We start from the raw sequence: 224,403 nt of genomic DNA, 5'->3' as shown, positions 1-224,403 counted from the left end.
GGGTCCCGCGTGCCGAGCGCCGAGACCGCGCGCCAGAGCGGGGTCTCGGTCATGACTTGGCTTCGGACTCTTCCCCGGCGTCGTTCGGTTGCGCCGCCTGATCCCGCAGGACGTCGATCTCGGCCGGATCGGGATCGTGTTCGTGCAGCAGCGAGCGGATCCCCGCGTTGAGCACCGCGAGCAGCGGCACCGAGAGGAGCGCGCCGGCGATCCCGGCGGCGACGAGACCGGCGGTGATCGCGAGCACCACGGCGAGCGGGTGCAGCTTCACCGCGCGGCCGAGCAGGATGGGCTGGAGCACGTGGCTTTCCAGCTGCATGACGCCGATGACGATGGCCAGCACGATCAGCGCGCCGACGATGCCCTTCGTCACCAGCGCGATCAGCACCGCGACCGCGCCCGCGATCACGGCGCCGATGATCGGGATGAAGGCGCCGAGGAACACCAGCGTCGCCAGCGGGATCACCAGCGGCACGCCGACGATCGCCAGCCCGATGCCGATGCCGACCGCGTCGACCACGGCCACCGCCGCCGTCGCGCGCACGTAGCTGACCAGCGACGCGAAGCCGCGCCGCCCGGCGACGTCGACCCGGTTCCGCACGCGGCCCGGCACCCCGCGGACCAGGAACTTCCAGATCTGGTCGCCGCCGGAGAGGAAGAAGATGAGGATGAACAGCGTCAGGATGAAACCGGTGACGATCTCGCCGACCGTGCCCGCGGTGGTGAGCGCGGTCGTGGTGATCGACGCCTGGTTGTTCTGCAGGAAGCTGATCGCCTGGTTGATGAACTCCTGGATCTGCTCCTGGCGCAGGTGCAGCGGCCCGTCGATGAGCCAGACCTTGATCTGGTTGAGGCTCTCCGTCAGCTGCTTCTGCAGTTCGGGCAGGCCGGACGAGAACTGCGCGACGACGAACGTCAGCAGCCCGCCGAGGACCGCGAGCCCGGCGATCAGCACTATCCCGGCCGCGAGCCCGCGCGGGAATCTCAGCGCCGTCAGCTTGGAGACCGCCGGCGCGAGCAGCGCGGCGAGCAGCAGCGCGATCGACAACGGGATCACGACCACCGACAGATAGCCGATGAGGAACACGATGACGTAGAGCGCGGCGATCACCACGATGAAGCGCCACGACAACGCCGCGCCGATCCGCAGGCCGCGGGGCACCAGGTTGGTGACGTCTTCGGTGGACTCGGAGAGGAACGGGTTCGCCGGGTCGAATTCCGGCTGTTTGCGCTGGGGCTCGCTCACGCGCTCACCGTATCGGTCCGGGGCGACGTTTCCTGAACATTCCAGGCGACGCGCACGGGTCGGATTCGCCCGATGCGACGCTTGACACACCGGGAGCCGACGGACTCCGGAGTAACCGGGCTCCGCCAGCCTCGATCACTCATCGTGATTTCGGGCTACACCGTGTGTTCTTCACACGATCGTGCCATCAAGGTGGTTCAAAGTCGCGCGGGCCTTCCGCACTTTGCTTACCTCGGTCCCGCAACCACGAACCGATGCGACAGGAGACCGAGTGACGAACGCGGCGAAGAACGAGAGGCGTGGCGCTGTGCGCTTCGGCCGTCTCGCTTCGCGTGCGCTGTTCGTGCTCGGCGGCGCCGTCGCCGGTTCCGCCGCCGCGTGGGCCGTTTCCGGCGCTTCCGCTTCCGCGGACATCGCCCCGGTGGTCTCCGCTCCCGAAACCAGCGTCACCCCGGTCACCGACGCGACCGCGGCGGGACTGACCGACGTCTCCCACGGCGCTTCGAAGTTCGCGGGTGACGTCGCCGGTGCGATGTGCGGCGACAGCCAGCAGGACGCCACCACGTGGTCGATGCCCGGCGAGAACGAGTCCGGTGCCAAGAAGCACCACTGCGGCGACCTGCGCGCCGACCGCCACGAGGTTTCGACGCGCGTCAGCGACGCGGTCACCGACTTCGCGGACAACTCGGTCGTCGCCCCGGTCAAGCGCACCCTCGGCGCCGTCGAGCACATCGTGCGCAAGCCGCAGGACACCCGCCAGGTGCTGGACGAGACCATCGCCCCGTCGCCCGACTTCGGCCGCAAGGTCTGGGATCTCCTCGACCCGCGCGGGCACGGCGACCTCGTCCCGGAGCTCCCGGTCGGCGAAACCCCGGTGAACCCCGAGTCGCCGCTGGACACCGTCGGCGCCGGCGAGCAGGTCACCGACTTCGCGCAGCTGGCGACCACCCAGTTCCCCGCTTCCTTCGAGACCGTCCTCCCGATGCCGGCCCTCGTGCAGCAGCACGGCGCCTTCGATCAGGTCGAGGACGCTCCGGCGCGTGACGGTCACCGTGGTGACCTCCCGCGTCCGATCACCCCGGCGCCGCTTCCCGCCGCGCCTTCCTTCCCGACTGTCCCCGGCGGCTCCGCCCCCGGTGGTCACCTCGACGGCCTGACCCACGGCGTTCCCGCCTGGGTCGCCGCCGCCGTCGAGCGTTCCCTGACCGGCTACGCGCTGGCAGGCACGCGGTACATGCCGCTCACCCCGGGCTCGCAGCCCGGCGTCACTCCCGACTGAACACCTCCCTCCGCGGGGTAGCCGACGCGCCTCACGCCTCCCGATCCCGGGCTTGGCTTCGCGTCCGCTCCTGATCCCCCGCGAAACGGCGGTGCGCTTTTGTGCGCCCGCAATCGCTCCACCCCCCCTCTGGTGCCTTTCGAACGGCACCTCCTCGAACCCGAAAGGGAACCCGAAATGAAGGAGAAAAACCCCATGCAATCCTGGGCAAAGCGCGGACTCCAGACCGCGTTGGTCACGGGTGGGTTGTTGATGCTGGGCACCGGCATCGCCTCGGCTGACGAACAGGTCAACCCCGACACCCCGGCCTCCCCGCTCGACGCGAACGTCACCGTTCCGGTCGAGATCGACAACAACGCCGTTGGCACGCCCCTCGGCCAGGCCGACCTCCCCGGCTACAAGGGCGAGATCAGCACCAAGGCCGTCACCAAGCCCGTCTCGGACGCGCTCGACTCGGCTTCTTCGCCGGGCAGCAGCACGGACGGCATCGGCGGAGGCCTCCCGTCCCTCCCGACCACCGGCGCCGTCCCCGCGCCGCTGGCCGCCAAGGACTCGGCCCGTCAGGTCAGCGGTGGGCTGACCGAGGGTGGTTTCACCACCACGGACGACATCCTCAAGGGCAACAAGGTCGTCGGTGACGTCGTCGTCCCGATCCAGATCGTCGACAACGCCATCGGCGTGATCGGCGACGCCGAGGTCGAGGGTGGCACCCACGACCAGACCTGGTCGCACAACCAGGACATCGAGACCACCGGTGAGGACTCCAGCCTCGCCGGGAACGTCGTGTCCCTCGACTGGGCGCTGCCCGTGCAGATCGCCGGCAACGGCGGCGGGCTCGCCGGCGGCACCGGCCGCGTGGTCGGCGGTTCCGCCAGCCAGAGCACCACCGAGACCGGCAACATCACCACCGACGGCGAGGGCTCCGCCCTGTCCGGCAACGTGGTGGCCGGCCAGTTCGCCACCCCGGTCCAGGTCACCGGCAACGCCGCCTCCTGGATCATCGGCAACGCCAACAGCTCCGGCTACGAGGCCGAGACCGAGGCCACCTCCGGCGGCTGGGTCGAGACCGACGGTGACGACTCCGCCCTCGGCGGCAACGTCGGCGCGGTGCCGATCGCCCTCCCGGTGAAGGTCAACGACAACGCGGCCGCCGCGTGGGGTTCGCTCGCGAACTCCAACAGCAGCTCGTCGGCGGACGCCACCGCCGGTGACACCACCCCGGGCTGGGCCGACGTCCCCAGCTACGTGCAGACCTCCGGCGAGGACTCGGCCGTCGCGGGTAACGCGATCGTGCCGCAGACCGCGGACGTCGCGAACGTCGGCGGCGTGGCCGCCAGCTGGATCGGTCTCGCGAACACCGGTACCGAAGGCGGCACCAGCCAGTCGAGCACCGTCGACGCCGGTGGCTTCGTCAGCACCGAGGGCGAAGGCTCCGCGGGCGGCGGCAACATCGTCGACCCGGCCGTGGCCGCTCCCGTCGAGGTGACCTGCATCGCGGGCACCTACATCGGCAGCGCGAACGTCGCGTCGTGCGAGAACACCGTCGACGCGAACGCCGGCAACGGCAGCCACACCACGGGTGACGACTCCACCCTGGCCGGCAACATCGTCAACACCCAGGCCGCGCTGGCCCCCGAGGTGTTCGGCGTCGCCGGCTCGCACATCGGACAGGCGACCGCCGAGGCGTCCGAGACGAAGACCGTGACCGCCGGCGCGTACGACGGCACCACGGGCAACGACTCGTCCGGCTCGGGCAACATCGTCCAGGTCCCGGCCGCGGTTCCGGCCGAGGTCTTCGGCGTTGGCGGCTCGTTCATCGGCCAGAGCACCGCCTCGGCCGAGGAGACCAAGGTCGTCTCCGGCGGCGGCGGTGGCAACACCAACGACGACAACGGCTTCCTCAGCTCCAACCTGGGCACCGTGCCGGTTTCGCTGCCGGTGCAGGCGTTCGGGATCGGTGGCGCGTTCATCGGCCAGGGCCACGGTGGCGCCGACGGTGACACCACCTCCAACGCGGGCGGCGACGTCAACGCGACCGGCGACGGTGGCGCGGGCTCGGGCAACCTGGTCTACGGCCCGGTCTCCCTGCCGGTCCAGGCGCACAACTTCGCCGCCGTGCTCGGCGGCATCGCGTCGGGCGAGGGCACGAACCTCACCGACTCGAACGCGGGCGGCGACGCCACCGCCACCGGTGAAGAAGGCGCCCTGGCGGGCAACATCGTCCAGACGCCGATCGGCGGCGCGGTTCCGCTGACCGGCCACGGCATCGCCGGTGCGGGTATCGCCGAGGGCGACAGCGTCAGCGACGTCCTGTCGGAGGCCGGCGGCGACGCCACCACCAACGGTGACGAAGGCGCGGTTTCGGGCAACATCGTCGGCGTGCAGGCGCTGCCGATCGTGCCGATCACGCACGACGCGGTCGCGGCCGCGGGTATCGCCGACGCCGAAGGCTCCAACACCGTCGACGCTCTCTCGGGCGGAGACGTGGAGACCTCGGGTCTCGACGGATCGCTCTCGGGCAACATCCTCGACATCCCGGCGGCGGTCGACCCCGAGGTGTTCGGCAACGCCATCGCGGCGGCCGGCGGCGTGTCCGAGACCGAAGCGACCAGCATGATCACCGGCCAGGCCGGTGGCGACAGCATCACCGACGGCAGCGGATCGGCCCTCTCGGGCTTCAACTTCCACCACCCGTTCGTCTTCGTGGTGCCGCTGAACGAGTTCGAGATCCCGGTCCTGGCGATCGCGGACGAGAACTCGGAGGACTTCACCGAGATCAACGGTGAAGAGTTCACCCGCGCCTTCACCGACTCGGTCGGTTCGGAGATGCCGATCGACGCGCTGCCCGCGCTGCCGTTCGGTGCCCCCGCGCTCGACGGTGCCGGCGCCCTGCCCTCCACCCCGGCGATCGGTGGCGCCCGCGCCGACGGTCCCCAGGTGGCGACCCTGCCCGTGCAGGTGGCCGGCCTGACCGCGCTGAAGCAGCTGCAGAACATCCCGGCGCAGCTGCCGAAGTCGGACCTGCCCGAGCTGCCCGGCACCCCGGCCCTGCCCGGTCTCCCGGCCCTGCCGAAGACCCCGGGTCTGCCCGGTGACGCCGCTCGTGCGGACGCGCCGAAGCTCGCGCAGCTGCCGACCCTCCCGGCGCTGACCAACGGCCTGCCCACGAGCAAGCTGCCGGTGCAGCTCCCGACCGCGGGCAACCTGCCCACCGCCGGCAACCTGCCGGTGCAGCTCCCCACGGCCGGCGCCCTGCCGACCGCGGGCGCGCTGCCGGTGCAGCTTCCCACCACGGGCACCCTGCCCGCGGTGAACAGCACCCCGGCGATGCCGACCGCGCAGGTCCCGGCTCTGGCGGGCGTCGACTCGTCGCCGCTGAGCATGTTCCAGCGCTTCATCGGCACCCTGACCGGCAAGAAGTTCCACACCATGTGAACCTGCCAGTCGGCTAGCGCCACTGAATGAACCGAAGCGGGCCCGGAGTCACCGACTCCGGGCCCGCTTTGTGTCGTGTTCAGCCCCCAGGGGTGAAAAGCGCGTCCTGGGCGGCGCCCATCGCGGTCAGCACCGCGCCCTCCAGCACCGCGCTCCCGCCGACGGTGCCCGCCCGGACCTCGGTCCGCAGCGGCGAGATCTCCGAGAGCCGTCGGCTCACCCTTGCCGCCAGCGCGTCGCCGCCGGCGCGGCCGATCTCCCCACCCAGCACGAGGAAGCCCGGGTCCAGGACCGCGGTGACCGCGGCGGCACCGATCGCGATTCGCTCCGCGATGATCTCCAGAAACTCTTCGGCGTTCGAGTCGATGGCGTACCCGACAGCCGCTTCGGCCGCTTCGGCGTTGTCGGCCGTTGAAGCCGGGATGCCGTGCGCGCGGGCGAGTTCGCAGATCGCGGCGCTTCCCGCGAGGGTGTGGAAGCCGCCGTCGCAGTCGGTCGCCGTCGGCAGCCGTCCGGGGCCCAGCATCGGCAGGAACCCGATCTCCCCCGCGCCGCCCGACGCGCCCCGCCGCAGCGAACCGTCGAGGACGACCGCCGCGCCGACCCCGAAACCGAGCCACAGCAGGACGAACGTGTCCCGGTCGCGGGCGGCGCCGAGCCGCTGTTCGGCGGCGGCCGCGAGGTTGACCTCGTTTTCCAGCAGTACCGGGACACCGAGCCGTCGCCTGAGTTCGTCGACGAGTTTCCCGTGCCACGCGGGCAATCCCCCGGCATGCCGCAGACCGCCGGTCGCCGGGTCGACGAGACCGGGAGCGCCGACCGCGACCGTGTGCAGCTCGGTCGCGCCCGCCTCGGCGGTGGTGGCCTCCAGCAGGGCGATCGCCCGCTCGACGGCCACGTCCGTGTCCACGTCGAGGTCGAACGGCAGCGACGCCTCCGCCCGGGTCCGGCCGAGGAGGTCCGCCACCGAGACGGCCAGGCCGTGGGTGCGGACGTCGAGGCCGGCGAGGTACGCGCGGTCGGCGACGATGCCGTACAGCTTCGCGTTCGGGCCGCGGCGTTCCGCGCCCGCCTCGCCGACGATCTCGATCAGCCCGGCGTCCCGCAGCCGTTCGACGAGGTCCGCCACCGTCGGCCGGGAAAGCCCGGTCAACGTCTTGAGCTGGGCGGCCGTCAGCGCGCCTTCGCGGTGAAGGAGGTCGAGGGCGAGGCGATCGTTGATGGCACGCGCGGTGCTCGGGGAGGCGGACGGCATCCGGATGACACTCACCGGCAGATCCTCCCAGAATTAATTATCAGGTTCCCTTCCTGATAGTTTACGCTGACGTCCGTCGAGTCGTCTCATGGACCTTGGGGGCCCAGTGACCAACACAGTGGAAACCGTCGGCGGGCCGACGCGGCGGGTGCGGCAGGCGCGGATCGCCATCGCCGCCGTCTTCGCCGTGCACGGCGCGGTGACCGGCAGTTTCGCCACCCGGATCCCGTGGATCCAGGAACACGCGGGGATCAGCGCGGGCCAGCTCGGGCTCGCGCTCGCCTTCCCCGCCATCGGCGCCTCGCTCACCATGCCGCTCGCCGCGCGGATCGGGCACCGGCTGGGCGGCAGGCTGGGGCTCCGGCTCCTGCTCGCGTACTGGACGCTGGCGCTGATCCTCCCCGCCCTGGCGGGAAACCTCGTCACGCTGTGCCTCGCGCTGTTCGTCATGGGCACCGCGGCGGGTACCTCCGACGTGCTGATGAACGCCCTCGGTGTCGACGTCGAGGAGCGGATGGGCAAGTCGGTCATGTCGGGGCTGCACGGCATGTGGACCACGGGCGCGCTCGTCGGCTCCGCCGCGGGCACGCTCGCCGCGCATGCCGGGATGGACGCCCGCCTCCACTTCGCGATCGCGTCGGCCGTGCTCACCGTCGCCGGTGCGCTGATCTGCCAGGGCGTCTTCGACGTCCGCAGCGCGCCGGACGAGAACCCGCCGCCGAGGTTCGCGCTGCCGCCGAAGTCGGCCGTGATCATCGGTGCCGTCGCGTTCTGCGCCGTCTTCGCCGAAGGGGCGAGCCTCGACTGGTCCGCCGTCTACCTGCGTGACGTCCTCGGCACCTCGCCGGGGATCGCGGCCGCGTCGACCACCGCGTTCACCTGCACGATGGCGATCGCCCGCCTCTCGGGCGACGCGCTGGTGCGGCGCTTCGGCTCGGTCAACACCGTCCGCGCGGGTGGCGCCTTCGCGACGTTGGGCGGGCTGCTGGTCGTCTTCGCCGCTCATCCGGTGATGGCGATGGCCGGTTTCGCGCTGATCGGGCTCGGCGTCTCCGTCGTCGTGCCGCTCGCCTTCGCGGCGGCCGGACGCAGCGGGCCGACACCGAGCCAGTCGATCGCGGGCGTCGCGACCATCACCTATTCGTCGGGTCTCGTGGCGCCGTCGCTGATCGGCGGGATCGCCGACCTGACGTCCCTGACCGTGTCGTTCGCGGTGGTCACGCTGCTGGCACTCGGCCTGGTGGCGGGCGCCGGCGTCCTTCGATCCCGTTAGCCGAACTGGAGGGAACGCTTGGCGAGGCCGTACCAGTAGCCGTCGATGACGGTCTCGCCCTTTCCTTCCGAAGAGCTCGCGCCGAGCGAGACGAACAGCGGCGCGAAGTGTTCGATCCGGGGGTGCGCGATGGCCGCTGCGGGTGCCTTGTGCTGGAAGTCCAGCAACGCGTCGAGGTCGCCCCGGCGCAGGGTTTCCGCACCCCAGTGGTCGAATTCGCTCGACCACGACGGCGGCACCCCGTCGGTGCCGTCGGTCTGGCGCATCGCGCTCAGGTTGTGGGTGAAGAAGCCGCTGCCGATGATCAGCACGCCTTCGTCGCGCAGCGGCGCGAGCTTCCGGCCGAGGTCGAACAGCTCCCGCGGGTCCAGCGACGGCATGGACACCTGCAGCACCGGGATGTCGGCGTCCGGGTACATCTCCACGAGCGGGACGTACGCGCCGTGGTCGAGGCCGCGGTCGGGCGCGTCGTGCACCGGCGTCTGGGACGAGCGCAGGAGTTTCCGCACCTTGTCCGCCAGTTCGGGAGCGCCGGGCGCGGCGTATTTCACCTGGTAGTAGCGATCCGGGAAACCCCAGAAGTCGTAGACCAGCGGCACCGTGGTGGTGGCGCCGAGGGTCAGCGGTGCCTCTTCCCAGTGCGCCGAGACGACGAGGATCGCCTTCGGCTTCTCGAGGTCCGCCGACCAGCCGGCGAGCTGGCGGGTCCAGGTGGCGTCGTCGGCGAGCGGCGGCGCGCCGTGGCTGAGATAGAGCACCGGCGTCATGTCAGCTCCAGGTGTTTGAACTTTCAACTACCAGGATAGACGACGTCGCCCCACTTCGCCTTATTCCCGCGCGAGGTTGGCCGCCATCCGTTCGAGCACGTTGACCGTCGTCCGGTACTCGTCGTCGCTGATGCCTTCGGTCGCGCGCGAACGGAACGCGTCGACCTCGGCTTTCAGCCGGAGATGCGCCGCCCGGCCGGTTTCGGTCAGGCCGCCCTCGTCGATCCAGCCACGAACGCGCAGGTCGGAGATGGTTTTCTGGAGGTCCCCAAACGGCTTCAGTGCTTCACTGTCGGCACTGTCGGTGGTATTCAGGACCTGCCAGTGGCGACGGGTCAGTCCTTCGTCGTCGAGGATCCGCTCAAAGGAGGATTCGAGCGCCTGGTGAAGGTGGGCGAACCAGAATCCGATGGGCTTCATGGATACTCCTCGGGTAGACGACAACTACATGTAAAAGTACATGCAATTGGTGAGGACGGGAAATGACGGACGCCGTGGCCGACGTGGAACGCGCGATGATCGCCATCCGGCGTAGCCAGGCGCGGCGATCACTGTCGAAACTCGCCCGCGACCGCGCCGAAACGATGCCGGACCAGGCGATCCAGGGGCTCCTCGACGCCGTCGAGGCGGCCGAGGAGAGCGGCGAACCGGGGACAGTCACCAGCCTCGCGGTGGCGCTGACCATCGACCAGCCTCGCGCGAGCCGTCTCGTCGCCCGCGCGGTCGAGGACGGTTTCCTCCGGCGTGAAGCCGATCAGCGCGACGGCCGCCGCGCCGTCCTCGTGCTCACCGAGGCGGGCCGCGCCGAAGTGACGCGTATGCACGAATTCCGCCGCTCGGTGTTCGCCGAGGCGATGGCGGACTGGACGGACGACGACCGCCGCGAGTTCGCGCGGCTGCTGACCGCGTTCGTCCGGAACTACGGGGCACTCGGCGTGAAGTAGTTGACCAGGTTGCCGTCGGGGTCGCGGAACAGCAGCGACCGGTTCCCCCACGGCATCGTGGTCGGCTCCTGCACGATCTCGGCCAGTCCGGCCAGCCGCTCGTGCTCCCGGTCGACGTCCTCCACGCGGAACTCGAGGATCGCGGTGCGGTTCGACTCTGGCACCGCTGCTCCCGCGCCGAAGAGCCGCATCGTCTCGGCGCTGCCGATCGCCAAGGTGCACGACGGCCCGACGAGTTCGGCGAACTGCTCGGAACGCCAGCGCGCGGCGAGACCGGTCGCCTTTTCGTAGAAGCCGGCGAGACGGGCGACGTCATGGGTGATCACGCGGACGGAAACGAACTGCATGGCTGGTCCTTTCGGTGCCGGAAAGCGGGACACCGGCCACGCTAGGAGCAATACCGGGCAGGATCCGCCCGGTATTCTTCTCGCTGTGACCAGGCCCATCGCCCGTGTGCTCGCGCTGCTGGAGATCCTGCAGAGCGGCGGGACGCGCACCGTCGCGGAGCTCGCGGGGAGGCTCGATGTCGACGAACGCACCGTCCGCCGCTATGCCGAACACCTCGTCGACCTGGACATCCCGGTCCGCTCGGTGCGCGGCCGGTACGGCGGCTACCGGCTCGCCCCCGGCTACCGGATGCCGCCGCTGATGCTCACCGACGAAGAGGCGCTGGCCGTCCTGCTCGGCCTGGTCGCGGGGCGGCGTGCCGGGCTGATCACCACGTCGGTCGCGGCCGTCGAGAGCGCTGTCGCGAAGGTCCGCCGGGTACTTCCCGAACCTCTGGGCCGGCGGCTCGACGCGCTGCTGGAGACCGCCGATTTCACCGCGCCGGCAAGGAAAGCCCTGTCGGCCGAGGCCGAAGTACTGCTCACTCTCGCGGAGGCGGCCCGCGACCGGCAGCCCGTCGGGCTCGCGTATCTCGCCGGGCACGGCGGCGCCAGCGAACGCGTCGTCCATCCGTATGGCGTCGTCGCGCATTCCGGACGCTGGTACCTGACCGGATTCGACTCGGCCAGGGGCGAGGTGCGCACCTTCCGCGTCGACCGGATCAAGTCGGCGGGGCCGCGGCCCGGGACCTTCGAGGCCCCCGGCGGCTTCGACCCGGCCGAGCGGGTGCTGACCGCGTTGGCCGAGACGCCGTACCGGCACGACGTCTCCGTGCGGATCCAGGCGCCGCCCGAGGAGATCCGTGCCGTCTTCCCGCCGTCCGTGGCGACGCTCGAACCGGACGGCGACTGGGTCCGCGCCAGGATCCGGGCCGAACGGCTCGACTGGATCCCGGCGCGGCTCGCCGCACTCGACCGGCCGTTCGTCATCGAACGGCCGGCCGAGCTTCGTGACCTGGTCGGCGCGCTGGCGGCCAGGCTGGCCGAGCGGGCGCGCTGACCGCTCACTTGCCGCAGAACACCGTCCGGACGAGCTTGTCCAGCGCCGCCGGGTACGACGGCAGCGGGTCCTTCGCGGAATCGCCCGAGGTGATCGACGCGGTCAGCGTCTTGCTGCCGTCGGGCGAGCTGTACATCATCGATCCGTAGCCGTTGACGCCGCCGTTGTGGTTGAGGACGATGCCGCAGCCCGGGCCCAGGTCCTGCGTGAACTGCCCGAGACCGTAGAAGCCGTAAAGGCTTTCGCTGCCGGGGTGCGTCTCGCGCATCTCGGCCATCAGCCAGGCCGGGAGCAGCTTTCCGCTCTGCAGGGCGGAAAAGTACGTCTGGAGATCCTTGGTCGTCGAGATCATGTCGCCGGCGCTGGAGATCCAGGACGGGTTCTGGTGGGTGACGTCGATCGTCTTCCACTGCCCGGCGTCCTCATAGCGGTAGTAGGCGTGGGCGTACGGCTTGGGCATCCCCGCCCACGCGCCCGGCGACAAGGTGTCGCGCAGCTTGAGCGGCCGCAGGATCCGGCGGTCCAGCTCGTCGGCGAAGGGACGTCCGGAGAGCTTCTCCACGAGCAGCCTGGCCACGACGTAGTTGGTGTTGGAGTAGCTCCAGCCTCCGCCCGGCTCGAAGACCGCGGGCTTGGACACCGCCAGCCGGATCAGCTCCTCCGGCTGATAGGTGTGGAATCGCTTGTCCACCCATTCCTTGCCCGCCCACGGGATTCCCGGCGTGACCGTGCCGTCCGGGTGGTACTGGCCGGTGTGGTTGAACAGGCCGCTGGTGTGCTGCAGCAGCATTCGCACGGTGATCCGCGAGTCCAGCCCGAGGCCGGGAAGGAAACCGGCGACCGGGGTGTCGAGCCCGATCCGGCCCTCGGCCACGAGCTGCAGCACCAGGGTCGCGGTGAAGTTCTTCGACGTGCTGCCGACGCGGAAGTGGCCGTTGGTCGGCGGCTTCGCGGTGCTGCCCAGCTCGCGAATCCCGGCGCTGCCGGTCCATTCGCCTCGCTCGTCGCGGACGCGCAGCTGCATCCCGCCGAACCCGGCGTCGACGAATTCCTGGGCGACCTGACGCAGTTCCGGGCGGTCCTGCCCGGCGGAGGCGGTCGGCACGGCGACGCCCGTCAGCAGTGCGGCGGCCAGCGCGGTGAGACCGATGCGGCGGAAGGTCTTCAGTGTCTTGGTCATGGCGATGACGTTCGCGGACCGCGCTGACACGGGACGGTCACGGCGCTGACACGCGGGCTCCGATGCCGTCGAGGAGGAAGTCGAGGCCGACGCGGAAGGTCTCGTCGGCGTCCAGGTGGACCGCGTCGCGCACCACCGTGGCCAGCGCGGGGAGCTTGCCGGTGGCGAAGGTCCGGGTCAGATAGGGGCCGAGGGTGGCCTGCCATTTCTTCTCGTCCATACCGGTGGCCCGTTCCGCCCGGCGCTCGGCGATCTCCCGGCGCACCGCGCCGATCGTGTACGCGTTGACCGCCGAGACCACCGGCATCGCGGCGTCGACGCCGATATCGCCCAGCGCCGCCATCACGGCCTCCGAGGTGGCCAGCGCGTGCGGCCCGAGCTGGGGCCTGCCGCCGAGCAGGTCGGCGAGCCATTCGTGGCGGTGGACCGCGTGCCGCATGGCGTTCGCGAGCGATCGAAGCACCTCCCGCCAGCCTTCGCCGGTGGGCCGGATCTCGGCGTGGACGGCGTCGACCATCAGGTCGAGCAGCTCTTCCTTGCTCTCGATGTAGCCGTACAGCCGCATCGGGCCGGCGTCCAGCGCGGTGGCGACCTTGCGCAGCGACACCGCGTCCAGGCCGTCCGCGTCGGCGAGCCGGATCGCCGCCCGCACGATCAGCTCCCGGCTCAGCGGGGCCAGCGCCGGACGACTCGGCGGCTCGGGCCGCTCCCACACCACCATGCGGTGACAATACATCGCATCGCTCGATACAGTGTATTGACCAATACGGTGTATCGAAGGAGGGCGATCATGACCATCGCCATCATCGGAGCGGGTCCCGGCGGCCTGGCTCTCGCCCGAGTTCTGCACGTCAACGGCATCGAGGCCGTCGTGTACGAACGCGAAACCTCGCGTGACGCCCGTGGCCAAGGCGGCATGCTCGACATCCACGCCGACACCGGCCAGCGGGCGCTGCGCGAAGCCGGCCTGTTCGACCGGTTCACCGAGATCGCCCGCGGCGAGGGTCAGGACATGCGGCTCCTCGAACCGGACGGCACCCTGCTGCTGCAGGAGGACACCCCCGACGACGCCCCGTTCGAGCGACCCGAGGTCGACCGCGCCGACCTGCGTGATCTGCTGCTGGACTCCCTCCCCGAACACACGGTCCGCTGGGGACACGCCTTCGAATCCGCCGAAGACGGCGTGCTGCATTTTTTCGATGGGCACACCGCGACGTACGACCTGCTGGTCGGCGCCGACGGGGCGCATTCCCGCGTCCGCCCGCTGCTCACCGACGCCCGCCCGGCGCATCTCGGCCACAACTTCGTCGAGCTCCGTATCCCCGACATCGACCGCACCCATCCCGACCTCGCCGCGATGGTCGGGCGCGGCACCTACTGGGCGCTCGGCGACGGCAAATCCCTGGCGGCCCAGCGCAACGGCGACGGCACCGTGCGCGTCGGCCTCAGCTTCTACGGCACCGGCGAGGACTGGTTCACCACCGCCGGGATGCCGCTCGACGATCCGGCCGCCGCCAGGGCGTGGCTGATCGGGCAACTCGACGGCTGGGACGCCCGGTTCACCGCGCTGATCGCGGCCTGCGACGACGTGGTGGTGCCACGGTCGATCGCGGCCCTCCCGGCCGGCCTGACCTGGCCGTCGGCACCGGATGTCACCCTGCTCGGCGACGCCGCGCACCTGATGCCGCCGGTGGGGGAAGGTGCCAACCTGGCGCTGCTCGACGGCGCCCTGCTCGGCCTCGCGCTGGCCGCGCATCCGGACGACTTCCCCGCCGCCGTCGAAGAGTACGAACGCGAGATGTTCGACCGCGCCGGCGCCGCCGCCCGGATGTCCGCGCAGGTCCACGAACTCCTGACCGCGCCGGACGCCGCCCGGAAAATGCTCGCGTTCTTCCAACCGGACCCAGGCCGAGATGCTATGAACGGGAAGTCATTTCGTTCGTAGTCGAAGAGGAGCAGGCTTGCCGACCCCCGCCGGACGCGACCTCTCCGCCGCACAGGGCCTGCGCAATACCTCCTTGGACGACCTCGTCGGGATCGCCAAGGAGTGACCATGCGCGAAGGTGTACTGGCGGGTGGTGCCCCGTATCTCGAATTCGGCACGGGGAGCCCGCTCGTGGTCTTCCGGTCGGTGCTGCCGGACTCGGCCAACCCCACCGGGTTCGCCCGCTGGGCGGAGATGCGGTCCCTCAAACCGCTGGCCGAACGGTTCACCGTGCTGACCGTCGGCAGGCGGCCGGGGCTCCGGCCCGGCGTCACCATGGCCGATCTCGCCGCCCACCACGCGGAGGAGTTGCGACAGCGGTTCGACCGGCCGGTGGACGTGCTCGGCGTGTCCACGGCCGGTTGCCTCGCGCTGCAGTTCGCCGTCGACCATCCCGGCCTGGTGCGACGGCTGGTGGTCGGCGCCGCGGGCACCCGGCTCGGCGAGGAGGGCCGCCGGGTCCAGCGCCGGTACGCGGATCTGCTGGCCGCCGGACGGCACCGGGCCGCGGCCATGGCGCTGGCGCCCACCGTCGCGGATTCCCTGCCCGGACGGGCTTTGCTGGCCGGGTTGCTGGGCCTGGCCTCTGGCCGTCCGGCGGATCCGGACGGCATGGTGGCCATGCTGCGGGCCGAGGACGCTTTCGACATCGAAGACCGGCTCGGCGAGATCACCGCGCCCACCTTGGTGATCGCCGGTTCGCAGGACGCCCTCTACCCGCTCGAACTCGCCGAGCGACTGGCCGACAAGACCCGCCGCGGTGATCTCAAGGTCTATCCGGGACGACGGCACCACACCGTGATGAGCGACCGCCGCTTCACCAAGGACGTCTTCGAATTCCTTCTCTGACTTGAGTCGCCATCGCCTAGCCTTCGAGGCGAACCTGCCCTAGGCGCGCCTACCCGGTAAGGGCGCGTCCGCAGTCGGAGAGGGAGGCTGCCCGTTCGAGCCGGGCCAGGTCCTTGTCTTTCGCCGCTAGTCGTGGGACAGGTCGACGAAGCGGCTGTAGTGCAGCTGGTGCGCCACGGTGATCGTCGCCGTCGGCCCGGCACGGTGCTTCGCGATGATCAGGTCCGCCTCGCCGGCACGCGGGTCGTCCCGCTCCCAGGCGTCGGGGCGGTTGACCAGGATGACGAGGTCCGCGTCCTGCTCCAGCGAGCCGGACTCACGAAGGTCGGACAGCATCGGGCGTTTGTCCGTCCGCTGCTCGGGACCACGGTTCAGCTGGCTGATCGCGATCACCGGGACCTCGATCTCCTTGGCCAGCAGCTTCATCTGCCGCGAGAACTCCGAGACCTCCTGCTGTCGCGACTCGACGCGTTTGCCCGAGGTCATCAGCTGGAGATAGTCGAGGACGACGAGTTTGAGGTCGTTGCGCTGCTTGAGCCGCCGGGCCTTCGCGCGGATCTCCATCATCGTCATGTTCGGCGAGTCGTCGACGAACAGCGGCGCCTCGGAGACCTCGCTCATGCGGCGCGCGAGCCGCGTCCAGTCGTCGTCGGACATCTTGCCACCGCGCATATCCGCCAGGCGGATCCGAGCCTCGGCCGAGAGCATGCGCATGACGATCTCGGTCCTGCTCATTTCCAGCGAGAAGATCACGCTGGTCAGACCGTGTTTGATGGACGCCGAACGGGCGAAATCCAGTCCTAGGGTCGATTTGCCGACACCGGGCCGCGCCGCGACGATGATCATCTGGCCGGGGTGCAGACCGTTCGTCAGATCGTCGAAGTCGGCGAACCCGGTCGGGATGCCCTGCGACTGCCCGCCGCGCGAGGCGATCGCGTCGATCTCGTCCATGGTCGGCTGGAGCAGCTCTTCCAGCGCGACGTAGTCCTCGCTGGTGCGCCGCTCCGTGACGTCGTAGATCGCGGCCTGCGCGCGGTCGACGACCTCGTCGATGTTCGCGCCGTCGGCCGCGGCCGCGCCGTAGCCGTACTGCACGATCCGGGTGCCCGCCTCGACCAGGCGCCGCAGCACCGCCTTCTCGGAGACGATCTCGGCGTAGTAGCCGGCGTTCGCCGCCGTCGGCACCGTCGCGATCAGGGTGTGCAGGTACGGGGCGCCGCCGACGCGGCCCAGCTCGCCTCGACGCTCCAACTCGGCGGAGACGGTGATCGGGTCGGCCGGTTCGCCGCGGCCGTAGAGATCGAGGATGACGTCGTAGATCGCCTGGTGTGCGGGCCGGTAGAAATCGTCGGGGCCGAGGGCTTCGATGACGTCGGCGACGGCGTCCTTCGACAGCAGCATGCCGCCGAGCACGGACTGCTCGGCCGCGATGTCCTGCGGGGGCTGGCGGTCGTACTCGCCGCCACGCGGACCGGGGTCGCCGGGACCCGGGTCGGACTCCGCGTACATCGGATTGCGGTCGTCGGTCAGCGCCACCGCTGCTGCCACCTCCTCAAGACATCGAACACGCGTTCGATTATGCCAGAATTTCCCCGGCCGGTCCGTCCGCGCCCGCCTGCCCCTCCCGCGGCGTCCGGCGCTCCCCTGTGCTCCCCTTCTCGGCCGGACGACCACCACGGTGTGTACCGGCCCGGCGGGCACGGTAGGCCCCCCGAAAGGACGAGCGCAATTTCGCCTGGGGACCGCCCTGTGGACAACCTGGGGATGACTGGGGGCAACCCTTCACAGGTGGGCCGAAGCCTGTGTACAACTTGTGGGCAACGCTGGGATGGTCTGACAAAAGTGCTGGTCAGGGCCTGTGTAGACACTGTGGAGAACTTTATTCAACTCAGCACGGCGTGTCGGGCAAAACTCGTCGTTCGGCGTGTCGCACGCGGGCGCACAGGGGTGCCCTGTGGATGGATGACACGGAGAGTAGAGGGGTCATCCGCCCGGCTGAACGGAGCCGGATTCAGGACGCGAACAACCTGCCCTGTGCGCTCCGTAGTCGTTCTCCGAGAATCTGCTGGTCGGCGGGTGTGAAGGCGATCCTCGGTTCGCCACTCCCCGGTACCTCTTCGGTCAGCCACCGGCCTTCGGTCGTATCGATGTAGTTCACCGGGCGTTCGATCCGCTGCCGCGCGCCGCTCCGGCCGCGGGCCGCGACGTAGAGGCTTCCGCTCCCCAAACGGCGTAACGCGAGGATGCGGCGAAGCTCGTCGGCCTCCTGGCTGCCGGCGCTCTGCCTTCCGCTGCGGAGGACCTCGAAGCCCTCCTCCTGCGCGGTCGACGAAGAGCGCGGCGCATCGACCTGGCTCTTCGGGACGGCGACCGGACGCCCGCGCCCCGGCGCGAGCTTCGGGATCTGGTCGAGGAACTCGGTGAGGAGCTCTTCCGGCCGCACCGAAGCGAGCGCGATGCCATCGTGCTCGCTGTGCCGCGCGAGGACGAAGCCCTCGCCGCCGGCACTCCCCGCGAGCAGGGTGAAGCTCAGCGCCTTGCCCTCGAACCCGCCGTCGATCCAGCCGTAGTACTCCAGTGAGGGCCTGGCGATCGCTTCGAGCGTCGCCTTGAACCCGGGATGCAGCCCCCGCGCGCCGAAGAGGCCCTGGCTCGCCAGCTCCTCGTTGGTCCGCTCGTCCTCGGCCCGCTGCGCGTCCTCGTCGAACCAGGTCGGCGTTTCCGACAGGATCGTGTGCGGTTCGCCGCCACGGCGGCGGATCAGCGTGATGAGGGTGCCGGTCGTGATCGTGACCTGCTTGTCCAGCACCGGAACTGCCCCCTAGTCCTTCTTGTTCGTCCAGCCCGGAACAAGACAAGCCGGGCGCGCCCCAATCTTGGCACGCGCCCGGCCCGCTCGTGACGACTACTCGCCGATCACCGGCGGTGCGGTGAGTTCGTCGGTTCCGAAGATCTCGTTGGGGTCGTCGCCGACGAGGAATTTGGAGCTGCGCTCCTCGTCCTCGGCGCCCTTGCCCCTGGCGCCACCGGCTCCCATACCGCCCATGCCGCCCATCATCCCGCCGGCGCCACGGCCCGCTCCGGAACCGGAGCCGGAGCCGGCCGCACCGCCGCCCATGCCGGCGCCGCCCATCGCCCCCGCGTTGCCGGGCAGGGCCGCGCCGCTGCCGCCACCGGGACCGAACCCGGGGCCGAAGCCACCGTCCGGGCCGAAGCCGCCCGCACCGGGGATGTCGGTGCCGCCGAAGCCGCCACCGCCACCGCCTCCGCCGCCACCCGGGCCGAAGCCGCCGGCGCCGGGGATCTTCGGCGGGGTGTAGCCGGACGCGTTCGTCCCGTCGTCCCAGGACGGCGGCTTGTAGTTGCTGCCGGGGATGTTCGGGTTGTACTGCCCGCCGGGGAGGTTCGAGCCCGGTAGGTTGGACCCGGGAAGGTTCGACCCCGGCAGGTTGCTGCCCGGAAGGTTCGAGCCTGGCGTGCCGATGCCAGGCATGTTCGAACCGGGGATGTTCGGCGTGCCCGAACCGGGGATGCTCGGCATCGAACCGGGCGGGGTCGAGATGCCCGGCATCCCGTTGTGCCCGTTCCGGTCGCCCTGGCCGTTCCCGTTGCCGTCCTTGTCCTTGCCGTTTCCGCCGCCGCCGTTGACGTCGACGTTCGTGTTCTGCCCCTCCATCTTGGAGTAGGTGGGCAGCTTCTTGCCGTTCTCGGAACTGGCCTTGAAGTACTCGTTGAACGCGTCGACGTTCGCTTGACCCTTTTCGTTGTAGTCCCGGATCGCGCGGTCGGTGTCGGTGGTCCACGGCGTGATGGAGTTGAGCAGGTTGTTCTTCGGCGGTTCCTTCGGGACCTGCTGCACCTTCGCCTTCACCGTGGTGAAGGCGGTGTTCTGCTCGCCGAGGTACTTGTCGGAGTCCACCAGCTTCTTGCCGGAGTCCTCCATCCACGCCCGCAGCGGATGCGCGCCGGACTGCTGCGCGGCTTCGGCGCTCTTACCGGTCCAGGCGGCGTCCATCTCCTTCGACAGGTTGTCGATGGTGGTCAGCCGCTCCTGGTAACCGGCCTTGAGCCGGGTCGCCGCGGCCTGGCCCTCCTGGATCGACCCGGTACCCGGACCGGTGACGATCTTCTCCCAGATGTTGTAGCAGTCGATCTTGCGATCGCCGCCGGACGCTTCGAAGTCGCCGGATTTCGTGGTCGCCAGGTTGTAGGCCGAGTACCCGGCGATGATCGGCAGCAGGAACACGTGTCAGCCCTCCTTCAACGTCTCGATCATCGCTTCCCCCACTTTGAGCGCGACGGGGCACGGATCGCTCGCGCCCGGTCCGTTGTCGTACTGCACCAGGATGTTCACGGCCAGCTGGTCGGTCACGCCGACGAAGAGGCCGCACTTGCCTTTGTTACGGGCGTCGAGCGAGGCGGCGTACACCGCCGGGTAGCCGGCGACCTCGGTCGGCTCGAAGTACTCGTTGTTGGCCTTGGTGTCGTAGACGTCGCTGAGGCCGTTCTTGTTCGCGAGCACCGGGCTGATCTCGATCTGGTTCAGCCGGTCGTCGGCGGCGAAGATCGAGCAGCCGGGCCCGACGCTCGTGGTCCGCTGCTCGCCTTCGCCGAGACCGAGCTCGGTCCGCTTCGCGGCGGAAAGCGCGGAGCAGGCGTCGTTCTCGATCGACGAGGTCTTCAACGGGTTGGCCACCTTGGGCGCGGAGCCGGACGAATCGCTCGACGCGCTCGAGGCACCGGCCCCGGTCGTGTAGGACGGCTCCGACGAGGCGGTGCCGTTCTTGGTGCCCGAACAGCCGGCGACCAGCGCGCCCGCGGCGAGGAGGAGTACGAGGGAACGTCGCATCACACGGCCTTGTGCTTGTTGAGCGAAGCCTGCGTTTCGGCCTCGTTCGTGGCGATCTTCTGCTTGGCGGCGGTCAGCTGGTCGATGTAGTTCTTGACGTAGTCCTGCATCTTCTGGTTCTGCTCCAGGAACGCCTTGCCCGACGGGTTCGCCAGCTTCTCCCAGTCGCCGCTCGCGAACTCCTTGCCCGGCGCCTTGACGTTCGCCATCAGGTTCGCGTCGGCGTAGTCCCGCTTGAGCTCGGCCTGCAGATCCGTCCACTTCTTGATGATGCCGTCGATCTTGTCCTTGTCGAAGGTGAACCCGCCGCCACCGCCCGACGCCGACGAGGGCTTGTCAGGATTGGCCGGCGCGGAGACCGTGACCTTCTCCTGCCGGTTCTGCTCGGCGTTGCTGTCGTAAGCCATGCGTCCAGATCTCCCCGTGCCTCGACGTCGAGTCTCGATAATGCCTTGATCCCCAGTCAAGCTTAAGACGTGGCCCGGCGGGGTGGGGTTCCCCGTAAAGCAAAGGGCGGGACACCTCCGGAATGGAGACGTCCCGCCCTGTGCCGAAGCGGTGTTACTTGGCCTTGACCTCGAGCCGCACGTCGACGCGGACGTCGGGGTGCAGACGGGCGCCGACCGAGTGCTTGCCCACGGTCTTGATGTGGTCCTTCAGCTCGATGACGCGCTTGTCGAGCAGCGGGCCACCCGCGGCCTTGATCGCGTCCACGATCTCGGCGGTGGTGATCGAACCGAAGAGCTTCTTCGAGCCCTCGGCCGCCTTGCCGCTCAGCTGGATGGCGCCGAGGCCCTCCAGGGTCGCCTTGATCTCCTTGGCGTGGTCGAGGTCGCGGATGCGACGGCTCTCCTGCGCCCGCTTGATCGTGCGCACGTTCTTCTCCGCGCCCTTGGTGGCCACGATGGCGTAGCCGCGGGGGAGCAGGTAGTTGCGTGCGTAGCCGTCCTTGACCTCGACGATGTCGCCGGGCCCACCGAGGTTGGCGACGTCGGTGGTGAGAATGATCTTCGCCATTGACGTGCCTCCTTAGCGTGCGGTCGAGGTGTAGGGCAGCAGCGCCATTTCGCGGGAGTTCTTGACCGCGATGGCGATGTCACGCTGGTGCTGGCTGCAGTTGCCGGTCACGCGACGGGCACGGATCTTCCCGCGGTCGGAGATGTACTTCCGAAGCAGGTTGGTGTCCTTGTAGTCGATGTTCTCCGGGCGGCCCTTCTTCTCGGCCTTGCAGAACACGCAGACCTTCTTCTTGGGCTTGCGGATGGGTGGCTTGGCCACGGTATTTCTCCTGGATTTCTACGTAGTGGTTGTCTCGCGGCGTCTCGCGGAGCTTTCGCCCGCGGTGGATCGCCTGATCAGAAGGGCGGCTCGTCGGAGAAACCGCCGCCACCGCCGCCACCGGCGGGCGGGGCGGAACCCCACGGGTCGTCGGCGGGCGGGGCGCTCTGGCCACCGCCGCCACCACCGAAGCCGCCGCCACCGCCACCGGTGCCACGGCTGACCTTGTTCACCTTGGCGGTGGCGTAACGCAGCGACGGGCCGATCTCATCGACCTCGAGCTCGACGACGGTGCGCTTCTCGCCTTCCTTGGTCTCGAAAGACCGCTGCTTGAGGCGCCCCTGCACGACGACCCGCGCGCCACGCGTCAGCGACTCGGCGACGTTCTCGGCCGCCTGACGCCAGATGTTGCAGCGCAGGAACAGGGCCTCGCCGTCCTTCCACTCACCGGACTGACGGTCCAGCGTGCGCGGGGTGGACGCGACCGTGAAGTTCGCGACCGCCGCACCGGAAGGGGTGAAGCGAAGCTCCGGGTCGGACGTGAGGTTGCCGATCACCGTGATGACGGTGTCTCCAGCCATCGGGAAAGTCCTTCGGCTCAGGCCTTGGCGGCGGCGGTCGCGGCGCGCTTGATCTCGCGGCGCATGACCTTGGTGCGGAGCACGGTCTCCTGCAGGGAGAGCTGACGGTCCAGCTCCTTGACCGCTTCCGAAGACGAGTTCAGGTCGAGCAGCGCGTAGATGCCCTCGGCGTGCTTCTTGATCTCGTAGGACAGCCGGCGACGGCCCCAGACGTCGACCTTCTCGACGCTTCCGCCCGAAGTGCGGATCACGTTGAGGAAGTTGTCCAGGGTCGGGGCCACCGTACGCTCGTCGAGCGTGGGGTCCAGGATGACCATTACCTCGTAATGGCGTGACACAACCACTCACCTCCTATGGGCTCGCGGCCACGGACTGTCCGTGGCAGGAGGGTTTGTCCAGGTAAGCGTACCTGGCGGTCAGGCGACGCGGCGCAGCACCCAGGTGCGGACCAGCGCGGCGGTCACGCCGGCGAGCACGAGCACCGCGAGCAGCATCGGCAGCTGGACGTCGCCGCCGGGCATGCCGTCGGTCGCGAGCGCTTCGGCGTTGCCCGCGTTGCGGACGTCGGGGCCGCCCTGCCCGGCTTGGCCGTCGGTGCCGTACTGCGGGGCACCCTCGCCGGGGAGCGGGCTGTTGGCCGGGTAGCGCACGCCCGGCGCCACCGCGACACCCGGCTGCGCGACCGGGAGGTTGCCGTAGTCGCGCGGCGGCGCGTATCCGGTGCCGTTGCTGCCGCCGGGGAGCAGGTTCGTGTTCTGCGGGATGCTGCCGTTGGTGCCGCCGCCGGTGCCGCCCTGCTGCGGGGCCGTGGTGCCAGGCGTCGGCAGGGTGGGCGCGACGTAGTTGGTCGCGACCGTCGTCAGGCCGCAGCTGCCTGCGACCTTGTGCTCGATGGAGTTCAGCGTCTTTTCGGGGTTCAGCCCGAGGCCCCAGGACTTGGTGTTCTTGACCGCCTGCCGCACGGCCGTGCCGATCGCCTTGCCGTCGATCGAACCGCCCGCGGCGTTCGGCACCGTGCCGAGGTCGATCCTGTTGACCTTGGCGATGTCGTTCGCGGCGACGTCGTAGAGGGCCAGCGTGCCCGCTTCCCGCGCGCCGGCCCGCACCAGTTCCTTGACCGAGGTGCCGGTGATCGCGACGGTGTCGCCCATCCCGCCGTTGACGGTGCCGCTGCAGGCGTTCGCCAGCGTGGTGCCCGCGGCCGACGCGGTACCCGCCGTCAGGAGCGCGCCACCGGTGACCATGGTCGCGAGTGCGGTGACGGTGAGCGCCTTGCGGGTGGTCTGCCAGATGGTCGTCTTCCGCACGGGCGCGTTCCTCCGGGTCGGTGGGGGCGTGTGGCAGTGCATGAGGAATCACTGCAACGGGGATAACGAGGGAGTGACCAGAAAGATACTAGGCGGTAGGTCTAACTTGTAGCGGCCATTCGGCGGAGCACCCAGGTGCGGACGAGGCCCGCGCTGACTCCGGAGAGTGCCAAAACCGCGATCAGCAGCGGCAGCTTCCCGTCTTGAGTGAATCCGTCGCTCACGCTCGGTAGCGCTTCGGCCTGTCCCGCGGTCTGGACGTCCGGGTTGCCGTTCTGGTTTTCGGTCGTGACGCCGAACTGCGGCGTGTAGCCCGGGATCTGCCCGCCGTACCGGAGGCCGGGCGACGGGCTGAAGAGACCGGCTGTCGCCATCGGGATGGAGCTGTAGTCGCGCATCGGGGCGTAGCCCGTGCTGATGCCCCACGGCAGGTTGCCGAAGTTCGGGGTGAAGGTGCCGGGCAGCAGCGGGCTGTTCGCCGCCGGGATGCCGCCTTGTGCGGGGGCGCCGCCCTGCGCGGGCGCGCCCGGCCCGCCCGTCTGCGGTCCGCCGCTGCCGGGCGTGCCGGGAGCGGGTTTCCCTGGCTGGGGCTGGGTTCCGGGAGCGGGCTTGGCGCCGCCGCCGGTCAGGGCTTCGTGGGTGCCGCTGACGGCGCCGTTCAGCGCCTCCGCGGCGGGTGCGCCGACGACTGGGACCGGCGCGACGACGGTGTTCACCACGGTCACCGTCACCTTGCAGACCGTGCCCAGCACACTGCTGAGAACAGTCGAGACCGGGCCGACGGTACCGAGGTCGATCGGGAGGCCGAGCAGTGTCTTCCCGATGATCTTGTCACCGGGATTCGCGGTCACCGATCCCCCGCAGGGCGCGGTCTTGGTCTCGGCGGCGGCGGCCGTGCCGGGCATGGCGAGGGCGGCCGAGCCCGCGAGAATGAAGGCCGACGCACCCAGGGCGGTCGCCCTCCGTGTCCGTTCGCGCATGCCTTCGACTCCTCCGTCGTCGGGGTCACCTACCCGGATAACGACGCTAATGGAGACGAGTAACGCCCGCTCACTCGAAGAGGTCAGGCATTCGAGTGGAAGCGGGCGTCACTGACGGTGAAGATCAGGCGGGCTTACCCCGCAGCCAAGCGCGGACCAGGGCCGCGGCGACGACGGCCAGCGCCAGCACCGCGAGCAGCAGCGGCAGCTTGGCGGGGGCGACCGGCGCCTGGATGGCCTGCGCGTTGCCCGCGTCCTTTTCGTCGACGGTCGGCGGCGGCACCTCGCCGGGGATGATCTCGGTGATCACCGGCGCCTGGACGAAGCTGCCGGGGAGCAGTGCCGCGTTGCTGATCACGCCGGCGATCGAGTCGCCGCCGATGCCGGTGGAGGAACCCGGGCCGGTCTGCACCGGGAGTTGGCTGCCCGGGCCGCCGGGCTGACCCGGGCCTGGCGTCGGCGGTTTGGGTTCTGGACCCGGCTCGGGGTCAGGACCCGGACCGGGGCCGGGGCCAGGTCCGGGCGGGAGCGGCAGTTCCTCCGCGACGCCCTGCGTCAGGTTCCCGAGAGCGTTCACCGTGCCCTGCGCGGGCTTGCAGACGCCCTGCGCGGCGAGGTCGCCGACCGCGTTGTCGGTGAGGCCGGTGGTCTTGACCAGATCGCCGACCGGCAGCGAAAGCAGCGGCTTCCGTCCTTCGGCGGTCTTGGCCTTCGAGTCCAGGCCGACCGTCAGCGCCTCGGGCGAATTGAGCGGGGCGCCCGCGTCGAGAACGAGTCCGTCGGCGGACTTCCCGTTCTGTAGCGTGGCGGCGCAGTCGCCAGAAAGGGTCGGATTCGGTTCCCCGGCGGCCGTCGCGGTCATCGGGAACGCGAGCCCGGCCGTGACCGAAAGCGCGAATCCCCAAGCCGTGATCCGCCCGGCAGTCTTCCCCATCGAGTTCGTCCTCCGCCCCTCAGGACCCACGCGGTTTAACGGAACGCGCTCACGCTACCCCACGAGCGTGACGACCTGGCCCGCGCCGGGGAGAATCGCCCAAGGGTATCCCCGCCACCGCCCTCAACGGAGGAGCTTCGCTCCGCGTAGATTCCTCCAACATGAAAATCGGTGCCCATGTCCGCGACGACGATCCGCTGGCCGCGGTCGCCGAGCGCGAAGCCGAAGTCCTTCAGTTCTTCCTTTCCGACCCGCAGGGTTGGAAAGCCCCCAAACCCCACCCGCACGGCGAGGCGATCAAGGAATCGCCGGTCGAGGTGTTCATCCATTCGCCGTACCTGATCAACGTGGCGTCGATGAACAACCGCATCCGCATCCCGTCGCGGAAGAACGTCACCCAGCACGCGAACGGCGCCGCCGCGATCGGCGCGAAAGGGCTCGTCGTGCACGGCGGGCACGTCGGTGCGGGCGAGGACGTCGAAGAAGGTCTCGTCAACTGGCGCAAGCTTTTCGAGCGTGAACAGGAAAAGGGCGGTTTCGCCGTGCCGATCCTGATCGAGAACACCGCGGGCGGCGACAACGCGATGACCCGTGACCTCGACACGATCGCCCGGCTCTGGGACAAGGTCGGCGAATTCGGCGCGGGTTTCTGTTTCGACACCTGCCACGCGTACGCGGCGGGCTGGGACCTGACCGAGGCGGTCAAGAAGGTCAAGGCCATCACCGGCCGGATCGATCTGGTGCACCTCAACAATTCGCGCGACGAGTTCGGTTCCACCCGTGACCGGCACGCCAACGTCGTCGGCGGTGACGGCACGATCGATCCCGAGGTGCTCGTCGCGGTCGCGGCCGAGGCCGGCGCTCCGGTGGTCGTCGAGACCCCGGCCGACGGGCAGGCCGCGGACATCGCCTACGTCCGGGAACGCGTCGCCTCCGCCTGATGTCGCGTTGGTCGTGAGTGGCGATTCGGGTTCTAACCCGAATCGCCACTCACGACCACCCGGACCCACGCGTTGGCCGACGCCGGCAGCCTCAGTGCCCCCGCTCAACCCGGTGCTACTCGGGAGGGAGATCGTTCCCTCTCCGGCGGGAGGGCCGGGCGCGCCGATCGCGAAAGGCTCGACCTCGACCGGGAAACACCCGGTGCTGGAGGGGAAGCCATGAACATCAGGTCGAAGATCGCCGCGGTCGCCGTGCTCGCCGCCGCGGCGGGAACGCTGGGGGCGACGCAGGCGACGGCGGCTCCGTCGACGGGTTCGGCCGGCTCGGTCGTGCTCGGATCGGCGGGCGGACCGCTGACGTTCCCCGGTTTCGAGGGCGACCCGGTCCGCTTCGATTTCGCCGCGTTCGGGGAACCCGGGAAGTCGTCGGGCCGGTTCCACGTGAATCATCTGACCAAGGACGGAAAACCGTTCGCCGATTTCGACGGCAAGATCGACTGCGTCTCGCGTGATGGCGACCTCGCCGTGTTGACCGGCGTGATCGAACGCGCCGACATCCCCGGCTTCCCGGTGAACCTGGTCGGCCGCCGCGTCGGTTTCTCGGTGCGGGACGTGCCGCGCGGCCACGACCGGATCGGCTGGAGCTGGGCGTACGGCGGGTTCGAACAGGACGTGCTGCCCTGCACCGGGCCGATCCCGTTCTTCGAAACGAGCACGGGCGGTTATGTAGTGCGCTGAATCGGCTTGACCCTCACGCCACGGGAGGGTCCAACCTGTGCCGCATGAAGAATCGGACCGTGTACCGGGCGGAGGACGGCGAGCACGTCGGCTACGTCGTCCCCGCGCCGGAAACCCGTTGGCAGGCACTGACCGTCTTCGGCTACCCGCTCGGCGGGCCGGCCGCCTTCGACGACTCCGTCGCGTTGCTGGAGGCCGAGGGGCTGGCCATCCTCGCCGAGCGCTGGTCGGTCAAGCAGGGGGACGACTGGGTCAGCTGCCGTCTGGTCGAGACGTCGCCCGAAGCCGTCATCGTGAGTATCGACGACTTCGGGGCCGAGGACTTCGGCAAGCACGTCAGGCTGGAACGTCCTGGACCTGAGGTGCTGAGGCGCGTTTGACGGTGCGCGCGTCGGGGGCGCCGTCGAGGAAACCGCCGATCGGATCGTCGTCCCCGGCGGCGCGGACGAGGTCTCTGCGCGGCTGGTGGATCTCCCGGATCACCAGCGCGCAGAGGCCGACCACCGCGAGGTCGCGGACGACGACGGTGCCGAGGAACCAGTCTTCGGGCAGGCCCTTGTTGTCGACGCCGAGGTAGTACATCATCCGCGGCGCCCAGACCAGCGCGTCGAGGATCATCCAGCCGAGCAGCAGCCGCCAGCGCGGGATCGCGAGCACCGCCAGCGGCACCAGCCACAGCGAATACTGCGGGCTCCACACCTTGTTGGTCAGCAGGAACGCGGCCACCACGAGGAAGGCCAGCTGGCCGAGCCGCGGACGGCGCGGCGCCTTCATCGCGACGTACCCGATGCCGGCGCAGGCGGCGAGGAACAGCACCGCGACGACGGCGTTGAGCACGACCGGTGTCTGGCCCGTCGCGAGTTTCCCGTCGAAACCGGCCCAGCCGGACAGGTGGGAGATCACGTTGTAGAGCGAGTCGGGATCCATCGGGCGCGCCGTGTTGAGCCGGAAGAACTCCCACCAGCCGGTCGGCGCGGCGAGCGCGAACGGGACGTTGACCACCACGAGTGTCGCCGCGGCGAGCCCGGTGGTGAGCGCCCACTGTTTGACCTTGCCCGCGCGCAGGCACAGGAAGAACAACGGGATGAGCAACAGCAGCGGATACAGCTTCGCCGCCGCGCCGAGGCCGAGCAGGAAACCCGCGACCTCCGGGCGGCGCCGGGCCCACGCGAGCAGCGCGGTCGCGGTGAACGCGGTCGCGATGGCGTCGAAGTTGGTGAAGACGTGCACCATCGCCAGCGGCGAGATCGCGACCAGTGCGGCGTCCCACGGGCGGCGTTTCAGCGATCGGCCGGTCGCCCACACCGTGACGAGCCAGGCCAGCGCGAGCCAGAGCGCCGAGATGTTGAAGTACACGGCCACCGGGAGCGCGCCGGGCAGCCAGCCCGATTCCGCGACCGAAAGCCACGCTTCGGTGATCTTCGCGTTGATCCACTGGAACAGCCCGGTCGCGACCGGGTACTCCATGTACCGCGTGGTCTCCTTCGCCGTTCCCGCGTCTTCGGTCCACGAAGTCACGTACGGGAAGGTGTCCGGATCGTTCAGGCGCTCGGAACTGTAGAGCGGGATGATGTCCGAGTAGCACATCGCGACGAAGGGGCGGCCCGCCCGCCAATCGAGCTGATGGGTCCCGGAGTCGTCGGTGTACTCCTGGATGCACGACGCCTTGCCGAACCACGAGAGCACCAGCGCGAGGCAGGCCAGCAACAGCCCCACCCGCTGCGGGGACCAGAACCAATGCCGCCCCACGGCCGCGTGCTCGCCGAGCGGTCCGCCGATCGGGCGGGTGGCCGCGGCCACGAGCGGTTCGTTCCAGCTCGGGATGACCCGCTCGCCGGGGGTGAGGGAGAGCGGAGCCTCGGGCTGGGTCGTCTGGTCGGACACGTGGCGGATGTTAGCGCCTACCCGGGTGACTGCCCGGTGATGTCGCCGCTGTCGTAGAACCCGGCCAGCACCTCCGCTGCCGCGCCGAACGCGACGACGTCGTCGCCCATCTCGTCGAGATCGACCTGGATCCGTTGCCAGTGCGGCAAAGGCAGCAGCTCCCGCAGCCGCGCCGCGACGGTGTCGCGGTAGACCTCGGGCTCCGCGCGGACCGAGCGCCCGGTCAGCACGACCCGTTCGAGGTCGAGGACCTGGACGAGGTCGGCGAGGCCGATCCCGAGCAGGCCCGCCGCCTCTTCCGTGGTCGCCGCCGCGTTGTGCAGCACCTCGACGCAGCCGCGGCGGCCGCACGCGCAGCGCGGTCCGTCGAAGGCGAGCGTGGTGTGCCCGAATTCGCCGGCGTTGGTCCGCGGCCCGCGGTACAGCCTGCCGTCGATCAGCAGGCCGACGCCGATCCCGGTGCCGACGAGCACGACGGCGGTCGCGGCCTCGGCGCCCTCCGGCCAGTGCTGGGCGAAGGCGGCGGCGTTGGTGTTCTTGTCGAGCCGTACGGGCAACCCGGTGCGTTTCGCGAGCAGGTCGCGCAGGGGGACGTGGTGCCAGCCCGGCATGTTCGTGGCGTCCCGGACGACGCCTTCGCGGTGGTCGAGAGGGCCGACGGAGCCGACGCCGAGGCCGAGAACGCCTTCGCGTTCGACGCCGCCGAGTAGCGCTTCGGTCGCTTCACCGAGGGCGGAAACGGCCTGGTCGGGGGTGAATCCGGGAGTCAGCGGCCCGCCGCGGGACGCGATGATCTTCCCGGTCAGGTCGGTCATGAGCACGCGGAACGAGTCCCGGTCGAGCTGGGCGCCGAGCGCGTGCCGGGCGTTCGCGCGGACGCGCAGCAGGGTGCGCGGTTTGCCGACGCCGGACGCGGCCTGGCGTTCTTCGTCCAGCAGACCCGCTTCGAGCAGTTCGGGGACGATCTTCGAGACGGCCTGCTGGGTGAGCCGGGTGCGTTCGGCGAGTTCGACGCGGCTGAGGCCGCCCGCGCGCAGGATATGCGTGAGCAGCAGTGTCCGATTGTGCTGGCGCAGGCCGCGCAGATTGACCCCGGTGTCCGGCATAGCGCGCATCCTGCCATGACTGGCCGATTACGCAACACTGTTGTTTAATGGGGTCATGGCTGACTTGCGAGTGGGGATCTTCGGATACGGCACCGGCGGACGCGTCTTCCACGCGCCGCTGGTCGACGCGACACCGGGGCTGACCCCGGCCGCCATCGTCACCTCGAATCCGGACCGGGTCGGGCAGGCGAGCGCCGACTATCCGGCCGCCGACGTGCTGCCCGACGCGGACGCGTTGTTCGCGAAGGCCGGCGAGCTGGACTTGGTCGTCGTCAGCACGCCGAACCGCACGCACGTTCCGCTCGCGCTTCGGGCCATCGAGGCAGGCTTGCCTGTCGTCGTCGACAAGCCCTTCGCGCCGACAGCGGCCGAAGCGGCGAAGGTCGTCGAAGCGGCGAAGGCCAAGGGGGTCGGACTGACGGTGTTCCAGAACCGCCGGTTCGACTCGGACTTCCTCACCGTCCGGAAGGTCCTCGAGTCCGGCCGTCTCGGCGACGTCTTCCGCTTCGAGTCACGCTACGACCGCTGGGTGCCGAAGCCGCGGGACAACTGGCGCGAGTTCGGCGACCCCGCCGAGGCGGGCGGCCTCCTCTACGACCTCGGCGCGCATATCGTCGACCAGGCGCTGCAGCTGTTCGGCCCGGTCTCCGAGGTCTACGCGGAGGTCGACAGGCGCCGCGCCGGGGTGTCCGTCGACGACGACGCCTTCGTCGCCCTCCAGCACACCAACGGGGTGCGCTCGCATCTGTGGGCGTCCGCGCTCGCGGGCACCCGGAACCCGCGCTTCCGCGTGCTCGGCGACAAGGCGACCTTCACGAAGTACGGCCTCGACGTCCAGGAGCCGCAGATCAAGGACGGACTGCGGCCCGGCGACCCCGGCTGGGGCGTCGAGCCGCCGTCGGACGCGGGCGTGCTCGGTGTGAACGACGACATCGAAACCGTGCCCACCGAGGTCGGCCGGTACGAGGACTTCTACGCGCGGGTGCGCGACGCGCTGCTCGGCAAGGGCGGCTTCCCGGTCGATCCCGCCTCCGCCGTCGAGGCGCTCCGGGTCATCGAAGCCGCACACCTTTCGGGTGCCGAACGGCGCGTCGTCACCCTCTAGCTATTCGTTGTCGCCTCTGCCGCCTCCACGGCCGGGCCCGTTGCCGCCGCTTTCTTCTTCACCGCCGTTGTTCTCGCTCGACGAAGGCGGGTTCCGCGAACTGGAGGTCTCCTCTTCCTGGTTCCGCGAGGAAGAGGACCCGGTGGACGGGCCGGTCGACGGCGTGCCGGTCTCGGTCGAGCCTTCGTCCTCGTCCGGCGGGGTCTGCGTCGACGGGACGGTGTTGCTGTCGTCCCCGCCGATGATCTTGACCTTCTCGAAGCGCTCCCCCGGTTTCCCGTTCAGGTACAGGGAAAGGAACTTCTGCCAGATCGGCCCGGCGATCGTCGAACCGAAGATCGACTTGCCGTTCTTGCCCTTCAGCGCCTTGTCACCGTCGCCGCCGACCCAGACCGCGGCCGAGATCGACGGCGTGTAGCCGACCATCCAGGTCTGCGAGTTGGCGTCCTTCGCCGACGCGGGTTCACCCGGACGGTAGGTGTGCTGCTGCGTTCCCGTCTTGCCCGCGCACTCGTGATTGTTGGGGCACTTGAGCTTCGAGAACGGGATGACACCCTTGAGCGACTCGGTGACGTTCCCGGCGATCTGCTTGCTCTTGTCCGCGTCGTCGGAGAACGCCGGCTTCGCCTCTTCCGGAGCCGAGTACGCGGCCTCATCCTGCGAGTTGGTCACCTTGACGATGAAGTGCTTGTCCCGCCGCTGGCCTTCGCCCGCAAAGGTCGCGTACGCGGCGGCCATGTCCTCCGGGCTGACGGCCGTCTTGCCACCGCCGAGCGCGATGTTGTTGTCGGCGTACAGCTCGGACACGCCCTCGGGGGCGGGTTTGATCCCGGCGTCCTTGGCGGCCTGTGCCACCGGCCCGGGCTTGGTCACGTTCACGACCATGTCGTAGAACACCGTGTTCGCGGAGCGCTGCATCGCTTCGGACACCGTGCACTGCGCCGAACACGAGCTACCGGGACCGGCGTTCCGGATCGTCTGCTTCCCGAACTGCCGGTTGTTGGAGCCGTCGAACGTCGAGTTGATGCCGCCCTTGCCCAGCTGCATGTACGCGGTGAGGTCGAACGGCTTCATCGACGATCCGGGGTTCTGCGGGGTGTTCGCCCAGTCACGGCCCTTCTGGTCCTTGCCGTCGGGCCCCTTCACGATGGACGGGCCACCGTAGTACGCCTTCACGCCGCCGGTCTTCGGGTCGATGGCGACGAGCGCGTTGAGCAGGTTCTCGTCGGTCTGGCCCTTCATCCCGTCGGCCACCGCCTGCTCGGCCGCGGCCTGCGCCTTCGGGTCGATGGTCGTATAGACCTTGTAGCCGCCGCGGTAGTAGACGTCGGCGGTGATGCCGTTCGCCGCGAGCTCGTCCATGACCTTGTCGCGGATGAACGGGTTGACCACCCCGGCCTGCTGCTTGTCCTCCTGCGGGATCGGCGTCGGGAACTGCAGGTTCGCGCGATCAGCGGCGGAGAGGAAACCGTTCTGCACCATCCGGTTCAGCGCGACGTTCCAGCGATCGTTCGCGACCTTCGGGTTCTCCGAGCGGCCCGGCTGCTGGATGAGGCCCGCGAGGAGCGCCGCCTCCGAAGCGTTCAGGTCACCGGCGGGCTTGCCGAAGAACGCCTGCGCGGCCGACTCGATCCCGTACGCGCCACGCCCGAAGTAGATGATGTTCAGGTACGCCGAGATGATGTCCTTCTTCTCGTACGTCTGGTTCATCTTGAAGGACTTGGCGAGCTCGGTCCATTTACGGGCGAGCGACGATTCGTCGTCCCCGCTGGCGACCTTGATGTACTGCTGGGAGATGGTCGAGCCACCGCCCTTGCCCGCGGTCACCTGGTTGTAGACCGCGCGCAGGATGCCGCCGATGTCGAAGCCGGAGTTCGTCTCGAAGGAGGCGTCCTCGGTGGCGATCACGGCCTTCTTGACGATGTCCGGGATCTGCTCCGGCGTCAGGATCTGCCGGTTGCCGCCCTTGGGGACGTCCTTGCCCATCTCGGTGTTGTCGGCGTAGTAGTACGTCACCGCCTGGCCCTGGGTGGCCGCGACGGACTGCGGCGACGGCACGTCGACGGCGAAGTAGGTGATCACGAACGCGATCGCCGGGATGACGACGAAGAGGCAGAACAGCGCGAGCAGCACTCGCCGGATCCGTCTCCACCGGCGCTTCTTGCGCTGCGCGGGGGTGAGGACCGGCTTGCCGTTCTCGTCGGTCTCCGGGCCGTACGGCTCATCGTCGTACGGCTCGTCGTAGCCGCGGTCGGTGGTGCCGTTGTGCTCGTGATGCGTGATGAGGTCCGGCTCGTGCTGCGGCGCGACCGGTGGCCGCTGCGGGCGGCGCGGTGGCGGCTGCTGCTGGGAGGGCCCCTGGCGTTGCCACGGCGCCTGTCCCGGGGGACCCTGCCGCTGCCCGTGTCCAGGGGGCGGCCCGGCGGGGCGGCGGGGCGGTCCGGCCGGGCGTTGCGGACGACGTGCGGGGTCAGGGTCCTGACCTGGCCATCCGCCGTGGGGATCGTCGTTCACTGGGACGTCCTCCGAACCTTCCGTGGTGAGCGCGGTCCTGCGGTCGCAGGTCTCCTTCTAGTTAAGACGTATCGGATCGGTTCAGGTTCACCGATGCCACGAAAAAAAGGTGTGCCGGGCACTCGCCCGGCACACCCTTCGTCAGGTGCTCAGCCCGATCGTCACGGATCTTCGGCGTTCGGGAACAACGGATCCGTGGTCCCGGGCCCCGGCCTCGTCGGCTTCGTGGGTTTGGTCGGCTTCGTCGGCCAGCCACCCGTTTCGGTCGTCTCGGTCGGCGTCGTGGGTGTCGTCGGCGTCGGGGTGGTCGACGGCGTCTCGGGCGGCGTCGACGTCTCCGGCGGCTTCTGGGCGGTCGTCGTCGGCACGGAACGCGCGTCCTTGCCGATCGGCTTGACGCTGTCGAACTTCTCCGACGGCTTGCCGGTCATGTACCGGGACATGAAGTCTTCCCAGATCGGACCGGCGATGGTCCGGCCGTAGATCGGCTTGTTGTTCTTGTCGTGCAGCGGCTTGTTGCCGTCGCCGCCGACCCACACCGACGTCGAGATGCTCGGCGTGTAGCCCACCATCCAGGTCTGCGCGTTGCGGTCGCGATAGCTCGGCGGGTCGCTGTCCTTGAAGTCGTACTGCTGCGTCCCGGTCTTGCCCGCGCACTCGTGGTTCTTCGGGCACTTGAGCTTCGAGTACGGGATGACCTCTTCGAGCGCGTCGGTGACGTTGCCCGCGATCTGCTTGCTCTTGTCGGCGTCGTCGCTGAAGGCCGGGGTTCCCTTGGGAGCCGTCTCGTCGAACTCGACCTCGTCCTGGGAGTTGGTCAGCTTGGCGACGAAGTGCTGCTTCTGCCGGACGCCTTCGCCGGCGAAGGTGGCGAAACCGGCCGCCATGTCCTCCGCGGTGGTGACCGTGCCACCACCGCCGAGCGCGATGTTGATGTCGGGGCTCAGCTTCGCCTTACCGCCTTCGGCCTCCACCATCACGCCGGCTTCCTTCGCGGCCTTCGCTACCGGGTCGACCTTCGTCTCGTTGCGGACCATGTCGTAGAACACGGTGTTCGCGGAGACCTTCATCGCCTCGGCGACCGTGCACTGCGTGCCGCAGTTGGAGCTCTCGCCCGCGTTCCGGATCGTGCGGCCGTCGAACTTCCGGTTGTTGGAGCCGTCGAAGGTCTCGCCGAGACCGCGGCCCATCTTCAGGAACGCGGTCAGGTCGAAGGCCTTGAACGCCGAACCGGGGTTGTGCGGCACGTTCGCCCAGTCGATGGCCTGGACGTCCTGGCCCTGCGCGTTCTTGGTCCAGTCCGGGCCGCCCCAGTAGGCGACGACGCCGCCGGTCTTGGGGTCGATCGCGACCAGCGCGTTCAGGATGTTCTCGTCCGTCTGGCCCTTCATCCCCTCGGCGACGGATTCCTCGGCCATCTTCTGCGCCTTGGGATCGATCGTCGTGGTGATCTTGTAGCCGCCCTGGTGGAGCCGGTCCTGGTCGTAACCGCGGGCTTCGAGCTCGTCGATCACGCGGTTGCGGATGTGCAGGCTCAGCGTCCCGGCGTCGTCGGCCTTCGCCTGCGCCTTCGGGATCGGCTTCGGGAACTGCGCGGCGGCGCGCTCACCCGGGTCGAGCCACTTGTTCGACACCATCTGGTCCATCACGAAGTTCCAGCGTCGCTGCGCGTACGGCTCGTTCTCGGACCGGCTCGGACCCTGGATCAACCCGGCGAGCAGCGCGGCCTCTGACGCGCCGAGCTCCTTGGCCGGCTTCTTGAAGTAGGCCTGCGCGGCCGCTTCGATTCCGTTGGCGCCGCGGCCGAAGTAGATGGTGTTGAGGTAGGCGGTGATGATCTCCTCTTTGGACATCTGGTTGTTCATCTTGAAGGATTTGGCCAGCTCGGTCCATTTACGGGTGAGCGTCGGCGCCTCGTTGGCCGTCGCCTTCTTGATGTACTGCTGGGAGATCGTCGAGCCGCCGCCCTGGCCGCCGGTGACGTTGTTGTAGACCGCGCGCAGGATGCCGCCGACGTCGAAACCGGAGTTGGTCTCGAACGACGAGTCTTCCGCCGCGTACACGGCCTTCTTGACCACTTCGGGGACTTCCCCGGGCTTGAGCAGGTACCGGCTTCCGCCGCTGGCGGGCGCGATCTTGCCCATCGGGCTGCCGTCGGCGTACATCAGCGTGATCGGCTGGCTCTGCAGGCTCGCGACGCTTTCCTGCGACGGGACGTCCACCAGGAAGTAGGTGATGACGAACGCGATCGCGGGCACCACGACGAACAGGCCGAACATCGCGTAGAGGACCCGGCGGACGATCCGCCAGCGCCGCTTCTTGCGCTGCTTCGGCGTGAGGACCTTCTTCTTGCCGTCCTCGTCGTCTTCGGCGGGCTCGTCTTCGTACGGATCCTCGCCCTCCGCGCCGAACGCGGCGCTCGGGTGACGATCGTCATAGCGGTCGTCGTACGGGTCGTAGCCGTACGGGTCTTCGGTGCCGTTGTGCGCGTGGTGCGTGATGAGTTCCGGCTCGCGCTCGTACGGTTCCGGCTCGACCGGCCGGACCATCGCGGTCGCCTGGTCGGCCGGGGCGGGAGGACGGCGGTCGCCGGGCGGAGGCGGCGGCGGACGGTGCCCGGCGGGACGGCCACCGGGCGGCGGCGGGGGTCCCTGCCTGCGCGGGGGCATGCCGTTGGGGCGGCGCGGCGGCGCGGGACGGCGCGGTTCGTTGTCGGAGGGCCACTCGGGGCCACCGGCGTCGCCGGCCGGCCACTGCGGGTCGGAAGCGCGGGGGCCGGCGGGACGCGGGTTCGCCGAGCGGGGGATGCCGTTCGGGGGAGTCCGGCGCTGGGGGCGGCGCGGCGGTTCTTCGCTCGGCCAGCCGGGTTCGTCGTCTTCGCCAGGCCATTGGGCACGGCGAGGTGCATCAGGCTCCTGGCCAGGCCAGGAGCGATTGCGGTCGTCGTTCACGAATGGGCCTCCCAGACCGGCGCTTCGGGGCACGCCGCTCTGTGCTCAACTGCGTTTTCGATACCTGTCACTGACCCGCTGTCCTCTGCGACCGGGTCCGTGGCCGGGTGGTTCCCGGATCTCCTGTTCCGAGGACGTAGGACCGCACCAGGTGGTTCCAGTGGCAGCTCCGGCAGACCTCGACCTCGTAGACGGTGAACTCCGCGAAATGCCCGTCCATCCGTACCAGTTCTTCCGGCGTCTTGGCCGATCCGGCGGCGTGCTTGAGCTCGTCGCCGTACACCCACGACACCAGGGTCAGTTCCTCCCGATGGCAGACCGGGCAGTCCAGATCGCCTGGTCGGCCGTGGAATTTCGCGGCACGGAGGAGGTACGGGCCCGCGTCGCAGACGTCGTATGTGCCGACCCGTCCGGAGTGGACGCCCTTGAGCAGCGCGCGCCGCTGTAAGGCGTAGTCCACGACCTGCCGCTGGTTTCGCACGCCAACAGAGTACGGGCTCTTCCTGTGTGGTCCACGTCCCGTTGGCGGCGGGACGGTGCGTATGCGGTCGGACACGCCGACGATTCGATAACTGTCCGGTGAATTTCGCCCGTTTTCCGGGTACTCGATCGGGGTTAGCTACACCACTCCGATGTATCGGCGCGATATAGTGGGCCGGTAGGTTGACCGAGCCGGTCACGGTGGCCAACGCGACCGGTCGCGGTTTGTTCCCGGAAGGGGGTGCGGTGTGCTCGAGCTCGCGATCTTGGGCCTGCTGCACGAGACCCCCATGCACGGCTACGTGCTGCGCAAACGTTTGCATGAGACGCTCGGGATGTTCCGGACGTTCTCGTACGGCTCGCTGTACCCGACCCTGCGTCGGCTGCTTCGCGCCGGCTACCTCGTCGAGGAGCTCGAAGAGGTGGAAGACCGGGCGTGGGCGCGCCGGGGCAAGCGGGTGTACAAGCTCACCGCCGAGGGCAAGGAACGGTTCGCCGAACTGCTCGGCGACGCCGGGCCGCAGACGTGGGACGACGAAGGCTTCGGCGTCCACCTGGCGTTCTTTTCGAGGACACCGGCCGACGTCAGGATGCGAATCCTGGAAGGCCGCCGTCGTCGGGTCGAGGAACGCCGTGAAGGACTTCGGACGGCAATGGCGCGGGCCGAGGAGAAGATCGACCGCTACACCCGTGAGCTGCACCGGCTCGGGCTGGAGTCCAGTGAGCGGGAGGTGCGCTGGCTCAACGAGCTGATCGCGCACGAACAGGCCGAGCAGCGCGGGCCGGAGACCTGAGGCGCTCTCCGAGCGCGCTGCGCATTACCTACAACTGTTGGACTAATGAAGGAGAAACCGGCATGGGCGAGAACCGCCGCGTTCGGGTGGCCATCGTGGGCGTCGGCAACTGTGCGGCCTCGCTGGTCCAGGGCGTTCAGTACTACCGCGACGCAGATGCCGGCACTCGCGTGCCCGGTTTGATGCACGTCGTGTTCGGCGAGTACCACGTCCGCGACATCGAGTTCGTCGCCGCGTTCGACGTGGACGCCAAGAAGGTCAGCCGTGACCTGTCCGAGGCGATCTTCGCCTCGGAGAACAACACGATCAAGATCGCCGACGTGCCGCCGCTGGGTGTCACCGTGCAGCGCGGGCACACCTACGACGGGCTCGGCCGCTTCTACCGCGAGACCATCGAGGAGTCCGACGAGGCCCCGGTCGACGTCGTCGCCGCGCTGCGCGAGGCCGAGGTCGACGTGCTCGTCTCCTACCTGCCGGTGGGCTCCGAAGAGGCCGACAAGTTCTACGCGCAGGCCTGCATCGACGCCGGTGTGGCGTTCGTCAACGCGCTGCCGGTGTTCATCGCCTCCGACCCCGAGTGGGCGGAGAAGTTCCGCGCGGCGGGCGTCCCGATCGTCGGTGACGACATCAAGTCCCAGGTCGGCGCCACCATCACGCACCGCGTGCTGGCGAAGCTGTTCGAGGACCGCGGCGTCCAGCTCGACCGGACGATGCAGCTCAACGTGGGCGGGAACATGGACTTCCTGAACATGAAGGAGCTGGAGCGGCTCGAGTCGAAGAAGATCTCGAAGACCCAGTCGGTCACTTCGCAGGTCGACCGCGAGCTCGGCAAGGGCAACGTCCACATCGGGCCGTCCGACTACGTGCAGTGGCTCGACGACCGCAAGTGGGCCTACGTCCGGCTCGAAGGCCGCGCCTTCGGCGACGTGCCGCTGAACCTGGAGTACAAGCTCGAGGTGTGGGACTCGCCGAACTCGGCGGGCATCATCATCGACGCCGTGCGCGCCGCGAAGATCGCGAAGGACCGCGGTATCGGCGGCCCGATCCTGTCGGCTTCCTCGTACTTCATGAAGTCGCCGCCGGAGCAGTACGACGACGCCACCGCGCGCGACGAGGTCGAGAAGTTCATCGCCGGCGAGGCGTGACCCTCCCCGGACGCGGGCTGAAAGGTCCTTTCCTTGCGAAATTCGCAAGGAAAGGACCTTTCATGGCATCCGGGCGCCCGCGAGAGGCTGAACCTGGTCCGGTCCCGAGCGGGAGCGTTGCGAAAGCCACTTTCGCGACGTTGAAGGTTGCGAAAGTGGCTTTCGCAACACCCCGTCGGCCCGGAATCAGCCCTCCAGCAGCGCCGCCGGCAGATCCGTGATCACCGGCACCACCGTCGTCTCCGCCAGCACCGCCGGATCCGGCGGGAAATGCGGATTCGGCACCGCGTACACCGTCATCCCCGCGGCCAGCGCCGCGCGCAGCCCGTTGGTGGTGTCCTCCACGGCCGCGCAGTTCTTCGGCTCCGCGCCCAGCAGCTCCGCCGCCTTCAGGTACACATCGGGCGCCGGCTTTCCGGCGCCGACCTGCTCCGACGAAACCGCCGTCGGCACCGGCAGCCGCGTGATGTCGAGGAACGCCTTGATCAGCAGCGGCGGCGACGAGCTCGCGATCGCCACCGGCCAGTGCTTCGCGACCTCGCGCACGACCCCCGGCGCGCCCGGGATGATCGGCGGTTTCTCCGCGTACCGCCGCGCCATCCGGTCGATCACCACCTGCGCGACGTCCTCGGGCCGCAGCTGGACGCCGAGGTCGTGCGCCAGGTAGGCGGCCCATTCCGGGGTGCTCATCCCCTGCATCGCCCTGGTCGATTCCTCCCGCCAGGTGCCGTGGAACTCGTGGACGACCGCCCGGCGGACCTCGTCCCACATCTTTTCCGAATCCACCAGGACACCGTCGAGATCGAAGATCACCGCTTCCACACCCCCAACCCTAGGCGCTGGAAACCTGTGCGGCAGATTACTTAGCCATGCTCAGTAATTTTAGTTAGCATGGCTAAGTGACCACGAAAGTCGCCGACCTCGCCCACCGGCTCCGCCCGCTGGTGTTCCGGCTGTACTACCTCGTCCGCCGGGAGACGCCGCAGGTGCAGCTCACCCTCACGCAGGGTTCGGTGCTGTCGGAGCTGCTCAACGGCGGTCCACGCCGGATGAGCACGCTCGCCGACCTGGAACGGGTCCGGATGCCGACGATGACCGACGTCGTCCGCCGTCTCGAACGGCTGGGCCTGGTCAGCCGCCGCCGCGATCCCGCCGACGGCCGGGCGGTGCTCGTCGAAGTCACCGAGGTGGGGCAGCGCTTCCATCGCCGGCTGATCGTCGCGCGGGAGGAGTTCCTCCGCGAACGCCTCCTCGAACTCGACGAGACCGACCGCATCGCGATCGAAGCCGCGCTCCCCGCCTTCACCCGATTGCTGCACGAAGACAAGAAGGAGGAACTGATCCGCGATGAGCGCTGAGCACCACTCGAGCCTGTTGGACGCCGTCAAGGGGCAGCCCAAACAGGTATGGATCACCGCGTTCGCCGCGGTCATCGCGTTCATGGGTATCGGGCTCGTCGACCCGATCCTGCTGTCGATCGCGGAAGGCCTGAAAGCGACGCCGTCGGAAGTGACCCTGCTGTTCTCCAGCTACCTCGGCGTCCAGGCGGTCGCCATGCTGGTGACCGGCGCGATGAGTGCCCGGTTCGGGGCCAAGCGGACCGTGGTCGTCGGGCTGACGCTGGTCGTCGTCGCCACCGCGCTGTGCGCCGCGTCCGGGTCGATCGAGCAGCTCATCGGGTTGCGTGCGGTCTGGGGGCTCGGCAACGCCTTCTTCATCGCGACCGCGCTTTCGGTCATCGTCGGCGCCGCGACCGGCGGCCAGGCCGGCGCGATCCTGCTGTACGAGGCCGCGCTCGGCGTCGGCCTGGCGGTCGGCCCGCTGCTGGGCGCCCTGCTCGGCAGCATCTCGTGGCGCGGCCCGTTCTTCGGCACTTCGCTGCTGATGCTGTGCGGTCTCGTGCTCTGCTCGATCTTCCTGACCGGCGACGCGAAGGAGAAGCGGCCGAAGATCCGCCTGCTCGACCCGTTCCGCGCGCTCAAGCACGGTGGATTGCTGCGTACGTCGATCGGGTCCGCCCTCTACACCGCCGCGTTCTTCGTCGTGCTGGCGTGGTCGCCGTTCGTGCTGGAGTGGAGCGCCGTCGCCGTCGGCCTCATCTTCTGCGGCTGGGGCCTTTCGGTCGCCGTCGCGGGCGTGGTGCTGGCGCCGAAGCTGGCCGCGAAGCTCGGCGAGCGGCACGCGACCGTGGTCGCCGTCTTCGGTTACGCCGTCCTGCTGCTGATCATGGCGATCCCGAGCAAGCCCGTCCTGGTGGTCGGCATCATCCTGTCCGGTCTGGTGTCCGGCCTGCTCAACACGCTCTTCACCGGTACGGCGATGTCGATCAGCGGCGCCCCGCGTCCGGTCGCGAGCGCCGGGTACAACTTCTGCCGCTGGCTCGGCGGCGCGGTCGCGGCGACCGTCGTCGGTCACCTGGCCGAGTGGTTCGGTGCCAAGCAGGCGCCGTTCGTGATCGCCGCGATCCTGTGCGTGCTGGCCGGCGCCCTGCTGACGATCCGCGAGAAGTCCGCCGATCCGCACACGATTCCGGCCGAGGCCGTCCTCGTGGGCGAGGAGATGTAAGCGGAACAAAGGGTGAACACCGGACCAACGAGGGGTTTCCTCTCGTCGGTCCGGTGCCTTAGCGTCGACCTCCCGAACTGCAGATGCGAGGTCCGCGTGAAATTCCTTCCGTTGCTGGCCGGCCACTCACCGAGCCGGGCATCAGTGACCTGTACCTACCGCTGTGGCGACGCGTGCTTCCACGACGCGCCGAACACGTCGGACAACCCCACCTTCGCCGACGTGCTCGGCGCGGTGAGCCGCCGTGGCGCGTTGAAGGCGACCGCCGTCGTCGCGCTGGCCGCCGGCACCCCGCTCGCGCTCGCCGCGCCCGCGTCCGCCGCCCCCGAGGGACGGCCGAAACCGCCACCCGGCACGGACTACGAGCGGGTCCAGCCGAACACGCTCGACGCCGTCGTGGTGCCCGAGGGCTACGAGCAGGGCATCGTGATCCGCTGGGGTGACGCGGTGCTGCCCGGCGCGCCGGAGTTCGACTTCGACCACCAGACCGCCGAGGCACAGGCGAAGCAGTTCGGCTACAACTGCGACTTCGCCGCGCTGCTGCCGCTCGACCACTGGGGCCTCTCCGCGCTCCTGGTCACGAACCACGAGTACACGTCGGAAGAGTTCATGTTCCGCGGTTACGACCGGAACAACCCGACCGAGGAACAGGTCAAGATCGCGTGGGCGGCCCACGGGCTGACCGTCGTCCAGGTGTCGCGCGGACGCGACACCGGGCACCTGCGGCCGAAGATGTCCCGCTACAACCGGCGGATCACGCTGCACACGCCGTTCAAGGTCACGGGTCCGGCCGCGGGCAGCGACCTGCTGAAGACCGCCGCCGATCCCACCGGCACGGTGGTGCTGGGCACGATGAACAACTGCGCGGGCGGCGTCACGCCGTGGGGCACGATCCTGTCCGGCGAGGAGAACATCAACCAGTACTTCGGGAACGCGGACACCGTGGCCGATCCGGTGAAGCGCAAGCGCTACGCGCGCTATGGCATCCGGGGCACCGCGACCACCCGCAAGTGGGAGCGCTTCGACGCGCGCTGGGACATCGCGAGGGAGCCGAACGAGGCACACCGCTTCGGCTGGGTGATCGAGCTGGATCCGCACGACCCGGACAGCACCCCGGTCAAGCACACACATCTGGGCCGCTTCAAGCACGAGACGGCCAACATCCGCGTCGCCAAGGACGGCCGCGTGGTCGCCTACTCCGGTGACGACGAGCGCTTCGAATACATCTACAAGTTCATCTCGACGGGCCGGATGAAGCCGGGGAACAGCGCGCACGCCCGGCGCCACAACATGACCCTGCTCGACGACGGCACGCTGTACGTCGGCCGCTTCACCGGCGACAGCCCGCCCGCCGAGATCGACGGCACCGGGAAACTGCCCAGTGACGGCGAATTCGACGGCGGCGGCGAGTGGATCCCGCTGGCCTCGGGCAACAAGTCCTTTGTGGACGGAATGACCGCCGAAGAGGTCTACGTCTTCACCCGCGAGGCGGCCGACCGGGTGGGCGCCACCAAGATGGACCGCCCCGAGGACATCCAGGCCCATCCGTACACCGGCCGGATCTACTGCGCGCTGAGCAACAACGTCGAGCGCGGCAACCCCGGCAAGGAAGGCGCCACCGAGCCCAACCCGCGGCTGAACAACAAGCACGGCCAGGTGCTGGAGCTCGAGGAGCGTCGCGGTGACGCGCTCGCGCTCACCTTCAGCTGGCGGTTGTTCCTGGTGTGCGGCGACCCGGCCTCGCCGGACACCTATTTCGCCGGCTTCCCCAAGGACCAGGTCTCACCGATCTCCAGCCCGGACAACGTGGCCTTCGACCGGCACGGCAACCTCTGGATCTCCACCGACTCGGCGGGCGCGCTCGGCATCAACGACGGCCTCTACTCGGTACCGCTCGAAGGCCGCAACCGCGGGGAGCTCAAGCTGTTCCTCACCGTGCCCCGCGGCGCGGAGACCTGCGGGCCGATCGTCGAGCGGAAGATCGTCACGGTCTGTGTCCAGCATCCGGGTGAAGTTGACGGCGCGAACGCCGACAAACCGGCCTCCCATTGGCCGGACGGTGGGGAAACCCAGCCTCGTCCCTCCGTGGTGGCGGTGTGGAAACCGGGCAGGCATGGCCTGGAAGACATCGGTTCCTAGTCGAAAAGCAACGATCTAGCAGTACTTTTGGTCGATGGCGCGCTGCCGGGTCCGGCAGCGCGCCATCGCTCGTTCGCGCGCTGTTCATCTTCTGGCCAGAGCTGGATCGTTTTGGTCGCTTACCGTCACGGCGTTCCCCCGACTGGACTACGTGTACCCACCGCGACCATGGAGGCCCTGTGTCCTTCGAGCCTCAGCGGCTGCTGCCGTTGATCACCTCCCACCCCGGTGGCCGCTCCGCGGTCACCTGCGAGTACCGCTGCGGCAACGCGTGCGCCCACCCCGAGCCGAACACGTCGGACAACGAATACTTCGGCGACGTCGTCAAGAACATGCTTTCCCGTCGTGGCGCGCTGAAGGCCGGCGCCGTGATGGCCGCCGCCGCGGGCGGTTTCGCCGCGCTGTCCGGCACGGCCGCCGCCGAAACCCCGGCTGAAGTCGCCGCCGCGGGCCACGGCAAGCCGGGCCGCCCCGGCCGTCCGGTGCCCGGCACCGACTTCGAAGCGGTGCCGCCGAACACCCTCGACGCGATCACCATCCCCGAGGGTTACGAGCAGCGCGTCGTCATCCGCTGGGGCGACGCCGTCGAGTGGGGCGCGCCGAAGTTCGACTTCCACAAGCAGACCGCGGCCGCGCAGGCGAAGCAGTTCGGCTACAACTGCGACTTCGTCGGCCTGATCCCGCAGGATCCGCTGGGCATCCGCAACCTGCTGGTGGTGAACCACGAGTACACCACCGAGGTCCACATGTTCCCGGCCGACCAGTACGACCCGAAGAACCCGACCGAGGAGCAGGTCAAGATCGCGTGGGCCGCGCACGGTCTTTCGGTCGTCCAGGCCTTCCGCGACCCGGTCGGTGGCGCCCTGCGCGTGACGCCGAGCCCGTTCAACCGCCGCATCACGCTGAACACCGCCTTCGAGGTGCGCGGCCCGGCCGCCGGTTCGAAGTACCTCAAGACGTCCGCGGACCCGACCGGCCGCAAGGTCTTCGGCACGCAGAACAACTGCGCCGGCGGCGTGACCCCTTGGGGCACCGTGCTTTCCGGCGAGGAGAACGTCAACCAGTACTTCGCCAACGCGGCGAGCGTCACCGACCCGGTCGCGGCGGCCCGCCTGAAGCGGTACGGCTTCTCGGGCACCGAGAGCACCCGCAAGTGGGAGCGGTTCGACAAGCGCTGGGACCTCGCGCAGGAGCCCAACGAGGCCAACCGCTTCGGCTGGGTCGTCGAGATCGACCCGAACGACCCGAACTCGACGCCGATCAAGCACACCGCGCTCGGCCGGTTCAAGCACGAGGCCGCGAACATCAAGATCACCAAGGACGGCCGCGTCGCCGTCTACTCGGGTGACGACGAGCGCTTCGAGTACATCTACAAGTTCGTCTCCAAGGGCAAGTACAAGCCGGGCAAGAGCGCGCACGCGCGCCGCCACAACTCGGCGCTGCTCGACGACGGCACGCTGTACGTCGGCCGCTTCACCGGCGACAGCCCGGCCGCCGAGATCGACGGCACCGGAAAGCTCCCGTCGGACGGCGAATTCGACGGTGTCGGCGAGTGGATCCCGCTGGCGTCGGGCGACAAGTCCTTTGTGGACGGCTTCACCGCCGAAGAGGTCTACGTCTTCACCCGCGAAGCGGCGGACAAGGTCAAGCCGACCAAGATGGACCGCCCCGAGGACATCGAGGCGAACCCGGTCAACGGCCGGATCTACGCGGCGCTGACCAACAACAGCCAGCGCGGCCCCGCCGGCAAGGCGAACGTCGACGAGGCGAACCCGCGCCCGAACAACCGCAACGGCCACGTCCTGGAGTGGGAGGAGGACCGAGGCGACGCCGCGTCGACGAAGTTCTCCTGGCGGCTCCTCCTGGTCTGCGGTGACCCGAAGACGGCCGACACCTACTTCGGCGGCTTCCCGAAGGAGCAGGTCAGCCCGATCTCCTGCCCGGACAACGTCGCATTCGACCGGCACGGCAACCTGTGGATCTCCACCGACGGCAACGCCCTCGGTGCCCACGACGGCCTGTTCTCGGTGCCGGTCGACGGCCCGGAACGCGGGCACGTCAAGCAGTTCCTGTCGGTCCCGGTCGGCGCGGAATGCTGCGGCCCGGTGGTGACCGACCACCTGGTGCTCGTCGCCGTGCAGCACCCGGGTGAGGACGCGGCCAGCTCCGCGAACCCGACGTCGCACTGGCCGGACGGCGGCACTTCGCAGCCGCGGCCGTCGATCGTGTCGGTGTGGAAGAAGGGCCGCTGGGGCCAGGTCGGCCGCATCGGCGTCAAGTAGTGGCTTCCGGCGCCCCGATCACTCTCGGCGAGACTTGTTCTGCCTGATCGGGGCGCCGGACGACACCGTTCGGTGATGACGGAACCCTGCCGCGCTCATTAGCTTCAGCCCTGTGAAACGGGCAATGGTGGTGATGGTGGCGGGCGCGCTCGTCTCCGGCTTCGTCCCTTCGTACGCGCAGGCGGCGACCGTCCCGTCCGGCTGCACCGGCGGCGTCGCGCCGAATCCGAGCGTCGAGCAGGGCAGCCCACCCGCCGGGTACACGTTCAACCCTGCCGCCCCGGTGCCTCCCGGCACGCCGAGGAGCAAGCAGCCCCGGCTGTCGACGGCCAGCGGGTACCAGTCCGACGGGGGCAAATACGCCCTGATCTCGACCCCGGACAAGATGATCAGCACCGCCTACGCGGCCATGAAGTTCGTGCCCGGCGGCGTCTACACCCTGACCGACTGGACCGGCACGAACGTCCAGCGCGCGGACGCCGTCCAGGAGACGGGGCTGCGGTTCTACAACGGATCCGGCAAGGTCGTCCTGGAGAACAAACTCAAGGTCGTGCACGCCGTCGAGGCCGACGGCAAACTGGCCCGGCAGGATTTCCCGCCGTCGGTCGCCCCGCCGTCGGCCGGTTCGGTGAAGTTCTTCGCCGCCACCGACCGCAACTGGGTCATGTGGGACTGCGTCCACCTGCGGGTCGACTCGTTTTCGGCGAAGGCGGAAGTGCGTGATCCGGCGAGCGGCGCCTGGGGCGCCACGGCCACCCTGGAGGCGGGCACCACCGCGAACTACCGGTTCACCGTCACCAACGACGGCACCACGACGCTGACCGCCATCAAGGTCGAAGACCCGTACTGCGACGCGAACCCCGCCCCGATCGCGACCCTCGAAGCAGGCAAGTCGGCGACCGTCACCTGCGACCACAAAAACGTCACCGAGGCGGACAACGGCCACGTCAGCACCGTGACCGTCTCCAGCGGGACTCTGCCGAAGAAGACCGCGACCACGACCATCAAGGTCACCCCGCCGCCCGCGATCGACGAGATCGGCGAGTTCGTCTGGAACGACCTCGACCGGAACGGGTTGCAGGACGCCGGGGAGCCGGGCGTTCAGGGCGTGAAGGCGACTTTGAAGGACGCGTCCGGCAAAGCGCTCGGGACGCTCACCACCGACGCCGGCGGCAAATACCGCTTCACCAAGCTGAAGGACGGCATCTACCAGGTCTGCTTCGACCTCGCCGGGCTTCCCTTCACGTACACGGCGAAGGACGCGGGCGACGACGCGAAGGATTCGGACGCCGACCCGGCGACCGGCTGCACCGCGACCACCACCGTCGGCCCTCGCAAGCGGATCGACCTGACGCTCTCCGCGGGTCTCGTCGCGCCGCTGAGCAGGCTGGGCGATTTCGTGTGGCTGGACAAGGACAAGGACGGTCTCCAGAGCCGCGACGAACTCGGCGTCCCGGACGTGAAAGTGACGTTGAAGGACGCCTCCGGCAAAGAGGTCGGCTCCACCGTGACCGGCCCCGACGGGCGATACGCCTTCGAACGGGTGATCCCGGGCTCGTACCAGGTGTGCTTCGACGTCGGCTCACGTCAGCTGACCCGGCCCGGCGTCGCGCACTACAACGGCACCGATTCGGCCGCGGACCCCGCGACCGGCTGCACGCCGGTGGCCTCGCCCGGCTCCCCGGAAGACCTGACCAGGGACGCCGGCCTGCTCGACCCGTGATCGCCGCCCGATCACGCGAGTTACGCCTCCAATCACGCGTGTTACGCCTTCAATCACGCGAATCACGCCTTGACCACAAAGTGTCGGTGGGTGCCGCTAACGTCGCCGACCGTGACTTCCCATCTCGACGCCACCCGCGAGTCCTACGACACCGTCGCCGAGGACTACGCGGCACGGATCAAGCCGCTCTTCGACCAGGAGCCGATCAGCCGCGCGATGCTCGCCGCCTTCGCCGAGCAGGTGCGCGGCCCGGTCGTCGACGTCGGCTGCGGTCCCGGCCACGTCACCGCTCACCTGGCGTCGCTCGGTCTCGACGTCACCGGTGTCGATTTGTCGCCGAAAATGGTCGAGATCGCCCGTCGTCAGCACCCTGAACAGCGGTTTTCGGTCGGCTCGATGGCCGACATGGACTTTCCGGACGGGTCTTTGGGCGGTCTCGTCGCCTGGTGGTCGATCTTCCACCTGCCGCCGGAGGAGCTCCCGGCGGTGTTCACGGAGTTCCGCCGCACGCTCGCGCCAGGTGGTCGTCTGCTGCTCGGGTTCCACGTCGGTGACGAGCGGCTGAGCCCGGAGACGGCGTATGGCCACCCGGTCACCTACGACGCCTACCTGCTGGATCCCGGCCGGGTCGCGGACCTGCTCGGGCAGGCGGGCTTCGAGGTCACCGCGCGGCTGACCATGGAAGGGAGGAAATGGCCACAGTCCTGCCTGTCCGGCCGTGCGGTTTGACTCGCGGGCCGCGGGCCTGATCTGCTGCGCACGCAACCGAGCCGGGCGGGGCCATGACGCAGACGAACACGACCACGGGTGAGAACACGCCCGACTGGCCTTCGCGCGCCTGGTACCTGAGGCCGTCGACCTGGACTTGGTTCGGGTTCGGCCTGGTGCTGATGGTCTACGCCGATCTGGCCTGGCGCCGCCGCTGGATGAGCGACGACGGGCTGATCGTGCTGCGGACGGTCCGTCAGATCCTCGCGGGCAACGGGCCGGTCTTCAATGTCGGCGAGCGGGTCGAGACCAACACCAGTCCTTTGTGGACGGCCGTCCTGAGCGTCCTCGGGCTGATCCCGGGGGTGCCGCTGGAATGGGTCTCCGTGGTCACCGGGCTGGTCTTCTCGGTCGCGGGGTTGTTCTTCGGCCTGGACGGCGCACGGCGGCTCTATCAACCGCTGGCGTTCCACGGACTCGCGCCGGCCGGGGCGCTCGTGGTCTGCGCGCTGCCGCCGTTCCGCGACTTCGCGACGTCCGGGCTCGAAACCGGGCTGATCACCTTGTGGCTGGGCGGTACCTGGTGGTTGCTCGTCCGCCGCGCGTCCACAATGGACGATCTGCGCACCTGGCCGGTCGCGCTGGTAGCCGGGCTGGGACCGTTGGTGCGGCCCGATCTCGCGCTTTTCAGCGCCGTCGCCTTGGTGGCGTTGCTCGTCCTCGCGCGGCCGGGACGACGCCGCGCGGTGGGCCTGATGGTCGTGGCGGTCGCGCTCCCGTTGGCGTATCAGGTGTTCCGGATGGGCTACTACGGTCTGCTGACACCGAACACCGCACTGGTCAAGGAGGCGTCGGAGGCGAACTGGGCTCGCGGATGGGCGTACCTGGCCGACCTCGTCCAGCCGTACTGGCTCCTGCTCCCGCTGCTGCTGCTCGCCGCCGCGGTGGTCACGGTCTCGTCCACTATGGACAGAACCTTCGTGGTGCTCACCGCGGTTCCGGTGGCCGGATCGGTGCTGCTCGCGTTGTACGTGATCCGGGTCGGCGGGGATTTCATGCACGGGCGCATGCTGCTCCCGGCGTTGTTCTGCCTGCTCTTGCCGGTGCTGGCCCTGCCGGTGACGAGGGTGACCGTGGCACTTCTGGTCGCCGTCGGGATCTGGGCGTTCGTGGCCGCCGCGTCGCTCCGTCCGGCGTACTCGGCTTCTCCGCGCGCTGTGGGCGTCACGGACGAGCGGGCGTTCTGGTCGCGGTCGACGGGGCACGAACACCCGGTCCTGGCGGAGGACTACGCCGACCACCCGCTGATGCCGTCGGCGCTGGCCGCCATCCGCGGCGTGACAGGTCCGGCGGTGCTGATCCAGGACTACACGACCCGGCGCTGGCACGCGTACCCGACGGACCGGCCATACGTGACCGTCGCGGCGGACAGCATGGGCGCGCTCGGCCTGCTGATCCCGCTCGACATGCGGCTGCGCGACGGCTACGGCCTCGCGAACCCGTTCGCCGCGCATTCGACGGCTCTCCCCAACGGCCGTCCCGGCCACCAGAAATGGCTTCCGCCGGTCTGGGAGCTGGCGAATTCGGCGCGGCTCCCGATCGCCGAGGGCGGCCCGGTCCGCTCCGCGGACGTCGCCGCCGCCCGAGCGGCACTGGACTGCCCCGCTCTCGTGGCGATCGACGCGTCGGTGCGGGATCCCCTGACGGCCGACCGCTTCGCGGACAACCTCACCGGTTCCTTCACCCGCGGTTCGATCCGGTTCCCGCGCGTGGCGACCCCTCCCGTCGTGTGCGCCCCCTGATCACGCGAGTTACGCCTCCAATCACGCGAGTTACGCCTCTGATCACGCGAGTTCGCCGTCTGATCACGCGTGTCGGCCACCCAATCACGTGTGTCGGCCGTCTGATCACGTGAGCTGGCCGTCTGGACACGCGCCGGCGGTCCAGAACCGACCACTAGCGTGACGGTATGGCTGATCTACCCCTCGCTCTCGTCACCGGCGCCACCCGCGGCATCGGTGCCGCGACCGCCCGCGCGCTCGCTCCGACCCACCGGTTGCTGCTCGGCGGCCGCGACGCCGACGCGCTCGGCGAACTGGCGGGCACCCTGCCCGAGGCGAAGCCGTGGCCGATCGACCTGACCGACACCGAGGCGCTGGAGACGGCGGCCGCCGAAATCGGTGAGCTGGACGTGCTGGTGCACTCGGCGGGCGTGGCGCGGCTCGGCACGGTCGAGACCGCGACCGACGCCGACTGGCGGGCGAACTTCGAGGTCAACGTCCTGGGCGTCGTCACGCTGACCAGGCTGTTGCTGCCAGCGCTGCGCGCTTCGAAGGGGCACGTCGTCGTGATCAACTCGGGTGCCGGGCAGAACGCGCGGCCGGGTTGGGGGCCGTACGCGGCGAGCAAGTTCGCCGTCCGGGCCTTCGCCGACTCGCTGCGCGAGGAGGAGTCCGCGCTTCGGGTGACGTCGATCTACCCCGGCCGCACGGACACCGAGATGCAGCAGGCGATCGTCGCCGACGAGGGCCGCGAGTACGAGCCCGAACGCTTCCTTCGCCCCGAATCCGTCGCGGCCGCTGTCCTCGCCGCGGTCTCCGCGACCGGTGACGCGCACCCGACCGACGTGACCCTCCGGCCGCGCGGCCTGGTCTGACATCCCGGGTTCCCGATGTCGCATTAGAGACGCTCAGCGCCTCTAATGCGACATCGGGAACAGCTCGCACCCACTTGTCCACACCCCGTCGCCGTTGTGGACAACTCCCGGCTGACCAGCACTTTTCCACCGGCCCCAGCCCCCACCCCCGATAGACTGGCCTCGGGGCCGCCCCCTGGGACGGGTGGGGGGCTGCGTAGGTGAGTTAAGAGCGAAGGCGTGCGGCGGTGTGGGCTACTTCGGCCTGCACCTTGGCGCGGTCCACCCGCAGGGGTTCGCCGTCGCCGACGACCTGCTCGCCCGCCACCCACACGTCGCGGACGCGGCGTGAGCCCGCGGCCCACACCAGGTTCGCGAGCAGTTGCTCGTCGGGCACGTCGATGCCGGTCGCGAAGGCCGGGTCGTCGAGGTCGACGTGCACCATGTCCGCCCACCGGCCGGTTTCCAGCGCGCCGATGTCGGTCCGGCCCAGTGCGTCCGCGCCGCCGCGGGTGCCGAGCAGGAACGCGTCGGCCGCGGTCAGCACGGTCGAGTCGCCGGTCGCGAGCCGCGCGAACATCGCCGAGAGCTGCAGCTCCTCCCACAGATCGATGTCGTCGTTCGACGCCGGGCCGTCGGTGCCGAGCCCGATCGCGACGCCCGCCTTGCGCAGCTCCGTCACCCGGGCGATACCCGAGGCGAGCTTCGCGTTCGACCCGGGACAGTGCGCCATCCCGACGCCGCGCGCGGCGAACAGCGCGATGTCCTCGTCGGACAGATGGATGGCGTGCGCGGCCAGCGTCCGGCCCCGCAGCATCCCGACCTTCTCCAGCAGCGCGGGCACCGAACCGTGCGCTTCCCGCTGCTTGACGTCTTCGAGCGCCGCCTCGGCCACGTGGATCTGCACCAGGGCGCCACGCTCGGCCGCCGACTCCGCGGTCGCCCGCAGCGCTTCCTCGTTCAGCATGTACGCCGAGTGCGGCCCGTAGCCGACCTCGATCCGATCGCCGGGCCCGAACCGGAGACCGTCGGTGTCGATCCAGCGTTCGATGCTCTTCAGCATCGCGCGCCAATCCATCCCCGGCAGTTCCATGATCGGCGGGCCCAGCACCACCCGGCCACCGGTGGCGAGCACCGCGTCGGCGAGCTGTTCGCCTTCGAAGTACATCTCCGCGCTGGTCGTGACGCCGTGCCGCAGCATCTCGATCGAGCCCAGCATCATGCCGGTGCGGATGTCGGCGGGCTCCAGCTTCGCCTCGGCAGGCCAGATGATCTCGGTCAGCCACGGCAGCAGCGGCAGGTCGCCGCCCATCCCGCGCAGCAGCGTCATCGGGCTGTGCGCGTGCGCGTTGACCAGACCGGGCAGGAGGATGCCGCTCAACCGGGTCACGGGAGCGGACGATTCGGGGGCCCCGGACAGGGGACCGACATGGGTGACGCGGCCCGTCTCGTCCACGTCGACCACGGCGTCACGCAGCAACGAGCAAGCGGGGTCGGCGGGGAGTACGACAGGAGCGTGGAAACGGCGTTGCATGAAGGGAGCTTACGGGTGCTCTTTATCGCGCCGACCGCTATCTCGTCGCCAGGACGCAGCTTGCGCGTGAACGGCACTATCGCTATCCCGGCGCCCCGCCGCTCAGTCCACGACGCCGCTCCGCCACGCCCAGGCCGCGATCTCCACCCGGTTCCGCGCCCCGACCTTGCCCTGCACCGACGCCAGATGCGTCTTCACCGTGGACAGCGACAGGAACAGCTCGGCCCCGATCTCGGTGTTCGTCAGCCCCTTCGCGGCCGCCTTGACCACATCCAGCTCCCGCGCCGTGAGCGGCTCCGAAGGCGGCGTGACGTCGCGTTTCACCGTTCCGCCGTCGAAATGCTTCAGCAGCCGGACGGTGATCTGCGGCGACACCAGCGCGTCCCCGCGCGCCGCCGCGCGCACGGCTTCGATCAGCAGCGCGGGCCCGGCGTCCTTCAGCAGGAACCCGCTCGCGCCGTTCCGCAGCGCGGTGTGCACGTATTCGTCGAGGTCGAACGTCGTGACCACCACGACCTTCAGCGGATCGGCGACGTCCGGGCCCGCCAGCTGCTTGGTGACCTCGAGCCCGTCGATCCCCGGCATGCGGATGTCCAGCAGGCAGACGTCCGGCCGCAGTTCTCGCGCCTTGGCGACCGCCGAGACGCCGTCCGGCACGTCGGCGACCACCTCGATGTCGTCCTGTGCGTCCAGGATCATCCGGAAGCCGATCCGCACCATGTCCTGGTCGTCGGCGATCAGTACCCGGATCACTCTTCTCCTTCAAGTGGTAGCCACGCTTCGACGCGCCATCCGCCGCCCGGCACCCGTCCGGCGGAGAGCCGGCCGTGCAGCAGGGCGACCCGTTCGCGCATGCCGATCAGACCGTAGCCGCCCGACCCGCCTGCCGGACGGCCCTGTGGCTCGCGTCCGTCGTCGGTCACCTGGAGGTGCAGTTCGTTCTCGCTCACCTCGGCGATGACCAGCGCCTCCTTCGCGCCGGACGCGTGCTTGCCGATGTTCGTCAGCGACTCCTGCACCAGCCGCAACGCCGACCGCCCGACCTCGTGCGGCACGTTCGGCGGCAGTTCGAGCTTCATCGACGTCTTCACGCCGTGGTTCGACCGTTCGATCAGCGTCCGCAGGTCGGCGGCGAGATCGGTGGTGGCCTGTTCACTGAACTCGCTGCTCCCGGCAGGCGCGTCTCCGCGCATACTCCGCACGAGCCGCCGCATCGCCGCGAGCGCCTCCACCCCGGCGTCCTCGATCCGGCCCATCGCCTCGACCGCGACCTGCGGATTCTTCTCGCCCATCATCTTCGCCGCCTGCGCCTGCACGACGATCCCGGTGACGTGATGGGCGACCACGTCGTGCAGTTCCCGCGCCAGCGCCATCCGCTCCGACGTCTGCGCGTCGCTGATCGCCGACTGGATGACCTGCGTGCGTTCCGAATCCCGTGACCGCAGCGCCAGGCCGACCGCCACCGAGATGCCGAGCAGCAGCACCGCGGCCACGGCGAGACCGGCGATCTCGTCCGGATCGGTCATCAGCTTGGGGCCCGGACGTTTGGTGTTGAGGATCGAGGCCACGGCGACCACCACCGACAGCCCGACGATCCTCGGCACGGCCTTGCTCAGCCCGACCGCCCGGACCAGGGTGACGACCAGCCCCATCCCCGCGACGATCTGCGTCCCCGGCACCCCACCGGGTGTGGCGTAGTCGTAGCGGAGCCGGAGGAACGGCGTCACCAGCGCCGAAAGCAGCATGACCGCGGTGAGCGCGATCATCGCGTCGGCCGGTCGCCGCGGCGCGGCGACGGCGATGACCGCCGCGACGATCGAGCACACCAGGATCGGGAAGCCGTGCGCCCCGCTCTCGTAGGTGAAGCCGAACTCCAGGATCAGCGCGACACCCAGCAGGCCGATGAGCGGCCATTGGCCCATCACCAGCTTGTTGAGCTTCTGCAGCTTCTCGTAGTTCTTCGGATGCGCCGTCCGGTCGCGTCCGGGGATCGCGAAGAGCAGCGTGCCGCCCAGCAGGATGCCGCCGAACAGCATCGCCTGCGCCATGGTGCCGTTCGACTCGCTGCCGTAGTAGTACCGGCCGGACACCGCGGTCAGCGTGGCCAGCACCAGGCCGGTGATCACGGCGAACGCGACACCCGGCCGCGTCCGGCGCGCGGCGTAGAACAGGACCTCGACCCCCGCGACCACCTCGGTGATGGACAGATTGGCGAGCACGCTCGAGTAGGTCGGGATGTCGAAGTACCGGACGACCAGCGTGTACGCCACCAGCACGACCGAGGCCGCGACGGCGGCCACGGCCGCTCGCTTCTGCGCCCAGAGCGCGCAGAACACCATCGCGAAGATGCCGGGGAAGAGCAGGAGGTCGATCCCGCGCGGGCCCGTGTCGTCGAAGGCGGCGTCGGTCACGAAGATCAGGTCGAAAGCGAGCGCGGCCAGCAGGACGACGGCGGGCATGCCGATACGTCGCGCGAGCGCACTCACCCGCGCGGGGAACTTGTTCTGGGCCGGACCTGCTGTCACACCGTGACGGTAGAGGATCGGCGGGCGTCCGCACCTTGGCCGACCGGCCCGAGCCGGGTCGGCCGATCGGCCGATGCGCGGGTGATCAGCACTGGCCGTCTGCCCGAAGTGGACACACCCGGTCCACCGCGAAGCTCTTTCCCGAAGCAGAACACAAGTGACTGACTAGGGAGAATCACGGTGGTGGATCCACAGTGGACAGGGCAGCCGGTGCTTTCGGGCCGCGGGCTGGTGAAGCGGTACGGCACGCAGCACGCGCTGGCCGGGATCGACATCGACATCCAGGCGGGTGACGCGGTCGCCATCGTCGGGCCCTCCGGCTCGGGCAAGACCTCCCTGCTGCACGTGCTCGCCGGGATCCTCCGCGCCGACTCCGGGCAGATCTTCCTGGCCGGGCAGCGGGTCGACCAGCTCAACGAGCGCAAGCGCAGCGAGCTGCGGCGCACCGAGTTCGGCTTCGTGTTCCAGTCCGGGATGCTCGTCGCGGAACTGAGCGCCGAGGAGAACGTGGCGCTGCCGTCGCTGCTGGGTGGCAAGGGCCGCAAGGAATCCATCGAGGCCGGCCGCGAATGGCTGGCGAAGCTCGGCCTCGCGGGCAAGGAGAAGCGCCGCCCCGGTGAGCTCTCCGGCGGCGAGGCGCAGCGTGTCGCGATCGCACGGGCGCTGACGCACCGGCCGAAGGTGATCTTCGCCGACGAGCCGACCGGCGCGCTCGACACCCGCACCGGCCGCGCCACCATGGACGCGCTGCTCGCCGCGGCCGCCGACAGCGGTGCCGCGGTGATCGTGGTGACCCACGACCGCGAGCTCGCCGAAGCCATGCCGCGCACCGTCTCCATCCGGGACGGGCTGATCGCGACGAGGCTGGCCGCGTAATGAACAGCTTCCAGCTGGCCATGCGGGTGCTCCGGGTCGACCGCCGGACCCGCACGTCGGCCATCCTCACCGCGGTCGGGGTCGCCGTCGCGACCAGCCTGGTGCTCCTGCTGGCATCCCTCCCCGGTGCCACGCAGGCCCGCTCCCAGCGGGCGATCTGGCAGGACATCGGCAGCTACTACTCCCAGTCCGGGGAGAGCCAGCGCCCGGCTCCGCTGCTCATGGCGGCGAACAAGGACTACTCGGGCGACCGTGAGATCACCCGCGTCGACATCGCCTTGACCGGCACTTCGCCGATGCTCAGCCTGCCGCCGGGCATCCCGCGGCTGCCCGCTCCCGGCGAGTCGATCGTCTCCCCCGCCCTCGGGAAACTGATCCAGTCGACACCGCAGGCGCAGCTCGGGGACCGGTTCGGCAAACTCGTCGACGCGCTCGGGCCCGAATCGCTGATGTATCCGGAGCAGCTGGTCGCCGTCGTCGGCCACACCCCGGAGTCGATGCCGCAGACGGCGATGGCCGCGGACGGCTTCCCGAACAAGGAGGCGAAGCCGGACCCGCTGCTCGAACTGCTCGCCTGGGTCGGGGTGATCGTCCTGCTCGTGCCGAGCCTGGTGCTCGTCGCCTCTTCGGCCCGGCTCACGGCCGCCCGGCGTGAGCTGCGGATGGCGGCGCTCCGGCTGGCCGGGGCGACTCCCGGACAGGTGACGAAGATCGTCGCCGCCGAGACGGCGTTGTCCGCCACGGTCGGCGCGCTGCTCGGCATCCTCGTGGCACCGGCGCTCCAAGGACTCTCGACGTTCGTCCCGTGGGGCGGCGGAACCTGGCTCGCGTCGGACTTCAGCCTTTCGGCCGGTTCGACGATCGCGGTCGCCGTGGCGATCCCGCTGCTGGTCGTCCTCGCCGGGGTCCTCGGCATCCGCCGCGTGCTGAAGACGCCGCTGTTCGCGGCTTCGGCACACGCTCGCAAGCCGCTGCACTGGTGGCGGCTGCTCGCGGTCCCCGTGGCCGGTGCCTTCTTCCTCTTCGCGGTCACCCAGGACAACGCCAGCCTGCCGATGGTGATGCTCGGGCTGTTCCTGCTGGTCGGGTCGGCCGCGATCATCGGTCCGTGGGTCACCTCGGCGGTCGGCGGCACGTTCGTCCGGATCTGGCGCAAACCGGCGTCGCTGCTGGCCGGACGCAGGCTCCGCGACGACCCGAAGAGCGCCTACCGCGCCACCGCGGGTGTCGTGCTGGCCGTCTTCACCGGTTCGATGGCGCTCACCCTGCTGCCCTCGTTCGAGTCGATGGCGGGCGGCGGCCGGACCTTCAAGGACAACGTCCTCTACGCCCAGGCCGACGCGGCCCAGGCGCAGCAGGTCGCCGACCAGACCAACGCCTCCCTCGCCCGCTACGGGATCACCGAGAAGGCCGTCTCGGTCGGGCAGGTCTACCTGTCCACCGGTGAGCCGGGCACCCGCTCACAGAATCTGAACCGGGCTTTCGTGATGACCTGCGACGACGCCGCGAAACTCCTGCGGGTGAACCTCGGCGGCTCCTGCCAACCGGGACCCGCGATCTACAGCAGGTACGCCATCAACCCGGCGGAGTACCGCGTGCTGTCGGAGTACGACAAGGCCGGTCCGCAGCTGGATCCGAAGACTCCCGTGCACCTCTTCCCGCAAGGCGACGAGGACACGTCCAGCACGATCGTCATCGACCCGGCCCTGGTGCCCGCGGGGGTCACACCGGAGCGCTTCGACGTGATCGTGCCGACCACCGCGGAGAACGCCGAGGTCGTGCGGACCGCGCTGGTCGGCGCGGCACCCGGCCAGGAGGTCGGTAGCCGCGGCCTGCACCTGATCGGCCAGCAGCAGGAGCTCGGCGACCTGCGACGGGTCACCGTCATCGGCCTGATCGCCGCCGGCGTGCTCGCCGGGTGCAGCGCGGCCGTGGCGACCGCGGGCTCGGTGATGGACCGCCGCCGCACCTTCGGGGCGCTCATCGCGGCCGGGACACCGGTCCGGGTGCTGGCGAGGGCGCTGCGGATGGAAGCGGCTCTGCCCGCGATGGTGGCCACCCTCGGCGCGGGGGCGGTCGGGATCGGCGTCGGCATGGGGCTCTACAGCCTGGTCGAGAAGGACGCGGTCGTGCTGAGCCCGTGGCTGCTGGCGCCCGTGGTGCTGGGAATCGGGGTGGCGTTGCTCGGGGCGTCCGTCTCGACCCCGGCGCTCAAGCGGGTGCAGTCGGAGCCTCTGGCCGACGAATAAAAAGATTCGCCCGAATGGCGTCATGGCGCCCGGGCGGGCAGGTCTCGTGGGTGGAGTCGGTGGTGATCCACCCACGGGCCGGGTGCCCGGTCGTCTCTCTGTCGGGGGAGGGACGAACGGGCACCGGGGACGCGCAGGGGGCGTTCCGAGGCGCGGGGGTGTGAAGGAAGGGCCGGTCAGGGACGTGGGGACGTCCTGACCGGCCCTTTCTGTCCGCGGGGTTCCGGAGGTGGTGTCGCGAAAGCCACTTTCGGGACATCAGACGTCTCGAAAGTGGCTTTCGCGACACGGTCGCCAGGACGGTGTCGGGCCCGGATGAGCGAAGGGGCACCGCGAGTCGTCCGTCCGGTCACGCGAAAGCGCCATCCATGCTCAAGGCACCCTTCACGAGACCGTTCAGACCCGCTCGAAGATCAGGTCGTGCGAGATCCGGCCTTCGACGTCGGCGCGGTTCTCGAACTTCGTGATCGGCCGCCACTCCGGCCGCGGCGCCCAGCCGCCGGGCTCGCCGGCGTACCGGTTGCGCAGGAGCGGCTCGGCCGAGCAGACCTCCATCATCTGCTCGGCGTAGTTCTCCCAGTCGGTCGCCATGTGGAAGGTGCCGCCCGGCGCGAGCCGCGAGGCCACCAGCGAGACGAACTCCGGCTGCACGATCCGCCGCTTGTGGTGCCGCTTCTTCGGCCACGGGTCCGGGAAGAACAGCCGGACACCGGCCAGCGAGCCCGGCTCCACGTGCGAGGTCAGCAGCACGACGGCGTCACCGTGCATCAGCCGCAGGTTCTTCACCCCGAGCTTCTCGGCGCGCAACATCAGCTGGCCGAGCCCCGGGTCGTAGACCTCGACCGCGACGTAGTTGACTTCCGGCGCGGCGGCGGCGAGCTGGGACGTGGTCTCGCCCATGCCCGAACCGATCTCCACCAGCACCGGCGCCTGCCTGCCGAACCAGTCGTCGAAGTCCACCGGTCCTTCGGGCAGTTCGCCGACGGTGCGGCCGAGCGACGGCCAGAGTTCGTTCCAGGCTCGCTGCTGCCCGACGGTCATCCGGCCGCCGCGTTTGACATAGCTGACCACGCTGCGCATCCGTGGCTGGTCCTCGTTTTCCACCAGCCCATTAAACGCGGCGGTTACCGGACGGCTTCGAACTCCCCCAGCCGCGAACGCAGCCCAGCGAATCCGGCGACCGCGATCGGCGACGGCGTCGTACCGGAATGAGCGGGGAGAACGTCGATCCAGCCGTCGTGGCGGCTGGTGTTCAGCACCGTGGTCGGGATCGAATGCCCGGACGCTCCGCGTTCAGAGGGCATGAACTCCCAGTAACCGGATTCTCCGTCCGCGGCCCACGGGACGAATTCCCAGCCGGGCCGCCTGCCGAGCAGGCCGGCGATCCGATCTTCGATGCGGAAACCGAGTTCCCGCGATTCGAGCCTGCCTTCCACGACGGCGCGAAGCCACCACGGCGCGGGGATTTCGCCGTGCATTCCACTGGACGCGCGGTACAACGCGACAACGAGATCTTCGGGCGCGCGGTGTACCCAGGCGCGGCGGATATCCGATGGCCGGGTCGCGGACGCGACCGTGCGGGGCAGTTCGATCGCCTGTGACCATTCGAGGTCGAGCATGGGCTCGAGGCGGGGCTGCATACTTTCCGTGCGGGCTTGCGGGATCATGCGTTCCACTCCCTGACCGGAATCCACCGTCAAGGATCACCTCCGGGGCCGAGAGCCGAAAAATAGGCTCATCCCGAGCATCGCCCGGGCTGGAACAGTATGTCCGCTCCGTGTGAGAGAAGCCACAGGCTCTTAACGTGGACTTAACTCCTTTGGCCGCGGTAAAAGCTCACGCATCCCTTCGATGGGTGATCATCAGCCCGGCCGCATAGACAATCACGCAGATGCCGCCGAAATAAGCCAAATAACCCCACGGCCCCAGCGGCGGTTCGAGTTTCAACATCGACACCGTGAGATCCGGCCCGGAAAACTGATTCGCCGCGAAGAACGGCATCCACTGGTAGATGTCGTCGCCCACTTTCGGAATCAGCACGACGAGCCCCTCGAGCACCTGCGTCCACGCCAGCGCGAACCCGAGCGCGAACGCGGGGCTGCGGAACAGCAGCCCGAGGCCGACGCCGAGCAGACCGGTCAGGAAGAAGGTCAGGCCCTGGCCCGCCACCGCACGCCAGTCGGCGCCCGAAGCCAGGCCCAGGTCGGCGGCCGGTTTGATCAGGTACGCGATCGCCCACGAGCCGAAGCCCACCAGCAGCCCGATCAGCCCGGAGAACACGCCGACGACGGCGCCCTTCGCCAGCAGGGCCGGCACGCGCGACGGCACCGCCTGGAAGGTGAGCTTCATCGTGCCCCAGTTGAACTCCGTCGCCGCCGCGAGGATGGCGAGGACCAGCACGACGGTGCGGCCGAGCGCGCTCGCCACCTGCGTCGAGTTGACGCCGGTCTGGCCTTCGAGCGGCACGAAGCCGAAGAAGAGCGCGGTGTAGGCCAGCGCGACCACCACCGCGATGGCCGCGCACCACCAGGGTGCGCGCGTGCTAAGCAGCTTGATCCGCTCCGCGCGGAGCATGTTCGCCGCGGTCATCGGGCCACCTCCGGTACACCGGCGCCGTACTCGACGGCCTCGGCGGTGAGTTGCATGTACGCCTGTTCGAGCGAGCCGGCGAGCGGCTTCAGCTCGTGGAGGGTCGCGCCGGCGGCGAACGCGAGTTCGCCGATCGTGTCACTGTCCATTTCGGACACGACGAGCGCGCCGTCCTCTTCGCGGAACTCGGCGCCCTTGTCGGTGAGCGCGGTCCGGAGCTCGGGCAGATGCGGGCTGCGGACCCGCACGCCGAGGCCCTTCGCCCGGCCGACGAACTCCTCCATCGTGCCCTGGTAGATCAGCTTCCCCCGGCCGATCACGACGAGGTCCTGCGCGGTCTGCGCCATCTCCGGCAGGAGGTGGCTGGACACGAACACGGTGCGCCCCTCGGCGGCGAGCGCGTGCATCAGCTTCCTGATCCAGACGATGCCCTCGGGGTCGAGGCCGTTGACCGGCTCGTCGAACAGCAGCACCCGCGGGTCGCCCAGCAGCGCCGTGGCGATCCCGAGCCGCTGTGACATCCCGAGCGAGAACTGCCCGGCCCGTTTGCGGGCGACCGAGTCGAGCCCGACCAGCCGGAGCACCTCGTCGACCCGCTTGTCCGGCAGGCCGTTCGTCGCGGCGATCCACCGGAGGTGCTCGCGGGCGGTGCGGCCGGGATGCCGCCAGGTGGCGTCGATCATGCCGCCGACCGTCCGAAGTGGATCACGCAGCTCGCGGTAGGCCATACCGTCGATGGTCACCGAGCCCGACGTGGGGTTGTCGAGCCCGAGCATCATCCGCATGGTGGTGGACTTCCCCGCCCCGTTGGGGCCGAGGAATCCCGTCACCCGGCCGGCTTCGGCGGTGAAGGAAAGCGCGTCGACGGCGAGCTTGTCGCCGTAGCGTTTCGTGAGTCCGGTGGCCTCGATCATCGGCCCTCCCTCCAGTGGATTCCGACATTACGCGGGAAAGGACCGGGCTGCCCCCCGATCGGCGGCCCGGTCCTTCTTCCCCTTTTTCTCCCCGGCCGGATGCCTCGCTCCCCCGAGTTCGGCGTCCGGCTTTCCCCTGTGGAAGTCCTTACGCGTCGCGCTTGTCGGCGACGACGAGCGAGATGACCAGCAGCACCAGCGCGAAACCGGCGAAGTAGGCGAGCGACCCGGCCTGGCTCAGCGGCGCGTTCGCCGCGGCGGGACCCGAGCCGGTGAGGAACCGGTCCGCGACGTGGAACGGCATCCAGTCGTAGATGTCCTTGCCGATCTTCGGGATGAGCTGGATCAGGTTCTCGACCGCGAGCGTGTAGATCAGCAGGAGCGAGATGGCGCCGGCGCTCTGCCGGATCAGGATGCCGACGGCGACCGCGATCACCGAGGCGAGGGCGAACACCAGGCCGACCCCGGCGACGCTGATCCACTCGGCGGTGGTGTTCAGCGCCAGATCCTCCGGCCGCATGATCGAGGCGAGTGCCCAGGCGCCGAAGGCGGCGATCTCGCCGATCACCAGCGAGAGCGTCGCGACGACGCCGGTCTTCGCCAGCAGCGCGGCGCGGCGGTTCGGCACGGCCTGGAACGTGGTGCGGATGGTGCCGAAGCGGTATTCGGTGGTCACCGAAAGCGCGGCCAGCACCATGACCACGGTCATCCCGAAGACGTAGCCGAACTGGGACATGCCGACGTCGGTGAATTCCCCCGACGGCGCGGCGCCGGCGAAGATGGCGGCGAAGCCGACCACCACCGCGAGGGTGATCAGCGCGCACCACCAGGGCGAGCGGGTGGTGAACAGCTTGATGCGTTCCACGGCGAGCAGAGTCATGGCTTTTCTTTCCTCGAAGAGTGACGGCTACTGGGCGGCGGTGACCACTTCGGCGGCTTCGGCTTCGAGACCTGTGTGGTACTCGACCGAGTCGCCGGTGATCTGCATGAAGGCCTGCTCCAGGGAGCCGGTCTGCGGGCTGAGCTCGTGCAGCACGATCTGGTTGGCCGCGGCGATCTCGCCGATCTTCTCACTGTCCAAACCGGACACGACGATCGCTCGTTCGGCGTCGGTGACCTGAGCGCTCGCCTGCGTCAGCGCGGCGCGCAGCGCGGGCAGTTGCGGCGACCGGACCTTGACCGTGTTCTCGGCGGCCCGGGCCACGAAGTCCTCGGTGGAGGACTGGGAGATCAGCTGCCCCTTGCCGATCACGACCAGGTGGCTCGCGGTCAGCGCCATCTCCGAGAGGAGATGCGAGGAAACGAACACCGTGCGGCCTTCGTCGGCCAGCCGGTGCATGAACTTGCGGATCCAGAGGATGCCCTCGGGGTCGAGACCGTTGACCGGCTCGTCGAAGAGGAGCACCTCCGGGTCGCCCAGCAGGGCCGCCGCGATCCCCAGTCGCTGCGACATGCCGAGGGAGAACCCGCCGGCGCGCTTCCCGGCGACGCTGGTGAGCCCGACGATCTCGAGCACCTCGTCGACCCGGCTCTCCGCGATCTTGTTGGACTTCGCCATCCATCGCAGATGCGCCCGGGCCGACCGGTTGGGGTGGACCCATTTGGCGTCCAGCAGCGCGCCGACCGTCCGCAGTGGATCTTTCAGCTCGCGGTAGAGCTTGCCCCCGATGCGCACCTGGCCGGCGGTCGGGTTGTCCAGGCCGAGGATCATCCGCATGGTCGTCGACTTGCCCGCCCCGTTCGGGCCGAGGAAACCGGTGACCTCCCCCGGCGCGACGGAGAAGGACAGGTCGTTCACCGCCAGTGTCTTGCCGTACCGCTTGGTGAGGCCCGCTGCCTCGATCATGTCTGCTCCCCTCGGCGACTGCGAGAACAATCGTCGTCCATGTGGGTGGCCGAGCGCGTCATCCTGAGGTGCCAACCTGGTACCCGACCTGAGACGTAGCTTGCCGTCTTCCGGCGGCGTACGCGATCGGTGAGACCCCTGAGAGTGACCCTGATTCGCCAGGGTTAATGAACCGTGGTTCAATAATCGCATGGCGAGGCCACGGAGCATCACCGACGAACGGCTGCTGACCGCGGCGGGAACCGTGATCGGCATGGTCGGCCCCGGTTTCACGCTGGCCCAGGTGGCGGCTGAGGCCGGCGTCGCGGTCGGCACCGTGGCCCAGCGGTTCGGCTCGAAGAACGGTCTTCTGCTGGCGTTGAGCCGGGCGAACACGCGATCCGTCGTGGAACGGATGCGGGAATGCGGCGAGCTGGCCGATCCGGTGGAGGCGCTGCGCGCGGCGGTCGTCGTGGTCTACGAGGGGTTGGGCGACGCGGAGACGGCGGCGAACCATCTCGGGCAGCTGGGCGTGGACATCGGCGATCCGGAGCTGCGCGCTCTGCTCGGTGAACATTTCACCGCCGTGGAAGCGGAATTGCGGCGGCTGACGCGCGTCGCGGCGCGTGACCTCCCGGGTGCGCCGGGTGTCGTCCGTGCGGCGCGGGTGCTGCTGGGGGTGGCGAACGGGGCCGCGCTGGACTGGTCGATCCGGCCGAAGGGCCGGATCACCGAACGGATGGGGCAAGACGTGGACGCGGTGCTGACCGCGTGGAAGGGAGTGTCCTGAATGGATCAGAAGGTGGCCGTGGTCGCGGGGGCGACGCGGGGATGCGGCCGGGCGATCGCGGTGGAACTGGGCAGGCTCGGCTGGACGGTGTTCGTCACCGGCCGTACGACGCGTGAGCACCAGTCGCCGATGAAGCGTTCGGAGACGATCGAAGACACCGCGGAGCTCGTCGACGCGGCGGGCGGGCGGGGGATCGCCGTCCGGACCGACTTCACCGTCGTGTCTGATGTGGACGCACTGCGAGCACGAATCGAGTCCGAAGTGGACGGCCGGATCGACGTACTGGTCGACGACGTCTGGGGCGGCGACCAGTACGCGGACTTCGAGGGGGCGTACTGGGACTCCAGCCTCGACGACGCGCTCACGCTGGTGCACAACGCGATCGACACGCACCTGATCGCGCTGCACCGGCTTCTCCCGCTGGTCGTGCGGCGGGAAGGCGGTCTCGTCATCGAGGTCACCGACGGCGACCACGACGAGTACGTCGGCGCGGGGATCCCGTACTTCCTCGCGAAATGCGGGATCCGCGCGATCGGCAGGGCGCTCGGCGCCGAACTGAAGAAGTACGGCTCCGTCGGCATGACCGTCACGCCGGGCTTCCTGCGTTCGGAAGCGATGCTCGACCACTTCGGGGTCACTGAGGAGACGTGGCGGGACGCGGTCGGCGAGTCCGCTCCGGTCGATTTCGCCATCTCGGAGACCCCGGTGCTGCTCGGGCGGGGTGTCGCGAAGCTGTCGACCGACCCGGAGGTCGCGCGGTTCGCGGGCAAGACGCTGGCGTCGTGGACGCTGATGAACGAGTACGGCCTGACCGACGTCGACGGCTCACGCCCCGACTTCGGCAAGTGGATGGCCGAAGTGCGGGACGCGGGCAACGACCCGGCGACCGCGGATCACTCGCTGTACCGCTGAGGCACGGCCGCCGGCCCGTGTCGCGAAAGCCACTTTCGCGACGTCAGACGTCGCGAAAGTGGCTTTCGCGACACACCTAGCGGCACGTCAGCGGGCGAGGCAGGGCTCGCCTGGCCCTCCTTCAACGTTGCGAAAGCCACTTTCGCAACGTTGAAGGTTGCGAAAGTGGCTTTCGCAACCTTCCGTCCAGTGCCTGGCCAGGGGAGCTACTTCTTCCCGGCCAGCACGTCCAGGTAGTGCTGGTTGAACATGACGCCGAGGACGTTGCCGAACGGGTCGACGACGGCCGCGGTCACGAAGCCCGGCCCGCGCTCGATGACTGGCTCGTACTCCTTCGCGCCTTTCGCGAGCAGCTGAGCGAAGGCGTCCTCGACGTTGTCGACGGCCCAGTTCGCGATGGCCCCGCCGGGACCGGGCTGGGCCATCGGCGGCCGGAAGTCGCCGCGGACCAGGCCGAACTCGTGCTGGTAGTCGCCGATCCGGTACTCGACGTACGCCGGTGCCCCGTCGGGGCCGTTGCGGACGAAGTACGGCTCGATGCCGAAGAGCTCGGAGTACCACTCGATCGCGGCGGCCATGTCGTCGGCGTAGAACGTGGTGGTGGTGAGACCTCGCAGCATTTCCTTCTCCTCAGGTAGTGGCTCTGAGGACAAGCATCCGCCGCAAAGTGCTCACCGAATGACCACTTTCCGACGAGATCTCAGCTGACCCCGGGACGCGCCAGCCCGGTCTCGTAGGCGAGCACCACGGCCTGCACCCGGTCGCGCAGGTCCAGCTTCGACAGGATCCGCCCGACGTGCGTCTTCACCGTCGCCTCGGAGAGGAACAGCGTCTCGGCGATCTCCAGGTTCGAAAGGCCCTTCGCGATCAGCACGAGCACCTCCCGCTCCCGTTCGGTGAGGACGTCCAGCTCGGCCGCGTCCCGCATCGGCTTCCCGCCGCCGCCGACGAACCGGTCGAGCAGCCGCCGGGTGACCGACGGCGAGACCACGGCGTCGCCCGAAGCGACCGCCCGCAGCGCCGACACCAGGTGATCCGGCTGCGTGTCCTTCAGCAGGAACCCGCTCGCCCCGCCCTGCAACGCCGAATAGACGTACTCGTCCAGGTCGAACGTCGTCATCACGAGCACCCGTGCCGTCCCGGCCTCGACGATCCGCTTCGTCGCCTCGACCCCGTCCAGCACCGGCATCCGGACGTCCATCAGCACGACGTCGGGCCGCAGTTCCTCGGCCAGCCGGATGGCCTGCGCGCCGTCACCCGCCTCGCCGACGACGTCGATGTCGGCCTGCGCGCCCAGGACCATCCGGAACCCGACGCGCATCAATTCCTGGTCGTCGACGACCACCACCCGTATCACGTCGCCAACCTAACCGGGAGCCTCGCGTGCACCTGCCACCCTCCACCGGGGGCGGGCCCGACCTCCAGCGTGCCGCCGAAGACGTTCGCCCGTTCCCTCATTCCGATCAATCCGTTCCCACCGGGGACGGTGAGTTTCCGCGGCGGCGCGGCGTGCTTCGCCGCCATGGGCACCAGCTGTTTCGCGCGCCCGGCGCCGTCGTCGGTGACCTTGACGTCGATCACGTCCGCCTCCCGCCGCACCACCACCTCGGCCTGCGCGCCCTGGCCGGCGTGTTTCAGCGTGTTCGTCAGCGACTCCTGCACGATCCGGTACACGCCGAGGGACACCCCCGCGGGCAGCCCGGCCAGCGCGTCCGGCCCGATCGCCAGCGTCACCGGCACCCCCGCCTGCCGGATCCGGTCCGCGAGGTCGGTCAGCGCGCTGGCGTCGGGCTGCGGCACGCGCGGCTCGTCGTCGCCGTCGCTGCGGAGCACGTCCAGCAGCCGCCGCAGCTCGGCGAGCGCGCCGCGGCCGGTCTCCGAAATCGTCTGCAGGGCACGTTTCGCCATCTCGGGATTCCCGTCGACCGCGTAGGACGCGCCGTCGGCCTGCACGACCATCACGCTCACCGCGTGCGCGACGACGTCGTGCAGCTCGCGGGCGATACGTCCGCGTTCCTCGCCGACGGCGATCCTGGTCGCCTGGTCCCGTTCCGTCTCAAGTAGATGCAACCGGGCTTCCACCTCCTCGTGATAGGCGCGCCTCGCGCCGGCGAATTCGCCGAGCGTCCAGCACAGTGCGCTGGAGAAGACGCCGATGATCGCCAGCACCCACACGTCCTCCGGCGGGTCGGCCCACAGCTGGATCGCCGAGGTGACCAGCGTGATCACCAGGTACAACAGGCCCTGTTTGCGCCCGACGTAGACCAGCACCGAGTAGATGCTGATCATCATCGCCAGCCCGCTCGCCGCGCCGAGTTCCAGCGCGCTGTGCGGGATGCCGATCAGCAGCACCAGGTACGCCGACCACAGCGTCGCCTTCCGCCGGAAGACCAGCGGGGCGACCATCACTACGTCCAGCGGCAGGACCACGTACCAGGGCGGCATCGGGACTTCCGGCGTCTCGACCGCCGCCACGAAGAACAGCAGGTCGGTCAGCAGCAGGACGACGGCGATGAAACTGTCCCCGGCCATGGGGTGGGCACGCATCCAGAGGCTCAACCGTCGCACCTGGTAACACTATGTCGGCCGGGGCCGCCCGCGCGTCGGTCGCCGGTACCACCTTCGGTGCGACCCGAGGATGAGCGGCATGGCACGATTCCCCTCGGTGTGCTCGACGACTGGGAGGGTGGGCACCGTGACCTCAGCGACGGAGCAGGGCCGTCTCGCCGGCCCGCTGTCGATGTCGGTGGCGAACCTCTGCCACCGCCTCCAGCCCCAGGTGTCCGCGCGGACCGCGGCCGGTTTCGCCGAGGTGCTGCGACGGCTGGGCGGCCCGCTGCAGGTCGCCGTCGCGGGCCGGATCAAATCGGGGAAGTCCACCCTGGTCAACGCCCTGATCGGGCGCCGGGTCGCGCCGACCGACGTCGGCGAGTGCACCCGGCTGGTGACCAGGTTCCAGTACGGCACGGTCGACCGCGTCGAGATCGTCTTCAACGACGGCCGCAAACAGGTGCTGCCCTTCTCCGCCGACGGGATGATCCCGGCCGAACTGGGCATCGACATCGACAAGGTCTCGCATATCGAGGCGTACCTCACCAACGCGGTCCTGCAGGGTATGACCGTGATCGACACCCCGGGCCTCGGCTCGCTCGACGCGGCTTCGGTGTCGCGGACCGAGGAGCTGCTGGGCGCGGCGAAGCACCGCAAGCCCGAAGACGGTGACGAGGAGGAAGAAGGCTCCGACGAGCTGGACGACACCTCGCGCAACGCCGTCGCGGGCGCCGAAGCCGTCCTCTACGTGGTCACCCAGGGCGTCCGCGCCGACGACCAGCAGGCGCTCGCCGCGTTCACCGCCGCGACGGCGAGCCGCGAGGCGGGCCCGGTCAACGCGATCGCGGTGCTCAACAAGGCGGACACCATCGCGCCGGAGTCGGTCGAAGGCTCGGGCGGTGACGTGTGGAAAGCCGCGACGCTGTTGTCGGAGAAGCAGGCCGCGACGCTGAAGCCCCGCGTCGCCGACGTGCTGCCGGTGATCGGGCTGATCGCGGAGTCGGCCGAGTCCGGCGGGTTCACCTCGCCCGACGCCGAAGCGCTGCGCCAGCTGGCCGAGATGGACGACGACATCCTCGAGACCATGCTGATCTCGGCGGACATCTTCACCAGCTGGGAATGCGACGTCGCGGCGGGCACCCGGCTGCGGCTGCTGGAGAAGCTGGACCTGTTCGGCGTGCGGTACGCCGTCGAGGCGATCCGCAAGGAACCGGAGATCACCGCGGGCTCGCTGCGGCGGAAGCTGCTCGACGCCTCCGGGCTCGAAGCCGTCCGCCAGCGGCTGAGCATCGTCTTCGCCGCCCGCGCCGACGGCATCAAGGCGGCGGCCGCGCTGGCCTCGGTCACCGCGCTGGCCCACGCGTCCGGCGACCCGGCCGAACGGCAGCGCGTCCACGACGCGATCGAGGTCCTGCTCGCCAAGCCCGAGGCACACCAGCTGCGGCTGCTCGAAGCGCTCACGCTGGTCGCGTCCGGCGCCGTCGACATGCCCGAGGACCTGTCCGAGGAGGTCCTGCGGGTCGGCAGCAACGCGGACATCGGCGCCCAGCTGGGCAAGCCGGGCGCTCCGCGGGCCGAGCTGGCGGCCCACGCCCTGGAGCGCGCCGGCTGGTGGCGTTCCTTCGCGTCCTTCGGCGCGACACCCGCCCAAAGCCGCGTCGCGCACGTCGTGCACCGGGCGTACTTCCTCATCTGGCAGCAGATCCGCGACTAAACGCGCCCCAAGATTGATAAACCGAGCGCTCGGTCTAATAATGAGCGCATGGAAACGATCGTCGACGAGCCCCAGTGGCTGCGCACGGCCTCCTGGATCGGTTGCCCGCTGGCCGGGGCCGCGCTCGGCTGGTTCCTCCAGTCGATCTCGGGCTGGGTGGCGTCCCTGAGCTGGGTCCCGTTCAAGGGCCCCTTCCAGCTCGTCTCGGAGATCCCCCAGCCCTGGGGCACGGTCACCGGGATCGGCGTCGGTCTGGTCCTCGGGTTGCTCTTCGCCGCGGTCTGGGCGCACGAGCGGCTGATCGTCAAGGTGACGCCGACCCGCATCACGCTGACCACCAAGGGCCGCAGCCGCGCGTACGAAGCGGAGCTGGAGGCCGTCTTCCTCGACGGCAAGGAGCTCGTTCTGCTCGCCGCGGACGGCCGGGAGCTGGTGCGGCAGAAGGGCGACGTGGACCGCAAGGCCGTCGCCAAGGCCTTCCTCGACCACGGCTACCCGTGGCACGACGAGCCGCCGGCGGTGAAATGAGGACGGTCGACCCGGCCAAACACGAGGCGAAACGCCGCGCCATCCTCGACGCCGCCGCGGGCTGTTTCGCGATGAAGGGCTTCGAGAAGACGACGACGGCGGAGATCTGCCGCGCCGCCGGGATCAGCACCGGCAGCCTGTTCCACTACTTCCCGAACAAGCGCGCGGTGTTCGTCGGCATCTTCGAGCAGGACGCCGACGAGACCGCGGCACTGCTCGCGGCCGCCGAAGAGATCGAGGATCCGGGGGAGGCCATCCTCCAGGTCATCACCCACGTGTCGGAACAGCTTCTGCATCCGGTCATCGCCAAGCTCGTCCTCGAGGTCGCCGCGCAGTGTTCCCGCGACGCCGAGCTGGCCAGGCTCATCCAGGGCAACGACCGCGCGCTGCGCGACGGCCTCGTCGGCCTGGTGACGCGGGCGATGGAAGCGGGCCGGATCGATCCCGGATTCGATCCGCAGACGGTGGCCAGCTGGCTCGTCGCCTTGGTCGACGCGCCGCTTTCCCGCGTGATTCTTGAGCCGGACCTGGATCCGGCGGCGGAACTCGCGGTGATGAAGGAGCTGATCGCCAGATTCCTCCGTCCCGTTCTGCCGATTTCGCCCCCGCCTGGCGGGCCGGTGCCCGACACTGGTGAAATCTCCCCGGGCTGATCGGTAGGCCCGGGACACCAGTTACGGGGGTCGATTCGGGTGGGTGCCTGGCTGCGCAAGAAGGCGGTCGAAGACGTGAATCCGGACGACGTGCCGACCGGTCAGATCTCCGCGGCGATCATCGCCGAAGCGGACGGGGAGACTTCGCCGTCGGAGGGAACCGAGGCCGTCGAAGCCGCGTCGAACACCGATGTGGAGTCCACGACCACGGGTCCGGCCGACCTCGAACAGGCTCTCGCCGACAGGCAGGCGCTGATCCAGCTGTGCCTGTACGCCCTCGATCGCGCGCGCAGCGGCGGCGTCGTCGAGCGGCTCGAACACGGTCTCGCCGGGATCGGCGTCCGTGCCCTGCGCCCGGACGGTGAGCGGTTCGACCCCGCCGTGCACGAGGCGGGCGGTGCGGTCGCGACCGAGGACCCGGCGCTCGAAGGGCTCGTCGCGGAGACCGAGGTGGTCGGTTTCGCCGATCACGAGCGGGTCCTGCGCGCGCCCATCGTCATCGTCTACGCGAAGAAGGCCCAGTGACCGCTCCGAGCGCGGCGGCCAACCTTCCGGCGGTCGTGAAGAGCACCCGCGAACAGCTGCTCACCGTCGTCCGCGAAGCCGATCCCCAGGCCGCGAAATGGGTCGAGGACATCCGGAAGGCGCGGCCGAAGAAGCCGTCGGTCGTGGTGGTCGGCGAGACCAACCGCGGCAAGAGCTCGCTCGTGAACGCGCTCCTGTCCATGCCGGGACTGTCCCCTGTGGACGCCGACGTCGCCACGGCGACTTATCTCGTCTTCGAACACGCCGAGCAGTGGTCCGCGCAGGCCTGCTACCCGGGCCAGCTGGCGCCGGTGCCGATCAACCTCAACGACCTGATCCACTGGGTCTCGGCCGCGCACGAGCTGCCGGAAGGGCAGATCCCGCCGCGCTACGTCGAGGTCTCCGGCCCGGTCCCGCTGCTCGAACGAGTGTCCATTGTGGACACGCCGGGTGTCGGCGGGCTCGACTCGATGCACGGTGAGCTGGCGAAGGAGGCCGCCGCCGGTGCCACCGCGCTGCTGTTCGTCGTGGACTCGTCCTCGCCGTTCACCGCGCAGGAGCTGCAGTTCCTGCACGACATGGGCGAACGCGTCGAGACCGTGCTGTTCGCGCTGACCAAGACCGACCAGTTCCGCGGCTGGCGCGAGGTCCTCGAAGCCGACCGGCGGCTGCTCGCCGAGCACGCCCCCCGGTTCGCCGACGCGGTGTTCCACCCGGTTTCCGCGCGGATGTTCGAGACGGCGGCCAAGGCCCCGAACGAGCAGATGGCCACGATGCTGCGCGAGAAGGCCGGGATCGCCGCGTTGCAGGGCGCGCTGCAGGAGATGCTGGTCGGCCGCTCGGCGATGCTGGGCGAGGCCAACACCCTGCGCGCGTTGTCGAGCGCGCTCGGCGAGCTCAAGGCGAAGCTGCAGGCGGAAAGCCGAGCGCTGTCCGCGGGTGAGGCCGAGGCCGAGCAGCTGCGCCAGCGCCGTGACGACCTGACCACCGAGCGCCGCTCTTCGACGCGGGGCTGGCAGCTGAAACTGCGCGCGGAGATCCAGCGGACCCGCGTCGAGGTCGGGCACGAGACCAGCAGGCAGATGCGCGACGCGTCGACGCATTTCCGCCAGCTGATCGACGGCGCGAAACGGGACGCCCTCGCCGCGCTGCCCCAGCAGGTCGACATCGCGTTGCAGACGACGTCGCAGCGGATCTCGATGCTGCTCTCCCAGCGGCTCAACCAGGTCACCAACGTCGCGCTTTCGGAGCTGTTCTCGCCCGAAGAGCTCGAAATCATCCGCGGCCAGTTCGCCAGGGCGGGCGGCCCGCCGGTCGTGCTGCGCCCGCCGGACAAGAAACCGCCGACGGCCGAGGACAAACTGCTCATCTTCATGGGGGTTTCCGGCGGACTCGGCGCCGGGAAGGTCGCCGCGCTGCCGCTGGCGGGCGTCGCGATCCTGAACCCGGTGATCCTGCCCGCCACGATCATCATCGGCCTCGGCGCCGGCTGGTGGATGGCGCGCACCCGCAAACACGCCTCGGACAAGCAGCATATGAAGCAGTGGCTGGTCGAGGCGATCGCCGACGCGCGGTCCACGCTGGACCAGCTCGTCGCGGAGCAGCTGATCGAGGCCGAACAGCAGCTGTCGATGGCGCTCGACGAAGCCCTCGGCCGCCGGATCGACGCGATCGAGGCGGAGCTGAAGGAAGTCGACAAGACGATCAAGATGGGCGCGCAGGAACGGGCGAAGAAGATCTCGGTCGTCGCGAAGCGCCTGAAGGACGTCTCGGACGGCCGGGACCGCGCCGAGGCACTGCTCGGTCGCATTCGGTCACTGCGCGACGCCTGACCCGGGTGGGTCCTGTTGTGGACCGGAACCGAACCGGCCTACGGTGAGTCATAAGCTTCGACACACCAGCAGGTCAACGAGGGGGTTATCCCATGTGGGTCGACGAGAGCGGCGGCACGGACACCGAGTCGGGCTCCACCGAAGCGGTCACCGTCCACGTTGACGGCGAGGAGTACCAGGCCGAGCTCAACTACGACCTCGACAAGGACGGCGTCAACGACGCCGCGGTCATCCAGCACGAGGACGGCACCGGCCAGGCGTTCGTCGACACCGACGGCGACGGCGACGCCGACCAGTACGCGGTGCTCGACGAGAACGGCAAGGTCGTCCAGGAGGCCGTCTACGACGAAGCCTCCGGTTCCTGGGTCGAGGCCGGTGGCGGCGGCAACGACGACGGTTCCGACGCGGGCACCAGCGGCACCATGCACGCCGACATGCCCAGCGGCGACGTCGAGGTCGGACCGCCCACCATCGACACGGACGGTGACGGGACCCCCGACACCGCCGTCGTCCAGACGGAGGACGGCCGCACGATCGCCTTCACCGACAAGGACGGCGACGGCAGCGCCGACATCGCGGTGGAGACCGACGCCTCCGGCAACTCCAAGACCTACGAGCACACCGGGCCCGGCCAGTGGACCGAGGTCGGCAGCGGCGTGGTCAACAACGACATCGGCGCGGCCTTCGCGAGCGTCCCGGCGGCCGGAGGTGACCCGGCGGGCGACGCGGCGTGGGGTGGCGCGGGCACCGAAACACTCGAAGGTGTGGCGAAGATCGATTCCGCCACCGGTCAGTGGATCAGCCCCAACTGATTCCCAAAATGGCCTGGACCAATACAAGAATGGTCCAGGCCAATTCGAAGAGGTCATTCCTGTAATCCTGGTCACAGAACAGCCCGGCACGAGTACTCGTGCCGGGCTTTCTCGTGTCCGATTCGTCCGTCCGCTGTGCCATCGGTCACCGGAAGAATTTCTGCGTATGGCCCATTCCGGTGATACTGAATCGATTCCCTTATCGTTCTTGTGAGAGAACCGACAGGTCAGCTCTCGGTTACCTGCCGGTCATCCGGCTACTCTCGGGGAATCCCAAAACCTGCACACCGGCCTTCCCGCCGGTGTGCGAAGCCATTCGGTCTCACGAGCTTGAGGGCCGCACCGGAACAGCGTCGTTCCCGGTGTGGGCCCTCTTTGCGTCGGAAGTCAGGAGTAGAGATGACCGCAGTCGCCATCCCCGGACTGGAAAATGCGCCGACGACGCACAGTGGCGTGCTGTCCTGGGTCCGAGAGGTCGCCGAACTGACCACTCCGGACCGCGTGGTGTGGGTCGACGGGTCCGACGAAGAAGCCGCCCGGATCAACGCCGAGCTGGTCTCCGCCGGCACGTTCGTGCAGCTCGACGCGAAGCCCAACTCGTACTGGGCCGCTTCCGACCCGAATGACGTCGCCCGCGTCGAAGAGCGCACCTTCATCTGTTCGGAGAACGAAGAGGACGCCGGTCCCACCAACAACTGGATGGACCCGGCCGAGATGAAGGCCACGATGACCGAGCTGTACCGCGGTTGCATGCGCGGTCGCACGATGTACGTCATCCCCTTCTGCATGGGCCCCCTCGGAGCCGAGGACCCCAAGCTCGGGATCGAGATCACCGACTTCGCCTACGTCGTCGCCTCCATGCGCGTGATGACCCGCGCCGGCAAGGCCGCGCTGGACAAGTTCGTCACCGAGGACGGCACCGAGCGCGAGTTCGTCCCCGCCCTGCACTCCGTCGGCGCGCCGCTGGAGCCGGGCCAGGAGGACGTCTCGTGGCCGTGCAACACCACCAAGTACATCTCGCACTTCCCCGAGACTCGCGAGATCTGGAGCTACGGCTCCGGCTACGGCGGCAACTCGCTGCTCGGCAAGAAGTGCTACTCGCTGCGCATCGGCTCGGTCATCGCCCGCGACGAGGGCTGGCTGGCCGAGCACATGCTGATCCTCAAGCTGATCTCGCCCGAGGACAAGGTCCACTACGTCGCGGCGGCGTTCCCGAGCGCCTGCGGCAAGACCAACCTCGCCATGCTGCAGCCGACCATCCCCGGCTGGCGCGCCGAGACCCTCGGTGACGACATCGCGTGGATGCGGTTCGGCGAGGACGGCCGCCTCTACGCGGTGAACCCCGAGTTCGGCTTCTTCGGCGTCGCGCCGGGCACCGACTGGCACACCAACCCCAACGCGATGCGCACCATCGAAAAGGGCAACACGGTCTACACGAACGTCGCGCTCACCGACGACGGCGACGTCTGGTGGGAGGGCATGGGCGAGAAGCCCGCGCACGCCACCTCCTGGAAGAAGCAGGACTGGACGCCGGAGTCGGAAGAGAAGGCCGCGCACCCGAACTCGCGCTACTGCACGCCGATGTCGCAGTGCCCGATCCTCGCGCCCGAGTGGGACGACCCGCAGGGCGTGCCGATCTCGGCGATCCTGTTCGGCGGCCGCCGCAAGACCACGGTCCCGCTGGTGAACGAGGCCCGCGACTGGCAGCACGGCGTGTTCATGGGCGCCACCATGTCGTCGGAGACCACCGCGGCCGCCGCCGGCGCGGTCGGCAACGTGCGCCGCGACCCGATGGCCATGCTGCCGTTCCTCGGCTACCACGCCGGTGACTACTTCAAGCACTGGCTGGACCTCGGCAAGAACGCCGACGCGGACAAGCTGCCGAAGATCTTCTACGTCAACTGGTTCCGCCGCGGCGACGACGGCCGTTTCCTGTGGCCGGGCTTCGGCGAGAACTCGCGGATCCTGAAGTGGGTCATCGACCGCGTCGAGGGCAAGGGCAACGCGAACGAGACCCCGGTCGGTTTCGTGCCGAACGCCGAGGACCTCGACACCGACGGCCTCAAGGAGCCGCTGGCCGACATCCAGGCCGCGCTGGACGTCTCCGCCGAGGAGTGGCGCCAGGAACTGCCGCTCATCGAGGAGTGGTTCGAGAAGATCGGCGACAAGGTCCCGTCGTCGCTGCGTGACGAGCTGGACGCGCTCAAGCAGCGTCTCGGCTGATCGTCCGAACGTAGGAGAAAGGCCTCATCCTCGGAGTCATTCCCGAGGATGAGGCCTTCTTCTTTCGGTCTCGGTACCGTGGCGGCATGGTCAGATTCGGCGTCAACATGGTCGTCCCGGAGACCCGTGCGGCGTGGGTCGAGAAGTGCCGCAAGGCCGAGGACCTCGGATTCGACGTGATCGGCGCGGCCGACCATCTCGGCATGGCGCCGCCGTTCCCGGCCCTCGTGCTCGCCGCCGAGGTGACGACCCGCCCGCGGCTCAACACCTTCGTCATCAACACCGCCTTCTACAACCCCGTGCTGCTCGCCCGTGACGTCACCGGCACGGACCAGTTCACCGAGGGCAGGCTGGAGCTCGGCCTGGGGGCCGGTTACGTGAAGGCCGAATTCGAAGCGGCGGGAATGGAGTTCCCGCGCGCCGGAAAGCGCGTCGACCATCTCGAAAACACCATCGAGGTGCTCAATCGGCTCTATGCCGACGAAAGCCACAAACCGCCGACGGTGCAGAAGCCGGGTCCGCCGCTGATGATCGCCGGCCGCGGCGACAGGCTGCTCACCCTCGCCGCCGAACACGCCGACATCATCGGATTCACCGGCACGGCGGCCGTTCCCGACGGCGGCGCGCTCGCCGTCGAGGACGCGGCCGGAATCGAAGAGCGGGTGGACTTCGTCTGCGGAAAACTGAACGGGCGCGAGGCCGAATTCAACATCCTCTCGCATTTCGTCGCCGTGGTCGAAGACCGGCAAGAGGGTTTGGAGAGTCTGCGGGAACTGCTCGACGGCAAGCTCACCGTCGCGCAGCTCGCCGAACTGCCGACGGCTCTGGTCGGCACCCACGAACAGATCGCCGAACAGATCCTGGCGCACCGCGAGCGGTTCGGTTTCACCTATTTCACCGTGCTGGAGCACAACATGGACGCACTCGCGCCGGTGATCGAATCCTTGCGCGGCAAATGATCGACGTTCGCGGGCTCGGCGTGCAGGCCGGGGAGCACTGGCTGTTCGACGGACTCGATTTCGAGGTGGAGGCGGGCGAATGCGCGGTCATCGTCGGCCCCAACGGGGTCGGGAAATCGACCCTGCTGCGATGCCTGTACGGAACGCAGGCCCCGCAGCGGGGCCGCGTCGTCGTCGCGGGCGGTAAGCCCGACGAACGCGACGTTTCCTTCCGCCGCAAGGTTTCCGTGCTGTTCGACGATTCCGACTTCTTCGCCGAGCTGACCCCGCTCCAGCATCTCGAACTGCTGGAGGGCTCGTTCGGGGCCGATCTCGGCGATTTCGACGCGCTCCTGGCCGACGCGGGGCTTTCCGAACGCGCGAAAGTCACCGCGGGCAAGTTCTCGGCCGGGCAACGCCGTCGTCTGCTGCTCCTCGGCGCGACCGCGCGGCCGCACGACGTCCTGCTGCTCGACGAGCCCGAACGGGCGCTCGATGCCGCCGGGAAGGAATGGCTGACGTCGTTGATCAAGCGGTCGACCGACGCCGGGGCGGCCGTCGTCGTGGCCACGCACCATCCCCCGCTGCTCGAAGCGGCCGACTCCACCCTCGAGCTGTGGTGACCACGAAAGCCCCCACGCACGTCCCGGGAAGACAGCGATTCGGCGGCCTGTTCAACGGCGACTACCAGACCTTCCTGGCCCTGTTCGGTTTCGGCGCTCTGTTCACCGCCTTCCAGAACCTGCCGAAGCTCCGGGATTTCCTTTTCGGACAGTCCGTTGTGGACTTTCCGGCGGTCTTCGGGCTGCTGATCGTGCTGTGCGCGATGTTCTGGCGCGGCCTGCTGCGCCGCGGTTTCGTCTGGGCCGAGCCGGCGGCGCTGACGTGGATGGACTTCGCCCGCGTCGACAGGCGCCGAGTCGTCGTCAAGCGGATGTGGACGCTTTGGGTCGGGCTGGTCTTGGTGGTCGGCTACACCGGGGCGCTGGTCACCGCGATCGGCGGCGGCTCGAAGGACGTGTGGATCGCGATGTCGGCGCTGACCGCGTCCGGCGCGATCCTGGCGGCGGTCACAGCGCGGCGGACGGCTATTCGCGGGGAAACGTTCGCGCCGGTCGTGCTCGCCGTGGCCGGTCTGGCGTTCGCCGCCGCGGGATGGGGCCCGATCGCCGTCGAGGTGCTGGCCGGCGTGCTGTTCGTGGTGGCGGTCGCGGTGGCCTTCGGCGGCGAACCGATGTCCGGGGTCGGCCGTCAGGAACTCGTCGACGGCTGGAACGCGCGGCTCCTGCGGGCGATGGCCGCGGTCTTCATGGACCCCATGCTGCTGATCCCGGAGTCGAAGCCGGTGCCGTGGGTGTCGTTGCGGCGTCCGACGACGCTGCGGCTCGCCTGGGCCGGAGTGCTCGGCCGGATGCGCTACGCGGCGGCCAGTGTGGTGATCGCGGGCCTGGTCGGCGTCGCTCACTTGGCCTTTCCGGCCATCCCGGCCGCGCCGCTGTTCGCGCTCGGCGCGTACGCGGCGCTCGTGCCGTTCGTCGGCGGGCTCGGCGAACTGTGGCGCAACCCCGGCCGCCGTCGGTGGCTCGGCGCGTCCGACTGGGAGTTACGGCTGGTCAACGGCCTGGTGATCGCGCTGTTCGGCCTCGTCTGGGGGCTCCTGCTCGGCCTGGTGACGCTGACGCTCGGAGTCTCCCCGGCCTGGCCGGTGTGGCTCGCGATCCCGCTCGCCGTCGTCGCCGCGGCGCGGACGGCCACCCGGCCGCCGATGAACTACGACGTCAGCGGCGGCGCGGCCGGGCTGCAAGCCTTGCGTGGTGTCGACCTGCTCGTCGTCGGCGCCGTCTTGCTCAGCGTGTTCGCCTGAGGTCACCCGTTCCCGCGTTCGGATCATTCGAATACTCCGAACGCGGGTTACCCTCGATGCGACGAAAGGAGCACGAGTGGGCGGCGGGCACGCACCGGGAAAGGGACGGCGGGCGACCAGCGAGTTCCCCGCGGGCTGGACCGACGAGCAGATCATCGCGGTGATCAAGGACGTCGCCAACGATCCGAGCGAACCCCGCCTCAGAATGCACAACGGCCGCTGGCGGTGCGCCGGCGAACGGTATGGCGTGCACCTGATCGTGCTGGTGGAGGACAACGGCAACGTCAAGACGGGCTATCCCGTGGCGGGTCCCGGCGTGGTCCGCAATCCCGACACCGCCGCCGACCCGGCGAACCCGACCGTCGCCGACCTCGCCGCCGGCCGGATCAGCTTCTTCGGCGACAGCCTCCTCGACCAGATCGGCGACCGCATCGCGCCGGACGTCCTGGCCTTCTACCGCACCTTGCACTGGTCGGGTGAGTGGGAAGAGCTGGCCGACGTCCTCGTCGCGCACGCGCTGAACGAGAATCTGCGGCTGGGCGTGGACGAATACGCGACGCTGGAAAGCCTGCTGAACAGCTTCGACCTGCCGATCGACGGCTTCCTCTACCTGAACGACCGGGCACACGCCCTGGCCGTCCTGCGCCCCTAGCTCGCTTCCGCGACTTGTTCGCCGCCGCCCTCGGCGGCCGCCCGCAGCGCGTCCAGCGGCAGCCCGACGGCGTCCGCGATCGCCATCACCGTGAAGAAGGCGGGCGTCGGGATCCGCCCGGTCTCGATCTTCCGGAGCGTCTCGACCGAGATCCCGGCCTCCGCCGCGACCTCGACCATGCTCCGCGACGACGCCGCGCGCGCGTCCCGGAGCGCCAGGCCCAGCCGCTCGCCGCGTTCACGTTCCTCGTCCGTCAACGGCACTCGCACCATGGTGCCAATACTAATACCGGTCCGGCCGGATTCCCGAGTTACGCCTCGGATCACGCGAGTTACGCCTTCAAGCACGCGAATTACGCCCCGGCGCACACCGGCCGCGAGCGTGTGCCGTCCCTCCAGTCACGCGTGTCGTCCGTCCGATCACGCGTGTCCCGGCCGGCCCGCCCAGTCATGCGAGATCCGACCCAGTCGCCACTGCCGCCCGCGAAGTTGTCCCCACCGAGTTACCCCCAGCCTGTGGACAACTCTGTGCACAGGTCGTGGACAACCCCAAAGAAAGGGCCCCGCCGAGCCGAAACTCGACGGGGCCACAATCCCTAGTGGCTTCAGGCGCCCGCGGGCACCGGAAGTGGGAGTCCGGGGAGGCTCTGGTCGTTCGGCACCTTGCCGTCGACGAGGTAGTCCTCCACGACCTTGTCCACACCCGCGTTGCCGCCGGCGTAGATGCCGTGGTCACCCTCACCGGTCACGGTGATCATCCGCGAGCCGGCGAACGCGCGGTGCGCACGGGTCGCGCCCTCGAGCGGGGTCGCCGGGTCGTTCACCGACTGGACGATCAGCACCGGCGGGACGCCGCGGCCGTCGAGCCTCGGCAGGTCGACCGGCTTGTTCTTCCAGAAGATGCACGGCTGGATCAGCCAGCCCGCGCCCAGCAGCGGCAGGTCGCGGTCGATCAGCTTCTGCGACTGCCGGATCACGCTGTTCCGGTTGCCGTACCACGGGCCCTCGTTGCAGGGGATGGACCAGAAGCTGGCGTTGTAGGAGTCGCCGTCGGTCGGGACGAACAGCGGCTGCGGGCCGATGACGCCGTCACCGTCCACCGTCTCCGCCTTGACCTTCTGAGCGGCCGACGCCTTCTGCTGCTGCGTCGAGGTGCCCTCGGTCAGCGTCTTCAGGTTGACCAGGTAGTCGGCCAGCGCCGTGAAGTTGCGCTTCGAGTAGAGGTACGACGCGATGGTCGAGTCGAGGGCGTTGGCCGAAACCGGGACGCCGTCCACCTCGACCGGGTTCTGGGTCAGCGCGAAGCGGACCTTCTCGTAGGTCTGGCGCGCGGCTTCACCGGTCTTGCCGAAGCCGTAGACCTTGTCGTACTTGCCGATCCACGGCAGGAAGTCCTGACGCCAGCGGCGCTCGAAGCCGAGCGGCTGCCAGTCGAACGAGTTCTGCCAGGTGGTGGTGAACTCGGTCGCGGAGTCGAGCAGGAAACGGCCCGTCCGGGTGGGGAACTGCTGCGCGTAGTGCGCGCCCATCCAGGTGCCCGCCGAGTAGCCGACCCAGTTGATCTTGTCGCGGCCCAGCAGGACACGCAGCAGGTCGATGTCGCGGATGGTCTGCGCGGTGTTGATGAGCGGGCCCAGCTCGCCGGACTTCACCTGGCAGGAGTCCGCCGCGTACTTGGTGGCGTCCAGGATCAGGTTGAGGTTCGCCCGGCTGCGGTCGCGCGGGTCGAGGTCCGAACCGGTGCCGATCGCGTTGCCGCAGGTGATGTTCGTGCTCTTGCCGGTGCCGCGCGGGTCGAGACCGATGATCTCCTGGTTCGCGCGGAGCTTCGTCTGGTTACGCAGGCGAGCCGGGAAGTTACGGCCCGGAGCGCCGGGGCCACCCGGGTTCGTGATGACGCTGGCCGTCGCCTTGCCGCTGGTGGCGGCGAGGCGGCTGACGGCGATCGTCAGGTCGATGTTCTCGTTCGTCTTGTACCAGTTACGCGGCGCGCGGTAGGTCGCGCACTCGATGTTCTCGGCCCCCGGAGGCGGCGCGGACGGCAGCTCGCTCGCGGTGCACTTGTGCCAATCGAGCTTCTGGTCCGCGTACTTCGCCGGAATGTTGGTGGAGTTCAGCGGCTGCTGACCGGCAGCCTCCGGCCCTGCGAACGCAGGCGTGAACCCGGCCAGCATGGTGCCGGCGACAGCCGGGATCACCACCGCATAGCGGAGTTTCTTCATCCGATGCCCCTTTGATCATGCGTGCGAAGTTCCTGTTCGCGACTGCGGCTATTGATATCCGCCGGGGCCCGGGACGGCAACCGCCCTTCGTCGGATGAGGCGTCGCTGATCAAATCGATATCGGGCGCGCGTGACCCGGACGGGGGAGAGGTTCTAGGGTCATCGGGACCATCCGGGGGTACGGGAACGTTAGGTGAGGTCCGATGGTGTCAGGTAAGGCAGACGGGAAGGTGAGGGGTTTTCAGTTCAGCCCCTGGAACCTCCTGTTGATCATCCCGTTGCTGGTGCTGATCACGTCCTTGTTCAATTCGGACGGTCCCCGGCTGTTCGGGATGCCGTTCTTCTACTGGTTCCAGTTCGTGTTCGTCGCGGTCGGTGTCCTGTGCACCTGGATCGTCTTCGTGATGACCAAGGACAAGCCGACCAGTGAGCGTCCCGACCGGCTGTCCGTGGACGAGCTCGACGAGGGGGACGTCAAGTGACCAACATCCAATGGCCAGAGCTGATCATCTTCACGATCCTCTTCGCGGTGGTCACCGTGCTCGGCTTCGTCGCGTCGCGCTGGAAGGCCGGCAACACCCTCGACCATCTGGACGAATGGGGTCTCGGCGGCCGCAAGTTCGGCTCGTGGATCACCTGGTTCCTGCTCGGTGGTGACCTCTACACGGCCTACACGTTTGTCGCGGTCCCCGCGCTGATGTTCAGCGCCGGCGCGATGGGCCTTTTCGCGCTGCCGTACACGATCATCGTCTACCCGATCGTGTTGATGCCGGCGCTGCGCATGTGGTCGGTCTCGCGCGTCCGCGGCTACGTCACGCCCGCCGACTTCGTCCGCGGCCGGTTCGGTTCGCCGACGCTGGCGCTGCTCATCGCGATCACCGGCATCGTCGCGACCATGCCGTACATCGCGCTGCAGCTCGTCGGCCTCGAAGCCGTGCTGCGGACGATGGGCATCAACGGCTCCGGCATCGTCGGCCACCTGCCGCTGCTGGTCGCCTTCATCATCCTGGCGGTCTACACGTACCAGTCGGGCCTTCGCGCGCCCGCGCTGATCGCGTTCGTCAAGGACATCCTGATCTACCTCGTGATCATCGTCGCGATCATCTACCTGCCCTCGAAGCTCGGCGGCTGGTCGGCGATCTTCGACGCGGCCGACGCGAAGTTCGACAAGACGCCGTCGCAGGCGGACGGCATCCTGCTCAACGCCAACAACCAGTTGCAGTACGCCACGCTGGCGCTCGGTTCGGCGCTCGCGCTGTTCCTGTACCCGCACTCGCTCACCAGCGTGCTCGCCTCGCGCGGCCGCAGCGTGATCAAGCGGAACATGGTCGCGCTGCCGGCGTACTCGCTGGTGCTGGGTCTGCTGGCGCTGCTCGGCTACGTCGCGATCAGCGCGTCGGTCTCGCCGATCACCAACAACGCGACCGGCAAGCCCGACACGAACACCGTCGTCCCGGTGCTGTTCGACACGCAGTTCTCGTCGTGGTTCGCCGGGATCGCGTTCGCCGCGATCGGGATCGGCGCGCTGGTACCCGCGGCGATCATGTCGATCGCGGCGGCCAACCTGTGGACCCGCAACATCTACAAGGAGTACATCAAGAAGAACGCGACGCCGGGCGAGGAGGCGAAGCAGGCCAAGCTCGCTTCGCTGATCGTGAAGTTCGGCGCGGTGGCGTTCATCCTGTTCATCGACCCGCAGTTCTCGATCGACCTGCAGCTCATCGGCGGTGTGCTGATCCTGCAGACACTGCCGGCGGTCGCGATCTCGCTCTACACGCGGTGGTTCCACCGCTGGGGCCTGATCGCCGGCTGGGTGGTCGGCATCGGCTGGGGCATGATCATGCTCTACAACATCCCCAACCCGGCGACCGGCAAGGCGCACTTCGGTGGCTCGGCGCTGAAGCTCGGTGATCTGTCGATCTTCGGCTGGCACCCGCTCAGCGGCTCGCAGCTGCAGATCTACGTCGGGTTCGTGGCGCTGATCGCGAACCTGCTGATCGCCGTGATCTTCACGGTGATCGCGCGGCAGCTGAAGGTCTTCAACGGCACGGACGACACCGAGGCCGCGGACTACCACGCCGACGAGCACGACAAGGATCTCCGCGAAATCGGCGTCCACTGAGTCAGCTGTGGGAAGGGGCCGCGTCCTGCCGGGACGCGGCCCTTTTCGTCGCGGCGCTCGCGGCGAGATAGAGCACGAGCCCGTTCAGCAGGTGCCAGAGGAAATGCGTCCCGGCGGGGAAGTTCCCGCAGACGGTGTGGTCGGCCGTGCGGAACGAAAGGGACACCCCGAAAACGCCCGCGGCGACGGCGAACCTGCGACGGTCTTCACCCTTGAGAACGACCGCGAAGATCACGAGCCCGATCAGCGCCGAGAGGTACAGCCCGCCGCCCAGTGACGCGACGACGGCGGTGAAGGCGAGGAACACGGGGATGCCGAGCCAGGCCAGCCGTCGGCGGACGCCGAAGAACACGTGCGGGAACACGGCGGCGTAGTACAGGACGAACACCAGGATGAAGCCGGTGTCCGCGGCGGCGGACCAGCGGGTGGCGAGCAGATGGAACGCCGTGCTGCCGAGGAACACCAGCCCGATGAGGGCGCCGAACACGCGGCCCTTCGGCTGCCGCCAGACCGCGATCGCCGCGATCAGGAACGCGAGATTGCTGAGGCTGTTGAGCGGCTCGCCCCAGAGCCCGGGGGCGAGGCGTTCGCAGTAGCCGTCGACGTACGCCGTCCAGTTCACTCCCCCAGCCAACCCTGTCCGCGTGAACTGCGGATGTCTTCGACGGCCTTTCGCCTCTGCTCACCGGCGGCCGGCGCGCGTTGCGTGTTGCGAAAGCCACTTTCGCAACCTTCAACGTTGCGAAAGTGGCTTTCGCATCACGCCCAGCCGTGTCCCGCGCGGCCCCTCGCCCACTTGTCCACACCCACCCACCGTTGTGGACAACTCGCCCCCGAACCCCTCCGCCCCCGCCCCCGCGGCACCCCCTCCCGATACGCTGGTGCGGGGCGCGCCCCCCTGGGAGTGGTGGGGGGTGGGGTAACGCGCGAGGCAAAGCAAAAGCGCTGGTCAGGGCGTCGCTGAGCAGGCCGTCAGGCGTCGGGTGAGGAAGCGGCGTTGCGGTTCCGAGCAGGGCAGCGCGAGCGCTCGCCGGTAGTGTTCCGCGGCTCGCGCCGGGTCGCCGGCCCGCTGCCACAGTGCGCCGAGCACGGCGGGCAGAAGGGTGTAATCCGGCAGGTCGGCCTCGATGGCTTCGAGTTCGGCGATCCCGGCAGCGGCGCCGTCCACCATCGAAAGCGCGATCGCGCGGTTCAGCCGCGCCACCGGCGAGGGCCGCAGCGCCAGCAGATCGTCGTACAGGCCGACGATCCGCCGCCAGTCCGGCGGCGAAACCGTGCTGTGGCACAGCGCGATCGCCGCCTCGACGTGGTACGCCGACATCTCCGGCCCGGTGCACGCCCGCTCGAACAGCCGCGTCCCCTCGGCGATCATCGCGTGATCCCAGCGGTCCCGGTCCTGTTCGTCGAGCAGCAGCAGGTCCCCCTCCCGGTCGACCCGCGCGGGCAGCCTGCTCCCCTGCAACAGCATCAGCGCGACCAGCGCCCGCACCCTCGGCAGATCCGTCTTCGGCTCGGCCAGCAGCAGCCGCCCCAGCCGGATCGCCTCCCCGCACAGTTCGCCGCGCACCGCGACCTCTCCGGTCGTCGCGTCGTAGCCTTCGTTGAAGAGCAGATAGAGCACGGCCAGCACACTGTCCACTCTGGACTCCAGTGCGTCCGGTCCGGGCAGTGACAGCGGCTTTCCCGACTCCCGCAACCACTTCTTCGCCCGCACGAGCCGCTGCGCCACCGTCGCCGGTTTCGTCAGCAGGGCCGCCGCGATCTCGTTCACGCCGAGTCCGCCGACCGTCTTCAACGTCAGCGCCACCTGCGAGACCGTCGGCAGCGCGGGATGACAGCACAGCAACATCAGCACGAGTTCGTCGTCCGTGCCGCGGCCGTCCTCGTGACCGTCGAGTTCCACGAGCCGCGGCAGCAGCGTGCGCAAGGTCCGCTCGCGCCGGACGACGTCCATCGCCCGGTTCCGTGCGGCGCGGAACAACCAGCCCTGAGGGTTGTCCGGCACCCCGCACTGCGGCCAGGCGCGCAGCGCCTGTTCCAGCGCGTCGGCGACGGCCTCCTCGGCGAGATCCAGCCGTTCGGGCCCGAGCGCCCTGGCCAGCGTGGCGACGATCCGCCCGGCACTGTGCCGGAACAGATGCTCCACCACGCCGGCCGGGCGGCTCATGACAGCCCGGAACGACTCAGGTGTTCCTCCCGAGGCGTGTCGAGGTCGAGTGCGATCTCACTGACCACGAACATCCCGACGCCGTCCACCGCGATCGGATGCGTTTCGAACAGCTTCGCCGCTTCATCGAGATCGGCGGCCTCGACCACGAGATACCCGGCGACGATCTCGCTGGCCTCGGTGAACGGGCCATCGGTGATCGTCCCGGCACGCACCACCCGCGATTCCGGGGCCAGCCCGGCGGCCGCGACCAGCTTGCCGGACGAACGCAGCTCCTCCTGCCAGGCGAAGTACCGGTCGATGCCGTTTTCGGCCGGCCCGCCCCCGGCGCCCTGGGTGAAGGTCATCAGACCGACGAACCTCGGCATCAGTCCTCGCAACCGCGTTCGCCGACCTTGCGCACCTCGATCGGCCCGAACGCCAGATGCGGATGCGTCGCGAAGATCTTCTCCGCCTGGTCGAGGTCCGCGGCCTCGATCACCTGGTAGCCGCCGACGATCTCGGTGGCCTCGGTGTGCGGTCCGTCGGTCGCGCCGACCTCACCGCCGGAACCGCGCAGCACCCGGCCGCCCCTCGACAGCCCGCCACCGCCGACGAAGCGGCCTTCCTTGGTGCGTTCGTCCGCCCAGGCCAGATAGCTCTCGAGCACACGTTGCGCTTCGTCGGGGCCGAGGTGGTCGTGCGAGTCCGCGGTGGAGCGGATGAAACCGATGTAGTGGGGCATGGTGTCCTCCTTGGGGATCGATGGTCCCTAGACGAACGAGCCCCCGGCGAATCGACATCAGTAGCGGAAGAGCCGGTCGTGCAGTTCACGCTGCCGCGCGGACCAGGCACTCAGCCTGGTCCGGCGACGCCGCCGTTTCAACACCTGCCGGACTTCGCGCACACACGGTTCGTTGGGCGCGAAGGCCTTCCCGGTCAGGAGGACGGCGTAGTGGCCATCCGGGCAGCGACCGGAAACGGAGATCATGCCCGGTGTCAGGTCGTCGACGAAATCGATCGAGCCGACCCCGACCACGGACCGGCGGTCGCAGGTGGGGCAGTAGACGACGAACACCTCACAGCTCCAGCCGCCAGGTCTGCCCGGTCAGCTCGTAACCGAAGCCCGTGATCGTCTCCTCGCTCACCAGCTGGAAGCCGGCCTTCCGGTAGATCGCCCGCGCCGCCTCCAGCAACGAGACCGTCCAGAGTTCCATCGCCTGGTAGCCGGAGGCCCTCGCGAACTCGACGCATTCGGCGACCAGGCGTTTCCCGACGCCACGTCCCCGCGCGGCCGGTTCCAGGAGCAGCATCCGCAGCTTCGCGGTGGTGCCGTCTTCGGCGGGCATGCAGAAGACGCTGCCGACGCGTTCGCCGTCGAGTTCGGCGATCCAGCCCGCTTGGCGCGGGTCTCCGCGCCGGTCGACGTACTCCGCGACGACACGGGCGACGAGCGCTTCGAAACGTTCGTCCCAGCCGTACTCGCGGGAGTAGAGGGCGCCGTGGCGGTGGACCACCCAGCCGAAGTCACCCGGCCGGGGCGGGCGCAGGACCAGCGTGGGATCCCAGGCGCGCTCACCGACCAGCGAGGTGATCGTGTCCATGGCGCCGAGCAGCCGTTTCTGCTCGTCTTCGCCGAACTTGCCGAGCAGCGAGCCGATCCGGCCCACCGACCGTTGGTCGAGGACGGCGAACGCCTTGCGGCCGTCCTCGGTCAGCCGGACGATCTGACGGCGCGCGTCCTCGTCACTGCGTTCGCGGGTGAGGAGACCTCGCCCTTCGAGCCTCGCGAGCAGCCTGCTCGCGTACCCGGCGTCGAGGTCGAGACGTTTGCGCAGGTCGGTGACCTGGGTCGAATCCTGCTGCGCGAGTTCGAAGATGACCCTGGCTTCGCTCAGGGAGTACTCGGCGTCGGCCGGTCCTTCGTCGAGGACGCCGATCACGCCGGTGTACAGGCGGTTGAAGGCCCGGACGGTCGCCACCCGGTCCGCGGATCGATTCATTTGACCACCTCAACAGATTCGTTGACTGGGTCAAGTGTTACCCCGCGAAGCGGTGAAGGCAAGAAATCTTTCCGGGGGTGGACATATGGAAACCCCGTGATGCTGCCAGGTCGGGGGTCCGCCAGCATCACGGGGTCGTAGTGGGTATCGACGCCACGTTCCGCGGCGTTACACCTCACGCACTATGTGTCGTAGGTCACTCGAACGGGCGACACCTACAACGGTTGTTGTCGAGTCAGCGCATGTGCGTGTGACGCGCCTGGGAGATAGCGATGAGCTCCTGACGAACGGTCGCGGTGGCCGCGGTGTCGATCGCCCGGTTCAGGGCCCGGCGAGTACGAGCCTCGGCGCGACGGGCACGGAGCTTGGCGGCGATGTTGTTCATCGGTTTTTGTCATCCCCTTGGGAGTAGATCTTGCGTCTTCGTGGCTGTGCTTCTAGTATGCACCCTTTTTCACAAGGAAGCCAACGATTATCCGGTGACTTGGCACACCTGCCGATGAATCATCGGCAACAAGAGCGTAAAACCGGAGAGATTTGGTGGCCCCGGTCACTTCTTGGTAACGCCGAGGACAGGGCAAAGCCTCGGTAGAGGTCTCTACCGCTTTCTAGGATTTACGCGATAAAGCCTGAGAGAGGCTTAGTCCCGGCCGAGCAGGTAGTGGCCGAAGTGCGGGACGGTGAAGGCGATGTGCCCGCGTTCGGCGGAGTACACCAGGCCCTTCTTCATCAGGCTGTCCCGCGCCGGAGACAGCGACGAAGGCTTCCGCCCCAGGTAGACGGCCACATCGGCGGTACCGGCGGACTCGTCCCGGCCCTGGGTCAGCTCGGCCATCGCGAGCAGGTACTCGCGTTCGGCCGGCGTCGCGCGCTCGTAGCGGGAGCCGAAGAAGCCGACCGCGAGCTCCGATTCGGCCTCCGGCGCCGCGACCTGGACGTCCTTCACGGTGATCGGATCCGCCGGCGCGGCATCCCAGGCGGCCTTGCCGTAGGCCTGGATGAAGTACGGATATCCGCCCGACGCGTCGAACAGGGCGTCCAGCGCCTCCGGTTCGATGCCCGCGTCCTCCCGTTCGATGGGGGCCATCACCGCGAGGTCGGCGTCCTCGCGCTCCAGCCGGTCGATACGCGCGTAACGGAAGAGGCGTTCCGAGTACGACTTCGACGCCGAAAGGACGGCGGGCACGTGCGGCAGCCCCGCGCCGACCACGACCAGCGGCGCCCCGGACTGCGAAAGTTCGTGGCAGGCGGCGCAGAGCGCGGAAACGTCCTCCGGCAGCAGGTCCTGGATCTCGTCGATCAGCAGCGCGACCCCGGTGCCGACGTCGGCCGCCAGTTCGGCGACCTCGGTGAACAGCTCGACCAGGTCGATCTCGATGTCGCCGGAATCGGCGCGGCCCTGAGCGGCGGGCACGTCGATGCCCGGTTGCCAGCGGTCACGGAGCTTCGCGTCCGGTTTGTTGGCGCGCAGCGCGAACGCCTTGAGCACGCCGAGCACCTGCTCGACCCGGTCCGGCGCGCGATGGCGCACGGCGAGGTCGCGGATCGCGCGGTGCAGCGCGGCCGACAGCGGCCGCCGAAGTTCGGTGTCGGGGCGGGCTTCGATCTTGCCCGCGCCCCAGCCGTGCTTGATGGCCCGCGAACGCAGCTCGCCCAGCAGCACGGTCTTCCCCACGCCACGCAGGCCGGTCAGCATCAGGCTGCGTTCGGGTCTCCCGCGGGCGACCCGTTCGAGCACGACCTCGAAGGCCTGGAGCTCGCGCACGCGGCCTGCCAGCTCGGGCGGCCGTTGACCGGCGCCCGGGGCGAAGGGGTTGCGGATGGGATCCACTCTCACACGCTATCGGCGTTTCTAGCGTGGACCCGATATTCCGCCATAGAGGGATAGGCGTGTCGCGACGGGTTACTCCGAGTGGACGGGTCTGCAGCCCCGTCCCTCGTCCCTAGTCGCGCAGGTTGCGCTCGGCGTAGACCGCCATCGCGTCACGGATGTACTCCGCGGTCCCCTCACCGTGCTTCTCGTCGTACTGCCCGTAGCGCGGGTCGTCGACGTACAGCTGCCCGAGACCGGCGAAGTAGCCCTTCGAGACGGCCCGCACAGCCGGCCGAAGCCACTCGTACAGCCGCTGCGTGATCGCCTGGGCCTCGTCACCGTCGGCGGGCAGACCCTTGGCGCGGGCCTCGCCGAAAGCGGCGGCGATGTCCTTCTGTTCCTGCTGGTGCGCCTTCTTGTCCTCGGCGCTCAGCGACTTCCACCACCGGTCACCCTGCTTGTAGGCGTCGGCGCCCCAGCGTTCGGTGACCTCCTTCTCGTACTTCGTGTGGTCGAAGCCGTCGAACACTTCCGTTGCCATCAGTTGTTCACCTCTTTCTGTCTTCTTCAAGGTCGTCCTGACCGATTCGATCTGCCGTCCGAGCCGCTGTCGCTCCTGCTCCAGCCACTTCAGGTGCGTGCGCAGCGCCGCTGTCGTGTCCTGCTCCCCTTCGAGGACTTCGGCGATCGCGGGCAGGCTCAGCCCGAGTTCGCGAAGCAGCAGGATCCGTTGCAGCCGCACCAGCGCGTCCTGGTCGTAGTAGCGGTATCCGTTGCTCCCCACCCGGCTCGGTTCGAGCAGCCCGATGTCGCCGTAGTGGCGCAGCGTGCGGCTCGTGGTCCCGGCCGAGCGGGCGATATCCTGGATCGACCACTCCTTCTCGTTCGGCATGTCCACGAAGGTAGAGGTTGACGTTGCGTCAAAGTCAATCGAAGTTCACCCGTCCGTGGCATGGTTCACGAATGAAGACATTCGCGCTGGTCATCGCCGCTGCGCTGACCTTGACGACGGCCGGGGTCGCCGACGCGCATCCGCGTCGCGCCTTCGACATCCAGGCTCACCGCGGCGGGCTCGGCCTCACGGTCGAGAGCACGCTCGCGTCCTTCGGCAAGGCGATGGAGCTGGGGGTGACCACGCTCGAACTCGACATCCAGATCACCAAGGACGGTCGCGAGGTGATCACCCACGACCGCAAGACCACCCCCGCGAAGTGCCGCGACACCGCGCCCGCGACGCCCGGCGACCCGGCGTACCCGTACGTCGGCAAGTACGTGAAGGATCTGACGTTCGCGCAGGTCCGCACGCTGGACTGCGGTTCGATCCGGCAGCCCGCGCATCCCGGCCAGACGCTCTCCCCCGGCGCCAAGATGCCGACGCTCGCCGAGCTCTTCCAGCTCGCCCGCGACCACCGTGCCTGGGGGATCAAGTTCAACATCGAGACGAAGGTCGAGGCCGCCGCGCCGCACGAGACGGCGCCGCGTGAGCAGTTCGTCCAGCGGGCGGTGCGCGAGATCGTGCGCGGCGGGTTCGCGCACAACGTCTCGATCCAGAGCTTCGACTGGGGCGCGCTGATGCGGTTCCGCGAGGTCGCGCCGTGGCTCCCGACGGTCGCGCTGACCCAGCCCGAGTTCCTGCAGGTCGGGCAGCCGGGCAAGTCGCCGTGGCTCGGCGGGATCGACATCGACGACTTCGGCGGCAGCCCCGTCCGCGCGGTGAAGTCGTTCGGCGCGAAGGCGCTCTCGCCGGTGCACGGCAACCCGCAGGGCGGCAAGGTCGGCGACCCCGACTACCGGCCGTTCACGACGAAGGCGCTGGTCACCGAGGCGCACCGGGCCGGGATCAAGGTCGTGCCCTGGACGATCAACGACCCGGCCACCATGCACAAGCTCATCGACGACGGCGTCGACGGCATCATCACCGACTACCCGGACCGGCTGCGGGAGGTCGCGGCGGACCGCGGGTTCAAGCTGCCCAAGGCGTATCGAGCCCGCTAGGGGAATCTAGCTCTATCTAGTGCCAGAGAAATATTCCGGGATACACCGTTAGCGCGGTTCGGCGACGTGGCGGGCGGGAAGACTGGGGTTAGGTTTGTTTCCCGGGTCCGGATCAGAAAGGTTACGACCGTGATTCTCCGTCGCGTCGCACGTCCGCTTCTCGCCGCGATCTTCATCTCCGGTGGGATCGGCGCGCTGAGGGACACCCAGGGGCACGCCAAAGCCGCGGAGCCGTTCCTCACCCAGTCCTTCGACAAGCTGGAGGGCGTGGTGCCGGAGTCGGTACCGCGCGACCCCGCCACCCTCGTCCGGATCGACGCCGCGGTGAAGGTCGGGGCCGGGGTCGCGCTCGCCGCGGGCAAGGCGCCGCGCCTGGCCTCGCTGCTGCTGCTCGGCAGCCTCGTCCCGACGACGCTGGCCGCGCACCGGTTCTGGGAGATCAACGAACCGGCCGAGCGTCAGCAGCAGCAGATCCAGTTCATCAAGAACGCCGGCCTGGCCGGTGGCCTGCTGCTCGCCGCCGCCGACACCGCCGGCAAGCCGTCGCTCGGCTGGCGCGCGAAGCGTGCCGCCTCCAAGACGGAGAAGCGCGCCGAGAAGCTGGCGAAGAAGGCCGAGAAGGCCATCACGAAGTAACGCCTGCCTCTAGCGAGGGGTAAGGCAACGGGGCGTCGTCGGTGCCGTGGGTCGTGAGTGGCGATTCGGGTTAGAACCCGAATCGCCACTCACGAGAACCCGAGGCGCTCGGTACCGCCGGCTGGGCTCGGCCGAGGTTGCGAAAGCCACTTTCGCAACCTTCAACGTTGCGAAAGTGGCTTTCGCAACGTCGGCCGTGGCCAGGCCTGGTGATCAGGTCGCGAAAGCCACTTTCGAGACCTCTGACGTCCCGAAAGTGGCTTTCGCGACACCGGCTCCAGCCCACCCAGGCCCCCACAGACCGGGCCGGGAAGTCAACGACGGCCGGAAGCCAGTAGGTACCTAAGACACCCTCGGCTAGAACCCGAATCGCCACTCACGACCGCCTGAACGCACGGGGTCACGAGGTGAGGGCCTCGATGTCCTCCGCCTCGACGACGGTGCGCACCTCGACCTCGATCTCGTCGAACAGCGCGGCGTAGGACTCGGCGAACGAGACGGCCTCGGCCAGGTCCTTGGCGTTGAACAGCGCGAACCCGCCGATGACCTCTTTGGCCTCGGTGAACGGGCCGTCGGTCGCGGTGATCTTGCCGCCGCGGCCCTTGCGGACCTTCGCGCCCATCTCCGACGGGTGCACGCCCTCCGCCGTGATCAGGATGCCCTTCTCGAACGAGTCCTCGATGAAGGCGCCCATCTTCTCGATGAACTCCTTGCTCGGGTTCCGGGCTTCCGGGGCGCTCTCGTCGAGCCGGTGCATCATCAGAAACCGCATCGCTGCTCCTCAGTGTCTTGGCGGGGCTGTTTCTACCCCGCCCTCACCGACGCGTCGAGCGGCTCGACGGCGGTTCGACATTTCTGCACAGAAGTTTTTTCTAGCGGCTCGCGACCTTCTTGTACTGGGCCGTCGCGAGCGGCGCGAAGATCGCGATGATGGCGACGCAGCACAGGATCGCGTACAGCGAGGCGTGCTCGGCGGGCCAGCCCGTCGGCGCCGCGCCGAAGCGGTTCCCGAACAGGTCACGGGCCGAGTTGATCACCGCGGTGAACGGGTTCCAGTCGGCGATGGCCTTCAGCACGCCCGGCAGCTTGTCCGCCGGGACGAACGCCGTCGAGATGAAGCTCAGCGGGAACATCCACATCAGCCCGGCACTCTGCGCGACCTCGACGCTGCGCGCGACGAGCCCGATCCACGCGCCGACCCAGGACAGCGCCCACGCGAACATCAGCATCACCAGGTAGCCGAGCACCGCGTCGAGGAAGCTGCCGCGGATCCGCCAGCCGACGAGCAGCCCGCAGAGCGACATGACGACCAGCGCGACCACGCTGATCACCAGGTCCGACGTCGTCCGGCCGAAGATCACCGCGAGGCGGGAGATCGGCAGCGAACGGAACCGGTCGATGATGCCCTTCTGCAGGTCGTTCGCGAACCCGATCACGGTGAAGGCCGAGTTGAACGCGACCGTCTGCGCGAAGATGCCCGCGATCAGGAACTCGCGATACGCGAGCCCGCCCGCCTCCCCGCCGATCGCGTCGCCGAAGACGTACGCGAACAGCAGCACGAACATGATCGGCTGCAGGGTCGCCGCCATCAGCCAGTCCGGGTTGCGCTGGACGTTCTTCAGGTTCCGCCAGGTGATCACGCCACCGTCGGAAAAGGCCTTCGCGACCGCGCTCACTTCTTGTCCCCCTCGTCCGTCGCGTGCCCCGTCAGCGAAAGGAACACGTCGTCGAGCGTCGGCCGGTGCAGCGCGACGTCCTGAATGGCGACGCCGTGGCCGTCCAGCCGCCGCAGTGCCTCGATCAACGCCTTCGGCCCGCCCTCGACCAGGACGTCGACCTTGCGGGTGTGCTCGTCGACCGACGGCGTGCCCGAGCCGACCTCGGTCAGCACCTGGGTGGTGATCGCGAGATCGCTCGTGTTCGCCACGACCAGTTCGAGTCGCTCGCCGCCGATCTCCTGCTTGAGCTCGTCGGCGGTGCCGCGCGCGATGACCTTCCCCTTGTCGATCACCACGATCGAGTCGGCGAGCTGATCGGCCTCCTCCAGATACTGCGTGGTCAGCAGCACCGTGGTGCCGTCGGCGACGAGCTCCTTGATGACCTCCCAGGTGTCGATCCGGCCGCGCGGATCGAGCCCGGTGGTCGGCTCGTCGAGGATCACCACGGTCGGCTCGGCGACCAGAGCGCCCGCTAGGTCGAGCCGCCGCCGCATACCGCCGGAGTACGTCTTGGCGGGACGATCCGCCGCGTCCTCCAGCCGGAACCGGACGAGCAGCTCACGCGCCCGCGACTTCGCCGCGGCCTTCTTACTCCCGTACAGCCTGCCGACCATGTACAGGTTCTCGAACCCGGTGAGGTTCTCGTCCACGGCGGCGTACTGCCCGGAGAGCCCGATCGACCGCCGGACGGCGTCGGGATGGGCCAGCACGTCGTGCCCGGCCACCTCCGCCTCGCCCGAATCCGGGCGGAGCAGCGTGGTCAGGATGCGGACCGTCGTCGTCTTCCCGGCACCGTTCGGCCCCAGCAGGCCGAGCACCTTGCCCTGGGGGATCGACAGATCGACCCCGTCGAGCGCGCGTGTGGACCCGTAGGTTTTGACCAGCGCTTTCGCCTGAACTGCGAACATGCGGCCAACCTAGACCCCGGCACCGACAAAGGCACCGGGGTTTTTCCCGGATCTGCTCCAGGCGAACGGCTTACTTCTCGAGGATCGCGGTGACGCCCTGGCCGCCCGCGGCGCAGATCGAGATGAGCCCGCGGCCGGAACCCTTCTCGTTCAACAGTTTCGCGAGGGTGGCGACGATACGGCCACCGGTCGCGGCGAACGGGTGCCCGGCCGCCAGCGAGGAGCCGTTGACGTTCAGCTTCGCCCGATCGATGGAGCCGAGGGGTTCGTCGAGGCCCAGCTTCGACTTCGCGAACTGCGGGTCCTCCCACGCCTTGAGGGTGGCGAGCACCTGCGACGCGAAGGCCTCGTGGATCTCGTAGAAGTCGAAGTCCTGCAAGGTGAGCCCGGCCCGCGTGAGCATCTGCGGGACGGCGTACGCGGGCGCCATCAGCAGGCCCTCGTCGCCGTGGACGTAGTCGACGGCCGCGGTCTGCGAGAACGTCAGGTACGCCAGCACCGGCAGCTTCCGCGCCTTGGCCCACTGCTCGGTCGCGAGCAGGACCGTCGACGCGCCGTCGGACAGCGGCGTCGAGTTGCCCGCGGTCATCGTGCCCTCGGGACCACCGAAGGCGGGCTTCAGCTTCGCGAGCTTCTCGACGCTGGAGTCCGGCCGCAGGTTCTGGTCACGCGCCAGCTTCAGGTACGGCGTCACCAGGTCGTCGAAGAAACCCTTGTCGTACGCCGCGCCGAGCCGCTGGTGGCTGGTCGCGGCGAGCTCGTCCTGCGCCTCGCGGGTGATCTCCCAGACCTTCGCGGTCAGCGCCGCGTGCTCGCCCATAGACAGGCCGGTGCGCGGCTCGGAGTTACGCGGGATCTCGGGGACGATGTGGCCGGGGCGCAGCTTCGCGGCGAGCTTCAACCGCTCGGGCAGCGTCTTCGCGGCGTTGAGTTGCACCAGGATCTGGCGCAGATCGTCGTTGACCGCCAGCGGCGCGTCGGACGTGGTGTCGACGCCGCCCGCGATGGCCGAGTCGATCTGGCCGAGGGCGATCTTGTTGGCGACGTTGATGATCGCCTGGAGGCCGGTGCCGCAGGCCATCTGCACGTCGGAGGCCGGGGTGGCGGGGTTCAGCCTGCTGCCGAGGACGCTTTCGCGGGCGAGGTTGAAGTCGCGGGCGTGCTTGAGCACGGCGCCGGCGGCGACCTCGCCGATCACCTCGTCCTGCAGGGAGAAGCGGCTGACCAGGCCGTCGAGGGCGGCCGTGAACATGTCCTGGTTCGACGCTTTCGCGTACGGGCCGTTCGAGCGGGCGAAGGGGATCCGGTTACCGCCGATGATCGCGACCTTGCGCACGGGTGCCGTCCTTTTCGTGGCCATTTTTTCCACTCCTCCGTAGGCTCTCTCACACTGTAACCTACTAGCGAGTAGGTTAGACTGCGACGTGACGCAAACTGCACGGGAGGCACGTAATGGCTGACAGGTACCAGCAGTTCACGAAATCCCCGGTGGGGAAGTTCGTGGTGCCGAAGCTCGGCCTGCCGAACCCCGCCACGCTCCGCCGGTACAAGCCCGGCCAGCCCGCCCTCGAGGGTCCCGCACTTCTGGGTGCCGCGCCGGGCGGCCGTCTCGAAAAGGTGATCGAGGCCCAGCTGCACCGCGCGGGTATCGAGGTCCTCTCGACGGCGGCCGACAAGCACGCCGCGCTCGTCTTCGACGCGACAGGCGTGAAGGACCCGAAGCAGCTTCGCGAGGTCTACAACTTCTTCCACCCGGTGATCCGGAGCGTCGGGCCCTCGGGCCGCGTCGTCGTCCTCGGGACGCCGCCGGAACTGGCCGAAGGACACGAGCGGATCGCCCAGCGCGCTCTCGAAGGCTTCGTCCGTTCCGTCGGTAAGGAGCTGAAGCGCGGCGCGACCGCTCAGCTCGTGTACGTCGCCGAAGGTGCCGAAGAGGCCACTGAGTCCACGATCCGGTTCCTGCTTTCGTCGAAGTCCGCCTTCGTGGACGCCCAGGTCATCCGCGTGGGCACCGAGACCAAGACCGCATCCGCCCCGGCCGACTGGACGAAGCCCCTCGACGGCAAGGTCGCCCTGGTCACCGGCGCTTCCCGCGGTATCGGCGCCGCCATCGCCGAGGTGCTGGGCCGCGACGGCGCCCACGTCGTCGCGCTCGACATCCCCGCGCAGGGCGCGGACCTGTCCAAGGTGGCCAACAAGGTCGGCGGCTCGTCGCTGCAGCTGGACATCACCGCCGCCGACGCGCCGGAGAAGCTCGCCGAGTACCTGACCACGCGCCACGGCGGCGTCGACATCGTCGTGCACAACGCGGGCATCACGCGGGACAAGACGCTCGGCAACATGACCGAAGGCGGCTGGGACTCGGTCATCGCGGTCAACCTCGCCTCGCAGCTCGCGGTGAACGAGAAGCTCCTCGCCGACAAGGTGCTGCACGAGAACGGCCGCATCATCGGCGTCTCCTCGATCGCCGGGATCGCGGGCAACGTCGGCCAGACCAACTACGCCACCAGCAAGGCGGGCGTCATCGGGATGGTGAACGACGGCGCGCCGAAGCTCGCCGAGTACGGCGGCACGATCAACGCCGTCGCGCCCGGTTTCATCGAGACCAAGATGACCGCCGCCGTCCCGCTGTTCATCCGCGAGGCCGGGCGGCGGCTGTCCAGCCTCGGCCAGGGCGGGCTCCCGGTCGACGTCGCAGAGACGATCGCCTGGTACGCGAACCCGGCTTCGGCCGCGGTCAACGGCAACGTGGTCCGCGTCTGCGGCCAGGCACTGCTGGGGGCGTGAGCATGGCCGTCAAGGAACTCCACGAGTCGCCGAGCCTGTCTTCGCTGTACCCCAAGGCGTTGCTCGGCTCGCTGCGCAAGAGCGGCGGGGACACGCTGCCGGGCACCGAGTTCGTCCGCGAGGGCGTCGTCGTCGACCCGGCGCACCTCGCCGCGTACAACCAGGTGTGCGGATTCCGGCTGGACGACGTGCTCCCGGCGACGTATCCGCATATCCTCGCGTTCCCGTTGCAGATGGCGCTGATGACCGAGGCGGACTTCCCGTTCCCGTTGCTGGGCATGGTGCACGTCGCGAACCGGATCACCCAGCACCGGCAGCTGCGGCTCGACGAGTCGTTCACCCTGCGCGTGCGCGCCGAGGATCTGCGCCCGCACGAGAAGGGCAAGCAGTTCGACGTCGTCAGCGAGCTGCTGGTCAACGACAGTCCTGTGTGGACGGACGTCAGCACGTACCTGCGCCGCGGTGGCGGCAGCGGCGAGAAGACCGCGCGAGGTCAGCTCTCCCAGCCGGCGGCCAACGCGATCTGGCACGTGCCCGGCGACATCGGCCGCCGCTACGCCGAGGTCTCCGGCGACCGCAACCCGATCCATCTGCACCCGATCACCGCGAAGGCATTCGGGTTCCCGGCCGCGATCGCGCACGGCATGTGGACGAAGGCGCACGCGCTCGCGGCGTTCGAGGGCAGGCTCCCGGAGGCGTTCACCGTCGACGTCAAGTTCAAGCAGCCGGTCCTGCTGCCCGCGAAGGCCGCTTTCACCACCTGGAGTGAAGGCGACGGCTGGGCTTTCGAACTGTGGAACGCGCGCAAGCCGAAGCCGCACCTGGAGGGCTCAGTCGTCGCTCTCTGACGGCTTCCAGATCTCGCCCTCGACCAGGTCGTTGAACCCGAGCCAGACCAGGTTCATCAGCCACGAGGCGAGCACGCCGTCGGAGACGTCGGGGTGGTCGAGCGCCCAGTCGGCCAGCGACTCGGCCGCCCCGACCAGCGCGGCGGACAGACCGGCGCCGGAGAACTCGGCCTGTTCGCCGAGGCCCTTGCGGGTGCCGGCGGAGACGACCAGCGCGGCGACCAGCTCGATCGCGCGGGTGCGCATGTCGGTGATCTCCGCGGCGAAGGCGCCGCCGACGGTCATGGCCTGGCGGTGCAGCACCGTCCAGGACTCGCGGTAGTCGGCGACGAAGCGGTAGAACGCGCGGAGCCCGTGCCAAAGCTGCATGTCGGGCGGCAGATCGGGTTTGATCCCGTTCTGCACGGCCTCCAGCAGGCGGGTGGCTTCGCGGCGGATGCACGCGCCGAAGAGATCTTCCTTGGACCCGAGGTAGGTGTAGATCATCGGCTTGGACACGCCTGCGACCTCGGAGATCTCGTCCATCGACGCGGAGTGGTAGCCGTAGCGCGAGAACACCGAGACCGCAGCGTCCAGGATCTGGCGTTCCCGCACCGCTCTCGGCAGCCTTTTGGCGCGTTCGGCGGGACGCGGCACTTCCTCGGACACTCAGGACCTCCCATTAGTTCGCGTAAGACGCTACCGGGCCACCACCGGCAAGGGTGATTTCGGCACGCTTGCCCGCCTACCTACTCGCGGGTAGCCTTACGCTCGGGTAGGCGGGAACTGGAGGGAAGATGACCGAGATCGTGGGGCTGACCGGCCGCGCGCTGGTCGACGTGCTGGAACGGATCGAGCCGGATTCCGCCGAAGCGCACTCTCTCGACGTCAACGAGGTCGCGGGCGCCATCGACCCGAAGGACCTCGGCAAGGACGACGTCCGGCGGCTGCTGACCGCACTGGGACGGCTCGCCGAATCCGCGCCGGCGTTCGATCTCCGCAAGGTGGACCCGGCCCGCTTCGCGAACCTCGTCGCGCGCGCCTCGCGTGCCCAACTCGAGAGCGTCGTCGCCGAACGGCCGCTCCGGGAACGCGTGCTGCGCGAGATCTTCGACCGCATGGGCGCCCACATCCGGCAGGACCGCGCGAAGAGCCTGCACGCCGTGGTGCACTGGCGGCTGTCCGGCGGCACCGGCGACGGCGGCTACGACCGCTACGAGACGGTGATCTCGCACGGCGAGTGCACGGTCGACCGGGACATGCGGGAGAAGCCGAGGGTGACGATCACGATCGCGCCCGTCGATTTCTTCCGGCTCATCACCCACCAGGCGACGCCGGCTGTGCTATTCGTCACCGGAAAGATCAAAGTAAAAGGTGACCTGGCGTTCGCGGCCGGTCTGATCGGTTTCTTCGACCTTCCGAAACCATCCTGAACCCGGCCGAGCAGATACACTTCCGTGCCGTGCCCCGAAATTCTGCGAACCGGCGCTGGCGGGACAAGGTACGCCTTTCCCGTCCGTCGAGGCCGCACAAAACGCGCACCGGCGGCGAACACGTCGTCAACGCCTTCGCGGAGAAACTCGAGCTCGCCAAACTGAGCCCCGAGCAGTTCACCCAGGTCCTGGAAACCCTGCACATGCTCGGCGAAACCGGTGCGGGCATCGAGCTGAGCTCACTGGAGACCGAGGTGCTCGTCGACGTCGTGCAACGCGCGTCGCGGGAGCAGCTCAAGGCCATCGCCGATCATCCGGAACTGCGTGCCGCCTTCCTTGACGAGATTTTCCGCAGAATGTCGGATCATTTCGTTCCGGAACGCGCACGGCACGTCGACTTCGTCGTCGCGTGGCGTTTCACCGACGGTGACGGAGAAGACGGTTTCGATCGATTTCAAACGGTCATCGAAGACGGCGTCTGCGTTTCCAGCACCGATCTCGCGCGTACTCCGGACACCACCATCACGCTGTCCGTCGACGACTTCATCCGGATGGCCACCGGCAACGCGGCGGTTGCGGCGATGTTCGTGACGGGCAAGGTGAAGGTCAAGGGTGAGTACGCGCCGGCGGTGCGGTTCAGCGGGTATTTCGACATCCCGAAACCGAGCGTGGGCTGAAGCGTCCTTCAGCCCTCGACGATGCGGCCCTCGATCACCTGCGGCTGCTTCTTGGCGGCCTCGGCGGGCGGCGTGTCCGTGACGACCTCGCTGTCCACGACCATCACCGGCCCGCGGGTGCGGTTGGCGAACTTGACCGCCCGGCGCGCCATGCGCTTCTGCCAGACCTTCCGCGCGACACTCCGCGTCGGCGGCAGGATGAACAGCAGGCCGATGACGTCGCTGACGAAACCGGGCAGCAGGATCAGCAGGCCGCCGAGCCCGATCAGCATCCCGTCGGTGAGTTCCTTCTCGGCGTCGGCGGGGCGGCCGAGCCGCGCGGACTCGGCGAACGCCCGGAAGGCGCGGCCGCCTTCACGGCGTGCGAGCCAGGAGCCGACGAACGCGCCGGCGAAGAGCAGCGCGATCGTGCCGAGGACGCCAACGGCCGAGCCCACCGCCCACACGGCGGCGATCTCGGCGACGACATAGAGCAGGAACGCGACAGCCATACTTGGACAACGTACGGCTTGCCCGTTTTGCTCCCAACCCCCGGTCAGCCGATCCGGCTAAGGAAATCCTCCGCCTCGCGTGGCCTGGTCAGCACGACCCGTCGCGCGTGCGCCCCCTGCTCCGCGATCCGCCGCACCGTCCGCTCCCGGTGGTGCTTCGGCCAGCGCCAGACGTAGGAATAGAACTCCAGATCCAGCCTTTCGGGGCAGCCGGGCGCCTGCTTGTCCTGCCCGTATTCGCGCAGGCACCGCACGAGCACTCGCCGTAGGCAGACGCGGCGCGGGTAGTCGAGGAAGACGATCGTGTCCGCTCGTGGGAGCCGGAGATGCATCGACGATCCGTAGTTGCCGTCGATCACCCAGGCGTCGGACGCGATGACCTCCTGCTGCGCGGCGTGGAACTCGGCGTCCGGCGCCGGTTTCCACCCCGGTCGCCAGTAGAGCCGGTCGAGATGGGTGACCGGCAGGCCGAGCGCGGCGCCGAGCCGTCGCGCGAACGTCGACTTCCCGGCGCCGCTGCAGCCGACGACCATGATCCGCCGCATGGTCAGTCTTCGTCGAGGTACGCGGCGGCCTGCAACGTGAACAGTTCGGCGTAGCCCGCCTTCGCCGCCATCAGCTCGTCGTGCGTCCCGTACTCGGCGACCTTTCCGTGCTCCAGCAACAGAATCCGCTCCGCCTGCCGCACGGTGGAGAACCGGTGCGAGATGTACAGCGTCGTGCGTCCCTCCGAAAGCTCCCGCAGCCGCGAGAAGAGGTCGTGCTCGGCCTGCGCGTCCAGGGCGGAGGTGGGCTCGTCGAGGATCAGGATCGGCGCCTCCCGCAGAAACGCCCTGGCCAGCGCGATCTTCTGCCATTCGCCGCCGGACAGGCTGACGCCCTGGTCGAACCAGCGGCCGAGCGGGGTGTCGTAGCCGCTGGGCAGGCGCTCGATCCGCTCGTCGGCACCGGCCCGTTTCGCCGACGTCTCGATCCGTTCCCGGTCGACGAGGTGCGTCAGATCGCCGAGCCCGATGTTCTCGGACGCGGTGCCCTGATACGTCACGTAGTCCTGGAACATCGCGCTGATCTGCCGCCGCAGTTCCACCGGGTCGTACTCGCGGATGTCGACGCCGTCGAGCAGGATCCGTCCACCGGTCGGGTCGTACAGCCGGCACAGCAGTTTGAACAGGGTCGACTTCCCGGCGCCGTTGCGGCCGACGACGGCGACCGTTTCCCCCGGCCGGATTTCGAAGCTCACCCCGTCGAGGGCCGGGTCCGGCGCACCGGGGTAGGTGAAGGACACCTCCTCGAACCGGATGTGACCCTCCACTGTGGACGGAAGAGGCCGGGGCTCCGGCGGCGCGACGATGTCCGGCTTCGTCCCGAGGAAGCGGTACAGCGTGTCGAGGTAGAGATTGTTCTCGTACATCCCGGAAAACGCGGTGAACAGACCTTGGACCGACGTCTGCACCGACGCCGCGGCGGCCGTGTACAGCGCGAGATCGCCGAGGGTGAGCCTGCCGCCGACGGCCTCCAGCGCGATGTACAACGCGATCGCGGAGCCGGCGGCGGTGCTGAGCAGGCCCCACGACGTCGAACTGACGCTCCGCTTGCGGGTCAGTGTCCGCTGCCGGTCGTAGAAGACCTGGCCGAGCCGCTGGAACCGGTCGACGAAGTACGGGCCGAGCCCGAACAGCTTGGTCTCCTTGGCGTACGTGTCCGTGGTGACCAAGGAGTTCAGGTAGTCCATCCGCCGTTTCAGCGGCGACATCATCAACGTCAGCCAGAACGCGCGGGCGCCGTACTTCGACTGCGAGATGAACGCGGGGATCGGCGCCACGAGCGCGACGAGCGCCAGCAGCGGGCTGATCGAGACGAGCAGCGCGATCATGCTGCCGAAGGTGATCACCGTCCGGATCAAGCCGAGCGCCGAGTTCATCATCGACAGCGGCCGCGTCGGCGCCTCCTGCGAGGCTTGGCGCAGCATGTCGTAGGACGCGGAACCCTCGAAGTACGAAAGGTGCAGTCTGCTCGCGTGGTCCATCACCTGGTGGCGGATGGTCAGCGTCATCCGTTCCTGCAGCAGTGACTGGCCGTAGGTGGTCAGCGCCTGCGAAATCGCGGTGAGCACGAGGACGCCGAACTGGAAGAGGGCGACCCCGACGATCGCGCTCTTCGTCCCGTGCCCCTGGATCGCCGCGACCACGGAATCGATCAGCAGCTTCGCGATGTACGCGGTCGCCGTCGGGAGGAGGCCGGAAAGCAGGGTCACCAGCGTGATCACGATGGTCAGGACCGGGCTTGCCTGCCACGTCAGTTTCGCGACCTTCGGCAGGCCGCGGACCGTGCCCACGACGTTGACCCACATGCGGTCGAGCCGGGACTTCAGGTCCTTCGGAACGGCTTCGGGCTCGGGCTCCGGGATGTCGACCGGGCCGGTCAGCCCGCTGTCGGGCACCGTCGACGGCGGACGGCGCCGCCTGCCGCCGCGCGCCATGAACAGTTCCAGGCCGCCTCCTCCACCGGGCGGGCCGATCACGCGGCCGCCAAGGCGCCGTTGAGGAACACGTCGACGAGCTCCATCGTGGTGGGCTCGTCACCGGTCTCGCTGAACCGGATCCGGCCGCTGAACAGCAATGACAGGAAGAGCGCCGCGGACTGCGCCGGCGGCAGGCGGAGCCGGTCCTTCTCCGGTTCGAACAGCTCGGCCATGGCGTCACGCATGGCATTCATCGATTCCTTGCGGCGGTCTCGACGGTCGTCATGGCGATGCTCCGGCCGCTTGCCGGAGCCGTACATGATCGCCATCAGCGCGCCCATGCGCTGGAGGTGCGCGCTGAGCGCGTCGGCCGCTTCGATGAGCCTGTCGTCGAGGGACTGGTCGAGGTCGATGACCGCGATCGCGTCGAGCACCTGGTCGGGCTTCAGCGCTTCGGCGAAACAGGTGGCGAACAGCTCGTCCTTGTCCTTGAACACGCGGAAGACCGTGCCCTCGCCGATGCCCGCGGCGCGTGCGATCTGGCTCGACGTGACACCGGCGCCGTGTTCCACCAGCAGGGGCAGCACGGATTGGACGATCATCCGGCGCCGCTCGTCGGCGCTCATCCCCGGCGCTCTCCGCCGGGCGGTGGTCTCTGTCATGCGTCCAGTGTGCGGAGTGAGCGCTCACTCCGTCAACTGAATAAGGCCGAAGCGCGTGAAGGCCCCCTTCCCTCGGCTCAGCCGAGGGAAGGGGGCCTTCACGCGCGAAACGTCAGTAGGTGATCGCGACCGCGGGGTCGGCCAGCAGCGCGCCGACGTCGGCCAGGAACTCCGAACCCTGCTGCCCGTCGACCACGCGGTGGTCGAAGCTCAGCGAAAGCTGGAGCACCTTGCGCACCTTGATCTCGCCGTCGACCACCCACGGGGTGTCCTTGATCGCGCCGAGGCACAGGATCGCGGACTCGCCGGGGTTGATGATCGGCGTCCCGGTGTCGACGCCGAAGACGCCGACGTTGGTGATGGTGATCGTGCCGCCGAGCATGGCCGCCGGGGTGGTCTTGCCCTCGCGGGCGACGTCGGTCAGCTCGGTGAGCGCGATCGCGAGTTCCTTCAGCGACATCGAATCCGCGTCGCGGACCTTGGGCACGACGAGCCCGCGCGGGGTGGCCGCGGCGATCCCGAGGTGCACGTAGTCCTTGTAGACGATCTCCTGCGCCGCCTCGTCCCAAACCGCGTTGACGTCCGGAGTGCGCTTGGCCGCCAGGCAGACGGCCTTCGCCGCGAAGGTCAGCGGGGTGACCTTGACCCCGGCGAACTCGCGCGACTTCTTGAGCTTCTCCCGGAATTCCATCATCGGCGTGACGTCGATGGTCAGGAACTCCGTGACGTGCGGGGCGGTGTACGCGCTCTGCACCATCGCGGCGGCGGTGGCCTTGCGGACACCCTTGATCGGGACACGGCGTTCCCGGGTCGCGGGGTCGTAACCGCTGTCCACAGTGGACACAGCGGCGGCGGCGGGAGCGGCGGAACCGTTGGCGGCCGCCTGGACGTCGTCACGGGTGATGACGCCACCGTCGGCGGAGCCCGTGAGCGCGTGCAGGTCGACGCCGAGGTCCTTGGCCAGCTTGCGCACCGGAGGCTTCGCCAGCGGCACGTACCCGCCCTTCGGCTTCGGAGCCGCCGCAGGCTGGGGCGCCACAGCCACCGGGGCGGCGGCCGGAGCAGCGCCCTTGCGTGCCCGCCGCTGCGTGACGACGGCCTTGGAGCCGTAGCCGACCAGCGGCTTCATCTCCTCTTCCGCTGGCTCCTCCGCCACGGGCGCGGCGGTGGGCGCCGGGGCCGCCTTGCCGTCCGGGTCGACGTCGATGGTGAGGATCGGCGCGCCGACCTCCACCGTCTGGCCTGGTTCGACGAGCAGTTCGGTGACCACGCCCGCCCACGGGATGGGCAATTCGACGGCGGCCTTCGCGGTCTCGACCTCGACGACGATCTGGTTCACCGTGACCTTGTCACCCGGCTTGACCTGCCAGGCGATGATGTCGGCCTCGGTCAGCCCCTCGGCCGTGTCGGCGAGGGGGAATTGTTTGTATTCGGGCATTTCAGGAACTTCCCCCTTACCAGGCGAGTGAACGGTCGACGGTGTGCAGCACCCGGTCCAGGTCGGGGAGGTAGTGCTCCTCGAGCTTGGCGGGCGGGTACGGCGTGTCGAATCCGGTCACCCGGAGCACGGGGGCTTCCAGCGAGTAGAAGCATTCCTGCTGAACGCGCGCGGCGATCTCCGAGGTCAGCGACGATTCCGACGGCGCCTCGCTCAGCGCGATGAGCCGACCGGTCTTGCGCACCGACTCGAACACCGGCTCCAGATCGAGCGGGGACAGCGTCCGAAGGTCGATGACCTCCAGGGACTTGCCCTCGTCCTCGGCGGCGGCCGCCGCGTCGAGCGCGACCTTCACCGACGGGCCGTACGCGACGACGGTGGCCGTGGTGCCCTCGCGGACGACGCGGGACTTGAACAGCTCGTCCGGAGTGGCCTCCGTGTCGACCTCGGACTTCATCGCGCCCGAGTGGTACAGCTTCTTCGGCTCGAAGAACAGGATCGGGTCGTCGGACTTGATCGCCTGCTGGATGCCCCAGTAGGCGTCGACGGCGTTCGAAACCGACACGACCTTCAGGCCGGGGATGTGCGCGAACAGCGACTCCGGCGACTCCGAGTGGTGCTCGACCGCGCCGATGCCGCCGCCGAACGGCACCCGGATCACGATTGGCATCTTGATCTTGCCCTGCGTCCGGTAGTGCAGCTTCGCGACCTGGCTGGAGATCTGGTCGAAGCCCGGGAAGATGAAGCCTTCGAACTGGATTTCGCACACCGGGCGGAAACCGCGGACGGCGAGGCCGACTGCGGTGCCGATAATGCCCGACTCCGCCAGGGGCGTGTCCAGGACGCGCTGCTCGCCGAAGTCCTTCTGCAGGCCGTCGGTGATGCGGAAGACGCCGCCGAGCTTGCCGACGTCCTCACCCATGATCAGGACCTTCGGGTCCTCTTCCATGGCGCGCCGGAGGCCGAGGTTGATCGCCTTGCCGATGGTGAGTTTCTGGAGGTCGCTCATTTCAGTGTCCCTCCGCCCCGACGAAACCGTCCAAGTAGGACAGGAACTCTTCGCGCTGCGCGTCCAGCAGCGGCGTGGATTCCGCGTACACGTTGGAGAAGATCCGCTCGGGCGGCGGCTCGGGCATGTTGAAGCAGTAGTCGCGCAGCTCGGCCGCGAACGCGTCCGAATCGGCCTGCACCTGGTCGAAGAACGCCTGGTCGGCGCCGCCACCGCGGGCGAGGTACGCCCGGACGCGCTCGATCGGGTCCTTCAGCTTCCACTCCTCCAGCTCGTCGGAGAGCCGGTAGCGGGTGGGGTCGTCGGTGGTGGTGTGCGCGTCCATCCGGTAGGTGAACGCCTCGATCAGCACCGGGCCGTTGCCGTGACGGCACTCCTCCAGCGCCCATCGGGAGACCGCGAGGCAGGCGAGGACGTCGTTGCCGTCGACGCGGATTCCGGGGAAGCCGTAGCCGCGGGCGCGCTGGTACAGCGGCAGGCGCGACTGGCGTTCGGTGGGCTCCGAGATCGCCCACTGGTTGTTCTGGCAGAAGAACACGAGCGGCGCGTCGTAGACGGCGGCCCAGACGAAGCCTTCGTGGACGTCGCCCTGCGAAGTCGCTCCGTCACCGAAGTAACAGATGGTCGCTTCGCTGTCGTCGTCGCCGACCTTGCCTTCGAACTTCTGGCCCATCGCGTAACCGGCGGCGTTGAGCACCTGGTTGCCGATCACGATGGTGTACGGGTGGAAGCCGTGGGCCTTGTAGTCCCAGCCGCTGTGGTCGGTGCAGCGGAAGATGCCGAGCACCTCTTTGAGGTCGACGCCGCGGGTGTACGCGACGCCGTGCTCGCGGTAGCTGGGGAACGCCATGTCTCCCTTCCGCAGCGCGCGGCCGGAGCCGATCTGCGCGGCCTCCTGCCCGAGCAGCGGCACCCAGATGCCGAGCTGGCCCTGGCGCTGCATCGCGTTGGCCTCGCGGTCCGCGCGGCGGACCAGGACCATGTCGCGATACAGACCCTTGAGGGCCTCGGCGTCGATGTCGTCGACGTAGCGGTCGAATTGCGGCGAGGCGACTCGTTCGCCTTCGGGGGTGAGCAGCTGAGTCAGCTCAGCGCCACCTTCGCTCGTTGCTCGCAAACCGGCGATCACCTGTTCGGGGGAAGGCTGCGCCGCTACGGCGGCGGGACCATCTCCAGGCTCCGGGTGCGTCCAGTGTTCGGACGGCATGCGCTGCTCTCCTTGATGTCGGCGCCTCTGGCGGCCACTTGTGGCGGCCACAGTGACTGCGCCGGCGGGGACCAGCGCGTCGGATCTGAAGCGCTGGGTCACCGTCGGCGTTGACGGTTCGTGCGCACATCCTGGCATGCCGGACGCCGTTTTGGTCAGTGGCGGATGCTGATTTGTTGCTGAGAAAGGGTGTCTGATCAGGGAAAATGCTAGGAAGCCCGAGTGTGGGGCCGCCGAAAGTAGGGAATTCACCCGCGGGCCGACCAGCGGACGACGGACCCGGACGGGTGTCCTGTCCGGCTGGATCGATGACGATCCGTGCCCACCGCTGTGATCCATCCCACTCCCCGGCACCCGTGGCAGGATGGCGGACGTGGAGCAGAAATCCGTACGCGAAACCGTGGTTTCGAACTGGACGAACGACGTCCTTCCCAGCCTGTCCGGCCTGGTGGCGATCCCCGCCTTGTCGCCGGCGTTCGACCCCGAGTGGGCGAAGACCGGGCATCTGGCCGCCGCCGTCGAGCACGTCCGCTCCTGGATCGCCGCCCGGGAGATCCCCGGCGCGACGCTCGAGGTCGTGGAGCTCGAAGGCCGCAGCCCGCTGCTGGTCGTCGACATCCCGGCGACGTCCGAAGCCGCCGAAAAGGGCACCGTGCTCATGTACGGGCACCTCGACAAGCAGCCGCCGGTCGGTGGCTGGTCCGAGGGGCTCGACCCGTGGACGCCGGTGATCCGCGACGGCAGGCTGTACGGCCGCGGCGCGGTCGACGACGGCTACTCCGGCTACGCGGCGACGACGGCGATCGAGGCCGTGCGCGCCGCCGGTGGCGAGCACTCCCGCGCGGTCGTGCTGCTGGAGACCGGTGAGGAGTCCGGCAGCCCGGACCTGCCCGCCTACGTCGAGCACCTGAAGGAGAAGCTCGGCGAGGTCTCGCTGGTCGTCTGCCTCGACGCCGGCGGCACCGACTACAAGCGCCTGTGGCTGACCACCAGCCTGCGCGGCATGTTGCACGTCAACGTCACCGTGAAGGTGCTGGAGTCCGCGCAGCACTCCGGCATGGCCAGCGGCATCGTGGCGAGCTCGTTCCGTGTCCTGCGTGTCCTGCTCGACCGGATCGAGAACGCCGAGACCGGTGAGATCAAGCTCGCCGAGCTGAGCGTCGACATCCCGGAGAACCGCGTCGAGGACGCTCGCGGTGTCGTCGAGATCGCGCCCGGCGCGGCGAAGACGCTCTTCCCGGTGGTCGGCCGGACGGTGTCCGACGACGACCTGGAGCTGCTGCTCAACAACTCGTGGCGGCCGACGCTGTCGGTGATCGGCGCGGAGGGCTTCCCGCTCCCGGCCGACGCGGGCAACGTGCTGCGCGACAGCACCACGCTCACCCTGAGCTTCCGCCTCCCGCCGACGGCCGACGCGAAGGCCGCGATGGAGGCGGTCCGCCGTGTCCTCACCACCGACGTGCCGTACGATGCTTCGGTCGAGCTCGGCGATTTCCAGGCCGAGAACGGCTGGAACGCGCCGGACACCGCGCCGTGGCTCGACGACGCCCTGCACCACGTGAGTGGCGAGGTCTTCGGCGCGCCGCACAAGAGCTTCGGCATGGGCGGGTCGATCCCGTTCATGGGGCTGCTCGGCGAGAAGTACCCGGACGCGCAGTTCGTGGTCACCGGCGCCTGCGGGCCGGACTCGAACATCCACGTGCCGGACGAGTGGCTGAACATCGATTTCGCGCAGCGGGTCACCGAGGCGGTCGCGCACATCCTGGACGCGCACGCCCGGAGCTGATTCCCGGCTCACGCTGCGATGAACGGGCCGTTCCTTGCACAATTCGCAAGGAACGGCCCGTTCATCGCGCTCGGGAGGATCATGTTCGAAGGCTTCGAGCTCGAAAACGTCGACACCGGCGAAGTGACCTTCAGGGTCCGCCACGGCGGGTCGGGGCCGCCGCTCGTCCTCCTGCACGGACATCCCCGCACGCACACGACCTGGCACGACGTCGCGCCCCGGCTCGCGGACGCGTTCACCGTCGTCTGCCCGGACCTCCCCGGCTACGGCCAGTCCTCGAAACCCGAGACCACCGAAGACCACTCGGCGCACTCGAAACGCGCTATGGCCAGGCACATCGTCGCGCTCATGCGGCATCTAGGCCACGAACGGTTCGCCGTGGTGGGCCACGATCGCGGCAGCTACGTAGCGCACCGGCTGGCCATGGACCATCCCGAAGCGGTCACCAAGCTGGTCATCCTCGACGGTGTCCCGATCGGTGAGGCGCTCGCCCGCGCCGACGCGGACTTCGCGCGGAAATGGTGGCATTGGTTCTTCTTCGGCCAGCTCGCGAAACCCGCCGAGCGCGTGATCAACGCCGACCCGGACGCCTGGTACGGCGGAGATCCCGAGGCGATGGGCGCGGAGAACCACGCCGACTTCCTGCGCGCGATCCACGATCCCGAGACGGTCCACGCGATGCTGGAGGACTACCGGGCAGGCCTCGGGCCCGACCGCGAAGCCGACGACGCGGACAAGGCGGCCGGACGGAAACTCGCCTGCCCGATGCTCATGCTGTGGTCCAGCCGCGACGACATGGCCGAGCTGTACGGCGACCCGATCGCGGTGTGGCGTGAATGGGCCGACGACGTCCGCGGCTTCGCGATCGAGTCCGGGCACCACGTGGCCGAGGAGAACCCGGCCGGCCTCGCGGCGGCGCTGCGGGAGTTCCTGGGCTGAGTGGGTCGTGAGTGGCGATTCGGGTTAGAACCCGAATCGCCACTCACGACCAACCGGACCCACGCCGCACCGCCGCCTTACCTCCTAGGCGAACTTGTTCAGCGCCGCGGTCAGTTCCGTCAGCTGCGGCGTGAAGCGCTGGTACGAGAACGGCGTCTCGTTGTTCCACGGGATCAGCTTCCCGGCCTTCACCGCGGGCAGCTGGGTCCAGGTCGGCACGCCGCCGAGCCCGTCCGGGCCGAGCGAGAGCGATCCGCCGCGGTTGTCGTACATGATCACGTCGGCGGGGTACTTGCCGATGTTCTCCCAGCTGATCTGCTGGTAGTAGCCGCCTTGGCTCGCGTCGGGAGCCTCCGGCGTGACGAAGTCCAGCCCCTTGCTCTGGTAGTGCTTCGAGGTCGCGAACTTCGGCGCGTTCGAGACGTATACGGAGTCCTTCTGCGCGGACACGAGAAGGATCTTCAGCCCTGCGGCCTTCTTCGCCGCCTCGCCGAACGCGGCGTCGGCCTTCTCGTACTCTTCCTTCGCGGCTCGGATCGCCGGAGTCTCGGTGTCGGCGCCGAGCGCCTTCGCGAGCGCGATGAACTTCGCGATCCCCTCGGGCATCGAGATGTCCTGCAGCCGGACCCCGACACTCGGCGCGGCCTTGTCGATCTTCTCCGTCTGCGTGTCCGGGACGTACCACATCTGGTCTTTCAGGTACATCACGCTGACCAGGAGCTGCGGGTTCAGCGCGACGAACTTGTCGAAGTTGAACTCGTTCCACACGTTCCCGAGCGAGGTCACGGCGTTCAGGTCGACGCCGCCCGCCTGCGGGTCCGGCTTGCCGTCGGCGAACTTCGACGGGCCGAAGATCCCGACCGACTTCACGCCCAGGTCCCACAACGCGGCCGCGGCGGTCACCTGCGCGACGATCCGCGTCGGCCGCTCGCCTTCGAGCTTCCGGCCGCGGTCGTCGGTGAACGACCAGGTCGCGCCCGCTCCCTGGGCGGGGGTCTCCTCCTGGTAGCCGCAGGCGGTCAGGAGGCCGGTGGCGCCGAGCGCCGCGGTGCCGGCGAGAAAGCCGCGTCGGGAGAGGTGCATGGAGATCTTCTTTCACCGAGGGACCGAATTTCGTCGTTAGGCTAGCCTTCCCTTATTGTCAGGGCCATGGTCCAGGTCACGGAGCGCGTCAAATCACCCAGGACCGGCGTTTCCGTGAGAACGCTGGTCCTGACGGGGTCGCTCGTAGCGCTCGCCGCGGTCATCCTGCTGTCGATCGGCTTCGGCTCGAACCGCCTCTCCCTCGGCGAAGTCCTGCACGCGCTCTTCGCTTACGACGGGAGTTACACCGACGTCGTCGTCCGCGACGATCGCCTGCCCCGCACGGTGCTCGGCGTCCTGGTCGGGATGGCGCTCGCGCTGGCGGGCTCGCTCATGCAGGCGATCACCCGCAACCCGGTCGCGGAACCCGGGCTGCTCGGCATCAACCACGGCGCCGCGGTCGCGATCGTGCTCGGCTCGGCGGTGTTCTCGGTGACGTCGCCCGGCGAGTACGTCTGGTTCGCCTTCGCCGGTGCGCTCGCGGGAACCGCGCTGGTCTCGGTGATCGGCGGGACGCGGGGCGCCACGAGCCCGCTGCGGCTGGTGCTGGCCGGGGTCGCCGTCCAGGCGGTGTTCGTCGGCATCAACCAGGGCATGCAGATGGTCAACACGCACAACCTGCAGGCCATGCGGTTCTGGCTGGTCGGCTCGCTGGTGAACCGGAACGCCGACCAGCTGTCGGTCCTGCTGCCGTTCTTCGTCGCGGGAGTCGTGATCGCGATCGTCCTGGCCCGTGCGCTGAACGCGCTGGCGCTGGGCGAAGACACGGCTCGCGGGCTCGGCGCGAATCCGGCGCTGGTCCGCGTCGCGGGGATGGTCGCCGTCGGGCTTCTTTCGGCGTCGGCGACCGCGGCCTGCGGACCGATCGCCTTCGTCGGCCTGATGATCCCGCACGTCGTCCGGACGCTGATCGGGCAGGACGAGCGCTGGGTGATGCTGATTTCGGCGCTGCTCGGCCCGGTGCTGCTGCTCGGCTGCGACGTCCTCGGCCGTCTCCTCGGCTCTCCTGGTGAGATCCAGGTCGGCGTGATGACCGACGTCGTCGGCGGCATCGCGTTCGTGATCGTGGCCCGCAGGCTGAAGGCGGTGCGCCGATGACCGCGCTTGTCCGCCGTGAGTCCGGTTTGGACAGACGATCACTGGTCGTCGTCGCCGCGCTGGCCCTGGTGACACTGACGCTCGTCGTGCTCTCGGTCGGCACCGGCGACTACGAGATGAGCCCCGGCGAAGTGCTCGCCACCCTGGCAGGCCAGGGCACGAAGGCCCAGTACCTGGTGGTCATGGGGCGGCTTCCGCGCGTGCTGGTCGCGATTCTCGTCGGTGCCGCGCTGGCGCTGGCCGGGGCGGTCTTCCAGACGATCACCCGCAATCCGCTCGGCAGTCCGGACATCATCGGCTTCACCACCGGTTCGGCGACCGGCGGTATCGCGACCCTGCTGCTCATCGGCTCCGGTCCTGGCCTCGTCTCACTCGGCGCGCTGGCGGGCGGGCTGCTGACCGCATTGGTCGTCATGGCGTTGTGCGCGCCGCACGGCCTGCTGAGTTCGCGGTTGGTGCTGCTCGGGATCGCCGTCAGCGCGGTGCTCGTCGGCGTGAACTCGTACCTGCTGGTGAAGGCGAACCTCGAAGCCGCTTCGCAGGCCGTCGGCTGGCTGGTCGGTGACCTCTCCGGCCGTGACTGGAGCTACTTCGTGCCGCTGGCGATCGGGATGGCGGTGTTCGCCCCGATCGTCTTCGCGAACGGCCGCGCGCTGCGCATGCTGGAGATGGGCGACGACACCGCCACCGGTATCGGCGTCGACGTCCGCCGGGTGCGGCGGACCTTGGTGCTGGTCGCGGTCGCGCTGGTCGCCGCCGCCACCGCGGCGACCGGACCGCTGCCGTTCATCGCGCTCGCCGCGCCCCAGCTGGCGCGCCGGATGACGCGCCTGCCGGGGCCCAACCTGCTCGCGTCGGCCTTCGTCGGGGCGACACTGGTCGTCGCCGCGGACTACCTCGGCCAGCGGTTGCTGGAGTCCTCGCTGCTGCCCGCGGGCGTCGTCGCCGCTGCCCTCGGCGGCGCGTACCTGCTCTGGCTGTTGCTCAGGCGACGGACCTAGGTCAGCCGGGTCAGCTGCACCGAGACGTCCAAAGTGGACTGACCGCCGCCGGTGAAGATGCCCTTGAGCGGCGGCACGTCGGCGTAGTCGCGGCCGTACGCGACCCAGACGTGCCGCGGCCCGACCGGGATCGCGTTCGTCGGGTCGTAGGCCCACCAGCCGCCGGTCCATACGTCGACCCAGGCGTGGCTCTCGCCTTCGACCGTCTCGCCGAGCTTCGCCTCCGGTTTCGTGTGCAGGTACCCGGAGACGTACCGCGCCGGGACGCCGATCGCGCGCAGCATCACCAGCGTGACATGCGCGAAGTCCTGGCAGACCCCTTCGCGCGCACGCCACGCGTCGGTCGCCGTGCTGTGCACGCCGGTCGTCCCAGGCTGGTACTTGAGCTGCTTGTTGACCCATTCGCAGACCGCGAGCACGGCCTCCGCCGGGTCGAGCCCCTTCCGCAGTTCGCGCGCGACCTTCGTCAGCTCCGGATCGCGGGGCGTGTACGGCGTCGGCGTCAGGTACTCGGTGCGGTGGTCGACGACGGTGTCGCTGCGCAGGTCCTTCCATGTCGCCGAGCGGACCGGCTCGCCTTCGTCGGCCGTTTCGACCACCGACGTCGCGAGCACGGTGAACTCCGTGTGCGGCGCGTGAAGGTCGAACGACGTCACGATGGTGCCCCAGTAGTCCGTGTACCGGTAGGCGCGGGTCGCGGGCGTCGTCTCGACGCGGTTGACGACCGTGGTCTGCCGCCGGTCGGAGCGCGGGGTCAGCCGCGCCTCGTTGTACGACTGCGTGGCCGGCGTCGCGTACCGGTATCCGGTCCGGTGGGCCACCCGAAGCTGCCAGGTCACAGCGAAACCTCCGCACCGCTCCAGGCCACCCAAGGCGACGAATGGAAGTACTGCACCGAAACCGCGTCGCCGATGTCCTTGATCGAGGTCTGCAGGGCGCCGAGCCGTTTCGGCAGATCCTCCAGCAGATCCGACGGCCGCAGGAACTCCAGCTCGCTGCGCGCGCGGCCGAGCTGCCGCAGCGCCTCGGACTTCTCGTTGGCACGCGAGTTGACGCCGGGGTCCAGCCGCTCCAGGCATTCCTCGGCCTGCCGCAGCGCGTGGAACACCGAACGCGGGAAGAGCGTGTCCCGCAACAGGAACTGCACGACGCGGCCGGCGTCGAGCGCGCCGCGATAGGTCCGCAGGTAGGTGTCCTGCGCCCCTGCCGAGCGGAGCACGGTGATCCAGCCGGGTGACGACGCGCTGTCCTGGACTCGTGAGAGCAGCAGCCGCACCACCATGTCCGCGCGTTCGACCGACCGGCCGAGCACCATGAACAGCCAGCCGTCGTCGCGGCTCATCGTCGAATCGGCTAGCCCGGCGAACATCGCCGCGCGTTCCTCCACGAAGGACAGGAACGCGTGCGGCCCGGCACGGCGCGCGTACCGCTGCCTGTCCGGCACGGCGTTCCACGTCGCGTTCAGGCATTCCCACAGCTCGGTCGAAACGACCTCGCGGGCGCCGCGCGTGTTCTCGCGGGCGGAGTTGATCGAACCGACGATCGACGCGGGATTGTCCTTGGCGTAGGCGACCAGCTCGGTCAGTTTCCACACGTCGAGCGAGTCCATGCCCTCCGGCGAGATGCCGAGGACGGCGAGCAGCTGGCGGCTCGCGTGGTCCGGGTCGACGCTCGCGTCTTCGAGCAGCTGGTGCACGGAGACGTTCAGGATCCGGGAGGTGTCATCGGCGCGTTCGACGTACCGGCCGATCCAGTACAGCGATTCCGCGTTGCGGGCGAGCACATCAACCTCCCTTATGCCTGTTGCTGCTGCTGTTGCTGGGTGGTGGTCAGCTCGGGACCCTGCTCGGCGACCAGACCGTCCACTTGGGACAGTGCGCCGAGCGCGGGGCGTTCCAGCTCCCGCTCCGCCGTCGAAGACCGCGGCGCCAGCACCCAGGTGTCCTTGGAGCCGCCGCCCTGCGACGAGTTGACGACCAGGCTGCCCTCCGGGAGCGCGACGCGGGTCAGTCCGCCCGGCAGCACGAAGATGTCCTTGCCGTCGTTGACCGCGAACGGGCGGAGATCGACGTGCCGCGGTGCCAGCCTGTCGTCCACTTTGGACGGAACGGTGGACAGCTGCACGACCGGCTGCGCGATCCAGCCGCGTTTGTTCGCCCGGACCTTGCGTTTGAGCGCGGTCAGCTCCGCCTGCGTCGCGTCCGGGCCGAACACGATGCCGTAGCCGCCGGAGCCTTCGACCGGTTTGACCACCAGCTCGTCCATATGTCGCATGACGTGGTCGAACTCGTCCGGCAGCCAGCACCGGAAGGTGTCGACGTTGGGCAGCAACGGCTTCTCGTTGAGGTAGTACTTCACCATCTCGGGCACGTAGGTGTAGACGAGCTTGTCGTCGCCGACGCCGTTGCCCACCGCGTTCGCGATCACGACGTTGCCCGCGCGTGCCGCGTTCAGGATCCCGGCCACGCCGAGCACGGAATCCGGCCGGTAGTGCACCGGATCGAGGAACTCGTCGTCGATCCGCCGGTAGATGACGTCGACCTGCCGCTCGCCCTCGGTGGTGCGCAGGTAGACGACGTTGTCACGGCAGAACATGTCGCGGCCTTCGACCAGCTCGACGCCCATCAGCCTGGCCAGCAGCGAATGCTCGAAATACGCGGAGTTGTGCACGCCGGGCGTGAGCACGACGACCATCGGGTCGGCGACGTTCGCCGCGGCCGCCGCCCGCAGCGCGCGCAGCAGATGCGAGGCGTAATCACCGACCGGGCGCACCCGGTGCTGGGCGAACAGGTCCGGGAACACGCGCGCCATCGTGCGGCGGTTCTCCATCACGTACGACACACCGGACGGGTTGCGGAGATTGTCCTCCAGCACCCGGAAGGTGCCCTCCTCGTCCCGCACCAGGTCCACACCGGACACGTGGATGCGGACGCCGTTGGGCGGGTTGATCCCGAAAGCTTCGCGCTGGAAATGCTCACACGAGGTGATCAGCCGTCGCGGGAGAACGCCGTCGCGCAGGATCTGCCGGTCGCCGTACACGTCGGCGAGGAAGGCTTCGAGCGCGCGGACCCGTTGCGCCACACCACGTTCGAGTTTGCTCCATTCGGCGGTGGTGATCACGCGCGGTACCAGGTCGAGCGGGAACGGGCGTTCCTGGCCGGACAGCGAGAACGTGATGCCCTGGTCGACCATGGCCCGGTCGATCGCCGCCGACCGGGACGAGAGATCGGCCGACGTCAGCGCGGAGATCGATTCGTACAGCGCCCGGTACGGCTGGCGGACCGTGCCATCGGCGGTGAACATCTCGTCGTACGCGCCCGCGTGCGGCCGGGACGGCGAGAGATAGCCGTCGAACTGCGCCCCGGGTTTCGCCGCGCGCCGCGCCGACGTCGTCGTCCGTGGGCGGCGGCCCGCAGGTGGGAGCCGCGGCGCCGGGTTGTTGTTCATGGTCGCCATACTCGCTCACCCTGCCATGCCGGCGCGATACCTCATGCAACGCCCGTGACGGCCGAAACGGCGCTGTAACGTCGCAGTGCTGTGATTGCCGCCGGATGAGTGGCAATATGCGTGCTCTCGACACATGGGAACTACGAGGAGTGACGACGTGGCTCGATTCAAAGCGCTCGCCCTGATCCCGGCGCTCGCCCTGACCGCGGGTGCGCTGTCCGCGTGCGGCGAGGAAGGCGGAACCGCGGCCGGCGGCGTCCAGCTCGTCGCGTCCGGCAAGGTCACCACCTGCACGCACCTGCCCTACCAGCCCTTCCAGGTCAAGCAGGGCGACAAGATCGTCGGTTTCGACGTCGACCTGGTCGATCTGGTCGGCAAGAAGCTGGGTGTCGAGCAGAGCATCGTCGACATCGCCTTCGAGAACATCGAGTCCGGTGAAGCGATGAACAGCGGACAGTGCGACCTCGCCGCCGCGGGCATGACGATCACCGACAAGCGCAAGGAGAAGTTCGACTTCTCCGACCCGTACTTCGAGGCGACCCAGGCGCTGCTGGTCAAGACCGGTTCGCCGATCAAGGACCTCTCGAACGTGGCGGGCAAGAAGATCGGTGTCCAGTCGGCCACCACCGGCGCCGACTACGCCCAGAAGGAGGCGAAGGGCGCCGAGATCGTCACCTTCGACGACCTCGCGCTGCTGGAGCAGGCCGTCAAGAACGGCACGGTCGACGCGGGCGTCAACGACAACGGCGTGCTCTACGACTTCGCGAAGTCGAACCCGGACACGACGGTCGTCACCGAGTTCAAGACGAACGAGTTCTACGGTATCGGCGTGAAGAAGGGCAACAGCGCCCTCCTCGGCAAGATCAACGAGGTGCTCAAGGCGTCCGCGGCGGACGGCTCGTACGCGCAGATCTACCAGAAGTGGTTCGGCAAGGCGCCGACCTGGCAGCCGGGCAGCCCGGCCGCCGGTTGATAATCCGTCCCCTGTGGCCGGTGCCCAGCGCACCGGCCACAGGCTTGTCACCACTTGTTTGAGGAGAGAAATGGCTTTGAGCCGCCGCCAGCGACGTTCGGCGTTCCGGACCGGGCAATACGTCCTGCTGCTGGTGATCGTCATCGTGCTCGCGCTGCTGGCCGACTGGAGCAAGATCGGCAAGGCGTTCTTCGATCTCGAAGTCGCCGCCAAGCAGTTCCCGGACGTCATCACGGTCGCGCTGAAGAACACCGTCATCTTCACCGCGCTGGGCTTCGCGCTCGGCCTCGGGCTGGGCCTGTTGCTCGCCCTCATGAGACTTTCGTCGGTCGGCCCGTACCGCTGGTTCGCGCGCGGGTACATCGAATTCTTCCGCGGCCTGCCCGCGTTGCTGATCTTCCTCGCGGTCGGCATCGGCGTGCCGACGGCGTTCAACACGAACCTGCCGCGCAACATCGCGATCATGCTGGCGCTGGGCATCGTGTCGTCCGCGTACATGGCGGAGACCATTCGAGCCGGTATCCAGGCGGTGCCGCGCGGGCAGGTCGAGGCGGCGCGTTCGCTCGGCATGTCGCCCGCCCGCACGATGATCACCGTCGTCATCCCGCAGGCCTTCCGGATCATCCTGCCGCCGCTGGCCAACGAGCTGATCATGCTGACGAAGGATTCGTCGCTGGCGTTCCTGCTCGGCACCACCCCGGCGCAGCAGGAGCTCGCGCAGTTCAGCCGTCAGGCGCTGCTGGAGGCCAAGGGCCTGACCCCGATCGTCGTCGCCGGTCTGTGCTACCTGGTCATCACCATCCCGCTGTCGATCCTGCAGCAGCGGCTAGAGAAGAAATACGGAGCCGGAGTGCCCGGCGGAGGAACGGTATGAGCGGCCAGACGATCGTCGAAGTTTCGGGACTGCACAAGGCGTTCGGCGAGCTCGAGGTGCTCAAGGGCATCGACCTGCGGGTCGAGCGCGGCCAGGTCGTCTGCATCATCGGTCCGTCGGGTTCCGGCAAGTCGACGCTGCTGCGCTGCGTCAACCTCCTCGAAGAGCCGCAGCAGGGCAAGATCGTGGTCAACGGCAGCGAGATCACCGATCCGGACGTCGACATCGACGGCGCCCGCACGAAGATCGGCATGGTCTTCCAGTCGTTCAACCTCTTCTCGCACCTGAGCGTGCTCGATAACCTCACCGTCGCGCAGCGCAAGGTGTTGAAGCGCGGCAAGGACGAGGCGGAGCGCGTCGCGCGGGAGAACCTCGCGAAGGTCGGGCTGGCGGAGAAGGAATCCTCGCTGCCGACTCAGCTTTCCGGCGGGCAGCAGCAGCGCGTCGCGATCGCGAGGGCGCTGTCGATGAACCCGGACGTCATGCTGTTCGACGAACCGACATCGGCGCTGGACCCCGAACTGGTCGGCGATGTCCTCGCGGTCATGCGGCAGCTCGCGCAAGAGGGCATGACGATGCTCGTCGTCACGCACGAAATGCAGTTCGCCCGCGAAGTGGCCGACATCGTGCTGTTCATGGACGGCGGCGTCGTCGTCGAGCAGGGCTCGCCCGACCAGGTGATCGGGGACCCGCAGGAGGAGCGCACGAAGACGTTCCTCTCGCGGGTCCTGAACCCGAACCACCAGGGCTAACGCCCGCGAAGCTCCGACTCCAGCTGGACGACCTTCGAGACGATTTCGTGCGGCCCGGCGCCCATGAGGCTCACCCAGCCCTTGGCGTCCGGGCCGAACACGACGCGGCCGTGTTCGGTGTCCATCCAGCCCGGTGGTCTCTCGACGCGTTTCCGGTTGCCGGCACCGTCACGGATCGCGACGTAAAGCCTGCCGAAGAAGGTGTGCGGCGACCGGATCCACTGGAGGATCTTCTTGGCGTCGCGGATGCTCGGGCTGGTGCCGGTCAGCATCTCGCCCTTCATCAGGACCTGCAGATCGGCTTCCGAACAGTTCAAGGACGGTGTGCGCGCCGGAGCGGCTTCGGGGAGGAGGCCGGTGAACTCCTGCGCCAGTGTGTCCGGCCGCGTCGGTGTCAGGTAGACGACCTTGTCGACCAGAACGACGTTGACCGCTTCCCGGCCACTGCCCGCGGCGCGAACGGTCCGTTCACGCCCCTCGGACTTCACCCACGAGTAGTACTCCACCGCCGGCCGCTGCAGGAAGCGCAGTGTGTCGAGGAATTCGTCGTCGATCCGGCCACGGGTGAGCAGCCCTTGTCCGTCCAATTCGGACTGTGCGGTGGCCGCGAGCTCGCGACGTTCCTCGGGCAGATACCACTGCGCGCCGCGGACGAGCGTCGGATGGATGTCGCCGAGATTGTGTTGGTCCAGCAGGGTTTCGTAGGTCTGGAGCGTCAGCTCGACGGGTTTCCGCAGCACGATTACGCGCCGATCACCGGCGGAACCGGCTTGTCCCCGTCGTAACCGCCGAAGAGGGAGTCGCCGTCCTCTTCCTGCAGCGTGATCTTGCGCTGGTGCTCTTCGTCCTCGGCGCCCTTGCCCTTACCGGCACCGGCGCCCATGCCGCCGCCACCCATTCCGGGCGCGCCAGGGCGTCCCGCCGCCGCTGGGCCTCCCGCCGGTGTGCCGCGCATGGCGCCTTCACCGGGCATGGCGGCGCCGACGCCACGACCGGGCCCCATGCTCCCCGGCCCGCCGGTCGACCCACCCGGCCCGAACCCGCCGCCGGGCCCGAAACCGCCGCTGAATCCGCCCGATCCAGGCCCGAATCCGCTGCCGCCACCACCAGGTCCGCCGGGTCCTGGCCCGAAGTTGGGCGGCGGGAAGTTACCGGGACGCCCCTGGACCCTGTCATCCGCCCAGGACAGCTTCGTCCGATCGTTCGGCTCCGAGGACGGCAACGGTCGTGGGACCTGCGGAACCCTCGGCGCCGGCGGAACCTGCGGCGGCCTCGGCGCCTGATACCCCTCGGCCCCCGGAGGCGCGCTGTAGGAACTCGGCCCGCCGGTGTACCCGCTGGGACCACTGTGCCGCCCCGAGTCGCCGGGCCCGCCACTGAACCCGCTGACCTTGGTCTGCCCGGGATCGATCGGATCCGGCGTGATCGGCCCCGACGAAACGTTCGGATCGTGCGCGGCCGGATAAGCCGGCGCGAGCGACTGCTGCCGCGGCTGAGTGCTCTGGTAATACGGCTCGTAGATCTCGACGTTGTGCTTCGTGTCCGCGTCGAACTTCGCCGCCGCGATCTCGTCGTCACTCGCGCCGATGGACAAGACGTCTTCAGGCCCGCTGTCCCCCGCGCGCTCCTTCTCGACCGGACGCACATTGCCGCGCGTGTAATGGAAAGAGGCGTTCTGGTCGAACATCGACTGACGGGCGCGATCCATGTTCTCGCCCGCGATCTTGGAGGTCGCGATGAGCGGGGCGAGGCCCGCTGTTCCGGAGTCGGCTGCTTTGCCCTTCCAGAAGGAACTGAGCGCGGTCTGACTGTTCTCCATCGCCTTGCTGATGTCCTCGTGGATAACCAGCAGCTTGTGGGAGGCCACTTGCGCCGCGTCGAGCCGCTTAGTGGTCTGGGGGTTGGCGTTGAGCTTCTCGAAGATCTCCCACCCGCTGTAGGTCATTGTGCCGCCTTGAGATGCTGAATCGCGTGCGTACCCAGTTTGGTTGCCATTCCACACGGATCAGACCGGTTCGGGTTACTGGTTCCAGGTGTCGCGATGATCGTGTACATGAGGTCGTTGCGTACACCGACGGCCAGATTGCAGACATAGCTGCGCTCGCCGCCGTTGGCGAAGACCACAGACGGATACCCGTCGATCGGTTCCGACGGCTTGAAAGTGGTGAGGCCGCTGCCCTGTGCGTTCAACGCGTACAGGTGACTCAGACCGTCTCGTTCGCCGGTGTTCATGCCCGCACTGATCGTGCCCAGCCCGTCGGCGAAGACCCAGGTGCACACCTTGCCGGAGGACAGTTCTTCCACCCGGGATCGGTCCACCGCGCCCCCGCCGAACGCTTGTACCTGATCGTTCTTCACAACACTGCAAGGATCGGCTTCGGCGGCAGCGGTGTCGAGAGGCCGATCGATGTTCGGCGCACCGGCCCGCGGTAGCGAACTCGCCTGGTCACCGGGGGACGAGGGCGCTGGTGTGGTCGGGTTGCCGTTGTTGGAATCGCTGCATGCGCTCACGAGCAACGCTGCTGTCGCCAAAACCAAAAGGGCCGAACGCGATCCCATTCAAACTGCCTTTCCGACGTCGCGGATTGCGTCCAAAGCGGCTTGGTCCTGCCGCTGGTACGCGTCACGGATTTGCCTCAACGTATCCACATAGGCAGTGGTGTAGTCCACCGCGCTGCGGAGAAACTCCTGGTAGGCGGCGCCGGATGCGTTGGCCTTGGCCACGTATCCCTCGCTGCCCACCTCTGTGCCCATGGCATCGATCCCGGTGAGGAACGTCGCCTCGGTATTGGCCCGGCTGTAGTCGTTGTCCAGACTGTCCTGGAGCGCCTTGATGACCTTGTCCATGGCTGCCGGGTCGAACTCCCAGCCGCCGTTCGCCGAGGCGGCCGCGAAGTCGGCCTTTGCCTGGCCGGCGCCGAGATTGCGGTAGTCCGGCGGCGGACCAGGCGGTGGCGGTGCCGCGGCGGCGCCCTGGATCAACCCCGAGCCCTGTGGCGGTGCCTGCGGCGGCGTGGTGTTCAGCTGGTCGTAGACCCCTCGAGGGCCGCTTCCCGGTGTGGTCATGTCGTGCCTCCCCGCACGGGCCGCGACGGGGCGCGACCTACCCGTAGTTCCCTACCGACTCCAACCGGTGACGATAGCAGCAGGTAAACCGTTGATCAGCACCTTCGTGAAGATCGCCATCGAAAGATGGGTCGCTCGGTCCGATCTGGCGCATTTCGTCCTGGATGGCCCTCTTTCGCTGTCTGGATCGCCGGGCTTAGGAGGCAGACGCGGTATCCCCTCCGAATGAAGCGAGTCGTCGGCGAGCTAAGCGCCGGCGAGGTTCCTGATCGCCGCCGAGGCGACCTTGGTCGCCATCCCGCATGGGTCCGGGTAGGAAGGGTGGTGGTCGGTCAGGCTTGGGATGACGGTATAGACGAGGTCATCTCGAACACCGACGGCGAGGGTGCAGTTCCCTTTGCCTTCGCCGCCATTGGCGTAGATGACTGCTGGGTACCCATCGACCGGATCGACCGGTTTGAAGGTGGTGAGGCCACCAGTCGCGTTCTGTGCGTAGAGTGCGCTTAGACCGTCCTTGTTCCCAGTGACGAGACCAGCGCTGAGGGTGTTCGGCGCTTCTTGGAAGACCCAGGCGCAGGCGTTTCCCATGGTCAGGTCGTCAACTCGCGTCCTCTTGACCTTGCCGCCGATCGCCTCGATCTCGGCGGTGGGAATGGCGCTGCAAGGGTCCGCCTCGACCGCTGCCGTGGCGGCGATCGGTTTCGCCACCGCCGGAGCTCCATCGGACGGAAGCCGTGGTGCAGACGGCGAACTCGTCGTCGCCGTGCCGGTCACCTGTGTGCCGCAACCGCCGCTCAAGAGCGATGCTGCCGCCGCCAAGACCAAGAAACGCTTCATGTCGTGCCTCCCCGCACGGGCCGCGAAGGGCGCGGCCTACCCGTAGTCCATCGCCGACTGCGGTGAGTGACCGCAGCAGCGAACCACGGAACCGGCGGCCGATCCGGCCAAGATCACCGGCACCGAGAGAAACGGCCTGGTCCGGAACCCGGGGCGGCCGTTCTGCCGTCATACCGCCATGGCAGGTTCCGGTCTACTGTCCTGGGCCACTTGCGAATCCCGTGCGTGATCGGCTTCGCTGGTGGCCGAGGAACGACGGGGGAGGGAAGCGAGACGATGCCGGGTTTTCGGCGCAACAACGGGCCGCGCGATCCGGGGGAAGGCGACCAGAACGGCGACACGTCGCTGCCGCCGCTCGACCCGTTCGATCCGAACCCCGACAAGCGGTACGAGGTCCCGGCGTCCGAGCTGATGAAGCCGGGCACGACGGGGCTGCTCCGCTGGCGTCGCCAGGCGACCAACGCGCCGATCGTGCAGGTCGAGGACGCCTACATCACCGGGACGCTCGATCTGCGCGCGGCCGACATCAAGTATCTGTTCCGGTTCGAGCGGTGCCGGTTCGAGCATCCGCCGGACGTCCGTGAGGCGCATCTGCTCGGGCTCGTGTTCCGCAAATGCTGGCTGCCCGGGCTCAAGGCGCGCAATCTCCGCACCCGCAACGACGTCCGCCTCATCCGCAGTGTCGTGCACGTCGACGCCGAGCACGAGATCGAGGAGACCACGGTCCAGCGCGGCGACGATCGCGAGCGCGGGATGCCGAACGCGGCGGTCAACCTCACCGACGCGGTCATCGAGGGATCGGTGGTGCTGACCCGCACGGTGATCACCCATCCGCGCGGCAAGGCGATCCAGGCCGACCGGGTCAACATCGTGGGTGCGCTGCTGGCGTATCGGCTGGTGGCCAACGGGGAAGTCCGCATCCCGGGGATGCGCGCCGGCGGTAACGTCAACTTCTCCGGCGCGACGCTGAACAACCGCGACGGCTTCGCGCTCAACGGGAACGGCATCCACATCGGCGGCAGCCTGCTGTGCGAGGTGGACAACTACGGGCCGGCGGCGCAGCGGAAACGCTTTTCCGCCAGTGGGATCATGTTCCTGCCGAGCGCCACTGTGGACAGTGACATCATTTTGCGCGAGGCCAAGCTTTCGGTGAACCAGGCCGGGCCGATCGTCGTCGACGCGTGGAAGTCGAACGATCCGTACATCGATCCGCGGCCGGCGCTGGTCGCGGATCGCTCGACGGTCAAGGGGAACCTCGAGCTGAGCGACGGTATGCAGGCGACCGGGACGCTGCGGATGGTCAACGCCCGGATCGGCGGTTCGCTGCGACTGGCGGGCGCCGAGGTGCAGGTCGTCCGCGGGCAGACCCTTCCCTACTACGACCGCGCGATCCACCTCGACGGGACCACGATCGGCGGCGATCTGGAGGCGACGAGCCTGCGCGTGCCGTCCGGGCAGTTGCGCATGGCCGACATCACCGTCGGCGGCAACGTGCTGGCGTGGAACTCGATGTTCCTCCATCCGCGCCGCGACGTCTTTTCCGCGCGGCGCGCGAAGATCGCGGGCAACTTCCAGCTCACCGACGCGACCGTCCAGGGCACCTTGCGGTTGCAGGGCGCCGAGATCGGCGGCAGCGTGAACCTCTTCGGCACGAGCCTGACCGAGCCCGGCGCCCGCACGCGCACCAGTTACTCGCTGGACGTCCGCACCGCGCGGATCGGCCGGGACCTGATCCTCACCGAGAACAAGGAGCGCCCGTTCGTCGCGCAGGGCGGGGTCAACCTCGACGGCGCACAGGTCGCGCGGCGCGTCGACTTCCGCGGCGCGCGGCTCGGTTCCCTGCCACAGCACGGGATCGCGCTCGACGGCAGCGACGTCTCGGCCGACGAGTTCCTGCTCACGCCCGGTGTCCCGCCGGACGGCCGGATCGTGCTGCGGCGCGCGCATTGCGGGACGCTGGGCGACAACGAGGCGTTCTGGGCGTCGGCGAGCGGGATCGAGCTGGAGGATTTCCGTTACGACGCACTGCAAGAGGACATCGCGCTCGACGACGACCGGGCGATCGATCATCGGATCGCGTTGCTGCGCAAGGCGATGGACGGCTACCGCCCGGGACCGTACGACCAGCTGGCGGCGACGCTGCGCGCGTCCGGTAACGAAGAGCACGCCTCCACGGTGCTGTTGAAGAAGCAGCAGTTCCGATACGAGGCGCTCGCGAAGGGCTTCAAGTTCTTCGGACCCGGTGTGCACGTGTGGAGCTGGTTGCAGCGGTCGATGGTCGGCTACGGCTTCCGTCCGGTGCGCGCGCTCGGCTGGCTGCTGACACTGCTCGTGCTGGGGAGCCTGTGGTTCGGGCTCGGCGTCGACGACTGCGTCACGAATCCGAAGCTCACGGTGAGCGGGCCGCGGTGCCTGGTCAACCAGGACGACACCGGGCTGCAATGGAACCCGGTGCTGTACACGATCGACCTCCTGGTCCCGATCGTCGACTTCGGCAACAAGTCGCGCTGGTACATGCACGGCATGGACAACTGGGTCGCGGCAGGGTTCACCGCCTCGGGCTGGGTGCTGGCGACGACGGTCGCGGCCGGTATCAGCCGGATGCTCCGCCGCGACAACTGAGGGTATTTCACATACCCTCAGTACGGAGGTATGTGATGACGCAGCGCAGCGCCACCGGCAAGATCGCGATCGCCGCCCCGCCCGAGAAGGTGTACGCCCTGGTCAGCGACCCGGGCGCGCTCGCGGACATGGCCGAGGAGTACGAAGGACACCGATGGGTCGGTGCGGCGAAGGAGCCCGCCGTCGGCGCCAAGTTCCGCGGCCGCAACCGCCGGGGCTTCCGTCGCTGGAGCACCCTTTCGACGATCACCGACGCCGACGAGGGCAAGCGGTTCGCGTTCGAGGTGACCACGTTCGCCGGTCTTCCCGTCTCGCGCTGGCAGTACGACATCGAGGCGACGGACGACGGTTGCGTGGCCGTCGAAAGCACGTGGGACCGGCGGCCTGCCTGGCTGCGCGGGCCGACGTCGCTGTTCACCGGGGTCTGGAAGCGGGACGACGCCAACCGGGCGAACATCGCCGCGACGCTGGCCAGGCTGAAGGCGGCCGCCGAGTCGCCTCACTCCACGAACCGCGACCAGAACTCGATCTGACGCGGCCCGCCGGGCGGCGGGGTGCCCAGCGGCTGGCCGCAGAAGTCGTGCCGGAGGTATCCCCGCAGGTCGTAGCCGTAATAGACGATGTCGGTCTGATACACCGACAGCACCGGATACCCCTGGCTCCCGGGGATCCCCGGCAGATACCGGTGCCCGCAGACGGGCACCAGCTGAGGGGCGAGCGCCAGATGCGAGCGGGCCCGCGAAAGCGCGTCGGCGAGGTCGATCGGGCGCATGCCCCAGTCCGGCAGCCAGAAGCCGTTGTGTTCGACGTCGTACAGCACGCCGTCGACCGGCCAGTCCAGGCGTTTTCGCAGCTGGTCGGGGTTGCCGCAGCGCCAGTCCGGCCAGCGGTCGCCGATCGGCACCCCGGCGGACAGGAAGGTGCGGTGGTCGGCGGCGAACCGGAAACCGAAGCGGGCTTCGACGTCGTCGAGCTCGGCCTCGCTCAACCCGGGACGCACGGGTTCGGCCAAGCTCGCCTGGAGGTCGTGTGCCTCCTCGATGGTGAAGGCGTGCTCAACAGTGGACATGTGTTCGAGCCTAAGTCGCGTGACTCGAACACGCCTTCTCTTTTAACACCACTCCCTCATCACCCACATGAGGCTCCTCCCCTGGGGTGAGCTCGCCCTCTCAACGCCTGGACGTCGGAACAGCACGGCCGGGCGTGTAGTTCACTCATGTCGTGACTTCCCCACGAACGCAGTCCCGCGTGCGGGCGCCCGAGCTCGACGGCGACGTGTGGCTCAACACCGGCGGCGAGCGGATCACGCTCGCCGGGCTGCGCGGCCGCGTCGTCCTGCTGGACTTCTGGACCAGTGGCTGCATCAACTGCCTGCACGTGCTGGACGAGCTGCGCCCGCTGGAGGCCGAATTCGCCGACGTCCTGGTGACCATCGGCGTGCATTCGCCCAAGTTCCTGCACGAGGGCGAGGCGGCCGCGATCGAGGCCGCCGTGCGGCGCTACGAGGTGCACCACCCCGTCCTCAACGACCCGAAGATGGCCACCTGGTCGCAGTACGCGGTCAAGGCGTGGCCGACGCTGGTCGTCGTCGACCCCGAGGGTTACGTCGTGCACGTCGCCGCCGGCGAGGGGCACGCCGAGGCGCTGCGCCGGGTGATCGCCGACCTCGTCGCGACCCACGAGGCCAAGGGCACGCTGCGCCGCGGCGGCAGCCCGTACGTCCCGGTGGAGGAGCAGCGCACCGAGCTGCGCTTCCCGAGCAAGGCCGTCACCACCGCCGAAGGCCGCATCCTGGTCGCCGACACCGGCAACCACTCCATCGTCGAGTTCGCGTCCGACGGCGAGACGATCATCCGCCGCTTCGGCAGCGGCCGGCGCGGCGCGCAGGACGGGCCGTTCGACCTGGCGAGCTTCACGGAGCCGTCCGGGATCACCCTGTTGCCGTACGAGGTCGCCGAGCGCGCGGGTTACCACGCCGTCGTCGCCGACACGGCCGGTCACCGCCTGCGCGGTATCGACCTGATCACCGGCGAGGTCTCCACGGTCGCCGGCACGGGCCGTCAATGGCGCGACGGCGTCGACACCGGCAAGGCGCTCGACATCGACCTCACCAGCCCCTGGGACGTCGCCTGGTGGGGCCCGGCGGGCGGCGTCGTGGTCGCCATGGCGGGCAACCACACCTTGAGCGTGTTCGAGCCGGTCTCGGGCAGCATCCGCCGCTTCGCCGGCACGACCGTCGAAGGCCTGCGTGACGGCGACGTCCACGAAGCGTTCTTCGCGCAGACGTCCGGTCTCACGCCCGACGGGCGGAAGCTGTGGCTCGCGGACGCGGAGACGTCGGCGCTGCGCTGGATCCAGCCCGAGGGCGAGACGTTCACCGTGCACACCGCGGTCGGCGTCGACCTGTTCTCCTTCGGTCACGTCGACGGCCCCGCCGACAAGGCGCTCCTGCAGCATCCGCTCGGCCTCGCCGTGCTGCCCGGCGAGACCATCGCGATCGCCGACACCTACAACGGCGCGGTCCGCCGCTACGACCCGCTCACCCGCCAGGTCACCACGCTCGCGACCGGTCTCGCGGAACCCTCCGGCCTGCTCGTGCACGACGGCGAACTGCTGGTCGTCGAGTCCGCGGCCAACCGCATCGGGCCGGTGCCGCTCGGTGAGCAGGCGGTGGCCGGGGACGCGCACGCGGTCCGCCGTCCGCCGACCGTGCTGGCGCCGGGTGAGCTGGAGTTCTCCGTCGTCTTCACCCCGCCGCCGGGAGAGAAGCTCGACGACCGGTTCGGCCCGTCGACGCGGCTGGAGATCAGCGCGTCGCCGCCGGAACTGCTCGCCGACGGCGCGGGGGTGGGCACGGACCTGTTCCGCAAGCTCCGCTTCGCCGAGGGCGTCTCCGGCGGTGTCCTGCAGGTCGTCGCGCAGGCCGCCAGCTGTGATGACGGAGGCGAGCACCCCGCCTGCCGCATCACCCGGCAGGACTGGGGCGTGCCGGTGCGGTTCGAAAAGGGCGGAGAAAGCGTGCTGAGCCTGGTCATGGCCGGGGATCCGGGTAAGTAGAGTCGTAGGTGTGTCAGATCGGCCGAAACTCGAGATTCAGATGTTGCAGGACAGGGTGCTCGTGAAGCTGTCCCCCGAGGACGGGGAGCGCCGGAGTTCGGGCGGCATCGTCATCCCCGCCACCGCGCAGGTCGCGCGGCGCCTCGCGTGGGGTGATGTACTGGGCGTGGGCAACAGTGTGCGGAACGTCAAGACCGGTGACCGTGTGCTGTTCAACCCGGACGACCAGCACGAGGTCGAGATCCAGGGTGAGGGGCACCTGGTGATGCGGGAGCGCGACATCCACGCCGTGGCGACCGAACGGACCGAACACGGCACGGGGTTGTACTTGTAGCTCGGCTGCGGGAGGGGTGGGGAGACTTGGCACGCGATGGGCAAGACGACCTGTTCACCGACGACCTCCTCCCGGACTCCGACCAGGACCTGGTGGACGAGCTCTTCGAGGGCGACCGGGTGGTCCAGCCGCCGCTCACGCCCGCGTCGAAGCTCCGCAGGGGGCTCGGCAAGGCCCTCATGGTCACCGGGGTGCTCATGGGCCTCTTCGTGGTCGCGTACGCGGTCGACCTGATCGTCAGCGCCGGGGACGTCCCGCGCGGCGTCACGGTCGCGGGGATCGACGTCGGCGGCCTCACGCACAAGGAGGCCGAGTCGAAGCTCCGCCGTGAGCTGGAGCCCAGGCTGATCGAGCCGGTGCGGGTGCGGGCGGGCGACGTCCGGACGGTGCTGTACCCGACGTCGTCCGGTCTCGGCCTGGACTGGCCGCAGACGCTGGGGCGCGCCGGTCACCAGCCGCTGAGCCCGTACACGCGGCTGATGTCGTTCTTCAGCAGCCGTGAGGTCGGCGTCGTCACCTGGACCGACGCACCGAAGCTCGAAAAAGCTGTCTCGGACCTCGCCGCCACGCAGCTCAACCGCCCGCCGGTCGAAGGGAACATCACGTTCCAGCCCGTCGCGGGCACCGACGGCGGCGTCGTCCCGGCCGCGGTCGAACCGCGGCACGGGCAGGCGCTCGCCGACGTCAAGGAGGCGGTCGCCGCGGTCACCGACCGCTGGCTGAGCGACGAGGGTGTCGAGCTGAGGGTGAACGTCGCGCCCGTGAAGGCGACTTCGCCCGGCGTGCACGCCGCGCTCGTCAAGATCGTCGTGCCCGCGGTCGCGAAGCCGCTCGTCATCCGCGGTGAAGGCAAGGACGCGACGCTGAAGCCGAACACGATCGCGGGGGCCTTCCAGTTCGCCGCACGTGACGACGGCAACCTCGAAGTCCGCATCGACCAGGGCAAACTGCGCGCCGCCGCGCAGCCTCAGCTCAAGGAGACCGAGACCGACGGGGCGGACGCGCAGATCGTCTTCGTCGGCGACCGGCCGGCCGTGCAGCCGTCGAAGGACGCGCGGAAGGTCAACTGGGACCTCACGTTCTCGTCGCTGACCTCGGTGCTCGCGAAGAGCGAGGAGCGGGAGCTGAGGGCGGTCTACGACGCCAGCAGCCCGGCCGTCAGCACCGACGCGGCGAACGTCCTCGGCATCAACGAGATCATCGGCGAATTCACCACCTCGGGCCTGAGCGGACCGGCGATGACGAACGTCCAGGCGTTGGCTGGCCGGGTCTCCGGCGCCATCGTGAAGCCGAACGAGACGTTCAGCCTCGGCGCGCGGTCCGGGGCGAGGACGGCGGACGCGGGCTACGTCCCCGCCCCGGTGAACGAAGACGGCACCGGCCCGGTCGTGGTCGGCGGCGGCGTCTCCCAGCTCGCGACGACGCTCTACAACGCCGCGTACCTGGCGGGCCTTGCCGACGGCGGGCATCTGGAGCACGACCACTACCTCGACCGCTATCCGGTCGCGCGTGACGCCAAGGCGATCAACGCGGACGGCTCACCGGTCGAGCTGCAGATCGTCAACGACGCCCCGACCGGGATCGCGATCCAGGTGCTCCCCGCGAACGGTTCGGTGACCGTGCGGATCTGGGGTACGAAACGGTTCTCGGTGCAGAGCGTCGGCGGCGAGCGGCATTCCTACGTTCCCCAGCCGGTGCAGATGGGGTCGGGGCCCGGCTGTGTGCCGGATCCCGGTGCGGCCGGGTTCAGCACGTCGGACACCCGCGTGCTGATCGACGTCGTCACCGGGACGGAGGTCCGCCGCGAAACCCGCAACGCGACCTACTCGCCGCGGGCCACGATCATCTGCGCCTGAGTGCTCATCGCAGCACCATGCAGCCACGCGCCTCGAAGTCCGCTAGCCACGACGGCTCCCGCAACTCCTTGTTCCAGCGCAGATCCAGTTTGTCCAATTTGGACAGCCGGGCGATGGACGACGGCAGCGAGGTCAGCTTGTTCTCGCGCAGATCCAGCTGACGCAATTCGCTCAGCTCCCCGATGGAGGACGGCAAGGAAGTCAGCAGGTTCTTCCGCAGATGCAGTTCGCGTAACGCGGAGAGCGTCCCGATCGACTCCGGCAGTTCGGTCAGGCCGTTGCCGTACAAGCGGAATTCGCGCAACGAGGCCAGCCCGGAGAGGTCTTCCGGGAGCGTCGGGATGCGATTGTCCGTGCAGCCAAGGTATTTCAGCTGCCTGAGCGAACAGAGCGCGGCGGGGAATTCGGTGAGCCGGTTGTCGCTCACGTAGAGGTATTCCGTCAGCCCGGCGAGCTCGCCGAGTTCGTCTGGCAGAGCTGGAAGCTCGTTGTGCCCCAGATCCAGGGTGTGCAGATTCCGCAGGCCTCCGATCGCGGGCGAAATGGTGGTGAGCCGGTTGGCGGCCAGATTCAGCACGCGGAGCCCGGACAGCGACCACAGCTCGTGGGGAACGGACGTCAGCCGGTTGTCGTACAGGTCCAGGTGCTCGAGCGAGGACGGGAGGGAGGTGCCGGGCAGGGAGGTCAGCCCCTGGCCACTGAGATCGAGTCGAGTGGTCACAGGGGCCGACCGTAACGGGATCAGGTGACTGTCCGGTGCCCGCCGCCCTTGACCTTCGCGTAGATCGCGGCCGCTCCGATCACGCCGACGATCGCCGCGCCGACCTGGAAGGCGTGGCGGATCCAGTCGATGCCCGCGGTGTCACGGACACCGAACACACCGGCCAGCCAGTTGCCGATGAAGGCGGCGATGATGCCGACGACGATCGTCAGCCACATCGGGATCTTCTGGTCGCCGGGCGCGATCATCCGGCCGATGACGCCGAGGATCAACCCGACCACGATCGTGGTGATGATGCCCCAAAGGCCACCCAACATGGTTCCTCCTTCGCTGGAGATCGATGAGCCCACGGTGACACCGATTCGGGCTCATCGCGCCTCAAGACCCCTTACCGGGTGACACTGCGCCGTCCGTAGAGGTTCGCGGCCAGGGTCACCCCGATACCGGCGATGACGATCTGGGTGATGAGTTCGAGCCAGTCGAAGCCCTTCGTGTCCGCGTAGCCGAGTCCACGGGCGATCGCCGTACCGATGAAGGCGGCGACGATACCGACGACGATGGTCAGCCAGATCGGGATGGACTGCTTGCCGGGCGCGAAGAACCTGCCGAGCACCCCGAGGATCAAACCGACCACGATCGCCGTGATGATGCCGGTGACTGTCATTGAGACTCCTTTGCCGAGGTCTCCGCCAACGGGCGGACTCAGCACGGAAATTCCCCCGGAGATCCCCCTCGAAACCACGAAGAGCCCCCTCCGGGCCGGAGAGGGCTCTTCGTCACGAAACCGTTTAGAACGCGGCCTCGGGGATGTCCATGAGGCTGTTGTCCGCGGCCTCGACGATCGCGCGGCGCGACGTCAGCTCCGGCAGCACGTTCTTCGCGAAGAACGACGCCACCGCGAGCTTGCCCTCGTAGAACGGGACGTCCTTCGCGGACGCGCCCGAGTCGAGCTTGCCGATGGCGACCTCGGCGTGCTTGATGAGCTGCCAGCCGATGAGCAGGTCGCCGACCGACATCAGCAGGCGGACCGTGTGCTGGCCGACCTTGTTGATGTTCTGCGGGTCCTCCTGCGACGAGGTCAGGTAGCCGATCAGCGAGCCGAGCATGCCCTGGGTGTCTTCCAGCGCCTGCTTGAGCAGGGCGCGCTCGTTCTTGAGCCGCCCGTTGCCGATCTCCGACTCGATGGTCTTCGTGATCTCCCCGGCGACGTAGGCCAGCGAAGCGCCCTTGTCGCGCACGATCTTGCGGAAGAAGAAGTCCAGCGACTGGATGGCCGTGGTGCCTTCGTACAGCGAGTCGATCTTCGCGTCACGGATGTACTGCTCGATCGGGTAGTCCTGCAGGAAGCCCGACCCGCCGAGGGTCTGCAGCGACTGCACGAGCTGCTCGGTCGCGCGCTCGGAGCCGACGCCCTTGACGATCGGCAGCAGCAGGTCGTTGACGCCGTGCGCGATCTTCTGCGAAGCCTCGTCGCCCTCGCCGGTCCACACCTGGTCCTGGAAGGTCGCCGTGTACAGGTACACCGCGCGCAGGCCCTCGGCGTACGCCTTCTGCAGCATCAGCGAGCGGCGGACGTCCGGGTGGTGGGTGATGGTGACGCGCGGCGCCGCCTTGTTCAGCATGTTCGGCAGGTCGGCGCCCTGGACGCGCTCCTTGGCGTACTCGAGCGCGTTGAGGTAACCGGTCGACAGCGTCGCGATGGCCTTCGTGCCGACCATCATGCGGGCGTACTCGATGACCTGGAACATCTGCGCGATGCCGTCGTGCACCTCGCCGAGCAGCCAGCCCTTGGCGGGCGTGCCGTGCTGGCCGAAGGTCAGCTCGCAGGTGGTGGAGGCCTTGATGCCCATCTTGTGCTCGACGTTGGTGACGAAGGCGCCGTTGCGCTCGCCCAGCTCACCGGTCTCGCCGTCGAAGTGGAACTTCGGCACGAGGAAGAGCGAAAGGCCCTTCGTGCCGGGCTTGGTCTCGATGCCGGGGCCCTCGGGACGCGCCAGCACCAGGTGCATGATGTTCTCGACCATGTCGTTCTCGGCCGAGGTGATGAACCGCTTCACGCCGTCGATGTGCCAGGAGCCGTCCTCCTGCTTGACGGCCTTGGCGCGGCCGGCGCCGACGTCGGAACCGGCGTCGGGCTCGGTGAGCACCATGGTGGCGCCCCAGCCGCGGTCGATCATGATCTGCGCCCAGCGCTTCTGCTCGTCGGTGCCGTTCTTGTCGACGATGCCGGCGAAGTTCGGGCCCGCCATGTACATGAACAGCGGCGCGTTGGCACCGAGGATCAGCTCGGCCGCGGCCCACTGCACGGTCGGGGGCAGGCCGAAGCCGCCGAGCTCGTTCGGCAGGCCCAGCCGCCACCATTCGCCGTCCATCAGCGCCTGGTAGCTCTTCTTGAACGACTCGGGGATCTTCACCGAGAAGGTCTTCGGGTCGTACACCGGCGGGTTGCGGTCCGCGTCGGCGTACGAGTCGGCGAGGGGACCGGAAGCGAGCTTGTTCAGCTCGGTCAGCACGCCGCGGGTGGTCTCCTCGTCGGATTCCGCGAGGACGCCCTTGCCGAGGCGGTCCTGCACGCCGAGTACCTCGAAGAGGTTGAACTCCAGGTCTCGGACGTTGCTCTTGTAGTGGCCCATTTCGTCACTCCAATGTGTTCGGCTCCCCGGCCGGGCACACGTCCCCTACTCGCCGGTAACTTCAGGATATTACCTGTGGGTAACCGGCGGCAAGTGAATGGCCACTGTTGTGATGTGTAAATCAGCAATACGGGGGTCTCGGCGCGGTTCAGCGGGATGACGGCGCGATCGAAGCGGCCGCCGGCGTCTCGGCGGGGGTGTGCCCGTCGTCCGGGTTCGCGACCAGGATGCCGGAGCGGAACGCGATCGTCACCGCGTGTGTCCGGTCGCGGGCGGAAAGCTTGCGCAAGATGCTCTTGACGTGCGTCCGCACCGTTTCCACGGACAGGAACAGGATCTTCGCGATCCCGGAGTTCTCCAGCCCCTCCGCCACCAGCTGCAGGACCTGGTACTCGCGGCGGGACAGTGGCATCAGGCCGCGCGCGGTCGCCGGTTTGGGGGCGTCGCCCGGCTTGGGGAGCACGGGCTGGCGTTTCGGCCGCGCGGTCAGCGCCGCCAGCGTCGGGTCGATGTAGCGGCGGTCGCTGTGCGCGCGCCGGATCGCCTCGGCGAGGTGCCGCCCGTCGGTCGCCCGCGGCACGATCGCGTGCACGCCCGCCGCGATCGCCGCGGCGAGGTACTGCTGGGTGCGGTTGGTGTCCCGGATCATCGTGATGATGACCAGCGCCGGGTCTCCGCCGCTGAGCAGACGGGACAGATGGCAGTTCGGGTCGAGCGCCGAATCCAGCACGATGACGTCCGGTTTGAGCTGTTCGCACAGCTGGAGCGCCGCGTGATGGCTCGCCGCGTGCCCGAGCCACTGCAGGCCCGGTGTGCGGTGGACCAGTGAGCTCAGGCCCTCGCAGAAGATCGGGATCGGATCGACGGCGGCCACGCCGAGTCCGCGGCCGCCTGGCGACAGTCCACCAGGCCTGCCGGCCTGCGTTCGGTTCGGCTCGATGCTTCGCATCACGGACCCCTCCGTTTTCCTGCCCGCCATCTCCGGACGAGAGGACTCGCGAGTCCATTCGGTGACCACCGCCCCCCGGCGTGGTCACCCTCGTCAACCGGTCCCCCCTGCGGGACCGGACAGAGATGACACCTCGTAACTATTACGAGTCAGTAGGCCGGAGCACGTGACGCGATATCCCCCTCATAGATGTATCGCCCCGTCGCGGCAAACTCTGCGTATCGGCTGGTTGTGGATCTCTGGCTCGAATGAGCGCGCCGAGGGCGGAAGTTGACACGTTCACTACTCAGAGTGGACTTCGGCGCGAAGGCGGCCGAATTCGTCTCCGAGCGCCGCGGCGGTCCAATGTGCGTTCAGCCCGCTGGGATTGGGCAGGACCCAGACCCGTGCCCCGCCGATCTCGCCCTCCTGCGGGCCGACCTTCGCCTTCGGCAGGCCGAACGCCGTCCGGAAGGCCGTGATCCCGACCACGGCGAGCCAGCGTGGCCGGTATTCGGCGACCCTCGCCGTGAGGAGGCGCCCGCCTTCGCGGAACTCGTCCGCGGTCAGCTCGTCGGCCCGTGCCGTCGTCCGCGCGACGACGTTCGTGATGCCCAGGCCCAGGCCGAGCAGTTCGTGCTGTTCGCTGGGATCGAGCAGGCGCGGGGTGAAGCCGCCGCGGTGCAGCGCGGGCCAGAACCGGTTCCCCGGCCTGGCGAAGTGCAGGCCGAGCGCGCCCGAGTAGAGACCGGGGTTGATCCCGCAGAACAGCACGTCCAGATCGGGCGCGATGACGTCGTCGATGGTCTTGCCGTAGGCGGCGGCCAGCTCTTCCTTGCTCGGTTTCGTCCTCACCCCGCCAGTTTCCGGCACGCTGGCGGGTATGGATGAGGGGGCGTTCACGGCCGACGGCTGCCCGGTCGAGGTGTACCGGCTGCTGCCGCCCGGCGACGAGCCCGGGATCGTGCACGCGGCGATCCCGGAAGGCGCCTCGATCCTGGAGCTCGGCAGCGGCGTCGGGCGGATCACGCACGCGCTGCTGGACCTGGGGCATCCGGTGGTCGCGGTGGACGACTCGCCGGAGATGCTCGCCGACGTCCGCGCGGACAAGGTGTGTTCGAAGATCGAGGAACTGCGGCTCGACCGGGTCTTCGACGCGGTACTGCTGGGCAGTCACCTGGTCAACACCGCCTCCGCGGTCGATCGCGAGGCTTTCCTGTCCGCCGCTCGAGCCCATGTCGCGCCCGGTGGCCGGGTGCTCGTCGAATGGCATCCGCCGGAGTGGTTCGAGTCGGTGCGCGATGGCCAGGGCGGCACGCTCGGCCGGGTCGGCGTCCGGCTCGACCAGGTCGTCCGCGACGGCGACCTGCTGTCGGCCGTCGTGCGGTACTCGGCGGCGGACCGGTCCTGGAGCCAGCCCTTCACCTGCCGACGGCTGGACGCCGAGGCGCTGAACGGCGCACTGACCAGGGCGGGTCTGGTCTTCGAGCGCTGGTGTGCCGACGACCGCACCTGGTTCTCGGCGACCCCCGCGTGACCTGGGACACCCACTTTCGTCTCAAGGGGTGGTCAACTCACCACGATGTGCGTACTGTTTGTGATCTCGCACACAAGGTCGTATCGAGGAGGCGTTTTGCAGCTCTCGCTCATCCTCGGCCTGGTCGCGTTGATCTTCGTGGTGGCCACCGTGCTGGTGATCGCGGAAGACCGGCGGGCCGCGCGGCGCGCGGCCCAGCGACGGCAGGCGAGGCTAGCGGACCTCGGCGAGGTCGATCCGCTCGCCACGCGGCGGCTGCATCTCGACCGTTGAGGGAGCGGGCTTCCGCACGAGGCTGAGCAGCAGCGCCCCGGCGATCCAGCCGAGCATCGCGCCGCCGGTGTTGTTGAGCAGGTCGTCGACGTCGAAGATCCGGTAGACGTAGGGCGCGGTGCCGAAGTTCGCGGTCAGCTGCGTGATCTCGATCAGCAGCGACGCGGCGAGCCCGATCAGTGTCGTGCCGATGAGGCCGCGCTTCCACAGTGTCCTGGCGAAGAAGCCGAGCGGGACGAACAGCAGCACGTTCATGGTGGCCTGCTGGAAGGTCTGGGTGGTGAACCAGTCGGCCATCGGCAGCCCGTGCTTGAGCAGTTCGGTGTGGATGTCGGCGACCCACTGGAACGGGTTCAGCTGCACGGTCTGGCTCAGCCGTTTGACACCGGGGCCGGGCAGCGGCAAGAACGTCACCGCCAGGGTCATGGTGGCGTAGAGCAGCACGGCGGCCGTGGTCAGGACGGGACGAAGCCGCACCCGGCCGTGCCGCGCGTGCAGGACGATCAGCTGCGGGATCAGCACCGTCGCCCAGAGCGCGAAGAAGGCGATCAAGCCGTACTGCAGGGCGGTGACCTGTGCGTTCGTCATGGTCACGACGTTATGGATCAGGCGGGTGCGGCCACTTCGGTCGAAGGGCCGCCGCCGGCGGGGCCGGATCGGCCGAGTGGCCGACCCCGATCTTGGCCGATCGGCGATATTCGTTCCCTGCTCCGCCGGTGGACGTGGGATTCTGCCCGGATGGTGCTCGTGCGACGGCTCATCCCCGCGGACCTCGACGTCTTCCGTGAGATCCGCCTTCGTGCCCTGACGGACACGCCCGAGAACTACGGCTCGATCGCCGCGGCCGAACGCGCGCAGTCCGACGAGGAGTGGCTCGCGAAGCTGGCCGGAGACGCCTGGTTCGCCGCCTTCGACGACGGGCGTCCGGTGGGTCTCGTCGCCGGGCGGGCGCGGGACGACGGCTGGATCCTCTACTCGATGTGGGTCGCGCCCGAAGCCCGCCGCCGGGGGTTGGGCACCAGGCTGATGGATGAAGTGCGGTCCGCCGCCGAGGAGGACGGCGCGCGCGAGGTGTGGCTGCACGTCGCGGAGGACAACGACCACGCGCGGCGCCTGTATTTGAAACTCGGCTTCATCGCGACGGGGGAACTGGAGCCGATGCCGAACGACGTCACCCGGCGGCGTGAGCGTCTCTATCTGCCTGTCGCCATGTGACGTTTGCCTATCGTCATGCTTTCTCCCCTGGTGAAGGTCAAATCCGCAAGGCAGACTCCTCCGCCGTGCGAATCGGAGGAAGCATGAAACTCTCTACCCGGCTGGCCGTGGTCGCCGGTGCCGCGCTGACCGCGCTGGCCGCCGTCGCCGCGCCCGCGTCCGCCACGTCGGCGACCACCGACGTCCGGCTGATCACCTTCAACGACCTGCACGGCAACCTCGAACCGCCGTCCGGTTCGAGCGGCCGTGTCACGCTCCCCGACGGCAAAACCGTCAATGCGGGCGGTGCCGCCTACCTCGCGACGCACCTGAAGAAGCTTCGCGGCGAAGTGCGTAACTCTGTCGTCCTGTCGGCAGGTGACAGCATCGGCGCGTCGCCGGTGATCTCGGCGCTGTTCCACGACGAGCCGACCGTCGAACTGCTGAACCGGCTCGGGGTCGAGGCTTCCGTGGTGGGCAACCACGAATTCGACGAAGGACTCAAGGAACTCCGCCGGATGCAGCACGGCGGCTGCCATCCGACCGACGGCTGCCAGTTCCGCGAGTCCTTCAAGGGCGCGAACTTCCCCTTCCTCGGGTCCAATGTGTACTACGAGAACGGCTTCCCGGCGCTGCTGCCGTTCAGCATCGAGTTCTCCGGCGGCGTCCCGATCGGCGTCATCGGCGCGACGCTGAAGGATCTGCCGCAGGTCGTCACCCCGGAGGCGATCAAGGGCCTGAAGTTCGGCGAAGAGGTCCAGGCCATCGATCGCACCGCCAAGCTGCTCGACCTGTTCGGGGTCAAGGCGCAGGTCGTACTGCTGCACCAGGGCGACAACTCCGAGACCGCCGGTCCCGACGAATGCAAGGTCAAACCGGGCGCGGCGACCGCTATCGCGCAGAAGGTGACGTCCACAGTGGACGCCATCTTCACCGGGCACAGCCACCAGCAGTACAACTGCGTCATCAACGACCCCGACGGCAAACCGCGCCCGGTGATCCAGGGTGCGTCGTTCGGTCGTCTGCTGTCGGTCGTCGACCTGAAGATCGACCGCCGCACCCTCGATGTCGTGCGTGGTGAAACCAAGGCGCACAACCAGATCGTCACCCGCGACGTCGATCCGGATCGCGACGTGCAGGACCTGATCGACGAGGCCAAGACGAAGGCCGCGCCGATCGCGAACAAGGCCGTCGGCACCATCACCGCGGACCTGACCGCCAAGGGGGCCCCCTCCGGGGAATCGCCGCTCGGCGACGTCATCGCGGACGCCCAGCTCGAAGCCACGAAGTCGAACGGCGCGCAGATCGCCATGACGAACCCGGGCGGTATCCGCACGGACTTCACCTACGCGTCGTCGCCCGCCGGCGAGGGCGACGGTGTCGTGACCTACGGCGAGGCGTTCGCCGTGCAGCCGTTCGCGAACATCATGCAGACGATCACGCTCACCGGGGCGGATCTGAAGAATGTGCTCGAACAGCAGTGGCAGGCCAACGGCGTCGTGCGGATCCTGCAGATCTCGAAGTCGCTGAAGTACTCGTACTCGGCGTCGGCGGCCCAGGGAGCACGCGTCTCGAACCTGACGCTGGACGGCACGCCGATCGACCCGGCGGCGTCGTACCGCGTTTCGGTGAACAACTTCCTCGCCGCCGGCGGGGACGGCTTCACCGAGTTCACGAAGGGGACCAATCTGTCGGGTGGTCCGGTGGACCTGGACGCGCTGATCGCGTACTTCGGGGCGCACCCGGGCATCGCGCCGCCGCCCGCGGACCGGATCACCGCCCTGCCGTAGCCCCCGCGAGTGTCATGAAAGGGTCGTTCCTGACGTTTTTCGTCCTGAACGACCCTTTCCTGACAGCTGCGGGGTGGTTTTGTCAGTGACCCAGGGCACAATGGCCGCCATGACGACCTGGGAAGAAGTCGTGGAACTGGCGGGCAGGCTGCCCGAGGTCGAGGAGTCCACTTCGTACCGCACGCCGTCGCTCAAGGTCGCGGGCAAGAGCTTCGCCCGGCTGCGCACCGAGGCCGAGGGCGGGCTGATGCTGCTGTGCGAGCACGCGGAGAAGGAGGCGCTGCTGGCCTCCGGCGACCCCGCGTACTTCACCACGCCGCATTACGACGGCTACGGCGCGATCCTCGTCGACCTGGACAAGGTCGAGAAGACGCAGCTGCGCGAACTCATCGAGGAGGCCTGGCGGATGAAGGCACCCGCCAGGCTCACGAAAGGACTGAACGACTAGCGGAGTTCCCCTTCGATGAGGCTCATCAGGTACTCGTCGTGCCACTGGCCGTCCCGGCCGCGGAACGACTGCCGATGCCTGCCGTCAACCTGGAACCCGAGCTTCTTGTAGACGTGGATCGCGGCCTCGTTGCCGACCACGACCCACAGCGCGATCATGTGCAGCCGCATCACGTCGAAGCCGTAGCGGCAGAGCGTGCGCATGGCGTCGGTGCCGTAGCCGCCGCCCCAGTGGTCCTTCTCGCCGAGGTAGATGTCGAGTTCCGCGCGGCCGCTCTCCGGCGTGGCGTCACGCAGGGTGCAGGTGCCGATCAGCGTGCCGACGGCGAGGCTCTCGATCGCGAAGTCCACCTGGCTGAAGCTGTTCGGCTTCCGGTTGGCAAAGCGTTCGCGGATCTGCGCGAGGGATTCCGGGTGGTCGGCGACCAGCCAGCGGGTGACCTCCGGGTCGTTGTGCCAGCGCCACAGCGTGTCCGCGTCCTCGGGTTCCAGCGGGCGCAAGCGGATCAGTTCACCGGTCAGCATCGTCCATCCCAAGATCGGTATCGGACTTTCCAGACTATTGGGCGACCCCCGCGAGCAGCCACCGCTTAACGGGCACTTCCAGCAGCACCCTGGCGCCGAACGGCTCGATCTCCACGCCGGCCGCCCAGCCGTCGTACTTCGCCGACAGGGCCGCGAGAACGTCTTCGCGCAGGGTTCCGCGATGGACGCGTGCGGAGCCTTCGGCGACAGCGGGCGCGTCGCCGTCTTCCAGCGCGATGCTGACACGCGGATCGTTGCCGATGTTGCGCACCTTCACGTTCCGCTCGCCGCTGCCGATCCAGAAGACGTCGTCGAGGTAGACGAACCACACCGGCGTGACGTGCGGCGATCCGTCCACGCGGAGCGTGCACAACCAGGCGTTGCGCTCCCGCGCGAGCCGTTCGATAAGCGATTGATCACGTTTCACCTGGTCAGCCTGCCCGAAAGCTAGGGTGCCGGGCGTATGAAGGTCCACCAGTACTGCTACTTCGCCTTGAAGAGCGAAACCGTGTCCGCCGCGGAGATCACCGCGCGGCTCGGCATGGAGCCCGACGAGGTCCTGGTACTGGGTTCGCGGTCCGCCGAGCACCGGTTGCCGCGGATGCACGCCTGGAAGGTGACGCATCGCGGTTCGGAGCCGGTCGACGACCAGATCGAGAGCGTGATCGGCAGGCTCGCCCCGGTCCGCCCGGAGATCCGGAAGCTGGTGGACGAAGGGGCCAGCGCGGTGCTGCAAGTGGTCCGCTACTTCCATCACCGTGACGGCGGCGAGGAGTTCGGCTGGCACCTCTCGCCCGCCGTGCTCGCTTTCCTCACCGAAGCCGCCGCCGCGCTCGACGTCGACGAGTACGACCTCAGCGAATGAGCTTCCGCCGGTCGTGGTGGGATGGTGCCCTGCAGCCGGACAACCCCGTTGGGAGCCCAGCATGTCGAGCGAGAACTGGCCGTTGAGTCAGGATCCCGAGTCGCCGGTGATCATCTCCCGGTCGCTGGTGGAGGATCCGTCGAACCTCGCGTTCGTCGTACTGGACGACGACGGTGACTGGTTCATCAGCGACGGCAACGAGTTCTCCGAGGACATGGAGATGAACAAGGACGCGTTCGGCGCGCTGCCGCTGCGGGAAGCGGTGGAGCTCATCCCCGAACTCGCCGCGCTCGCCGGCCTCCCCACCGGCATGGCCGCCGACTGGGATCCGGAGCGGCGCTCGTGGCTGCTGAGTTCGGTCGCCGACTCGGACGACGACGAGGAAGACCTCCTGGTACGCGCCGCCCGCCTCGCCGCGTGGACGCATCCGGGGTCGCCGCTGGAAGAAGTCCAGGTGAGCACCGAACTCGCCGAGATCTCCACCGACCCGGCCGCCCCGGCCCGCGCCGTGCGCCAGGTCGTCCGCGAGGCCGACGGCAGCTGGCTGCTCGTCGGTTTTCAGGTGCCGGAGAACGAGGATTTCGAGGTCGAAGCCCTCGAAATGGAGCACGCCGTCACGCTGTACCCGGACGTCGCCCTGGTACTGAGCGCCGCGCCCGGCCAGGTGTACGACCGGCCGAGCGCCGACGCGCCTTGGGAACTCGTCGAAGGCTGACTCAGCTCAGGTCGCAGTACATGACGTGCAACCCGATGCGCCCCAGCGTCGGGTGCTCGAACGCGCCCGGCACCGTCCCGACGATCTCGAACCCGAGCCGTTCGTAGATCCGGATCCCGGCGACGTTCGACTCGGCGACCGCGTTGAACTGCATCCCCGCGAAACCCTGTCCCCTGGCCCACTCCAGGGCGTTCGCGCACAACGCGCTCCCGACCCCCTTGCCGCGCAAGTCCTTGTCCACCATGAAACTGGCCGTCGCCACATGCGACCCGGGTCCGCCGCGGTTCGGCCCCATCTTGGCCGTTCCGAGCACGCGGCCGTCCTCGACCGCGACCACCGTCCGGCCGGGCGGCTTCTCGACCCACGTCCGGCGGGCGTCGTCCTCGGTGAGGTCCGGGTCGTAGGTGTAGGTGTCCGCGGCCTGCACGACTTCGCGCACGATCGGCCAGACCTGCGGCCAGTCGTCTTCGGTGAACTGCCGGATCTCCATACCTGGCACGGTAACAACGGTGGGAAATCAAAAACCGGTCCGGCGATTCCGATACCGCCGCCGGACGACGCCGAAATCCCCGCACCAGACCGGTCACCGTCAGGCCCCAACCGATCTAGAGCTTCGTCGAGCCGGACTCCCGCTCGACTCGTGTCCCCTGCGGCAAGTCGGCGGCGATTCCGTCGATCCTGCCGTGGACCACACGCTGATCGAAGACGCGCAGCTCACCATCCTCCAGCAACGTCGTCAGCCACCGGCTAGGCTCGCCGTTCTGCGCACAGAGAACCCCGGGGAACTCGAGCGAAAATGTCCGGAATCGTCCCGGGCTGATGAACCTCAGCGGCTCGCCGGTGGACGCGTCGAGATGCAGCCCGATCGCGCCGCATTCGTTGCCCGTCTCCGCGAAAATGATGGTGTACGGTCCAGGGCCGAACGGCCAGACCGCGCTCTGCCGTCGGCGGAATGTCGTGATATCTGCGCCGGGTTTCGACGGCCCCGTTCGGGCACGAGTACAAATCCCAGAACACGCTGTGGAAAAGACCGCATGTCGCATGTCACTCGAGTAGGGTCGATTCCCGTGCCGACCCTGCTGACGTCAGCGAGCTCACCAGATGAAGGTTCCGAGGACTTCGGTCGGCCGCGTCCACGATCGTGGGCTCATCGAGCGGGATCGATGGCCTGGGTTCCTGGCTCGGTCGAGCAATGTATCCCACGGTTGCGCTTCGCGCTAACGCAAATCGCAAGCGGCGTCGCCCTCGACGAGAACTGCCGCTGGCCTGACACCAATGAGACGTTCACGTTGCGAGCAGTGACCCGAACGCTCGGATCATCAGGCCTTTTGGTCAGATCGGCAGGCAGGCTGGGTGCATTGTCCGAGTCGGCGAAGTCATGGCTGAGCGACGGAACACCCGAGGACCTCATCTGGATCCTGCATGCCAATATCCGTTTCATCGGCGAGATACTGGCCGAGCTTGATGAACCACTTACCCATGATCAACTGCGAAAGGTTGCAAACAAGCGGTACGGAATGCAGTGGAACACCCTGGATCAGATCCGGCGTCGGACCAACTGGCTTCGTGCCGCTGGCCTTGTTGATCTGTGGAGCAATAATCATCTCGTCATAACGGACTCCGGTTCCGCGATGGCGTCCTGCATGGAAGTCGCTGAACCTGGCGACATCAACCGGCTTCGTGATGGAGGGGCTGATCTTCCGGAGGAAGTACCGGAGCCGGGACCAGAGATTTCCGAAGCGCTGGCACGGTTGACCTCGCACTCTTTGGCTGACAGAAAGCGATCAATTAGTTATGTGCCTGGGAGTGACGCCGTCGGATCAATTCTCCAGATGGTCAGTTCGGCTGACTTGCCGAAGTCGAGGGATGAGCTGCTGAGCGAATACAGGGAAGCTTTCGATATCTCCAATTCGTCAGCCGACATGGCGTTCAATACGCTGAGGGCGGCTGGACTGATCGAACAGGTCGGCCCGGATAGCTTCACGGTGACCTCCGTTACCCGGGAATGGGTCGAATCCGATTCCCCGATTAACCTTGTGCGCCTGTTTCACATTCAATTCCTTGCTGTCGGCGAGATTTTGACGGTCGTAGACGAGACAAAAGGAAATTCGACAATTTCCCGCGACCTTTCGCGGCGGTATGGATTTGACGCGTTGTCTACTAATGAGGTGGCACAACGTCTCCGATTGCTGCATAGTGCAGAGCTCGTGGATAGAATGGGTCATGCAATTTATCGGGTCAATTCATTTGGTCGGGCATTTGTGGAGACTATTCCGCTGTTGAGTGAAGCAGCTGCTCTCAAGCTCGTGAACGACGCGGCGGCGGATGCGGACGAAGACAGTTTCGCCAGTGGGCCTGTGGGGACTGAACGGCGCGAGAAGCTAGCTGAGTTACTCATGGATTTGTCGCAGGACCCGACTCGCCATCGAGAATTTGAGATCACCGTGGCTCAGGCGTTCGAGAACTTGGGTTTCAAGTCGCAGCACGTCGGTGGCTCGGGCGCGACCGATGTGCTGATTGAGGCCTGGCTCCAGGCGGGTACGACCAGGACGGTCATGGTCGAGGCGAAGACTGCCGGCTCGGGCGTGGTCGAGGAACGCGCTGTGAGCTTCGAGAATTTGGAAGAGCATCAGCGAAAGAATGGCGCCGATCACGTTGTTGTGGTCGGGCCGAGTTTCGGCGGCCGTCTGCCGGATCGTGCGAAGCGGCGAGGTGTGACTCTCCTCGAAGCGAGAGAGCTTGCGGAATGGCTAGTTCTGCAGGGAAATTTCCCTCTGTCAGCTTCTCGATTCACAAGCGCCCTTGCCGAAGGCGATAAAACTGCCGTACGCGATGCACGCAATGAGATGTCCGATAGCCTGGGAGTGTTGCAGCGAGTTGTCCTCAAACTGTGGGAATGTGCACATGATTCGAGTCATATCGCCGCGAGCGAAGGCGAACTGAGCGCCCGTGAGCTCTGGCTCCTTCTGGGTAGTGACGGCCTCACCACCGGGCTCGCTGAAATCGAAACCGCACTGACTTTTCTGTCGTCACCTCTGGTGGGGGCTGTAAAGGATGCGGGTCGCGGCAACTACGTGTCATCGGAAGATCCCGCTACGGTTGCCCTGAGGCTGGAGGCGGTTGCGCGTTCTCTGAGTGGCAGGTCTGCCCCCTCTGGTTTTCACATAGCGCGACAAGAAGTGGCGCGACGTCGAAAAATTTCACTTGGCAATGCGGCGTCGGCGGGTGCTTCTCGATCTGATGTCGACTCCGTCGCTGTTCGCCGCTGGGCGCAAGAGCAGGGCATGCGTGTGAGTGAGAAGGGGCGTCTTTCCGGCGCACTGATTCGCCGATATCGTGATGCTCACAAAGGTGGCTGAAGTATGACGTATTACCTTTGAAAGGAATAGAAGCCTCTTGACGTCCAGCCTAACGGTCGCCAGCTGGTCGAGGTAGGTAAGAACGACGGTGGCTACCAGGATGATGGGGGGCCGCTGTTGCTTCTGGTGTCGGCTTTCCGTATCAAAGCACACTTCGGCGCCTCGATATGGGCGACGCGGTTTTGGGCGCCGAGCAGCGAGGGATACGCGGTGACCGCGGCTACGTGGTCAGGTGGACCGGGCGATCTGGCCGTTCTCCTCCATAGTCCCGTCGGTGGCGTTGCCCTGTCGGGGTTGGCAACCGGTACGTCGACCGAACGTCAGTCGGTGGGTCAATGGACGGAGGTCATGGCGAAGACGGGGCCCAAAGGCCTGCACCTCCACGACCTGCGGCACGCCGGTCGAAGGTGGGCACGTCGACCAAAGACTTCATGGCGCACAAGACGTGGGCGGTGTTCATCTGCCGACGGTCGTGCCAGTGAGGCCGACGTGCAGATCGTGGACCGGTTGTCCAGCTCGTCGACCGCAACGGCACGGCTACCGACGATGAACATGGGGACGGCCGCCGGTCCAGGTCGGCTAATGGTCCAGCCGGAAGATCAGCCGGGCAAAGCGAAAGCCCCAGGTCTTAAGTGGACATCCACTGACCTGGGGCTTTCGCATGAGAGCGGATGACGGGAATCGAACCCGCGTATTCAGCTTGGGAAGCTGATGTTCTACCATTGAACTACATCCGCAGTGCGCCGCCAGCATACATGGTCCGGATCTCCCCTTGCCAAGCCCCACCCCATCCTTGACGTCGCCCTCGAAAGTGACAACACTTGTTGTCGACCTCGGAGGTGATCCGGATGGGCGAGCGGCTGCCTGATCCCGAACTGTTCCGTCAAGGCGGCTTCCGCGTCGCGTCGAGGTTGTTCATCGAGGGCGACATCAGGGGCGACGAGCGCCAGGTGGCCCGGTTGCGGCGGTTCGCGCAGCGAGAGGACCCGGCGGCCGACGTGCTGGTGCCGTTGCTGCGGAAGGGCGCGCAACCCGAGTTCGAACAGGCGCTGCGGCAAGGCATCGACAGTGTCGAGAGTCCGCCGGAGGAGCTCGAAGCCTTCTTCCGCGACGTCGAGGCGACGCCGTACTGGGTCGACCCGGATCGCCTCAACAGCGGAGCGCGGGCGATCACGCGCGCCGGGTTGCTCGGCCTCTTCCCGCTCGGCGACGTTTCGCTGATGGGCGGCTATCTCGCATCGCGCGCCACGAAGGCGCTCGTCGGCACCGGCGAGATCGAGTACAAGGCGGCGCGGCGGCTCGTCGAGACGGCGACGTGGTGGATCCATGTCACGACGCCGGGCGCGCTGGTGCCCGGCGGGCGCGGGTACGAGTCCGCGTTGCGGGTGCGGATCGTGCACGCGCACGTCCGCGCGGCCATGAACCGCCGCAAGGACTGGGATTACGCCGCTTGGGACAAGCCGGTCAACCAGGTCCAGACCGCGGGCACGCTCCTGCTCTTCTCGCTCGTCTACGTCTTCGGCACGCAGCTGCTCGGGCTTCGCTACAGCGCCCGCGAGCGCGCCGACATCCTCCACCTTTGGCGTTACGTCGGCTGGCTGATGGGCGTCGACGAGGAACTCCTGCCCGCCGGCGAGGACGACGCCTGGCGTCTGCTGTGGCTGCTCGCCACCACCGAGTTCATCCCGGACGACGATTCCAAACGGCTCGCCGCGGCGCTGATGAAATCCCACGCCGGGATCGGCGAGGGCCGGGGCGCGCTCGGCAAGGTCCTCGCGCACGTGTCGGTCGCCGGGCACGGGGCGATCAGCAGGCTCCTGCTGGGCAAGGCCAACGCCGACTTCCTGGAGCTGCCCGATGACCCGATCGCGCAGGCGGCCGTGGTCGCGGCGGCGGGCGTCAACTTCGCCGCCGAGACGGTCCGGCGGGTGGTGCCCGGCGCGACGGCGCTCCAGGAGCTGCTCGGGGCCGCCGGGCGACGCCACTACCTGCGGCAGGTCACCAAGGTGTTCGGGCTCGACCCGACCTACGGCAGGCACATGAAGGCCGCTTGACTACGCTGATCGCGTGCTCCTCAGCGACCGTGACCTCCGTAAAGAGCTCGACGCAGGCCGTCTCGGCGTCGACCCGTTCGACCCGACCATGGTCCAGCCGTCGAGCATCGACGTGCGCCTCGACCGCTACTTCCGCGTGTTCGACAACAGCAAGTACACGCATATCGACCCGCAGCTTCAGCAGGATGAGCTGACCTCGCTGGTCGAGAAGGAGGGCGAAGACCCCTTCGTCCTCCACCCGGGCGAGTTCGTCCTCGGCTCCACCTACGAGACCGTCACGCTCGCCGACGATCTCGCCGGCCGCCTGGAGGGCAAGTCCTCCCTCGGCCGCCTCGGGCTGCTCACGCACTCCACCGCGGGCTTCATCGACCCTGGCTTCTCCGGCCACATCACCCTCGAGCTGTCGAACGTGGCGAACCTGCCGATCACGCTCTGGCCAGGGATGAAGATCGGCCAGCTCTGCATCTTCCGCCTGTCCAGCGCGGCGGAGTTCCCGTACGGCTCGAACGAGGCCGGCTCGCGCTACCAGGGTCAGCGAGGGCCGACCCCGAGCCGTGCGTACAAGAACTTCCACCGCGTCGACACCTGGCGCTAAGCCACCGGGGCTTCCCAGTCGATCCGGTGCCGCCACATGAAGGCGTTCGGATCCTCCTCCGGCAGGTTCTTGAACGCCCGCGTGAGGAAGAAGTCCCGGATCACCCGTCCGACGGGCCCGACCGCCTTGTCGTCACCGTTGCGCTTGCCGCGCTCGACGACGGCTTCGACGCGCTCGCGTCGCAGTCCCTCGTAGGTGGCGAGCGCCTGGGGAATCGAGGGCACGTCACGCAGGCATCGCGCCAGCGTGACGGCGTCCTCGATGGCCATCGCGGCGCCTTGCCCCGCCGCCGGTGACGTCGCGTGGGCGGCGTCACCGATGACGACCATCCGGTCCGTGCGCCAGGTCGGCACGCTCGGGAAGTCGTACGTCGCCCACGGCCGGTAGATCTCCCGCGTCGCGCGCACGATCTCGGCGGCGGGGGTGCGGTCCACCGCCAGCTGCCGGATCAGGTCCTCTCGCCAGGTGGGCGACACGGCGAGCTCGGCCGGAGACGGCTCACGCTTCCGGGGCACGTTCGCGAACCACCAGACGGCCCCGTCCGGGTGGACGATGTGGGCGAAGAACAGCCGCTTGCCGAACGTCATGTGCATGACGCCGGGTTCGTCGTCCAGCCGCAGGCCCTCGGCCAGTCCGCCGGTGTTCAGCAAGGGCACGTAGCGCGGTGACGGCGCCCCCGGGTCGATGATCGTCCGCACCCGCGAGCGGAGCCCGTCCGCGCCGATCAGCAGGTCGCCTTCGGCCGACGAGCCGTCCTCGAAGGTCGCGAGGACGCCCGAAGCGGTCTCGCGCGCGTCAGCCAAACGCTTGCCGTAGCGGATCTCGATGCCGCGTCCGACGGCTTCGTCGCGAAGCCCGATGTAGAGGTCGGAGCGCAGCACGGTCTGGCTCACGGTGCCGTCCTCGAGCGGTTCGCCGAGTGCGAGGTCGGCCAGTTCGCGGCCGTCGCCCAGCCGCATCTTGATCCGCGGCGTGTCGAATCCCAGGCCCTTGACCAGGCTTTTCAGTCCGATCGGGCTCAGCGCGTCGAGACCGTTCACCGCGAGGGTCAGGAACGCGCCGACTCCTTCCGCGCTCCGGTCGTACGCCTCGTGGATCACCGGCTCGTGGCCCGTCTCGTGCAGTGCGATCGCCGTGATCGTGCCCGCGATACCCCCGCCGGCGATCAGTACCTTCGCCATGTCGTTCACCCCACCGAATATCTTAGAAACTAATTCGTTCTGTCGAACTAAAGACTCCGCTAGGCTGGCCGACGTGTCAAGCGAGCGAGCGGAGCTGATCGAGCGGGTCCTCAGCGGGTCACGCGCGCTGTCGACGGAGACGGTCATGTTCCACACGGCGATCGCGGAGCAGCGCGGCCTTTCGGCCGTCGAAAGCAAGGTGACCGACTACCTCGCCCGCTTCGGACCGCAGACGCCCAAGGCGCTGTCACACCTTTCGGGGCTCGCGCCCGCGTCGATCACCGCGCTCATCGACAGGCTCGAGAGCAAGCGGATCGTCGCCCGGAAGCCGCATCCCGAGGATCGGCGAAAGGTGCTCATCGAGATCGACGGGGCGATGATGGCCTCGGCCGCGCCCCTGTGGGATCACCTGGTGAAGTCGGTCCGTGAGGCCTGCGAGAACTACACGGACGGGGAACTGGAGACGGTGATCCGGTTCCTCGCCGACGCGACGGCGATCACGCACGACTCCACGGGTCGCCTCGGCCGCTGACCGGTATTACTACTTTCGGGGGTATTGCCGTAACCGGTTCGTGATAAATTTCGGCCCCGTGTCCCCCAATAGAACACGAAGCCGGTTACTGCTGGTCACGCTCAGTGTGCTGCTGGGCGGGGTGATCGCCAGCGCGAGCTACCTGATGGTGACCGATCGGTTCCAGGGCACCGCGCTGAGCAACCTCTCGTTGAGCGTGCCCGACACCAAGGGCAGGCCCGGGGACGCGCTCGCCAAGCCTCCCGCCTACTTCGGCCAGACGTCCGCCCCGGCGCCCGGCGGTCCCGCGCCAGAGCCGTCTGCCCCCACGTCGTCTTCGGCCGCGCCGACGTCTTCCTCCGCGCCGCCCAGCTCGTCCTCCGCCGCGGCCGAGCCGCCCGCCCAGTCCTCCGAGGCCCCCAAGCACACTCCGAGCAAGGCGCCGGAACCGCCCCGTTCGCAGGACAGCTCGCTCGCCGGGCAGGTCATCGACCTGGTCAACGCCGAGCGCGCCGACGCGGGCTGCTCGCCGGTGAGCAACGAGTCCCACCTCGCCGCCGCCGCGCAGGGCCACAGCGACGACATGTCCGCCCGCAACTACTTCTCGCACACCACACCGGAAGGCGTCACGTTCGACCAGCGCATCCGCGCCGCCGGCTACGACAAGCCCGGCGCCGAGAACATCGCCAAGGGCCAGTCGAACGCCGCCAAGGTGATGGACGCCTGGATGAACTCCGAGGGCCACCGCGCGAACATCCTCAACTGCAAGCTGAAGAAGATCGGCGTCGGCGTCAACACCAAGGGCATGTACTGGACGCAGAACTTCGGCTACTGACCCTTGTCCCAGTCGCCGTAGCGGGCGAGCACGGCGGCGCGCAGTTCGGCGTCCGTGCGCGGAACGGGTTCGATGAACACCTCGGTGACGTCGCCGAACGTCTCGGTCAGTTCGGTCGCCATCCGGACGCAGGCGCGTTCGACCTCCGCGGCGCCGAGCGCGTCGTCGAAGTCGACGCGGGCGCACACGAGCACCTGATCGGTGCCCATCAGCATGGTCTGCAGGTCGACGACGGCCTCGATCTCGGGCTCCTTCCTCAGGTGGTCGCGCACCGCGCGCACCAGCCTCGGATCCGCCTGCCTGCCGATCAGCAGGCCGCGGTTGGTGCGGCCGAGCAGGTAGGCGACCAGCGCGAGCAGGACACCGATCGCGATCGACGCCGCGCCGTCCCAGACGTGCGAGCCGGTGAGCTGGTGCAGCCCGATCCCGGCGAACGCGAGCAGCAGGCCGATCAGCGCGGCCGAGTCCTCGAACAGCACGGTCTTCGGCGCCGGATCGTCGATCATCCGCAGATAGACCGAGACCTTCTGGCCCGATTCCGCGGCATCGCGGCGCACCTGCCGCACGGCCTGGAACCACGAGACGGATTCGAGGGCGAACGCGATCGCGAGGACGACGTAGCCGACGATCGGGTCGGTCTGCTCGGTCTCCTCGCCGAAAACCGTCGAAAAGCCTTCGTAGAGCGCGAACATCGCGCCCGAGGCGAAGATCGACACCGCCGCGAGCAACGACCAGAAGTACCGCTCCTTGCCGTAGCCGAACGGGTGGACGCGGTCGGCCGGCCGGTCCGACCGTTTCAGCGCGGTCAGCAGGAGTACTTCGGTGATCGTGTCGGCCACCGAGTGCGCGGCTTCCGACAGCATCGCGCCGGAGCCGGTGATGATCCCGGCGATCAGTTTCAGCACGGCGATGGCGAGGTTGACCCCACCCGCCAGCACCACCGTCAGGGTGCTTTCGTCACCGGATTCTTCACTCACCTCGCGTAGCGTAGTGCGAGTGCGCCGATCTCACAGGCGACGCAAACCCTGCAGGACGCGTTCCATCAAGGCGAGTGCCGGATGACCGTCGAATTCAGCCTGCGTTTCATGAACGGTGACCAAACCGAGTTCCGCCATATCACCCAAAAGGACCTTTGCGACGCCGAGTGGAACGCATAGCGACGCGGCTACTTCGGCGACCGAAGTCGGACGACGGCACAACGATCTCACGGAATGGAATTCGACGCTGAACCCCGGCGCGTTCCATGGCGCGTCGTTCCGGACGGAAATCATCGCTTCGATGGCGAAGTTCCGTTTGGACTGTGTGCGTCCGCCCGTGCGGACGTACGGGCGGACGCGCGTGCGACGGCGTTCCTGCCGCGGCGGCCGCCGGGCGGCCGGGATGCTGGGGATGGTCGCTTCCTGGGCCATCCTGGCGAATGCCGCGGACGAAGGGACGCGGGCGGGCGGGCGAACGGTCGGCGACCCCGGCATCGCGAGCCGGTGTTCCTTGACCGAACGGAGTTCGTGCCGGTTGCCCATCGATTCCTCGCCCCTTTTTTCGGATCCGCTGCAGCCTATCGCCACGGTGTACCGCCGAACGGGTAACGGGACCGAATGACCCGGACGGCATAAAACAAGAGGGAACATTCTCTCGCATTATGTGCGAGAGAATGTCCCCTCCGGTTGTGACGTTCTACTTGTCTTCCTCCGGCAGCGGGGTTCCGGTGGCCGTTTCGTCGGTGGGCACGTCGGCCTTTCCGTCGAGTTCGGCGTCCGAGACGGCGTCCAAAGAGGGCGCCCCCGCCGGGACCAGTTGCGGCTCCGGCTTCCGCTTGACGGCGGTCAGCAGCAGCTGGGCGACGTCGACGACCTCGACCTTCTCGCTCGCCTGCCCGTCGCTCTGGCGCGCGGTGACGCCGTCGGTGAGCATCACGCGGCAGAACGGGCAGCCGGTCGCGATCTTCGACGGTGCGGTGCCGAGCGCTTCGTCGACGCGCTCGACGTTGATCCGCTTGCCGATCTTCTCTTCCATCCACATCCGCGCGCCACCGGCGCCACAGCACATCGAGCGGTCGCCGTGCCGCGGCATTTCGCGCAGCTGCGCGCCCGAAGCGCCGACGAGCTCACGCGGAGCGTCGTAGACCTTGTTGTGGCGGCCCAGGTAGCACGGGTCGTGGTAGGTGACGTCCTCGGCGACCGGGGCCACCGGGGTCAGGTGCTTCTCCCGCACCAGGCGGTTGAGCAGCTGCGTGTGGTGCACGACGTCGAACTGGCCGCCCAGCTCCGGGTACTCGTTCGCGAGGGTGTTGAAACAGTGGGCACAGGTGACGACCACCTTGCGCGCCTTGCGTTCGCGGCCCTCGAACACCGAGTTGAGGATCTCGACGTTCTGCTGCGCCAGCATCTGGAAGAGGAACTCGTTGCCCGCGCGGCGGGCCGGGTCACCGGTGCAGGACTCCTCCGAGCCGAGCACGGTGTACTTGACGCCCGCGATGTGCAGCAGCTCCGCGACGGCGCGCGTGGTCTTCTTCGCGCGGTCCTCGAACGCGCCGGCGCAGCCGACCCAGAAGAGGTACTCGGTGTCGCCGAGGTCGCCGTCGAACACCGGCACCTCGAAGTCCAGGTCCTCGGTCCAGGCGAGCCGGTCCTTGGCGTTCTGGCCCCACGGGTTGCCCTTGTTCTCCAGGTTCTTGAACATCCCGTTGAGCTCGCTGGGGAACGCGGACTCGATCATCACCTGGTAGCGGCGCATGTCGACGATGTGGTCGACGTGCTCGATGTCCACCGGGCACTGCTCGACGCACGCGCCGCAGGAGGTGCAGGACCACAGCACTTCGGGGTCGATCACGCCACCGTCGTCGCCGATGAGGGCCTTCTGTGACTCGGCGATCGCGAGGACGTCGATGCCCGCGTACATGTTGTCACCGGACAGACCGACCTCGTCGCCCGCCATGTCGCGCTTTCCGCCCGCGAGCAGGTACGGCGCCTTCGCGTAGGCGTGGTCGCGAAGCTGTGTGATGAGCAGCTTCGGCGAGAGCGGCTTGCCGGTGTTCCACGCGGGGCACTGCGACTGGCAGCGGCCGCATTCGGTGCAGGTGGAGAAGTCCAGCCAGCCCTTCCAGCTGAAGTCCTCGATCTTGCCGACGCCGAAGGTGTCCTCGTCCGGGTCCGCCTCTTCGAGGTCGAGCACCTTGCCGTTGCTCATCATCGGCTTGAGCGCGCCCAGCGCGACGCCGCCGTCGGCCTCGCGCTTGAAGTAGATGTTGAAGAAGGCGCTGAACCGGTGCCAGGCGATACCCATCGTCATCGTGCGTGCGATGACGAACAGCCAGATCGTGGCACTCATCAGCTTGACGAAGGCGAACACCGAGACCAGGTTCGGGCTGGCCGGCAGCAGCTCACCGATCGGGTGCGAGACGAACGCCGCCCAGATCGGGGTTTCGTGGACGTTCATCGCGGATTTCGCGGCGCGGACACCGATGATGCCGATGCCCTCGATGAGCACGACGGCCTCGATGAAGTACGCCCACTTGAAGTTCGAGCCCTGGAACCGGGACTGCCGGTCGGCGCGGCGCGGGTGGTTCTTCTGGCGGATCCCGATCAGCACCAGGGCGCCGACGATGGTGCCGACCCCGAGCACCTCCATGAGCAGCTGGAACAGCGACCAGTCGTCGAGGATCGGCCAGCCCCAGGTGGGGACGAAGACTTCGCCGTACGCCTCGAACAGGGCGAGCGACCCGAGCAGGAAGCCCCACATGACGAGCCAGTGCGCGGCGCCGACGCTGCGGATCTTGTTCATCCGGGTGTGCGCGGCGAATTCCTTGATCAAGGTCTTCATCCGCGGGATGAATGGGCCGTTGCGGGTCGCGTCCGGCTGACCGAGGCGGATCACCCGCACGAAGCGGGCGATGGTCGCGAAGAACATTCCCCAGGCGACGACGCCGAGCAGGACCGCGATCCCGCCGAGCGTCAGCTGTACAGCGCCCATCGTCGGGTGCCTTTCGTCCGAGTGAAGCGTGTGGTGGTTCGGGCAGACTAATGCTTCTTACTGATGGGTAACCCACTGACCGCGCCCAAGTCCCACCGATGTGGTGTACGCCTCTCTTGGTTTTAAGACGATCGTCCAGGTAGTTTTTGTGACATGGGTGCGTACCTTCTCCTCGCTTTGGCCATCGCCGCTGAGGTAACCGCCACGGTCTCGTTGAAACTTTCCGAGGGTTTCAGCAAGGTGGGGCCGTCGATCGTCGTCGTGGCCGGGTACGTCGTCGCGTTCGTCGCGCTGGCGTATGTGCTGAAGGCGGGCGTGCCGGTGAGCGTCGCGTACGCGATCTGGGCCGCGGCCGGGGTCGCGCTGGTGGCGGCCGTCGGCATCGTCTTCTTCAAGGAACCCGTCAACCTCTCCGTGATCGCCGGGCTGGTGCTGGTGATCGGCGGTGTCGTGCTGATCGAGGCAGGAGGCGCGCACTAAGTGAAGATCCAGGTCGACGGCCGGAAGGCCAGGGGCGAGAAGCGGCGCGAGGAGATCATCGCGGCCGCACTGCGGGTGATCGAAAGGGATGGCGTCGCCGGCGTCACCCACCGGACGGTCGCCGCCGAGGCGGGCGTGCCGACGGCGTCGACCACCTATCACTTCTCCAGCCTCGACGACCTGCTGATCGCCACCCTCATCTCGTGCGCGAGGGATATGGCGACCGAGGTCTACTGGATGATCGACCGCGCCCGCTCGCGCGGCAGCCGCGGCGCGGAAGAGGTCGCCGGGCTGCTCGCGGAGGCGCTGGGCCCGCGCCGCGGGCGGACGATGGCGGAGTACGAGCTGTACCTGCTGGCCGCGCGCAAACCGGAGCTGCGGCCCGCCGCCCGGCGCTGGCTGGACGTGCTGACCTCGATGGTCCGGCACGACGACGAGGTCGCGTTCCGGGTGTTCCTGGCCGGGATCGACGGCCTGCTCATCCAGGGCCTCATCGACGACGAACCGCCGTCCGCCGACGAACTGCGGCCGGTGGTGGACTACCTGCTGAAACCTCGTTGACCTGCTGGGTAGCGTTCGGATCATGAGGACTGTCGGCGCTTACGAACTGGACGACGACCCGGCACGGCTGGACCTCGACGTGGTGTGGAAGCACCTGTCCACCGAGGTCTACTGGGGCAAGTGGCGAGACCGCGAACAGGTCGAGAAGGTCTTCCGGAACGCGTGGCGGGTCGTCGGCGCGTACGAGACTTCGAGCGGCAGGCTGGTCGGGTTCGCGCGGGCGTTCTCGGACACCATCGGCAGTGCTTATCTCGCGGACGTCTTCGTCGTCGGCGAGGCGCGCGGCGCGGGGCTCGGCAAGGAGCTGGTCCGGGAGATGATCGACAACGGGCCGGGCGCGGAGTTCCGGTGGATGCTCCACACCGCCGACGCGCACGGGCTGTACCGGCGGTTCGGCTTCGGTGACCCGCCCGACGGGCAGTACATGGAGCGGAGCCGGGCGAACGGGCAGGTCTAGCGAGGACCACTCCGCCGACGTTGTGAAAGCCACGTTCGCAACCTTCAACGTTGCGAACGTGGCTTTCGCAACATCACCTTGGTCCGGTCTAGTAGCGAGCGTCGCCACTGAGCGCCCAAGTCCGTGAAGGCCTCCTTGAGGGACCCAGAGTCCCTCAAGGAGGCCTTCACGGAAAGCCGGTTCAGCCCTTGTTCTCGTGCAGGGCCGTCAGCGATGCCCGGGCGATGGCGTGGCTGAAGAGGTTGAAGCCGAGGAAGGCCGGCGTAGCGTCTTCGCCGACTTCCAGCTTTTCGACGTCGACCGCGTGCACCGTGAAGATGTACCGGTGCGGCCCGTGCCCGGGCGGCGGGGCGGCGCCGAGGAACCGCTTCACGCCGCCGTCCCCCTTCAGGGTGACAGCGCCCTCCGGCAGACCGGAACCCGTCTCGTCGCCCGCGTTCGCGGCCAGCGCCGTCACCGACGCCGGGATGTTGAAGACCGCCCAGTGCCAGAACCCGCTCGCCGTCGGGGCGTCGGGGTCGTAGCACGTCACGGCGAAACTCTTGGTCCCATCGGGGAAGCCGTCCCACGACAGCTGCGGGGAACGGTCCTCGCCGCCCGCGCCGAAGATCCCGGAAAGCTGGGGCGTCGGCAGGAAGCCGCCTTCCTCGATATCGGTGCTGCTCAAGGTGAAGGCAGGCAGATCGGGCAGGAATTCGTACGGATCGGGTGCCTGCGGCATGCGTCCTCCTGATCGTCGAACAGATGACGGAGCCAGGCTAGGCGCTGTCCGGCGAGTCTGTTCGATGGGCTTCGGGATCCAGGCGGTTCCTGGCGGTGCGGGCGGATCGGCCTCGTACCGGGTCGTACTCGGCCGCATCCGCCCGTGCCGTCAGGGGCCGCCTGGGCGCGAAGACCGCGAACACGACTTGCCGGACAGCGCCTAGGACCCCTAGAGCCCTGGCGCGGGATCAGGGACGAATCCGGGGGTTACCCCTATGTCCAACCCGCCGCGCTGCCCTTAGCGTCGAGTTACACGAAAACCTGCTCTGGAGGGACTCAAGACCATGGCGCGCCCACTCCTCGCGATCGGAGGCATCGCGTTGATCGGCGTCGGTGTCCTCACCGGCCTCGGCTGGTGGTGGCCGTCCGACGCGGAGGCCACCTCGGAGGTCACCCAGCCGATCCGCAGCGTGCGGATCGACAACGACGAGGGCCGGGTCAAGATCCGCACCGGCGAGGGGCCGGTCCGGATCCACCAGGAGTTCGAGTACCGCTGGAACAAGCCGGGCGACTCGTTCCGCGTGGAAGGCGACACCTTGGTCCTCGCCGACTGCGGCACCACCTGCGAGGTTCGTTACGACGTGGTGGTCCCGGTGGGCGTCCCGGTCTCCGGCAAGCTGGATTCGGGGGCACTCGACGTCGCCGGGGTGTCCACTGTGGACGTCACGGTGGACTCCGGCGAGGTTTCCGTCGCGGATGTGCCGGGCACGGTGAAGGTGCGGTCCGACGCGGGCCGCGTCGAACTGGCGAACATCGGCCAGGCCGTCACCGTGCAGGCCGCTTCCGGAGCCATCAAGGGGGAACGGCTCGGCGGCAACGTCGAGGCCCGCACCGACAGCGGCCGCATCGAACTCGAACTGGTCAAGGGCGCCGACGTCGCCGCGCAGACCGACAGCGGTTCGGTCGAGGTCACCGTCCCGGCCGGCGAGTACAACGTCACCGGCACCACCGGCAGTGGCAGTCGCGACATCGACGTGAACCAGTCCGGTTCGGCCCAGCACAAGCTCGATCTCAACACCGACAGCGGAAGCGTCAAGGTCAAAGCGGCCTGACGGATATATCGGGGGAACATTTTCTCATGGGGAACAAGGAGAAGCGCGTCCTCGGCGCGCTCGCTCTCGGCGCGCTGACCGCCTTCGGGATCGTCGGCTGCACAGGGGAATTCCAGCAGAAGCTGAGTGACGGCGCGCCCGTCACCGAGCAGGTCACCGCGATCCGGGTGGACGTCCCGGTCGGCGCGGTCACGCTCCGGGTCGAGGACGGCGCGCCCGTCTCGCTGCGCCGCGAAGTGACGTACAACGGCAAGAATCCGGGCAAGACGTACAGCGTCGAGAACGGCACGCTGGTGCTCGGCGGCTGTCAGCAGTGCGGCGTGGACTACGACGTCGTGGTGCCGCGCGAGCTGGCGATCTCGGGGACCATCGGCACCGGCAAGATCACGCTCGCCCGCGCGGCTTCGGTCGATCTGAAGGGTGACGTGGGTGACCTCAAGGTGCTGAGCACGTCCGGGCCCGTCAACCTGCGCACCGGCACCGGTGACATCGAGGTCGGTCTCGCGAAGCCCGGCGCCGTCACCGCGAACGCCGAGGTCGGCAAGGTCGTCGTGTCCGTTCCCGACGGCGCGTACCAGGTCCGCGCGAAGGCGGAGGTCGGCAAGGTCGAGACCGGCGGCGTCCGGCAGGACCAGGCTTCGGCGAACGTCCTGGACCTCCAGTCCGGAACCGGCTCGATCACGGTGAAGCCCGCATGAAGACGCTGGCCGCGGTCACCGCGCTTACCCTGCTGCCGCTTTCCGCGCTGCCGGCGTCCGCCTCGTCCGGGATCGACTGGAAGCCGTGCGCGACCGAGTACGCGCCGACGCTGGAATGCGCGAACCTCCCGGTGAGCGACGGTTTCTCGATCGCGCTGGCGAAACTGCCCGCGGCCGATCCCGCGCGCCGCGTCGGTTCGCTGCTGACGAATCCGGGCGGGCCGGGCGGTTCCGGCGTCACCGTGCTGAAGTACGGCGGCCGCGGTTTCGCGCTGGACAAGCCGGAAATGGCCGAAGTGCGGCAACGGTTCGACGTCATCGGGTTCGATCCGCGCGGCGTCGGCGAAAGCACGCCCGCGATCACCTGCGGGCCGGATCTGCACGATCCGGCGGTCAGCCGTTTTCCGCGGAGCCACGCCGATTACGACAAGCTTCTCGCGCACAACCGCGCTTCGGGCGGCGAGTGCCTGAAGCGGACCGGACCCGGATTGTCCTCTGTGGACACTTGGCGGGCCGCGGACGACGTCGAAGCGATCCGGGGCGCCCTCGGCGAGCCGAAGGTGAACTGGCTCGGCGTCTCCTACGGTTCCGAACTCGGCGCCGTGTACGCGGAGAAGTACCCGAAGCGAGTCCGGACGATGGTGCTCGACGGCGCCGTCGACCACTCGCGGCCCACCAGGCAGGCGGTCCTCGAAGAGGCCATCGCGACCGAGAGCGCGCTGAAGGACTTCGCGCGGTGGTGTGCGCAGTCGGCCGACTGCGCGCTTCGCGGCAAGGACGTCCTCGCCACCTACGACGCGTTGATGCGGACGCCCGGCGGCGTGCCGTCGAAACAGCTCGGACGGAACGTGACCGCCGAGGAGATGGCGGCCGGCGTCTACGGCAGCCTCATCCTCCCGGCGTTCTGGCCGGATCTCGCGAAGGCGATCCAGGCCGCGACGGCGGGGAACGCGGACGGACTGCTGCCGTACTCCCAGCTCGACCCGTCCTACGGCGCGTATCGCGCGATCGGCTGCCACGACTTCGGCTCGCCGTTCACCTCCTATGCCGACATGCGGGCGATGCAGGGGCTGGTGAAGACCCTCTCGCCGCACGGATGGCGGTATTCGGAGTTCTGGGACATGGCGAGCGGGTGCGCGGGCTGGCCGGTGCCATCCGCCTACCTGCCGCGACCGCAACGGGTGACCGGCGCGGCGCCGATCCTCGTGGTCGGTGGCGAACACGATCCGGCGACGCCGCTCGTCTGGGCGAAAGGGCTCGCGCGGAACATCGAGAACTCGACGTTGCTGGTCGACGCCGGGTACGGGCACACCGGGCTGCTCAACTCGGCCTGCGTGCGCGCCGAAGAGGTGAAGTACCTGGTGAGCGGCGTCACACCCGCTCCTGGCACGGTCTGCCGGTAGTCCGGGAACAAGACGAACGTGCCGCACGTTGAGCCGGATGCAAGGTTGAGTGAGGGTGACTCAAGTCCGGCTTGACGGAAGCCCCACCATCCCGATACAACTTGCGTTGAGCCCGCTCAAGGTGGGCGGATACGTGCAGGTCACGAACTAGCAGGAGGATCACACCATGGCGCGAGCGGTCGGCATCGACCTCGGCACGACCAACTCGGTCGTCGCTGTCCTTGAGGGCGGCGAGCCGACGGTCATCGCCAACTCGGAAGGTTCCCGCACCACCCCGTCCATCGTCGCCTTCGCCAAGAACGGTGAAGTGCTGACCGGCCAGCCGGCGAAGAACCAGGCCGTGACGAACGTCGACCGGACCATCCGGTCGGTCAAGCGGCACATCGGTACCGACTGGAAGACCGAGATCGACGGCAAGGCCTACACCTCGCAGGAGATCAGCGCCCGCGTGCTGATGAAGCTCAAGCGCGACGCCGAGGCGTACCTCGGCGAGACCATCACCGACGCGGTCATCACCGTCCCCGCCTACTTCGAGGACGCGCAGCGGCAGGCCACCAAGGAGGCCGGGCAGATCGCCGGCCTGAACGTGCTCCGCATCGTCAACGAGCCCACCGCGGCGGCGCTGGCGTACGGCCTCGACAAGGGCGAGAAGGAGCAGACCATCCTGGTCTTCGACCTCGGTGGCGGTACGTTCGACGTCTCGCTGCTGGAGATCGGCGAGGGTGTCGTCGAGGTCCGCGCGACCTCCGGTGACAACCACCTCGGCGGTGACGACTGGGACGAGCGCATCGTCACCTGGCTGGTCGACAAGTTCAAGTCGTCCAACGGCATCGACCTCACCAAGGACAAGATGGCGCTCCAGCGCATCCGTGAGGCCGCCGAGAAGGCGAAGATCGAGCTGTCCAGCTCGAACTCGGCCAGCATCAACCTGCCGTACATCACGGTGGACGCGGACAAGAACCCGCTATTCCTCGACGAGCAGCTCTCCCGCGCCGAGTTCCAGAAGATCACCTCGGACCTGCTCGAGCGCACCCGCAAGCCGTTCAACAACGTCATCCGTGACGCGGGTGTCGCCGTCGGCGACATCGACCACGTCGTGCTCGTGGGTGGTTCCACCCGCATGCCCGCCGTGTCCGAGCTGGTCAAGGAGCTGACCGGCGGCCGCGAGCCGAACAAGGGCGTCAACCCGGACGAGGTCGTCGCCGTCGGCGCGGCGCTGCAGGCCGGTGTGCTCAAGGGTGAGGTCAAGGACGTCCTCCTGCTCGACGTGACCCCGCTTTCGCTGGGCATCGAGACCAAGGGCGGCGTGTTCACCAAGCTCATCGAGCGCAACACCACGATCCCGACCAAGCGTTCGGAGATCTTCTCCACCGCGGACGACAACCAGCCCTCGGTGCAGATCCAGGTGTTCCAGGGTGAGCGCGAGATCGCGGCGCACAACAAGAAGCTCGGCATGTTCGAGCTGACCGGTCTCCCGCCCGCCCCGCGTGGCGTGCCGCAGATCGAGGTCACCTTCGACATCGACGCCAACGGCATCGTGCACGTCCTCGCGAAGGACCTGGGCACGAACAAGGAGCAGTCGATGACGATCACCGGTGGCTCCGCGCTGCCGAAGGACGACATCGAGCGCATGGTCAAGGACGCCGAGGCGCACGCCGAGGAGGACAAGCAGCGCCGCGAGGAGGCGGAGACCCGCAACCAGGCGGAGACGCTGGTCTACCAGACCGAGAAGTTCGTCAAGGACAACGAGGACAAGCTGCCCGACGAGCTCAAGGGCAAGGTGAAGTCCGCGATCGACGAGGCCAACGAGGCGCTCAAGGGCACCGACTCGGCGAAGATCCGCGAGTCCATCGAGAAGCTGAACACCGCTTCGCAGGAGCTGGGCACCGCGCTCTACGCCAACGCCACCCCGGGCGCCGAAGGTGCCGCCGGTGAAGGCGCCGCCGGTGCGGCGGGCGCGGGCACCGGTTCGCAGGCCAAGGCGGACGACGTCGTCGACGCCGAGATCGTCGAAGAGGACGAGAAGGACAAGAAGTGACGGGACGCTACGACGAAACCGAGGGCCGGGGCCCGGACGAACCGGTGGTCGTGCGGGACCGTAGGCGGATCGATCCGCTGACCGGTGAGGTCCGCTCGGCCGCCCCGGCCGCCGAAACCCAGGACGGCCCGAAGCACGCCGCTCCGGCCGAAGACACCGTCGAACCGGAGCCCGCGGCCCACGCGGGCCCCGGCCTCGGGGAGTCCATCGTGGACGACTCGGTGTCGGTGGCCACCGGGCTGGAGAAGGAGCTGGCGGAACGCACCGCCGACCTCCAGCGGCTCCAGGCCGAGTACGCCAACTACCGCAAGCGCGTGGACCGCGACCGCGAGCAGGTCGTCGCCGGTGCGAAGGCGTCGGTCGTCAACGATCTGCTCCCGCTGCTCGACGACCTCGAGCGCGCGGAGCAGCACGGCGATCTGACGGGCGCCTTCAAGTCGGTCGGCGAGAAGCTCGTCGGAAGCCTGCAGCGGTCGGGCCTCGAAGCGTTCGGCACCGAGGGCGAGCCCTTCGACCCGAGCGTCCACGAGGCGGTCCAGCACAGCACGTCGCCGGACGTCTCCGGCCCGACGGTCACCGTGGTCATGCGCCGCGGTTACCGCTTCGGCGAGCGCGTGCTGCGCCCGGCGATGGTCGGGGTCACCGACCACGAGCCCGGTGCCGCCCCGGCGGCGCAGGACGCTCCGGTGGACCCGCCCGTGGGTGGCGAACTGCCGCTCGAGGGCGAACTTTTCGATGAGAACAACCGCTGATCGGCGATACGGCGTGAAAGGAGGAGACGTTCGGTGAGTGCACGGGAATGGATCGGTAAGGACTTCTACCGTGAGCTGGGCGTCTCCTCCGACGCCACCGCGGACGAGATCAAGAAGGCCTACCGCAAGCTGGCCAAGGAGAACCACCCCGACGCCAACGCGGGCAACGTGGAGGCCGAGAAGAAGTTCAAGGCGGTCTCCGAGGCGTACGGCGTTCTTTCCGACGCGTCCAAGCGCAAGGAGTACGACGAGGCCCGCCGCCTCTTCGGCTCCGGCGGTCCCGGCGGCTTCGGCTTCCCGGGGGCCGGCGGTGGCGGCGGTTTCGACGTCGGCGACATCTTCGGCCAGGCGGGTCAGCAGCAGGGCGGGTTCGGCGGTCTCGGCGACATCCTCGGCGGGCTCTTCGGCCGCCGTGGCGCCGCCGCCGGTGCCACCGCGAACCGGCCGCAGCGCGGCTCGGACGTGGAGACCGACGTCCGGATCGACTTCGCCGAGGCGGTCAAGGGCGCGACCCTGCCGCTGCGGCTGTCGAGCCCGGCGACCTGTTCCACCTGCGGCGGAAACGGCGCGAAGCCGGGGACCTCCCCGAGGACGTGCGCGACCTGCCAGGGCAGCGGGCTGGTCAGCCGGAGCCAGGGCGCGTTCGCGTTCTCGGAGCCGTGCCGTGACTGCCGCGGCCGCGGCACGATCATCGACGATCCCTGCCCGGAATGCGCGGGCGAGGGCATCAGCACCCGCACCCGCACGCTGACCGTGCGGATCCCGCCGGGCGTCGCCGACGACCAGCGGATCCGGCTGGCTGGTCAGGGCGAGCCAGGCCGTGGCGGCGCGCAGCCGGGCGATCTGTACGTCCGCGTGCACGTCGCTCCGCACGCGGTGTTCGGGCGCAAGGATCTCGACCTGACGATCACCGTGCCGGTGTCCTTCTCGGAACTGGCCCTCGGCGGCACGATCACCGTGCCGACGCTGGAGGGCAAGGTCTCACTGAAGGTGCCGCAGGGCACAGCGAGTGGTCGCGTGCTCCGGGTGCGCGGCAAGGGGATCGCGAAACGCGACGGCTCGCAGGGCGATCTGCTGGTCACCCTGCAGGCGGCCATCCCGGCCAAACTGGACGACAAGGCCCGTGAAGCGCTGGAGGCCTACGCGGAGGCCATGGCCGATCACGATCCGCGACCGGAGATCACCGAACTTCTCGAAGGCAGGTGAGCACGATGTTCGGCGGGCTGCCGCACGGTGCGGACGAGGACACCCCCGTGTTCGTCATTTCGGTGGCGGCGCAGCTTTCCGGCCTGCACGCGCAGACCCTGCGGTCCTACGACCGCCAGGGTCTCGTGTCGCCGGGCCGGACGTCCGGTGGTGGACGCCGTTACTCGATGCGGGACATCGCGTTGCTGCGCGAAGTGCAGCGACTGTCCCAAGAGGACGGTGTCAACCTCGCGGGCATCAAGCGGATCATCGAGCTGGAGAACCAGGTCGACGCGCTCCGCGCACGGATCGCCGAACTGACCGACGAGCTCACGGCGGCGTACGTCGCCGCCGAACAGACCGCCGCGGCCGTGCACGCCTCCTACCGCAAGGATCTCGTCCCGCTGCGGCAGCAGACGGCGCTCGTGGTCTGGAAGCCCAAGAAACGCAATTAGTCCTCTGAATGCGGGGGCGAGGCAAGGTGGCAGGTTGCGAAAGCCACTTTCGCAACCTTCAACGTTGCGAAAGTGGCTTTCGCAACGTCGGTGGCGGTGAGCGGTCGGATCTGGTGGCCGCTGCCCGAGGGGCTTGCGCTATGCAGCCGACCTGCCCCTGTTCGTGAACCTCGCGCCCGAGACGTGTCGCGAAAGCCACTTTCGCGACGTCTGATGTCCCGAAAGTGGCTTTCGCGACACGGTCGCTTTGCCTCTCACCCACGCATTTAGCGGACTAAATGCGTCATTGGCCGGGCACCAGGGTCCGGATCTGCTGGACCTCGCCGGTGCGCGAGTCCATGATCCGCTGGGCCAGCGCCTTCGCCTCCGGGTTCTTGCCGTCCTTCAGTTCGGTCCTCGCCAGCGCGACCCCGTTGTGCTGGTGCGCGACGAAGATGTCGGCGAAGTCGAGGCTGAACTCCGCACCATCCTTTTTGGACAGTGCTTCGAGGAGTCCCTTGTCGGTGAGCCCGTCGCCACCGTGATGGTGGTGTGCGTGCGGATCCGCCGAGCCCGTCTCGGGTTTGCCCCAGGCCTTCAGCCAGTTCCGCATGTCGGTGGTCTCGGTCTGCTGTGTCGCCTCGATGGCGGCCGCGAGATTCGTCAGCTCCTGCTTCTGCCCCTGCTTGGTCTTCACCAGCTTGACGATCTCCACGCCCTGGTCGTTGTGGGCGATCATCATCTGCAGGAACATCACGTCGGCGTCGTTGTACTGCGCGGACGCCGCCGCCGACTGGGGGACCGGGGAGATCGGGGCGCCGGCGTTGGTCGGTGAGCCGTCGCCGGACCCGCAGCCCGCGAGGGCCACGAGACCGGCGACGAGAACGAGGGCCAGCTTCACTGGCGCGTCCACAGCGCGGGCGTGTTCGGCGGTTCCCAGCCTTGGATCGCCGTATGCGCCATCTGGCACCGGTAGGTGGCGCCGCCGTAGGTCACCGTGCTGCCGACCGTGTAGGACGTCCCGGCCGCCCAGGTGCCGCCGGCGGGCGGGTTGGTGGTGCTGGTGGGCGGGTTCGAGGTGGTCGGCGGGTTGCTGGTCGTCGGCGGGTTCGACGTCGTGGGCGGGTTGCCGCCGCCGATCTGCAGGTCGATGCAGCTGTAGAAGGCCATCGGCGTGTCCGCGATGTTCCAGATGGCGAGCACCTTCTGGCGGCCGCTGAAGCCGGCCAGGCTCACCGTGTGCGACGTCGGGTCCTTCGGCGCGGAGTTGTTCCCGCTGATGTCGGCGATCTTGGTGCCGCCGATGTAGTACTCGTAGTTCGTGGTCCGGTGGTAGGCGGTGAACTTCCAGTTGAAGGTCACGCTGTTGCCGACCGACGCGGCGGGCCACGGCTTCGATTCGTCGTTGAGCTCGGCGAATCCGGGAAGGCCGCCGTTGCAGCTGCGGAGCCCCTTCGGGCCTTCGACGCTCTGCGGTTCGTAGACGATCGCGCCGCAGCCGGAGACCTTGCCCTGGGCGCAGTTCGCCTGGCGGCTTGGCGGGGACAGCACGTAGCCGTGGGCGCTGGCCACCTGGGGGATGGCGACGATGGCGATCGGGGCGAGGATCGCACCGGCGGCGGCTGCCACGAGCTTGCGTTTGACGGTCATGCCGGCTCCTGGGGGATGGAACGACGGTGTTCCCGTGAGGGGGAGCAATGTGGTCTAGACCATAAATCCGCCGGTGACCGCGGTCAATGATTCACTGACCTACTGCTGCGTCGAGCCCAGGTGGAACAGCCGATCGGCCTAATACGAACGGCGCACCGGCTCAGTCCAGGGTGAAGGGGTCGTACTTGATTCGCGCCAGATCCGTGCCAGCGGCGAGCAGTTTCGCGATCGTCGCCCGGATCATCGACGGCGACCCGGCGACGTACACGTCGCGGTCCTTCCAGGCGCCGCGCTGGGTGACCGCCGTGGCCAGCGTGCCGCGGTCGCCGCCGGCGATGGTGCCTTCCTCGGTCACCGGGGTCACCGTCAGCCAAGGGCAGGTGACGGTCAGCCCGCGGAGCTCGTCGAGGGCGTAGAGGTCTTCCGGTCGGCGGCCGCCGAAGAACAGGTGCACCGGAGGGTTGTTCTTCCAGCGCGACATGTCGTCGAGCAGGGCGAGCAGCGGCGCGACGCCGGTGCCGCCGCCGATCATCAGCAGCGGACGGCTTTCCGTGTGGTGCACCGAAAGCGCGCCGAGCGACGGGCCGAGCCGCCAGACGTCGCCGGACCGGGTGTGGTGGACGATCGCGCGGGAGACCCAGCCGCCGCGCACGGCGTGCACGTGGAACTCGATCGTCCCGTCGTCGTGCGGCGCGGTGGCGGGCGAGAAGTACCGCCACATCCGCGGCCGCTGCGGGACTTCGACGCTGACGTAACCACCGGCCCGGTACGGGAGCGGCTGCTCGGTGCGCACCTTGATCACGGCGACGTCGCGGGTGACGAGACGGTGCTCGACGACGGTCGCCTTCCACCACGCGGGCCCGATCTCCTTGCCCGCGGCCTCGCGCATGTTCTTCGAGATGACGCCGTACGCGGTGACCCAGGCGTCTTCCAGCTCCGGCGTCCAGCCGTCCTTCAGGAACCTTTTGAGCGCGGCGATCAGCGCGACACCGACGGCGTCGTAATGACGGCCGAGGACATCGAACTTGCGGTGGTCCCGGCCGAGTTGCCCGAGGAACGTGGCCAGTTCGTCGGGCCGGTCCACCATCTGGACGACGTAGACGAGTGCGCGCAGCAAACGATTTCGCTGCGTGGCCATGTTGATCGGGAACAACGCCCTGGCGTCCGGCGAAACGGAGAAGAGTACGCCGTAGAAGTACTGGGACAACTCCTCGGCCTTCGTTTCGACGGCGGCGAAACTCTCCCTGATGAGCTTGGCCATCTCGACGGTCTTGTCCGCCGACGGCGTTTCGATCAGGGGCGGGACGGGAATCGGTGAAGATCTCGACGGACTCGGTGGATGCTCGTATTTCACGGTTTCGGCAGTCATGGGTGAACGATTTTCTCCAGTTGGATCGGGCATATTCTCCAGACCCGATGTCATCGTGCTCGTGTTCCCCCGCGGGTTCCCGACTGTATGCCCGAACGTCGCGAAAGGATCCAAGAATGGTTGTTTCCCGCTCGAACGGAGCAAACGATATACGCGCCGTCAACCCCGTCTGGCACTAAGTAAAGGTGATCAAGCAGGCCGGATTTCCCTTGCTCACCAGTGGTTTTCGCCACGCCTGGGCGAAAGCGTGATCCGCCGATCGGGTGGGTTTTTCTCCGTGATTACGGGGTCACGTAACGGTATGCGGCCGGTGACTGATCACCATTGCGGAATCGAATTGCTAGTCGATGGTGAACGGGTCGTACGCGATCTGGTCCAGCGCGCTGCCCGCGACCAGCATCCGGGACACCGTCGCGCGGATCATCGCGGGCGAACCGGCGACGAGGATCCGGTGACCCGGCCAGGATCCTTGCTGGGTAACGGCTTCCGCGAGCGTGCCCTGCACACAGCCGGGTGCCTCTTCACCGCGTTCGACCACCGGGGTCACGGTGAGCCACGGGTTGGTGGCCGCGAGGGCGCGCAACTCGTCGAGGTCGTAAAGGTCCTCACGCGACGGTCCGCCGTAGAACAACTGGACCTTCGGGTTCTCGCCCCACTGCGCGAGGTCGTCCAGGATGGCGCGCAACGGCGCGACGCCGGTGCCACCGGCGATCATCAGGACGTCGCGGCCGTCGGTCCGGTCGACCGAAAGCCTGCCGAGCGGCGGCCCCAGCCGCCAGACGTCGCCGGGCTGGGTGTGGCTGACGATGGCGCGCGACACCCATCCGCCGTCGACGGCGCGCACGTGGAACTCGATGCCGCCGTCCTCGCGCGGCGCGTTCGCCGGCGACAGGTAGCGCCAGAGCCGTGGCCGCTGCGGTACTTCGACGCTCATGTACTGACCGGGCTGGTACGGCACCGGGAATTCCGGCTGGACGCGGACCAGGGCGAGATCCCAGGTGAGCCGCCGGTGTTCGAGCACGGTGGCCGACCACGACGCCGGGTTGACGTCGGCCGCGGCGGCCTCCTGCATCGCGCGGGCGACGATGGTGAAGGCCTCCGCCCAGGCCCGTTCGACCTCGGGTGTCCAGTCCGGACCGAGGTGGTTCTTGAGCGAGGCGAGCAGCGCGGTGCCGACGGCCTCGTAATGCCGCGGGATGACGCCGAACTTGCGGTGGTCGCGGCCGAGCTGGGTCAGGAAGGGCACCAGGTCGTCGGGCCGGTCGACCATCTGCACGATGTGGACCAGCGCGCGGACCAGCCTGCCGCGCTGGACCTCCATGTTGATGGGGAAGAAGTCGCGGGTCGCCGGCGCGAGGGTGAACAGCATCCCGTAGAAGAACTGGGAGATCTCCGGGATGAAGGGCTCCGACTTCGCCCAGGTGTCCCGGATGAGCCGCACCATCGCGGTCACCGCGGGCGGGGCTTCGCGCGGCGCCGAAGACCGCGGGACCGGGCTGACCGCGTCGGCCGTCACGGGCTGGGAGTCGCTGATCGGGTAGCGCATGCCGGAAGACGGTTCCCCAGGTTCACGTACGAGGGACCACTGGAGAAGAATTCACGGATCATTCACCTCTCCGGTCAGTGGCTGTCGGGCCGGTCGGCTCATTCCGGCTCGTTCGCGAGACTAGCTGCCGAGAGCCCTTTTGCCCGCATCGTTGCTCCGGACGGGTGTACTCGAAACCGGTCGGCAGTGGGCGATCTCACGAGGTAAATAGTTGTCTTACGCAAGTGTCGCCGAATAAAGTTGTACTGTACAAGTAGCCAGGAGGGACCGATGAGCTCCGCCGACGACGCCAGAGTCGAACTGATGCGTGAGTTGAAGGCCGCCTCCCAGCTGCAGCACGCCTGGATAATGCAGGCCTGGCAGGACGACCCCGGCCTGCACCCGGCGGCGGCGATGCTGCTGTCGGATCTGGCGAAGCACGGCGAGGCGCGCCCTTCCGAATTGGCCAAACGACGCTTTGTGGACCTTTCGGTCATCAGCCGTCAAATCTCCCAGCTGTCCGCGGCGGGCATGGTGGACCGCCGTCCGGCGCCCGAGGACGGCCGCGCGTCGATCATCAGCGTCTCCGAGCGCGGGCGCGCGGAACTGGGCCGCAGGCGGGCCGGGTACCTGGAGTTCATGGAGCGCGCGCTCGGTGACTGGGACGACGAAAAGGTCCTCGAGCTGACCACGCGCCTGGCCGAGATGAACGCCGACGTCCGCGCCGCCCTGTCCGTGCGGACCTGCGACGTTTGACGGCGGCCGTTCCTACCCGCCGGTCTTGACTGAACGGACCTTTCGTAGCGCCGTGACGCCGGTAGCGTCGTATCGGTGCGTAACCGGGTCGCGTTGCTGGTCGCCTTGGGAATCGACAACTTCGGCTCGGGACTTTTCCTTCCGCTCGGGCTGGTCTTCGTCATCCGTGTGGTGGGTCTGCCCCTCGCCCAGGCGGGGACCGCGGTCACTCTCGGTGCGTTCGCCGGTCTGCTCGTCCCGGCCATCGCGGGTCGCCTCGTCGACCTGATCGGCCCGCGGACGGTGATGATCTGCTCCCACGTCCTGCAGGCCGCCGGAGCGAGCGCCTTCCTGCTGGCCGACGGGTTCGCCGGTGTCGTCGGCGCGACCGTCATGCTCGCGGCCGGGCAGCAGTTGTTCTACAGCTCGCAGTTCTCGCTCATCGCCGACGTCGCGGGCGAAGGGCCGAAGGACCGCCCGTTCGCCGAAGCCGCGATGGTGCGCTCCGCCGGCTTCGGGCTGGGCGGGCTCGCGGCGGCCGGGCTTCTGGTGTGGATCGGGCGCGAGGGGCTGTACGTCGCCGTGATGGTCGACGTCGCGACCTTCGTCATCGCCGCGGCCATCCTTTCGACGCTCGTCACCCCCGCCCCGAGGCACCCACGGCGCTGCTCGGGGCCCGCGCGGGTCTGGCGGAACCGCCCGTACCTGGCGCTCATCGTCTTCAGTGGCCTCTTCGCGCTCACGATGGACTTCTTCCTCATCGGGATGCCGGTGTACGTCTTCAACGCCTTGCACGGCCCCCGGTGGCTGCCCGGCGCGATCATCGCGCTGCTCACCGTCGTCACCAGTCTGGGTGGAGTCGTCGGATTGCGGCTCACCCGGAAGCTGACCCGGATCGCCGCCATGCGCGCGGGCTCGGCGTTGTTCGCGGTGTGGTGCCTGGCGTGCCTCGCGGTGGTGTTCGTGCCGAAGGTATTCCAGCCGGTTTACCTGCTCGGGGCGACCCTCGTGCTGGCCGCGGGCGATCTCGCGTTCGGCCCGCGCTCCGGGGCGCTGGCCGAAGCCGCGGCGCCGCCGGAGGCGCGAGGCCGGTACCTGGCGGCCTTCCAGTACGCGTTCACGCTCGCCGCGGTGATCGCTCCGGCCGTCGTGGCGCTGTTCTCCGTGGCAGTCTGGATCCCGTGGGTGCTCGTGGCCGCGTGCGCCTGTACTGCCGTGGTCGGCCTCGGCCGGGTGGGCCCGCGTCTGCCCGCGGAGGCCGTCTCCCCGACCGGGGGCTGAAACTTTTCAAGGTTGAGCGGAACAGACTCAACTTTGCTGACGTTGTACCTGTCGACAAGCTTTTGCACGACCTAGTACGAGGTGAGGGATGGACGCTTTCAACCCGACCACGAAGACCCAGCAGGCGATCTCGTCGGCGGCGCAGGCGGCCACGATGGCGGGCAACCCGCACGTGGCGGCCGCGCACCTGCTCGGCGCCCTGCTGGCGCAGGGTGAGGGGCTCACCGCACCGCTGCTGACCGCGGTCGGGGCCGATCCGGCGCAGGTGCACAAGGAGCTGGAGCCGCTGATCGCGGCGCTGCCGTCGGCGACGGGCGCCACCGTGTCGAGCCCGCAGTTCGACACGAACGCGGTCAAGGCGCTGACGCACGCCCAGAAGCTGGCGACCGAACTCGGCGACGAGTACGTCTCGACGGAGCATCTCCTCGTCGGCCTCGCCACCGAAGGCGGGCCGGTGGCCGAGCTGCTCAAGCGGCATGGCGCCACCCCCGACGCGCTGCGCGAGGCGTTCGCCAAGGTGCGCGGCTCCGCGCGGATCACCAGCGCGGATCCCGAAAGCACGTTCAAGGCGCTGGAGAAGTACGGCGTCGACCTGACCGAGCGCGCCCGCGCCGGCGAGCTGGACCCGGTGATCGGCCGCGACACCGAGATCCGCCGCGTGGTGCAGGTGCTCTCGCGCCGCACCAAGAACAACCCGGTGCTCATCGGTGAACCCGGCGTCGGCAAGACGGCCATCGTCGAAGGGCTCGCCCAGCGCATCGTCGCCGGTGACGTGCCGGAGTCGCTGCGCGGCAAGCGCGTGGTGGCGCTCGACCTCGGCTCGATGGTCGCGGGCGCCAAGTTCCGCGGTGAGTTCGAGGAGCGGCTGAAGGCCGTGCTCAAGGAGATCACCGACTCCGCGGGCGAGGTCGTCACCTTCATCGACGAGCTGCACACCATCGTCGGCGCCGGCGCGACCGGCGAGGGCGCGATGGACGCCGGCAACATGATCAAGCCGATGCTCGCCCGCGGCGAGCTGCGGATGGTCGGCGCGACCACGCTCGACGAGTACCGCCAGCACATCGAGAAGGACGCCGCGCTGGAGCGGCGCTTCCAGCAGGTGCTGGTCGGCGAACCGTCCACTGAGGACACCATCGGCATCCTGCGCGGGCTCAAGGAGCGGTACGAGGTGCACCACGGTGTGCGCATCACCGACGCCGCGCTGGTCGCCGCCGCGACCCTGTCCGACCGCTACATCACCGCCCGGTTCCTGCCGGACAAGGCGATCGACCTGGTCGACGAGGCCGCGTCGAAGCTCCGCATGGAGATCGACTCGCGGCCGGTCGAGATCGACGAGGTCGAGCGCGCCGTGCGGCGGATGGAGATCGAGGAGATGGCGCTGTCCAAAGAGGACGACGCCGCCTCCAAGGAACGCCTTGCCGCGCTGCGCTCGGAGCTGGCCGAGAAGCGGGAGACGCTGACGGCGCTGACCGCACGCTGGCAGAACGAAAAGGGCTCGATCGAACGCGTCCGCGAACTTCAGGAGCAGCTGGAGCAGCTGCGCGGCGAGTCCGAACGCGCCGAACGCGACGGTGACCTCGGCAAGGCCGCCGAACTCCGCTACGGCCGGATTCCCGCGCTGGAGAAGGAGTTCGAGGCCGCGACCGCGGCCAGCGAGGTCAGCCAGCAGAACGTCATGCTCAAGGAAGAGGTCGGCGCGGACGACGTCGCCGACGTGGTCAGCGCGTGGACCGGCATCCCGGCCGGGCGGCTGCTGGAAGGCGAGACGGGCAAGCTGCTCCGCATGGAGGAGGAGCTCGGCAAGCGGGTCGTCGGGCAGAAGGAGGCCGTGCAGGTCGTCTCGGACGCGGTGCGCCGCACCCGGGCGGGCGTCGCCGACCCCGACCGGCCGACCGGTTCGTTCCTGTTCCTCGGCCCGACCGGTGTCGGCAAGACCGAGCTGGCGAAGGCGCTGGCCGAGTTCCTGTTCGACGACGAGCGCGCGATGCTGCGGATCGACATGAGCGAGTACGCCGAGAAGCATTCGGTGGCGCGCCTGGTCGGGGCGCCTCCGGGCTACGTCGGCTACGACCAGGGCGGCCAGCTGACCGAGTCGGTGCGCAGGCGGCCGTATTCGGTGGTGCTGCTGGACGAGGTCGAGAAGGCGCACCCGGACGTGTTCGACGTGCTGCTTCAGGTGCTCGACGACGGGCGCCTCACCGACGGCCAGGGCCGCACGGTCGACTTCCGCAACACGATCCTGGTGCTGACGTCGAACCTCGGTTCGCAGGCCATCGCCGACCCGTCGCTCGACGAGCGTCAGCGCAACGACGCGGTGATGTCGGTGGTGCAGCGGCAGTTCAAACCGGAGTTCCTGAACCGGCTGGACGACATCGTGGTCTTCCACGCGCTGGGCACCGACGAGCTGACGTCCATTGTGGACATTCAGATCGAGCGGCTCGCCACGCGGTTGTCGCGGCGCCGCCTGATGCTGGAGGTCACCGACGGGGCCCGCGAGTGGCTCGCGCTGAACGGCTTCGACCCGATCTACGGCGCGCGGCCGCTGCGGCGGCTGGTGCAGTCGGCGATCGGCGACAAGCTGGCGAAACAGCTGCTGGCCGGTGAGATCCGGGACGGCGACACGGTGCGGGTGGACATCCCGGCCCAGGAGGCGTCGGAGGCGCTGACGGTCACGCGGGTGGACTGAGTCCTCGTGAGGGGACCGGAATCACCAGGGCCGGCCGCGGCCGACGTTGCGAAAGTGGCTTTCGCAACGCGGCGGGGCGCGTCGCCCAGCAGGACCCCGCAGTACATGAAGGCCCCCTTCTTTGCGCCAGGCGCAAAGAAGGGGGCCTTCATGTACTCGGGTGAGCAAGGACGGATGGACGACACGCCGCGGTCAGGGTTCCAGCCGCGAGTCGTCCGCCCGATCACGCGAGTCGTCCGTTCCCGCACGCGTGTCGTCCGTCCGGTCACGCGTGCGGGGAGGAGCGGACCGTTCCCAGCGTTGGCGACACAGCGATTTGTCGACCTTTCACCGCGTCTTTCGTGGTCTTTTCCGGGCGCGGCACCGAAAGGGGTGGCGCGACACGGCGCCCGGCGGTCACATCCGGTGAGGGCAGGGGGATACCCTGACCGGCGTGGGTATTCCGGCGTGGATCTGGTTCGTCATCGCCGCCGTCGCCTTGGTGGCGGGGCTGGCGCTGCTCGCGGCCGACCGGGCGAAGGAGGGCTCGCGCAATCGCGAGCGCATGCGCTGGGCCGAGCTGCGCGGCTGGCAGTTCGTCGAAGAGGACGAACGGTTGCCGCGGCAGTGGTCCAACGGCGCGATCGGGTACTTCGGTGCCCAGCTGGCGGTCAACGTCGTCGCCGGGTCGACCTTCACCTCCGACGGGCGGCGTCCCGTCTTCATCTTCGACATCGAGACCGAGGGCCAGATCCCGGCGGTCGTGGTCGCCGTGCGGTGCAACCGCGTGCACGAGGTGCCGCTGGAGATGTGGCTGTCCAGCGTGCCGTTCCAGCGCCAGGACATGCCCGAGATGCTCGGCCCGATCGGTCAGCGCTACGCCTTCGCGGACGACTCCGAGGGTGCCCGCAAGGTGATCACGCAGGATCTCGTCGACGCGGCGGACTCGCTCGGCGGCGACGTCGGCGTGGCGTGGCTGGAGAACGAGTGGGTGCTCGCGAGCGTCGCCCCGAACGCCGGGCCGTCGCGGCTCGAGCGGCTGCTGCGCGACCTCGGCGAGATCGCCGACATCGTGGACCCGTTCGACGAGGAGTACGACAACGCCTCGACCCCTGGCCGCCACTGGCAGGCCGAGGCCGCCGACGACATCGAGCCCGGAAATTAGTCAGCCTGGCCTTTGAGGGTGGCGGTGGGGCGGGGTCCGGGCTAAGCCGGTTCGAGCTCCAGCGGGAGCGCCCCGGCGAGGAAACCGGTGTGCGCCGGCTGGCCGAGCAGGGTCAGGTCGAGCGTCTCGGACTGCGTCAGATGCCCTGCCTGTGCGGGATCGGCGGTCGGCAGGACCCCGCGCACGGTGGACGTCGAGGTGCCGCGGACGGACGCGACGTCACCGATACCGAGGTCGCCGCTGATCGTGTGCGAACCCGATCCGGTGAATCCGGCGCCGTGCTGCGCCAGATTCACGTCCTGATCGGTGGTGACCAGCCCGGTCGACGGGCCGATGGTGCCGCCGAGGGCGTGCTCCTGGCCGTAACCCGCGCCCGAGCCGACGCCGAGCGGCAGGACCCCGCTGAACCGGCCGTTGCCGTGCTGCGCCGAAGTCGACCCGACGGCGGCGAAATCGCCGACGTCGACCGCGTGCCCGGACGACCGCCCGGCCTCCAGCACGCCGCCGAGGTCACCGGAGAAACCGCCATCGAGCCGAAGAGCCCGGTCGAGCGTGCCGCCGGTGTGCTGTTCGGACTCGTTGATGACGCCGACCCCGGGCAGCGGGCGAACGGCGTGATAGGTCCCCTCGGCCACGCGAAGGGCGCGGCTGTCCTCGGACACGAGGGTCGGGACGCCGGTGCGCGGGTCGAGCGCGACCTCGGTCAGGCGTGCACCGGTCCGTTCGAGCTCGGTCTCGTTCCCGGCGACGACGCTGCCGTAGCGGTCGACCTTCACCGCTTCCCGCTGGCCCTGCTTGACGGCCTCGGACGTCTTCGCCGCGGCGAGCGCGCCGACCTTGTCCGGACCGGCCGTGACCCGGTCGCGGGTCTCGATGGTCTCGCTCACCGAGCGGCGGATGTCCGCGATGGCCTTCGCGTCGCCGACGTCCTTGCTGAAGACGTTCCGTTCGGTGTTGGTCAAGAAGCCGCGAAAGACGGTCGTGTCGTCTTCGCTGGTGAAGCCGACTCCGCGATCCAGGCTGCCTTCGCGCTGGTGATCGAGAGGAAGCGGGATCGACGGATCGGTCTGGGTGGCGAGCGCGGTGGCCGGGCCGGCGAACAACAGCGCCAGCGGCGCCGCGCCGACCGCGACTTTGGGCAGGTAGCTCGGCTTTCGCCTGCTGTGCTTCCCCATGGGGGCGGACGATACTTCCCGACTCCGGCGGTTGCACGTCAAATCCCCACGGTGGGTGACCCCCACGCCTGTCCCAGCCGAGCGTCTTCCCCGGACCCGACCGAGGAGTAGGTTCCCGATATGACACAGACCGCCCTGATCACCGGCGCCACCGCCGGCATCGGCGCGCAGTTCGCGCGCAGGCTCGCCGACGAGGGCTACGACCTCGTGCTCGTCGCCCGCGACGTCGACCGGCTGGAGGGCTTCGCCGCGGAACTGGTCGAGGCGCACGGCGTCGACGTCGTGGTTCTGCCCGCCGATCTGTCCGAAGTGGACGGACGGGCACTTGTCGAGGACCGCCTGGCCGAAGCGCCGGTGGACCTGCTGGTGAACAACGCGGGCTTCGGGCTCAACGGCGATTTCTGGACCATCCCGCCGGACGCGCTGCAGCGTCAGCTGGACGTCAACGTCACCGCCGTCCTGCGGCTGACCCGCGTGGCGCTGCCGGGGATGATCGACCGCGGCGAGGGCGCGATCATCAACGTCAGCTCGGTCGCCGGGTTCTTCAGCGGCCGCGGTTCGACGTACACGGCTAGCAAGAACTGGGTCACCTCGTTCACCGAGGGCATCGCCGCCTCGCTGCCGGACGGCGTCCGCATGATGGCGCTCTGCCCCGGGTTCACCAGCACCGAGTTCCACGAGCGGGCCGGACTGGACAAGCCGGGCCCGAAGGCGTTCTGGCTCGGCGTCGAACAGGTCGTGGACGAGGCGCTCGCGGATCTGCGCCGCGGCAAAGTGATCTCGGTGCCCAGCCTGCAGTACAAGGTGCTCGTCGCGGTCGGCGGGCTGCTGCCGAGGGCGGTGCTGCGCAAGCTCGGCGGCGGTTTCGGCGGCAAGGGCCGCACCTGATCGTCGTCGGCGGTTTCGACGTTGCGAAAGCCACTTTCGCAACGTTGAAGGTTGCCAAAGTGGCTTTCGCGACCTGCTGCCTTGCCTCGACACGACAGTGCCCGATTGGGCCGCCTACCGGGCGCCGCCTAATCGTCGTCGGCGGTTTCGATCGACCGAACGCCGTCGGTCGCGGCGAGCACGGTGGGCGCGGCGGCGTGATCGGGCCCGGTGAGGTCGAGCGACACCGTCACCTCACCGTCGCGGTCGTCGGTGATCCGCAGGGACGTGATCGACCATCGGCGGCTCGTGCACAGCGCCAGCAGGTCGCGCAGGACACCCTGCCCGTCCACGTAACTCACGCGGAGCCTGGTCGTGCCCGTGCCGCCGGGCAGGTGCCCGGTCAGCCAGGTGAAACCGAGCACCACCACGAAATGCAGCGCCGTCACCACGACCGCCAGCAGCAGCAGACCGGCGCCCGCCGCCATGCCGATGGCCGCGGTCTCCCAGACGGCGGCGGCCGTGGTGAGCCCGTGGATCGCGCCCTGCCTGGTGATGATCAGCCCGGCGCCGAGGAACCCGACACCGGAGACGATCTGCGCCGCGATCCGGGACGGGTCCAGGACGATCTGCCCGCTCGTGAGGATGTCGCCGAAACCGTACTTACTGACCAAAAGGATCAACGCGGACGCGGTGCCCACGATGGTCTGGGTCCGCAGTCCGGCGCTCTTGCCCCTGAGCTGCCGTTCCAGCCCGATCGCCGCCGAAAGCGCGAACGCCGTCGTCAGCTCACCGATCTGGAGCCAGCCCTGTCCGTTCGAGACCATCACCCCACAGTGCCATCGGCCTGACGACGGTTCGAGCCCGTGCCGGGCGGGTACGCGTGGATCATGAAGTCATCACGTGTTGTCATCGCGGGAGTGCTGGCGCTGACCGCGTGTTCCACCGAACCGGCGCCCGCCCCGGCGGCACCGGGGCCGGTCGCGGCCCAGCCGGTGAAGGCGATCCAAACGGCGGCAGGCGCATTGCCCGACGGGCGGGTGTTCGACGTGGAGCCCACGGCCGACGGGTGGGAGATCAAGGTCGCGTCACACGGGCAGGAACACAAGGTGCGCGTGAGCCCGGACGGCGGCCAGGTCCTCGGCCAGCAGCAGACCGCGAAGCCGAGCGACGACTTGGCGAAGGTCGGACAGGCGGCCGTCGACGCGGTCAAGGCGCTCCAGGCCGCGCAGCAACGTCAGCCGGGCGAACTCGACGAGCTGGAGGTCGACTACGCCGCCGACGGCACCCTCGTCTGGGAGGTCGGGCTCCGCGACGGCAAGGGGATCGAGCACGACCTCGACGTCGATGCCAGGACCGGCGCGGTCAGGTAGGGCCCGCCCTACCGGAGAGACGGACGCTCGCCCCAGGGTGCTTCCGACCTGGGATTCCTAGTGTTTTCCCCATGAACACTGGGTGGAACGGTGACGCGGTCCGGCTCGACGGCGTCCGCAAGGAATACGGCAAGGGCGTCGTCGCCCTGGACGGGGTGACGCTGGCGTTCCCGCGCGGCGGTTTCACCGCGGTGATGGGCCCGTCGGGGTCGGGCAAGAGCACCTTCCTGCACTGCGCGGCCGGGCTGGACCGGCCGACGTCGGGGTCCGTCGTGCTCGACGGGCAGGAGCTGGCCGGGATGAGCGAGACGAAGCTGACGAAGCTGCGCCGCGACCGGGTCGGCTTCATCTTCCAGGCCTTCAACCTGCTCCCGGCGCTGACCGTCGAGCAGAACGTCACGCTCCCGCAGCAGCTCGCCGGCGCCAAGCCGGATCGCCGCGTGGTCGAGGAGATGCTGGCCCGCGTCGGGCTTTCCGGCCGTCGCAAGCACCTGCCCGGCGAACTTTCCGGCGGGCAGGCGCAGCGCGTCGCGATCGCGCGGGCGCTGGTCACCAGGCCCGCGGTGGTCTTCGCCGACGAGCCGACCGGCGCGCTCGACACCCGTACCGCCGCCGAGGTCCTGGCGCTGCTGCGCGAATCGGTCCGCAGCACCGGCCAGACGGTGATCATGGTGACCCACGACCCGATGGCCGCCTCCTACGCCGACCGCGTCATCTTCCTCGCCGACGGCCGGATCGCGGACGAACTGCACGCGCCGACCGCGGACGTCGTCGCCGAACGCATGACCCACCTCGGTGCCTGGGGCGGCTCGGTCAGGGCGGGTGCGTGATGCTGCGACTCGCCTTCCGGACCTTGCGGCTGCGCAAGGGCGGCTTCATCGGCACCTTCATCGCCGTCTTCTTCGGCGCGCTGATCGTCGCTTCCTGCGGTGGCCTGATGGAGACGGGGATCCGCAGCAACGCGGAGCCGCAGCGGCTCGCGGCCGCGCCGATCCTCGTCACCGGCGGCCAGACCTTCGCGCTGCCCAAGGAGGATCCGGCCTCCCTCGAAGCCGACGACAAGCGCAAGTTCGAGGACGCGCGGCTCCCCGAACGCGTCCGGCTCGACAACGGGCTGGTCTCCCGGCTGAGGTCCGTTCCCGGCGTCTCGAACGTCGTCGGTGAAGTGAGCTTCCCGCTCGCGGCGGGCGGGAAGCCCGGCCTCGGGCACGCTTGGGACTCCGCCGTCCTGACCCCGTACTCGCTGGCCGCGGGCGCCGCGCCCGCCGCGGGCGAGGTGGTCGTCGAATCCACGTCGGGAGCCAAGCCCGGTGACGTCGTCGAGGTCGCCGCGCGCGGCAAGACCGAAACGTTCCGCGTCGCGGGTGTGGCCGGTGCGCCGCGTTCGATCACGCAGGCCGCCGTGTTCTTCTCCGCCGCCGACGCCGCCCGGCTCTCCGGACACCCCGGCAAGGCCGACGTCATCGGTGTCTTCACCACGCCGGGCGCGGACGTCGAAGCGGTGCGGGCGAAGGTCGCCGAGGTCGCTACCGGGGCGAACGTCCTGACCGGTATCGACCGCGGTGTCGCGGAATTCCCCGAAGCCGATTCGAGCGGCGCCAACCTGATCGTCATCGCCGCGGTGTCCGGCGGGCTCTCGGTGATGGTCGCGATGTTCGTCGTCGCCAGCACGCTGAGCCTGTCCACCCAGCAGCGTTCGCGGGAACTCGCGTTGATGCGGGCGATCGGGACGACCCCGCGCCAGCTGCGGCGCATGGTGCTCGGCGAAGCGCTGGCCGTCGGCCTGCTCGCCACCGCGCTCGCCGCGGTACTGGGCCCGTTCCTCGGCGAATGGTTGTTCGGGCAGCTCGTCGAGAACGGTGTGGTGCCCGCGGTGCTGCGGTTCTACCAGGGCTGGTTGCCCGCCGTCGTCGGCGCGGGGGCCGCGATGCTCGCGGTGTTCATCGCCGCCTTCTTCGCGGGCCGCCGCGCCGGGAAGATCCGGCCGACCGAGGCGCTCGCCGAAGCCGCGGTGACCCGCCGCTGGCTGACCCCGACGCGCGTCATCGTCGCCGCGCTCTGCTTCGGCGGCGGCACCGCGCTGGCCATCGTGACCGTCGCGGTGATGACCGGCCCGATCGCGGCCAGCACCGCCGGACCCGCGGTGATCCTCTGGGCGCTCGGCGTCGCGATGATCACCCCCGGCGTCGCGAAGGTGATGACGGCGATCCTGCAGTGGCCGATGCGCCTGCTCGGCGGGATCGACGCCCGGCTCGCGGTGCTCAACACCCGGGCGGGCATCGTCCGGGCGGCGGGCGCGGTCACCCCGATCATGCTCGCCGTCGGGATCGCGACCGCGAACATCTACCTGCAGACCACCCAGCAGGAGCTGGCGAACCAGGCCTTCACCGAAGACGTCCGCGCCGACGCCGTGATCGCCTCCGCGGCCGGCGGGCTGTCCCCGGACCTCGTCCAGCGGATCCAGGCCGTGCCCGGTGTCGCCGGAGCGTCCGAGTACGTCACCAGCAGCGTGTTCCTCGAAAACCCGTACGACTCCTCCGACGAGGGGCGACCGGCGGTCGGCCTCACGGCCTCCGGGGCGGGCGCGACGACCGACACCAAGGTGGTCCAGGGCGACCTGAAGGCGCTGACCGGCATGACCGTCGCGCTCCCCGAGGTCTTCGCGAAGGACTTCGGCCGCGGCGTCGGCGACACCGTGGGCCTGCGGCTCGGGGACGGCACGCCGGTCGACGTCGAGGTCGTCGCGGTGACCGGCCAGCGCCCCGGTTTCGAGAGCCTGCTGCTCCCGGCCGGTCTCCTCGCGCCGCACACCACCGCCGGGCTCGCCCCGCAGATGCTGGTCCGCGCCGCTCCGGACGTCGACCCGGCGGCGCTCACCGACCGGCTTCGCGAGGCGACGGCCGGGCTGCCGGTGTCCGTCGGCGACCGGGCGGCGCTCGTCGCGGCGCACGACAAGGACCAGGCCGTCGGCGCGTGGGTGAACTACCTGCTGGTCGGGATGATCATCGCGTACACGGTGATTTCGGTCGCGAACACGCTCGTGATGGCGACCGTCCGGCGGCGCCGGGAGTTCGGCCTCCAGCGGCTCACCGGCTCGACCAGGGCGCAGGTGCTGCGGATGGCCGGGTACGAAGGCGGGCTCGTCGCCCTGGTCGGGATCGTGCTCGGCACCATCGTCGCGGCCGGCTCGATCGTCCCGTTCTGCCTGGTGGCGGCCGATTCCCTGCTGCCGATGGGCTCCCCGCTGATCTATCTGACCATCATCGGGCTGGCCGCGGCGCTCGCGTTGGCGGCGACCCTGGTCCCGGCCTGGGCGGCGACCCGCGGCCAGGCCGTCGACGCGGCGACGGCCGGCAATGACTAGAGCTACCTTCGAAGGACCCGGCGGGCCGTGTGTAAGACTCTCGGCCGTGGCGTACCCCGGTGTTGATCAAGCGGCGAAACTCGAACTGGCGAGACTGGTCGGTGAACTGGCCGTCGTGCACGGCAAGGTGACCTTGTCCTCTGGCAAGGAAGCCGACTACTACATCGACCTCCGGCGGGCGACGCTGCATCACGCGGCCGCCCCGCTCATCGGGAAGCTGCTCCGCCAGCTCACGCACGACTGGGACTACGTCGCCGCCGGCGGCCTGACCCTCGGCGCGGACCCGGTGGCGCTGGCGATGCTGCACTCCGCGGCGACCGACGGCGTCGTGCTCGACGCGTTCGTCGTCCGGAAGGCCGTCAAGGAACACGGCATGCAGCGCCGGATCGAAGGCGTCGAGGTGCTGGGGCAGCGCGTGCTGGCCGTCGAGGACACCTCGACCACCGGCGGCAGCGTGCTCACCGCCGTCGAGGCGCTGCGCGAGGCCGGAGCGAACGTGGTCGGCGTCGCGACCGTCGTCGACAGGGACACCGGAGCGCGCGAGGCCATCGAGAAGGAAGGCCTCGAATACCGTTACATTCTGAACAAGGACGATCTCGGTCTGTCCTGACCGTTTGATGGTGAACTAGCGTCCGCGATCGACGTCGGCAGGGCGCCCTGCCACCGCGATAGCGGACCTTCGGCGGGCGGGTTCACGTGTTCGGTTGCTTTCGGCCACGTCTTCCAGCTCCGCCTGCTGTCCTGAGAGTAAAGCCTCCCGAACGGGGCATCCTCTGTGCGAACGGAGGATGCCCCGTTTTTTCGTGAGCGTTTCTCAATACGAGAGGGGTAACGTCGCAGGTAGGGGTGTGAAAGGGGGCTTGAGGTGGCGGGTTTCCTGGCGAACGTGACAGTCGCGGTGCATATTTTCGCGCTGTTGTTCATCGGATTCGGTGGTTTCCTCGCGTGGCGGTGGCCAAAGGTGATCTTCGTGCATGTGTTCTTCGCCGCATGGGGGGTCCTCGTCAACGTCTTTCCGTGGCCCTGCCCGCTGACGGCGGCGGAGAACTACTTCCGGCACCAGCAGGGTCTCGGCGATCTGCCCGGCGGCTTCAACGCCTACTACCTCTACGACACCGTGTTCCCGCGCTCGTCGCTGCCGGTCGTCGTCGTGATCGCGATGGCGACGGTGATCATCTCCTACATCGGCGCGTACCAGCGCTGGCGTCACCGCCACCACGACGGGGACGCACCGGCGCACCGCGTCAGCATGGGCTGAGTGACAATCACCGGGTGACTGAGAACGAGGCCGGCCCCACCGAATGGGTGGCGAAGGAAGAGGTCGGCGTCGGCCCATGGGAGGGCGAGTGGCCCTCGGACGAGCGCTACGACCCCGAACTCCTGGCCAACGGCGACCGCCGCAACGTCGTCGACCCGTACCGCTACTGGCGGCGGGAGGCCATCGTGTCCGATGTGGACAGCCGTCGGCACCCGTTCCACGTGGCGATCGAGAACTTCCAGCACGACCACAACATCGGCACCGTGGTCCGGACGGCGAACGCCTTCGCCGCCGCCGCGGTGCACATCGTCGGACGGCGGCGCTGGAACCGGCGCGGCGCCATGGTGACCGACCGCTACCAGCACCTTCTCCACCATGAAGACGTCGACGGGTTGCTGACCTTCGCCGCGACGGAGGGGCTCGCCGTGGTCGCCGTCGACAACACCCCCGGCTCTCAGCCCGTCGAGACCGCCGAGCTGCCGCGCGAGTGTGTCCTGCTGTTCGGCCAGGAAGGGCCGGGCCTGTCGGCCGAGGCGCAGAAGACGGCGTCACTGGTGGTCTCGATCGCGCAGTTCGGCACGACCCGCTCGATCAACGCCGGCGTCGCCGCCGGGATCGTCATGCACGCCTGGGTCCGGCAGCACGCCGACCTCTCTCAGGCCTGGTGACCTCCCGCGTCCAGAGGACGAAATGCGGCTAGACGGGGGTCACCTCGACCGGGATCCCGTTCAGCACGGCGTTCCCCGACGGGACGTCGAGCAGGGTCTCGTCGGCGACCAGGTTCGAGTTGACCCCGGCGTGCGCGGCGGCGACCTTCGTCCGCGTTCCGTCGAGGTCGTGACCCCAGCCGTGCGGCATGCTCACCACCCCTGGCCGGACGTCGGCCGTGACCTCCACCGGCGCTTCGAGCTTCCCGGCCCGCGACGTCACCGCCGCGAGCCCGCCGTCGGTCAGTCCGAGGCGGGAGGCGTCGTCCGGGTGAACCTGGACGGTGCACCGGTTCCCACCGCGCACCAGCGGCGTCAGGTTGTGCATCCATGAGTTGTTCGAGCTCAGGTGCCGACGTCCGATCAGCAGCAGCCCGCCGTCCGGCGCCTTGTCCAGCTCCGCGCGCAGGCGCGGGACGTCCTTCGTGATCGCTTCCGGTGCCAGCTCGACCTTCCCGCTCGCGGTGGCGAGCGCCTCCGGCAGCCGCGGTTTCAGCGCCCCGAGGTCGATGCCGTGCGGGGCGGCTTCGAGGTCGGCCAGGCTCAGCCCGTACGGTCCGCCGCGCAGCATCAGGTCGATCATCCGCTCCGGTCCCGTGCGGCCTTCGGCGAGCGCCAGGTCGACGCCGGTGCGCCGCGCCGTCTCGCCCGCGACCATCGTGTCGAACGCGGCGACGTCGACGTCCGGGCCCTGGCCGGCGGCGATCCCCGCCAGCCGCAGCAGCGTCACCCACTCCTGCGGCATCTCGGTCTCCAGCGCCTGCGGCGTCCAGTTCGCGACGTTGCGGACGGCGAGCGCGTACAGCGCGACGTCGTAATGCGGCCGCTCCAGCGGCGACGGCCCGGGCAGGATGACGTCGGCGTGCCGCGTGGTCTCGTTGAGGTACACGTCGAGGGAGACCATGAAATCCAGCTGCCGCAACGCTTCCGTGAGCCGCGCGGAGTTGGGCGTGCTCAGCGCCGGGTTGCCGCTGATGGTCACCAGCGCCCGCACCTGGCCTTCGCCGGGTGTCTCGATCTCGTCGGCGAGCGTGGCCACCGGCAGTTCGCCGAGCACCTCGGGATACCCGCGCACCCGGCTCGTCCAGCGGCCGCTGGTGAACGGCGAGGACCGGCGCGGCCGCCAGAGCGCGGGCAGCGGGAACATCACGCCGCCTTCGCGATCGAGGTTGCCGGTCAGCGTGTTGACGACGTCGACCAGCCAGCTCGCGACCGTGCCGAACGACTGCGTCGTCGTCCCCATCCGGCCGTACACCGCGGCGCGTTCGGCGTCCGCGAGTTCGAGCGCGATGCGGCGGATCTCGGCGGCGTCGATCCCGGTCGCGGGCGCGACCGCCTCCGGCGTGAAGGGCTCCGCGAGTGCTCGGACCTCGTCGACACCGTCGACATGCTCGCCGGGACGGACGCGGTTCTCCGCGAACAGGACGTTGACCAGCGCGAACAGGAACAAAGCGTCGGTGCCCGGCCGGATCGCGTGGTGCTCGTCGGCGAGCTGCGCCGTCCGGGTGCGGCGCGGGTCGAGGACGACGATCTTGCCGCCGCGCTTCTGGATCCCGCGCAGTCTCCCGCGGGTGTCCGGGGCGGTCATCAGGCTTCCGTTGGACACCAACGGGTTCGCACCGAGGATGAGCAGGTGCTCGGTGCGGTCGAGGTCGGCGACGGGAATGGTCTGCGGGTCGCCGAAGAGGTAGCCGGAGGAGAAGTGCTTCGGCATCTGGTCGACCGTGGTCGCGGTGTAGAAGTTCCTGGTGCCCAAGGCTTTGAAGAACACGCGGCCGTAGAGCACCAGAGCGGCGTTGTGCACCGTCGGGTTGCCGGAGTAGACGGCGACGGCGTTCTTGCCGTGCTCGTCGATGATGGGCCGGAGCCGCCGGTCGATCTCGGCGAACGCCTCGTCCCAGGTGACCTCGACGAACTCGCCGTCGCGTTTCACCAGCGGCGCGGTGAGCCTGTCCGGATCGTGGTGCAGCGCGCCGAGCGAAGCGCCCTTCGGGCAGATATAGCCCTGCGAGAAGACGTCCTCGTGGTCCCCCTGCACGCGGGTGACCAGGCTCTTCTCGTCGATCGTCACCTCCAGCCCACAGGTGGCTTCGCAGAGCGGGCAGGTCACGTGCGCCGTGGTCATGCAGCACCTCGCGGGTTCGGGAGTCCTCCCAACATACTGAGCGGTATGTCACCGGGCAAGGGATGATGGCGCGATGACTGCTCTCGCCGACCGGGCCGCGATCGCCGAGCGCGCGATCCGCGACCGGCATCTGCGCCGCGTGTGGGGGCTGCCCGGGACCGTGCTCGGCCGGAGCGGCTGGCCGCCGTCGGCGGGACAACGCGTCCACTGGCATTGGAACTACTGGTGGCAGGCGCATCTGCTGGACACCCTCGTCGACGCCCAGCTGCGGGACCCTTCACCGGATCGGCTGAAGCTGATCGACCGGTTCGTGGTGTCCGTGCGGCTGCGCAACTTCGGCAAGTGGATCAACGACTACTACGACGACATCGCCTGGCTCGGCCTCGCGCTGCAACGCGTCGGACATCTCGGGCTGGACGTCCGCGGCGGGCTGGAGGCGATCAGTTCGCGGCTGCGCGAAGGCTGGACCGACGACGCGGGCGGCGGAATCTGGTGGCGCGTCGGCGACGACTTCAAGAACGCGCCCGCGAACGGCCCGGCCGCGATCTTCCACGCGCGCGAAGGCGCCGCCGAACACGCGCGTGGTCTGACCGGCTGGATGACCGAGCGGCTCGTCGACCCGGATTCCGGACTGGTGTGGGACGGCCTGCGGGTCGGCAGCGGCGAACTGGTCAAGCATATTTTCACGTACTGCCAAGGGGTTTACCTCGGCGCCTGCCTCGAACTGTCCGAAATGGACAGAGTCGAGCGGACGATCCACGCGGTCGCGGAACACGTCGCCCCGAACGGCGTGATCCGGGGTCAGGAAGGCGGCGACGGCGGATTGTTCGCCGGGATCCTCGCCCGGTACCTGGCGCTCGCGGCGCCGCTGCTGCCGAGCGGGATCGCGCGCGAACTGGTCATCCGGTCGGCTGACGCGTGCTGGTCCGGTGCCACCGAGACGCCGCACGGGCCGCTCTTCAGCGCCGACTGGGCGACTCCGGCGCCTTCGCTGCCGCTCGCGGGTGATGCCCCCGAACGCGACTTGTCCGTCCAGGTGAGCGCTTGGATGCTGCTGGAGGCCGCCGCGACCCTCGACGCCCGCATTTAGTCCTCTGAATGCGTCACCAGACGCCCTGAACGACCCGGTCCTGACCCCTGGGCTCGCCCCGCCCCCACGGCCGGGCGCACGTGTCGCGAAAGCCACTTTCGGGACATCAGGCGTCGCGAAAGTGGCTTTCGCGACGTCAGCGGTGGGCGGGAGCGTGACTTGGCCCGCCGATGTCTGACCGCATTTAGAGGACTGAATGCGTCACCAGACGTCGCCGGACCGCCAGTCGCAGGTGATCTCCCCGTCCAGATCCAGGGTGACCCCCACCGGCAGCACGTGGATCGACCCGTCGTCCTCCTTCGTCGCCGCGATACCCGAAGGCGTCATGGCCGACGAAGTACCGCGCCACAGCAGCCAGCCCCGCGACGCGTAGAACTCCAGCGCCTCGTCGGACGCCGAAAGCGCCCCGAGGTCGTACGCCTTCCGCAGGACCCGCTCCAGCGCGTCCATCATCGCGGCGCCGTGCCCGCGCCGCCGGTGGTCCGACCGGACGGCGACCGCCTCGATATAACCCGTGCGGAGGACCCGTCCGTCGTGCACGAGCCGCCGCTGGACCAGTGACGCGTGCCCGATCAGCTCGCCGCTCTCCCAGACGAGCGTGTGCATGCCGCCGAGCGCGTTCTCCCAGTCGTGGTCGCTGAAATCGCCGTCGAAGGCGTCGTCCAGCAGAGCGCGTGCCGCCCTCAGCACGCCTGCTTCGAGGTCGGCGGTGTGCACGGTCCACAGGTCGGTCATTCCGCCATCTTCACCCGGCGGCGGCGTTCTGACCAGCGAGTTGTGATTCAGCAGCCGCACGAGTGCCGGTGGATGAAGCGCGGTGCGAGCCGTACGGATTCGGGTCGTCGCTCAGGGTCGGTGATCCGGGCCAGCAGGAGTTCGACGGCCTTGCGCCCGATCTCCTCGATCGGCTGCGCCATCGTGGTGACCGCCGGGGTCACCTGTCCCGCCCACTCCATGTCGCCGTAGCCGACGATCGCGAGATCCCGCCCGATCCGGATGCCGAGCCGGTGCGCCTCGTACTGGACGCCGATCATCATCGCCTCGCTCGCCACCACGAGCGCGGTCGGCGACGGCCAGCTGTCGAGCAGCTTCGCCGTCGCGGCGGCGGCCCCGCCCGGCGTCGACTGCCCGCACGCGACCAGCTGCGACGTCCACCGGAGGCCGGAGCGGCCGAGGCCGAGGCGGTAGCCCAGCGCCCGCTCCTCGTAGGTGGTCATGTCCTCTTCGCCCGAGATGAAGCCGATCTTGCGGTGCCGCAGCCCGGCGAGGTGCCGCACGAGCGCGCACACGGCCTGGATGTTCTCGGAGCCGACCTGGTCGACGTCGTTGCGGCCGGCCATCCGGTCGACGAGCACGGTCGGCACGCCCATCCGGACCAGCCCGTTGATCACCGCTTCATCGCCGGCCGCCGGGACGAGCAGGACCCCGTCGACGCGGTCCGCCCGCAGCGCGCGGATGACCGCGGCTTCTTCGGCGACGCTGTCGCCGGTGTCGGCGAGGGTGATCTCGCAGCCGTGACGGCGTGCGGCGCGGCGGATGGCGCGGACCAGTTCACCCGAATACGGGTTCGCGTGCATCGCCATGGCCACCCCGAACCGGTGGGTGACAGGGGTGTCCTCCCACAGGGGTAACGCCGGGGACAGTGCGGTCATCGCTCCACGCCTTCATTCGAGCTTGAATGACGGTAACGGCTGACCGAGCGTCACTCGGCGGCGAGACCGGAAAGTCTCCCAACAATCATCAATGTGAGTGAACGAGAGCGCATCCGCAGGACGCGCGATGGCGGAGCGTAGGCGGAATCCGCATCGTCTGGGCCTTGCGTGCCGGATCGTTGATCCTGGCCAGCAGCAGACGTACTGCCTGTGTGCCTATCTCCTCGATCGGCTGCGCCATCGTGGTCAGCGGCGGATCGACCAGATCGGCCCATTCGACGTCGTCGTAGACCACCACGGGCAGGTCGACGCCCGCCCGCAGCCCTCGGCGCCGAAGCTCGTGCAGCACCCCGACCATCATGGTGTCGTTGGCGACCACCAGCGCCGTCGGCGGCTCCGGCAGCGCGAGCAGCGTGCTCAGCGCGAGCGCCCCACCGGCCTGCGAGGACTGACCGCACGCGACCAGCTCCTCCGACCAGGTCAAACCCGAGCGGCCGAGCCCCAGCCGGTAGCCGAGGATGCGCTCTTCGCTCGTGCTGAGCCCGGCGGTGCCGCTGATCATGCCGATCCGCTGATGCCCGAGCGACGCCAGATGCGCGGTCAGCGCGGACGTCGATTGGATGTTCTCCGCGCCGACCTGGTCGACGTCGGTGCGGGTGGAGAGCCGGTCGATCAGCACGGTCGGGACGTCGAGCGAGACGAGTTCGCCGATCACCGATCCGTCGCCCGGCGACGGCGTGATCAGCAGCCCGTCGACCCGGCGCGAACGCAGCGTCCGCACGGTCTCGCGCTCGGTGTCGACGGTGTCGTGCGTGTCCGCGAGCAAGACCGTGTACCCGGCCAGCGCGGCTTCGCGCTCGATCGCCTGGATCAGGACGGCGAAGTACGGGTTCGCGATGAGGGAGATCGCGACGCCGATCGACCGCGTCCCGCCGGTGACCAGCGAGCGGGCGATGGCGTCGCCGGTGTAGCCGGTCTGCTCGATCGCGCGGAGGACCGCCAGCTTGGTGTCCTCGGCCACCGCCCTCGTCCCGTTGACCACGTGGGACACGGTGGTGATCGAGACGCCGGCCAGTTCGGCGATGTCGCGTTGGGTGGGGCGGGACGAGCGAGACGGCGGCATTACCAATCCTCGGGAGTCAGCTGGCAAGCGTTTGCGCAAACGCTTGCGACTGAGCATAACCCTGTCTACCTTCCGGTCCATCACGGACAGCCTTGAATCGGAGGGCATCCCCATGAGACAGCGCAGTCTCGCCGCGCTCGCCATGGCCGCCGCACTCGCGGTGACCTCGGCCGGGTGCACCGTCGAACGCCACTGGGGTGGCGGATCGAACGCGGGCGGTGGTGGCAAGGCCAAGGTCGGCCTGGTCACGAAGACCGACACCAATCCCTACTTCGTGGAACTGAGAGCGGCCGCCAAGGCCGCCGCCGAGGCGAACGGCGCGGAGTTCAGCGCGCTCGCCGGCCAGTTCGACGGCGACAACGACGGCCAGGTCCGGGCCATCGAGAACCTCATGCAGCAGGGTGCGAACACCATCCTGATCACGCCGAGTTCCTCGACCGGCGTGCTCGACGCCATCGACCGCGCCCGCAAGGCGGGGGTGCTGGTGATCGCGCTCGACACGGCGACCGAACCGGACACCGCCGTCGACGCCACCTTCGCCACGGACAACTTCGAGGCCGGACGTCAGCAGGGCGCGTACGTCAAGGCCGCGCTGGCGGGCAAGCAGCCGAAGCTGTTCATGGTGGACGGCACCGCCGGGTCCACAGTGGACACCCAGCGGCACACCGGGTTCCTCAAGGGCATCGGGCTGACCGACGCGTCGCCGGAGATCAAGGGCAAGACGCCCGCGAACGGCGACCAGAGCCTCGCGCAGCAGGGCGTGGAGAACCTGTTGCAGCGCACCACCGACATCAACGCCGTCTACACGATGAACGAGCCGATGGGCCGCGGCACGTACGCCGCGCTCCAGGCCCGCGGCCTGGTGGACCGGATCGTGATGGGCTCGATCGACGGCGGCTGCGAAGGCGTCAAGAACGTGCGCGACGGCCAGTACGCCGCCACGGTCATGCAGTTCCCCAAGAAGATGGCCGAGCAGGGCGTCCTCGCCGCCGTCGAATACGCCAAGACCGGCAAGAAGCCGAGCGGGTTCGTGAACACCGGTTCCGCGGTGATCACGGACAAGCCGATCCCCGGCGTGGAAAGCCAGGACACCAAGTGGGGCCTCGAGAACTGCTGGGGGACGAAATGACCACTGCGACCCTCAAGAGCAACGAACGGCCGTCGATCGGTGAGTTCTTCCTGCGCGCGCCCGCCGTCGGGCCGGCGCTGGCCCTGCTCGTCGCGATCGTGGTGTTCTCGCTGTCGACGGACACCTTCCTCGATCTCGACAACCTTTCCCTTGTGGTGCAACAGTCCCTGGTGATCGGCACGCTCGCCCTCGGGCAGACGCTGATCATCCTGACCGCGGGCATCGATCTTGCCAACGCGGCCGCGATGGTGCTCGCGACGCTGATCATGGCGAAACTCGTGGCCGGCGGCGTCTCCGGGATCTGGGCGCTGCTGCTGGGGATCGTGGCGACCGTGGTGATCGGCATGGTCACCGGTTCGCTGGTCACCCGGATCAAACTGCCGCCGTTCATCGTCACGCTCGGCCTGCTGACCGTGCTCACCGCGGCCGCGAAACTGTTCGCGAGCGGGCAGGCCGTCCCGGTCGCCGACGAACTGCTCAAATGGCTCGGCACCCGCCGGTACCTGTTCGGCGGCATCCCGATCACCTACGGCATGACGCTCGCCTTGCTGATGTACCTGGGACTTTGGTACGCGCTCACGCGGACGCCCTGGGGCAAGCACGTCTACGCGGTCGGCAACGCGCCGGAATCCGCGCGGCTCTCCGGGATCAAGGTCAACCGCACGATCCTTTCGGTGTACATCGTCGCCGGCGTGATCGTCGGGATCGCGGCCTGGCAGGCGCTCGGCCGCGTGCCGAACGCCGACCCGAACGCCTTCCAGCTCGGCAACCTCGATTCCATCACCGCGGTGGTGCTCGGCGGCGCGAGCCTGTTCGGCGGCCGGGGTTCGGTACTCGGCACGATGATGGGCGCGCTGGTCGTCGCGGTCCTGCGGTCCGGGCTGACGCAGCTCGGAGTGGACGCGCTCTACCAGGACGTCGCCACCGGCGCCCTGCTCATCGGCGCGGTCTGCGTCGACCGGTTCGCGAGGAGGCAGCAGTCATGACGACGCCCACGTTGTCCGCTCAAGGGCTGGTCAAACGCTACGGCCGGGTCACCGCCATCGACGGCGCCGACTTCGAGCTGTTCCCCGGTGAGGTGCTCGCCGTCGTCGGCGACAACGGCGCCGGGAAGTCGAGCCTCATCAAAGCCCTTTCGGGCGCGGTGATCCCGGACGCCGGAGAGATCAAAGTGGACGGTCGGACCGTCCACTTCAGGTCCCCTTTGGACGCTCGCCACTACGGGATCGAGACGGTGTATCAGGATCTCGCCGTCGCGCCCGCGCTCGACATCGCGTCGAACATGTTCCTCGGCCGGGAAAAGCGGCGCACGGATCTCTTCGGGCAGTTGTTCCGGAAGCTGGACACCGCGGCCATGCGGGCCGACGCGCAGCGGATCCTCGACGAACTCGGCATCAACATCAAGTCGATCACGCAACCGGTGGAGACGTTGTCCGGCGGGCAGCGGCAAGGTGTCGCGGTCGCGCGGGCGGCGGCGTTCGGGACCAAGGCGGTGATCATGGACGAGCCCACCGCCGCGCTCGGCGTCGCCGAATCCGGCAAGGTGCTCGACCTGATCAACCGCATCCGCGAACGCGGCCTGCCGGTGGTGCTGATCAGCCACAACATGCCGCACGTGTTCGACATCGCCGACCGCATCCACGTGCACCGCCTCGGCAAACGGGTCGCGGTGGTCTCGCCGAAGACGCACACCATGAACCAGGTCGTCGGCCTGCTCACGGGTGCGTTGAAGATCGGTGAGAACGGCGAGGTCGAAGAGGTCGCGTCGGCCGTCCACACAGGACTGTAGTTGAGAGTGCTGCTGGCGGGCCTGTGCACCGTCGACCAGGTTCAGCGCGTCGCCGAGATCCCGGCGCCGGGCGAGAAGGTGCGTTCGCTGTCGATGGACGTCGCCGCCGGGGGGCCGGCGACGAACGCGGCGGTGACCGTGGCCGCGCTCGGCGCCGGGGCGACGCTCCTGACGGTCGCCGGTGCGCACCCGCTGGCGGCACTCGCGCGCGCTGACCTCGAAACGCACGGCGTCGACCTGGTCGACCTCGATCCCGGACGGCCCGATCCGCCCGCGATCAGCGCCATCGTCGTCCGTGACTCCGACGGCGAGCGCACCGTCGTCTCGCGCAACGCCCATGCTTCCTCGCGTTTCGTCCTCTCGATGCGGTCCTTGCACGCGCGACTACCGCATCCAGAGGACGAAATGCCCGGGTGTGTGCTCCTCGACGGGCACCATCCGGAGGTGGCGCTTGAGGTCGCGCGCTGGGCGAAGGAGCGCGCGATACCGGTGGTGCTCGACGCCGGGAGCTGGAAGCCGGTCTTCCCCGAACTCCTCCCGCTGGTCGACATCGCCGCGTGTTCGTCGCTGTACCGCGGGGACGACCCGCGCGAGCACGGCGTGCCGGTGGTCATCACGACCGCCGGGCCCGATCCGGTCCGCTGGTCGACGGCGGACGAATCCGGTGCCGTCCCCGTCCCGGTCACCCGGGCGCGTGACACGCTGGGCGCGGGCGACGTGTGGCACGGGGCTTTCGCGTACGCGGTCGCCCGGGACCGAGGGGACGTCCCGGGCTGGATCGAGTTCGCCAACGAGGTGGCCGCCGAACGGGTGCGGCATGAAGGACCGAGGTCGTGGACGGCCGCGGTCGCGAAGATGGGAGAAGGATGACTGCCATGCCTCCGGTGTTCGAGGACCTGTTGAACAGGGCGCAGGCGCTGGCGAAGCCGGGACAGCGCAGCGTGCTCGGGATCGTCGGCGCCCCCGCGTCCGGCAAGACGACGCTGGCCTGGGGACTGGCGAAGGCGCTGGGCACGAGGGCCGCGGTGGTCGGGATGGACGGCTTCCACCTGGCGCAGGTGGAACTGCAGCGGCTCGGGCGGGTGGAGCGCAAGGGCGCGCCGGACACCTTCGACGCCGCCGGGTACGTGCACCTGCTGCGCAGGCTCGCCGAAGGCCGCGAGACGGTCTACGCGCCCGAGTTCCGCCGGGAGATCGAAGAGCCGATCGCCGGCGCCGTCGCGGTCACCCCGGACGTCCCGCTGGTCATCACCGAGGGCAACTACCTGCTCATGCAGGACGACCCGTGGAGCGGCGTGAAGCCGATCCTCGCCGAGTCGTGGTTCCTCGCGCCGGACGAACCCGAGCGCATCGAGCGGCTCGTTTCCCGGCACCGCCGCTACGGCCGTTCGCTGGTCGAAGCGCGTCGCCGCGCGCTGGGTTCCGACCAGCGCAACGCCGATCTGATCGCGTCCACCAGCGGCAGGGCCGACCTGGTCCTAGAGAACCTCCCGCTGGTTAACTTCGCCATATGAGTGGTGTTCTCGTCGTCACCGGCGGAAGCAAAGGCATCGGCGCGGCGGTCTGCGAGCTGGCCGCCGCGCGCGGTTACGACGTCGTCGTCAACTACGCGGGTGACGCCGAAGCGGCCGAGGACGTCGCCTCGCGCGTCCGGAAGCACGGCGTCCGGGCGATCACCCGGCGCGGTGACGTCGCGTCCGAAGAAGACGTGGTGGCCCTGTTCGACGCCGCCGTCGAGCTCGGTCCGCTCGCCGGGCTGGTCGCGAACGCGGCCATCACCGGCAACACCCCCGGCCGCTTCGACGAATATGACGTCGACGTGGTCCGTCGTGTCGTCGATGTCAACATCACGGGTGTCTTCCTGTGCGTCCGCGAGGGCATCCGCAGGATGTCCACCCGGTACGGCGGTGAGGGCGGCTCGATCGTGACGCTGTCCTCCACCGCCGCGCGGACCGGTTCGCCGGGGGAATGGGTGCATTACGCGGGCACCAAGGCCGCGGTCGAAACGATGACCTACGGCGTGGCGCAAGAAGTGGCGAAAGAATCCGTCCGGGTGAACGCCGTCGCACCAGGGATGATCCACACCGGACTGCACGCCGCGGCGGGCTTGCCCGACCGGATGGAGCGGATCGCGCCGACCATCCCGATGGGACGGGCGGGCGAACCCGGCGAAGTCGCGGAAGCCGTGCTGTGGCTGCTTTCCCCGGCCGCGTCGTACACCACCGGGACGGTGCTGACCGTCGGCGGAGGACGTTGACACCCAGGGCCACGAGGCGGTCACGAGGCGATATCGGCTCCGCGTGCGGTTCAGCCACTTTTTAACACTGTTTCCCGGCGGATATCACGATTCATGTGGGAAGTCGGCGGATCGCCTCGTGGCTCCAGGCGCCTGTGTCACCCTGGTGGCGCCCCCAAGCTCTTGATCAGGACGGTCATCCCCGATGTCCAAGCTCATGTCTGTGCACCACCTGGCACTCACCGTGACCGACGTGGACCGGAGCGTGCCGTGGTACGCCCGAGTGCTCGAACTCGAGGAGTTCACGCGTCGTGAGGACCCCGAAACGGGGCTGCGGAAGGTCGTGCTCAGGTCGCCCAGCGAGGGTTTCGCGGTGGTGCTCGTCGAGCACCAGGACACCGAGCGGCCGCGGTTCGACGAACGACGCACAGGTCTGGACCACGTGGCGTTCAAGGTCTCATCGCGCTCGGAGCTGGCCGAATGGGAAGCGCGGCTCTCGGAATACGGCGTTTTCTACACGCCGTCGACGGGCTCCCGGACCTTGGCGGGCTCGTCGGTCATCGTGTTCCGTGACCCCGACGGGATCCAGCTGGAGATCTGGGCCGACCCCGAGGTCTAGGCGTGGGAGCGCAGCTCCTCCGTTGAGGGTGGCGGCGGGGACATGGATGGACTAGGCAGTGCTCTCTTCGGTCTCTTCGGCGGGCCGCCGCATCTCCTGGCGGTAGCGGATCACGCCGTACGCCGTGCCCACCACGAAGAACGCGATGCTCACCCAGAGCGCGACCGTCTTCACCCACGGAAGCTGGTCCAGCAGACCGGCGCCGTAGTAGCCGAGCAGCACCAGCGTCGGCACCCAGAGCAGCCCGCCGAGCGCGGTCGCGAGCGCGAACCGGCGCGGATCCATCCGCGCGGTCCCGGCGATGAGCGGCGCGAGCGTGCGGATCCACGGGATCCAGCGCGCGGCGACGATGGCGAAGAAACCCTTGCGATCCAGGAAGGCCCTGGCGCGGTCCAGGTTGTGCCGGTTCAGCACCTTGCCGCCGCGGCGCGCGATCAGTTTCGTGCCCGTCGACCGGCCGATGTAATACCCCACCTGGTTGCCGAGGATCGCGACGAGCAGCGCGGCGGCCGACAGCAGCCACGCGTTCAGGTCGGAGCCGTGCTGCGCGAGGACGACCCCGGCCGCGAACAGCAGGGAGTCGCCGGGCAGGAAAAGGCCGATGATCAGCGCGCACTCCACGAAGATGAAGCTCAGCACGATCACCCAGACGAGCACCGGCCCGGCGGTGTCGAGCCAGCTCACGCCGATGCCCGCGGCCTCGGTGTACACCTCAGTCACGACGCGAGCCTACGTGTACTTCGCGAACCGCATGCGGCCGAACCGTGGAATCGGGGTGTCAACGGCCCGGTCACCCGCGGCGAGATGGTCGTGAGTGGCGCTTCGGGTCAGGACAAAGGAGTGTCTTGGGTACCTACTGAATGTGGCGGCCAGGTGGACTACACGATCGTCACCTCAGCAACATCACCAGCCCCCACCAGTCACGGCTGCTGCGCGTGAAGGCCCCCTTCCCTCGGCTCAGCCGAGGAAACTCGACCTTCACTCCTACCCCAAGTACATGAAGGCCCCCTTCCTTGCGCCAGGCGCAAGGAAGGGGGCCTTCATGTACTGCAGGGGCGACCAACCCGACCCAGGCCGCACCGCCGCCCCGGCCGTGCGATGAAGGGGCCTTTCCTCGCGAAATTCGCGAGGAAAGGCCCCTTCACAGCGCTTGTGACTAGTGCTCGACAAGCTCGTCGAGCGCCTGGTCGTAACTCAGCCGGACGTCGTGTTCGGCCTGCTCACCGCCCAGGAGATCCACCCGGCTGGTCGCCGGCGGATAGCCGCTGGCGATCACCGTGTAGGTCCCGGCGGGCAGGTCGCTGACCGTGTAGTTGCCCTCCGCGTCGGTCCTCGCCACGGCGGCGACGCCACCCGAGGAATCGAGCACGGTGATCCGTGCGTCCGGCACCACCCGGTCGCCGTCGGTGCGGGCGACCCCGCTCAGCAGGATCGTGCTGACCAGTTCGAAGTCGTGGCGCAGCACCCCGGCCCCGGTGGCGGTCAGCGTCGCCGCGACCGGCCGGAACCAGCGGCCGCTGGCGACGAGCGTGTACCGCCCGCCCACGATGCCGGCGAACGAATAGGCGCCGTTCTCGTTCGTGTGCGTCCTGGCCACCTGATTGCCGTTGTGGTCGATCAGGGTCAGCGCCGCACCCGCGACGTTCGTGGCGTCGTCCCGGCGGACATGCCCGCTGATCTGGGCGGATCCGGCCCGGTACGCCCCGTTCCCGTTGGTCATCGCGTGCTTCCCGGCCTCGACGGGCGCGGTCACGACCGTCTTCTCCGACGCCGTTTCGGCAGGCGCGTCGTCCTCTTCGAGGAGTGCTTCGCCGCCTTCGAGGGCCGAAGCCGCCGAAGGAGCGGAGCCGCCGAGAAGCGGGATCTCCTTCATGAACATCAGGACCAGCGTCGCCAGCAGCGCGACCGCGCCCGCCACGTAGAACACCGTGGTGATCGACTCGGTGAAGCCGATCAGCACCGGGGTCTTGATGGCCTCGGGCAGATTCGCGATACCACTCGTGTTCGTGGTGAGGTCGCCCAGCGCCGCGGCGCCTTCACCGGTCGGCGCGTTGCCGCCGAACGCCTTGGTGATGTTGCCCGGCAGGACGTTGAACAGGATCGTCAGGAACACCGCGACACCCGCGGTACCACCGATCTGCCGGAAGAACGTCGCCGAAGCGGTCGAGACGCCCATGTCGCTGCGCGGGCCCGCGTTCTGCACCGCGATGATCAGCGTCTGCATGCAGGAACCGAGGCCGAGCCCGATGATCGCGGCCGCGACGAGCGGGTGCCACAGCGCGCTGTTGTACTCGACCTGCGCGAAGAAGAACGCGCCGCCCGCGATCAGCAGCGTGCCGATCACCGGGAACACCTTGTAGCGTCCGGTTTTGCTGGTGATCTGGCCCGAGATGATGGAGGCGCTCATGATGCCCGCCATCAGCGGGATCATCAGCAGCCCCGACTCGGTCGGCGAGAACTCCTGCACCACCTGCATGTACTGCGGGATCATCATGATCGCGCCGAACATCGCGACACCGACGATGACGCCGCCGATGATCGCCACCGTGAACGTCGAGTTCTTGAACAGCCGCAACGGGATCAGCGCCGCGTCCTTCATCAGCTTCTCGATGAAGATGAAGGCGACCACGCCTACACCGCCGATGATGTAGCAGAGGATCGCGTTCTGCGAGCCCCAGCCCCACTTGTTGCCCTGCTCGGCGACGATCAGGAACGGGACGACGGCGACGATGAGCGCGAGCCCGCCCCACCAGTCGATCTTGTGGTCGTGGCGCTGGTGCGGCACGTTGAGCACGCGGGCGACGACGAACAGCGCGACGATCGCGATCGGCACGTTGATCAGGAACACCCAGCGCCAGCCGGCGATGTCGTAACCGAAGACGCTGCCGAGCTTGTCGAAGTCGGCGAAGAACCCGCCGAGCACCGGGCCGAGCACGGTGGAGATACCGAACACGGCCAGGAAGTAACCCTGGTAGCGGGCGCGTTCCCGCGGCGGCACGATGTCGCCCATGATCGTCATCGCCAGCGACATCAGGCCGCCGGCGCCGAGACCCTGGATCGCACGGAACGCGGCCAGCTCGTACATCGACGTCGCGAACGCCGAGGCGACCGAGCCGATCAGGAAGATCGAGATCGCGGCGATGTAGAACGGCTTGCGCCCGTAGATGTCGGACAGCTTGCCGTAGATCGGCGTGACGATCGTCGAGGTGATCAGGTAGGCCGTGGTGATCCAGGCCTGCAGGTCGAACCCGTTGAGGTCGTTGGCGATCCGGACGATCGAGGTGCCGACGATGGTCTGGTCGAGCGCGGCGAGGAACATGCCCGACATCAGGCCGATCAGGATCGTGACGATCTGACGGTGACTGAGCCGGGGACCATCTTCTTGGATGGCTGGCGGACTTTCTACTGCGGAACTCATTGCTTCAGGCCCCCTTGGCCTTCGACGCCGACGCGGGGTCGGCGAACTGTGGAGATGTTTTTTCGAGGTCGTCGTTCAGCCGGTGGAACAGCGAGTTGAGGGTCTTCCGGTCTTCGTCGGACCAGTCACCGAGCACCTCGGCGAGCCACTGGTTCCGTTGCTTGCGGTTCTCCTCGAACACCCGATGCCCCTCGGCGGTCGGTGCGAGCAGGCAGGCACGGCCGTCTTCGGGGTCGGCCAGGCGCTCGACCAGCCCGTGCTGGACGAGCGAGCTCGACTGCCTGCTGATGGTCGAGATCTCGGAGTGCAGGAACTCGGCGAGTTTGCTGGTCCGCTGGGGGCCGACATGGATGAGGCAGAAGAGGATCGCGTACGCGGCCCGCTCGATACCGTCCGGTCCCTGCTTGGACACCTGGGACTTCGCCCGGTTGACCAGGCGCACGAGCCGCACGAGCTCGTGCCCGAGGGTGTCGGCCAGATCGAGGTCGGCCTTCGACCTGGTGCCGGGTGTCGTGGGTGTCATGGTGGTCTCTCTCGCCGGTTGCTTGGTCACTGCAACTAGTTGCCTAGAGCAAGGATGTTCCTCCCAGGGCTCGCCTCGCAAGGAGAAAGTGACGTTGTGTGTCCGATGACACTTTAGTTGCCGCATGCAAGCACATTTATTCGTGCATGTTTGTCCGATTCGCCCTGAGCTGCACTTTTGCTTTGATGGAGGCATGACCGACTCCGCGCTCTACGCGATCCTCGCCGCCCGCAACTTCGGCACCCTCGCCACCATCAAGCGGGACGGCAGGCCTCAGTTGTCCACCGTCAACTACCTCTACGACGCGGACGCCGGCGCGATCTTGATCTCGATCACCGCCCCGCGCGCCAAGACCAAGAACCTCCAGCGCGACCCGCGGGCGACGTTCCACGTGTCGACCGAGAGCGGCGACGGCTACGTCGTCGTCGAAGGGACGGCGGTGCTCACGCCGGCCGCCGCTTCGCGCGACGACGCGACCGTCGACGCGCTCGTGGACCACTACCGGCGGGCGCGGGGCGAGCATCCGGACTGGGACGAGTTCCGCGACGCCATGGTCGCCGACCAGCGTGTTCTGCTCACCATTCCGATCGAGCGCGTCTACGGGATCCAGATGTAGGTCTCCCGCGTTTCGTCCTCTGGATGCGGTCCTTGCGCGAACGCGTCAGCGCTGGATGCGGGCCTTGATCTCGTCGATCCGGTCGAGCAGGGGGCTCGCGTCTTCCCGGCCGAGCGCCGCCCGCAGGTAGAGGCCGTCGCCCACCAGGATGATCAGTTCGGCGGCCAGCGGGTCGTCGACGTGCTCGCTGATCAGGTCGTGGAGCTTCTGGTTGTAGACCTGGACGACCTCGGCGACCCGCGGTTCGTTGAGCATGATCCGGATCGTCGCCATGGTCGTGCGGTGCAGCGCCTTGCGCTGGGTGACGTCGGTGATCGCCGTCCGCAGGTACCAGGAAACGACGCCTTCGGGCGCCTTCCGTGCCTCTTCGAGATCCGCTTCCGACAACGTGGCGAGACGCTCCATCAGGCCTTCTACCAGGGCTTCCTTGGAGCCGAAGTGGTAGAGCAGGCCACCCTTCGAGACCCCGGCGTGCGCGGCGACGGCGTCGAGGGTGACCCCGCCGGGGCCTTGCTCGATGAGGATCTCCTCGTACGAATCGAGGATGCGTTCCTTCGCGGTGGGCTTCGCCATATCAGTTGACTATACCGTCTGGACGGTTTACCTTCGCATCAGGCGGTAACTGTACCGTCCAGACGGTTTAGTCAGAAGGAGAGTGCGCCATGGCGAGGCGCAAGCAGTGGTGGGCGTTGGCGGTACTGGTACTTCCGGTGCTGCTGATCAGCGTGGACATGACGGTGCTCGGGTTCGCGCTGCCGTTCCTGTCCGAGGATCTGGCGCCAACCGGTGCGGAGCAGTTGTGGATCGTCGACATCTACTCGTTCATGCTGGCGGGCCTGCTGGTCCTGATGGGCACGCTCGGTGACCGCATCGGCCGCCGCAAGCTGCTGCTCATGGGCGCCGCGGCGTTCGGTGCCGCGTCGGTGCTCGCCGCCTTCTCGACCAGCGCGTTCATGCTGATCATCGCCAGGGCGCTGCTCGGTGTCGGTGGCGCGACGCTGATGCCGTCGACGCTGTCGCTGATCCGCAGCATCTTCGTCGACCCGAAACAGCGCCGGATCGCGATCGCGGTGTGGAGCGCCGGGTTCTCCGGCGGGATGGCGGTCGGGCCGGTACTCGGCGGCTGGCTGCTGGAGCACTTCTGGTGGGGTTCGGTCTTCCTCATCAACGTCCCGGTGATGCTGGTGCTGCTGATCGTCGGACCGTTCGTGCTGCCGGAGGCGCGTGACCCGAAGCCGGGTCGCTTCGACCCGCTGTCGGCGCTGCTGTCGCTGGCCGCGATGCTGCCGGTGGTCTACGGCATCAAGCTGGTCGCCGAACACGGCTTCACCTGGAAGGCCGCGGTCAGCGTCGTGATCGGGCTCGCGCTCGGTGTCGTGTTCGTCCGCAGGCAGAACAGCCTCGACGAGCCGATGCTCGACCTGAAGCTGTTCGCGAACCGGGCCTTCAGCGGCTCCGTCGTGACGAACATGCTCGGCGTGTTCGCCATGGTCGGCCTGCTGTTCCTGGTGCCGCAGTACCTGCAGCTGGTGCTCGGGCTGACCCCGGTCGTCGCCGCGCTGTGGATGCTCCCCGCGACGGTCGCCGGTGTCGCCGGCGCGCTCCTCGCGGCCTGGCTCGCGAAGCGGATCCGGGTTTCGCTGCTGGTCAGCGGTGGTCTGCTGGTCGCGGCGGTCGGCTTCCTCGCGCTGACCCAGGTGTCGTCCGGCGGCGGGCTCGCGTACGTCGTGGTGTCGTTCACGCTGCTCGGCGGTGGTGTGGCCCTGTCGGAGACGCTGACGAACGACCTGGTCATCTCGGCCGCTCCGGCCGAACGCGCCGGGGCCGCTTCGGCGATCTCCGAGACCGGGTTCGAGCTGGGTGGCGCGCTCGGCACGGCCATCCTCGGCAGTGTCGCGACCGCGGTCTACCGGTCCGGCCTGCCGGAAGGGACGGCCGAATCCGCCCGGGACACCCTCGGCGGCGCGGTCGCGACGGCGCAGCAGCTCGACCCTGCCGCGGGGCAGGCGCTCCTGGAATCGGCTCGCGAAGCCTTCACCCAGGGGGTGCACGTCACCGCATGGGCGGGCGTGGCCGTGCTCGTCTATACAGGTGTTCAGGCCTTTGTTCTGCTAGATCGGAAAAAAAATTCCGCAGTGCGGAGCTGATCCGGCCTACGATGAGGGTATGAACAACCATGCCCTGCTCACCCGGCTCCGCGAGCATCTCGGCGACGCCGTGGTGCTCACCGACACCGACGTCACGGATGCCTACTCGCGCGACATGATGCCGCTGGCCGACAGCGGCAAACCCCTCGCGGTGGTGCTGCCGTCCGACGTGGAGGGTGTGCAGGCCGTGGTCAAGGCCTGCGCGGAGTTCAAGGTGCCGATCGTGCCCCGCGGCGCCGGCAGTGGTCTGTCCGGCGCCGCGAACGCGATCGACGGCTGTGTCGTGCTGGTGCTGACGAAACTCGACCAGATCGTCGAAATCGACGAAGGCAACCGGCTCGCCGTCGTGCAGCCCGGCGTGGTGAACCTCGATTTCCGCAACGCGGTGGAGAAGCACGGCCTGTTCTATCCGCCGGACCCGTCGAGCTACGACTGGTGCACCATCGGCGGGAACCTGTCCACCAACGCGGGCGGTCTGTGTTGCGTGAAGTACGGCGTCACCACGGATTCCGTGCTGGGCTTGGAAGTCGTGCTCGCCGACGGCTCGGTGCTGAAGACCGGGCGGCGCACGGTGAAGGGTGTCGCGGGCTACGACCTCGCGCGGCTCTTCGTCGGCAGTGAGGGCACGCTCGGCGTGATCACGCAGGCGACCGTCGCGCTGAAACCGTTGCCGCAGCTGCCCGCCACGCTCGTCGCCGCCTTCAACAGCACGGAAGCGGCGGGCGAGGCCGTCGCGCGAGTCGTGCGCGAGGGTCTGGTGCCGTCGCTCATGGAGATCATGGACGCGACGTCCATCAAGGCGGCCGAGGCCTACCTCAAGACCGACCTCGGCACGAGTTCGGACTGCAAGGCCTTGCTGCTCGCGCAATCCGACTCCGGCCGCGAGGTCGCCCGCCGGGAACTCGCGGTGCTGGAACAGATCTGCGTCGACTGCGGCGCGGATCTGGCGTACGCCACCGAAGATCTCGAAGAGGGCAAGATGCTGCTGCAGGCGCGGCGGGTCGTGCTCACCGCGCTGGAGATGTACGGCGTCTGGCTGACCGACGACGTCTGCGTGCCGCGCACGCGGATCGCCGAACTGATCGCCGGCTGCGAGCGGATCAGCGAAGAAGTGGGCCTGCGGATCGCCGTCGTCGGCCACGCCGGTGACGGCAACATGCACCCGACCATCGTTTACGCGCAGGACTCCGAGGAGGAGTTCGCCCGCGCGCGGATCGCCTTCGACGCGATCCTCGACGTGGCCCTGTCGCTGGGCGGGACGGTCACCGGCGAGCACGGCATCGGCCGGATCAAACGCGAGTGGCTCGCCAAGGAGATCGGGGAGGTCGGCATCCAGGTGCACCGGCAGATCAAGCGGGCGCTGGACCCGGAGAACCTCTTCAACCCGGGCTCGATGTTCTCCCTCTGAAGCTCGTGAGGGCGAAGTGTCGGCTCATGACCACCGCCTGGCCGACCTCTCGCGCTCCCCATCCCGCTGGCGTTGCGAAAGCCACTTTCACAACCTTCAACGTTGCGAAAGTGGCTTTCGCGACGTTGCCACCTCCGCCGTTCCGGCCGAAGTACATGAAGGCCCCCTTCCTTGCGCCTAACGCAAGGAAGGGGGCCTTCATGTACTTCGTGTGAGGGTCAGTCGCGCACGCGCGGGATCTGCTGCGTGACGTCCTCGGCGGTGTCGGCGACGAGGCCGGTCGCGGTGTTCGCGTGTTTCTTCTCGCGCCGCGACTTCAGGTACTCGATCACGATCGGCACCACGGACACCAGCACGATCAGGATGAAGATCGCGTCCACGTTGTCGCGGATGAACGCGACGCCGCCGAGCAGGTGGCCGAGCGCGGTGATCCCCGCGGCCCACAGGATGCCGCCGATGACGGTGTAGACGAAGTACTTCTTCGGGTCCATCTTGCCGATACCGGCGATCCAGGTGATGAACGTCCGCACGAACGGCACGAACCGCGCCAGCACGACCGCCTTCGGCCCGTGCTTCTCCAGGAAGGCGTGGGTCTGGTCCACGTACTTCTGGTTGAAGAACTTCGAGTCCGGCTTGCGGAACAGCCAGGGCCCGATCTTCCAGCCGAGGCCGTAGCCGACCGCGTTGCCGATCAGCGCGGCGACGGTGACCAGGACGCACACCAGCCACAGCGGCGCCTCGATCGAGCCGTTCGCGATGAACAGGCCCGCGGTGAACAGGAGTGAGTCACCGGGCAGCACCGGGAAGATGCTGCTCTCGATGAAGATGATCAAGCAGAGGATGGTGACGACCGGTACGGTCAGTCCGCTGAGCAGGTGCTGCGGGTCCAGCCACTCGGGCAGGAGCCCCATCGTCGTCACGGTGTTCTGCGCCAGGATCACACCAAAACGGTACAGGGTGACGCTGAGTGCCCTGACCCGGCGGGAGAGCGCGGCTCAGATCAGCGTGAGCAGCCCGATCACCGAGCCTGCCGCGAGCCCCAGCAGGACGGCCAGCAGCAGCACCCAGTACGCGGGCAAAGGCGGGCTGCTCGGCGAAGGTGCCGGAGGCGGCGTCGGGCGCTCCGCCAGCCTGGCCGTTTCCGCGTCCTCCAGCGCGACGCGCTCCCGTTCGAGCGAGTCGGCACTGGCGCCGGACAGCAGCCCGTACTGCAGCGGCAGCTCGTGTTCTCCGGGAGCTCCGGCGTTACTCTCGGTGTCCGTTTCGGCCGGTTTGTCCGTGGTCGCCTCGGAGGCCCGCTCCGCCGAAGGGGCGAAGACGGCTTGAGCGCGCAGGGCGTCGGCTAGGAGCTTCTCCGGGTCCTTGGGCTCGCTCATCCGGGACTCCTTTCGCCGCTACCCGTCGCTGACCGACACACCGCCTTCGACCGCCCCGCTCAGCGGAGCCGTGGCGCTCAATGTAGCCGCAGCGTCGTCCTTGACCCATTCGCCCTGACGAAGCACCTTGACCGGCCGGAGGTCGCGGTCGAGCACGACGACGTCGGCCGCGAGCCCGGCGCGCAGTGAGCCGGTCCGGTCGGCGATGCCGAGCAGTTCGGCGGGGCGCCCGGAGGTCGCGCGGACGGCGTCGAGCAGGTCGATACCCGCGCCGCGGACCAGGTTGCGGAAGGCCGCGTCCATGGTCAGCGTGCTGCCCGCCAGCGAACCGTTGCCCGCCAGGGTGGCGACACCGTCGCGGACGTCGACCTCGAGGCGGCCGAGGATGTAGCTGCCGTCGGCGGCGTCGGTGGCCGACATGGCGTCGGTGATGAGCACCGTCCGGCCCTTGCCCGCGTGGTGCGCGGCCAGCCGCAGCACGGTCGGGTGCACGTGGACGAGGTCGCAGATCAGCTCGACGGTGATGCGCTCGTCGTCGAGGAGTGCGCCGATCGGGCCGGGTTCGCGGTGGTGGAGAGGCCGCATGGCGTTGAAGAGGTGGGTCGCGACGGAGGCGCCCGCGTCGATCGCGGGGATGATCTGGTCCTCGACGCCGTCGGTGTGCCCGATGGCGGCGATGACGCCCGATTCGGCCAGTTGGCGGACCGCCTTGATCCCGCCGTGCAGTTCGGGGGCGAGGGTGACCATCCGGATGTCGCCGCGGCCCGCGCCGAGGAGCGCGTTGACCGTCGCCGTGTCCGGCTCGATCAGCGTCGCCGGATCGTGCGCCCCGCAGCGCGCCTTCGAGATGAAGGGTCCTTCAAGGTGAATTCCGGCAAGTTCACCCTCTTGGACCAGCTCGCGCAGGGCCGAGATCTGGTCCCTGAGCACCGGGATGGGGTCCGAGACCAGACTGCCGAGCATGGTCGTGGTCCCGTGCCGCCGATGCGCGCGGACCGCGCGGAGCAGCTCCTCGGGGTTCGAGCTGGAAAACGATCCGCCCCCGCCGCCGTGGCAGTGGGTGTCGACGAAGCCGGGCACGACCAGGCATCCGTCGACGTCGACGCGATCGATGTCCGGGGGTGTCCCGGAACCGACTTGGACGATCTTGCCGGCGGCGATAGCCAGCCAGCCGTCGTCGAGTACACGGTCCGGGGCGACGACCCGGCCGCCCACGATCACGAAATCTCCGGCGCCTCTCACGCCCCCCAGCATATATTGGTCTGGACCAAGCATGGCGGCACAACCCAGCGGTCGAGATGAAGGCCGGGCATCAGTTCGGTGACTGCATCGCTTTCTGCAGTGCTTCGAGCGCCCGGCTGGCGGTTGACTTAACGGTACCTTTCGAAATCCCGGCGGCCTCCGAGATTTCGGCCTCACTCAGCCCACCGTAGTAACGGAGGACCAGAACCTCGCGCTGGCGAGGGGGCAGTTTGGACAAAGCGCTCACCACGGCCTGATGTTCACTCGACAGCATGGCGAGGCTTTCGGCCGAACGCGCGTTGACGGCGTGCGGTGCGACGTACTCGCGCGCGGTCTTGCGGCGGCGCAGCACACTGCGTGATCCGTTGACCACGGCGGTGCGCAGATATCCGACGGCCGCGGCGGCGTCGCGCAGGCGTCCCCAGTTGCGGTGCAGCCCGGTGAAGGCCTCCTGGACGACGTCCTCGGCGGTCGCGGGTTCGTCCACGAGCAGGATGGCCAGCCGGACGAGCCGCATCCGGTGCTGGCGGTAGAGATCCTCAAGGGTCAGCGGTGCCGCAGGCGGCGGTGGCGCGACCGGTCCGTCCATGGTGCGCAGATGGCCGAGGGTCGCCTCGACACTGCGTTCCGCATTGCCCTCGAGCATGTACCCCTACCTGTTCATTTACCCCTTTGAAGCACAACCTGTGCATGACGCTCGATCAGCGTATCGGGTGGGGCGGGAGTCCTGCCTGATCGGATCCTGAGAAGCTGGGGCGTCCGTTCGGAGCGACCTTGGAGATGTCGATGGCCTGGTTCCTGGTGGAGATCACGTACGTGCAGGAGAAGCTGGCGGATGTGCGCCCCCGGCACCGGGAATTCCTGTCCGCCCTCGCCGACCAGGGCGTCGTCGCGCTCGGCGGCCCGCTGGGCGACGGCTCCGGCGGTATCTCGATGTACCAGGCGGAGGACGAGGCGGCGCTGCTGGAGATCATCGACAAGGATCCGTACCACCTCGAAGGTGTCGTCGCGAAGCGGACCGTGCGCGAGTTCAAGCCCGTGATCGGCTCCTGGATCCCCAAGGAAGCCTGACGACTCAGAGATCGAGGGTGACCGGCTCGCGTTCGACGCAGACCCGGACGCGGTCGCCGGTCACCGTCGGCAGTTCGCACGTCCCGCAGAACCCCTGACGGCACGAATACGCGATACCGGGCACGGTTTCGCGCAGGACGTCGAGCGCCGACCGGTCGGCGGGCACGTCCAAAACCCTGCCGCTGCGGGCCAGTTCGACACGGAACGGCTTGCCGCCGACGATCGGCGGCGTCGTGAACCGTTCGAAGAACACCGGCCCCGAACTCCGCAGCGCGGCGTCGGTCCGGACACCGACGATCATCGGAACCGGGCCGCAGCAATAGATCGGCGCGCCTTCCGGGGCCCCTTCGAGGAGTTCCGCGCCGGAGGCGGGGATTCCGTAGTCCGTGTCCGGGCGAATCCAGACGCGGTCGGAGAATCCGGACAATTCCTCCAGGAATGGCATAGAGGCCTCGTCGCGGCCGGTGTAGACCAGCCGCCAGTCCGCGCCCGCCGCGGCGGCCTGCCGCACCATCGGCAGGATCGGCGTGATCCCGATACCGCCCGCGATGAACAGATACGCCGGACTCGCGACGAACGGGAACGCGTTGCGCGGGCCGCGTCCCGTGATCCGGGCACCCTTCTTCAACGCGTGCACCGCCGTCGATCCCTCGCCGAGCAGACGGACACCGACGCGGTAGGCCGAGCGGTCGTCCGGATCGCCGCACAGGGAGTACTGACGGACCAGCCCTGGCCGGGGCGACAGGTCGATGTGCGCGCCGGGCCGCCATCGCGGCAGCGCTTCGCCGCGTTCGTGCACCAGCCGCAGGACGGCGACGCCGTCGGCTTCGCGACGGACATCGTCGACGACCAGCGGGAGGTCACGGTCGACGACGGCCACCGGCGGCCGGCGGCGGCCGCTCATCCCGCTGAGCCTGCGGTACAGCGCGACGACGCCGGTCAGCGAAGCCATCGCGCGGTCGGTCCGCCCGCTGCCGTCGAGCCGCAGGGGCCGCGGCGGTGTCTTCATCGTGGTTCGTCGGCGGCCAAAGCGGCCGGGGAGCTCGCGAGGTACGCGACGGCCTGATCGGTGTTGCCGGTTTCGGTGGGGTGGTAGGACTTCCGGAAGTACGGCCGGATCTCGCGCCGCAGCTGCTTGCCCGAAGGCAGGAGCCCGAGCTTCGCCACGCGCAGATAGGTCCGGAAACTCGTCTTGCCCGGCCGCGTCGGATCGTTCTTCATGAGGAACCTGGTGCCCCGCAAGAAAACCCAGGCGAGCACCGGCGTCACCACGAGCATGCTGCGCACGCGCCGGGTGTAGCGGCCGTCGAGATGCATGAACAGATCGAAGGCGACAGAGCGGTGCTCGACCTCTTCGGCGCCGTGCCAGCGCAGGAGATCCAGCATCGTCGGGTCGGCGCCGGCCTTGTCGAGCGCTTCGGCGTCGAGGATCCACTGGCCGAGGAACGCGGTGTAGTGCTCGATGGCGGCGACGATGGCGAGCCGTTCGATCAGCCATTCCTCGCGCCGTTCGGCGGAAAGGTCGCGGTCGCCGAGCAGGCGGCGGAACATCCACTCCATCTGCGCGATGTACGGGCGCACGTGGACGCCCGCCGCTTCGAGGTGTGCCGCGGCGCCGTCGTGCGCCTCGGCGTGCATGGCCTCCTGGCCGATGAAGCCGAGGACGTCCTCCTTGAGCCGCTCGTCGCGGATCAGCGGCACGGCCTGCTTGAACACCTCGACGAACCAGCGCTCGCCCTCCGGCAGCGCCAGATGCAGCACGTTGATCGTGTGCGTCGCCTGCGGTTCGCCGGGGATCCAGTGCATCGGCAGCGACGCCCAGTCGAATTCGACGTCGCGAGCGTGCAGGACGATCTGCTCGTGGTCCGTCACGAAGACCTCCCGCTGAGTTCGTAGTCGCTCGGGTCGACCTTGCGGGTTTCGAGCCAGTAGCGCCAGGTGAAGCCCGGCCAGATCGTCCGGTTGACGCCCTTCGCGTCGAGGTACCAGCTCTTGCAGCCGCCCTGGGTCCACACGCCCTTGACGAGTTTGTCCTGGATCTCGCGCTGGAACTTCTCCTGCACACCGGCGCGGACGTCGAGCGCGGCGGCGCCGCGGGAATCGGCGAGCTTGATCGCGTCGACGACGTACCGCGCCTGCGACTCGATCATGAAGACGACGGAGTTGTGGCCCAGCGCGGTGTTCGGGCCGAGCAGGAAGAACAGGTTGGGGAAGCCGGAGACGGTTATGCCCTTGTGCGTGTGCATCCCCTCGGTCGCCCATTCCTTGGCGAGGTCGCGGCCGTCGACCCCGGTGATGTCCAGGTATTCCAAGGCATCCGTGACCTTGAACCCGGTGCCGTAGATGATCGCGTCGACCTCGTGCTCGACACCGTTCCCGTCGACGACACTGTGCGCCTTGACTTCCCGCACACCTTCGGTGTTGACGTCCACATTGGACCGGTTGATCGCCGGGTAGTAGTCGTTGGAGATCAGCACCCGCTTGCAGCCCATGGTGTAGTCCGGGGTGACCTTCTTGCGCAGCTTCGGATCCTTGATGGCCTTGCCGATGTGGCGTTTCGCGATCACCTCGCCGGCCTTCATGATCGCGGGATGGCCGTTGAAGCCGACGGCGCGCACTTCGAGGAACCAGTACAACGCGTTGCGGTAAAGCCGTTGCACGCCGGGAATCCGGCGGAACGCGGTCTTGGCCCAGCCCGGCATGGCGTGGTCCGGTTTCGGCATGATCCACGGCGGCGTGCGCTGGAACAGCGTCAGCTCGTCGACGTCGGGGGCGATCTTCGGGACGAACTGGATCGCGCTGGCGCCGGTGCCGACCACGGCGACCTTCTTGCCGCGCAGGTCGTACTCGTGGTTCCACTGCGCGGAATGCCAGGTCTGGCCCTTGAACTTCTCGATGCCGGGCAGCTGGGGCACCTGCGGGATGTGCAGGCCGCCGACGCCCGAGACCAGGAACTGAGCCTCGAACTCACCCGATTTGGTGTGCACGTGCCAGCGGCGCTCGGTCTCGTCCCAGGTCGCGCCGGTGAGTTCGACGCCGAAGCGGATCTTGCGCCGCAGCCGGTACTTGTCGGTGACGTCCTTGAGGTACTGGAAGATCTCGGGAGCGGGCGAGAACGACCGCGACCAGTCCGGGTTCTGCTCGTACGAGAACGAGTACATGTGGGACTGCACGTCGCAGGCGCAGCCGGGGTACGAGTTGTCGCGCCACGTACCGCCGACTTCGTCCGCCTTCTCCAGGATCACGTAGTCCGAGATCCCGGCCTTTTCGAGCTGGATGGCCTGGCCGAGCCCGGAGAACCCGGTGCCCACGATCACGACCTTGAATCGCTCGGTCATCTGGCAATCCTCCACTTCGAGGCGTTCGTGCCCAGATGACGTTACCTCAAGTAACAGTTACTTGCTAGTACTACCTACCCGTCAGTATGCGCCGCCGAGCTTCGTGTGATCCCAGCTCACGATCTTGGTCGGCCGGAAGATCAGCCCGATCCGCTTCGGGGCCTGCTTGCCGATGAACCCCGACAGCTCGTCGGGCACGGGGTCTCCGGGCTTCGCGCCCGCGTACCGCTGCATGAGGCTGATCCCCATCTCGGTGACCGCGGCCGTGTCGGTGACGATCTCGACGTCGGCTTCGAGGGAGACCCCGCGCAACTTGTCATAGCTCTCGCCGTCCTCGATGAGCACGGTCGCGCGGGGGTCGCGATCCAGGTTCTTCGCCTTCTGGGATGTGCCATAAGTCCAGGTCGCGACGCCGGACTCGTGCGGGTAGTACCAGAGGGGCGCCAGATGCGGGCGGCCGTTCGGGCCGATCGTCGCGACGTTGATGACCTTCTGCTCGTCGAGGTAGGCGGCGAGTTCGTCAGGTGACATGCGGATCTGGTCGCGACGGGACATACGGTTACCCCTTTTTCGTGGCGGCCCGGCCTGCCTGACCGGTTATTGAAGATTCGTACGCGCCGCGCTGCTCGATGTCCACGAGTGCGGCGGCGTCGGCCTTCTTGATCCGGCCCTTCGCGCCGATCTCGATGATCGGCGGCAGGAACGCGCGGATCAGCTTCAAGCCGCCGACCCAGCGGGGGACGTGCACGGTACGGGCGCGTTTGTTGACCCCGGCCTGCAGGTGGTCGAGCGCGACCGACAGCGGGTAGGTCTTGCCGAGCAGGCCGGGCATGCCGGCGCGGAGCTTGCCGAAGACGGGGTGCTGGTCGGCGCTCTCGACGAGGTCGGTGCGGATCCAGGTCGGGTGCGCGACGCCGACCTTCACGCCGAGGTGGGCGACTTCGGCGCGGAAGCTGTTGCAGAACGCCTCGACGCCAGCCTTCGCGGCGGCGTAGTTCGCCATGCCCGGCGCGTGCGTGATCGCGGCCAGCGAGGAGATCGCGAGCAGGTAGCCCTTGCGGTCGATGACATGCGGAAGGGTGACGCGGAAGGTGCGCCAGACGCCGAGAAGGTCGACCTCGATGACCTTCTCGAAGGCGGCCGGATCCACCGACCGGACGAAACCGGAGGTCGCGATGCCGGCGTTCGCGATGACGATGTCGATCCCGCCGAAGTGCTCGACGACGCCCGCGGTCGCCCGCTCGAGGTCGTCCCAGCTGGTGACGTCGGCTTCCCAGGCGTGCGCGCTGGGGCCGATCTTGTCGGCGACGGCCTGCTGTTCCTTGGCTTCGATGCCGACCAAGGCGACCTTCGCGCCCTGCGCGGCCAGGCGCTCGGCGAGCCCCGCGCCGATGCCCCTCGCGGCGCCGGTGATCAGGACGACCTTGCCGTTCACGCTGTTCTTGGCCACGTTGCCTCCTCGTCCGAGCCCTAAGGCTTTCGGACGGTACCCCAACCTACCCGGAGTAAGCTACCCGCAAGTAAGTCCGCGTTTCGTCCTCTCGATGCGGTAGTTCGTGGTGCCAACTACCGCATCGAGAGGACTGAATGCGGGAGGTGGTCAGCGCGAGGCGGCGCTGAGGGCGTCGACCTCCTTGGAGGTGAGCGAGAGGTCGGCGGCGGGCAGGAGGTCGTTCAGCTGCTCGACCGAGCGGGCGCTCGCGATGGGCGCGGTGACGGTCGGCTGCGCGAACAGCCAGGCGAGGGAAACGGCCGCGACCGGGACGCCGCGGGAGGCCGCGACCTCGTCGAGCGCCGCGAGCACCCGCTCGCCGCGTTCGTCCAAATAGGACGATGCGCGAGCGGCGCGCGGGCTGTCGCCGAGTTCGTCCTTCGACCGGTACTTCCCGGCCAGGAATCCCTTGGCCAGCGAGAAATACGGCAGGACGGTCAGGCCTTCGCGGGCGACCGTCGGAGCCAGGTCTTGCTCGTAGTCTCGCTCGACGAGGTTGTAGTGCGGCTGCAGTGCGACGAACTTCGCCAGTCCCTCACGGTCCGAAATGGACAGTGCCTCGGTGAGTCGTTCCGCCGAGTAGTTCGACGCCGCGACGTAGCGGACCTTGCCCGCGCGCACGAGCGCGTCGAAGGCCCGCAGCGTCTCCTCGATCGGGGTGTCCGGATCGTCGATGTGCGCGTAGTAGAGGTCGATGTGGTCGGTCCCGAGCCGCCGGAGCGAGTCTTCGGCCGCCGCCGCGATGTTCGCCGCCGACAGGCCTTTCCGCTCCTCCCACATACCGGTCTTGGTCGCGATGACGACGTCGTCGCGGCGGCCGCGTCTGCTCAGCCACTCGCCGATGATCGTCTCGGAACCGCCTGCCGAATAGAGGTCGGCCGTGTCGATGAAGTTGCCGCCCGCCGCCGTGTAGGCGTCGAGGACGGCGAAGGACTGCTCCTGGTCCGCGGTCCAGCCGAAGACGTTCCCGCCGAGGTTGATCCCACGTACGTCGAGGTCGGTGTTCCCGAGTTTCGCCATACCCCGAACTTAAGGGAAGACATCGCCCCTTCGCGGCGTTACCTCGGTCCATGGGAATCGAACTCGGCAGGATCGGCATCTGGCAGCACGAATCCGTCTTCACCCCGGAGATCGCCCGTGAGCTGGAGGAGCTCGGCTACGGCGCGATCTGGCTCGGTGGCTCACCGGACGGCGACCTCGTGAAGGCGGAGGAGCTGCTCGACGCGACGAAGACGATCAAGGTCGCCACCGGCATCGTCAACATCTGGAAGGACGACGCGGCCACGGTCGCCGAGTCGTACAAGCGCATCGAGGCGAAGCACCCGGGCCGCTTCCTGCTCGGCATCGGCGCCGGGCACCGCGAGCACACCGCGGAGTTCAAGAAGCCGTACGCGGCGCTGGTCGAGTACCTCGACGCTCTCGACGCCGCCGGAGTGCCCGTCGAAGGCCGCGCGCTCGCCGCGCTCGGCCCGAAGGTGATCAAACTCGCAGGGGACCGCACGGCGGGCGCCCACCCGTACCTGATGACGCCCGAGCACACGCGCCAGGCGCGCGAAATCCTCGGGGAGGGGCCGCTGCTCGCGCCCGAACAGAAGGTCGTCCTCGAGACCGACCCGGCGAAGGCCCGCGAGATCGGGCGGGGCACCGTCAAGTTCTACCTCGGTCTCGTCAACTACACGAACTCCCTGCGGAAACTCGGTTTCACCGACGAGGACCTGGCGGGCGAGGGCAGCGACAAGCTGGTCGACGCGCTGGCCGTGCACGGCGACGCCGAGACGGTCGCCCGCGGCGTCACCGCACATATCGAAGCCGGGGCGGACCACGTCAACATCCAGGTACTGAACCAAGACCCCCTGCCGGTCTACCGGGCGCTCGCCGCGGTCCTCCTCTGACGCGACGGCTGTAGGCACCTCCCGGCCGACCTCGTACGATGCGGCCGAGAGGTGCACCAGCCTGCTTCGAGGAGGAGTAAACGATGCCCATCGCCACCCCCGAGGTCTACGCGGAGATGCTCGACCGGGCGAAGGCGAACGAATTCGCCTACCCGGCCATCAACGTGACCTCGTCGGAGACCCTGAACGCCGCCATCCGCGGGTTCGCCGAGGCGGAGAGCGACGGGATCATCCAGTTCTCCACCGGCGGCGCCGAGTTCGCGTCCGGCCAGAAGGTCAAGGACATGGTGACCGGTTCGGTCGCGCTCGCCGAGTTCGCCCAGGTCGTCGCCGCCAAGTACGACGTCAACGTCGCGCTGCACACCGACCACTGCCCGAAGGACAAGCTCGACGGCTTCGTCCGTCCGCTGATCGAGATCTCCGCGGAGCGGGTCAAGAACGGCCAGAATCCGCTGTTCCAGAGCCACATGTGGGACGGCTCCGCGATCGACCTCGACGAGAACCTCGAGATCGCGCAGGAGCTGCTCGCCAAGGCCGCGGCCGCGAACATCATCCTCGAGGTCGAGATCGGCGTCGTCGGCGGCGAGGAAGACGGCGTCGAAGCCGAGATCAACGAGAAGCTGTACACCGCCGAGGGCGACTTCCTGAAGACGATCGACGCGCTCGGCTCCGGCGAGAACGGCCGCTACCTGCTGGCCGCGACCTTCGGCAACGTGCACGGCGTCTACAAGCCCGGCAACGTGAAGCTGCGCCCGGACGTGCTCAAGGGCGGCCAGGAGGCGGCGGCGAAGAAGCTCGGCCTCGCGGCCGGTTCGAAGCCGTTCGAGCTGGTGTTCCACGGCGGTTCCGGCTCGCTGCCGGAGGAGATCCGCGAGGCGGTGTCGTACGGCGTCGTGAAGATGAACGTCGACACCGACACGCAGTACGCCTTCACCCGGCCCATCGCGGACCACTTCTTCAAGAACTACGACGGCGTCCTGAAGATCGACGGCGAGGTCGGCAACAAGAAGGTCTACGACCCGCGTAGCTACCTGAAGGCCGCCGAGGCAGGCATGGCCGCGCGCGTCGTCGAGGCCGCTCAGTCGCTGGGCTCGGCGGGCAAGAAGCTCTGACCAGTACGCATTTAGTCCGCTAAATGCGGAAGTACGTGAAGGCCCCCTTCACTGCGCTAGACGCAGTGAAGGGGGCCTTCACGTACTCGGAGCGGGAGTCCCGGCCAGTGGTTTCAAGATCAGCAAAATGTCGGTCACTAGCACTGTGGAATGTCGGTTCACCCGGTCGTGAAATGTCGGTCGAGGATACTGTGAGATGTACACGAACCGACCTATCGAGGAGCTATGGCGACCGCGGCGGACTTCCGCGGCCTCGCCCAGCTAAGAGACCTTCTCGGTGATCAGTTCACGCAGGGCATCGTCTTGCACACAGGAAGCCAGGGCGCCATCAGCTTCGGTGATCGGCTGATGGCGCTCCCGCTCGCTTCGTTGTGGCAGGCCGGGCAGGATCAGGATTGAGCCTCAGGGGGCCGGAAGCGTCGTCTTCTCGCGGCGCTTCTCCAGCAGCGAGTTCATCGCCCGCGTCCCCGGACCGGCGGCGGCCCACAGCACGCCGACACCGACCAGGCAGACCGCGGCCGTCCAGTAGGCCACCGGCGGCGCCGACTCCGTCCGCGCGTCACCGAGGATCCACGGCCGGAACTGCGACTGCACCCACAGCATCCCGTAGCCGAACGCCGTCACCAGCAGCGCGCCCGCGCCCGCCGTCAGCAGCGGATGACCCCGGCCGATGCGGAACGCCAGGTCGACGGCGAGGCCGACGGCCAGCAGGTAGAACGGCACGGTCGAGATCGGGAACCCCATCCCGAGCAGCAGCGGCCACATCACCAGCCGGTACGCGAGGTAGGCGGCGGCGACCGTCGTCCCGGCCCAGCGGAAGCCGGTGGTGTGCCGCGCCAGCGCGAAGATCAGCGCCATCACGCCGATACCCCACAGCGGGTAGACCCAGTCGTCGATCGGCATCGTGAAGTACTCGACGGCCACCCGGTCGACCGGATGCCCGATCTGGCCGGCGGCGAAGTTCAGCAGCTCGGGCTCGGCCTCGGGCGCGCCGCGCTCCCAGGCGCGCAGGCCGAGGATGCCGTACTCCTGCTGACCGTTCGGGAAGAACGTGTTCTCCAGGAAGAACGCCCACAGTCCGATCAGGACCCCGGTGCGCAGGCGGCCGGGCTTGGCGTACTTCAGCCAGCCCATGATCACGCCTGCCTGCATGATGCCCGTTCCGATGTAGAGCATCATGTGCGACGGGCTCCACGCGGTCAGGTCGAGACCGTTGACGCGGTGGTTGATGACGTCCAGCGGCGCCGCGATGAGGAACACCACGAGCCCGGCCTGCATCAGCCGCAGGGACCGCCGGTCGGCGCCCATCCCGGTGTAGCTGTGGATCGCCACCAGCACCATGATGATCACCGTGCCGACGGTGTTGATCAGGTGCGGCGGGGCGAGGTCGTCGCGAAGCCACATGAAATGCCACGACATGTCCCACGACGAGCCCACCAGTTTGAAGGCGAACGCCGCCAGCCACATCGAGTAGCAGAAGTTCAGGACCCAGTCCGGCGTCGCCTGTCCCGGCGCGCCGCGGTGCCAGTGGAGCTTGAAGAACAGCCGCGTCTTCGCGATCGGGCTGCGGGGGATGACACCCGGCGAAAGGTCCCCGGTCACTTCTGTCGCCTTTGTCATGCGGGCCATCCTCCCTGCTCCAGATCACGGGACGGGCATTCGGGGTCGAAAATCGGGGTTCACCCGTAGGGGTGGCGGATTTGCGGTCGGCGTGCGAAGCAGGGCAAGGTGTGCCGCCATGATGCCGAAACGACTCGTCGCGGCGGTCCTCGTCGCCGCTCTGGTGCTCGCCGGTGGGGGCATTCTCGGGAGCCTGTTCTTCTAGTCACACGCGGTCGGCACAATGGCCCGTATGACGAACCTCCTCGGCCCCCAGCCGACGCATCTCCCCGAGCACACCGCCGCGCAGGCGGCGCTGGACGCCGGGACCGATCCGGCCGCCGTCGCCGCCGAGCACCCCGACTACAGCGAGGCGTGGGCCGCCCTCGCCGAGAAGGCGCTCGAAGCCGGCGAGACCGTCGCCGCGTACGCGTACGCCCGCACCGGTTACCACCGCGGCCTCGACCAGCTTCGCCGCGCGGGCTGGAAGGGACACGGTCCGGTGCCGTGGTCGCACCGCCCGAACCAGGGTTTCCTGCGTTCCCTCGCCGTCCTCGGCAAGGCCGCCGGCAAGATCGGCGAGACCGAGGAGTACGACCGCTGCAAGACCTTCCTCGCCGACTCGGACCCCGCCGCCGCGGAAGCCACCGGCCTCAAGTGACCTCGTGAGTGGTAAGGACGGCTGGAACCGTCCTTACCACTCACGAGCTAGAACCCACTCGGTAGTGCGGTTTCTGCCGGGTGCTGGGCTTGGCCGGGGGTTGCGAAAGCCACTTTCGCAACCTTCAACGTTGCGAAAGTGGCTTTCGCAACGTTGGCTGTAGCCGGGCATCGTCCTGGTGACCATGTCGCGAAAGCCACTTTCGAGACGTCTGGTGTCCCGAAAGTGGCTTTCGCGACACCGGCTCCAGACCCCCACAGACCGCGCCCGGGGTCAACGGCGGCCGGAAGCCAGTAGGTATCCAAGACACCCTTGGCTAGAACCGTCCTTACCACTCACGAGCCCTAGAACAGCCCGCAGTTCCCGAAGGCCGGCAGCCCCGCGAAGCGTCCCTCAAGCCAAGCGAAAGCCTCCGGGAAAGCCCGGATCGCCCCGCCGACGTGCGTCGGAACCAGCGAAGTCGAGAACTGCACCTTCGCGCCCTTCGCACACCACGAGCGCGCCATGGTCCGCCCCTGCGCGTAGGGGACGATGTCGTCGAGCGCACTGTGGACGACCAGCGTCGGCGCGCCCGGCTTCCGCGCTCCGATGAGCTGCTCGCCGACGCGCGTCTTGTACGGCTCTTCGCCGAGGTACGCGGTCAGCGGCCTGCCGTCCTTCGTCAGGTCCTTCGACTGCGTGAAGGCGTGTCCGAAGATCGCGTCCCCGGTGCACTCCTGCTTGACCTTCTCGAACGCTTCGACGCCCTTCGCGTTCAGCAGGGACGGGATGTTCAGCTCCGGGTACGCCGCGTCCATGCTGACCAGCGTGAATCCGAGGAACCCGAAGGCGTAGTGCCCGTCGATGTTCTTGCCGACCTCGGCCAGATCGGCCGGGACGGCGCCCGCGTACGAGCCCTTCAGCTTGAGCTCGGGCGCGTACGACGGCTGGAGTTCGGCGGCCGACGCCGACGCCCCGCCGCCTTGCGAGTAGCCCGCGGTCGCGACCGGGCCGTTGTCCGGCAGGTTCGCTTCGGGCAGGCGCTGCGCCGCGCGGATCGAGTCGAGGACGGCGTTGCCCTCGGCGACGCGGTTGACGTACGTGTGGACGCCCGGGGTGCCGAGGCCCTCGTAGTCGGTGACGACGACGCCGTAGCCGCGAAGCAGCAGCCCGGCGATGAAGGGCCCTTCGTACTCCATGCCCGCCGCGAGGGCTTTCGACGGCGCGCACTGGTCGCCGACACCCTGCGTCCCGGCCGCGTAGCCGATGACCGGCCGTTCGCCCGCGCCGGTCCACGCCTTCTTCGGGGTGAGGACGGTGCCGGTCACGGCGTTGGCCTTGCCGTGGGTGTCGGTGCTGCGGTACATGATCCGCCGCACGTCGGCGTCGGCCTTGATGAGTTTCACGGGATCGACGTAGAAGGTGGACGGTTCGTGCCGGATGATGTCGCCGGGAGCACCCGCGGGCAGTGGCGACGGGGGATCGTAGAAGGACGGGGCGGCCGTGGCCTGGGGTGCCCCGAAGGTCAGCAGGGCCGCGATGGTGGCCGCTGAGACGGCGGCGGAAACACCGAGCCGGGATCCTGGACGCATGCTTGCTCCTCGTTGAGCACAAACATTTTCGACAGACGTGTCGAAAAAGAGAGTCAGTGAGGTGGCGCACAATGTCAAGCCCGGCGCCGCGAGGGAGACCCCGAAAACTCCCGATCGGCGAGCAACGCGCGCGGGTGCTGAGTTCGGCCGCCGGCGTCTTCGCGGTGCACGGCGCGCAGGCCGCGACGATCGAGCAGATCGCCCGGCGCGCGGGGGTGTCCCGGCAGGCCGTCTACGAGCAGTTCGGTGATCGCACGACGTTGTTCACGCAGGTCGTCGCGGATATCGAGGAACGGGCCTTCGAGGCGATCGGCGCGCCCGCCCTCGATCTCTCGCAGCCCGAGCTGCGGTCCTGGGCGCGCGCCAACTACGCCAACATGTTCGCCTTCGTCGCGGCGAATCCCGACGCCTTCCCGGTCCTGCGCGAGGCGGAGCGCATGGGCGACCCGGCCCTCACCCGCCTTCGCGAAAGGCTCGCGGGCGTCTACACCGAGGCCAGCCGTCAGCGCTGGGCACGCCACGGCGTCGACTCAGGCCGCGCGGACAAGGCCCTGGTCACGCTGTTCTTCGCGATGACCGAGGCGCTCGTCCAGGCGAGCTGGGACGGTGAGCCGCCCGACGCGGACGCGCTCATCGACCTGCTCACCGAATTCACCGTCGGCGGCGTCGTCCGGCTTCGGACCGCGGCCGCCGACGTGATGGAAAGACTGCGCTAAGCGGCGACGGGCTCCAGCGCTTCTTCGGTGACCGAAGCCAGGTCCGGTGACGAGACGACGCGGTTGCGGCCGTTACGTTTCGCCGCGTAGACCGACGCGTCGGCCGAGGCCATGACCTCGTCGATGGTCCGGCCGTCCAGCGGGTACGTCGCGACGCCGACCGACGCCGTCCGCTGTTCGATGACCACGGGGTTGCCCTCGTTGTCCTGGGTCCTGATGACCATCTCGCTGATCCGCTGCCGGATGCGCTCGGCGACCGCGACGGACTCGTGCTTCGACGACGAGGTCAGCAGCACGACGAACTCCTCGCCGCCGAACCGCCCGGCGAGGTCCTGCGTCCGCGTTTCGGCCTTCACCAGTGCCGCGACGCCCTTGAGCACGTCGTCGCCCGCGAGGTGGCCGTACGTGTCGTTGATGCTCTTGAAGTGGTCGAGGTCGATCATCAGCGCGCCGAACTGGCCGTTCTCGCGCTCGGCGCGGGCGACCTCGCGGACGGCGCCCTGCTGCCAGGTCGTGGCGTTGAGCAGCTGGGTCTTCTGGTCGGTGGTCGCGAGCTCTTCCAGCTGCTTGATCAGCACCGAGCGCTGCAGCAGGTACAGCGGCAGGAAGACGAGCAGCACCAGCACCGGCTGATGCGGCAGGACGGCGAGCACGAGCGCGCCGATGCAGACCGTCGAGGCTTCGAGGATGTTGTCGTCCCAGGAGCCGAGGAGCGTCTGGACGGTCGCCTTCTTGGGCGCCGCGAAGTACAGGCCGGTGCCGGTGAAGACGGCGTTCATCAGGAAGAAGACGAGGCTCGCGGCGCAGATCGCCGTGACCGACGCCGTGTCCGCGCCGACGACCTGGACGGCCGCCCAGGCGGCGAACGCGGTCAGCGTCATGGATGTGGCGTTCGCCACAGTTCGGTGGGGATTGACCGTGTGAAGGCCTGCCCAGCTGCGGTATCCGAGGTGAAGATAGATCACGGTCACGAGAAGCGCGGTCAACTGCGGCGGAAGTAGAATCGCGCCGGGCAGGACCCAGACCGAGGTCATGTTGATATGCGGGGTGACGCTCATGCTGCGGCGCTGGCGCTCGATCCGGCGGGTCGCCTCGGTGTGCGCGATGGCGAGCCCGGCGAGCAGGAAACACAGCAGGACCTGCGAAGACGTGATGGCGATGGATGCGGCGAAGACCCCCGTCAGTGCCAGCATCGTCGCGACGGACAGCCCGGTGTAGGCGATCCAATGCTTAGGCCGCTTCCACAGCTCCCACGCGCCTACCGTGAGAGCCGAACGATGTCCAGCACGTTCCTCCGATGTGATCATCTTTCCCCCTGACTCTTGCGTCATTCTCCGAAACCCCCTACTTACGGACAGCTTCTACCGACTTGCGGGCTGTCGACAAGCTCCCTAGGTGTGTACTTTTCTCTGAGAGGTCGAGGGAAAGGTGCCAGCGATGGCCGGTAGGGATCAGTGAACTGGGGCGCGCGCCAGACGTCCGCGCGATCGGGCCGGCGCGTGGAACACCTCAATGTTCTGCGCGCGCGGCGTCTTTTTCCTGCCACCGTTCCGGGTCGCGGCTGAGGGTCCGGAACCAGCTCAACGCGAGCGGGATGGTCAGCACCAATCCCGCAAGCCCGAAGACGCCGACGGTCGACTGAGGGCCGACCTGGTCCGCCAGGATGCCGCCGATCAGGGGACTCACGCCCATCGTCGTGGTCAGTCCGGTGTTCGACAGCCCCATCACCTGTGCCCGGCTCTCGTCCGGCACGGCCAGCGTCAGCGACGCGGTCGCCTGCATCAGTGCCACCGTGCCGAAGCCTCCGCAGAGCACGAACAGCGCGATCGACGCCCACGGCCCCGGCTGCAGGAAGCACAGCAGCAGCGGGATCGCCGTCAGCGCGGAAAGCGGCCCGATCAGTTTCGGTCTGACGTGTGCAGGCACCCAGCGCGAATAGATGAACGCGCCGATCACGCTGCCGATCGGGTCGGCGGCCAGCAGCAGGCCGATGACCTCGGGGCCGCCGCCCGACGAGGCGACGTACGGCGCCGCGATGCCCTCGTAGACCGGCAGCAGGCCCATCAGCCAGGTGAACAGCAGCAGCGAGCGCAGCCCTGAGCTGGCGAAGACGATCTTCCCGCCAGAGCCGATCGACGCGAAGAACGACTTGCGTTTCTCGCCGGTCGCCGCGGCAGGCCGCGACTTCAGCCCGAACCGGACGAACAGCGCCGAGATCACGAAGGTGACGGCGTCCAGCGCGAGGGCGATATGGGGTTCCAGCGCGGTCAGCAGGAGACCGCCGCCGGCGAATCCGGCCAGCTGCGCCGATTGGACGGTCATGCTGCGGATCGCCATGCCGACGACGAACCGGTCGCCTTCGAGGATCTGCGGCAGCAGGGCCAGCTGGGCCGCCTTGAACGGCGGATTCAGCAGCGAGACCGCGCCGACGAGGACGCACAGCACCCAGAACGGCATCACCGGGATCGCGACCAGCGCGATCAGCAGTGCCCGTAACAGGTCGACGACCACCATCACGGTCCGCCGGGGGAACCGGTCCGCGAAGCCGGTGAGGAAGATGCCGCCGAGCAGCGACGGGGCGTAAGTCAGCGCGTAGGTGAGACCGGTCAGGGTCGCGGAGCGGGTTTCGGTGAAGACGAGGACGGAGAGGGCGACCCTGGCGAGTTGATCACCGAAGATCGAGAACAGCTCGGCGAACCAGAGCGAACGGAACTCGGCTACACCGAACACCTCTCGGTAAGTGACCCGTCCGGCCGAAGCCATGCTGCCCCCAATAGGGTCCTTATTACGCGACAAACTCGTGACCGAGAGTAACGCGGTCACGAGCTCGTCACGAAGCGTCATTCGTTCACGTAAGTGTCTCCTGACTGTTGGTGATTGGCTAGGTTCTTTCGCCGGGTTTCTGGAGTTGGAGATCTTTTTCGTGGATGAACGACCGGTCGCGAAGATGTCCCGCTGGCCGGTCCCTCGGCTCGGACCTGCGGCTTTCGGTGTTTTTGGGGTTTTCGCCAGGAAAATCCGCGCAGCGACGCGTCACCCGGCCCGGGGATGCGACGCGCCGCGCGTCCTCCGGGGCGCCTGTGTTCGCAGGGAGCGCGAACGCCTTTCGACTCCGCTCCGCGACCGTGAGGTCCATCGGGCGGCATCGACGCGGTCCGCTGAATGGCTGACCGATACGCCATTCGGTGGAGTGACGGCTCAGCCGTCGACCGCGAGCACTTCGCGGGCCGAAGCCGCGTCCCGTTTGGCGACCTCTTCGCGCACGATCGGGATGACGTGGCGGCCGAAGTCGATCGTGTCGCCCAGCATGTCGTAGCCGCGCGCGGAGAGGATGTCGACGCCGAGGTCG

General features: G+C 68.6%; 222 protein-coding genes and 1 tRNA gene (2 of these 223 cut by a window edge). 106 read left to right on the top strand and 117 right to left on the bottom strand.

Annotated features, from left to right (window positions below; genetic code table 11):
- A protein-coding gene (gene macS, locus ACZ1DY_RS44270) for a MacS family sensor histidine kinase (protein WP_465483216.1) crosses the window boundary here: on the bottom strand, positions 1–53 show its 5' end (the start). 1,114 nt of this gene lie to the left of the window's left edge; the window shows 53 of its 1,167 coding nt (coding positions 1–53); the start codon lies at positions 51–53; its stop codon lies beyond the left edge, outside the window.
- Entirely contained in the window at positions 50–1,246 is a 1,197-nt protein-coding gene (locus ACZ1DY_RS44265) for an AI-2E family transporter (protein WP_465414212.1), read from the bottom strand. Before ACZ1DY_RS44265 ends, macS begins: the two co-directional genes overlap by 4 nt.
- A gap of 271 nt (positions 1,247–1,517) precedes the next feature.
- Here ACZ1DY_RS44265 and ACZ1DY_RS44260 point away from each other — a divergent pair, with 271 nt between their 5' ends.
- Together ACZ1DY_RS44260 and ACZ1DY_RS44255 are read left to right on the top strand one after the other, a co-directional pair.
- A complete protein-coding gene (locus ACZ1DY_RS44260) occupies positions 1,518–2,525 on the top strand; it encodes a hypothetical protein (protein WP_465483215.1) in 1,008 nt (335 codons plus the stop codon).
- Between the two features lie 195 nt (positions 2,526–2,720).
- Positions 2,721–5,960, top strand: coding sequence for a beta strand repeat-containing protein (locus ACZ1DY_RS44255; protein ID WP_465483214.1), 3,240 nt, complete (start codon positions 2,721–2,723; stop codon positions 5,958–5,960).
- 79 nt (positions 5,961–6,039) lie between these two features.
- Here the strand turns inward: ACZ1DY_RS44255 and ACZ1DY_RS44250 are convergent, their stop codons facing one another.
- Complete coding sequence (locus ACZ1DY_RS44250; protein ID WP_465483213.1) at positions 6,040–7,230, bottom strand: ROK family transcriptional regulator; 1,191 nt, start codon at positions 7,228–7,230, stop codon at positions 6,040–6,042.
- A gap of 91 nt (positions 7,231–7,321) precedes the next feature.
- Between ACZ1DY_RS44250 and ACZ1DY_RS44245 the strand changes: the two genes are divergently transcribed.
- Positions 7,322–8,488 carry an MFS transporter gene (locus ACZ1DY_RS44245; protein ID WP_465483212.1) on the top strand — a complete coding sequence of 389 codons (1,167 nt, stop codon included), beginning with the start codon at positions 7,322–7,324 and terminating at the stop codon, positions 8,486–8,488.
- Here ACZ1DY_RS44245 and ACZ1DY_RS44240 read toward each other — a convergent pair.
- Together ACZ1DY_RS44240 and ACZ1DY_RS44235 are read right to left on the bottom strand one after the other, a co-directional pair.
- Positions 8,485–9,255 carry a dioxygenase family protein gene (locus tag ACZ1DY_RS44240; protein ID WP_465483211.1) on the bottom strand — a complete coding sequence of 257 codons (771 nt, stop codon included), beginning with the start codon at positions 9,253–9,255 and terminating at the stop codon, positions 8,485–8,487. The two genes, ACZ1DY_RS44245 and ACZ1DY_RS44240, sit on opposite strands and share 4 nt — an antisense overlap.
- A gap of 60 nt (positions 9,256–9,315) precedes the next feature.
- On the bottom strand, positions 9,316–9,675 hold the full coding sequence (locus ACZ1DY_RS44235) for a MarR family transcriptional regulator (RefSeq protein WP_465483210.1): 360 nt from the start codon (positions 9,673–9,675) through the stop codon (positions 9,316–9,318).
- Between the two features lie 62 nt (positions 9,676–9,737).
- On the opposite strand from ACZ1DY_RS44235, the gene ACZ1DY_RS44230 reads away from it, so the two are divergent.
- Entirely contained in the window at positions 9,738–10,199 is a 462-nt protein-coding gene (locus ACZ1DY_RS44230; protein WP_257483509.1) for a MarR family winged helix-turn-helix transcriptional regulator, read from the top strand.
- Here ACZ1DY_RS44230 and ACZ1DY_RS44225 read toward each other — a convergent pair.
- Entirely contained in the window at positions 10,175–10,546 is a 372-nt protein-coding gene (locus ACZ1DY_RS44225; RefSeq protein ID WP_457959036.1) for a VOC family protein, read from the bottom strand. The two genes, ACZ1DY_RS44230 and ACZ1DY_RS44225, sit on opposite strands and share 25 nt — an antisense overlap.
- 85 nt (positions 10,547–10,631) lie before the next feature.
- Here ACZ1DY_RS44225 and ACZ1DY_RS44220 point away from each other — a divergent pair, with 85 nt between their 5' ends.
- Positions 10,632–11,585 carry a helix-turn-helix transcriptional regulator gene (locus ACZ1DY_RS44220; RefSeq protein ID WP_465483209.1) on the top strand — a complete coding sequence of 318 codons (954 nt, stop codon included), beginning with the start codon at positions 10,632–10,634 and terminating at the stop codon, positions 11,583–11,585.
- A 4-nt stretch (positions 11,586–11,589) separates the two neighbouring features.
- On the opposite strand, the gene ACZ1DY_RS44215 is transcribed toward ACZ1DY_RS44220, so the two are convergent.
- Together ACZ1DY_RS44215 and ACZ1DY_RS44210 are read right to left on the bottom strand one after the other, a co-directional pair.
- Positions 11,590–12,765 carry a serine hydrolase domain-containing protein gene (locus ACZ1DY_RS44215; protein ID WP_465483208.1) on the bottom strand — a complete coding sequence of 392 codons (1,176 nt, stop codon included), beginning with the start codon at positions 12,763–12,765 and terminating at the stop codon, positions 11,590–11,592.
- A 37-nt stretch (positions 12,766–12,802) separates the two neighbouring features.
- Entirely contained in the window at positions 12,803–13,486 is a 684-nt protein-coding gene (locus tag ACZ1DY_RS44210) for a TetR/AcrR family transcriptional regulator (protein ID WP_465483207.1), read from the bottom strand.
- Between the two features lie 69 nt (positions 13,487–13,555).
- Here ACZ1DY_RS44210 and ACZ1DY_RS44205 point away from each other — a divergent pair, with 69 nt between their 5' ends.
- Entirely contained in the window at positions 13,556–14,710 is a 1,155-nt protein-coding gene (locus ACZ1DY_RS44205; protein WP_465483206.1) for an FAD-dependent oxidoreductase, read from the top strand.
- A gap of 108 nt (positions 14,711–14,818) precedes the next feature.
- Positions 14,819–15,598 carry an alpha/beta fold hydrolase gene (locus tag ACZ1DY_RS44200; protein ID WP_465483205.1) on the top strand — a complete coding sequence of 260 codons (780 nt, stop codon included), beginning with the start codon at positions 14,819–14,821 and terminating at the stop codon, positions 15,596–15,598.
- A gap of 126 nt (positions 15,599–15,724) precedes the next feature.
- On the opposite strand, the gene dnaB is transcribed toward ACZ1DY_RS44200, so the two are convergent.
- The 12 genes from dnaB to ACZ1DY_RS44140 form a co-directional block, all read right to left on the bottom strand.
- On the bottom strand, positions 15,725–17,134 hold the full coding sequence (gene dnaB / locus ACZ1DY_RS44195) for a replicative DNA helicase (RefSeq protein ID WP_007032313.1): 1,410 nt from the start codon (positions 17,132–17,134) through the stop codon (positions 15,725–15,727).
- 475 nt (positions 17,135–17,609) lie between these two features.
- A complete protein-coding gene (locus ACZ1DY_RS44190) occupies positions 17,610–18,407 on the bottom strand; it encodes an ESX secretion-associated protein EspG (RefSeq protein ID WP_126734702.1) in 798 nt (265 codons plus the stop codon).
- Positions 18,408–18,503: 96 nt separating this feature from the next.
- Positions 18,504–19,844 (bottom strand): PPE domain-containing protein, encoded by a 1,341-nt coding sequence (locus ACZ1DY_RS44185; RefSeq protein ID WP_465483204.1) that lies wholly within the window; start codon positions 19,842–19,844, stop codon positions 18,504–18,506.
- A 3-nt stretch (positions 19,845–19,847) separates the two neighbouring features.
- Complete coding sequence (locus ACZ1DY_RS44180; RefSeq protein ID WP_126734700.1) at positions 19,848–20,447, bottom strand: DUF3558 domain-containing protein; 600 nt, start codon at positions 20,445–20,447, stop codon at positions 19,848–19,850.
- Positions 20,447–20,854, bottom strand: coding sequence for a hypothetical protein (locus ACZ1DY_RS44175; protein WP_126734699.1), 408 nt, complete (start codon positions 20,852–20,854; stop codon positions 20,447–20,449). The genes ACZ1DY_RS44180 and ACZ1DY_RS44175 overlap by 1 nt, the downstream gene beginning before the upstream one ends.
- A gap of 154 nt (positions 20,855–21,008) precedes the next feature.
- Complete coding sequence (gene rplI / locus ACZ1DY_RS44170; protein WP_005168124.1) at positions 21,009–21,464, bottom strand: 50S ribosomal protein L9; 456 nt, start codon at positions 21,462–21,464, stop codon at positions 21,009–21,011.
- A gap of 12 nt (positions 21,465–21,476) precedes the next feature.
- On the bottom strand, positions 21,477–21,725 hold the full coding sequence (rpsR, locus tag ACZ1DY_RS44165) for a 30S ribosomal protein S18 (protein WP_005168122.1): 249 nt from the start codon (positions 21,723–21,725) through the stop codon (positions 21,477–21,479).
- A gap of 77 nt (positions 21,726–21,802) precedes the next feature.
- Positions 21,803–22,306: a single-stranded DNA-binding protein gene (locus tag ACZ1DY_RS44160; RefSeq protein ID WP_126734698.1), complete on the bottom strand. Its 504-nt coding sequence runs from the start codon at positions 22,304–22,306 to the stop codon at positions 21,803–21,805.
- 17 nt (positions 22,307–22,323) lie between these two features.
- The gene (rpsF, locus tag ACZ1DY_RS44155) at positions 22,324–22,644 is read right to left on the bottom strand and encodes a 30S ribosomal protein S6 (protein ID WP_185927209.1); all 321 of its coding nucleotides are present in this window, start codon (positions 22,642–22,644) and stop codon (positions 22,324–22,326) included.
- Positions 22,645–22,722: 78 nt separating this feature from the next.
- Entirely contained in the window at positions 22,723–23,613 is an 891-nt protein-coding gene (locus ACZ1DY_RS44150) for a hypothetical protein (RefSeq protein WP_465483203.1), read from the bottom strand.
- A gap of 101 nt (positions 23,614–23,714) precedes the next feature.
- Positions 23,715–24,593, bottom strand: a complete 879-nt coding sequence (locus ACZ1DY_RS44145) for a hypothetical protein (RefSeq protein ID WP_465483202.1) — start codon at positions 24,591–24,593, stop codon at positions 23,715–23,717.
- Positions 24,594–24,717: 124 nt separating this feature from the next.
- A complete protein-coding gene (locus ACZ1DY_RS44140; RefSeq protein ID WP_465483201.1) occupies positions 24,718–25,527 on the bottom strand; it encodes a hypothetical protein in 810 nt (269 codons plus the stop codon).
- Positions 25,528–25,688: 161 nt separating this feature from the next.
- Here ACZ1DY_RS44140 and ACZ1DY_RS44135 point away from each other — a divergent pair, with 161 nt between their 5' ends.
- The 3 genes from ACZ1DY_RS44135 (at position 25,689) to ACZ1DY_RS44125 (ending at position 27,586) form a co-directional block, all read left to right on the top strand.
- Positions 25,689–26,468 (top strand): deoxyribonuclease IV, encoded by a 780-nt coding sequence (locus tag ACZ1DY_RS44135; RefSeq protein WP_257483497.1) that lies wholly within the window; start codon positions 25,689–25,691, stop codon positions 26,466–26,468.
- 219 nt (positions 26,469–26,687) lie between these two features.
- On the top strand, positions 26,688–27,206 hold the full coding sequence (locus tag ACZ1DY_RS44130; protein WP_465483200.1) for a hypothetical protein: 519 nt from the start codon (positions 26,688–26,690) through the stop codon (positions 27,204–27,206).
- Between the two features lie 44 nt (positions 27,207–27,250).
- Positions 27,251–27,586, top strand: coding sequence for a hypothetical protein (locus ACZ1DY_RS44125; protein ID WP_126734693.1), 336 nt, complete (start codon positions 27,251–27,253; stop codon positions 27,584–27,586).
- On the opposite strand, the gene ACZ1DY_RS44120 is transcribed toward ACZ1DY_RS44125, so the two are convergent.
- Both ACZ1DY_RS44120 and ACZ1DY_RS44115 read right to left on the bottom strand, forming a co-directional pair.
- Entirely contained in the window at positions 27,543–29,090 is a 1,548-nt protein-coding gene (locus ACZ1DY_RS44120; RefSeq protein WP_465483199.1) for a glycosyltransferase family 87 protein, read from the bottom strand. The two genes, ACZ1DY_RS44125 and ACZ1DY_RS44120, sit on opposite strands and share 44 nt — an antisense overlap.
- Positions 29,091–29,107: 17 nt before the next feature.
- The gene (locus tag ACZ1DY_RS44115) at positions 29,108–30,196 is read right to left on the bottom strand and encodes an ROK family transcriptional regulator (protein WP_465483198.1); all 1,089 of its coding nucleotides are present in this window, start codon (positions 30,194–30,196) and stop codon (positions 29,108–29,110) included.
- A 55-nt stretch (positions 30,197–30,251) separates the two neighbouring features.
- On the opposite strand from ACZ1DY_RS44115, the gene ACZ1DY_RS44110 reads away from it, so the two are divergent.
- On the top strand, positions 30,252–31,301 hold the full coding sequence (locus tag ACZ1DY_RS44110) for a Gfo/Idh/MocA family oxidoreductase (RefSeq protein WP_465483197.1): 1,050 nt from the start codon (positions 30,252–30,254) through the stop codon (positions 31,299–31,301).
- Here ACZ1DY_RS44110 and ACZ1DY_RS44105 read toward each other — a convergent pair whose 3' ends face one another.
- From ACZ1DY_RS44105 to ACZ1DY_RS44095, 3 genes are all read right to left on the bottom strand, one after another.
- Positions 31,302–33,815, bottom strand: coding sequence for a transglycosylase domain-containing protein (locus ACZ1DY_RS44105; RefSeq protein WP_257483492.1), 2,514 nt, complete (start codon positions 33,813–33,815; stop codon positions 31,302–31,304).
- 161 nt (positions 33,816–33,976) lie between these two features.
- Entirely contained in the window at positions 33,977–36,364 is a 2,388-nt protein-coding gene (locus ACZ1DY_RS44100; protein ID WP_257489842.1) for a transglycosylase domain-containing protein, read from the bottom strand.
- Positions 36,365–36,833: 469 nt separating this feature from the next.
- Positions 36,834–37,247: a DUF5318 domain-containing protein gene (locus tag ACZ1DY_RS44095; protein ID WP_126737440.1), complete on the bottom strand. Its 414-nt coding sequence runs from the start codon at positions 37,245–37,247 to the stop codon at positions 36,834–36,836.
- Positions 37,248–37,494: 247 nt separating this feature from the next.
- On the opposite strand from ACZ1DY_RS44095, the gene ACZ1DY_RS44090 reads away from it, so the two are divergent.
- Positions 37,495–38,040 (top strand): PadR family transcriptional regulator, encoded by a 546-nt coding sequence (locus ACZ1DY_RS44090; protein WP_005168208.1) that lies wholly within the window; start codon positions 37,495–37,497, stop codon positions 38,038–38,040.
- A gap of 62 nt (positions 38,041–38,102) precedes the next feature.
- Positions 38,103–39,185 carry an inositol-3-phosphate synthase gene (locus ACZ1DY_RS44085; RefSeq protein ID WP_125679418.1) on the top strand — a complete coding sequence of 361 codons (1,083 nt, stop codon included), beginning with the start codon at positions 38,103–38,105 and terminating at the stop codon, positions 39,183–39,185.
- A 186-nt stretch (positions 39,186–39,371) separates the two neighbouring features.
- Here ACZ1DY_RS44085 and ACZ1DY_RS44080 read toward each other — a convergent pair whose 3' ends face one another.
- Complete coding sequence (locus tag ACZ1DY_RS44080) at positions 39,372–40,007, bottom strand: HAD family hydrolase (protein WP_457959054.1); 636 nt, start codon at positions 40,005–40,007, stop codon at positions 39,372–39,374.
- 77 nt (positions 40,008–40,084) lie between these two features.
- On the opposite strand from ACZ1DY_RS44080, the gene ACZ1DY_RS44075 reads away from it, so the two are divergent.
- The 8 genes from ACZ1DY_RS44075 to ACZ1DY_RS44040 all read left to right on the top strand — a co-directional run bounded on the left by ACZ1DY_RS44075 (position 40,085) and on the right by ACZ1DY_RS44040 (position 51,258).
- Positions 40,085–40,543 (top strand): MarR family winged helix-turn-helix transcriptional regulator, encoded by a 459-nt coding sequence (locus tag ACZ1DY_RS44075; protein WP_126737438.1) that lies wholly within the window; start codon positions 40,085–40,087, stop codon positions 40,541–40,543.
- On the top strand, positions 40,533–41,750 hold the full coding sequence (locus tag ACZ1DY_RS44070) for an MFS transporter (protein ID WP_465483196.1): 1,218 nt from the start codon (positions 40,533–40,535) through the stop codon (positions 41,748–41,750). Before ACZ1DY_RS44075 ends, ACZ1DY_RS44070 begins: the two co-directional genes overlap by 11 nt.
- 96 nt (positions 41,751–41,846) lie before the next feature.
- Positions 41,847–43,889, top strand: coding sequence for a PhoX family protein (locus tag ACZ1DY_RS44065; protein ID WP_465483195.1), 2,043 nt, complete (start codon positions 41,847–41,849; stop codon positions 43,887–43,889).
- 179 nt (positions 43,890–44,068) lie between these two features.
- Positions 44,069–46,171 carry a PhoX family protein gene (locus ACZ1DY_RS44060; protein WP_257483488.1) on the top strand — a complete coding sequence of 701 codons (2,103 nt, stop codon included), beginning with the start codon at positions 44,069–44,071 and terminating at the stop codon, positions 46,169–46,171.
- A gap of 124 nt (positions 46,172–46,295) precedes the next feature.
- Positions 46,296–47,894, top strand: a complete 1,599-nt coding sequence (locus tag ACZ1DY_RS44055; RefSeq protein WP_465485799.1) for a DUF7850 domain-containing protein — start codon at positions 46,296–46,298, stop codon at positions 47,892–47,894.
- A 111-nt stretch (positions 47,895–48,005) separates the two neighbouring features.
- A complete protein-coding gene (locus tag ACZ1DY_RS44050) occupies positions 48,006–48,623 on the top strand; it encodes a class I SAM-dependent DNA methyltransferase (protein WP_465483194.1) in 618 nt (205 codons plus the stop codon).
- A gap of 53 nt (positions 48,624–48,676) precedes the next feature.
- Positions 48,677–50,404 (top strand): arabinofuranosyltransferase AftB family protein, encoded by a 1,728-nt coding sequence (locus ACZ1DY_RS44045; protein WP_465483193.1) that lies wholly within the window; start codon positions 48,677–48,679, stop codon positions 50,402–50,404.
- Between the two features lie 167 nt (positions 50,405–50,571).
- Positions 50,572–51,258 (top strand): SDR family oxidoreductase, encoded by a 687-nt coding sequence (locus tag ACZ1DY_RS44040; protein ID WP_465483192.1) that lies wholly within the window; start codon positions 50,572–50,574, stop codon positions 51,256–51,258.
- 205 nt (positions 51,259–51,463) lie between these two features.
- Here the strand turns inward: ACZ1DY_RS44040 and ACZ1DY_RS44035 are convergent, their stop codons facing one another.
- The 3 genes from ACZ1DY_RS44035 to ACZ1DY_RS44025 all read right to left on the bottom strand — a co-directional run bounded on the left by ACZ1DY_RS44035 (position 51,464) and on the right by ACZ1DY_RS44025 (position 55,296).
- Positions 51,464–52,771, bottom strand: coding sequence for an amidohydrolase family protein (locus ACZ1DY_RS44035; RefSeq protein ID WP_465483191.1), 1,308 nt, complete (start codon positions 52,769–52,771; stop codon positions 51,464–51,466).
- A 102-nt stretch (positions 52,772–52,873) separates the two neighbouring features.
- Positions 52,874–53,524, bottom strand: coding sequence for a response regulator (locus ACZ1DY_RS44030; protein ID WP_126737430.1), 651 nt, complete (start codon positions 53,522–53,524; stop codon positions 52,874–52,876).
- Complete coding sequence (locus ACZ1DY_RS44025) at positions 53,521–55,296, bottom strand: sensor histidine kinase (RefSeq protein WP_371878809.1); 1,776 nt, start codon at positions 55,294–55,296, stop codon at positions 53,521–53,523. The genes ACZ1DY_RS44030 and ACZ1DY_RS44025 overlap by 4 nt, the downstream gene beginning before the upstream one ends.
- 180 nt (positions 55,297–55,476) lie before the next feature.
- On the opposite strand from ACZ1DY_RS44025, the gene ACZ1DY_RS44020 reads away from it, so the two are divergent.
- Both ACZ1DY_RS44020 and ACZ1DY_RS44015 read left to right on the top strand, forming a co-directional pair.
- Positions 55,477–56,172, top strand: coding sequence for an ABC transporter ATP-binding protein (locus ACZ1DY_RS44020; protein WP_016338261.1), 696 nt, complete (start codon positions 55,477–55,479; stop codon positions 56,170–56,172).
- A complete protein-coding gene (locus ACZ1DY_RS44015; protein ID WP_465483190.1) occupies positions 56,172–58,421 on the top strand; it encodes an FtsX-like permease family protein in 2,250 nt (749 codons plus the stop codon). Before ACZ1DY_RS44020 ends, ACZ1DY_RS44015 begins: the two co-directional genes overlap by 1 nt.
- Positions 58,422–58,817: 396 nt before the next feature.
- Here the strand turns inward: ACZ1DY_RS44015 and trmB are convergent, their stop codons facing one another.
- The 6 genes from trmB to ACZ1DY_RS43985 form a co-directional block, all read right to left on the bottom strand.
- Positions 58,818–59,501, bottom strand: a complete 684-nt coding sequence (gene trmB, locus ACZ1DY_RS44010) for a tRNA (guanosine(46)-N7)-methyltransferase TrmB (RefSeq protein WP_465485798.1) — start codon at positions 59,499–59,501, stop codon at positions 58,818–58,820.
- Positions 59,502–59,545: 44 nt separating this feature from the next.
- The gene (locus ACZ1DY_RS44005; protein WP_126737426.1) at positions 59,546–60,088 is read right to left on the bottom strand and encodes a hypothetical protein; all 543 of its coding nucleotides are present in this window, start codon (positions 60,086–60,088) and stop codon (positions 59,546–59,548) included.
- A 169-nt stretch (positions 60,089–60,257) separates the two neighbouring features.
- Positions 60,258–61,010, bottom strand: coding sequence for a hypothetical protein (locus ACZ1DY_RS44000; RefSeq protein ID WP_126737425.1), 753 nt, complete (start codon positions 61,008–61,010; stop codon positions 60,258–60,260).
- Positions 61,007–61,924 carry an ABC transporter ATP-binding protein gene (locus tag ACZ1DY_RS43995; RefSeq protein WP_192747230.1) on the bottom strand — a complete coding sequence of 306 codons (918 nt, stop codon included), beginning with the start codon at positions 61,922–61,924 and terminating at the stop codon, positions 61,007–61,009. Before ACZ1DY_RS43995 ends, ACZ1DY_RS44000 begins: the two co-directional genes overlap by 4 nt.
- Positions 61,925–62,072: 148 nt before the next feature.
- A complete protein-coding gene (locus tag ACZ1DY_RS43990; protein ID WP_126737423.1) occupies positions 62,073–62,804 on the bottom strand; it encodes an ABC transporter permease in 732 nt (243 codons plus the stop codon).
- Positions 62,805–62,831: 27 nt separating this feature from the next.
- On the bottom strand, positions 62,832–63,770 hold the full coding sequence (locus tag ACZ1DY_RS43985; protein ID WP_257483481.1) for an ABC transporter ATP-binding protein: 939 nt from the start codon (positions 63,768–63,770) through the stop codon (positions 62,832–62,834).
- Positions 63,771–63,960: 190 nt separating this feature from the next.
- Between ACZ1DY_RS43985 and ACZ1DY_RS43980 the strand changes: the two genes are divergently transcribed.
- Together ACZ1DY_RS43980 and ACZ1DY_RS43975 are read left to right on the top strand one after the other, a co-directional pair.
- The gene (locus ACZ1DY_RS43980) at positions 63,961–64,539 is read left to right on the top strand and encodes a TetR/AcrR family transcriptional regulator (protein ID WP_126737421.1); all 579 of its coding nucleotides are present in this window, start codon (positions 63,961–63,963) and stop codon (positions 64,537–64,539) included.
- On the top strand, positions 64,540–65,451 hold the full coding sequence (locus tag ACZ1DY_RS43975; RefSeq protein WP_465483189.1) for an SDR family NAD(P)-dependent oxidoreductase: 912 nt from the start codon (positions 64,540–64,542) through the stop codon (positions 65,449–65,451).
- Positions 65,452–65,657: 206 nt separating this feature from the next.
- Here ACZ1DY_RS43975 and ACZ1DY_RS43970 read toward each other — a convergent pair whose 3' ends face one another.
- The 3 genes from ACZ1DY_RS43970 to ACZ1DY_RS43960 all read right to left on the bottom strand — a co-directional run bounded on the left by ACZ1DY_RS43970 (position 65,658) and on the right by ACZ1DY_RS43960 (position 67,998).
- Positions 65,658–66,071, bottom strand: coding sequence for a VOC family protein (locus ACZ1DY_RS43970; protein WP_465483188.1), 414 nt, complete (start codon positions 66,069–66,071; stop codon positions 65,658–65,660).
- 80 nt (positions 66,072–66,151) lie between these two features.
- A complete protein-coding gene (locus ACZ1DY_RS43965) occupies positions 66,152–66,808 on the bottom strand; it encodes a response regulator (RefSeq protein ID WP_037307422.1) in 657 nt (218 codons plus the stop codon).
- Positions 66,805–67,998, bottom strand: a complete 1,194-nt coding sequence (locus ACZ1DY_RS43960; protein ID WP_465485797.1) for a sensor histidine kinase — start codon at positions 67,996–67,998, stop codon at positions 66,805–66,807. Before ACZ1DY_RS43960 ends, ACZ1DY_RS43965 begins: the two co-directional genes overlap by 4 nt.
- A gap of 193 nt (positions 67,999–68,191) precedes the next feature.
- Here ACZ1DY_RS43960 and ACZ1DY_RS43955 point away from each other — a divergent pair, with 193 nt between their 5' ends.
- The 11 genes from ACZ1DY_RS43955 to ACZ1DY_RS43905 all read left to right on the top strand — a co-directional run bounded on the left by ACZ1DY_RS43955 (position 68,192) and on the right by ACZ1DY_RS43905 (position 79,742).
- Positions 68,192–69,715: a dynamin family protein gene (locus ACZ1DY_RS43955; RefSeq protein ID WP_443092900.1), complete on the top strand. Its 1,524-nt coding sequence runs from the start codon at positions 68,192–68,194 to the stop codon at positions 69,713–69,715.
- A gap of 48 nt (positions 69,716–69,763) precedes the next feature.
- Entirely contained in the window at positions 69,764–70,243 is a 480-nt protein-coding gene (locus tag ACZ1DY_RS43950; RefSeq protein ID WP_257483477.1) for a YqeB family protein, read from the top strand.
- Complete coding sequence (locus tag ACZ1DY_RS43945; RefSeq protein WP_257483476.1) at positions 70,240–70,896, top strand: TetR/AcrR family transcriptional regulator; 657 nt, start codon at positions 70,240–70,242, stop codon at positions 70,894–70,896. Before ACZ1DY_RS43950 ends, ACZ1DY_RS43945 begins: the two co-directional genes overlap by 4 nt.
- A gap of 39 nt (positions 70,897–70,935) precedes the next feature.
- Entirely contained in the window at positions 70,936–71,421 is a 486-nt protein-coding gene (gene grpE / locus ACZ1DY_RS43940; protein ID WP_192747223.1) for a nucleotide exchange factor GrpE, read from the top strand.
- Positions 71,418–73,253: a dynamin family protein gene (locus tag ACZ1DY_RS43935; protein WP_257483474.1), complete on the top strand. Its 1,836-nt coding sequence runs from the start codon at positions 71,418–71,420 to the stop codon at positions 73,251–73,253. Before grpE (ACZ1DY_RS43940) ends, ACZ1DY_RS43935 begins: the two co-directional genes overlap by 4 nt.
- Before the next feature lie 92 nt (positions 73,254–73,345).
- Complete coding sequence (locus ACZ1DY_RS43930) at positions 73,346–74,065, top strand: DUF6802 family protein (protein ID WP_126737414.1); 720 nt, start codon at positions 73,346–73,348, stop codon at positions 74,063–74,065.
- 399 nt (positions 74,066–74,464) lie between these two features.
- Positions 74,465–76,288: a phosphoenolpyruvate carboxykinase (GTP) gene (locus ACZ1DY_RS43925; RefSeq protein ID WP_465483187.1), complete on the top strand. Its 1,824-nt coding sequence runs from the start codon at positions 74,465–74,467 to the stop codon at positions 76,286–76,288.
- A gap of 86 nt (positions 76,289–76,374) precedes the next feature.
- Positions 76,375–77,247: an LLM class F420-dependent oxidoreductase gene (locus ACZ1DY_RS43920; protein ID WP_465483186.1), complete on the top strand. Its 873-nt coding sequence runs from the start codon at positions 76,375–76,377 to the stop codon at positions 77,245–77,247.
- Complete coding sequence (locus ACZ1DY_RS43915; protein WP_257483471.1) at positions 77,244–77,849, top strand: ABC transporter ATP-binding protein; 606 nt, start codon at positions 77,244–77,246, stop codon at positions 77,847–77,849. Before ACZ1DY_RS43920 ends, ACZ1DY_RS43915 begins: the two co-directional genes overlap by 4 nt.
- Positions 77,843–79,090 (top strand): DUF6297 family protein, encoded by a 1,248-nt coding sequence (locus tag ACZ1DY_RS43910; RefSeq protein WP_465483185.1) that lies wholly within the window; start codon positions 77,843–77,845, stop codon positions 79,088–79,090. The genes ACZ1DY_RS43915 and ACZ1DY_RS43910 overlap by 7 nt, the downstream gene beginning before the upstream one ends.
- A 76-nt stretch (positions 79,091–79,166) precedes the next feature.
- A complete protein-coding gene (locus ACZ1DY_RS43905; RefSeq protein ID WP_257483469.1) occupies positions 79,167–79,742 on the top strand; it encodes an EndoU domain-containing protein in 576 nt (191 codons plus the stop codon).
- On the opposite strand, the gene ACZ1DY_RS43900 is transcribed toward ACZ1DY_RS43905, so the two are convergent.
- Positions 79,739–80,014: a helix-turn-helix domain-containing protein gene (locus tag ACZ1DY_RS43900; RefSeq protein ID WP_126737409.1), complete on the bottom strand. Its 276-nt coding sequence runs from the start codon at positions 80,012–80,014 to the stop codon at positions 79,739–79,741. The genes ACZ1DY_RS43905 and ACZ1DY_RS43900 overlap by 4 nt on opposite strands.
- Positions 80,015–80,346: 332 nt before the next feature.
- Positions 80,347–81,963, bottom strand: coding sequence for an alpha/beta hydrolase (locus ACZ1DY_RS43895; RefSeq protein WP_034314212.1), 1,617 nt, complete (start codon positions 81,961–81,963; stop codon positions 80,347–80,349).
- Positions 81,964–82,166: 203 nt separating this feature from the next.
- Between ACZ1DY_RS43895 and ACZ1DY_RS43890 the strand changes: the two genes are divergently transcribed.
- Positions 82,167–82,445 (top strand): DUF3311 domain-containing protein, encoded by a 279-nt coding sequence (locus ACZ1DY_RS43890; protein WP_185927414.1) that lies wholly within the window; start codon positions 82,167–82,169, stop codon positions 82,443–82,445.
- On the top strand, positions 82,442–84,085 hold the full coding sequence (gene mctP / locus ACZ1DY_RS43885; RefSeq protein ID WP_126737406.1) for a monocarboxylate uptake permease MctP: 1,644 nt from the start codon (positions 82,442–82,444) through the stop codon (positions 84,083–84,085). Before ACZ1DY_RS43890 ends, mctP begins: the two co-directional genes overlap by 4 nt.
- A gap of 1 nt (position 84,086) precedes the next feature.
- On the opposite strand, the gene ACZ1DY_RS43880 is transcribed toward mctP, so the two are convergent.
- From ACZ1DY_RS43880 to ACZ1DY_RS43840, 9 genes are all read right to left on the bottom strand, one after another.
- Positions 84,087–84,707: a hypothetical protein gene (locus ACZ1DY_RS43880; protein WP_465483184.1), complete on the bottom strand. Its 621-nt coding sequence runs from the start codon at positions 84,705–84,707 to the stop codon at positions 84,087–84,089.
- A 327-nt stretch (positions 84,708–85,034) separates the two neighbouring features.
- A complete protein-coding gene (locus ACZ1DY_RS43875) occupies positions 85,035–86,252 on the bottom strand; it encodes an RNA polymerase sigma factor (RefSeq protein ID WP_465483183.1) in 1,218 nt (405 codons plus the stop codon).
- Positions 86,249–86,620 carry a YciI family protein gene (locus tag ACZ1DY_RS43870; RefSeq protein ID WP_465483182.1) on the bottom strand — a complete coding sequence of 124 codons (372 nt, stop codon included), beginning with the start codon at positions 86,618–86,620 and terminating at the stop codon, positions 86,249–86,251. The genes ACZ1DY_RS43875 and ACZ1DY_RS43870 overlap by 4 nt, the downstream gene beginning before the upstream one ends.
- Positions 86,620–86,976, bottom strand: coding sequence for a YciI family protein (locus ACZ1DY_RS43865; protein ID WP_126736194.1), 357 nt, complete (start codon positions 86,974–86,976; stop codon positions 86,620–86,622). The genes ACZ1DY_RS43870 and ACZ1DY_RS43865 overlap by 1 nt, the downstream gene beginning before the upstream one ends.
- 57 nt (positions 86,977–87,033) lie before the next feature.
- Positions 87,034–87,309 (bottom strand): hypothetical protein, encoded by a 276-nt coding sequence (locus ACZ1DY_RS43860; RefSeq protein WP_465483181.1) that lies wholly within the window; start codon positions 87,307–87,309, stop codon positions 87,034–87,036.
- Between the two features lies 1 nt (position 87,310).
- Positions 87,311–88,234, bottom strand: a complete 924-nt coding sequence (locus tag ACZ1DY_RS43855; protein ID WP_465483180.1) for a bifunctional helix-turn-helix transcriptional regulator/GNAT family N-acetyltransferase — start codon at positions 88,232–88,234, stop codon at positions 87,311–87,313.
- 235 nt (positions 88,235–88,469) lie between these two features.
- Positions 88,470–88,619 (bottom strand): hypothetical protein, encoded by a 150-nt coding sequence (locus ACZ1DY_RS43850; protein ID WP_007032374.1) that lies wholly within the window; start codon positions 88,617–88,619, stop codon positions 88,470–88,472.
- Positions 88,620–88,874: 255 nt separating this feature from the next.
- Positions 88,875–90,065 carry an ATP-binding protein gene (locus ACZ1DY_RS43845; RefSeq protein WP_007032375.1) on the bottom strand — a complete coding sequence of 397 codons (1,191 nt, stop codon included), beginning with the start codon at positions 90,063–90,065 and terminating at the stop codon, positions 88,875–88,877.
- A 112-nt stretch (positions 90,066–90,177) separates the two neighbouring features.
- Positions 90,178–90,939, bottom strand: a complete 762-nt coding sequence (locus ACZ1DY_RS43840; protein ID WP_465483179.1) for a MerR family transcriptional regulator — start codon at positions 90,937–90,939, stop codon at positions 90,178–90,180.
- Positions 90,940–91,010: 71 nt separating this feature from the next.
- Between ACZ1DY_RS43840 and ACZ1DY_RS43835 the strand changes: the two genes are divergently transcribed.
- Together ACZ1DY_RS43835 and ACZ1DY_RS43830 are read left to right on the top strand one after the other, a co-directional pair.
- On the top strand, positions 91,011–92,042 hold the full coding sequence (locus ACZ1DY_RS43835; RefSeq protein ID WP_465483178.1) for a glycerophosphodiester phosphodiesterase family protein: 1,032 nt from the start codon (positions 91,011–91,013) through the stop codon (positions 92,040–92,042).
- 129 nt (positions 92,043–92,171) lie between these two features.
- Entirely contained in the window at positions 92,172–92,678 is a 507-nt protein-coding gene (locus ACZ1DY_RS43830) for a DoxX family membrane protein (protein WP_192747207.1), read from the top strand.
- Between the two features lie 400 nt (positions 92,679–93,078).
- Here ACZ1DY_RS43830 and ACZ1DY_RS43825 read toward each other — a convergent pair whose 3' ends face one another.
- The 4 genes from ACZ1DY_RS43825 to ACZ1DY_RS43810 all read right to left on the bottom strand — a co-directional run bounded on the left by ACZ1DY_RS43825 (position 93,079) and on the right by ACZ1DY_RS43810 (position 96,664).
- Entirely contained in the window at positions 93,079–93,450 is a 372-nt protein-coding gene (locus tag ACZ1DY_RS43825; RefSeq protein WP_465483177.1) for a YciI family protein, read from the bottom strand.
- Positions 93,451–93,550: 100 nt separating this feature from the next.
- A complete protein-coding gene (locus ACZ1DY_RS43820) occupies positions 93,551–94,354 on the bottom strand; it encodes an ABC transporter permease (protein ID WP_037307367.1) in 804 nt (267 codons plus the stop codon).
- Positions 94,351–95,304: an ATP-binding cassette domain-containing protein gene (locus ACZ1DY_RS43815; RefSeq protein WP_465483176.1), complete on the bottom strand. Its 954-nt coding sequence runs from the start codon at positions 95,302–95,304 to the stop codon at positions 94,351–94,353. Before ACZ1DY_RS43815 ends, ACZ1DY_RS43820 begins: the two co-directional genes overlap by 4 nt.
- A 70-nt stretch (positions 95,305–95,374) precedes the next feature.
- Positions 95,375–96,664 carry an acetyl-CoA C-acetyltransferase gene (locus ACZ1DY_RS43810; RefSeq protein WP_192747204.1) on the bottom strand — a complete coding sequence of 430 codons (1,290 nt, stop codon included), beginning with the start codon at positions 96,662–96,664 and terminating at the stop codon, positions 95,375–95,377.
- Positions 96,665–96,756: 92 nt separating this feature from the next.
- On the opposite strand from ACZ1DY_RS43810, the gene ACZ1DY_RS43805 reads away from it, so the two are divergent.
- Complete coding sequence (locus ACZ1DY_RS43805) at positions 96,757–98,091, top strand: 3-oxoacyl-ACP reductase (RefSeq protein ID WP_465483175.1); 1,335 nt, start codon at positions 96,757–96,759, stop codon at positions 98,089–98,091.
- A gap of 2 nt (positions 98,092–98,093) precedes the next feature.
- The gene (locus ACZ1DY_RS43800) at positions 98,094–98,939 is read left to right on the top strand and encodes a MaoC family dehydratase (protein ID WP_257483460.1); all 846 of its coding nucleotides are present in this window, start codon (positions 98,094–98,096) and stop codon (positions 98,937–98,939) included.
- On the opposite strand, the gene ACZ1DY_RS43795 is transcribed toward ACZ1DY_RS43800, so the two are convergent.
- A complete protein-coding gene (locus ACZ1DY_RS43795; protein ID WP_126736182.1) occupies positions 98,922–99,587 on the bottom strand; it encodes a TetR/AcrR family transcriptional regulator in 666 nt (221 codons plus the stop codon). The genes ACZ1DY_RS43800 and ACZ1DY_RS43795 overlap by 18 nt on opposite strands.
- A 128-nt stretch (positions 99,588–99,715) precedes the next feature.
- On the opposite strand from ACZ1DY_RS43795, the gene ACZ1DY_RS43790 reads away from it, so the two are divergent.
- Both ACZ1DY_RS43790 and ACZ1DY_RS43785 read left to right on the top strand, forming a co-directional pair.
- Positions 99,716–100,351: an SCP2 sterol-binding domain-containing protein gene (locus ACZ1DY_RS43790; protein ID WP_465483174.1), complete on the top strand. Its 636-nt coding sequence runs from the start codon at positions 99,716–99,718 to the stop codon at positions 100,349–100,351.
- A gap of 29 nt (positions 100,352–100,380) precedes the next feature.
- On the top strand, positions 100,381–101,028 hold the full coding sequence (locus ACZ1DY_RS43785; RefSeq protein WP_465483173.1) for an SCP2 sterol-binding domain-containing protein: 648 nt from the start codon (positions 100,381–100,383) through the stop codon (positions 101,026–101,028).
- Positions 101,029–101,036: 8 nt separating this feature from the next.
- Here the strand turns inward: ACZ1DY_RS43785 and ACZ1DY_RS43780 are convergent, their stop codons facing one another.
- From ACZ1DY_RS43780 to pdhA, 7 genes are all read right to left on the bottom strand, one after another.
- Complete coding sequence (locus tag ACZ1DY_RS43780; RefSeq protein WP_465483172.1) at positions 101,037–101,519, bottom strand: FxsA family protein; 483 nt, start codon at positions 101,517–101,519, stop codon at positions 101,037–101,039.
- A 44-nt stretch (positions 101,520–101,563) separates the two neighbouring features.
- Positions 101,564–102,064 carry a P-loop NTPase family protein gene (locus ACZ1DY_RS43775; RefSeq protein WP_465483171.1) on the bottom strand — a complete coding sequence of 167 codons (501 nt, stop codon included), beginning with the start codon at positions 102,062–102,064 and terminating at the stop codon, positions 101,564–101,566.
- A gap of 2 nt (positions 102,065–102,066) precedes the next feature.
- On the bottom strand, positions 102,067–104,010 hold the full coding sequence (locus ACZ1DY_RS43770) for an ABC transporter ATP-binding protein (protein WP_465485796.1): 1,944 nt from the start codon (positions 104,008–104,010) through the stop codon (positions 102,067–102,069).
- Between the two features lie 26 nt (positions 104,011–104,036).
- A complete protein-coding gene (locus tag ACZ1DY_RS43765; protein WP_257489835.1) occupies positions 104,037–104,606 on the bottom strand; it encodes a TetR/AcrR family transcriptional regulator in 570 nt (189 codons plus the stop codon).
- Positions 104,607–104,754: 148 nt separating this feature from the next.
- Positions 104,755–106,080: a dihydrolipoamide acetyltransferase family protein gene (locus ACZ1DY_RS43760; protein ID WP_465483170.1), complete on the bottom strand. Its 1,326-nt coding sequence runs from the start codon at positions 106,078–106,080 to the stop codon at positions 104,755–104,757.
- Between the two features lie 16 nt (positions 106,081–106,096).
- Positions 106,097–107,089 carry an alpha-ketoacid dehydrogenase subunit beta gene (locus ACZ1DY_RS43755; protein ID WP_126736176.1) on the bottom strand — a complete coding sequence of 331 codons (993 nt, stop codon included), beginning with the start codon at positions 107,087–107,089 and terminating at the stop codon, positions 106,097–106,099.
- Between the two features lies 1 nt (position 107,090).
- A complete protein-coding gene (gene pdhA / locus ACZ1DY_RS43750) occupies positions 107,091–108,296 on the bottom strand; it encodes a pyruvate dehydrogenase (acetyl-transferring) E1 component subunit alpha (protein ID WP_126736175.1) in 1,206 nt (401 codons plus the stop codon).
- Between the two features lie 373 nt (positions 108,297–108,669).
- On the opposite strand from pdhA, the gene ACZ1DY_RS43745 reads away from it, so the two are divergent.
- Both ACZ1DY_RS43745 and ACZ1DY_RS43740 read left to right on the top strand, forming a co-directional pair.
- Complete coding sequence (locus ACZ1DY_RS43745; RefSeq protein WP_257483456.1) at positions 108,670–110,082, top strand: M20/M25/M40 family metallo-hydrolase; 1,413 nt, start codon at positions 108,670–108,672, stop codon at positions 110,080–110,082.
- A gap of 81 nt (positions 110,083–110,163) precedes the next feature.
- A complete protein-coding gene (locus tag ACZ1DY_RS43740) occupies positions 110,164–111,021 on the top strand; it encodes an alpha/beta fold hydrolase (RefSeq protein WP_465483169.1) in 858 nt (285 codons plus the stop codon).
- Positions 111,022–111,105: 84 nt separating this feature from the next.
- On the opposite strand, the gene ACZ1DY_RS43735 is transcribed toward ACZ1DY_RS43740, so the two are convergent.
- A complete protein-coding gene (locus ACZ1DY_RS43735; RefSeq protein WP_257483454.1) occupies positions 111,106–112,104 on the bottom strand; it encodes an ABC transporter substrate-binding protein in 999 nt (332 codons plus the stop codon).
- Between the two features lie 114 nt (positions 112,105–112,218).
- On the opposite strand from ACZ1DY_RS43735, the gene ACZ1DY_RS43730 reads away from it, so the two are divergent.
- Together ACZ1DY_RS43730 and ACZ1DY_RS43725 are read left to right on the top strand one after the other, a co-directional pair.
- Positions 112,219–113,202, top strand: a complete 984-nt coding sequence (locus ACZ1DY_RS43730) for a FecCD family ABC transporter permease (RefSeq protein WP_465483168.1) — start codon at positions 112,219–112,221, stop codon at positions 113,200–113,202.
- On the top strand, positions 113,199–114,203 hold the full coding sequence (locus ACZ1DY_RS43725) for a FecCD family ABC transporter permease (protein ID WP_465483167.1): 1,005 nt from the start codon (positions 113,199–113,201) through the stop codon (positions 114,201–114,203). Before ACZ1DY_RS43730 ends, ACZ1DY_RS43725 begins: the two co-directional genes overlap by 4 nt.
- Here ACZ1DY_RS43725 and ACZ1DY_RS43720 read toward each other — a convergent pair.
- From ACZ1DY_RS43720 to ACZ1DY_RS43710, 3 genes are read right to left on the bottom strand one after another with little or no spacing between them, the layout of a single operon-like run.
- Complete coding sequence (locus ACZ1DY_RS43720; RefSeq protein ID WP_257483451.1) at positions 114,200–115,042, bottom strand: transglutaminase family protein; 843 nt, start codon at positions 115,040–115,042, stop codon at positions 114,200–114,202. The two genes, ACZ1DY_RS43725 and ACZ1DY_RS43720, sit on opposite strands and share 4 nt — an antisense overlap.
- Entirely contained in the window at positions 115,039–115,986 is a 948-nt protein-coding gene (locus ACZ1DY_RS43715) for an alpha-E domain-containing protein (protein ID WP_034314142.1), read from the bottom strand. Before ACZ1DY_RS43715 ends, ACZ1DY_RS43720 begins: the two co-directional genes overlap by 4 nt.
- 11 nt (positions 115,987–115,997) lie before the next feature.
- The gene (locus tag ACZ1DY_RS43710) at positions 115,998–117,659 is read right to left on the bottom strand and encodes a circularly permuted type 2 ATP-grasp protein (RefSeq protein ID WP_126736171.1); all 1,662 of its coding nucleotides are present in this window, start codon (positions 117,657–117,659) and stop codon (positions 115,998–116,000) included.
- 148 nt (positions 117,660–117,807) lie between these two features.
- On the opposite strand from ACZ1DY_RS43710, the gene ACZ1DY_RS43705 reads away from it, so the two are divergent.
- The 3 genes from ACZ1DY_RS43705 (at position 117,808) to ACZ1DY_RS43695 (ending at position 120,249) form a co-directional block, all read left to right on the top strand.
- Entirely contained in the window at positions 117,808–118,623 is an 816-nt protein-coding gene (locus ACZ1DY_RS43705; protein ID WP_192747189.1) for a basic amino acid ABC transporter substrate-binding protein, read from the top strand.
- Between the two features lie 70 nt (positions 118,624–118,693).
- The gene (locus tag ACZ1DY_RS43700) at positions 118,694–119,497 is read left to right on the top strand and encodes an amino acid ABC transporter permease (RefSeq protein ID WP_063275315.1); all 804 of its coding nucleotides are present in this window, start codon (positions 118,694–118,696) and stop codon (positions 119,495–119,497) included.
- Complete coding sequence (locus tag ACZ1DY_RS43695; protein WP_126736169.1) at positions 119,494–120,249, top strand: amino acid ABC transporter ATP-binding protein; 756 nt, start codon at positions 119,494–119,496, stop codon at positions 120,247–120,249. The genes ACZ1DY_RS43700 and ACZ1DY_RS43695 overlap by 4 nt, the downstream gene beginning before the upstream one ends.
- On the opposite strand, the gene ACZ1DY_RS43690 is transcribed toward ACZ1DY_RS43695, so the two are convergent.
- The 5 genes from ACZ1DY_RS43690 to ACZ1DY_RS43670 form a co-directional block, all read right to left on the bottom strand.
- Positions 120,246–120,989 (bottom strand): ESX secretion-associated protein EspG, encoded by a 744-nt coding sequence (locus tag ACZ1DY_RS43690; RefSeq protein WP_126736168.1) that lies wholly within the window; start codon positions 120,987–120,989, stop codon positions 120,246–120,248. The two genes, ACZ1DY_RS43695 and ACZ1DY_RS43690, sit on opposite strands and share 4 nt — an antisense overlap.
- Positions 120,990–120,991: 2 nt before the next feature.
- Positions 120,992–122,194, bottom strand: a complete 1,203-nt coding sequence (locus ACZ1DY_RS43685; RefSeq protein ID WP_465483166.1) for a hypothetical protein — start codon at positions 122,192–122,194, stop codon at positions 120,992–120,994.
- Entirely contained in the window at positions 122,191–122,808 is a 618-nt protein-coding gene (locus ACZ1DY_RS43680) for a DUF3558 domain-containing protein (protein ID WP_465483165.1), read from the bottom strand. The genes ACZ1DY_RS43685 and ACZ1DY_RS43680 overlap by 4 nt, the downstream gene beginning before the upstream one ends.
- Complete coding sequence (locus ACZ1DY_RS43675; protein WP_465483164.1) at positions 122,809–123,315, bottom strand: hypothetical protein; 507 nt, start codon at positions 123,313–123,315, stop codon at positions 122,809–122,811. It abuts the gene before it with no gap.
- Positions 123,316–123,561: 246 nt separating this feature from the next.
- Entirely contained in the window at positions 123,562–124,152 is a 591-nt protein-coding gene (locus tag ACZ1DY_RS43670; protein WP_465483163.1) for a DUF3558 domain-containing protein, read from the bottom strand.
- A 276-nt stretch (positions 124,153–124,428) separates the two neighbouring features.
- Between ACZ1DY_RS43670 and ACZ1DY_RS43665 the strand changes: the two genes are divergently transcribed.
- Positions 124,429–126,774: an oxidoreductase gene (locus tag ACZ1DY_RS43665; protein WP_257483445.1), complete on the top strand. Its 2,346-nt coding sequence runs from the start codon at positions 124,429–124,431 to the stop codon at positions 126,772–126,774.
- Between the two features lie 35 nt (positions 126,775–126,809).
- Entirely contained in the window at positions 126,810–127,307 is a 498-nt protein-coding gene (locus tag ACZ1DY_RS43660) for an SRPBCC family protein (RefSeq protein ID WP_465483162.1), read from the top strand.
- On the opposite strand, the gene ACZ1DY_RS43655 is transcribed toward ACZ1DY_RS43660, so the two are convergent.
- Complete coding sequence (locus ACZ1DY_RS43655) at positions 127,274–127,843, bottom strand: hypothetical protein (RefSeq protein WP_126736161.1); 570 nt, start codon at positions 127,841–127,843, stop codon at positions 127,274–127,276. The two genes, ACZ1DY_RS43660 and ACZ1DY_RS43655, sit on opposite strands and share 34 nt — an antisense overlap.
- Before the next feature lie 179 nt (positions 127,844–128,022).
- Between ACZ1DY_RS43655 and ACZ1DY_RS43650 the strand changes: the two genes are divergently transcribed.
- Genes ACZ1DY_RS43650 through ACZ1DY_RS43640 form a run of 3 tightly spaced genes read left to right on the top strand, consistent with a single transcriptional unit; the run spans position 128,023 to position 132,021 of the window.
- A complete protein-coding gene (locus tag ACZ1DY_RS43650; RefSeq protein ID WP_465485795.1) occupies positions 128,023–129,831 on the top strand; it encodes an NHL domain-containing thioredoxin family protein in 1,809 nt (602 codons plus the stop codon).
- A gap of 40 nt (positions 129,832–129,871) precedes the next feature.
- Positions 129,872–130,165, top strand: a complete 294-nt coding sequence (locus ACZ1DY_RS43645) for a GroES family chaperonin (protein ID WP_007032412.1) — start codon at positions 129,872–129,874, stop codon at positions 130,163–130,165.
- Positions 130,166–130,191: 26 nt separating this feature from the next.
- Complete coding sequence (locus ACZ1DY_RS43640; protein WP_465483161.1) at positions 130,192–132,021, top strand: VanW family protein; 1,830 nt, start codon at positions 130,192–130,194, stop codon at positions 132,019–132,021.
- Positions 132,022–132,025: 4 nt separating this feature from the next.
- Here ACZ1DY_RS43640 and ACZ1DY_RS43635 read toward each other — a convergent pair whose 3' ends face one another.
- The 6 genes from ACZ1DY_RS43635 to mug all read right to left on the bottom strand — a co-directional run bounded on the left by ACZ1DY_RS43635 (position 132,026) and on the right by mug (position 137,158).
- Positions 132,026–132,742 carry a leucine-rich repeat domain-containing protein gene (locus ACZ1DY_RS43635; protein ID WP_465483160.1) on the bottom strand — a complete coding sequence of 239 codons (717 nt, stop codon included), beginning with the start codon at positions 132,740–132,742 and terminating at the stop codon, positions 132,026–132,028.
- A gap of 20 nt (positions 132,743–132,762) precedes the next feature.
- Positions 132,763–133,059 carry a GlsB/YeaQ/YmgE family stress response membrane protein gene (locus ACZ1DY_RS43630; RefSeq protein WP_126736158.1) on the bottom strand — a complete coding sequence of 99 codons (297 nt, stop codon included), beginning with the start codon at positions 133,057–133,059 and terminating at the stop codon, positions 132,763–132,765.
- Positions 133,060–133,130: 71 nt separating this feature from the next.
- The gene (locus tag ACZ1DY_RS43625) at positions 133,131–133,406 is read right to left on the bottom strand and encodes a GlsB/YeaQ/YmgE family stress response membrane protein (protein WP_016338181.1); all 276 of its coding nucleotides are present in this window, start codon (positions 133,404–133,406) and stop codon (positions 133,131–133,133) included.
- 124 nt (positions 133,407–133,530) lie between these two features.
- Positions 133,531–135,375, bottom strand: coding sequence for an acyl-CoA dehydrogenase (locus ACZ1DY_RS43620; protein ID WP_465483159.1), 1,845 nt, complete (start codon positions 135,373–135,375; stop codon positions 133,531–133,533).
- Positions 135,376–135,523: 148 nt separating this feature from the next.
- Complete coding sequence (locus ACZ1DY_RS43615) at positions 135,524–136,324, bottom strand: response regulator transcription factor (protein WP_126736156.1); 801 nt, start codon at positions 136,322–136,324, stop codon at positions 135,524–135,526.
- 282 nt (positions 136,325–136,606) lie between these two features.
- On the bottom strand, positions 136,607–137,158 hold the full coding sequence (gene mug / locus ACZ1DY_RS43610) for a G/U mismatch-specific DNA glycosylase (protein WP_465483158.1): 552 nt from the start codon (positions 137,156–137,158) through the stop codon (positions 136,607–136,609).
- A gap of 28 nt (positions 137,159–137,186) precedes the next feature.
- Between mug and ACZ1DY_RS43605 the strand changes: the two genes are divergently transcribed.
- A complete protein-coding gene (locus ACZ1DY_RS43605; protein WP_465483157.1) occupies positions 137,187–137,840 on the top strand; it encodes a class I SAM-dependent methyltransferase in 654 nt (217 codons plus the stop codon).
- 96 nt (positions 137,841–137,936) lie between these two features.
- Complete coding sequence (locus ACZ1DY_RS43600; RefSeq protein WP_185927304.1) at positions 137,937–138,113, top strand: hypothetical protein; 177 nt, start codon at positions 137,937–137,939, stop codon at positions 138,111–138,113.
- On the opposite strand, the gene ACZ1DY_RS43595 is transcribed toward ACZ1DY_RS43600, so the two are convergent.
- Positions 138,054–138,701, bottom strand: coding sequence for a VanZ family protein (locus ACZ1DY_RS43595; RefSeq protein ID WP_465483156.1), 648 nt, complete (start codon positions 138,699–138,701; stop codon positions 138,054–138,056). The genes ACZ1DY_RS43600 and ACZ1DY_RS43595 overlap by 60 nt on opposite strands.
- Before the next feature lie 150 nt (positions 138,702–138,851).
- Between ACZ1DY_RS43595 and ACZ1DY_RS43590 the strand changes: the two genes are divergently transcribed.
- From ACZ1DY_RS43590 to ACZ1DY_RS43580, 3 genes are all read left to right on the top strand, one after another.
- A complete protein-coding gene (locus tag ACZ1DY_RS43590) occupies positions 138,852–139,328 on the top strand; it encodes a GNAT family N-acetyltransferase (RefSeq protein WP_126736152.1) in 477 nt (158 codons plus the stop codon).
- An 83-nt stretch (positions 139,329–139,411) separates the two neighbouring features.
- On the top strand, positions 139,412–141,097 hold the full coding sequence (locus ACZ1DY_RS43585; RefSeq protein ID WP_465483155.1) for a bifunctional metallophosphatase/5'-nucleotidase: 1,686 nt from the start codon (positions 139,412–139,414) through the stop codon (positions 141,095–141,097).
- A 109-nt stretch (positions 141,098–141,206) separates the two neighbouring features.
- Positions 141,207–141,545, top strand: a complete 339-nt coding sequence (locus tag ACZ1DY_RS43580) for an MmcQ/YjbR family DNA-binding protein (protein WP_126736150.1) — start codon at positions 141,207–141,209, stop codon at positions 141,543–141,545.
- Here ACZ1DY_RS43580 and ACZ1DY_RS43575 read toward each other — a convergent pair.
- Both ACZ1DY_RS43575 and ACZ1DY_RS43570 read right to left on the bottom strand, forming a co-directional pair.
- Entirely contained in the window at positions 141,542–142,069 is a 528-nt protein-coding gene (locus tag ACZ1DY_RS43575) for a GNAT family N-acetyltransferase (protein ID WP_257483434.1), read from the bottom strand. The genes ACZ1DY_RS43580 and ACZ1DY_RS43575 overlap by 4 nt on opposite strands.
- A 34-nt stretch (positions 142,070–142,103) precedes the next feature.
- Positions 142,104–142,496 (bottom strand): pyridoxamine 5'-phosphate oxidase family protein, encoded by a 393-nt coding sequence (locus tag ACZ1DY_RS43570; RefSeq protein WP_126736148.1) that lies wholly within the window; start codon positions 142,494–142,496, stop codon positions 142,104–142,106.
- A 36-nt stretch (positions 142,497–142,532) separates the two neighbouring features.
- Between ACZ1DY_RS43570 and ACZ1DY_RS43565 the strand changes: the two genes are divergently transcribed.
- Together ACZ1DY_RS43565 and ACZ1DY_RS43560 are read left to right on the top strand one after the other, a co-directional pair.
- Positions 142,533–142,934 (top strand): DUF4279 domain-containing protein, encoded by a 402-nt coding sequence (locus tag ACZ1DY_RS43565; protein ID WP_378435068.1) that lies wholly within the window; start codon positions 142,533–142,535, stop codon positions 142,932–142,934.
- Between the two features lie 61 nt (positions 142,935–142,995).
- Positions 142,996–143,649, top strand: coding sequence for a hypothetical protein (locus ACZ1DY_RS43560; RefSeq protein ID WP_126736146.1), 654 nt, complete (start codon positions 142,996–142,998; stop codon positions 143,647–143,649).
- Between the two features lies 1 nt (position 143,650).
- Here the strand turns inward: ACZ1DY_RS43560 and ACZ1DY_RS43555 are convergent, their stop codons facing one another.
- Positions 143,651–144,139 (bottom strand): GNAT family N-acetyltransferase, encoded by a 489-nt coding sequence (locus tag ACZ1DY_RS43555; RefSeq protein ID WP_465483154.1) that lies wholly within the window; start codon positions 144,137–144,139, stop codon positions 143,651–143,653.
- A 115-nt stretch (positions 144,140–144,254) separates the two neighbouring features.
- Positions 144,255–144,692 (bottom strand): hypothetical protein, encoded by a 438-nt coding sequence (locus ACZ1DY_RS43550; protein WP_465483153.1) that lies wholly within the window; start codon positions 144,690–144,692, stop codon positions 144,255–144,257.
- 255 nt (positions 144,693–144,947) lie between these two features.
- On the opposite strand from ACZ1DY_RS43550, the gene ACZ1DY_RS43545 reads away from it, so the two are divergent.
- On the top strand, positions 144,948–147,008 hold the full coding sequence (locus tag ACZ1DY_RS43545) for an Lsr2 family DNA-binding protein (RefSeq protein WP_465483152.1): 2,061 nt from the start codon (positions 144,948–144,950) through the stop codon (positions 147,006–147,008).
- 666 nt (positions 147,009–147,674) lie between these two features.
- Here the strand turns inward: ACZ1DY_RS43545 and ACZ1DY_RS43540 are convergent.
- Positions 147,675–147,745: transfer RNA gene (locus tag ACZ1DY_RS43540), tRNA-Gly, on the bottom strand.
- A gap of 111 nt (positions 147,746–147,856) precedes the next feature.
- On the opposite strand from ACZ1DY_RS43540, the gene ACZ1DY_RS43535 reads away from it, so the two are divergent.
- Positions 147,857–149,062, top strand: a complete 1,206-nt coding sequence (locus tag ACZ1DY_RS43535) for an oxygenase MpaB family protein (protein WP_465483151.1) — start codon at positions 147,857–147,859, stop codon at positions 149,060–149,062.
- A 13-nt stretch (positions 149,063–149,075) separates the two neighbouring features.
- The gene (gene dcd, locus ACZ1DY_RS43530) at positions 149,076–149,657 is read left to right on the top strand and encodes a dCTP deaminase (RefSeq protein WP_125679521.1); all 582 of its coding nucleotides are present in this window, start codon (positions 149,076–149,078) and stop codon (positions 149,655–149,657) included.
- Here dcd and ACZ1DY_RS43525 read toward each other — a convergent pair.
- Positions 149,654–150,838, bottom strand: a complete 1,185-nt coding sequence (locus tag ACZ1DY_RS43525) for an FAD-dependent oxidoreductase (RefSeq protein ID WP_465483150.1) — start codon at positions 150,836–150,838, stop codon at positions 149,654–149,656. The two genes, dcd and ACZ1DY_RS43525, sit on opposite strands and share 4 nt — an antisense overlap.
- A 73-nt stretch (positions 150,839–150,911) precedes the next feature.
- Here ACZ1DY_RS43525 and ACZ1DY_RS43520 point away from each other — a divergent pair, with 73 nt between their 5' ends.
- Positions 150,912–151,370, top strand: a complete 459-nt coding sequence (locus ACZ1DY_RS43520; protein ID WP_257483425.1) for a MarR family winged helix-turn-helix transcriptional regulator — start codon at positions 150,912–150,914, stop codon at positions 151,368–151,370.
- A gap of 121 nt (positions 151,371–151,491) precedes the next feature.
- Positions 151,492–152,184 (top strand): CAP domain-containing protein, encoded by a 693-nt coding sequence (locus ACZ1DY_RS43515; protein WP_465485794.1) that lies wholly within the window; start codon positions 151,492–151,494, stop codon positions 152,182–152,184.
- On the opposite strand, the gene ACZ1DY_RS43510 is transcribed toward ACZ1DY_RS43515, so the two are convergent.
- The 3 genes from ACZ1DY_RS43510 to ACZ1DY_RS43500 form a co-directional block, all read right to left on the bottom strand.
- The gene (locus ACZ1DY_RS43510; RefSeq protein WP_465483149.1) at positions 152,178–153,161 is read right to left on the bottom strand and encodes a cation diffusion facilitator family transporter; all 984 of its coding nucleotides are present in this window, start codon (positions 153,159–153,161) and stop codon (positions 152,178–152,180) included. The two genes, ACZ1DY_RS43515 and ACZ1DY_RS43510, sit on opposite strands and share 7 nt — an antisense overlap.
- Before the next feature lie 30 nt (positions 153,162–153,191).
- Positions 153,192–153,704 (bottom strand): DUF742 domain-containing protein, encoded by a 513-nt coding sequence (locus ACZ1DY_RS43505; RefSeq protein WP_126736131.1) that lies wholly within the window; start codon positions 153,702–153,704, stop codon positions 153,192–153,194.
- A 154-nt stretch (positions 153,705–153,858) separates the two neighbouring features.
- Positions 153,859–156,153: a (Fe-S)-binding protein gene (locus ACZ1DY_RS43500; RefSeq protein ID WP_465483148.1), complete on the bottom strand. Its 2,295-nt coding sequence runs from the start codon at positions 156,151–156,153 to the stop codon at positions 153,859–153,861.
- A gap of 153 nt (positions 156,154–156,306) precedes the next feature.
- Between ACZ1DY_RS43500 and ACZ1DY_RS43495 the strand changes: the two genes are divergently transcribed.
- Genes ACZ1DY_RS43495 through ACZ1DY_RS43485 form a run of 3 tightly spaced genes read left to right on the top strand, consistent with a single transcriptional unit; the run spans position 156,307 to position 157,651 of the window.
- Complete coding sequence (locus ACZ1DY_RS43495) at positions 156,307–156,633, top strand: DMT family transporter (RefSeq protein ID WP_465483147.1); 327 nt, start codon at positions 156,307–156,309, stop codon at positions 156,631–156,633.
- A complete protein-coding gene (locus tag ACZ1DY_RS43490) occupies positions 156,634–157,194 on the top strand; it encodes a TetR/AcrR family transcriptional regulator (RefSeq protein WP_126736128.1) in 561 nt (186 codons plus the stop codon).
- Positions 157,195–157,216: 22 nt separating this feature from the next.
- Positions 157,217–157,651 (top strand): GNAT family N-acetyltransferase, encoded by a 435-nt coding sequence (locus tag ACZ1DY_RS43485; RefSeq protein ID WP_126736127.1) that lies wholly within the window; start codon positions 157,217–157,219, stop codon positions 157,649–157,651.
- Positions 157,652–157,832: 181 nt separating this feature from the next.
- On the opposite strand, the gene ACZ1DY_RS43480 is transcribed toward ACZ1DY_RS43485, so the two are convergent.
- Entirely contained in the window at positions 157,833–158,372 is a 540-nt protein-coding gene (locus ACZ1DY_RS43480; protein WP_465483146.1) for a YbhB/YbcL family Raf kinase inhibitor-like protein, read from the bottom strand.
- A 325-nt stretch (positions 158,373–158,697) separates the two neighbouring features.
- On the opposite strand from ACZ1DY_RS43480, the gene ACZ1DY_RS43475 reads away from it, so the two are divergent.
- The 7 genes from ACZ1DY_RS43475 to ACZ1DY_RS43445 all read left to right on the top strand — a co-directional run bounded on the left by ACZ1DY_RS43475 (position 158,698) and on the right by ACZ1DY_RS43445 (position 165,996).
- The gene (locus ACZ1DY_RS43475) at positions 158,698–159,465 is read left to right on the top strand and encodes a DUF4097 family beta strand repeat-containing protein (protein ID WP_465483145.1); all 768 of its coding nucleotides are present in this window, start codon (positions 158,698–158,700) and stop codon (positions 159,463–159,465) included.
- A 26-nt stretch (positions 159,466–159,491) separates the two neighbouring features.
- The gene (locus ACZ1DY_RS43470) at positions 159,492–160,163 is read left to right on the top strand and encodes a DUF4097 family beta strand repeat-containing protein (RefSeq protein ID WP_126736124.1); all 672 of its coding nucleotides are present in this window, start codon (positions 159,492–159,494) and stop codon (positions 160,161–160,163) included.
- Positions 160,160–161,566: an alpha/beta hydrolase gene (locus ACZ1DY_RS43465; protein WP_465483144.1), complete on the top strand. Its 1,407-nt coding sequence runs from the start codon at positions 160,160–160,162 to the stop codon at positions 161,564–161,566. Before ACZ1DY_RS43470 ends, ACZ1DY_RS43465 begins: the two co-directional genes overlap by 4 nt.
- Positions 161,567–161,732: 166 nt before the next feature.
- Entirely contained in the window at positions 161,733–163,604 is a 1,872-nt protein-coding gene (gene dnaK / locus ACZ1DY_RS43460; RefSeq protein WP_016338148.1) for a molecular chaperone DnaK, read from the top strand.
- On the top strand, positions 163,601–164,356 hold the full coding sequence (grpE, locus tag ACZ1DY_RS43455; protein WP_126736122.1) for a nucleotide exchange factor GrpE: 756 nt from the start codon (positions 163,601–163,603) through the stop codon (positions 164,354–164,356). Before dnaK ends, grpE (ACZ1DY_RS43455) begins: the two co-directional genes overlap by 4 nt.
- A gap of 33 nt (positions 164,357–164,389) precedes the next feature.
- Entirely contained in the window at positions 164,390–165,562 is a 1,173-nt protein-coding gene (dnaJ, locus tag ACZ1DY_RS43450) for a molecular chaperone DnaJ (RefSeq protein WP_126736121.1), read from the top strand.
- A gap of 5 nt (positions 165,563–165,567) precedes the next feature.
- Complete coding sequence (locus tag ACZ1DY_RS43445) at positions 165,568–165,996, top strand: heat shock protein transcriptional repressor HspR (RefSeq protein WP_257489832.1); 429 nt, start codon at positions 165,568–165,570, stop codon at positions 165,994–165,996.
- Between the two features lie 283 nt (positions 165,997–166,279).
- On the opposite strand, the gene ACZ1DY_RS43440 is transcribed toward ACZ1DY_RS43445, so the two are convergent.
- From ACZ1DY_RS43440 to ACZ1DY_RS43425, 4 genes are all read right to left on the bottom strand, one after another.
- Positions 166,280–166,876 carry a DUF305 domain-containing protein gene (locus ACZ1DY_RS43440; protein WP_257483416.1) on the bottom strand — a complete coding sequence of 199 codons (597 nt, stop codon included), beginning with the start codon at positions 166,874–166,876 and terminating at the stop codon, positions 166,280–166,282.
- Positions 166,873–167,625: a lytic polysaccharide monooxygenase gene (locus tag ACZ1DY_RS43435; protein ID WP_126736119.1), complete on the bottom strand. Its 753-nt coding sequence runs from the start codon at positions 167,623–167,625 to the stop codon at positions 166,873–166,875. Before ACZ1DY_RS43435 ends, ACZ1DY_RS43440 begins: the two co-directional genes overlap by 4 nt.
- 160 nt (positions 167,626–167,785) lie before the next feature.
- Positions 167,786–168,886 (bottom strand): FAD-binding oxidoreductase, encoded by a 1,101-nt coding sequence (locus ACZ1DY_RS43430; protein ID WP_465485793.1) that lies wholly within the window; start codon positions 168,884–168,886, stop codon positions 167,786–167,788.
- A 448-nt stretch (positions 168,887–169,334) separates the two neighbouring features.
- The gene (locus ACZ1DY_RS43425; RefSeq protein ID WP_225950779.1) at positions 169,335–170,438 is read right to left on the bottom strand and encodes a globin domain-containing protein; all 1,104 of its coding nucleotides are present in this window, start codon (positions 170,436–170,438) and stop codon (positions 169,335–169,337) included.
- 372 nt (positions 170,439–170,810) lie between these two features.
- Here ACZ1DY_RS43425 and ACZ1DY_RS43420 point away from each other — a divergent pair, with 372 nt between their 5' ends.
- From ACZ1DY_RS43420 to ACZ1DY_RS43405, 4 genes are all read left to right on the top strand, one after another.
- Positions 170,811–171,275, top strand: a complete 465-nt coding sequence (locus ACZ1DY_RS43420) for a MarR family winged helix-turn-helix transcriptional regulator (protein WP_126736118.1) — start codon at positions 170,811–170,813, stop codon at positions 171,273–171,275.
- A gap of 75 nt (positions 171,276–171,350) precedes the next feature.
- Positions 171,351–172,535 carry an MFS transporter gene (locus ACZ1DY_RS43415; protein ID WP_126736117.1) on the top strand — a complete coding sequence of 395 codons (1,185 nt, stop codon included), beginning with the start codon at positions 171,351–171,353 and terminating at the stop codon, positions 172,533–172,535.
- 88 nt (positions 172,536–172,623) lie between these two features.
- A complete protein-coding gene (clpB, locus tag ACZ1DY_RS43410) occupies positions 172,624–175,221 on the top strand; it encodes an ATP-dependent chaperone ClpB (protein ID WP_465483143.1) in 2,598 nt (865 codons plus the stop codon).
- 433 nt (positions 175,222–175,654) lie between these two features.
- A complete protein-coding gene (locus ACZ1DY_RS43405) occupies positions 175,655–176,365 on the top strand; it encodes a type III secretion system chaperone family protein (RefSeq protein WP_126736115.1) in 711 nt (236 codons plus the stop codon).
- 41 nt (positions 176,366–176,406) lie between these two features.
- On the opposite strand, the gene ACZ1DY_RS43400 is transcribed toward ACZ1DY_RS43405, so the two are convergent.
- The gene (locus ACZ1DY_RS43400; RefSeq protein WP_465483142.1) at positions 176,407–177,540 is read right to left on the bottom strand and encodes a hypothetical protein; all 1,134 of its coding nucleotides are present in this window, start codon (positions 177,538–177,540) and stop codon (positions 176,407–176,409) included.
- A gap of 120 nt (positions 177,541–177,660) precedes the next feature.
- Here ACZ1DY_RS43400 and ACZ1DY_RS43395 point away from each other — a divergent pair, with 120 nt between their 5' ends.
- Positions 177,661–178,428, top strand: a complete 768-nt coding sequence (locus ACZ1DY_RS43395; RefSeq protein WP_465483141.1) for an SDR family NAD(P)-dependent oxidoreductase — start codon at positions 177,661–177,663, stop codon at positions 178,426–178,428.
- Positions 178,429–178,556: 128 nt separating this feature from the next.
- Here ACZ1DY_RS43395 and ACZ1DY_RS43390 read toward each other — a convergent pair whose 3' ends face one another.
- Entirely contained in the window at positions 178,557–179,237 is a 681-nt protein-coding gene (locus tag ACZ1DY_RS43390; protein ID WP_126736112.1) for an MgtC/SapB family protein, read from the bottom strand.
- A gap of 60 nt (positions 179,238–179,297) precedes the next feature.
- Here ACZ1DY_RS43390 and ACZ1DY_RS43385 point away from each other — a divergent pair, with 60 nt between their 5' ends.
- The 6 genes from ACZ1DY_RS43385 to ACZ1DY_RS43360 all read left to right on the top strand — a co-directional run bounded on the left by ACZ1DY_RS43385 (position 179,298) and on the right by ACZ1DY_RS43360 (position 185,070).
- On the top strand, positions 179,298–179,780 hold the full coding sequence (locus tag ACZ1DY_RS43385; protein WP_465483140.1) for a PepSY domain-containing protein: 483 nt from the start codon (positions 179,298–179,300) through the stop codon (positions 179,778–179,780).
- A gap of 71 nt (positions 179,781–179,851) precedes the next feature.
- Positions 179,852–180,610 carry an ABC transporter ATP-binding protein gene (locus ACZ1DY_RS43380; RefSeq protein WP_465483139.1) on the top strand — a complete coding sequence of 253 codons (759 nt, stop codon included), beginning with the start codon at positions 179,852–179,854 and terminating at the stop codon, positions 180,608–180,610.
- A complete protein-coding gene (locus ACZ1DY_RS43375) occupies positions 180,610–183,144 on the top strand; it encodes an FtsX-like permease family protein (protein ID WP_465483138.1) in 2,535 nt (844 codons plus the stop codon). The genes ACZ1DY_RS43380 and ACZ1DY_RS43375 overlap by 1 nt, the downstream gene beginning before the upstream one ends.
- Before the next feature lie 46 nt (positions 183,145–183,190).
- Positions 183,191–183,754: an orotate phosphoribosyltransferase gene (gene pyrE / locus ACZ1DY_RS43370; protein WP_016338130.1), complete on the top strand. Its 564-nt coding sequence runs from the start codon at positions 183,191–183,193 to the stop codon at positions 183,752–183,754.
- A 255-nt stretch (positions 183,755–184,009) separates the two neighbouring features.
- Positions 184,010–184,402 carry a DUF2784 domain-containing protein gene (locus ACZ1DY_RS43365; protein ID WP_016338129.1) on the top strand — a complete coding sequence of 131 codons (393 nt, stop codon included), beginning with the start codon at positions 184,010–184,012 and terminating at the stop codon, positions 184,400–184,402.
- A 14-nt stretch (positions 184,403–184,416) separates the two neighbouring features.
- Positions 184,417–185,070, top strand: a complete 654-nt coding sequence (locus tag ACZ1DY_RS43360; RefSeq protein WP_257483411.1) for a TrmH family RNA methyltransferase — start codon at positions 184,417–184,419, stop codon at positions 185,068–185,070.
- Positions 185,071–185,098: 28 nt separating this feature from the next.
- Here the strand turns inward: ACZ1DY_RS43360 and ACZ1DY_RS43355 are convergent, their stop codons facing one another.
- Positions 185,099–187,234: a molybdopterin-dependent oxidoreductase gene (locus tag ACZ1DY_RS43355; protein WP_465483137.1), complete on the bottom strand. Its 2,136-nt coding sequence runs from the start codon at positions 187,232–187,234 to the stop codon at positions 185,099–185,101.
- Between the two features lie 73 nt (positions 187,235–187,307).
- Here ACZ1DY_RS43355 and ACZ1DY_RS43350 point away from each other — a divergent pair, with 73 nt between their 5' ends.
- Complete coding sequence (locus ACZ1DY_RS43350) at positions 187,308–188,324, top strand: glycoside hydrolase family 76 protein (RefSeq protein WP_257483408.1); 1,017 nt, start codon at positions 187,308–187,310, stop codon at positions 188,322–188,324.
- Between the two features lie 201 nt (positions 188,325–188,525).
- Here ACZ1DY_RS43350 and ACZ1DY_RS43345 read toward each other — a convergent pair whose 3' ends face one another.
- From ACZ1DY_RS43345 to ACZ1DY_RS43335, 3 genes are all read right to left on the bottom strand, one after another.
- Positions 188,526–189,059 (bottom strand): GNAT family N-acetyltransferase, encoded by a 534-nt coding sequence (locus ACZ1DY_RS43345; RefSeq protein WP_465483136.1) that lies wholly within the window; start codon positions 189,057–189,059, stop codon positions 188,526–188,528.
- Positions 189,060–189,106: 47 nt separating this feature from the next.
- On the bottom strand, positions 189,107–189,976 hold the full coding sequence (locus ACZ1DY_RS43340) for a LacI family DNA-binding transcriptional regulator (protein WP_257483405.1): 870 nt from the start codon (positions 189,974–189,976) through the stop codon (positions 189,107–189,109).
- 88 nt (positions 189,977–190,064) lie between these two features.
- Positions 190,065–191,099: a LacI family DNA-binding transcriptional regulator gene (locus ACZ1DY_RS43335; RefSeq protein ID WP_126736104.1), complete on the bottom strand. Its 1,035-nt coding sequence runs from the start codon at positions 191,097–191,099 to the stop codon at positions 190,065–190,067.
- A gap of 112 nt (positions 191,100–191,211) precedes the next feature.
- Here ACZ1DY_RS43335 and ACZ1DY_RS43330 point away from each other — a divergent pair, with 112 nt between their 5' ends.
- From ACZ1DY_RS43330 to ACZ1DY_RS43300, 7 genes are all read left to right on the top strand, one after another.
- Positions 191,212–192,228: a substrate-binding domain-containing protein gene (locus tag ACZ1DY_RS43330; protein ID WP_465483135.1), complete on the top strand. Its 1,017-nt coding sequence runs from the start codon at positions 191,212–191,214 to the stop codon at positions 192,226–192,228.
- On the top strand, positions 192,225–193,214 hold the full coding sequence (locus ACZ1DY_RS43325) for an ABC transporter permease (protein WP_126736102.1): 990 nt from the start codon (positions 192,225–192,227) through the stop codon (positions 193,212–193,214). Before ACZ1DY_RS43330 ends, ACZ1DY_RS43325 begins: the two co-directional genes overlap by 4 nt.
- A complete protein-coding gene (locus ACZ1DY_RS43320; RefSeq protein WP_465483134.1) occupies positions 193,211–194,017 on the top strand; it encodes an ATP-binding cassette domain-containing protein in 807 nt (268 codons plus the stop codon). The genes ACZ1DY_RS43325 and ACZ1DY_RS43320 overlap by 4 nt, the downstream gene beginning before the upstream one ends.
- A 6-nt stretch (positions 194,018–194,023) precedes the next feature.
- Entirely contained in the window at positions 194,024–194,887 is an 864-nt protein-coding gene (locus tag ACZ1DY_RS43315) for a PfkB family carbohydrate kinase (protein ID WP_465485792.1), read from the top strand.
- A complete protein-coding gene (locus ACZ1DY_RS43310; protein WP_126736098.1) occupies positions 194,884–195,531 on the top strand; it encodes a nucleoside/nucleotide kinase family protein in 648 nt (215 codons plus the stop codon). Before ACZ1DY_RS43315 ends, ACZ1DY_RS43310 begins: the two co-directional genes overlap by 4 nt.
- Complete coding sequence (locus ACZ1DY_RS43305) at positions 195,528–196,274, top strand: SDR family oxidoreductase (protein WP_034312407.1); 747 nt, start codon at positions 195,528–195,530, stop codon at positions 196,272–196,274. The genes ACZ1DY_RS43310 and ACZ1DY_RS43305 overlap by 4 nt, the downstream gene beginning before the upstream one ends.
- Positions 196,275–196,458: 184 nt before the next feature.
- Complete coding sequence (locus ACZ1DY_RS43300) at positions 196,459–196,872, top strand: VOC family protein (protein ID WP_257483399.1); 414 nt, start codon at positions 196,459–196,461, stop codon at positions 196,870–196,872.
- A 51-nt stretch (positions 196,873–196,923) separates the two neighbouring features.
- On the opposite strand, the gene ACZ1DY_RS43295 is transcribed toward ACZ1DY_RS43300, so the two are convergent.
- The 3 genes from ACZ1DY_RS43295 to ACZ1DY_RS43285 form a co-directional block, all read right to left on the bottom strand.
- Positions 196,924–197,592: a DedA family protein gene (locus tag ACZ1DY_RS43295; protein ID WP_465483133.1), complete on the bottom strand. Its 669-nt coding sequence runs from the start codon at positions 197,590–197,592 to the stop codon at positions 196,924–196,926.
- 436 nt (positions 197,593–198,028) lie between these two features.
- Complete coding sequence (locus ACZ1DY_RS43290; protein ID WP_465483132.1) at positions 198,029–200,290, bottom strand: MFS transporter; 2,262 nt, start codon at positions 200,288–200,290, stop codon at positions 198,029–198,031.
- Positions 200,291–200,294: 4 nt separating this feature from the next.
- Positions 200,295–200,813 (bottom strand): MarR family winged helix-turn-helix transcriptional regulator, encoded by a 519-nt coding sequence (locus tag ACZ1DY_RS43285; RefSeq protein WP_125679560.1) that lies wholly within the window; start codon positions 200,811–200,813, stop codon positions 200,295–200,297.
- 193 nt (positions 200,814–201,006) lie between these two features.
- On the opposite strand from ACZ1DY_RS43285, the gene ACZ1DY_RS43280 reads away from it, so the two are divergent.
- Positions 201,007–201,429, top strand: a complete 423-nt coding sequence (locus ACZ1DY_RS43280; protein ID WP_257483396.1) for a PPOX class F420-dependent oxidoreductase — start codon at positions 201,007–201,009, stop codon at positions 201,427–201,429.
- A 45-nt stretch (positions 201,430–201,474) separates the two neighbouring features.
- Here ACZ1DY_RS43280 and ACZ1DY_RS43275 read toward each other — a convergent pair whose 3' ends face one another.
- Positions 201,475–202,002: a TetR/AcrR family transcriptional regulator gene (locus ACZ1DY_RS43275; protein WP_465483131.1), complete on the bottom strand. Its 528-nt coding sequence runs from the start codon at positions 202,000–202,002 to the stop codon at positions 201,475–201,477.
- Between the two features lie 89 nt (positions 202,003–202,091).
- On the opposite strand from ACZ1DY_RS43275, the gene ACZ1DY_RS43270 reads away from it, so the two are divergent.
- Both ACZ1DY_RS43270 and ACZ1DY_RS43265 read left to right on the top strand, forming a co-directional pair.
- Positions 202,092–203,576 carry an MFS transporter gene (locus ACZ1DY_RS43270; RefSeq protein ID WP_465483130.1) on the top strand — a complete coding sequence of 495 codons (1,485 nt, stop codon included), beginning with the start codon at positions 202,092–202,094 and terminating at the stop codon, positions 203,574–203,576.
- 19 nt (positions 203,577–203,595) lie between these two features.
- Complete coding sequence (locus tag ACZ1DY_RS43265) at positions 203,596–204,984, top strand: FAD-binding oxidoreductase (RefSeq protein ID WP_465483129.1); 1,389 nt, start codon at positions 203,596–203,598, stop codon at positions 204,982–204,984.
- A 218-nt stretch (positions 204,985–205,202) separates the two neighbouring features.
- Here ACZ1DY_RS43265 and ACZ1DY_RS43260 read toward each other — a convergent pair whose 3' ends face one another.
- From ACZ1DY_RS43260 to ACZ1DY_RS43245, 4 genes are all read right to left on the bottom strand, one after another.
- On the bottom strand, positions 205,203–205,925 hold the full coding sequence (locus tag ACZ1DY_RS43260; protein WP_126736294.1) for a DedA family protein: 723 nt from the start codon (positions 205,923–205,925) through the stop codon (positions 205,203–205,205).
- A gap of 54 nt (positions 205,926–205,979) precedes the next feature.
- Positions 205,980–206,360, bottom strand: coding sequence for a hypothetical protein (locus tag ACZ1DY_RS43255; protein WP_465483128.1), 381 nt, complete (start codon positions 206,358–206,360; stop codon positions 205,980–205,982).
- 18 nt (positions 206,361–206,378) lie between these two features.
- The gene (gene nagA / locus ACZ1DY_RS43250) at positions 206,379–207,581 is read right to left on the bottom strand and encodes an N-acetylglucosamine-6-phosphate deacetylase (protein WP_257489829.1); all 1,203 of its coding nucleotides are present in this window, start codon (positions 207,579–207,581) and stop codon (positions 206,379–206,381) included.
- 91 nt (positions 207,582–207,672) lie between these two features.
- Entirely contained in the window at positions 207,673–208,248 is a 576-nt protein-coding gene (locus tag ACZ1DY_RS43245; protein WP_044849325.1) for a SigE family RNA polymerase sigma factor, read from the bottom strand.
- Between the two features lie 140 nt (positions 208,249–208,388).
- Between ACZ1DY_RS43245 and ACZ1DY_RS43240 the strand changes: the two genes are divergently transcribed.
- Positions 208,389–208,673, top strand: coding sequence for a YciI family protein (locus ACZ1DY_RS43240; RefSeq protein WP_465483127.1), 285 nt, complete (start codon positions 208,389–208,391; stop codon positions 208,671–208,673).
- 4 nt (positions 208,674–208,677) lie between these two features.
- Here ACZ1DY_RS43240 and ACZ1DY_RS43235 read toward each other — a convergent pair whose 3' ends face one another.
- From ACZ1DY_RS43235 to ACZ1DY_RS43210, 6 genes are all read right to left on the bottom strand, one after another.
- Entirely contained in the window at positions 208,678–209,682 is a 1,005-nt protein-coding gene (locus ACZ1DY_RS43235; RefSeq protein ID WP_465483126.1) for a PDR/VanB family oxidoreductase, read from the bottom strand.
- Positions 209,679–210,545, bottom strand: coding sequence for a metal-dependent hydrolase (locus ACZ1DY_RS43230; protein WP_465483125.1), 867 nt, complete (start codon positions 210,543–210,545; stop codon positions 209,679–209,681). The genes ACZ1DY_RS43235 and ACZ1DY_RS43230 overlap by 4 nt, the downstream gene beginning before the upstream one ends.
- Positions 210,542–212,011, bottom strand: a complete 1,470-nt coding sequence (locus tag ACZ1DY_RS43225) for a flavin-containing monooxygenase (RefSeq protein ID WP_465483124.1) — start codon at positions 212,009–212,011, stop codon at positions 210,542–210,544. Before ACZ1DY_RS43225 ends, ACZ1DY_RS43230 begins: the two co-directional genes overlap by 4 nt.
- A gap of 81 nt (positions 212,012–212,092) precedes the next feature.
- The gene (locus tag ACZ1DY_RS43220; RefSeq protein WP_465483123.1) at positions 212,093–212,566 is read right to left on the bottom strand and encodes a pyridoxamine 5'-phosphate oxidase family protein; all 474 of its coding nucleotides are present in this window, start codon (positions 212,564–212,566) and stop codon (positions 212,093–212,095) included.
- 4 nt (positions 212,567–212,570) lie between these two features.
- Positions 212,571–213,461: an SDR family oxidoreductase gene (locus ACZ1DY_RS43215; protein WP_257483388.1), complete on the bottom strand. Its 891-nt coding sequence runs from the start codon at positions 213,459–213,461 to the stop codon at positions 212,571–212,573.
- A 150-nt stretch (positions 213,462–213,611) separates the two neighbouring features.
- Positions 213,612–214,523, bottom strand: a complete 912-nt coding sequence (locus ACZ1DY_RS43210) for an aldo/keto reductase (RefSeq protein ID WP_465483122.1) — start codon at positions 214,521–214,523, stop codon at positions 213,612–213,614.
- Between the two features lie 50 nt (positions 214,524–214,573).
- On the opposite strand from ACZ1DY_RS43210, the gene ACZ1DY_RS43205 reads away from it, so the two are divergent.
- The 3 genes from ACZ1DY_RS43205 (at position 214,574) to ACZ1DY_RS43195 (ending at position 216,906) form a co-directional block, all read left to right on the top strand.
- Positions 214,574–215,395, top strand: coding sequence for an LLM class F420-dependent oxidoreductase (locus tag ACZ1DY_RS43205; protein ID WP_126736285.1), 822 nt, complete (start codon positions 214,574–214,576; stop codon positions 215,393–215,395).
- 83 nt (positions 215,396–215,478) lie between these two features.
- Positions 215,479–216,507, top strand: coding sequence for a class II fructose-bisphosphate aldolase (gene fbaA, locus ACZ1DY_RS43200; protein ID WP_394360155.1), 1,029 nt, complete (start codon positions 215,479–215,481; stop codon positions 216,505–216,507).
- A gap of 225 nt (positions 216,508–216,732) precedes the next feature.
- Positions 216,733–216,906 (top strand): hypothetical protein, encoded by a 174-nt coding sequence (locus ACZ1DY_RS43195; RefSeq protein WP_257483386.1) that lies wholly within the window; start codon positions 216,733–216,735, stop codon positions 216,904–216,906.
- Between the two features lie 3 nt (positions 216,907–216,909).
- On the opposite strand, the gene ACZ1DY_RS43190 is transcribed toward ACZ1DY_RS43195, so the two are convergent.
- A complete protein-coding gene (locus tag ACZ1DY_RS43190; RefSeq protein WP_465483121.1) occupies positions 216,910–218,127 on the bottom strand; it encodes a hypothetical protein in 1,218 nt (405 codons plus the stop codon).
- Between the two features lie 232 nt (positions 218,128–218,359).
- Here ACZ1DY_RS43190 and ACZ1DY_RS43185 point away from each other — a divergent pair, with 232 nt between their 5' ends.
- A complete protein-coding gene (locus ACZ1DY_RS43185) occupies positions 218,360–218,767 on the top strand; it encodes a DUF3151 domain-containing protein (RefSeq protein WP_126736282.1) in 408 nt (135 codons plus the stop codon).
- A gap of 344 nt (positions 218,768–219,111) precedes the next feature.
- On the opposite strand, the gene ACZ1DY_RS43180 is transcribed toward ACZ1DY_RS43185, so the two are convergent.
- Positions 219,112–220,338 (bottom strand): lipase family protein, encoded by a 1,227-nt coding sequence (locus tag ACZ1DY_RS43180; protein WP_465483120.1) that lies wholly within the window; start codon positions 220,336–220,338, stop codon positions 219,112–219,114.
- Between the two features lie 134 nt (positions 220,339–220,472).
- On the opposite strand from ACZ1DY_RS43180, the gene ACZ1DY_RS43175 reads away from it, so the two are divergent.
- Positions 220,473–221,054, top strand: a complete 582-nt coding sequence (locus tag ACZ1DY_RS43175; protein WP_192742638.1) for a TetR/AcrR family transcriptional regulator — start codon at positions 220,473–220,475, stop codon at positions 221,052–221,054.
- Here ACZ1DY_RS43175 and ACZ1DY_RS43170 read toward each other — a convergent pair.
- The 3 genes from ACZ1DY_RS43170 to ACZ1DY_RS43160 all read right to left on the bottom strand — a co-directional run.
- Positions 221,051–222,361 carry a GGDEF domain-containing protein gene (locus ACZ1DY_RS43170; RefSeq protein WP_257483382.1) on the bottom strand — a complete coding sequence of 437 codons (1,311 nt, stop codon included), beginning with the start codon at positions 222,359–222,361 and terminating at the stop codon, positions 221,051–221,053. The two genes, ACZ1DY_RS43175 and ACZ1DY_RS43170, sit on opposite strands and share 4 nt — an antisense overlap.
- Before the next feature lie 202 nt (positions 222,362–222,563).
- Positions 222,564–223,817: an MFS transporter gene (locus ACZ1DY_RS43165; RefSeq protein WP_126736278.1), complete on the bottom strand. Its 1,254-nt coding sequence runs from the start codon at positions 223,815–223,817 to the stop codon at positions 222,564–222,566.
- Between the two features lie 435 nt (positions 223,818–224,252).
- Positions 224,253–224,403, bottom strand: partial view of an LLM class flavin-dependent oxidoreductase gene (locus ACZ1DY_RS43160; protein WP_257483381.1) — the end only. The gene runs 971 nt beyond the window's last position; the window shows 151 of its 1,122 coding nt (coding positions 972–1,122); the start codon falls outside the window, past its right edge; it ends in the stop codon at positions 224,253–224,255.

The organism is Amycolatopsis sp. PSD-21, assembly GCF_055561455.1.
This window is presented reverse-complemented; position numbering and strand designations above follow the sequence as displayed.

Bases quoted from the DNA above. Each gene is read 5' to 3' on its own strand.
- ACZ1DY_RS44255 (WP_465483214.1), top strand. From the start codon at position 2,721: ATGCAATCCTGGGCAAAGCGCGGACTCCAGACCGCGTTGGTCACGGGT.
- ACZ1DY_RS44240 (WP_465483211.1), bottom strand. From the start codon at position 9,255: ATGACGCCGGTGCTCTATCTCAGCCACGGCGCGCCGCCGCTCGCCGAC.
- ACZ1DY_RS44235 (WP_465483210.1), bottom strand. From the start codon at position 9,675: ATGAAGCCCATCGGATTCTGGTTCGCCCACCTTCACCAGGCGCTCGAA.
- ACZ1DY_RS44230 (WP_257483509.1), top strand. From the start codon at position 9,738: ATGACGGACGCCGTGGCCGACGTGGAACGCGCGATGATCGCCATCCGG.
- ACZ1DY_RS44225 (WP_457959036.1), bottom strand. From the start codon at position 10,546: ATGCAGTTCGTTTCCGTCCGCGTGATCACCCATGACGTCGCCCGTCTC.
- ACZ1DY_RS44215 (WP_465483208.1), bottom strand. From the start codon at position 12,765: ATGACCAAGACACTGAAGACCTTCCGCCGCATCGGTCTCACCGCGCTG.
- ACZ1DY_RS44210 (WP_465483207.1), bottom strand. From the start codon at position 13,486: ATGGTGGTGTGGGAGCGGCCCGAGCCGCCGAGTCGTCCGGCGCTGGCC.
- ACZ1DY_RS44205 (WP_465483206.1), top strand. From the start codon at position 13,556: ATGACCATCGCCATCATCGGAGCGGGTCCCGGCGGCCTGGCTCTCGCC.
- ACZ1DY_RS44200 (WP_465483205.1), top strand. From the start codon at position 14,819: ATGCGCGAAGGTGTACTGGCGGGTGGTGCCCCGTATCTCGAATTCGGC.
- ACZ1DY_RS44180 (WP_126734700.1), bottom strand. From the start codon at position 20,447: ATGCGACGTTCCCTCGTACTCCTCCTCGCCGCGGGCGCGCTGGTCGCC.
- ACZ1DY_RS44175 (WP_126734699.1), bottom strand. From the start codon at position 20,854: ATGGCTTACGACAGCAACGCCGAGCAGAACCGGCAGGAGAAGGTCACG.
- rplI (WP_005168124.1), bottom strand. From the start codon at position 21,464: ATGGCGAAGATCATTCTCACCACCGACGTCGCCAACCTCGGTGGGCCC.
- ACZ1DY_RS44160 (WP_126734698.1), bottom strand. From the start codon at position 22,306: ATGGCTGGAGACACCGTCATCACGGTGATCGGCAACCTCACGTCCGAC.
- ACZ1DY_RS44145 (WP_465483202.1), bottom strand. From the start codon at position 24,593: ATGCGCGAACGGACACGGAGGGCGACCGCCCTGGGTGCGTCGGCCTTC.
- ACZ1DY_RS44140 (WP_465483201.1), bottom strand. From the start codon at position 25,527: ATGGGGAAGACTGCCGGGCGGATCACGGCTTGGGGATTCGCGCTTTCG.
- ACZ1DY_RS44135 (WP_257483497.1), top strand. From the start codon at position 25,689: ATGAAAATCGGTGCCCATGTCCGCGACGACGATCCGCTGGCCGCGGTC.
- ACZ1DY_RS44130 (WP_465483200.1), top strand. From the start codon at position 26,688: ATGAACATCAGGTCGAAGATCGCCGCGGTCGCCGTGCTCGCCGCCGCG.
- ACZ1DY_RS44125 (WP_126734693.1), top strand. From the start codon at position 27,251: ATGAAGAATCGGACCGTGTACCGGGCGGAGGACGGCGAGCACGTCGGC.
- ACZ1DY_RS44115 (WP_465483198.1), bottom strand. From the start codon at position 30,196: ATGCCGGACACCGGGGTCAATCTGCGCGGCCTGCGCCAGCACAATCGG.
- ACZ1DY_RS44110 (WP_465483197.1), top strand. From the start codon at position 30,252: ATGGCTGACTTGCGAGTGGGGATCTTCGGATACGGCACCGGCGGACGC.
- ACZ1DY_RS44100 (WP_257489842.1), bottom strand. From the start codon at position 36,364: ATGGTCCGGCCGGTCGAGCCGGAACCGTACGAGCGCGAGCCGGAACTC.
- ACZ1DY_RS44085 (WP_125679418.1), top strand. From the start codon at position 38,103: ATGGGCGAGAACCGCCGCGTTCGGGTGGCCATCGTGGGCGTCGGCAAC.
- ACZ1DY_RS44070 (WP_465483196.1), top strand. From the start codon at position 40,533: ATGAGCGCTGAGCACCACTCGAGCCTGTTGGACGCCGTCAAGGGGCAG.
- ACZ1DY_RS44055 (WP_465485799.1), top strand. From the start codon at position 46,296: ATGGTGGTGATGGTGGCGGGCGCGCTCGTCTCCGGCTTCGTCCCTTCG.
- ACZ1DY_RS44045 (WP_465483193.1), top strand. From the start codon at position 48,677: ATGACGCAGACGAACACGACCACGGGTGAGAACACGCCCGACTGGCCT.
- ACZ1DY_RS44040 (WP_465483192.1), top strand. From the start codon at position 50,572: ATGGCTGATCTACCCCTCGCTCTCGTCACCGGCGCCACCCGCGGCATC.
- ACZ1DY_RS44035 (WP_465483191.1), bottom strand. From the start codon at position 52,771: ATGCAACGCCGTTTCCACGCTCCTGTCGTACTCCCCGCCGACCCCGCT.
- ACZ1DY_RS44015 (WP_465483190.1), top strand. From the start codon at position 56,172: ATGAACAGCTTCCAGCTGGCCATGCGGGTGCTCCGGGTCGACCGCCGG.
- trmB (WP_465485798.1), bottom strand. From the start codon at position 59,501: ATGCGCAGCGTGGTCAGCTATGTCAAACGCGGCGGCCGGATGACCGTC.
- ACZ1DY_RS44005 (WP_126737426.1), bottom strand. From the start codon at position 60,088: ATGATCCCGCAAGCCCGCACGGAAAGTATGCAGCCCCGCCTCGAGCCC.
- ACZ1DY_RS44000 (WP_126737425.1), bottom strand. From the start codon at position 61,010: ATGACCGCGGCGAACATGCTCCGCGCGGAGCGGATCAAGCTGCTTAGC.
- ACZ1DY_RS43995 (WP_192747230.1), bottom strand. From the start codon at position 61,924: ATGATCGAGGCCACCGGACTCACGAAACGCTACGGCGACAAGCTCGCC.
- ACZ1DY_RS43990 (WP_126737423.1), bottom strand. From the start codon at position 62,804: ATGACTCTGCTCGCCGTGGAACGCATCAAGCTGTTCACCACCCGCTCG.
- ACZ1DY_RS43985 (WP_257483481.1), bottom strand. From the start codon at position 63,770: ATGATCGAGGCAGCGGGCCTCACCAAGCGGTACGGCAAGACACTGGCG.
- ACZ1DY_RS43980 (WP_126737421.1), top strand. From the start codon at position 63,961: ATGGCGAGGCCACGGAGCATCACCGACGAACGGCTGCTGACCGCGGCG.
- ACZ1DY_RS43975 (WP_465483189.1), top strand. From the start codon at position 64,540: ATGGATCAGAAGGTGGCCGTGGTCGCGGGGGCGACGCGGGGATGCGGC.
- ACZ1DY_RS43970 (WP_465483188.1), bottom strand. From the start codon at position 66,071: ATGCTGCGAGGTCTCACCACCACCACGTTCTACGCCGACGACATGGCC.
- ACZ1DY_RS43960 (WP_465485797.1), bottom strand. From the start codon at position 67,998: ATGCGTGCCCACCCCATGGCCGGGGACAGTTTCATCGCCGTCGTCCTG.
- ACZ1DY_RS43955 (WP_443092900.1), top strand. From the start codon at position 68,192: ATGTCGGTGGCGAACCTCTGCCACCGCCTCCAGCCCCAGGTGTCCGCG.
- ACZ1DY_RS43950 (WP_257483477.1), top strand. From the start codon at position 69,764: ATGGAAACGATCGTCGACGAGCCCCAGTGGCTGCGCACGGCCTCCTGG.
- ACZ1DY_RS43945 (WP_257483476.1), top strand. From the start codon at position 70,240: ATGAGGACGGTCGACCCGGCCAAACACGAGGCGAAACGCCGCGCCATC.
- ACZ1DY_RS43930 (WP_126737414.1), top strand. From the start codon at position 73,346: ATGTGGGTCGACGAGAGCGGCGGCACGGACACCGAGTCGGGCTCCACC.
- ACZ1DY_RS43925 (WP_465483187.1), top strand. From the start codon at position 74,465: ATGACCGCAGTCGCCATCCCCGGACTGGAAAATGCGCCGACGACGCAC.
- ACZ1DY_RS43920 (WP_465483186.1), top strand. From the start codon at position 76,375: ATGGTCAGATTCGGCGTCAACATGGTCGTCCCGGAGACCCGTGCGGCG.
- ACZ1DY_RS43915 (WP_257483471.1), top strand. From the start codon at position 77,244: ATGATCGACGTTCGCGGGCTCGGCGTGCAGGCCGGGGAGCACTGGCTG.
- ACZ1DY_RS43900 (WP_126737409.1), bottom strand. From the start codon at position 80,014: ATGGTGCGAGTGCCGTTGACGGACGAGGAACGTGAACGCGGCGAGCGG.
- ACZ1DY_RS43895 (WP_034314212.1), bottom strand. From the start codon at position 81,963: ATGAAGAAACTCCGCTATGCGGTGGTGATCCCGGCTGTCGCCGGCACC.
- ACZ1DY_RS43890 (WP_185927414.1), top strand. From the start codon at position 82,167: ATGGTGTCAGGTAAGGCAGACGGGAAGGTGAGGGGTTTTCAGTTCAGC.
- ACZ1DY_RS43875 (WP_465483183.1), bottom strand. From the start codon at position 86,252: ATGAGCCGCCCGGCCGGCGTGGTGGAGCATCTGTTCCGGCACAGTGCC.
- ACZ1DY_RS43870 (WP_465483182.1), bottom strand. From the start codon at position 86,620: ATGCCGAGGTTCGTCGGTCTGATGACCTTCACCCAGGGCGCCGGGGGC.
- ACZ1DY_RS43865 (WP_126736194.1), bottom strand. From the start codon at position 86,976: ATGCCCCACTACATCGGTTTCATCCGCTCCACCGCGGACTCGCACGAC.
- ACZ1DY_RS43855 (WP_465483180.1), bottom strand. From the start codon at position 88,234: ATGAATCGATCCGCGGACCGGGTGGCGACCGTCCGGGCCTTCAACCGC.
- ACZ1DY_RS43850 (WP_007032374.1), bottom strand. From the start codon at position 88,619: ATGAACAACATCGCCGCCAAGCTCCGTGCCCGTCGCGCCGAGGCTCGT.
- ACZ1DY_RS43840 (WP_465483179.1), bottom strand. From the start codon at position 90,939: ATGCCGAACGAGAAGGAGTGGTCGATCCAGGATATCGCCCGCTCGGCC.
- ACZ1DY_RS43835 (WP_465483178.1), top strand. From the start codon at position 91,011: ATGAAGACATTCGCGCTGGTCATCGCCGCTGCGCTGACCTTGACGACG.
- ACZ1DY_RS43825 (WP_465483177.1), bottom strand. From the start codon at position 93,450: ATGCGGTTTCTGATGATGCACCGGCTCGACGAGAGCGCCCCGGAAGCC.
- ACZ1DY_RS43815 (WP_465483176.1), bottom strand. From the start codon at position 95,304: ATGTTCGCAGTTCAGGCGAAAGCGCTGGTCAAAACCTACGGGTCCACA.
- ACZ1DY_RS43810 (WP_192747204.1), bottom strand. From the start codon at position 96,664: ATGGCCACGAAAAGGACGGCACCCGTGCGCAAGGTCGCGATCATCGGC.
- ACZ1DY_RS43805 (WP_465483175.1), top strand. From the start codon at position 96,757: ATGGCTGACAGGTACCAGCAGTTCACGAAATCCCCGGTGGGGAAGTTC.
- ACZ1DY_RS43800 (WP_257483460.1), top strand. From the start codon at position 98,094: ATGGCCGTCAAGGAACTCCACGAGTCGCCGAGCCTGTCTTCGCTGTAC.
- ACZ1DY_RS43790 (WP_465483174.1), top strand. From the start codon at position 99,716: ATGACCGAGATCGTGGGGCTGACCGGCCGCGCGCTGGTCGACGTGCTG.
- ACZ1DY_RS43780 (WP_465483172.1), bottom strand. From the start codon at position 101,519: ATGGCTGTCGCGTTCCTGCTCTATGTCGTCGCCGAGATCGCCGCCGTG.
- ACZ1DY_RS43775 (WP_465483171.1), bottom strand. From the start codon at position 102,064: ATGCGGCGGATCATGGTCGTCGGCTGCAGCGGCGCCGGGAAGTCGACG.
- ACZ1DY_RS43765 (WP_257489835.1), bottom strand. From the start codon at position 104,606: ATGAGCGCCGACGAGCGGCGCCGGATGATCGTCCAATCCGTGCTGCCC.
- ACZ1DY_RS43760 (WP_465483170.1), bottom strand. From the start codon at position 106,080: ATGCCCGAATACAAACAATTCCCCCTCGCCGACACGGCCGAGGGGCTG.
- ACZ1DY_RS43755 (WP_126736176.1), bottom strand. From the start codon at position 107,089: ATGAGCGACCTCCAGAAACTCACCATCGGCAAGGCGATCAACCTCGGC.
- pdhA (WP_126736175.1), bottom strand. From the start codon at position 108,296: ATGCCGTCCGAACACTGGACGCACCCGGAGCCTGGAGATGGTCCCGCC.
- ACZ1DY_RS43740 (WP_465483169.1), top strand. From the start codon at position 110,164: ATGTTCGAAGGCTTCGAGCTCGAAAACGTCGACACCGGCGAAGTGACC.
- ACZ1DY_RS43735 (WP_257483454.1), bottom strand. From the start codon at position 112,104: ATGCACCTCTCCCGACGCGGCTTTCTCGCCGGCACCGCGGCGCTCGGC.
- ACZ1DY_RS43725 (WP_465483167.1), top strand. From the start codon at position 113,199: ATGACCGCGCTTGTCCGCCGTGAGTCCGGTTTGGACAGACGATCACTG.
- ACZ1DY_RS43710 (WP_126736171.1), bottom strand. From the start codon at position 117,659: ATGGCGACCATGAACAACAACCCGGCGCCGCGGCTCCCACCTGCGGGC.
- ACZ1DY_RS43700 (WP_063275315.1), top strand. From the start codon at position 118,694: ATGGCTTTGAGCCGCCGCCAGCGACGTTCGGCGTTCCGGACCGGGCAA.
- ACZ1DY_RS43695 (WP_126736169.1), top strand. From the start codon at position 119,494: ATGAGCGGCCAGACGATCGTCGAAGTTTCGGGACTGCACAAGGCGTTC.
- ACZ1DY_RS43685 (WP_465483166.1), bottom strand. From the start codon at position 122,194: ATGACCTACAGCGGGTGGGAGATCTTCGAGAAGCTCAACGCCAACCCC.
- ACZ1DY_RS43680 (WP_465483165.1), bottom strand. From the start codon at position 122,808: ATGGGATCGCGTTCGGCCCTTTTGGTTTTGGCGACAGCAGCGTTGCTC.
- ACZ1DY_RS43675 (WP_465483164.1), bottom strand. From the start codon at position 123,315: ATGACCACACCGGGAAGCGGCCCTCGAGGGGTCTACGACCAGCTGAAC.
- ACZ1DY_RS43670 (WP_465483163.1), bottom strand. From the start codon at position 124,152: ATGAAGCGTTTCTTGGTCTTGGCGGCGGCAGCATCGCTCTTGAGCGGC.
- ACZ1DY_RS43665 (WP_257483445.1), top strand. From the start codon at position 124,429: ATGCCGGGTTTTCGGCGCAACAACGGGCCGCGCGATCCGGGGGAAGGC.
- ACZ1DY_RS43660 (WP_465483162.1), top strand. From the start codon at position 126,810: ATGACGCAGCGCAGCGCCACCGGCAAGATCGCGATCGCCGCCCCGCCC.
- ACZ1DY_RS43655 (WP_126736161.1), bottom strand. From the start codon at position 127,843: ATGTCCACTGTTGAGCACGCCTTCACCATCGAGGAGGCACACGACCTC.
- ACZ1DY_RS43645 (WP_007032412.1), top strand. From the start codon at position 129,872: ATGTTGCAGGACAGGGTGCTCGTGAAGCTGTCCCCCGAGGACGGGGAG.
- ACZ1DY_RS43630 (WP_126736158.1), bottom strand. From the start codon at position 133,059: ATGTTGGGTGGCCTTTGGGGCATCATCACCACGATCGTGGTCGGGTTG.
- ACZ1DY_RS43625 (WP_016338181.1), bottom strand. From the start codon at position 133,406: ATGACAGTCACCGGCATCATCACGGCGATCGTGGTCGGTTTGATCCTC.
- ACZ1DY_RS43620 (WP_465483159.1), bottom strand. From the start codon at position 135,375: ATGGGCCACTACAAGAGCAACGTCCGAGACCTGGAGTTCAACCTCTTC.
- ACZ1DY_RS43615 (WP_126736156.1), bottom strand. From the start codon at position 136,324: ATGCGAAGCATCGAGCCGAACCGAACGCAGGCCGGCAGGCCTGGTGGA.
- ACZ1DY_RS43605 (WP_465483157.1), top strand. From the start codon at position 137,187: ATGGATGAGGGGGCGTTCACGGCCGACGGCTGCCCGGTCGAGGTGTAC.
- ACZ1DY_RS43595 (WP_465483156.1), bottom strand. From the start codon at position 138,701: ATGACGAACGCACAGGTCACCGCCCTGCAGTACGGCTTGATCGCCTTC.
- ACZ1DY_RS43590 (WP_126736152.1), top strand. From the start codon at position 138,852: ATGGTGCTCGTGCGACGGCTCATCCCCGCGGACCTCGACGTCTTCCGT.
- ACZ1DY_RS43585 (WP_465483155.1), top strand. From the start codon at position 139,412: ATGAAACTCTCTACCCGGCTGGCCGTGGTCGCCGGTGCCGCGCTGACC.
- ACZ1DY_RS43580 (WP_126736150.1), top strand. From the start codon at position 141,207: ATGACGACCTGGGAAGAAGTCGTGGAACTGGCGGGCAGGCTGCCCGAG.
- ACZ1DY_RS43575 (WP_257483434.1), bottom strand. From the start codon at position 142,069: ATGCTGACCGGTGAACTGATCCGCTTGCGCCCGCTGGAACCCGAGGAC.
- ACZ1DY_RS43565 (WP_378435068.1), top strand. From the start codon at position 142,533: ATGAAGGTCCACCAGTACTGCTACTTCGCCTTGAAGAGCGAAACCGTG.
- ACZ1DY_RS43560 (WP_126736146.1), top strand. From the start codon at position 142,996: ATGTCGAGCGAGAACTGGCCGTTGAGTCAGGATCCCGAGTCGCCGGTG.
- ACZ1DY_RS43555 (WP_465483154.1), bottom strand. From the start codon at position 144,139: ATGGAGATCCGGCAGTTCACCGAAGACGACTGGCCGCAGGTCTGGCCG.
- ACZ1DY_RS43550 (WP_465483153.1), bottom strand. From the start codon at position 144,692: ATGCGACATGCGGTCTTTTCCACAGCGTGTTCTGGGATTTGTACTCGT.
- ACZ1DY_RS43535 (WP_465483151.1), top strand. From the start codon at position 147,857: ATGGGCGAGCGGCTGCCTGATCCCGAACTGTTCCGTCAAGGCGGCTTC.
- ACZ1DY_RS43525 (WP_465483150.1), bottom strand. From the start codon at position 150,838: ATGGCGAAGGTACTGATCGCCGGCGGGGGTATCGCGGGCACGATCACG.
- ACZ1DY_RS43505 (WP_126736131.1), bottom strand. From the start codon at position 153,704: ATGGGCAACCGGCACGAACTCCGTTCGGTCAAGGAACACCGGCTCGCG.
- ACZ1DY_RS43500 (WP_465483148.1), bottom strand. From the start codon at position 156,153: ATGGGCGCTGTACAGCTGACGCTCGGCGGGATCGCGGTCCTGCTCGGC.
- ACZ1DY_RS43495 (WP_465483147.1), top strand. From the start codon at position 156,307: ATGGGTGCGTACCTTCTCCTCGCTTTGGCCATCGCCGCTGAGGTAACC.
- ACZ1DY_RS43485 (WP_126736127.1), top strand. From the start codon at position 157,217: ATGAGGACTGTCGGCGCTTACGAACTGGACGACGACCCGGCACGGCTG.
- ACZ1DY_RS43480 (WP_465483146.1), bottom strand. From the start codon at position 158,372: ATGCCGCAGGCACCCGATCCGTACGAATTCCTGCCCGATCTGCCTGCC.
- ACZ1DY_RS43475 (WP_465483145.1), top strand. From the start codon at position 158,698: ATGGCGCGCCCACTCCTCGCGATCGGAGGCATCGCGTTGATCGGCGTC.
- ACZ1DY_RS43470 (WP_126736124.1), top strand. From the start codon at position 159,492: ATGGGGAACAAGGAGAAGCGCGTCCTCGGCGCGCTCGCTCTCGGCGCG.
- ACZ1DY_RS43465 (WP_465483144.1), top strand. From the start codon at position 160,160: ATGAAGACGCTGGCCGCGGTCACCGCGCTTACCCTGCTGCCGCTTTCC.
- dnaK (WP_016338148.1), top strand. From the start codon at position 161,733: ATGGCGCGAGCGGTCGGCATCGACCTCGGCACGACCAACTCGGTCGTC.
- ACZ1DY_RS43445 (WP_257489832.1), top strand. From the start codon at position 165,568: ATGTTCGGCGGGCTGCCGCACGGTGCGGACGAGGACACCCCCGTGTTC.
- ACZ1DY_RS43435 (WP_126736119.1), bottom strand. From the start codon at position 167,625: ATGACCGTCAAACGCAAGCTCGTGGCAGCCGCCGCCGGTGCGATCCTC.
- ACZ1DY_RS43430 (WP_465485793.1), bottom strand. From the start codon at position 168,886: ATGGCCAAGCTCATCAGGGAGAGTTTCGCCGCCGTCGAAACGAAGGCC.
- ACZ1DY_RS43425 (WP_225950779.1), bottom strand. From the start codon at position 170,438: ATGGTGCGGCTCATCCGGGACACCTGGGCGAAGTCGGAGCCCTTCATC.
- ACZ1DY_RS43420 (WP_126736118.1), top strand. From the start codon at position 170,811: ATGAGCTCCGCCGACGACGCCAGAGTCGAACTGATGCGTGAGTTGAAG.
- clpB (WP_465483143.1), top strand. From the start codon at position 172,624: ATGGACGCTTTCAACCCGACCACGAAGACCCAGCAGGCGATCTCGTCG.
- ACZ1DY_RS43400 (WP_465483142.1), bottom strand. From the start codon at position 177,540: ATGGGGAAGCACAGCAGGCGAAAGCCGAGCTACCTGCCCAAAGTCGCG.
- ACZ1DY_RS43395 (WP_465483141.1), top strand. From the start codon at position 177,661: ATGACACAGACCGCCCTGATCACCGGCGCCACCGCCGGCATCGGCGCG.
- ACZ1DY_RS43385 (WP_465483140.1), top strand. From the start codon at position 179,298: ATGAAGTCATCACGTGTTGTCATCGCGGGAGTGCTGGCGCTGACCGCG.
- ACZ1DY_RS43380 (WP_465483139.1), top strand. From the start codon at position 179,852: ATGAACACTGGGTGGAACGGTGACGCGGTCCGGCTCGACGGCGTCCGC.
- ACZ1DY_RS43375 (WP_465483138.1), top strand. From the start codon at position 180,610: ATGCTGCGACTCGCCTTCCGGACCTTGCGGCTGCGCAAGGGCGGCTTC.
- ACZ1DY_RS43355 (WP_465483137.1), bottom strand. From the start codon at position 187,234: ATGACCACGGCGCACGTGACCTGCCCGCTCTGCGAAGCCACCTGTGGG.
- ACZ1DY_RS43350 (WP_257483408.1), top strand. From the start codon at position 187,308: ATGACTGCTCTCGCCGACCGGGCCGCGATCGCCGAGCGCGCGATCCGC.
- ACZ1DY_RS43345 (WP_465483136.1), bottom strand. From the start codon at position 189,059: ATGACCGACCTGTGGACCGTGCACACCGCCGACCTCGAAGCAGGCGTG.
- ACZ1DY_RS43340 (WP_257483405.1), bottom strand. From the start codon at position 189,976: ATGACCGCACTGTCCCCGGCGTTACCCCTGTGGGAGGACACCCCTGTC.
- ACZ1DY_RS43335 (WP_126736104.1), bottom strand. From the start codon at position 191,099: ATGCCGCCGTCTCGCTCGTCCCGCCCCACCCAACGCGACATCGCCGAA.
- ACZ1DY_RS43330 (WP_465483135.1), top strand. From the start codon at position 191,212: ATGAGACAGCGCAGTCTCGCCGCGCTCGCCATGGCCGCCGCACTCGCG.
- ACZ1DY_RS43325 (WP_126736102.1), top strand. From the start codon at position 192,225: ATGACCACTGCGACCCTCAAGAGCAACGAACGGCCGTCGATCGGTGAG.
- ACZ1DY_RS43320 (WP_465483134.1), top strand. From the start codon at position 193,211: ATGACGACGCCCACGTTGTCCGCTCAAGGGCTGGTCAAACGCTACGGC.
- ACZ1DY_RS43310 (WP_126736098.1), top strand. From the start codon at position 194,884: ATGACTGCCATGCCTCCGGTGTTCGAGGACCTGTTGAACAGGGCGCAG.
- ACZ1DY_RS43305 (WP_034312407.1), top strand. From the start codon at position 195,528: ATGAGTGGTGTTCTCGTCGTCACCGGCGGAAGCAAAGGCATCGGCGCG.
- ACZ1DY_RS43300 (WP_257483399.1), top strand. From the start codon at position 196,459: ATGTCCAAGCTCATGTCTGTGCACCACCTGGCACTCACCGTGACCGAC.
- ACZ1DY_RS43290 (WP_465483132.1), bottom strand. From the start codon at position 200,290: ATGAGTTCCGCAGTAGAAAGTCCGCCAGCCATCCAAGAAGATGGTCCC.
- ACZ1DY_RS43285 (WP_125679560.1), bottom strand. From the start codon at position 200,813: ATGACACCCACGACACCCGGCACCAGGTCGAAGGCCGACCTCGATCTG.
- ACZ1DY_RS43280 (WP_257483396.1), top strand. From the start codon at position 201,007: ATGACCGACTCCGCGCTCTACGCGATCCTCGCCGCCCGCAACTTCGGC.
- ACZ1DY_RS43275 (WP_465483131.1), bottom strand. From the start codon at position 202,002: ATGGCGAAGCCCACCGCGAAGGAACGCATCCTCGATTCGTACGAGGAG.
- ACZ1DY_RS43270 (WP_465483130.1), top strand. From the start codon at position 202,092: ATGGCGAGGCGCAAGCAGTGGTGGGCGTTGGCGGTACTGGTACTTCCG.
- ACZ1DY_RS43265 (WP_465483129.1), top strand. From the start codon at position 203,596: ATGAACAACCATGCCCTGCTCACCCGGCTCCGCGAGCATCTCGGCGAC.
- ACZ1DY_RS43255 (WP_465483128.1), bottom strand. From the start codon at position 206,360: ATGAGCGAGCCCAAGGACCCGGAGAAGCTCCTAGCCGACGCCCTGCGC.
- ACZ1DY_RS43245 (WP_044849325.1), bottom strand. From the start codon at position 208,248: ATGCTCGAGGGCAATGCGGAACGCAGTGTCGAGGCGACCCTCGGCCAT.
- ACZ1DY_RS43240 (WP_465483127.1), top strand. From the start codon at position 208,389: ATGGCCTGGTTCCTGGTGGAGATCACGTACGTGCAGGAGAAGCTGGCG.
- ACZ1DY_RS43235 (WP_465483126.1), bottom strand. From the start codon at position 209,682: ATGAAGACACCGCCGCGGCCCCTGCGGCTCGACGGCAGCGGGCGGACC.
- ACZ1DY_RS43225 (WP_465483124.1), bottom strand. From the start codon at position 212,011: ATGACCGAGCGATTCAAGGTCGTGATCGTGGGCACCGGGTTCTCCGGG.
- ACZ1DY_RS43220 (WP_465483123.1), bottom strand. From the start codon at position 212,566: ATGTCCCGTCGCGACCAGATCCGCATGTCACCTGACGAACTCGCCGCC.
- ACZ1DY_RS43210 (WP_465483122.1), bottom strand. From the start codon at position 214,523: ATGGCGAAACTCGGGAACACCGACCTCGACGTACGTGGGATCAACCTC.
- ACZ1DY_RS43205 (WP_126736285.1), top strand. From the start codon at position 214,574: ATGGGAATCGAACTCGGCAGGATCGGCATCTGGCAGCACGAATCCGTC.
- fbaA (WP_394360155.1), top strand. From the start codon at position 215,479: ATGCCCATCGCCACCCCCGAGGTCTACGCGGAGATGCTCGACCGGGCG.
- ACZ1DY_RS43195 (WP_257483386.1), top strand. From the start codon at position 216,733: ATGGCGACCGCGGCGGACTTCCGCGGCCTCGCCCAGCTAAGAGACCTT.
- ACZ1DY_RS43190 (WP_465483121.1), bottom strand. From the start codon at position 218,127: ATGACAAAGGCGACAGAAGTGACCGGGGACCTTTCGCCGGGTGTCATC.
- ACZ1DY_RS43185 (WP_126736282.1), top strand. From the start codon at position 218,360: ATGACGAACCTCCTCGGCCCCCAGCCGACGCATCTCCCCGAGCACACC.
- ACZ1DY_RS43180 (WP_465483120.1), bottom strand. From the start codon at position 220,338: ATGCGTCCAGGATCCCGGCTCGGTGTTTCCGCCGCCGTCTCAGCGGCC.
- ACZ1DY_RS43170 (WP_257483382.1), bottom strand. From the start codon at position 222,361: ATGATCACATCGGAGGAACGTGCTGGACATCGTTCGGCTCTCACGGTA.
- ACZ1DY_RS43165 (WP_126736278.1), bottom strand. From the start codon at position 223,817: ATGGCTTCGGCCGGACGGGTCACTTACCGAGAGGTGTTCGGTGTAGCC.